This is a genomic window from Demequina salsinemoris (assembly GCF_000974805.1).
Lineage (GTDB): Bacteria > Actinomycetota > Actinomycetes > Actinomycetales > Demequinaceae > Demequina > Demequina salsinemoris.
Genome location: NZ_BBQZ01000002.1, coordinates 428,853 through 659,056 on the forward strand (window position 1 = coordinate 428,853; position 230,204 = coordinate 659,056).

Sequence of the window (230,204 nt, forward strand, 5' to 3'; positions counted from 1 at the left end):
ATGGCCGATATGAGGGATGCAAGTCGATGCGAGGAGCAGGTGCTCGCGCTGAGGGAGAGTGCTGGATGACGTCGTTCATGCCCGAGAACGTGCCTGGGCAGGCACAGCAGCCTGCGCCCGCGCAGCCGACCGCCGGATTCGTTCCGCAGCAGCCTTCCAGTCAACAGTCGTTCCAGCCCGCCCCCCAGCCGGGCGCGGAGGCGGCGTACCAGCCCTCGCCAGCGGGGTCGTTCCTGCCGGCGCAGCAGCCATCTGCGCAGCAGCAGCCGCAGCAGCCGGTCGCGCCGCAACCGGCGCCGCCAGCTCTCGGCGCGCAGCCCGCGTTCGCGCCTGTGTCCGCACAGCCGGCACCCTCGGTGCCAACCGCGGCTTCCGCTTCGCAGCCCACCCGGCAGGTCCAGCGCCAGCCGCTCATGTCTCAGGCTCAGCCCCCGCGTCAGCCCGTCGCGGCGGCGCCGACCGAGACGATCCGCCAGCAGCCCGCGCAGCAGCAGGCGGTTCCGGCTCCCGCACAGCAGCGTCCCGCCGCCGCCCAGCCCGCGACGCACCGCCTGGGGATGAGCAACGAGCGCCAGGAGACGGACCTCGACCTCAACGCGGCGCTCCGCGCCATGCTCGAGTCGAAGGCCTCCGACCTTCATCTCACCGTAGGCTCCCCGCCCATGGTGCGCGTGGACGGGGGACTCAAGGCGCTCGAGGGCTTCGGGACGCTGGAGAAGGAGGGCCTGCAGCGCACGCTCTACCAGATCCTTACTCAGGCGCAGCGCGAGAAGTTCGAGGAGGAGCTTGAACTCGATTTCTCGTACGCTCTTCCGCACGAGTCGCGCTTCCGCGTGAACATCTACGTGCAGCGAGAGTCGATCGGCGCGGCCTTCCGCGTGATCCCCTTCGAGATCAAGCCGCTCGAGGCGCTCGGCATCCCCGCGCCGGTGAAGCAGTTCGCCGACCTTGCCCGCGGTCTCGTGCTCGTCACCGGTCCCACGGGTTCCGGAAAGTCGACGACGCTCGCGTCGCTCATCGACCTCGTGAACCGCTCGCGAAGCGGCCACATCATGACGGTCGAGGACCCGATCGAGTTCCTGCACCAGCACAAGCGCTCCCTCGTGAACCAGCGCGAGGTCGGCTCGGACACGCAGTCCTTCCAGAAGGCGCTCAAGCATGTGCTGCGTCAGGACCCGGATGTCATCCTCATCGGCGAGATGCGTGACCTGGAGACCATCCAGGTCGCCCTCACCGCCGCCGAGACCGGTCACCTCGTGTTCGCGACGCTCCACACGCAGGACGCGGCGCAGACGATCGACCGAGTGATCGACGTGTTCCCTGCCGAGCAGCAGGGGCAGGTGCGCACCCAGCTCGCGACCGCGATCCAGGGCGTGTTGTGCCAGGCGCTGCTGCCCAGGGCCGACGGACCGGGCCGCGCCGTCGCCGTCGAGGTCATGTTCGCGACGCCTGGTATTCGCAACCTGATCCGCGAGGGCAAGACGCACCAGATCCACACGTCGCTCCAGTCGGGCGCGGACAAGGGCATGCAGACCATGGACCAGCACCTCGCCGAGCTCGTGCGCGAGGGCGCCGTCCACTACGACTACGCCGTCGAGATCGCTCACTCCGTCGAGGAGTTCAACCGCCTGTGCGGCCGGGCCGGGCAGCGATAGGGGAGCAGGACATGGCAACGGCAACCAAGCAGTACGACTTCGTCGCCCGCGATGCGCAGGGCAAGGAGCACAAGTCCACCATGGAGGCGCCGAACTCGGCCGCCGTGGCGTCGCGACTCAAGGAGCGCGGACTGACGGCGCTCTCGGTCTCCGAAGCCGGCGGCACTGGGCTCAACGCCGAGATCAATATTCCCGGACTGGGCGAGTCGATCGGGCTCAAGGACATCGCGATCATGTCGCGTCAGCTCGCGGTCATGATCGGCGCGGGTCTCTCGCTGCTCAGAGCCCTCGCGATCCTCGCCGATCAGACAGAGAACAAGGCGCTCAAGAAGGTCGTGGGTGAGGTCCGCTCGGACGTCGAGACCGGCTCATCATTCTCGAAGGCGCTGGGGCGTCACCCCGAGGTGTTCCCTCCGATCATGATCAACATGGTCAAGGCCGGTGAGGTCGGAGGCTTCCTCGACGAGGTGCTCGTCGCGATCGCCGAGAACTTTGAGAGCGAGGTCGCGCTGCGTGGAAAGATCAAGTCCGCGATGACCTATCCGGTCGTGGTCTTCTGCATCGCGATCCTGGCCACCGCGGCGATGCTCATCTTCATCGTGCCGGTGTTCGCCAACATGTTCGCGGATCTGGGAGGCACCCTGCCCCTTCCCACGCGGATCCTCGTGTGGATGTCGGCGGTGATGAAGATCGCCGCGCCGATCCTCGTCGTCGGCCTCGTCGCCTTCTCGTTCTGGTGGCGCAAGAACAAGCACAAGGAGAACGTCCGCCGGGCTTATCAGCCGGCGACCTTGAAGGCGCCGATCTTCGGCAACCTCATCCGCAAGATCGCGGTCGCGCGCTTCGCCCGATCCTTCGGCTCCATGATCCGTGCCGGCGTGCCGATCCTGCAGGCGCTCGAGATCGTGGGCCAGGCCTCTGGCAACATCGTGCTCGAGGACGCCACGAGGGATGTCCAGCAGTCGGTGCGCAAGGGTAACTCGCTCGCCAGGCCGCTGGCCGAGAGCCCGGTGTTCCCGCCGATGGTCGTGCAGATGATCGCGGTGGGTGAGGACACGGGCGCGCTGGACGCGATGCTGGACAAGATCGCCGACTTCTACGACCAGGAAGTGGAATCCACCACAGAGCAATTGACCGCCATGATCGAGCCCATCATGATTGCCGTGCTGGGTGGTTTGATCGGTTCCATGGTGATTGCGCTATATCTCCCGCTATTCAAGATCTTCGAGCTCATCGGCTGAATTCCGAGAAATTCATCACACACAGATTTGGCACCGTGTCCGGGCGTTTTCCGGATTTCCCGTCGGGGCGGAGCCGAAACCGAGGGGCGACCGTCCCAAGGTTATTCAAAGGAAAATGAAAGGCAATGCACATGATTGCTCGCATTCGCAAGCACCTTGAGGAGAACAAGGAGCAGGGCTTCACGCTCGTCGAGCTCCTTGTCGTCATCATCATCATCGGCATCCTGGCCGCGATCGCCATCCCGATCTATCTGGACCAGCAGGCCAAGGCGAAGGACTCGGCCGCGCAGTCCGACCTCGCCTCCTACCGCACCCTCGTGGTGGCCGCGTTCACCGAGGACACCACTATCACGACCACCGCCGCGATCATGGGCTCGGTTGACTTCACGGCAAGCAACAAGGCGAGCATCGGCGTGGGTACTTTCGACCCCACCAACGGCACCTTCTGCGCGTGGATCACCTACGCCGGTGGCAAGCACACTTCCTACAGCACTGACGCCAGCGGCGAGCTCTACGCGGATTCCACGACCTGCACCACGGCCACCACCTGATCAGGTTGGCCCGATGAGTAGTGGTGGGGTGTCGCACTGAGCGGCAACCCCACCACTACTCGCGGCCTTTCCGCACGCAAATCGAGTTGAGGGGAGACAACGACATGAGAGAGACCGCCGGCGACGCGGCCGCGCGCCGTAGCCCCTCCCGTGGCGACGATGGCTTCAGTCTGACCGAGGTCATGATCGCCATGCTGCTCATGGTGATCGTGCTCTTCGCAATGATATCCGTCGTCGTCCTGGCCCTTCGTGTCACTGCCGGCAACGCGACGCTCGCGACCGCGACCGAGTCCGTGCAGTCGCGCATCGAGGCGGCGCGGAAGGTCGCGACCACCGGTTCGTGCACGAGCATCTCCGATGTGATCGAGCCATCAGAGACGCTTGCGGACGGGCGCGGGGCGCAGTACACCGTGTCAGGCGTGGTCGACTCGTGCGACGACTCGCTCGACTCCCAGGTGGTGCGCGTGACAGTGACGGCGACCGAGATCAATGGTGGCGAGGCCGGCGTGACGACGAGCGTCACCACCGATATCTTCATCAAGGTGCCCGAATGACCTGGCGCCAGCGGCTCAATGCCGCTGACTCGGACAGCGAGGCCGGGATGACGCTCGTGGAGCTCATCGTCGCGTCGGCGATCACGGTGATCATCATGTTCGCCGCCTCGTTGATCTTCATCACGATCATGCAGCACGAAGGCTTCGCCAAGGACACCGCGGTCGCGAACAACGAGGCGCAGCTGTCGTTCAAGCAACTCGAGTACGACATCCGCAACGCGTCGCGCGCGACGATCATGCAGGGCGGCGATGTGATGGTGCTCGCCACCCGCACCGCCAACTCGGTCGACTACACGTCGGCCGTTTGCGTTACCTACTTCTACGACGAGGACGCGGGCGTGTTGCAGCGCTTCCAGTCGACTGGATCCACCGAGTCCTCGGCTGTTGCGACCGCTGCTAGTACTGACGACATCGTCGACATGGATATCGCATGGACTCTCTTCGCGGACGGGGTTTCTCATCTCGGATCCGCGCGGATCTTCGGCGTCGCGGACGCGACGATCACGCCCCCGGACCAGGAGGTGCTGACGCGTCTCAGCGTGGAGACATCGGACGGGCGTTCGCCGATCGAGTTCGACAAGCAGATCACACTGCGCACCCAGTCCGACCTCACGCTGACGTGCAACTAAGGAACAGGAAGCCGAGCGATGTACACCCCCGCACCCGCTGACCGCTCCACACGCGACGACGGCGCCGCGCTCGTCATGGTGCTCGGCATCATGATGGTCGGTGCGGTGCTGCTCACTACGCTCATCGCCGTCACGCTCTTCAATGTGCAGTTCACGGCCCACAATCGCGAGGAGATGGCTGTGCTTGCCTCGGCGGACTCCGGCATCGATATCGTCCTCGGCGAACTGCAGGACAAGACCTACGGCGAGCTCTCAACCGTCTGCGGCCCCGACACCTATGTGATCAACAACGACACTGTGGTCGTCACTTACAAGTACATGGTCAGCGGCGAGACGAACGCCGTCACCTGCCCCTCAGACACCCAGATCGTCACCTCGCTCACGGTGACGTCGACCGCCACCTCGGCCGTCGTCGTCGCCACGGGGGAGTCCATCACGCGTTCCGTCGTGGCCACGTTTGCCCCGACCCCGCCCGCCGTGTCGCTTGAGAAGGCGATCTTCTCGGAGGCCTCGCTCACTGTGAACAACAACTGGGAGGTGCTCGAGTCCTCGCCCGGAGCGGAGGATGCGGACATCTACGCGAACGGTGCCGTGGACCTCGGGCAATCCGGTGTCGACGTTGATGGTGATGTGTACGCAGCCTACGGGAACGTGTCAGCGGCGGGTAACGCAACGATTCTCGGGTCGCTTTGGGCCAATGGCAGGGTGGTGCTGAACACCAACAGCAAGATCATGGGCGATATCTATGCGGCGTCCGATGCTGCCAGCACTGACCAGAGCAGCGCGGCCGTCGTCTTCGACAACGGAGCCCACGTCTACGGCAGCGTCCTTGCGAATGGCGGCGTCTACCTCGGCAACGGCGCCGTCGAAGGCATTGTCTTCTCGCGCTACAACGGGGTGTCCTTCGGCCAGAACTCGCCGAGTGTCGGCGGCAGCGTCTACACGCAGGGCACCGTCGCGCTCGGTAAGGGCACAGTGGGCGGCGACGTGATCTCGATCAGCGGCAACGTGACCCAGGGCGGCAACGGTGCCACTGTGACCGGCTTCGTCAAGGCTGGCGGGTCGATCGACACGCAGGTGACCTCCACTGCTGGCGTGAAGCTCCAGAATCAGTCCAGCCTCACCTTCCCCGTGTCGCCGAACATCAACCCCGGCACCATCAACTTCGAAGGTTGGGTCGGCTATCCCTCAAAGATCACGTCGCCGGGCCGCGAGGAGTTCCCGCAGCTCACCATGGATGCTGAGGACCTCCAGCTGTGGGTGAACGCCGGCTACACGATCGACTACGCGCCGTCCTGCACCGACAACGGGACCAAGAGTGACAAGAGCAACCCCGCGAAGTACATCGATTCGAACCCCGCGGGCATCGTCGGCGCACGCCTCATCATCTTCGCCTGCGACTCGGATCAGCCTGTCGAGCTTCGCGGCGCGACGACCGGCACCGTGACGGTGGAGCAGGATACCGTCCTGATGTCCGTGACAGGCTTCGAGCAGACGAACAATATCTCGTACGAGGGCACCACGGATGGCGAAGACCTCTGGACGCTCTACTGGATCGTTCCGGCGGACGCACCGGGAGTGGACTGGTCGACGACAGTCGACGGGCAGGCGGTGCCCGACTGCTCGGCGCTCCCCGATGGCGTGGGTGATATCGACACCGCGGCGGCACTTAAGATCAAGAACCTGTACTGGTTCGTGTACACGCCGTGCGCGTACGTCGCGGAGAACGGCATCAACTACAACGGCAACTCGATGCCCTTGACCGGACAGGTCTACGCCGGATCCATCTCCATCGCGACCAACGGCAACTTCCAGATGCGCTCCACTTATCTGCCATCCCTCACAGATGGCAGCACCGACAGCAGCGACCCGGCGGACGTGCGCCTCACCGCGCGGTTCGATCTGCGCGAGTGATCGGCTCCGCGGTGGTTCCAGTCGTCCTTCTGGCGCTGATGCTCGGGCTCGCCCTCGGATCGTTCGCCAACGTGCTGATCTATCGCGTTCCGGCAGGCCTGTCCATCGTCTCGCCGCCGAGTGCGTGTCCGGCATGCGGCGCACGCATCAAGGCGCGGCACAACGTGCCCGTGGCGGGATGGCTGGTTCTCAGAGGGCGATGCGCGAGCTGTGGCGATGCCATCAGCCCGCGGTACCCCATCGTCGAGGCGCTCGTCGGGGCGCTGTTTGTCCTGGTCGTGATCGTCGCCGGGCCGTCGGTCGAGGCGTTGCTGTTGTGCGGTCTCGTGTACTTCGGCGTGGTGCTGTCGGCGATCGACCTCGAGACGCGACGGCTACCGGATCCCTTGACCGGCGCGTTCGCGATCTACGTCGCCGGCGTCATAGTTCTGGGCGCCGCGACATCGGGGGAATGGGGCGACGTCCTGCGTGCGCTCGGCGGCGCGGGGATCCTCGGTGTCCTCTACCTCGGCGCGTTCCTCGCGTACCCGAAGGGCATGGGCTTCGGAGACGTCAAGCTTGCGCCGTCGCTTGGGGCCTTGCTCGGGTGGTTCGGTTGGCCAGCACTCGTGGTGGGTGGATTCGCGGCCTTCCTCTGGGGCGCGATTGTCGGCGTGGGCGCCATGGTCGCGGCCCGTCGGGGACGCGGTGTGGCCATTCCCTTCGGACCCTGGATGTTCGTCGGGGCGGTAACCGGGGTAGTTGCCGGTGCGCCAGTAGCGGCCTGGTATCTCGACATTATCGGGATTGATTTGTCTTGAGAGGTGTGTGGAAGATGCCGATACATCTGGCAGTGCACGTGAGGAGGGCATAGTGGGCAAGAAGTCTGTAGCGATCGATATCGGTGAGACCGTTGTCAGGGTCGCCGAGGTCGAGTTCGGCGGTGGCGCCGATCCGCGCGACGGTGCTGTGCTGCACGCCATCGGTGCCGCCTCGGTGCCGGCGGGCGTGATCAACGAAGGCGTCATCGAGGAGCCGGGCTCTCTCGCGCAGTCGATCAAGGATGCTTTCGCGGCAGCCAAGCCGTCGCAGAAGAACGTGACGGTTGGTATCGGGCAACCGAGCGTGCTCGTGCGCGAGGTGGTGATCCCCGCCCAGCCGATGGACAAGATCCGTGGCTCCTTGGCATTCCACGTCGAGGACCAACTCCCCATGCCGGCCGACGAGGCGATCCTGGACTTCTACCCGACCCAGGAGCTGGAGTCTGACGCAGGCACGAGCCTGCGGGGACTGCTCGTCGCCGCGCCGCGTGACGTCGTGCGTGACGCGATCGCGGCGGTGGACCGGGCGGGGCTCAACGTGACGGCTGTGGACCACAACGCCTTCGGACTGTGGCGCAGCGGATGCAGGGGAGAGCTTCTCGGCGCGAACGTGGCGTTCGTCGACGTCGGCGCGTACAGCACGACCGTCGCCGTGTCTCAGGGAGGCGCTCCGAGGCTCGTGCGCGTCATGCCGCAGGGCGGCCTCGACGCGACCAAGGCGCTCCGCAGCGCGATGAAGGGCATGGAGGCGGACCCCGAGCGGGTGAAGTTCGAGGTCGGGATGGACCTGACCGCCACCGACCCCAACCGGCGTCTCTACGCGGAGACTGTTGCGCACGCCATGGGCCCGTTGATCGAAGCGGTACGCAACACGCTTGTGTACTTCGCGAGCTCCAACCCCGGCGGCGCCGTTGAGCGCGTGGTCCTCTCGGGAGGGGGGAGCCACATGAACGGCTTCGGGCAGGCGCTCGCCAGCGCAACCCGACTTCCTGTCATGATCGGAGGACCGCTTCAGGGACTCGGCACCGGCAAGCGCGTCAACCGCGACGCCTTCGCCGCTCACGAACAAGAGTTCGCGACGGTGATCGGCCTGGCGATGAGGAGCGAGAAGTGAACCCGATCGCACAGAAGTACGGTGCCCCGCGCCTCCCAGGTATCAACGTGATCCCCGCGGAGATCGCGGAGAAGAAGAAGATGCGGGCCGTGATCACTACGGCCGTGTTCACTGTCCTCATCGCGCTAGGCGTCGTCGTGGCGCTCTGGCTGCTGGCGCTCGGGTGGAAGGCGGCTGCGTCGTCGAGTCGTGACAGCGCCGCCGAGGAAGAGCTCGTCGCGGTCGCTGAGAGGGACGCCAAGTCTCAGGTGTATTACGACGTAGTTGAGCGGGAGTCTGAAGAGTTCACTCTCGCGCAGATCGCCTACGGCGAGATCGATCAGGCGCAGTTCACCGCCGTGATCCAGTCCGTCGCGAACGATGAGACCAGCTTCGACACGATTGCCATTCTGGGGCCCAACGCGGTCGGCCTCGGCGGCGAGGAGTCCGAAGGCGGCATCTATGGTTCGGGCATCGGGCTCGTTACCTTCACTGCACGCGCGACGTCGCTCGACGAGGCGACGGCCTTGATCGACAGGCTCGACGCAGTGCCGGGCCTGGCCAACGTCCGGTACGACACCGAGGCGTACCAGTTGGACGGCGCGGACGCGTACTACGGCGTGACCGGCAAGGCGACCCTGACCGGCACTCTGCTTACCCATCGGTTGATTCCGGAGAGCACGCTGTCGGATCTCAGCAACGTCGTCGCTCCTGGTGTGGTCGTGCCATCGCCCTCCGCGTCTCCGACCCCGTCCGCCACGTCTGAGGAGGGCTGACATGCTGAACTCTCGATACGCCCCGGTCGCGCTGCTGGCAGTGCTCGGCGTCATTCTCGTCGCGGTGCTCGGCTGGTTCGTGCTCATCTCGCCTCAGCTCGAGGAGCGCTCCGCTCTTAGTGCCGAGGAGAGCCAGATTCGGTCCAACATCACGACGGTGGAGGCGGCTTCCGCGAAGATCGACGAGTATGCGGCGGCCCTCGACGCGAGCACCGAGGTCACGGACCTCATCGCTGTCAACGCTCCGTCCGTGCTCGACATGCAGGCCTTCCGCGACAGGCTCTCGGCCGCACTGACGGACGCGCAGATCGAGATCACGAGCATGAGCGCGAATGACGGCGTTCAGGTGGACGGCTGGGATACCTCGTCAGCGCAGCTCGTTTCGGCCAGCGTGGCCTCCTTGTTCACACAGGGTCCAGTCGCAGGAGCCGAGCCAGTAGTGGCGGCAGACGCCACGACGACGACCGATGCTGGTGCCGCGACGGATACTGCGACGGCCACTACTTCTACCTGGTCTCCTGCGATCACGGTCGCCAGTACCGACGGCGAAGACACGTCGGTCGCGGGCGATATCCGCATGGTCGAGGTGACCATCGAGCTCGCTGGTTCGCCTTCGGCGCTCTTCGATTTCCTCGCTGACATGCAGGACCCTGACCAGCAGCTCTTCCAGGTGTCGCAGATCACGCTCTCGGCGCGGACCGAGGGCGAGGAGAACCCCGCAGGCTCTCCCGCAAAGGAAGGCGACGTGTCTGTCACCATCGTGGGTGATCTGTACCTCCATGATGCGGATACGTCGGTGGTGGATGAGGACGCTCCTGCGTCGTCCGATGCCGTGGACGGCGCGTTCGTTGCCGTTGGTGGAAACCTCACCCAGCCGTAGCGGGATAGCGTCAACCGAGGGCGAGGTACCCCAGGGGTGCCTCGCCCTCCGGCGTCCGCGGGTGGTTCTCGCTCTGGCAGAATGACAGCCATGCTGAGATGGCTCACCGCAGGCGAATCGCACGGCCCGGCTCTCGTCGGCACCCTTGAGGGACTGCCCTCGGGTGTCGAGGTCACGAGTGCAGACATTCAAGGTGCGCTCGCGCGCCGTCGTCTCGGCTATGGGCGCGGCGCGCGCATGAAGTTCGAGCAGGACGCCGTCACCATCCTGGGCGGCGTGCGCCACGGGGTGAGTCAGGGCGGGCCGGTCGCCGTCATGATCGGCAACACCGAGTGGCCCAAGTGGGAGACCGTGATGAGCGCGGACCCCGTCGACGAGTCCGAGCTCACCGGCGCTCGAGCCGCCGCCCTCACGCGGCCTCGCCCGGGTCACGCGGACCTGGTCGGCATGACCAAGTACGGCTTCGACGATGCCCGTCCCGTCCTGGAGCGCGCCTCCGCCCGCGAGACGGCCGCTCGGGTCGCAGTCGGCGAGATTGCCGAGCACTTCCTCGACCAGGCGGCTGGCATCCGCCTGGTGGCCCACACCGTGCAGGTGGGGCCGATCGTGGTGCCCGACGATGCCCCGCTTCCCCCCGCAGAGGCAACCCCCGCGCTCGATGAGGACCCCATCCGCTGCTTTCACGCGGAGACCTCAGCGGCGATGATCGCCGAGATCGATGAGTGCCAGAAGGACGGCGACACGCTTGGCGGTGTCGTCGAAGTGGTGGCCTACGGCCTTCCCGTCGGGCTCGGAAGTCACGTGCACGGCGACCGCCGCCTCGACGCGCGTCTCGCTGGCGCCCTCATGGGCATTCAGGCGATCAAGGGCGTGGAGATCGGCGACGGCTTCCGTACGGCCGCTCGGCGTGGCTCGCAGGCCCATGACGAGATCGAGTACAAGGACGGCGGGGTCACTCGCCGCACCAATCGTGCGGGCGGGCTCGAGGGCGGCATGACCAACGGCGAGCCGCTCAGGGTCCGCGCCGCGATGAAGCCCATCAGCACCGTGCCGCGCGCGCTTGACACGATCGATACCGCGACAGGCGAGGCCGCCAAGGCCATCCATCAGCGCTCGGACGTGTGCGCCGTCGCTCCCGCCGCCGTCGTCGCGCAGGCCATGGTGGCGCTCACGCTCGCGGACGCGCTCCTTGAGAAGTTCGGCGGCGACTCCGTGGAAGAGGTTCGTCGCAACATCGCCTCCTACGTCGAGTCCATCCCCGAGCGCCTCCGCTGATGGCCGGCCCCCGGGCCGTGTTGATCGGTCCTCCCGGCAGCGGCAAGTCGTCGGTCGGCACCCGCCTCGCGCGCCTGTGGGACGTCTCATGGCGCGACACGGACGACGACGTGGAGGCGAGTCAGGGCAAGGCGATCTCGGACATCTTCGTCGACGACGGCGAGCCCCGCTTCCGCGAGCTTGAGGCGGCAGCCGTCGCGACGGCGCTGAAGGAGCACGAGGGCGTCCTGTCGCTCGGAGGCGGCGCCGTCCTGGACCCGCGCACCGAGGAGCTGCTCGCGTCGTACGTGGCCGACGGTGGGGAGATCGTGTTCCTCGACGTCTCACTCGCCAAGGCCGCTCCCCGCGTGGGACTCAACGCCGCGAGACCGCTCCTGGCCGGCAACCCGCGTCAGCGCTGGCAGGAGCTCATGAACGCGCGCCGACCCGTGTACGAGCGCATCGCCACGCGCATCGTCGATACCGACGGGCACACGCCTGCGGCCGTGGCCGCGCTGATTGCCGAGGGGAAGTCATCCACATGAGCGCCACCGTAAGGGTCGCATCGGGCTCGCCCTACGACGTCCACGTCGGGACCGGGCAACTGGAGCGCGCAGTGCACGGGCTTCCGGAGAGGTCACGCAAGGTGCTCGTCGTCCATGCGGCGCCGCTGCGCCAGGTCGCCGACATCCTGCGCCAGCGCATCGAGGCCTCCGGCCGCGAGGCCGTCCTCGCCGAGGTTCCTGACGCCGAGGCAGGCAAGACGGCCGAGGTCGCCGCGTTCTGCTGGCAGGTGCTCGGCAAGTCGGATTTCACCCGCTCCGACGTCGTGGTCGGCCTGGGCGGGGGAGCGGTGACCGACCTCGCGGGCTTCGTGGCCGCGACATGGATGCGCGGCATCGCCGTCGTGCAGATGCCCACCACCGTGCTCTCCATGGTTGACGCCGCAGTGGGGGGCAAGACTGGCATCAACACTGCCGAGGGCAAGAACCTCGTGGGGGCCTTCCACGAGCCCGACGCCGTGTGGTGCGATCTCGACATGCTCGCGACCCTTCCCGCGTACGACCGTGTCGCGGGCCTCGCGGAGGTGATCAAGGGCGGCTTCATCCGCGACGTCGTCATTCTGGACCTCGTGGAGGAGCACGCTGAGGCGCTCAAGGCCGAGACGCTCACGCCTGCGGCTCTCGAAGTGCTTGAGGAGCTCATCACCCGCAAGGTCCGCGTCAAGGCTGAGGTCGTGGCTCAGGACCTCAAAGAGTCCCACCTGCGCGAGATCCTCAACTACGGGCACACGTTCGGCCACGCGATCGAGTACACCGAGCGCTACCAATGGCGCCACGGCTCCGCCGTGTCGGTGGGGATGGTCTTCGCCGCCGAGCTAGCGCACCTCGCGGGCCGCCTGACCGAGGCCGAGGTCGACCGTCACCGCGCGATCCTGTCGTCTCTCGGGCTGCCCACGACGTATCCGGCGGGGCGCTGGGACGCGCTCCTGACCGCGATGCGCCGCGACAAGAAGACCAGGGGCGACCTGCTGCGCTTCGTCGTGCTGCAGGGCATCGGCAACCCGGTGCGACTCGAGGGCCCGGACCCCGCGATGCTCCTGGGCGCGTACGACGCAGTGAGCGCCTGACTCGCCCGCTAACCTGACCATATGACGCAGGTCCTCATCGCGAACGGCCCCAACCTGGGACGACTCGGCTCGCGCGAGCCCGAGAAGTACGGCAACACCTCCTACGATCAGCTCGTGGTGCTCGCAACGGAGTGGGGGAGCGAGCACGGCTTCGCGGTCGAAGTCACGCAGACCGACGATGAGTCGGAACTCGTCGGGTGGATGCACGGCGCGGTCGACGAAGGCACCCATGTGATCCTCAACCCCGCGGCGTTCACGCACTACTCGTACGCGCTCCGCGACGCGTGCGCCATGGTCACCGGCGCAGGGCTGAACCTGATCGAGGTACACCTCACCAACCCGCACGCGCGCGAGGACTTCAGGCACACCTCCGTGATCTCCGGAGTGGCCACGGGAACGATCGCCGGGTTCGGCGTCGACTCGTACCGCCTGGCGCTCAGCGCCCTCGCCGCGCGCCTCGGCTACAATGATCGGCGGCCCGTCGCGTGCCAGGCGCGCGACCAGTAGTTAGCGACAGAACAAGGACATTACCGTGGCGACCTCGAACGACATCAAGAACGGCTCCGTGCTCAACCTCGACGGCAACCTCTGGTCCGTCATCGAGTTCCAGCACGTGAAGCCCGGCAAGGGCGGCGCCTTCGTCCGCACCAAGCTCAAGAACGTGCTGTCGGGCAAGGTCGTCGACAAGACCTTCAACGCCGGCACCAAGGTCGACTTCGAGACCGTCGACCGCCGCGACATGCAGTACCTGTACAACGACGGCACCGACTTCATCTTCATGGACCCGACCACGTTCGACCAGGTCCCCGTCTCGCCGGCCGTTATGGGCAGCGCCACCGATTACCTGCTTGAGAACGAGTCCGCGACCATCGGCTCGCACAACGGCAACCCGATCTTCCTCGAGCTGCCCGCCTCCGTCGTGCTCGAGGTCACCTACACCGAGCCCGGCTTGCAGGGTGACCGGTCGTCGGGCGGCACCAAGCCCGCGACGCTCGAGACCGGCAAGGAGATCCAGGTGCCGCTGTTCCTCGAGGCTCCAGTCAAGGTCAAGGTCAACACCGGCACGGGTGAGTACCTGGGTCGCGTGAACGACTGAGTCTGGCTCCACGAGACGCCCGTCCCCTTCGGGGGCGGGCGTCTCGTCTTGCCCCCTCCGCCGTCGGCGTGTCAGCGAGCGACCCCTGGTAGGTTCCAGGCCATGACGTTCGTCGCTCAGGCTCCACTGCGCCCGCGCACGCGCTCGTGGCTTCACCGTCGTCCCGACTATGCTTGGTCTCCGAGCCGGTCCATGGCGGTGACAGCGGTCATCGTCGCGGCGTTGGCGTACCTGCTCGTCGCTTGGAACTCCACGTACCCCAACGTCGCGCTCGACGAGATTGTGATGGTTGCGAATTCTCGCGTGATCGCCGGCCTTCCCGCCACGTGGGAGCTCCAGGGATGGGGGTTCTCCCCGGGCCTCGCGGTTTTGATGGCCCCGGCCTGGTGGCTCTCGGACGATCCAGTCATCGTCTATCGGGTCGGTATCGCGATTTCGGCGGCGCTAGGGGTGCTCGCAATCTGGCCGCTGTCCTCGATCGCGCGGCGTGTGGGTGCCTCCCCGACGGCTGCAGTGGTGATCGCGAGCGCGGTCGTGGTTGCTCCCGCCCGCTTGCTCCTTGCAAACTATCTCTTCTCCGAGGCGCTCCTGGTACTCGTGACCGCAGCCACCGTCGTGGCTGCGGCCCGTATGGCCGAGCGCCCGACATTGGCGCGTGGGCTGCTCCTCGGGGTGTTGACCGGTGCGTGCATCCTGGCGCACCTTAGGGGCGCAGCACTGGCGATCGGCGTGGGCCTGTGGGGCCTGACGATGCTTCGGCGCGCACTGTGGCCCATCCTTGCAGCGGGACTCTCAGCGACGCTGGTGGGCGCGGCATCGTACGGTCTCTACGTGTGGGTTACGGCCCAGGTATTCTCATCCGACGACGAGCGTGTTTCCTCCACGTTCGCGGGCGCGGTCGGTCGCGATGCAGCGGATGTCGTCGCGAGCGTTCTCGGTCAGAGCTGGTACGCGGTGTTCGCCTGGGCGGGCATGACGATCGTCGGCGCGCTCTGGTCGGCGCGGAGGTTCGTTAACGATCCCTTGGCTCGTCTCGTCGTGCTTGCGGCTGCATCGTCGCTCGTGCTTTCCACCATCGGGTTGAACGCGAGGACGGGTGTGTCCTTCTCAGACGTGTGGTATTACGGCCGGTACAACGACCAGGTGTGGGCCTTGCTCGCCGTGGTCGGGATCGCGGTGATTCAGCGAATCCGGTGGTTGCCGGTGTCACTCGTGACGGTGCTGGTCGCGACACTAGCGGGGGTGCTGATGATGGTCGTCGTCGTGCCGCACATCGGAGTCATCGGCACCACTTGGAGCGAGTTCAACACCTACGGGATCTCGCCCTGGCTCAACATCGATCGCTACTCCGCTGGACAACCGCAATTGTGGGCTCGCCTCTGCGTCGCTAGCGTCCTGTTGACTGTGCTCGCAGTGGCCGCGGGATGGTGGCGCGGGGCGATAGCACCGCTTCTGCTCGTATTCTGGGTCACTGTGGCGGTCTGGCATGATGGCGTGTTCCTCGATGTCGTCGCGGCCAGAAGCGCATATGTTCCGGCTGGCACGCCGCTGTGGGATGTTTTGCCCGAAGGCACGACGGTAGGCGTGGACAAGGGACTTGCTCAGGATGGAAACGTCTTCATCTTCTATTCCGAGCCCCACGTGATCGAGCCCGTGGACCTCGACGATGTTCCGTCTGATGTGGACGTCGTCTACGCTGGGGCGCTTGCGAAGCAACCCGTGGCCGATGGCGCCATGGTGCTTGATGTGTGGCGTGGCCTGTTCGTCATGTGGGTCTACCCCGGTGACGTGTACGACCAACTCGATGCAGAGGGTCTTCTCGTCGATCCTGAGACGGTCATCCAGCCATTCTCGGGTGGGCAATGACCGTGAACGCGTCGCGCATGACCATTCTGGCGGTTCATCGCCAATGAACATGCCGGCAGTCTCATGAAGCGCGTGGGCATCGTGGTCTCGACCCTCGGTCGACTAGTTCCGCTCGGCAGGCTTCTTGACTCACTTTCAGACCAGGTCCGTGACGGCGACCGCATCGTGATTGTCGCGCAGGGTGGATCTGAGAGGCTTGTTGAGTTGGTGAGGCGCTACGAGCGCCGCGGACTTCCCGTCTTCACCGTGGAGTCGGCGCGAGGTGTTTCGCTCGGGCGCAATACCGGCGCACGTGCATTAGCGGACAGTGTCGATGTCCTGCACTTCCCGAACGACACGTCGTGGTACGCAGACGGTCTCGTCAACCACATCCGGGCGGCTGTCGACTCGTCGGAGCTTGCAGCGTTGACGCCCATGGGTGGGGAAAAACCGAGAGCGTGCCTTCCTGAGCCCGGCATTCCGCTCAACCGGTACAACGCATGGGACGTGATCGAGATCGGCCTCGTCATCCGCGCGAAGACGTTCCTGGAGCTTGGAGGCTTCGACGAGACACTTGGGAGCGGAGCTTCCACGCCGTGGCAAGCAGGGGAGGGAAGTGATCTGGTGCTGCGGGCTCTGGAGCGATTGGGAGAGCACTGCCTCACTTGGCTTCCGAGCACCGTTGTCCTCGGGGGCATCGCGGAAGCTGACGGACTTACTGCAGATGAACGACGACGCAAGCTACGCGCCTACAACCGCGGGATCGCTGTGGTCGTGCGCCGATGGCGCTATCCAACTCCGTGGATCGCTGCCTTCGTAGCCGGAGGGCTTGCTTGGTCGATCCGCCATCCGGGCTACGCGCTTTGGGACGGATGGTCGGTATTCATTGGCAGGGTCGAAGGAATCTTTGGCCGGGTTTTCGACGATGCACCTTTCCGCGCCGTCGATCGCTGAACCACACGCCAGGGCTGCGCGCGTCAGCCCTCGTGTCATTCGTTCGCGCGAGGTTCTTGTTCGACAGAACCTTCGGTAGGAAGTTCTGCAATGCGTCGCATACAACTCACCGCTCGAACTAGCGGGATCGCCGTGCTCAGAACCTCGGTGGCTGTGTAACCAACCGCGACGCCAAGAGTTCCTATCGATGGCGCGAGTCCGATCATGAGAGGGACGCCGAGCGCGGAGCCTGCAAGGGTCGCGGCGGCCACGATACGGACCTCGCCGCACGGGAACAAGAGATGCCTGGTGAGCGAAGTACGGATGGAGAACGCCGCGAATGCGATGCCCAGCACGCAGAGAAGCGCGCTGTCTTCTGCGCCTTGCTCGCCGAACAGGAGTCGGCTTGCCCACGGCCCGCACAACACGAGGAAGGCCCAACCTGCGATCCCCAGGGTCGCGTGAGCGATGATTGCTTGGCGAACTCGTTTGGCCCGTGCCTCGCCGCCGTCCGCTGCCGTCCACGATTGGAGTGCGTTGCTGAGGGTAAGTGGGAGGAACTGTCCGAGTTTCACCATCTTGTCCGCTGACGCATAGGCACTCGCTGCTGCTGCTGACACGGACGTCGTGGTGTTCACGAGGGGAACCGGCACAGCCGCGTAACTGCCGAGCGCCATATCGTTGACGACCACAACTGACGTCGAGCGAAGTACCGCCGGGAGGTTCTGGAATGAAGGCCACGATCCGGGCAACGCCCGCAGGATCCTCCGCGTGTAGACGATTGTGCCTAGCAGCGTCACGAGGATTCCCAGGATCGGGTAGATCGCGATCACGCCAGTTGCGGCCACGAGGCCGGCAGCGACGAGTGCCCCGAGCACACGGGGCACTGCGTCGAGACGTGCGATAGACCCAGGATCATTGACGCCAACTGCAAACCATGCAAACGAGAGAGCAATCAAGGCACCCTGAATGCCCATGAGGACGGTCAGCAGCTCGTAGCCGTCAGTTGCGACGACCAAACAGGCGCCGATGAGAGCGGGGAATACGGGGATCGCCATCAACCCACGGATGACGAGTGACTCGCGATACAGCCGGGCGCGAGCCACTGGTGGTGCCTGTGCGACTCTCGCCGGACCGACTGTGGTCCATCCGTAGGCGAGCAATATGGCCGCGAAGGTGCCGACTGACTCACCGGCAATCGCGCTCGACCATCCGCTAGGGCCTGCGGCACGCGCGACTACAGGAAGCGCGACGAGGGGTGACAGCGCGCCGAGCGCCGGTATCGCGGAGAACCCCACAAGGCTGCGCCACAGCGCCATCTCCTTCATGGGTCTACCGACAGTGCTGAGAGCAACACATTCGCAATCCCTACGGAAGTCGTTTGCCAGTCGAATCTGCGGGCACGCCGGAGGCCGCTCGCGCGTCGATTGCTGAGTTCGTCGGGGTCGTCGTGGAGGGTAACCAGAGCTCGTGCGAACGCCTTGGGGTCACGGGCATCCGCGTAGACGGCAGCGTCGCCGCCCACCTCTCGTAGCACCGGGATGTCATTGGCGAGAACGGCGACCGAACGCTGCATGGCGTCCACCACTGGCAGGCCGAACCCTTCGCTCAGCGAGACGCACGCGTACATGTCCGCGGCGGCGTAGACGTCCTCCAGGACTTCGCCCTCGACCCAACCGAGCAAGGTGACGTCGCTCCCGACGTCGAGCTCGGCGACCAGGAGGCGGAGGGATTCGGGGACTCCTTCGCCGACGATCACCGCGTAGGGACGGGTGTCGGGGGGTACAGCGGCGACCGCGCGTACCAGGCCCGCGAGGTTCTTGTGCGGCATCGGGTTCCCGATGGACATAACGATCGGACGCCCGGTGGGCAGTCCGAGCCGCTCACGGGCTCCCTGCGTAGGTGTAGCTGGAGGCTTTGAGGCTCCATTGGGCACGACCACGATGCGATCGCGTTCAACGCCGAGGTGCTGCTCGATATCTAATCGAGCGGCCTCCGACACGGTAAGGACCGTTGTTGCCCTACGTGCTGCGCCTGCGACGAGCGCTCCAATGGCGCGGCGGGTTACCCGGTCGATGCCTGTGCCCGGCACCGAGCGGTAGATCGCATCGTGCACGGAGAGCACCGTCGGCACTCGCCCCGAGACGGGCCCGAAGTTGGCGGGGCACCAGAGCAGGTCGGCGTCGAGACGTGCCGCGATCCGCGGAACCGCCGCTAGCGCGCCCCACGCCCAGGAGGCCTTGCCTGGACCGACCGATCGCAGCACGCGCAACTCGCCGGGTGCGAACTCGCGCACTGCGGCCGCGCCGGCGCGGCCCGTCAACGTGATGATCTCCGTGTCGTGCAGGAGTGCGGAGACGCGGGGAAGCAGCTCACGCACATGCGTCTCTGTGCCGCCGCGCGCACCGGTGAATCCGAGCAGGTCGACCACGAGCTTCCGGCGGGGCATGGCGTCAGTCTCCGGCGATGGTGGGCGGTGATGCCCTGTGGGGGATCGTAAGGATCGCCGCGAAGAAGCTCATCATCACTGTCTGAAACCCGATGATCAGCACCATCGCGGACGGCACCGCGATGCGCACCACCTGCGAGGCATCGAGTGCGCCGAACTCGACGTTTCCCCAACGGATCACCTGGCCGACGCCGATCGCGATGCCCAGAAGGAACATGAGCAGGCCTACAACGAGACCGCGTTCGAGCGTCCATTCCGAAGCGAGCCGTCGATAGCTGGGGGACGGAGGGAGGAAGCCTTCGGCCGTGGCATACAGGCGCGTGAGCCACCAGAACAGGATCGCTTGAAATCCGATGACCGCTAGCGCGGCCGAGTACACCATGGTGGTGACGTCGAAGCCGATGTGCCCGATCTCGATTGGACCTACGGCGATCACGAATGTCGTGAGCGCTCCCAGCAGGAATGCCACGATGCCGGGGTACACGAAGAGCCAGCGGGGCGAGAACATCAGAAGGAAGCGGAGATGGCGCCAACCGTCTTGCCACGATCTCAAGTGAGGTGGTCGCGAGCGTCCGTCAGGCGACAGCGTGGTGGGGACTTCCGTGACCGTGAGCCCGGCCAGGCTGGCGCGAACCACCATCTCGGACGCGAACTCCATGCCGGTGGACTGGAGATCCAGATCGCGGATCGAGTCACGAGCGAACCCACGCAGTCCACAATGGAAGTCGCCGATGTCGGTTCTGAAGAACCGCCGACCGAGCCCCGACAGCACGGGGTTGCCGACGTACCGATGCAGCCGCGGCATCGCCCCCGGTGCGATACCGCCCTTGAAGCGGTTCCCCATGACAAGATCCGCGCCGGCTCGCAGCTGGTCGACGAAGGGGGTAAGCGCCATGAAGTCGTACGAGTCGTCGGCGTCTCCCATGACGACGTAGCGCCCCCGCGCGGCCTCGACGCCGCCCAGCAATGCCGCGCCGTACCCACGCACGGGGATGTCGACGACGCGGGCGCCGAGTGATCGCGCGAGCGACTGGGAGCCGTCCGTGGAACCGTTGTCCGCGATGAGCACCTCTCCGTCGATTCCGTGCTCGTCCAGATAGCGCTGTGCCTTGCTGATGCAGGTCTCGAGCGTCTCGAACTCATCGAGGCAGGGCATCAGGATTGTCAGCTCGAGCGCGCTAACGTCGTCGAGGTCGCTCACGTCTTGTCCGCCTCCCAGCCCGAGGTCGCTTGCCACCGCGCGAAGGTGGAGCGACGCACCCGGAATCGAAGCCACACTAGACCACGTCGGTCGCGACGCGGATGTTCCTCGCCGCGGGTCGGTATCTGAGTGAAGTCCCGGCGTCCGGCGCGTGATTGATCCCGCGCGCCGTAGCAGCCATGGGTCACCTCCCCCGTATGGTCGAGGTTCGCAACGGGAAGGAGACGGCGTGACGTCGAAACGCATCGCTATCGCCTACGACTGTCTGTTCCCGTTCACCAAGGGGGGAGGGGAGCGGCAGTACCGAGACTTTGCGGAAGAGCTCGTTCGGAGGGGGTACGAGGTCGACTACCTCACGGCCCGTCAGTGGGACGATGCCCCTGACGCCTCATTCGCGATCGTGCCCGTCACGGGACGGCTGGGGCTGTACGACGCTGACGGTGTGCGCTCCATGGCAGCGGCCCTACGGTTCGCGGGGGGCCTCTGGTGGTCCCTCGCAAGAAGAAGGCGGAGCTTGGATGCGGTCATCGTGTCGGGGCTGCCAGTTCTGAATGTACTCGCCGCGAGGGTCGCCTTGGTTGGATCGAGAGCTCCCTTGGCGGTCGACTACCTGGAGGTATGGGACCGACGTCAGTGGATCGCGTACGCGGGCCGGGTCATCGGCACGGCCGCCTGGGCGGCGCAGCGCGCCGCGGTCGCTGTCACCCCCCTGGCAATGTGCCACTCGCGTCTGACGGCAGAGCGACTCGGTTCGGAAGGACTGTGCGGTGCTCCGGTCGTGAGCCCCGGACTCGTGGCAGGCGCTCGCGAGGCGCACTTCAACCCCGTGTGCCTGGAACCGCCGTACGTGCTGTACGCGGGGCGCCACATCCCTGACAAGCGGGTCGAGACGCTCCCTGCTGCGGTGGCGCACGCCCGTCGGGTCGTGCCGAATCTGCGATTGGTCGTTCTCGGTGACGGTCCGACGGCTGGCGCGGTGCGTGAAGCCGTTGAGACGATTGGATCGCCGGAGTGGATCGAGATGCTGGGCTTCGTGAGCACCGAGAGGCTCGAGGAGCTGATGGAGGGCGCCGCATGCCTCGTCAATCCCTCGCGGCGCGAGGGCTATGGCCTGGTGGTGGTCGAGGCGGCAGCTCACGGGACGCCCGTGGTCCTCGTCGAGCACCCAGGGAACGCATCGGTCGAACTGGTGGAGCGTGACGTGAACGGCGTGGTGGCGCCCGCGGATGACGCCGCCAGCCTGGGCGGCGCGATCGTCGAGGTGGTCTTGGCTGGTGGACCGCTCAGGGCTTCCACCCGCGCTTGGTACGAGGATGCGCTGGAGACCAGGACCGTCGCACGCACCGTGGAAGGGATTCTCGACGCAATGGGCTTCGATCGCTAACCCCGACGAGGGGCGAACACGCCGCAGCACCGCGTATCCTTGTGAGTCGCATCCCCGGCGCTACCAGCGCCACAGCACGACCCCAGGAGGACCACCGCTCATGGCCGCACGCACCAAGGCCCGCAAGCGCGCGCTCGACATCCTCTTCGAGGCCGACCAGCGCGGTGCCAACGTCACCGAGGTCCTCGAGTCGCGCCTCAAGGACTCGGGCCGCGAGACGCCCCTCCCGCCGTACAGCGAGGAGCTCGTGCGCGGGGTGGTAAGCCGCTGGATCGAGATCACCGCGCTCGTCCAGGAGGCCTCGCCCGACTGGGAGCTCACCCGCATGCCCGCCGTGGACCGCGCCCTGCTGCGCCTCGCCACGTGGGAGATCCTCTTCAACCCCTCAGTCCCGACCGCCGTCGCGATCGACGAGGCCGTGGACATGGCTGCCGACCTCTCGACCGACGACTCGCCCCGCTTCATCAACGGCGTCCTCGGCAAGATCGCCCGTGACGCCCCGGCCTTCCCGTCGGATGTGGCGGGCGCCGAGGACGAGGCCCCGGAGATCGACACCGAGTAGTCCTCGCGACACAGCGCTCCCGGCACGCGGCACCCCCGCGCGTCGGTTAGCCTTGACAATCGAACAGCCAGAGAAGCAAAGACACCCTTTAACCACCGTCCTGTGAGGCGGAGAAGGAGGTCGCCTTGACCGGCACCTTGCTCGGCGCGCCTGATATCAGCCGCGCACTGACACGCATCGCCCACGAGATCCTCGAGCGCAACGACGGCGCCGACTCCGTGGTCCTGCTCGGCATCCCGACCCGCGGCCTCCCGCTCGCGGAGCGCATCGCCCGGAAGATCTCCGAGGTCGAGGACGGCTTCGACGCCTCCGCCCGCTGCGGCGCCCTCGACATCACGATGTACCGCGACGACCTCCACAAGCAGCCCATCCGCTCGATCGGCACCACCTCGGTCCCGAGCGTCGGCATCGACGACCAGGTCGTCGTCCTCGTGGACGATGTGCTTCACACGGGCCGTACGATCCGCGCCGCGTTGGACGCGATCAAGGATCTGGGACGGCCCCGCGCGGTGCAGCTCGCGGTCCTCGTGGACCGCGGCCACCGCGAGCTCCCGATCCGCGCGGACTTCGTCGGCAAGAACCTGCCGACGTCGCGCTCGGAGCGCGTCGACGTTCATCTCACGGAGATCGAGGGCGAGGACGCCGTGATCCTCACGAACGGCAGGGGAGGGGACGACGCATGAGGCACCTTCTTGGCACGCCGCAGCTCTCGCGCGACGAGGCGATCCAGATCCTCGACACCGCGGCGCAGATGGCCGCCACGCAGGAGCGCGAGGTGCGCAAGCTCCCCACGCTGCGCGGCAAGACGGTCGTCAACCTGTTCTTCGAGGACTCGACCCGCACGCGCATCTCCTTCGAGGCCGCGGCCAAGCGCCTGAGCGCGGACGTCATCAACTTCGCGGCCAAGGGCTCGAGCGTGTCCAAGGGCGAGAGCCTCAAGGACACCGCGCTGACCCTCCAGGCGATGGGCGCCGACGCGGTCGTCGTCCGTCACTGGGCCTCGGGCGCGCCGCAGCAGCTCGCGGAAGCGGACTGGATGCACGGCCACGTGATCAACGCGGGCGACGGCACGCACCAGCACCCGACGCAGGCGCTGCTCGACGCGTTCACCGCGCGCCGTCACCTGGTCGCCGACCCGGACGGCAAGGGCCTCGACGGCCTCAAGATCGGCATCGTCGGCGACATCCTGCACTCGCGCGTCGCGCGCTCGAATGTCTGGCTCCTGACGACGCTCGGCGCCGAGGTCGTCTTCGTCGCGCCGCCGACGCTCGTGCCGGTCGGCATCGACGGCTGGCCCGTCACGGTCCATCACGGGCTCGACGAGGCGATCGAGGCTCACGACCTCGACGCGCTCATGATGCTGCGCGTCCAGCGCGAGCGCATGACCGGCGGAGGCTCCGCGTTCTTCCCGAGCCCCGAGGAGTACACGCGTCTGTTCGGTCTCGACGCCGACCGCCTGGGCCGCCTCCCCGAGCACGCGATCGTCATGCACCCCGGCCCGATGAACCGCGGGCTCGAGATCTCTGCGGAGGCGGCCGACTCGCCCCGCTCCGTCATCGTCGAACAGGTCGCCAACGGTGTGGCGGTGCGGATGGCCGTGCTGTACCTGCTGCTGGCAGGAGAGGAGAGCGCCGCATGAGCGCCACCGTCCAGAACACCCAGCCCACGCATCGTCCGTTCGTCATCACCGGAGCGTCCGTCTACGGCGAGGAGGTGCGGGACGTCGCCGTCGTCGACGGCCTGATCGTCCCCGTGGCCGAGGCGCCGGCCGACGCGATCCGCGTCGACGGCACCGGCTGCGTCCTGCTCCCGGGCCTCGTCGATCTCCACACGCACCTGCGCGAGCCCGGCCGCGAGGACGCCGAGACCATCGAGACCGGCTCCCGCGCAGCCGCCAAGGGCGGCTACACGGGCGTCCACGCGATGGCGAACACCAACCCCGTGTCCGACACCGCGGGCGTCGTCGAGCAGGTGTGGTCGCGCGGCCGCGAGATCGGCCTGGTGGACGTGTTCCCCGTCGGCGCGGTCACCGTGGGCCTCAAGGGCGAGCACCTGTCCGAGATGGGCGCGATGGCGAACTCGAAGGCGCGCGTGCGCGGATTCTCGGACGACGGCGTGTGCGTCTACGACCCCGTCATCATGCGCCGCGCGCTCGAGTACGTGAAGACCTTCGACGGCGTGATCATCCAGCACGCGCAGGACCTGCGCCTGACCGAGGGCTCCCAGATGCACGAGGGTCCCGTCTCCGCGGACCTCGGCCTCGCGGGCTGGCCCGCGGTCGCCGAGGAGTCGATCATCGCTCGCGACGCCCTGCTCGCCGGGCACGTCGGCTCGCGCGTGCACATCCAGCACCTCACCACCAAGGGCGGCGTCAACATCGTCCGCTGGGCCAAGTCGCTCGGCTACGACATCACCGCCGAGGCCACCCCTCACCACCTCAACCTCAGCCACGAGGAGGCGCGCTCCTACGACCCGCGCTTCAAGGTCAACCCGCCCCTGCGCACCGATGAGGACATCGAGGCGCTGCGCGAGGGCCTCGCGGACGGCACGATCGACATCGTCGGCACCGACCACGCCCCGCACGCGTCCGAGGACAAGGACTGCGAGTGGGCCGCCGCCTCGTTCGGCATGATCGGCCTCGAGACCGCCGTGGGCGCCGTCCAGGCCGCGATGGTGGACACTGGACGCATGACCTGGAGGGATGTGGCGCGCGTGATGTCGGAGGCGCCCGCCAGGATCGGCCGCGTGGAGCACCTCCATGGCCGTCCGATCGCCGACGGCGAGCCTGCGAACCTCACCCTCATCGACCCCAAGGCCGCCTACGTCGTCGAGGCCTCGACGATGGCGAGCCGCTCGCGCAACACCCCGTTCCAGGGGCGCGAGCTGCCCGGCCAGGCGGTCGCCACCTTCCTCCGCGGCGTCCCCACGTACCTGGACGCCCGTTTCGACCAGACCCTCTAAGGAGTCCCCACCGTGACAGACACGGCACTGCTCGTCCTCGAGGACGGTCAGGTCTTCGAGGGGCGCCCGTACGGCGCCGAAGGCCAGACGCTCGGAGAGATCGTCTTCAACACCGGCATGACCGGCTACCAGGAGACCCTCACCGACCCCAGCTACCACCGCCAGATCGTCGTGATGACCGCGCCGCACATCGGCAACACCGGCGTCAACGACGAGGACGACGAGTCGGCCCAGATCTGGGTCGCCGGCTACGTGGTCCGCGACCCCGCACGCGTGCCGTCGAACTGGCGCGCCACGCGCTCGCTCGACGACATGCTGAAGGAGCAGGGCATCGTCGGCATCGCGGGCATCGACACGCGCCAGCTCACACGCATCCTGCGCGGAGGCGTCATGCGCGCAGGCATCTTCTCGGGCGCGGCGCTTGCCCCCGTGCCCGACCTGGTCGCCCGCGTCAAGGCGGGCGAGGAGATGGCCGGCGCCCACCTCGCCGACGCCGTCTCCGTCACCGAGGCCTACGAGATCGCCCCGAAGGGCGAGGACCTCGGCCTCCATGTGGTCGCGGTCGACCTCGGCATCAAGGCGATGACCCCCGAGCGCATGGCCGAGCGCGGCCTGCGCGTCACGGTTGTCCCGTCCACCACGACGGGCGCGGAGATCCTCGCGATGAACCCCGACGGCGTGTTCTTCTCCAACGGCCCCGGCGACCCCGCCGCCGCCGACCGCTCGGTCGGCGACCTCCGCATCGTCCTGGACCAGAAGGTGCCGTTCTTCGGCATCTGCTTCGGCAACCAGCTGCTCGGGCGCGCGCTCGGCTACGGCACCTACAAGCTGCCCTTCGGCCACCGCGGCATCAACCAGCCCGTCATGGACCGCACCACCGACAAGGTCGAGATCACGGCCCACAACCACGGGTTCGCGGTCGACGCCCCGCTCGAGGGCGCGAGCGACTCGCCCGCCGGCTACGGCAAGGTCAAGGTCAGCCACGTGTGCCTCAACGACGACGTGGTCGAGGGCCTCGAATGCCTCGACATCCCCGCCTTCTCGGTGCAGTACCACCCGGAGGCCGCCGCGGGTCCCCACGACGCCGCCTACCTGTTCGACCGATTCATCGACCTCATGAAGGGGGAGCGCTGACGATGCCGAAGCGTGACGACATCAACTCAGTCCTGGTCATCGGCTCCGGTCCCATCGTCATCGGTCAGGCCTGCGAGTTCGACTACTCCGGCACCCAGGCGTGCCGCGTCCTCAAGTCCGAGGGCGTGCGCGTGATCCTCGTGAACTCGAACCCTGCGACGATCATGACCGACCCCGAGTTCGCCGACGCGACCTACGTCGAGCCCATCACCACCGAGGTGATCGAGAGGATCATCGAGAAGGAGAAGCCCGACGCGCTGCTGCCGACGCTCGGTGGCCAGACCGCGCTGAACGCCGCGATCGCCGTGGCCGAGGCGGGCATCCTCGACAAGCACGGCGTCGAGCTCATCGGCGCGAACCTCGAGGCGATCAACCTCGGCGAGAACCGCGAGCTGTTCAAGGGCGTCGTGGAGCGCTGCGGCGCCGACTCGGCCCGCTCCGCCATCTGTCACACCATGGAGGAGCTGCTCGCGGCCGCGGAGGACCTCAAGTACCCGGTCGTCGTCCGCCCGTCCTTCACCATGGGCGGCCTCGGCTCGGGCTTCGCGTACGACGAGGCGGACCTGCGCCGCATCGGCGGGCAGGGGCTGCACTACTCGCCGACCACCGAGGTGCTCCTCGAGGAGTCCATCCTCGGCTGGAAGGAGTACGAGCTCGAGCTCATGCGCGACAAGCACGACAACGTCGTGGTCGTGTGCTCGATCGAGAACGTCGACCCGGTCGGCGTCCACACCGGTGACTCCGTCACCGTGGCCCCGGCCATGACCCTCACGGACCGCGAGTACCAGCGCATGCGCGACGTGGGCATCGCGATCATCCGCGAGGTCGGCGTCGACACGGGCGGCTGCAACGTCCAGTTCGCGGTCGAGCCCGAGACTGGCCGCCTCATCGTCATCGAGATGAACCCCCGCGTGTCCCGCTCGTCGGCGCTCGCCTCGAAGGCCACGGGCTTCCCGATCGCCAAGATCGCCGCGCGTCTCGCACTCGGCTACACGCTCGACGAGATCCCCAACGACATCACGGGCTCCACGCCCGCGAGCTTCGAGCCCACGCTCGACTACGTCGTCGTCAAGGTGCCCCGCTTCGCGTTCGAGAAGTTCCCGGCCGCCGACCCGGTCCTCACCACGACCATGAAGTCGGTGGGCGAGGCCATGAGCATCGGGCGTTCGTTCACCGAGGCGCTCGGCAAGGCCCTGCGCTCGATCGACAAGAAGAACGCCAACTTCCACTGGCGCGGGGACGCACCCGTCGACGGCCAGGTCGAGGACCTGCTCGAGGCGATCAAGACCCCCACCGAGCAGCGCTTCATCCAGGTCCAGCAGCTCCTGCGCGCGGTCCACGCGGGCGACCTGAGCATCGAGCGCATCTACGAGGCCTGCCGCATCGACCCGTGGTTCCTCGACCAGATGCTGCTCATGAACGAGGTCGCCGACGCGGTCGCCAAGGCCCCCGAGCTCACCAAGCCCGTCCTGACCGAGGCCAAGCGTCACGGCCTGTCCGACGAGCAGGTCGCGTCGCTGCGCGGCCTCGACGTCGCGGAGGTGCGCACCGCACGCCAGGCGCTCGGCGTCATCCCGGTGTTCAAGACCGTGGACACGTGCGCGGCCGAGTTCGAGGCCAGCACGCCGTACCACTACAGCTCGTACGACGCCGAGACCGAGGTCGCTCCGCGCGACCGCGAGGCCATCCTCATCCTCGGCTCGGGGCCGAACAGGATCGGCCAGGGCATCGAGTTCGACTACTCGTGCGTGCACGCGGCGCTGTCCCTCAAGGACCGCTACGAGACCGTCATGGTCAACTGCAACCCCGAGACCGTCTCGACCGACTACGACACCGCGGACCGCCTCTACTTCGAGCCGCTCACGTTCGAGGACGTCATGGAGGTCTACGAGGCCGAGAAGGCCGCGGGACCGGTCAAGGGCATGCTCGTCCAGCTCGGCGGGCAGACGCCCCTGAGCCTCGCGCAGCGCCTCGCGGACGCGGGAGTGCCCATCCTCGGCACCTCGCCCGAGGCCATCGACAACGCCGAGGACCGCGAGGCCTTCGGCAAGGTGCTCGACAAGGCCGGCCTGCCGGCCCCCGCCTACGGCACCGCCCGCGGCATCGACCAGGCCATCGAGATCGCCGAGCGCATCGGCTTCCCCGTGCTGGTCCGCCCGTCGTACGTGCTCGGCGGCCGCGGCATGGAGATCGTCTACGACCGCGCCCAGCTCGAGGACTACGGCACGCGCATGGACTCGGTGGGCGACCACTCGACCGACGCGCCGCTGCTCGTGGACCGCTTCCTGGACGACGCGATCGAGATCGACGTCGACGCGCTGTACGACGGCAAGGAGCTCTACCTCGGCGGCGTCATGGAGCACATCGAGGAGGCCGGCATCCACTCGGGCGACTCGGCCTGCGTGCTGCCCCCGGTGACGCTGTCCGGCACCGAGCTCGAGCGCATCCGCCGCTCGACCGAGGCGCTGGCTGAGGGCATCGGCGTGCGCGGACTCATGAACGTCCAGTACGCGCTCGTGAGCGACGTGCTCTACGTGCTCGAGGCCAACCCGCGCGCGAGCCGCACCGTGCCGTTCGTCGCGAAGGCGACGGGTGTCCCGCTCGCTACCGCGGCCTCGCTGCTCATGGCGGGCGCGTCGATCGCCGACCTGCGCAAGAGCGGCGTGCTCCCGGAGACGGATGCCGCGACGATCGACATGTCGCAGCGCATCGCGGTCAAGGAGGCTGTCCTGCCGTTCCGCCGCTTCCGCACCCACGAGGGACTCGCGGTCGACACCGTGCTCGGCCCCGAGATGCGCTCGACGGGCGAGGTCATGGGCTTCGACGAGACGTTCCCGATGGCCTTCGCGAAGTCGCAGGCCGGCGCGTTCGGCGGCCTGCCCACCGAGGGCAAGGTCTTCGTGTCGATGGCCGACCGCGACAAGCGTCAGATCACGTTCCCGATCGCGCGCCTGCACCAGCTCGGCTTCGAGGTCCTCGCGACCGCCGGCACCGCGCAGGTGCTCGCCCGCAACGGGATCCCCGCGACCGTGGTGCGCAAGCACTTCGAGGGCCGCGGTCCGAACGGCGAGCCGACCATCGTCGATCTCATCAACGAGGGCCAGGTGCACCTTGTCGTGAACACGCCCTCGGGCCAGGGCGCGCGAGCGGACGGCTACGAGATCCGCGCCGCCGCGACGTCCGCGGACGCGGCGATCATCACCACCACGCAGCAGCTCTCGGCGGCGGTTCAGGCCATCGAGGCGCTCAAGGACGGCCGCTTCGAGGTGCTCAGCCTCCAAGAAGCACACGCATAGTCCCTGCAAGGTACGGGTGACATAGGTACGATGAGGATGACCCAGACAGCGGGCAGGAAGTCCGCGCCCCAGGAGGAGAAGCATGGCATTCGGTGAACGGCTGGCCGCGGCGATGGACGAGGCCGGTCCGCTCTGCGTGGGCATCGACCCGCACCCCGAGCTGCTCGCCCGCTGGGGGCTGAACGACTCGGCCGAGAGCCTCGCCGCCTTCGGAGAGACCGTGCTCGAGGCGTCCGTGCGCTCGGCCGCCGCGGTCAAGCCCAACGCCGCTTTCTTCGAGCGTCACGGCGCCAGGGGAGTGGCGGCGCTCGAGCACGTGCTGCAGCGTGCCCGCGAGCTCGAGATCATCACGATCCTCGACGCCAAGCGCGGGGACATCGGCTCCACGATGGAGGGCTACGCGGACGCGTACCTGTCGGAGGGCGTCCCGCTCGAGGCCGACGCGATCACCGTGTCGCCGTACCTCGGCTTCGGGTCGCTTCAGCCGGCCTTCGACCTCGCGAAGCACACGGGCAAGGGCGTGTTCGTGCTCGCCCTCACCTCGAATCCCGAGGGTCCCGAGGTGCAGCACGCGCGCACCGCGGACGGCGAGTCCGTCGCGGGCGCGGTCGTGCGTCAGGCGCAGGCCCTCAACGAGGGCGCGGAGCGCATGGGAGATGTGGGCCTCGTCGTCGGCGCGACCGTCGGCGACGCGGTCAGGGACCTGGGGATCGATCTCGGGTCGTTCAACGGACCGATCCTGTCGCCCGGAGTGGGCGCGCAGGGTGCGGGACCTCAGCAGCTGCTGCAGGTATTCGGCAACGCCCGCGGGCGTGTGCTCGTGAATCAGTCGCGAGGGGTGCTCAACGCGGGCCCGTTCGTGGAGAGGCTGCGCGGTGCGATCCAGGCGGCCGCAGGCGCGGCGCAGTACACCCTGCAGTCCGCGGACATGCAGGACTAGGTACGAGGAAGGAAGGCCCATGGCCACTCCGGAGCTGTCCAAGGAGCAGCGTGCAGAGGCGTTGGTGAAGGCCACCGCCGTGCGTTCGGCGCGCCGCGTCTTCAAGGAGGACCTGGCGGGCGGCGGCATGTCGCTCGAGCAGGCGATCTCCAAGGCGAAGGCGGACGACGCGCTTGCCGGGATCCGCGTGAAGGATCTGCTGCAGTGCCTGCCGGGCATCGGACCCAAGCGAGCGATCGTCGTCATGGATGACATCGGCATCTCGCACGCACGCCGCATCCGCGGCCTCGGAACCCACCAGGTCGAGGCTCTGCTGACGCGCGAGCGCGCGTGAGCAGACTCGTCGTGCTGGCGGGCCCCACGGCCGTCGGCAAGGGCACCGTCGTCCGCGCCCTCAAGGAGGCGCGACCTGAGATCTGGGTGTCCGTGTCGGCGACCACGAGGGCTCCACGGCCCGGCGAGGTGGACGGCGTGCACTACTTCTTCGTGACCCCGGAGGAGTTCGACCGGATGATCGAGGACGGCGAGCTGCTCGAGTGGGCCACGGTCCACGGCACGCACCGCTACGGGACGCCGCGGCGACCCGTCGAGGAGCGCCTGGCCCAGGACGTGCCCTGCGTGCTGGAGATCGACCTCCAGGGCGCACGTCAGGTGCGCGCGGCGATGCCGGAGGCGCTCTTCGTGTTCCTCCAGCCGCCGTCGTGGGACGAGCTGGTGCGCCGGCTCGTGGGCCGCGGCACCGAGACGGAGGAGGAGCGCGAGCGTCGGCTCGCGACCGCCAGGCTCGAGCTCGCGGCCGCCGCGGAGTTCGACGAGGAGCTCGTCAACGACGACCTCGACACGGCCGTCGCCGGCCTCGCGTCCCTGGTTGACGCGGCACGGTAGACTGAGCAGGTTTGCGGGGCGAGTCCCCGCCGATCGACACCGAAGAGCAATGCAAGGAGCATGACGTGGCTGGAACCGTCGCAGACCCCCAGGGCATCACCAACCCGCCGATCGACGAGCTGCTCGAGAAGGTGGACTCCAAGTACGCGCTGGTGATCTACAGCTCCAAGCGCGCCCGCCAGATCAACTCGTACTACGAGGTCCTCGGCGAGGGCCACTTCGACAACGTGGGCCCGCTCGTCGAGGCCGACCAGACCGACAAGCCCCTGTCGGTCGCGCTGCGCGAGATCAACGCCGGCGACCTGCTGGAGCTCGGCGACTCCGCCGAGTAGCAAGCACCCGCTCAGCATGCGCGTCCTGCTGGGCGTGACCGGCGGCATCGCCGCATACAAGGTCGCCCTCGTGCTGAGGCGCCTGACCGAGGACGGGCACGCGGTGCGGGTGATCCCCACCGCGGCCTCCCTCAACTTCGTCGGGCGCTCCACGTGGGAGGCGCTCTCGGGCGCCTCCGCGCCCACCGAGACGTTCGAGGACGTCCCCTCGGTCCAGCACGTGCGGCTGGGTCAGCGGGCCGACATCGTCCTCGTGGCACCCGCGACGGCCGACTTCCTCGCCTCGATGGCCAGGGGAGAGGCGCGCGACCTGCTCGGCAACGCGCTGCTCGCGACGTCGGCGCCGGTGGTCGTCGCCCCCGCGATGCACACCGAGATGTGGCTCAATGCCGCGACGCAGGCCAACGTCACGACCCTGCGCGAGCGGGGCGTGCACGTGATCGAGCCTGCCGTTGGGCGCCTCACAGGCGCCGACTCCGGCCCCGGTCGCCTTCCCGACCCCGAGGACATCGTCTCCGGGCTGTACGCCGTCGCCAAGGCGACGGGCGTGGTTCCCCGGGACGATGCCGCATCGTCCATTCCTGGAACGGCACCTTTGTCGACGGCCAGGGACGATGAGGGACAGGACGATGCGGGATGGGGCGACCTCGAGGGCGTCCGCCTGGTCGTGAGCGCGGGCGGGACCCGCGAGCCGCTCGACGCGGTGCGCTTCCTGGGCAACCGCTCGTCCGGACACCAGGGCTTCGCGATCGCCGAGGCCGCACGTGAGCGCGGCGCTGACGTCACCGTGGTCGCCGCGCACGTCGCGCTGCCGCTGGGCGAGGGGATCCGGCGCGTCGAGGTGTCCTCGACCGCCGACCTCGGCGCGGCGATGCGCGAGGAGGCCGAACGCGCCGACGTCGTCGTCATGGCCGCCGCGGTCGCCGACTTCCGCCCGCGCGAGGTGGCCGACCACAAGATCAAGAAGTCCGGCGACGGCGTCCTCGCGCTCGAGCTCGTGCCGACGGAGGACGTCCTTGCCGGCCTGGTCCAGGGGCGGCGCGACGGTCAGGTCATCGTCGGATTCGCCGCCGAGACCGGGGACGCGGGAGCGTCGGTCGCCGAGCACGGCGCGGCCAAGGCCAGGCGCAAGGGCGCCGACCTCATGTGCGTCAACGAGGTGGGCGAGGCGAAGGGCTTCGGCGACCGCCCGAACGCCGTGGTCATGCTGGACTCGGACGGCCACGTGGTCGGCGAGGCGGCGGGCACCAAGCTCGCGGTCGCGCACGGCGTGCTGGACCAGGTCGCGAGGCTCCTGCACCAGGTGTGATGCTAGTCGCTCGGGCTCCGCGTTTGTCAGGGGCCCGCCGTACGATGGGCGGCATGAGCGACCTTCGACTGTTCACCTCCGAGTCCGTCACCGAGGGCCACCCCGACAAGGTGTGCGACCAGGTCTCCGACGCGATCCTCGACGAGATGCTGCGCCAGGATCCCGCCTCGCGTGTCGCGGTCGAGACCATGGTGACCACGGGCCTCGTCCACGTGGCCGGCGAGGTCACGACCGAGGCCTACGTGGACATCCCCGGCACGATCCGCAAGGTCGTCAACGAGATCGGCTACACGTCCTCGAAGATCGGCTTCGACGGAGACTCGTGCGGCGTCTCGGTCTCGATCGGCGAGCAGAGCCCCGACATCTGGCTGGGCGTGGGCCACGCGACGGACGTCGCGGGCGACGACCTCGGCGCCGGCGACCAGGGCCTCATGTTCGGCTACGCGTGCACCGACACGGCCTCGCTCATGCCGCTTCCCATCGCGATGGCGCACCGGCTCACCGCTCGTCTCGCCGAGGTGCGGCGCACGGGCGAGGTCGAGGGGCTGCGCCCCGACGGCAAGGCGCAGGTGACGATCGGCTACGAGGGCGACGTCGCCCGCACCGTCGACACGGTCGTCCTGTCGAGCCAGCACACCGAGGGCATGGACATGCTCTCGCTGCGCGGAGCGCTCGAGGAGGCCGTGATCGCGCCTGTGCTCGCCGAGTTCGCGCTCGACGCCGCCGGCCACCGCAGCCTCATCAACCCCACGGGCAAGTTCGAGATCGGCGGCCCCAAGGGCGACGCCGGGCTCACCGGGCGCAAGATCATCGTCGACACCTACGGCGGCATGGCCCGCCACGGCGGCGGTGCCTTCTCGGGCAAGGATCCGTCGAAGGTGGACCGCTCGGCCGCCTACGCGATGCGCTGGGTCGCGAAGAACGTCGTGGCCGCAGGCCTCGCGGACCGGTGCGAGGTTCAGGTCGCCTATGCGATCGGCACCGCGCACCCCGTCGGCCTCTACGTCGAGACCTTCGGCACCGCGCAGGTCGCGCCCGAGCGCATCGTCCATGCCGTCAAGGAGGTGTTCGACCTGCGCCCCGCAGCGATCATCGACGCGCTCGACCTGCGCCGCCCCATCTACCGTCAGACGGCCGCCTACGGCCACTTCGGCCGCGAGCTGCCCGACTTCACGTGGGAGCGGACCGACCGGGTCGACGCGCTCAAGTCCGCGGTCTGACCCCCGCCGTGGGGGAGGACACCACCGGAGGGAAGCAGCCGGACCTGCTCGCAGGGCTCATGCCGGCCGCGCGGATCGCGCGCATCGTCATCGACTCGCCGCTGCCGCACCTCGACGCACCCTTCGACTACCTCATCCCGGACAAGCTCGCGAGGGTGGAGGTCGGATTCCGCGTGAGGGTGCCGTTCGCGGGCAGGCTCGTGAGCGGCGTCGTCATGGAGATCGTCGGTGAGAGCGACTTCGCGGGCAAGCTGCTCTCCGTCAGCACGGCGGCGTACGCGCCGTCGTACACGCCCGCGTCGCTGCGGCTCGCCGAGACGCTCGCCCGCCGCGCGTGCGGCTCCACCTGGGACGTGCTGCGCCTCATGGCGCCGCCACGCGTCGCCGCGGTAGAGAAGCGCGAGCCCGACACCGAGGTGGACCTCGCACGCCTGCGTGCCGCCGCGCGCGAGCTCGGCCGCGCGACCGTGGACGACACGAGCGGGGACGCTGACACCAGGGACGCTGACACCAGGGACGCTGACACCAGGGACGCTGTGACCAGGGACGATGCTCCCGCCAGGCCGCGTCGCATCGTCCGGCAGTGCCTTCCCGACCCCGAGGCGCCGGGCGGCGTGCCGGCCCGCGAGCTCGCGGGCGACGCGGTCGCGGCGGCGGCCGCGGGGCGCGGCAGCGCGATCGTCGTGCTCCCGGACGCGCGCGCGGTCGCGGCCGTCGTCGGAGCATTGCGCGCGGCTGGGCTCGAGCGCTGGACACGCCAGGGCGGCGGGGACTTCACCGTCCTCGACGCGGACGACGGCCCCACCGTGCGCTACGGCCAGTACCTCGCGGCCCTCAGGGGGGAGGTCGCGCTCGTCATCGGCACGCGCCCGGTCGCGATGCAGCCCGTCCCCGCGCTCGCGCACCTGACGGTCTGGGACGACGCACACACCGCCTACGAGGATCCGCACGCCCCCTACCTCCACGCGCGCACGGTCGCCAACGTGCGCGCCGAGTCCTTGGGTTGCGACCTGCTCGTCGCGGGCTACGTCCCTTCCATCGAGGCGATCGCGCTCACCGAGCACGGGTGGGCCACGCTTGAGAGCCCCGACACCGAGGCGCTCCGCTCGGGCACCCCGACGATCGACCTGTGGGACGACTCCCGTCGCGCCCAGGAGGGACCCGCAGGACGCCATTGGATGCCGCCCGGCGTGTGGCGACGCGTGGTCGCGGCGCTCGAGTCGGGACCGGTCGCGGTCGTCGTGCCGCGCGCCGGCTACGTCCAAGCGACCGCGTGCGCGAGATGTGACACCTGGGCCGAGTGCCGCGACTGCGGCGGCTCCCTCAGCCTGCCAGCGCCCGGCGGCGATCCCGTGTGCACGGCGTGCGGACGCACCCAGGCGGACTGGCACTGCCCCGAGTGCAATGGCCCGCGGCTCGCGCAGCGACGGCAGGGCGTCGCTCGGGTGGCGGAGCAGCTGCGGGCGATGGCGGGCGGCGTGGCCGTGACGGTCTCCTCTGCGGCCGAGGGCATCGTCGCCGACGGCGCGGTCGGCGACGGGATCGTCGTCGCGGTGCCGGGCGCGATCCCCGCCGTCGCGGTCGGGTACGCGCACGTGGTCGTGGTCGACGCCGCCGTGATGGCGACAGGGCTCGGCGGCGAGGTCACCGCGCTGCGGCACTGGCTCGTCGCCGCCGCGCACGCGCGCGCCCGCACCGAGGGCGGAGGCGTCTCGATCATCGGCGAGCTGCCCCCTCTGACGGTGCGAGCGCTGCGCAGCTGGCGCGCGGCGGAGGCCGTGCGCGAGGCCTACGACGAGCGCGTCGAGCTCGGCCTCCCGCCCGTGACGCGGCACCTCCGCATCGAAGGGCCTGAGCAGGCGGTGCGCGACGCCGTGCGCGCGTGCGACGCGGAGACCCTCGGCGCTGTCGTGGCCCCCGACCCGCACGGGACGTCGCTGCTCCTGACGCGCGGCGCCGCGCAGGCGTGCGTCGACGCGCTGCGCGACGTGCTGCGCGCGCAGTCCAAGGCCGGCGGCGACGCCCTCCGCGTGCGCGTGGACGGGCCCCTGCGACTGCTCTGAGGCCTCCGCGCGCACCTACGATGGGCCCATGCGCCTGATCTTCGCCGGCACCCCCGAGGTCGCCGTTCCCAGCCTGGAGGCGCTGCTCGCCTCCGACCATGAGGTGGTCGCGGTCGTGACCCAGCCCGACGCTCGAGGACGACGGGGACGCACGCTGCACCCGTCCCCCGTGAAGGAGTTCGCGCTCGCGCAGGGCCTCGAGGTGCTGACCCCGCTCAAGGCCTCGGATCCCGAGTTCGTGGAGCAGGTGCGTGGCCTGAACGTGGACGCGGGCGCCGTCGTCGCCTACGGGCAGATCCTTCGCCCCGCGATGCTCGCCGCGACTCGCCTCGGCTGGGTCAACCTGCACTTCTCGGTGCTACCGGCCTGGCGTGGCGCGGCGCCCGTCCAGCGCTCGCTCATGGCGGGGGACGACCTCACGGGCGCGACGACCTTCCTGCTCGACAAGGGCATGGACACGGGCCCCGTGCTCGGCGTCCTGACCGAGCGCATCCGGCCCACGGACACCGCGGGCGACCTCCTGGAGCGCCTCGCGCAGGCCGGCGCGCCGCTGCTCGCGCAGACGATGTCCGGGCTCGAAGCGGGGGCGCTGATCCCCGAGCCGCAGAGCGCGGACGACGTCTCCCACGCGCCCAAGCTCACGCGCGAGGACGCCTACGTGCGCTGGGAGCGCCCGGCACACGTCGTGGACCGTCAGGTGCGCGGCTGCACCCCGGCGCCCGGCGCCTGGACGACGCTTCCCGACGGGCAGGTGGCCAAGCTCGGCCCGGTCTCGCCGCGCCTCGACGAGCCCGCGACCGTTCCCGGTCAGCTGCGCGAGGCGGACGGCGAGGTCCTCGTGGGCACCGGCACGCATCCCGTTGCGCTGTCGTGGATCGCGCCGGCGGGCCGCAAGCAGATGAGCGCGCGTGACTGGTGGCGAGGCGCACGCCTGCCCGAGTCCGCCGCGCTGGGTGAGGCATGACCGGCGCGGGAGGGCGGCGCCGGGACGACGCGCGTCGGGGCGGACCCCGCCGTTCGGGCGACCACCCGGGTGGCTACCGCCAGAGTGACGCTCGGGCGACGGGCGGTGGCCAGCGCGGGCCGCGCCAGGATCCCGCCCGCAGCGCGGCGCTCGACTGCCTCGAGGCGGTGGACGCGGACGGCGGCTACGCGAACCTCGTGATGCCGCGCATCCTCGCCGACCACCGGTTGGACGGGCGCGACGCCGCATTCGCCACCGAGCTCGCGTACGGCGCGCTGCGCATGCACGGCTTCTACGACGCCGTGATCGCGTACGCGGCGAACCGCCCGGTCGCGAGAATCGACCCGGCGGCGCGCCGCGTGCTGTGGCTCGGCGCCCATCAGATCCTGGGGATGCGGGTCGCCGATCACGCCGCGGTCGGCGAGACGGTGTCGCTCGCGCGACGACGCCTGGGAGTGGGACCGTCCAAGTTCGTCAACGCGATCCTGCGCCGCGTCTCGGAGGCCTCGCTCGAGGCCTGGGAGGCGCGCGTCGCCCCCGGTCAGTCGAGGGACGCGGTCGCGCTGCGCCATTCGCACCCGGCGTGGGTGGCGTCCGAGCTCGCGTCCGCGCTCGAGGCCGACGGCCGTGTCGCCGAGCTCCCGCAGCTGCTCGCCGCCGACAACGCGCCCGCACGCGTCGCGCTCGTCGCCCGCCCCGGCCTGGCCGACGCATCGTCCCTGGTGGAAGAGGTTCCCGGCGCCGCCGCGGGCGCCTACGCCCCGACCGCGGTCGTGCTCGCCGGCGGCGGGGACCCCGGCACGATCGCCGCCGTCCGCGAGCGCCGCGCCGCGGTCCAGGACGAGGGCAGCCAGGTGGTCGCGAGCGCTCTCGTCTCCGCACGCCCCGTGCAGGCGGGCGAGCGATGGCTCGACCTGTGCGCGGGACCGGGCGGGAAGGCGGCCCTGCTCGGCGCCCACGCGGCGCTCGGCGGCGCGACCCTCGACGCGCTCGAGCTGCACCCGCATCGGGCGCGACTCGTCGAGGACTCGGTCAAGGCGATCCCCGCGGGCGTCGTCACCGTGGCCGTGGGCGACGGAACCTCGTGGGGTGAGGACGGCGCCTACGATCGCGTGCTGCTCGACGCGCCCTGCACCGGGCTCGGCGCGCTGCGCCGTCGGCCCGAGGCGCGGTGGCGCAAGGAGCCGCAGGACGTCTCGGACCTCCAGGAGACGCAGGAGCGGCTGCTCGCTCACGCGCTCACGCTCGTGAAGCCCGGCGGGCTCGTCGCCTACATCACGTGCTCCCCGCTGCTCGCGGAGACGCGCGACGTCGTCGCCTCGGCCGCCGGAGCGAGGGTCCTCGACGCGCGCGAGGCCGTCGCGAGCGCCACCGGCACCGAGCCCGCCGACTGGGGGCGCGGACCCCACGTGCAGCTCTGGACTCACGTCCATGGCACCGACAGCATGTTCCTCGCGCTGCTCGAGCGGACGGCGTCGTGACGCCGGTCGCGCGGGCACTAGGCTCAGGAGCCATGGCTATTCAGATCGCTCCTTCGATCCTGTCGGCCGACTTCGCCAATCTCGAGGCCGAGATCAACAGCGTCGCGAATGCCGACTGGGTCCACGTCGACGTCATGGACGGCCACTTCGTGCCCAACATGACCCTCGGACTGCCCGTGCTGGAGAGGCTCGCCGAGGTCTCGCCGCTGCCCGTCGACGCGCATCTCATGATCGAGAACCCGGACCACTGGGCGCCGCGCTACGCGGAGGCGGGAGCCACGTCGGTCACGTTCCACCTCGAGGCCGCGACCGATCCGGTGCGCATCGCGCGCGACCTGCGCGCGCTCGGCGCGCGCTCCTCGGTCGCGATCAAGCCCGGAACGCCGGTCGATCACGTCATCGACGTGCTCGTCGAGTTCGACATGGTGCTCGTGATGACGGTCGAGCCCGGCTTCGGCGGCCAGTCCTTCATGCACCACACCATGCCGAAGGTCACCGCGCTGCGCGAGGCCGCCACCGCGGCGGGTCACCCGCTGCGCATCGAGGTCGACGGGGGCGTCACCCGCGAGACGGCGCCGATCGTCGCCGAGGCCGGCGCCGACATGCTGGTCGCGGGCTCCGCGATCTTCGGCGCCGCGGACCGCGCCGGGGAGGTCGAGTCGCTGCGTCGGATCGCGCAGGAGGCCGCTTCCCGCGCGAGCCTGGTAGACCGGATCCCGTAGGAGGTCTCCGATCATCGACGAGCTGAGCCCGGACGCGCGCCTCGACGCTGAGGCGGCGATGAACCGCGCCGTTCTCCTCGCCGCTCAGGGACCCCTGTGGGGACCCAACCCGCGCGTGGGATGCGTGATCACCGACCGCGATGGCCGCGTGCTCTCCGAGGGTTGGCACCGGGGCGCGGGCACGCCGCACGCCGAGGCCGACGCTCTCGCCAGGGCCGCAGCCGCGGGCGAGGACGTCGCCGGCGCGGTCGCCTACGTGACCCTCGAGCCGTGCACCCACACGGGTCGCACCGGTCCCTGCGCCGACGCGCTGACCGTGGCGGGCGTGTCACGCGTGATCTACGGGGTCGAGGACCCCAACCCCCACGCCTCCGGCGGGGGAGACGTGCTGCGCGGCCGCGGCATCGACGCCGAGTTCGTGCCGCACCCGGGAGCGCGCGAGCTCAACGCGCGCTGGCTGCGCGCCATGGAGCTCGGCCGCCCGTACGTGATCGCCAAGTGGGCGCAGACCCTCGACGGACGCACGGCGGCCGCCGACGGCACCAGCTTCTGGATCACGGGCGAGCAGGCCCGCGGTCACGCGCACCACACGCGCGCCGCCGCCGACGCGATCCTCGTCGGCACGGGCACGGTGCGCACCGACGACCCGGCCCTGAGCGCGCGGCCGCCAGGCATCCACTCGCCCCACCAGCCGCTGCGCGTCGTCATGGGCCTCGCCGACACCTCCGGCGCGAAGGTCTGGCGCGACGACAACGTCCTCGCGGCACGCACGCACGACCCTCGCGAGGTGCTCGACATGCTGTGGCGCAGGGACGTGCGCACGCTCATCGTCGAGGGCGGAGCGATCGTCACCTCCGCCTTCTTCCGCGAGGGCCTCATCGACGAGGTCCACGCGTACATCGCGCCGGCCCTGCTCGGTGCGGGGCCGACCGTGGTCGGCGACCTGGGAATCGGCACCATGACGGCGGCGTTGAGAGGGTCGGACGTGACCGCGACGCGCCTCGGCGCCGATACCCTGGTCACAGCAGTGTTCACGAAAGGACCTTGATGTTCACCGGCATCGTCGAGTCGGTCGGCACGGTCACCGCCGTCACCGACAACGGCGCCCAGTCTCGGATCGCGATCTCCTCGCCGGGCTTCGGCGGCGACTTCGTCCACGGTGAGTCGATCGCCGTCGACGGCGTCTGCCTCACAGTCGCGAACCACTCGGGCGACACCTGGGACGCGGACGTCATGCGCGTCACGCTTCAGACCACGACCCTGGCCGACCTCGAGGTCGGCCAGCGCGTCAACCTCGAGCGCGCCATGCGCCCTGACGGACGGCTCGGCGGCCACATGATGCAGGGTCATGTCGACGGCGTGGCCGAGCTCGTCGCGCGCGACTCCCAGCCGGAGTGGACCGACCTCACCTTCCGCATCCCCGCCGACCTCGAGCGGTACGTCGTCGTCAAGGGCTCGATCGCCCTCAACGGCACGTCGCTCACCGTGGCCGCGCTCGAGGGCGACCTCGCGACCGTGTCGCTCATCCCGACGACCCTCGCGGAGACCGGGTTCGGCGACATGCAGGTCGGCGCGCGCGCCAACGTCGAGGTGGACGTGATCGGCAAGTACGTCGAGAAGATGCTGGAGGCCCGCTCATGACCGCGGAGACGGTCGCGCTCGTCGAGCGCGCGCTCGAGGACATCCGCGCGGGGCGTCCCGTGCTCGTGGCCGACTCGCACGATCGCGAGGACGAGGCGGACTTCATCATGTCCGCCGAGCGCGCGACCGTCGAATGGATCGCGTGGGGCATCCGCCACTCGTCCGGCTATCTGTGCGCGCCGATGACGGGCGACCGTGCCGACGCGCTCAAGCTCCCGCTCATGGTCCCGCAGAGCCAGGACCCGCGCCGCACCGCCTACACCGTCTCGGTCGACGCCGCCGAGGGCGTCACCACGGGCATCTCCGCCGCGGACCGGCACCACACGCTCCAGCTGCTCGCCGACGGCGAAGCCGGCGAGGACGCGTTCATCCGTCCCGGCCACGTGCTTCCCCTGCGCGCCGTCGCCGGGGGAGTGCTGCATCGTCCCGGCCACACCGAGGCCGCCGTCGACCTGTGCCGGCTCGCCGGCGTGTCCCACGTCGGCGTGATCGCCGAGCTCGTCAACGACGACGGCACGATGATGCGTCAGGGATCGGCGACCGCGCTGGCGGACAAGGAGGGCCTCGTCTTCCTCACGATCGCGGACCTCATCGCGTACCGCCGCCACGTCGGCGACCTGCCCGCGCCCGCGGCCCCGCAGCCGCACCGCGTGCTCATGGAGGGCGAGGCACGCCTCCCCACCGTCCACGGCGAGGTCACCGTCCGCGGCTACCGCGACGCCCGCACGGGCGACGAGCACGTCGCGATGGTCGTGCCTCCGAAGGACGGCATCGTGCCGATCGTGCGCGTGCACTCGGAGTGCCTCACGGGCGACGCGTTCGGCTCGCTGCGCTGCGACTGCGGCCCGCAGCTCGACGCGGCGATCGCGCGGATCGTCGAGGAGGGCGGCGCGGTCATCTACCTGACGGGCCACGAGGGTCGCGGCATCGGGATCCTCGCCAAGATCAAGGCGTACGGCCTTCAGGACCAGGGCCGCGACACCGTCGACGCGAACACCGACCTCGGCCTGCCCGTCGACCGGCGCGAGTACGGCGCGGCGGCGGCGATCCTGCACGACCTGGGGCTGGACGAGATTCGCCTCATGACGAACAACCCCGCGAAGATCGAGGGCCTGCGCGCCTCCGGCATCGCCTGCGTGGAGAGGGTGCCGCACCACGTGGGCGCGCATCCCGAGAACGAGTTCTACCGCCGCACCAAGGTGGAGCGGATGGGTCACCTGCTGGGAGAGGACGCATGAGCGGAGACGGCGCACCCGAGATCACGGTCGACGCGGCGGGCCTGACGGTCGAGATCGTCGCCTCGTCCTGGCACACCGAGATCATGGACGGCCTCGTGAACGGCGCCGTGCGTGCCGCGGAGGCCTCCGGCGCCGGCTACCGTGTGACGCGCGTCGCGGGGGCCGTCGAGCTCACGGTCGTGGCCGAGGCGCTCGCCCGTCGCGGCGCCGACGCGATCGCATGCCTCGGCGTCGTCATCCGAGGTGGCACCCCGCACTTCGAGTACGTGTGCCAGTCCGTGACGCAGGGCCTCACCGACGTCTCGCGCGAGCACGCCGTGCCCGTCGGATTCGGCGTCCTCACGGTCGACACCGTCGAGCAGGCCCTGAACCGCGCCGGCCTGCCGGACTCCGACGAGGACAAGGGAGCCGAGGCCGTCGAGGCGGCGCTCCAGACCGCCCTGACGCTGCGCGCGCTGTAGCGGGTCGCATCGTCCCCGCGCCAGGCGGCGCTTCCTCCACCAGGCGCGACGGCATCGTCCAGGCGAGGGGGGCGCGCGGCGTCACCCGCTGTCGCAGGTCCCGGCTCCGCCCCGCTAGGGTGGTGCGCGTGAAGACCTTCGAAGAGCTGTACGCCGAGCTGAGCACCCGTGCTGCCGAGCGCCCTGAGGGCTCCGGCACCGTCGCCCTCCTGGACAAGGGCGTCCATGCCATCGGCAAGAAGCTCGTCGAGGAGGCCGCCGAGTCCTGGATGGCCGCTGAGTACCAGTCGGACGAGGAGACCGCCGAGGAGATCTCTCAGCTGCTCTATCACGCGCAGGTGATGATGATCGCCAAGGGCCTGTCCCTCGAGGACGTCTACCGCTACCTGTAATCGGAGAAACAGTGCTTCGCATCGCCGTACCCAACAAGGGCTCGCTGTCCGAGCCCGCGTCCCAGCTCCTCAAGGAGGCCGGCTACAAGCAGCGCAGGGACACCCGCGAGCTCGTGCTGGTCGACTCGCGCAACGACGTCGAGTTCTTCTTCCTGCGTCCGCGCGACGTGGCCGTCTACGTCGGCTCCGGCACCGTGCAGGCCGGCATCACCGGGCGCGACCTGCTGCTCGACTCGGGTGCCCCCGCGGTCGAGCACCTCGAGCTCGGCTTCGGCGGATCGACCTTCCGCTACGCAGCCGCGCCCGGCGTCGCCGGCTCGGTCGAGGACGTGCAGGGCAAGCGCGTCGCGACCTCGTACCCGCGCCTCGTCAAGCACCACCTCAAGTCCTTCGGCGTCGAGGCCGACGTGGTCCGCCTCGACGGAGCGGTCGAGTCGTCGGTGCGCCTGGGCGTCGCCGACGTCGTCGCCGACGTCGTCTCCACCGGCACGACGCTGCGCGCGGCCGGCCTCGAGATCTTCGGCGACCCGATCCTCAAGTCCGAGGCGATCCTCATCAAGGGCCCCGAGACGACGGACGAGGAGATCGCCGTGCTCGTCGGCCGACTCCGCGGCGTGCTCATGGCCCGCCAGTACGTCATGGTCGACTACGACGTCGCCGCGGATCGCCTGGCCGACGCGCTCGCCGTCACCCCCGGCTTCGAGGGCCCCACGGTCTCGCCGCTGCACGGCTCCGACGGCTCGGCGGTGCGCGTCATGATCCCGCGCATCGAGATGAACCACATCATGGACCAGCTCTACGCGGTGGGCGCACGCGCGATCATCACGACCGAGCTGCTGGCGGTGCGCGTCTAGATGGCGGACGCGACGGCTCGCCTGCTCAACCTGATCGTCGCGCTCACGGACACGCGACGCACGATGTCCAGGGAGGCGATCCGCGCGACCGTCGAGGGCTACACCCCCGTGCCGAAGGGCGCCTCCGAGGATGAGCTCAAGAGGTCCGACGACGCCTTCGAGCGGATGTTCGAGCGCGACAAGGACGACCTGCGCCGGCTCGGAATCCCGCTCCTGACCGTCGAGGACGCCCACGCCAACGTGCTCGGCTACCGCATCGACAGCGCGGACGCCGCGTTCCCGGTGCTCGACCTCACGGCCGCGGAGATCGCGGTCCTGTCGGTCGCGAGCGCCTACTGGGAGGACGCGACGCTCGGGGACGATGCGCGACAGGCCCTCACGAAGGTGTCCTCGGGCACCGGCGCGGGGGCGGGGGAGCGGGTGCTCTCCGCGGGGCGCTCGCGCGCGGCAGGCGCCGCCGTCGGCGTGCTCCTCGACGCGATCGAGCAGCGGCGCGCCGTTCGCTTCGACTACTCGTCCTCCACCTCGGGCCTGCAGGGACGCTCGGTCCAGCCGTGGCGCCTGCTCGCGCGCGGCGGCGCGCTCTACCTCCAGGGCCTCGACACCGTCCGCGAGGGACCGCGGACGTTCCGCCTGTCCCGCATCCAGGGCGACGTCAAGGCGACCGGCCCCCAGCAGTCGTATGAGATCCCGACCGAGCGCCCGGAGGCGTTCTCGCCCCAGCAGGGCGGGACGGCCGTGGTGGCGGCGCGCCCCGAGACCGCGCACGCGCTGCGCGTGCGCGGCACCCCGATCGGGCAGGACGGCGACTGGGACCTCATCAGGGTCGACTACCGGCACGCGGACGCCCTGCGCGAGGAGATCCTCGCACTGAGCGGAGCGGCACGCATCGTCGAGCCCACGGAGCTCGCCGAGCAGGTCGTCGCGCATGCGCGTGCGGCGCTGGAGGTGTCCCGTGGCTGAGAAGGCTCTGGCCCGCGTCACGCGGCTCCTGTCGATCGTGTCGCTGCTCCAGCACCGGGACGAGGCGACGTTCGAGGAGCTCGGGGAGCTGTTCGGCGTGACCGCGAAGCGGATCGAGCAGGACATCAACCTGCTCTTCGTCACGGGCAAGCCCGATGGCATGCCCGACGAGTACCTCGACTTCGACCCCGACGCTCTCGAGCGCAAGGTCGCGCGCCTGTGGGACGCGCAGGGTCTGACCCAGGTCAAGCTCAACGCCCGCGAGGCCGTCGCGCTGCTCGGCTCGCTCGGCACGCTCGTCGAGTCGGGCGCCGCCCCTGCGGCCGCGGAGAGCGCGCTGTCCAAGCTGCGTGAGGCCGTGTCCCTTGCGCCGCTCGAGGTGGTGCCGGTCTCCGAGGTCGATCGGGACCGGGTCCAGCCCGTGCGTGAGGGCCTCGACGCTGGACTCGCGGTGCGGGTCGACTATGTCGACGCTCAGGACCGCCGCAGCGAGCGCGTGATCGAGCCCCACCGCCTGGTGAGCATCGACGGGCTCGGCTATGTCGAGTGCTGGTGCCGGCGTGCGGGTGACTACCGCACGCTCCGGCTGGACCGCATCGTCTCCGCGGAGGTCACGGACGATCCGATCGTGAGGTCGGCGCCCGAAGGCCTCGGATTCTCGCTCGAGGCGCGCCTCGAGGCGCGCGTGGTCGCGCGGCGCGGCGCCCGCTGGGCCTTCGAGGACTTCCCGAACGCGCGGATCGTCGACGACGGCGAGGACGTGGTCGCGGACTTCTCGGTCTCCGACGTCGACTGGGCCGCGGCACGCCTGCTGGCCGTCGGGCCCGCGCTGCGCTCGGTCGAGCCGGCGCCGCTGCGCGAGGCGCTCGCGCGCCACGCCGAGGCCGTTCTCGCGGGGCAGGTCATCGCCCCCTCCTGACGCGGCTACACTGGGCGGGCAAGTAAGCGAGGGAGAGATCATGGGTAGCTTCGGAGCCAAAGAGTGGATCATCATCGCGGTGATCGTCCTGATCCTGTTCGGCGCGCCGAAGCTCCCCGAGTTCGCGCGCTCGCTCGGCAAGTCGGCTCGCATCCTCAAGGAGGAGACGAAGTCGCTCACCTCCGATGACTCCGCCACCGACGCCTCCAGCAAGGAGACCGACGCCGACTCCGGCGACACCAGTGGCAAGTAGGGGCGGTCGCCGCTCGGCGAACCCCGACGCGCGGATGTCCTTGCGCGACCACCTGCTCGAGCTCCGCAAGCGCCTCATCCTGGCCGCGGTGGGCCTCATCATCGGCACCGTCGTCGGATGGTTCCTCTACACCCCCGTCTACGAGGCGCTTCAGGCGCCGGTGATCGACCTCGCTGAGAGGGACGATGCGCTCGTCACCGTGAACTTCGGGGGCCTCGCGTCGGCGCTCGACATGCAGTTCAAGGTCGCGATCATCCTGGGCGCGATCATCTCCTCGCCGTGGTGGCTGTACCAGCTGTGGGCCTTCGTCGCCCCCGGCATGCGCCAGGTGGAGCGTCGCTACACGATCGGCTTCATGGGCGTCGCGGTGCCCCTCTTCTTCACCGGCGTCGCGATGGCCTGGCTCGTGATCCCGCAGGCGGTGTCGATCCTCGTGGGCTTCACGCCCGAGGGCGCCGCCAACGTGCTCGACGCGCAGATGTACCTCACGTTCGCGATGCGGCTGATCCTCGCCTTCGGGCTCGCCTTCGTGTTCCCCGTGCTCATGGTCGCGCTGACGTGGGCCAAGATCGTGCCCGCGCGCGTGTGGCTCAAGGGCTGGCGATGGGCGGTGCTCATCATCGCGCTCGCCGCCGCGATCATGACGCCCACGCCCGACGCCGTCACCATGATGCTCCTCGCGACGCCGATGACGATCCTGTACTTCGTCGCGATCGGCGTCGGCTTCGCTCGAGAGCGCCAGCGTGCCCGCAAGCGCCCCGCCCTGGACGACGACGCGGAGGCGGAGACGAGCCTGTGAGCTCGCTCGGCGTCATCACCAACCCGACCTCGGGCTCGGGCAGGGGAGCCAAGGCCGGCGTCGAGACCCTCGCCGCCCTCGCCGCGCGCGGCCACCGTCTGCACGACCTGACGTCGGGCTCGTGGGCGGCCTCCCTTGACAGCGCCCTGCGCCATCGGGACTCTCTCGACGCCCTCGTCGTCGTGGGCGGGGACGGGATGGTCCACCTCGGAGTCCAGGCGTGTGCGGAGCACGAGCTGCCACTCGGCATCGTCGCCGTGGGCTCGGGCAACGATCTCGCGGCCGCGCTGAGCCTGCCCGTGCACGACGTCGCGGCCTCCGTCGCCGCGATCGACGACGCGCTACGCTCGGCCACGTCGGGCGAGGGCCGGCCTGGCGACCACGGACCCGTCCCGCTCGACGTCGCCGCCGTGACCGGACCAGCGATCGAGCACCCCTCGACACCCCGCTACGTGCTCGCCATCGCCTCCGCGGGCATCGACGCCGCCGTCGCCGCACGCGCGCGCGTCATGACGTGGCCCCGCGGCTCGCTCAAGTACCGGGTCGCCGTGCTGCAGGAGCTGCCGCGCTTCCGCCCTTACGGCGTGAGGATCGAGGCCGACGGGGAGAGCTGGTCGCAGTCGTGCACGCTCGTCGCGGTCGCGAACGGGCCGCTGTTCGGCGGAGGGCTACCGCTGTCGCCGCACTCCTCGTTCGTGGACGGTGAGCTCGAGCTCGTCGTCGCCGAGGGGCTCACGCCCCGGCAGATCCTGCCGTTGTTCGCCGCCCTCGGGAAGGGGACCCACCTCGACGACCCCCGCGTCCGCATCGTCCGGGCGAAGCGGGTCTCCCTCTCCCACGACCCGGACGCGGGACTGCCGCTCCCGCCGGCCTTCGCCGACGGCGAGCTCGTGGGCGGAGGACCCCTGACAGTCGAGGTCGTCCCGCGCGCACTGCGCGTCCTGGGCGCCACGCCTCGGTAGCCTGGAGGCATGAGCACACCGGCGGAGCGGTACGCCGCCTCACGACGCAGGAACCGGCACGGCGACCTGGTCGAGTTCGAGGAGTCGCTGTCCTTCCCGCTCGACCCGTTCCAGCGCGAGGCGTGCGAGGCGGTGGCCGAGGGACGCTCGGTCCTCGTCGCGGCCCCCACGGGCGCTGGCAAGACCCTCGTCGGCGAGTACGCGATCAGGCACGCGTACAACCACAACCTCAAGGCCTTCTACACGACGCCCATCAAGGCCCTCTCGAACCAGAAGTACCAGGACCTTCGTGCGGTCTACGGCGACTCGGCGGTCGGCCTGCTCACCGGCGACACCTCGGTCAACCCCGATGCCGACATCGTCGTCATGACCACCGAGGTGGTCCGCAACATGATCTACGCGGGCTCCTCGACGCTCGACAGGCTCGGCGTCGTCGTCCTCGACGAGGTCCACTACCTCGCTGACCGCTTCCGCGGCTCCGTCTGGGAGGAGGTCATCATCCACCTGGACCAGATGACCTCGGTGATCGCCCTGTCCGCGACCGTGTCCAACGCCGAGGAGTTCGGCGCCTGGCTGTCCGAGGTCCGCGGCGACACCAAGGTCGTGGTGAGCGAGCATCGTCCCGTTCCCCTGTGGCCCCACGTGCTGATCCGCGAGGGCATGTTCGACCTCTACGCGCCGGGCGTCAACGCCCAGGAGCCCGGGCCGAACCCGCGGATCAACCCCGAGGTCGAGGCGATCCTGCGGCGCCACGCGCAGTCCGAGGGGCCGCGCGGCAAGCATGTCGTCGGCGGACGGCGGGGGAGGGCCCGGCGCAGCCCGCCGCGCTTCGCCGTCGTCGACCAGCTCGACCGCCAGGGACTGCTGCCCGCGATCGTCTTCGTGTTCTCCCGCGCGGGCTGCGAGGACGCGGTGGACCAGGTGCGCGCGTCGGGCCTCACGCTCACGACCGACGACGAGCGGCGCGAGATCGCGGCCCTCATCGAGGAGCGCGTCGGGGGAGTGCCCTCCGAGGACCTCGGCGCGCTCGGGTTCCTCCACTGGCGCGACCACCTCGAGGCCGGCATCGCCGCGCACCACGCCGGGATGATCCCGCTGTTCAAGGAGATCGTCGAGGAGCTGTTCAGGCGGGGGCTCATCAAGGTCGTCTACGCGACCGAGACGCTCGCGCTCGGCATCAACATGCCCGCGCGCTCCGTCGTGCTCGAGAAGCTCGTCAAGTGGGACGGCCAGGGGCACAAGGACCTCACCGCGGGCGAGTACACGCAGTTGACGGGTCGCGCGGGACGGCGCGGCATCGACGTCGAGGGTCACGCGGTCGTCGTCGAGCACCCCGGGCTGGACGTGCGTCAGCTGGGCTCGCTCGCGTCGCGGCGCACGTACCCGCTCATGAGCTCGTTCCAGCCGTCGTACAACATGGCGGTCAACCTCGTGCACACGGTCGGCGCCGAGCGGGCACGCGAGGTGCTCGAGATGTCGTTCGCGCAGTTCCAGGCCGACCAGTCGGTCGTCGGCAAGGCACGTCGCGCCCAGGAGCTCGAACGCACGCTCGAGGGCTACGGCGAGGCCGTCGAGTGCGACCGCGGCGACTTCATGGAGTACGCCAGGCTGCGCCACGACCTGAACCGGCTTCAGAAGGGGCAGTCCAAGGCCGTCCAGCGCAAGAAGCGCGAGGCCACCGCGGAGACGCTCGCAGGGCTGTCGCGCGGAGACGTCGTGCGCATCGGCGGAGGCAGGCGCGCGGGCGTGGCCGTCGTCGTCGTGCCCGACGACCGGCTCGAGCAGCCCCGGCCCGTCGTGATCACCGATGAGGGCCGTCAGTTCCGCCTCGCGATCAACGAGCTGCACCACGGTCTCGACGTCGTCGGCGCGGTCAAGGTCCCGCGTCGGTTCGACCACCGCGACGCGCGCCAGCGCCGCGAGCTCGGCCAGGTGGTCGCGCAGGCGAAGGGCACGTTCGAGGCTCCCTCGCGCCGCGGCCAGTCCGCCGCCCCGCACACGCCCGACGCCGAGATCACCCGTCTGCGCCAGCGCATGCAGGGCCACCCGTGCCACGCGTGCCCCGAGCGCGAGGATCACGCGCGGTGGGCCGAGCGCTACTTCAGGACGATGCGGGACAAGGATCGCGTCGTCGGCGAGATCCAGCGGGCCACCGGATCGATCGCGCGCGTGTTCGACCGCCGCTGCGACGTGCTCGCCTCGCTCGGCTACCTCGTGCGCGACACCGCCGAGTGGGAGGTCACGCCCGAGGGCGAGATGATGCGGCGCCTGTACTCGGAGAACGACCTCGTCATCGCCGAGTGCCTGCGCACCGGCGCGTGGAACGAGCTCCAGGCGCCCGCGCTCGCCGCGGCCGCGTCGACGCTCATCTACAACGCGCGCCGTGAGGACGAGCTGCGCACGCCCCGCATCCCCGGAGGGCAGCACGGTGCGCTCGGTCGCGCGCTCCAGGAGACCGTACGGGTCTGGTCGCGCGTGTCGGACCTTCAGGAGGAGCACCGCCTCGGCGAGCTGCCGGCGCCCGCGTGGGGCATCGTCGGCCCGATCCACGGCTGGGCCCAGGGCAAGTCGCTCGACACGGTGCTCGCCGGCTCCGACATCGCGCCCGGCGACATGGTCAGGTGGTGCAAGCAGGTGATCGACGCGCTCGACCAGATCGCCGACGTCGCGCCCACCGAGACGCTCCGCACCCGCGCTCGCTCGGCCATCACCGCGATGCGGCGAGGCGTCGTCGCGTACTGACGTGGCGACGCTCCATTGCGTCCTGACCCGGCGGCACTCCGTCGCGTCCTGGCGCGGCGAGGCGTGCATGCGGGCCTCCCGCGCGCGCATAGGCTGTCCGCGTGAGAACGCAGTGGAACATCCTCGTCTCTGTTGCGTCCGGCCTGGCGATGGCCGCCGCGTTCCCGGACCTGGGCTGGTGGCCGCTCGCGTTCGTGTCGATCGGCGGGCTGTGGTGGGCCCTGCGCGACGTCGGTGCGTGGGGCGGGCTCGGACTCGGCTGGCTCTACGGCATCGCCTTCTTCGCGCCACACGTCTGGTGGGCCTACGTCGCCACCGAGGTGATCCCCTGGGCCGCGCTCTCGATCGCCGAGGGGCTCGCGTGGGGGCTGCTCGGCGCCGCGTGGGCGCACGTGCGGCGCAGCGGGATGCTCGGCGAGGGGCTGCTCGCCGGTCCCATCGCGTTCGGCCTGCTCTGGACCGGGTTCGAGCAGCTGCGGTCTGTGGTCCCCTGGGACGGGTTCCCGTGGGGGCGCGTCGCTTTCGCCATGGCCGATGCGCCGGTAGCGCGGCTCGCATGGCTCGGCGGGGTGCCACTGATCGGATTCGCGGTCGCCGTGGCCGGCGCCTTCCTCGGCATCGCGGTCGAGCGCGGAGTGGGCCGCAAGGTCATCCAGGCCGCGGCCGCGCCCGTGCTGGGCATCGCGGTCGTGATGGTCGGCGGCCTCGTGCCGCTAGACACGCGCGACACCGACGGCGACCTCAACGTGGCCGTCATCCAAGGAAACGTGCCCGATCGCGGCCTCGACTCCTTCTCACAGGCGCGCGAGGTCCTGAACAACCACGGCGACGAGTCCATGGTCGCGATCGAGGTCGCCGACGTCGAGGGCTTCGACATCGACCTCGTGATCTGGCCCGAGAACGCCGCGGACATCGACCCGCGCACGGACGATGAGTCGGCCGAGGTCGCGACGTCCGTCGCACAGGCCGCGGGCGCGCCGCTCCTGCTCGGCACGGTCGACTACTCGTCGGACGAGGGCCGCTACAACACGTCCCTGCTGTGGTCCCAGAGCGGGACCGTGCTGGACTCGTACATCAAGCAGCGGCCGGTGCCGTTCGCCGAGTACATCCCGATGCGTGACTTCGCGCGCCTGTTCTCGGCCGACGTGGACCGCGTGAGCGTCGACATGCTCCCGGGAACGGAGCCCGCGACCATGCAGTTCGCCGTCCCGTCGCTCGACAGGGTGGTCACGCTCGGCACCGTCATCTGCTTCGAGGTCGCGGTGGACGACGTGGTGCGCGAGGCGATCGCGGACGGCGGGGAGCTGCTCGTCGTCCAGACGAACAACGCGACGTTCGGCCACACCGCGGAGAGCACCCAGCAGCTCCAGATGTCGCGGATCAAGGCGATCGAGACCGGCCGCTACACGATCCAGGACTCCACGGTCGGCGTGTCGGCGATCATCGCCCCCGACGGCAAGGTGCTCCAGGAGACGGACCTCTTCACGGCCGAGCACATGCTCGACTCGGTAGGGCTGCGCACGGAGATCACGCCTGCGGTGCGGTTCGGCGGGTGGATAGCATGGGGGGTCCTGATCGGCGCCGGGGCGCTCACGGCGAGCGCGGTGTCGCGCAGGCTGAGGGAGAGGTACGAATGGTGAGGACGCTCGTCATCATCCCCACCTACAACGAGCGTGAGTCGCTGCCCGCGCAGGTGGAGGGCGTGCGCGAGCACGCGCCGGACGTCGACATCCTCGTCGTCGACGACGCGTCCCCGGACGGCACGGGGGAGTGGGCGGCCTCCGTCGCCGCGGTCGACCCGCGGCTGCACGTGCTGCACCGGCCCGGCAAACAGGGTCTCGGCGTCGCGTATCGCGCGGGCTTCGCGTGGGGGCTTGAGCGCGGCTACGACGTGCTCGTGGAGATGGACGCCGACGGCTCGCACCAGGCCGGCGATCTGCCGCGCCTCCTGGCCCGCACCCCTGACGCGGATCTCGTGATCGGCTCACGGTGGGTGCCGGGCGGTTCGGTGAGGAACTGGCCCAAGCGGCGAGAGCTGCTGTCGACCGGCGCCAACACGTACGTGCGGCTCGCGCTCGGCATCCACGTCCGGGACGCGACCGCCGGCTTCCGTGCCTACAGCGCCGACATCCTGCGTCGCCTCCACCTCGACACGGTCGAGTCGCAGGGCTACTGCTTCCAGATCGACATGTGCTGGCACGTGCTCCAGGCCGGAGGCACGGTGCTCGAGGTCCCGATCGAGTTCGTCGAGCGGGCCCAGGGCACGTCCAAGATGAGCGGCGCGATCATCCGCGAGGCGCTCCTCAAGACCACCGCGTGGGGCTTCACGCGGCGTTGGCGCCAGGTGTCCGGCGCCGAGCGGCGGGAGCGGAAGGCCCTCGGGGGCTGAGCTCCCGCAGGCTCCTGACGGGCGCTGACGTCGCGCAGACCCTGCCTCCCCAGGCCGCGCGCGTGCGCGGGTCACCCCAGTCGCCATCCCGTTTGTCCTATTTGTCACACCCCTGTGATGGACTGTGCGAATGAGTTCAGACGACGAGATGGGCGCGGCGTTCGCCCAGGTGCGGGCGGGGTTGGCTGCCTTGCGTGTGCTCGTCGATGGGGTGGAGTCGTGGTCGCAGCGGGAGCTGTTGGTGCGGCAGGAGCAGTTGTGGGCGGTGCGGCGCGAGCTCGATGTCGAGTCTTCGCGGCTGGTGGCTGAGACGTTCCGTCGTTCCGATGTCGATGAGGGTGTGGGGTTTGCTCGTGGGCAGGGGTTCGGGTCGGCGGAGGGGTTCGTCGCGTCGATGTCTGGCGGGTCGACGGCCGAGGCTGGCCGGCAGGCTCGGGTGGGCAAGGTCATGGACGATGCGGAGCGGGCCAGGCGTGCCGAGGAGGCTCGGGCTCGGGCCGAGGAGGCGGCGGCGCGGGCGCGGGCGCAGGGGGACGACGAAGGTGGCGCCGGGCCTGGGGCCTCGGGTGAGGCGTGTGGTGGCGATGAGGCGGACATGCCTGACGGGCCGGTGTTTCCTGTGCTGGCCGAGGCTTTGCGTCGGATGGAGCTGTCGGTCGAGGCGGGAGATGTGATCGGTCGGGCGTTGGTGCGTGTCGCCGAGGTTCTTGACGACGAGGAGTTGGCGGTCTTCGAGCGTGATGCGGTGGCGAAGGCGAAGGGTCTGCCGTTGGTGCAGGTGAGGCGGATGGTCGCGGCCGCCGAGGCCCGTGTGAAGCCCGACGAGCTCAAGAGGCGAGAGGATCGTGCGCGTGAGCAGCGGTCCGCGACGCTGACGGCCAAGCCTGACGGGTCGTGGAGGCTGACTGCGGTGCTCGATCCCGCGTCCGCCGCTCCGATCAAGGCGTTCCTGGACGGCTACGTGCGCTCCGGCTTCCACCAGCAGCGCGACAAGAGCTCGCAGGGCGCGGGTGCGGGCGGTGACGCGGACGGGCTAGGAGCGGACGGCACCGGTGCGGGTGGGAGCGTCCTGGATTGGGGGCTCGCCGGCGGGGCGGGCTCTGATGGTTTCGAGGGCGGAAGTGGTTTCGAGCGGCACGAGGGTTTCGAGCGGAGCAGCGCGGCGCAGATGCGTGCCGATGCGCTCGTCGCCCTGGCCCGTCATGGTGCGGGCTGCGAGGCCTCTCATACGGGCGTGAAGACCACCGTCGTGGTGCGCATGACCCTTGCAGATCTTCAGGCGGGTGAGGGCGTTGCGGACGTCGACGGCATGGACACTCCCGTGTCTGTCGCGACGGCGCGTCAGCTCGCCGCGGATGCTGAGGTGATCCCCGCCGTGCTCGGAGGCGCCGGCGAGGTCCTCGACTGGGGACGCAAGCGACGGCTCTTCACGCGGGCACAGGCGATGTACCTGGTAGAACGTGACGGCGGCTGCGCGAAGTGTCATGCCCCGCCCGACTGGTGCGAGACCCACCACATCCGCTGGTGGGACCGCGACTCAGGCCCGACCGACGTCGCCAACGGCGTGCTGTTGTGCACGTCCTGTCACCACGACGTGCACCGCGACGGCTGGGGCATCGAGATCCGTGAACACCAGGTCTGGCTCATCCCACCGCGACACGTCGACGCCACCCGCACACCCCGACTCGGAGGCCGGGCAGCACTGGACCTCGCAGCATGACGTCGTCTCGGTCGTCGACCCCGAGGATCTCTCGCGCATGCAACGAGCGGCGCCCACCGCGAGGGTGGACGCCGCTCGTGCGTCGTTCAGTCTCCGCTCAGGAGGCCCGCATGCTGCGCAGGTACTCGAGCCGCTCCTCGAGGAGCTCCTCAAGCTCGGGGATGGTGCGGCGCTCCAGGAGCATGTCCCAGTGGGTGCGCGCCGTCTTCTCCTCCTTGGCCTCGGGCTGCTCGCCGTCCCGCAGCAGCGCGAGAGAGCCGCAGTGGCACTCCCACGAGAGCGGCACGTCGGCCTCCACGGAGAAGGGGAACATGAGGACGTGCCCGTTGGGGCAGTCGTAGTGGACCTCGCGGCGGGCCGCGAGCTCGGCGTTCTCGATGGACTCGAGCGACTGGGTTCCCAGCCGCATTCCTCGTAGTGCGCGATCGGCCATGTCAGCCTCCCTCTCCAGCAGACGGGGATGGTGCCTGCTCACAGCAGCAACGAATGCGACGCACCTGATGTTCCAGGCGGTGTCGCTCCGTGCCGCCACTTCCCATGGTGGCAGACGGCGCCGCCGATGGCGCGCCGAACAAGGGGCCCAACGACGGGTCCCGCGGAGGGTCCCGCGGAGGGTCCCGCGGAGGGGTGAACGACAGGGTGAACGACAGGGTGAACGGCAAGGCGTCAGATCGGCGCGCGCAGCGCCTCGTTGGTGCGGACTGCGCTCGGGCCTGCGCTCGGGCCTGCGCTCGGGCCTGCGCTCGGGCCTGCGCTCGGTGCGCACCAGCACGCGCCGCGACCCGGGCGCGAGCGCACACTCCGCGGGCCGCATTCCGCACGGGCCTTTCAGAAAATGTCACACGTGTGCTATTTTCTGTCACAAGGTGACACCGCGGTCACCGCACGAGCGCGACGGAGCGCCAGAGAGGGAGTACGACGATGATCAGCTGGAAGACGAAGCTGGCCTACGGGTGGGGGAGCCTGGGCAACAACATCGTGTACGGGTTCGTCGCGACGTACCTGGCCGTCTACTACACGGAGGTCGTCGGCATCGCCGCAGCCTCGGCGTCGGTCCTGTTCTTCGTCGTGCGCATCGTCGACGCGATGGCCGACCCCGTCATGGGCATGATCGTCGACCGCACCCACACGCGGTGGGGTCGCTTCCGGCCCTACCTGCTCTTCGGGCCCCCGGTGCTGGCGGTGCTGACCATCGCCGCGTTCTCGATCCCGTCCCTCAACACGACCACGACGCTCGTCCTCGCGTACGTCAGCTACCTGCTGTGGGGCCTGTCCTTCACCGTGATGGACGTGCCCTACTGGTCCATGTCGGCCGCGCTGACCTCAGACACGCGGGACCGCACGTCGCTCGTCATGGTGCCGCGCACGCTGGCCAACGTCGGCTACATCGGCGTCAACATCATCACGCTGCCGCTCGTGGCGCTCTTCTCGTTCAACGGCGATCGGCAGGGCTGGCAGATCGTCGCGGTGCTCTACGCCGTGACCGCGGTCGCGCTCACCTGGATCACCTTCGCGAAGGTCAAGGAGCGCGCCGAGGCGCCCGTGTCGCACCGCTACCGCCTGCCCGAGATGGGGCGACTGTTCGCCCAGAACAAGCCGCTGCTGCTCCTGCTGGCCGCGATGTTCCTCACCGAGGTGGCCTTCACGATGCGCAACATCATCCCGGTGTACTACCTCACGTACAACTACGACGCCGAGGACATGGTGCCGATGCTCGTGGGAGTCTTCGCCATCACCACGCTCGCGGGCTCGCTGCTGAGCCCCGTGCTCGCCGGGCGACTGGGCAAGCGCAACGCGGTCTTCGTCGGCATCACGATCACGTCCGCCTCGTCCGTCGGCGCCTGGCTCAACGGCTACGGCTCGCTCACGCCCATCATCGGCTGGATCGCCATCACCGGGCTCGGCTACGGCATCACGAACATCTCGCTCGTCTCGATGCTCACGGACACGGTCGAGTACGGGCAGTGGAAGACGGGCCGACGCACCGAGGGTCTCGTGTTCTCGAGCAACATCTTCAAGACCAAGGTGTCGTCCGGTGTGGGCGCATCGTTCGCGCTCGCGCTGCTCGCGGCGTTCGGCTACGTGGCGAACCAGGACCAGAGCGCGGCCACGCTCGACGGTCTGCACAACACCATGACGATCATCCCCGGCATCGTCGGCGTCCTCGCCCTCGTGCCGTTGATCTGGTACCGCCTCGACGAGAAGCGCCACGCCGAGATCGTGGCCGAGCTCGAGGCACGCGAGGCCGAGCCCGAGGCGGTCGCATGAGCCTGCGCAGTGATCGCGCCGCGGGTGCCGTGGCAACGACAACTGGGGGAAGTCTCGACGTCGAGAGGATTCGTGCTGACGTCGATGACCCCGAGGTCATCGGCTACGGCCGCCTGCCGCAGCGGGCCGAACGCGGAGACGGAGACACGATCGAGCGGGTCTCCCTCAGGGGCACCTGGTCATTCCGCTGGTCGCCGACGTGGGCCGAAGCGCGACTGGACGATGCGGCGCTCGCCGCCCCCGACGACGCCTGGGAGTCCCTCGAGGTGCCCGGGCTGTGGGAGCTCAACGGCTTCGGCACGCCGTACTACCTGGCCTTCCGCTTCCCGCCCGCGATCGGCGCGCGGGGGCGCAGGCTCGGCACGATCGATCGGAACGACACCCCGACCGGGGTGTACCGCCGCCGTGTCGTCGTACCCGAGGAATGGGACGGCGCGCGCATCACGCTGCGCTTCGAGGGCGTGAAGTCCGCGTTCCACCTTGTCATCGACGGCGCGCTCGTCGGCTACTCCGAGGGGTCGATGACGGGCGCCGCCTTCGACCTCACCGACGTCGCACGGCCCGGCGCCGAACTCACGGTCGTGGTCATCGTGCACCGCTACTCGACCGGGACGTTCCTCGAGGACCAGGACATGTGGTTCCTGTCGGGCATCACGCGCGACGTCTGGCTCGAGTCCGAGCCCGCCCACGCCCCGTGGGACGTCGCGGCGACGACCGACCTCGACGTCGAGACCGGCCTCGGCTCGCTGACCCTTGAGATCGAGGGTGGCGATGGCGACTGCGTCGTGGCGCTCGACGGCGTCGAGATGGAGCAGCGACGCCTCGGCCAGGGGACGACGACGCTGCAGCTGAGCGGACTGAAGGTGCAGGCCTGGAGCGCGGAGAACCCGGCGCTGCACGACCTGACGGTCACTACGACCGCGCCCGACGGCGCCGTGGATGGCCGCCGCCTGCGCATCGGGTTCCGGAGGGTCGAGATCGTGGGGGAGGAGCTACGGGTCAACGGCCGGGCGATCGTCCTTCACGGCGTGAACCGCCACGATTTCCACCCGACCCGCATCTGGGACGTCGCTGCCGACGTCCGCGAGCACGACATCGTCCTGATGAAGCGCGCGAACGTCAACGCGCTGCGCCTGTCCCACTACCCGAACCCCGATCAGATCTACCGCCTGTGCGACGAGCACGGCCTGTACGTCATGGACGAGGCCGAGGTGGAGTCCCACGGCGTGCGGCGGCGCGGCATCCCGGGCAACCGCCCTGAGTGGCGTCCGTCGGTCGTGCACCGGGTCGAGGCGATGGTGCGCCGCTCGCGCAGCCATCCGAGCGTGATCATGTGGTCGCTCGGGAACGAGGCCGGCGACGGCGAGGCCTTCCACGAGGCCAAGCGCGCGGTGCTCGCGCTCGACGCGACCCGGCCCGTGCACTACGAGGGCGACACGACGCTCGAGACCTCCGACGTGCTGTCGCTCATGTATCCCGACCCGCAGCTCGAGGAGACCATCGGCGAGGGCCGCGACATCACGGTCGCGCCGCTCGAGCGCATCATGAATGCCCTGGCCGCCGACACGAAGGGCTTCACCGCCGCGCAGTACGCGGGCCGTCCCGTGATCGCATGCGAGTACCTGCACTCGATGGAGAACAGCTTCGGCAACGCCGCCGCGCACGTCGAGAACTTCCACCGCTACCACCGGTGGGCGGGCGGCTTCGTGTGGGAGTGGGTGGACCAGACCATCGACATGACGTTGCCCGACGGCCGCGTCCGTCGCGCCTACGGTGGCGCGTTCGGCGAGAAGCCGACCGACGGGTGGTTCTGCGCGAACGGGATCGTCGCGTCCGACCGGACGCCGCACCCGGCGTACGCCGAGCTCGCGAAGGTCTACCAGCACGTCGTGATCTCGCGCACCGTGGACGGCGTCGTGCTGACCAACAGGCACGCTTTCGACGACCTGGCCGGGCTGAGGTTGAGCTGGAGGGTAGAGCGCGATGGCCGAGTCGTCGCCGATGGCGACGTGGACGATGCGATCGTCGCCCCCGGACAGGCGCGCTCGGTCGCGCTTCCCGCCGTGGACGCCGAGGGTCCCGGTCTATGGGTCCTGACGGTCGAGCTGTGCACGCGGGACGCGTCGGCGTGGGCCGAGGCTGGCCATGTCGTCGCGTGGGAGCAGTTCGAGCTGGCACGCGTCGGCGACTCCTCGGACGCCGCCGTCGTGCCTGCGGTCTCCGCGCCCCAAAACACCGCGTCCACCGGGCCCGCGCCCGCGGGCTCCGTGGCGGCTTCCCACGGGTGGACCGCGCGGCGCGCGGGTGACCGTGCGGCGCTCGAGCGCGGCGCCGACCGAGTGCTCGTCGACCTCGATCGCGGAGCGGTGACCTCGCTGGTCCTGGGGGGCGAGGAGCTGCTCGCGGCGCCGCTGACGTTGAACCTGTGGCGTGCCGCGACAGACAACGACCGCAATCTGGGCAACTTCGCCCCCGCGTTGGACCACGTGTCGGACTGGGCGCGCTGGCGCCGCGCTGGCAGCAGAGCGAGGGTGAGGCAGGCCACGGTCGATGACGCGATCTCGCTACGCTGGCGCATCAGGGGCACGGACATCCGTCTCGCGCTGGCCGGCGCCGCGACCGGCGTGCGGCTCTCGCTCGAGGCCTTGTCGCATCGTCCGCTGTTCAGGCTTGGGCTCGCCGGCACGCTCGACGAGCGCTTCGACCGCGTGGCGTGGCTGGGGCGTGGGCCGGGGGAGAGCCACCGCGACCGGCGCTCCGGAACGGCGCTCGGCGCGTGGGAGGCGAGCGTCGAGGCGATGCACCACCCGTATCCGCGTCCTCAGGAGAACGGCAACCGCACGGATCTCGAGTCGCTCGAGCTGCTCGCCGACGACCTCGGGCTGCGCTTCACCCGCATCGGGGGCCAGCCCTTCGAGGCCTCCGTGCGGCCCTATAGCCAGGCGGCGCTGGCGCGGGCCGACTACGCCGACGAGCTCCCGACCCGCGGGCCCGCGACCCTGTGCCTGGACGTCGCACAGCGCGGCGTCGGCGGAGACAAGCCAGGCGAGGCACGGTTGCAGCCCGAGGGCATGCTCGCGCCCGGCATCACCTGGCGCACCGACTGGCTGATCGAGAGGACCGAACGATGACCGCCTGGACCCTGGGAGTGCGCGAGGGTGGCTCCGTCCGCTCAGTGAGCGCGTCGGAGTCGATCGTGCACGTGGGCGCACGCGGCTTCGATGAGGGTGACGGCGAGCTGTGGGTCGACGTCACCGCGGGGCCCGAGGGCCTCGAGCTCGACCATCTCGTCATCGAGTTCCCGGCGCGGGTGCGCGAGGGAGACCTCGCTTGGCTCAACGGGTATCAGAGCTGGTCGCAGTCGGAGGTGAGGCCGCTCGAGGCGCGCAGGAAGCGGCTCAATCGCGTCGGGCGCCTGTGGAAGCTTCAGCAGATGGGCGACCTCGGCATCGCTCCCGAGAGGCGCGATCTCGAGGCCGAGTGCTCTCACGAGGTTCTCGCGGTTCAGGCCGACGGCGTCGCGCGCCTGTGGGGATCGCGCGTCGGCTCCGACGTGTTCACGATCCTCGAGGTCCACGGCGCCGCACAGGACGATGCATCCATCCGTGCCATCGTGGACGTCGCCGGATGGCGGATCGCGCCCGGCGGGACCGCGCGGGTCGCGTGGCTCGAGTCCCGCACCGGGACGTCCGCTCCCGCGCTGCTGCGCGCGTGGGCGGCCACGACGAGCACGCCGCGTCCGGCCCCTCCCGTGACCGGGTGGACCAGCTGGTACCGCTACTACGGCGACATCGACGCCGAGTCGCTCCTGGGGGAGATCGAGACGCTCGCCGAGTCCGACATCCGCTTCGACGTCTTCCAGATCGACGACGGCTTCCAGACCCACGTGGGTGACTGGCTCGACTTCGCTGAGGGCTTCCCTGACGGGGTCGCACCCCTCGCCGCGGCCGCGCGAACGCAGGGCATGCTCCCGGGGCTCTGGCTCGCGCCGTTCGTCGCCGCGGGCAACAGCGACCTCATCCGCGAGCACCCCGAGTGGGTGCTGCGAGACGAGGCTGGCAAGCGCGTGCCCGCGGGATGGAACGGCGGCTGGAAGGGCACGTTCTACGCGCTCGATCTGTTCCAGGACGACGTGCTCGCGTACCTCGAGAAGGTGTTCACTGCGGCGACCCGTGAGTGGGGCTTCGGGCTGCTCAAGCTCGACTTCCTGTACGCCGCGGCACTCGACGCGAGGCCCGGCATGACGCGCGCTCAGCGCATGCGGCGCGCCATGGGTCTGCTCAGGGCCTGGACGGGCGACGCCCAGATCCTGGGCTGCGGTGTGCCGCTCGTGAGCGCCGCCGGCCTGGTCGAGTACTGCCGCATCGGTGCCGACGTGGCCGCGCAGTGGGAGGACCACGCGCAGCGGCGGATCCACTACCGCGAGCGGGTGTCGAGCGTGTCCTCGATGCGCAGCACGATCGCGCGCGCCTGGATGGACGGGACGTGGTTCGGCAATGATCCGGACGTCGTCATCCTGCGCACGAGCGGCTCCAAGCTCACCGACGCCGAGCGCCGCACGCTCCACGCCGTCAACACGACGCTGGGGTCGTTGGTCTTCGTGAGCGACGACATCGCCGATTACGACTCCGAGACAGCCGCGCTGCTCGCAACCTGGGACCCGCCCGGTGCGGCGCGGATCCTCGAGCAGTCCAGGGAGGGCATGATCGATTCCATGACCACCGATGCCGGGTCGTTCCGTGTGGCGCTCGGCGACAGGACCGGTCGCGTCATCACGGGGGAGTGAGCATGGGTGTCAGGGAGCGCCGGCGGCAGGAGCTGATCGATGCCGCGCGCGCCCTGTTCCTCGAGCGAGGCTTCGACCAGGTGATGATCGACGACATCGCCGACAGGTGCGGCGTGACCCGACGCACGGTGTACCGGTACTTCGCTACGCGCGACCACGTGGCCCTCGCGGTCGAGATCGACGTCCTCGAGCGCTGGGGCGTGCTGCTCGGGCAGCTCGGGGGGCACTGGTCGGGAACCGCGGCGGATCGGCTGCGCGCTGCGTTCGCGGATGTCGAGGCCCTCATCGACGAGCATGCCGATGAGGTCCGGTTCACGCAGGTGTTCGACGTGCAGCTCGGTGGGAGCGAGAGCTCCGAGCTGAGCGCCCAGTTCCAGGACGCCGTGCTCGCGCTGCTCGCCCCGATCGTCGCGGTGCTGCGGCTGGGGGAGAGGGACGGCACGCTGAGGCTCGCCGACTCACCCGAGGTCACGGCGTCGACGCTCACCAACGCCTACCTCGGCCTCGCGCAGCGCGTGTACGGATTCGGGGAGAGGCTCGCGCAGGAGCAGTCGGTGGAGCCGCGGCGGATGCTGACCGAGCTCGGCAGGCTGTACGGCGCGGCGCTCATCCGGGAGTGATGCTCGAGTCTGCGGCGGGTTGTTCGGGCCAGGATGGCGCTACCAGGTGTATCTTGATGTCAAGATAGTTTCGGGATACAGCAGGGACGATGCGGGAGGCGACATGGACGAGGGCGCGGCTCAGAACGACGATGCCGTTCAGGACGACACTGCCATGCAGGACGACACAGCCGTGGACATCCAGGACGATGCGGTGGCTGGCTTCGTCGCCGAGTGGCGCCGCGAGCGGCCCGAGCTCGACACCGAACCGATCGACGTCCTGGGCCGTCTGACCAGGTACGCCAGGCTCATCGCCGTGATGAACGAGCGCGTGCTCGCGGAGCACGATCTGCAGCCCTGGGAGCTCGAGGTGCTGGAGGCGCTCACACGTCAGGGAGCGCCGTACAGGCTCACGGCGGGCGACATCGAGCGACTCACGCTGATCACCTCGGGGACCACGACGCACCGGATCGGCCGCCTGGAACGGCGCGACTACGTGAGGCGCGTCAAGGACGAGCGTGACAAGCGCATCGTCTGGGTGGTTCTGACCGATGCGGGACGCGACGCGTGCGTCGTCGGCATGGACGCGATGCTCGACGGACAGCGTCGCGCGCTCGACATGCTCGAGCCCGGTGCCCGCGAGTCACTCCGCACGGGGCTCACCGCGCTGGGAGCGCTGCTCAGGGACGAGCCACCCACGCTGAGGAGCGCCGAGCAGTAACCCCTGGGCGATCGGCGCTTGGCCGGGCGGCTGCGAGCCCGTCCTTCTCCGCCCCTACGCATAACGCCGATAATGCACATTATGTTAAGTAAGGAACTCCTGCGCGCGTACGAGAGCGCTGCATTGATGACGATTGACAGTTGAGTTGGCAACTTTGACAGTCTTGTTGGCAACTCGGCAGCCATGCGGTGAGCCCGTCCGCGAAGTTGCCCTGGGTCCCTGCGGCGGGCCCGCGCCGCGCGGACGAAGTTGCCACCTACGGTGTCAAGGATTCTCGGCCACGGTTGACATCCAACATGGCAGCCGCGCACAAGCCGATTGCCAACAGGACTGTCAGACGTCACGTGGTGAAGAACGTGAGACTCGCCCTGCTCCCCTGAGCCAATGCCTCGAGCGCAACGGCCTCGTGAGGAACGAGCGGCGAAGGAAGCGCGTCGAGCGCGAACCAGCGCAGGTCCGCGCACTTGTCCGGCTCCTGGATGCTGGGAGTCCCGACCCAGGCGCGGCACTCGAAGAACCAGTCGACGCGGTACTCGACCGCGGGACCGCCGACGCGTTGGCGCTGCATGACGGTGATCGCCGTGAGGTTCTCGGGACGGATCCGTACCCCGAGCTCCTCGCGCGCCTCACGCACCGCGGTGTCGAGGGCGGTCTCGTCCCGCTCCCCGTGCCCCGCGGCCCCCGCCGCCCAGTGGCCGTTCATGTAGTCGGTGCCCTCGCGCAGCTGAAGCAGCACCTCATCGCCCCGCCGCAGGAGCACGTAGGAGGCTGGGATCAGCGCGTGTGTCGACCTGGCCATGTCCGCAGTCGGCCCGAGGCTCAAGGCGCCTGAAGCTCGAGCGACTCGCCGGTCTTGCCATCGATGAGCTCGCGATCGCGCAGCGGCTCGCTGAGGGTCACCGTCTCGGTCGCGTCTCGCGAGGTGCACGAGATGAGCCCCATCCACTCCGCCCTGGCCGTGAGGGTGACCGTCGTGTCGGTCTCCTCGACGACGACGTCGTGATCACGCGTGCAGTCATCGAACCGCACGGTGAGCTCCTGCTCGTAGTCGTAGCCGGAGACGGTCGTGATCGGCACGGGAGCGAGCGCGTTCATCTTGGGTACGTAGTAGATGGCCGCCGCGACGATCGCCACCAGAAGCAGGCGCCAAACCCACTTGCCCATGCGTGTACTCCCCGGGTCGAGCGACGATGAGCGCCACCAATCGACGGCGTCACGCCAGAGAATACGCGGCAACCAGGCAATCTGGACAGATCGACGCCCCGAGAATGCTCACGGCGTGACATACGTCACGCGAAGGCGAGCTCCTCCAGGCGCGTCACGATCACGTCGGTCCACGTCCGCACGGCCTCGAAGTCGCGGAAATCACCACGCGGCGGGTTGAGCGCGGTGATGAGCGCCTTCTCTCCGACGTTGAGCTTCTCGTAGTCGAGGGCTCCCGGGAAGCGTGCGTGGTCGTGCGCGCCCACCAGGTCGGCGAAGCCGTCGGACTCGTCGAGCGGCTGACCGGGCTTGACCACGGTCTCCATGCCCACCGAGAACAGCCACACGTCCTTGGCCTTGAGCTCCTCGACGTTCTGGCGCAGGAGCGACGACGCGTCGCGCCGCCACAGGCCGCCGTACACGGCGGAACCGATGATGACGGCGTCGTAGAAGTGGAGGCCCTGCACGTCGCAGGCGTCAGCGACGTCGATGTCGAAGCCGCGCTCCGCGATCTGGTCGGCAATGTGCTGCGCGACCTCTCGCGTGGCGCCGTACTTGGAACCGACAGCAACCAGGATCTTCATCGCTCCTCCTTCTTCCGGGGTGTTGTGTACATCGTCCACCCGTCGACGTGCTCGCGCGCGGGACGAGGGTCCCGACGCTTCGAGGACCTGTCCCCTACTCCCCCGTCGACACTCCCTCGGTCTCGCCCTGAGGGGCCGGCTCGGAGGCCACCGACGGCTCCACGACGACGACCAGATCGCCTCCGACGAGCTGCTCGGTCCCGTTGACGGCCAGTCGCGTCACGGTTCCCGCGACCGATGTCGTGATCGAGGACTCCATCTTCATGGCCTCGATGACCGCCACGGTCTGACCCGCCGCGACCTTCGCCCCGACCTCGACCGAGGCCGTGACCGATCCGGTGAACGGCGCAGGGATGTGTCCGGGGTTGTTCTTGTCGGCCTTCTCCCTGGCGACCACGTCCACCTTGACCGAGAGGTCACGGATCTGGATGGGGCGCATCGTCCCGTTGTAGGCGAAGATCGCGGTGCGCTCGCCGTGCTCATCAGGCTCGCCGAGCGCCTCGAGGGCGACGATCATCCGCACACCAGGGGCGACGTCGACGTTCGCCTCCTCACCGCTGCCGACCGTGAGGCCGTACAGGTAGTGGTACGTGTCGATCACGGAGATGTCGCCGTACGTCTCGATCGCGTCGTCGAAGTCCTTCGCGGGACCGGCGAACAGCATGTGGTTGAGCTTGCGCTGACGGTCGGGGCCCGGGTAGCGCAGCAGCGCGCGGTCCTCTTCCGTGAGCTCGGGCTTGGGCTTGGGCTCCGCGCGGCCCTCGAGGGCCTTGGTGCGGAAGGGCTCCGGCCAGCCGCCGGGCGGGTCGCCCAGGTCGCCGCGCAGGAAGCCGATCACCGAGTCGGGGACGTCGTACTTGCCGGGGTTCTCGGCGAAGTCAGCGGGATCGGCGTCGTTCGCGACGAGGTGCAGGGCGAGGTCGCCGACCACCTTGGACGACGGCGTCACCTTGACCAGGTGACCCAGGATCCTGTCCGCGGCCGCGTACATGTCCTCGATCGCCTCGAAGCGATCCGCGAGGCCGAGCGAGATCGCCTGCTGACGCAGGTTGGACAGCTGACCACCCGGGATCTCGTGACGGTAGACGCGGCCGGTCGGTCCAGGGAGGCCCGACTCGAACGGCGCGTACAGGCGGCGCACGGCCTCCCAGTACGGCTCGAGGTCCTGCGCCGCCTGGAGCGAGAGCCCCGTGTCGCGCGTCGTGTGCTCGAGGGCCGCGATGAGCGCCGACATCGGAGGCTGCGACGTCGTGCCGGCCATGGCTGCGTTCGCGACGTCCACGGCGTCCACGCCCGCCTCGGCGGCCGACAGCAACGTGCCGAGCTGTCCGCCCGCGGTGTCGTGCGTGTGCAGGTGGATCGGCAGGTCGAAGCGCTTGCGCAGCTCCGAGACGAGGACGTACGCGGCGGCCGGCCGCAGCAGGCCCGCCATGTCCTTGATCGCGAGGATGTGCGCGCCCGCGTCCACGAGCTGGTCGGCCAGCTTGAGATAGTAGTCGAGGGTGTAGAGCTTCTCCTCCGGGTCGATCATGTTGCCCGTGTAGCACAGCGTCGCCTCGGCGACCGCCTGACCCGTGCCGCGCACGGCCTCGATCGCCGGACGCATCTGCTCGACGTCGTTGAGCGCGTCGAAGATGCGGAAGATGTCGATGCCGGTCTCCGTGGCCTCCTCGACGAACGCGTGGGCGACCTCGTCGGGGTACGGCGTGTAGCCGACCGTGTTGCGACCGCGCAGCAGCATCTGCAGGGCGATGTTCGGCATCGCCTCGCGCAGCCGGGCGAGACGCAGCCACGGGTCCTCCGAGAGGAAGCGCATGGACACGTCGTACGTCGCGCCGCCCCAGCACTCGACCGAGAACAGGTTGGGCGTCATGCGAGCGGTGTGTCCCGCCGCTGCCAGAAGGTCGAAGGTGCGCACGCGCGTGGCGAGCAGCGACTGGTGCGCGTCGCGCATCGTCGTCTCGGTGATGGCGAGCGCCTCCTGCTCGCGCAGCGCGCGGGCGAAGCCCTCGGGGCCCTTCTCGAGCAGCAGCTGGCGCGTGCCCGCGGGCGGCTCGGCGTCCAGGTCCAGCGCGGGGAGCTTGTCCCCCGGGCGCAGCACCGTCTCGCCGTGCGCGCCGTTGGGCTTGTTCACCGTGACGTGGCCGAGGAACTGGAGGATCTTGGTCGAACGAGCCTTCTCCTCGCCCACGTCCAGCAGGTACGGCCGCTGGTCGATGAAGGAGGTCGTGACGCCGCCCTCACGGAAGTCCGGGTCCTCGAGGACAGCGCGCAGGAAGCGGATGTTGTTGGTGACGCCGCGGATGCGGAACTCGGCGAGCGCACGGGAGGCGCGACGCGCGGCCTGGTCGAAGTCGTGGCCGCGGCAGATCAGCTTGACCAGCATCGAGTCGAAGTGGCCCAGGATGCGGTTACCCGCCATGCCGGTCGCGCCGTCGAGTCGGATGCCGGCGCCGCCGGGCGAACGGTAGGCGATGATGCGGCCGGTGTCAGGAAGGAAGCCGTTCGTGGGGTCCTCGGTCGTGATGCGCGTCTGGATGGCGTATCCGCGAACCTCGATCGCCTCCTGACGGATGCCGATCTCCTCGAGCGTCTCCCCTGCCGCGATGCGCATCTGGGTGCTCACGAGGTCGACGTCGGTGACCTCCTCGGTGATCGTGTGCTCGACCTGGATGCGCGGGTTCATCTCGATGAACACGTGCTGGCCGGCACGCTCGCCCTCGGTCGCGACCAGGAACTCCACGGTTCCGGCGTTGACGTAGCCGAGCGACTTCGCGAACTTCACCGCGTCGGCGCACAGCGCCTCGCGGATCGCGGGGTCGAGGTTGGGCGCCGGAGCGATCTCGATCACCTTCTGGTGACGGCGCTGCACCGAGCAGTCGCGCTCATACAGATGGACGACGTTGCCCTCGCGGTCGGCGACGATCTGCACCTCGATGTGGCGCGGGCCGAGCACCGCCTGCTCGAGGAAGACCGTCGGGTCGCCGAAGGCGTTCTGGGCCTCGCGCATGGCCGAGGCGAGCGCCTCGGGCAGATCGGCGCGCGTCTCGACGCGTCGCATGCCGCGTCCTCCACCGCCGGCGACGGCCTTGACGAAGATCGGGAAGCCGATCTCGTCGGCCTGGTCGATCAGCCACTCCGTGTCACGCGACGGCTCGGACGACTGCAGCACGGGGACTCCGGCCGCGCGAGCCGCCTTGAGGGCCGCGACCTTGTCGCCGGCCTTCTGGAGCACCTCGGGCGGCGGGCCGATGAAGGTGAGTCCCGCCTCGCCGACGCGGCGCGCGAACTCGACGTTCTCCGACAGGAAGCCGTAGCCGGGGTAGATCGCGTCGGCACCGGCGTGCTTCGCCACCCGGATCATCTCGTCGATGTCGAGGTAGGCCTTCACAGGCTCGCCCACGGTACCGATCTGGTACGCCTCGCCCGCCTTGAGGCGGTGCTCGGACATGCGGTCCTCGTGGGGGAACACGGCGACGGACTCGAGGCCGAGCTCGTAGGCGGCACGGAACGCCCGGACGGCGATCTCGGCGCGATTGGCTACCAGCACCTTGGAGAACATTGACTTCCCTTCTACGGTGTCTTTATCTTGCCAGTCTGAAGGCTAGATCACCGCATACCGGATACGCCAACTCCTGGGCCGTCTGACCCAGGAGTGGAGATGGAACGTGTGGAAGGCGCGCGTCAGCCGGCCTGGCTGTGGCGCGCGCGTCGCTCGGCGAGCTCGTCGACGACGCCGGGATCGGCCTGCGGCCCGACCTCGCCCTTGTCGGTGGGGAGTGCTGACAGCGAGCCCTCGAGCTCACGCCAGACGCGGCCGAGGGCGATCCCAAAAACCCCCTGGCCGCCCTGGACCAGGTCGATCACCTCGTCGTCGGAGGTGCATTCGTACACCGACGCGCCGTCGGACATGAGGGTGATCTGGCTGAGGTCCTCGACGCCCCTGTCCCTCAGGTGGGTGACCGCGAGGCGGATCTGCTGGAGGGACACGCCCGAGTCCAGCAGACGCTTGACCACCCGCAGGACGAGGATGTCGCGGAAGCCGTACAGCCGCTGGGTGCCGGAGCCCGTGGCCGAGCGCACCGTGGGCTCGACGAGACCCGTGCGGGCCCAGTAGTCGAGCTGCCGGTACGTGATGCCCGCGGCCTTGCACGCGATGGGGCCGCGGTAGCCGGCCGTCTCGTCCAGATCGGCGATGCCGTCGGCGAAGAGCACTCCCTGGTCGACGATCACTGGGACCCTCTTGTCGTCTTCGTTGGCCATGGTTCCTCCCCGGGCTTCAACCTTTGGTTCAACGTTAGGGCCGAAAGGTCCCCGAGCGCGTCATATTCGTGCCTTCACGGTACCGCGTGTCGGAGTTCGCGGACAGGTGCCACGCGGCCCCCGAACCGCCTACGACCGGCTGGCGCGGCGCACGCTCGAGGCGAACACCGCGATCGCGGCCTCGGCAAGCGCGTCGGAGCTGCGCGCGGCGCCGTCGGCATCTCCCCTGGCCCGCCGCGGAGCGCCCGCCGCAGCGGCGAGCTCACCCTCACGGGAGGCCGCCCGCACGAGCGCGCGAAGGGTGCGGGCGTCGCCACCCGAACCGAGGTACGCCTTCGCCGCGACGACCGCCTCGATCCCTTCCGAGGAGAAGCCTGCAGTCGTCTCCTGGCCGAGCAGCCCTGCCTCCACGCAGGCCTCGACCACCGCAAGATCGGCTCCGGCCGCCTTCGCGAGCTGGCCGCGGTCCACATAGGACGGAGCATCGTCGTCCGCGAGCCTGGGAAGCACCGCCTCATGGAGGGTGCCGGCGTCGAGCGCTGCGAGCCGCTCCCCGATCACGGCGAGCGGCGTGAAGTGATCCCGCTGCTGGCGCAGCACGAACCGGACCCGCTCCACATCCGCAGGCGAGTACTGCCGATATCCCGACGGCGTGCGCACCGGCGAGACGAGGCTGTGGCTGTCGAGGAAACGCAGCTTCGACGGCGTGAGCGTCGGGAACTCAGGCTGCACGAGCCTCAGCACGTCGGAGACGCGCAGGAGCGGCTCATGCGAGAGCTGATGCGGCCATGAGCCCCCCGCGGTGGGCGCGGGAGCGCTCGCGGCGCGCCGAGGCGAGGCTGCGGCGCTGGCGGCGTGGGACATGGATCGGCTACGCGGCCCGTCCCGGGTAGAAGGTCAGGCGGTACTTCCCGATCTGGACCTCGTCGCCCTCCTTGAGCAGCGCCTCCGACACCGGCTCACGGTTGACGTAGGTGCCGTTGAGCGAGCCCGAGTCGCGCACGGTGAACGCCGTGCCCTGGCGCACGAACTGCGCGTGCTCGCGGCTGACGGTCACGTCGTCGAGGAAGATGTCACCGGAGACGGAGCGGCCCGCGGTCGTCACGTCGACGTCGAGCAGGAAGCGGGCTCCGGCGTTCGGTCCGTGGTGGACGATCAGCAGCGCGTGGTCCTCGGCGAGGGCGTCGACCGCGGCCTGGTCCTGAGGAGACAGACGGTAAGGGCCGGTCTCATCGTGCGCAGGGATGGCCTGGCCGAGCGACATCGTGCGCTCGACCGGGCTCTCGTCGTAGGTCATGGCATCTCCAGGCTCTGAGGGGACACTTGCATTCTAGGCAGTGGGCACATCGGTGTCGGGGGCGGCACGCGAGAGGTTCGCGATGCGGGAACGAACGTCCTGAACGTAGCCGAGACCCGACCACCAGTACAGGACCGCTGCCAGGACCGCTCCCCCGATCGCGACCGCATGCACCACGTCCCACCGGTCATACGCGAAGTACGCGAGCGGGAGGAAGACGTACAGCGCCGCGGTGGCGGCCTTGCCCACGAACGTGACGTGCGGTGGCTCGGTTCCCCGCACTTTTCCGACGGCGAGGGCGACGGCGACCATCGCGTCCCTCAGCAGCAGCACCACGACGAGCCACCACGGCACGATGTCCCGCAGCGCGAGGCCGATGACCACGACGAAGGTGAGCAGCCGGTCCGCGAAGGGATCGAGAAGCCGACCGAGATCGGTCACCTGGCCCCACCGACGCGCGAGGAAGCCGTCGAGGAAGTCCGACACGCCCGCGGCCGCGAGGGCGACGAGCGCCCACCCGTCCTGGTGCGTGATCAGCAGCACCCCGAACGCCACGACCAGCGCGATCCGCACCATCGAGATGGCGTTCGGAATGTTCCAGACTGCGTGCGAAGGCTCCACGCCGCACGAGTCTAGACGTGTGCGGCTGCCAGCGGCATCAGTGTGCGACGCCCTTCTCGGCCATCACCTTGTCGACCGTCTCCGCGGCGACCTTCGCGGCCTCGTCCTCGGAGGCGCCCCTGGCGAGCTCCTTGGCGCGGATCTGCTCATACGTGTAACGACGGGTGTCGGTGGCGTTTCCGTCCATGACGGGTCTCCCTTCGTCGTGCGCGGACCCCGTTGTCCGCACTTCAAGCGTAGCCTCGCGAACCCGCCCGGGCGAGGTCAGCGACGGCGTGTGCGGAGGGTCAGCGGGCGGGAGCCGTCGCGACCAGGACGGTGTCCACGCGCTCCACGGTGACGCCGTCGCGCACCGAGGTGCGCGGCCTGGCCCGCGTCGTGACCTGCCAGCCGTCGCCGAGCCCGGCGGCCTCCACGAGGTCCTCGGCGAGGAACCGGGTGTGGCCGCGGGGTCCCGCAAGGTGCGCGGGCTCGTCGGGGTGGTGACCGACGACGATGAGCGTGCCGCCCGGCGCCACCGCGCCGACCGCCGCTGCGAGCACCGCCGAACGGAGGTCCGCGGCCTCATGCAGGTAGTGGCACGTGACCAGGTCCCACACGGGCTCGGGGTCCCACGTCCCCAGGTCGGTCTCGACGAACTCGGCACGATCCGCCACGCCGCGGCGCAGCGCCTCGTCGCGCCCTCGCGCGAGGGCCGGCGCGGCCGCGTCCAGGCCCGTCGCCCTCCAGCCGTGCTCCGCGAGCCAGAGGACGTCCCCGCCCTCACCGCAGCCGAGATCCACCGCGGTGCCGGGGACGAGCCGCGAGGCCGTCTCCTCGACGACGGGATTCACGTGGCCGGACCACGCGGCGCCCGCGGCATAGCGCTCATGCCAGAAGGCCCTGCGCTCAGGGTCGGGCTGCACAGGGACGCGAGACTCGGTGATGCGAGACCCAGCGCTCCGAGACCCTTCCGGCCGCGAGGTCGCGTCGGGGGCGCCTCCCGACGCCGTCGGGAGGGGTGCGGGATCGCTCGTCGTCACCCAGCCAGCATAAGCAGGACCTCCGGTACCGACGCTTCGTTGTCGTGATCGCTACTCTGGACACATGATCGACGAGACGCCCCTGGATGAGCGCGAATGGGCCCTCTGGCGCTCGTTCGCCCTGATGTCCCGCCAGCTCTGGAACCGGGTCGAGCAGAGGCTTCAAGCCGACGCGGGAATCTCCGCCGCCGACTTCGAGATCCTGCACGCCCTGTCCACCGCGGATCAGCACCGTGTCCGCGTGGGCGAGCTCGGCGAGATGCTGATGTGGGAGAAGTCCCGCATCTCGCACCAGGTCTCGCGCATGGAGCGCCGTGGCCTCGTCGCGCGAGTCGTCTGCGAGGAGGACCTTCGCGGCACCTGGGTGGGCCTGACCGATGAGGGGCAGCAGGTGCTCGAGCCCGCGCTGCTCGTCTTCGCCACCGCTATCCGCGAGTCCTACACCTCCCGCATCACCCCCGACATCGCGCAGCAGTTCGCGACCACCATGATGCGCGTCGTCATGGCGACGGATCCGACCGCCTGACCCGTGGACGTCGCCGTCATCGGCGCGGGACAGGCAGGCCTGGCGGTCGCCTATCACCTGCGTGACCTGGGTCCGCGGGTCGCGCTCGTCGACGCCGGGCCACGCGCGGGTGGAGCGTGGCAGCACCGGTGGCCGTCGCTCACTCTCGGACGCACCCACTCCCTCGCCGATCTCCCGGGGATGCGCGCCGCCGGCCTGTCGTTCTCCGACGCCGACCCCCGCGTGCCCGCTCGCGACACGGTTCCCGAGCTCATGTCGCGCTACGAGGAGGCCTACGGGCTCCACGTGGCCAGGCCGGTGCGCATCGTCCGCGTGACCCGCGAGAGCGGGCGCTTCGTGATCGAGGCCGCGCCCGGTGGCCCCGTCCCCCGCCTCGAGGCCCGGGCCGTCGTGAACGCCACGGGAACGTGGACGGCCCCGCGCGTTCCCGAGCTGCCCGGCCGCGACACGTTCGCGGGACGCCAGATCACCACCGCCGGCTATCCCGGCGCGCACGCCTTCGCGGGACTCCGCGTCGCCGTGGTGGGCGGCGGCCTGTCGGCGCTGGGGTTCATGGATGAGCTCGCGCCCGTCGCGAGCGCTCTGCGCTGGTACACGAGACGTCCCCCGGTCATTCGGGACGATGCGTCGTCGGAGCTCGGGTTCGCGCGCGGCAGGGCCGCGGTCGAGGCTCAGGACGCGGCCGCGCTCGCGGGTCAGCTGCTTCCCTCGATCGTCTCGGTCACGGGCATCCCGCTCACGCCGCCCGTGCGTCGGCTCAAGGCTCGGGGGCTGCTCGACTCCCACCCGATGCCCGTGCGGATGGTCCCCGACGGGCTCGTCGAGACGGACGGCAGCGTCTGGGCCGCGGACGCGATCATCTGGGCGACCGGCTTCGACCACGCCCTCGACCACCTCGAGCCGCTGGGGATCCGTGGCGCGGATGGCGGGGTGCGTGTCGATCAGGGACGCGTCGTCGGCCAGCCCGGGCTGATCCTGGCGGGATACGCGGGGCAGGCGTCGACCGTCTCCGCCGCGAGGGCGGCGCGCACGTCGGCGCGCCACGTGCGCGAGCACCTCTCCGGCGCGGCCGACTGGCCCGCCTGACCCGCCGCCCCCGACCGCCCGCCCCGCAGTCTCTGGAGGGTCCCATCGTCCGCCCGGACGGGCGTCTCGCCGGCCAGACGTCGGCCGGACAGGCGTCGGCCCGGCCCACTGAGGGTGAGGCCGGGCCGACAGGTCCGGATCAGAGGGCGTCCGCGATCCTCCTGGCGGCCTCGAACGGAGTCCCATAGCGGTGCGCCGTGATCGACACGGCCTGCTCGCGCAGGTACGGCGTGAGCTCGAGATGCGGGCTCGCAGTCACCGCGTGGTCGAACACCGACACCACGGTGTTGCCCACGAGGCGGCCCACGGCGCGCACGCGCGTGCCCTGGTGGGCGGACGCGCGCATCACGCACATCGCGTCGTCCTCGAGGCGAAGCTCGATGTCGAGCTCGTCGAGCGCGAGGGCGAGCGGCCCCGGCAGCGGGATCGGCGCGGACACCACGCCCTCTCCCCTGGTGACGAAGTGCGCCGCGCAGGCTCGGATCAGGTCGTCCGTCGGCGCCTGGCCGTCCCAACGGATGTCCACCTCGGCCGGAACGTAGCGCAGCGCATCGACCTCGCACGCGAGACCGCTGCGGTCCAGCGCGGCGCCGTACTGCGCCTCCCAGGCCTTCTCGTCGGCCGCGACCGCGGCGCGGACCCACGCGGGGGCCTGCGCCCGGTCGAGGAACGCCTTGAGACGGGGCGACGCCGGTTCGGCGTCGGCGATCTCGGTGCGCTCCCAGTCGACGAGGGCCGACAGGTAGTGCGGTCCACCCGCCTTGAACGTCGGGCCGACGACCGACCGCTTCCAGCCTCCGAAGGGCTGGCGCTGGACGATCGCGCCGGTGATGCCGCGGTTCACGTAGACGTTGCCGGCCTCGACGCGATCGAGCCAGTGCTCGACCTCGCGCGGGTCGAGCGAGTGGATGCCCGCGGTCAGGCCGTAGTCGACGGCGTTCTGCACCCGGATGGCGTCGTCGAGGTCGGCCACCGCGATGATCGACAGGACCGGGCCGAACACCTCGGTCTTGTGGAAGAACGACCCAGGACGGGTGCCCGCCTTGAGCGCGGGGCTCCAGGCGGTGCCCGACTCGTCGAGGGGCTGGGGCTCGACCACCCAACGCTCCCCCGGCTCGAGCGTCGTGAGCGCGCGCTCGAGCTTGCCGTGCACGGGCTCGATGACCGGGCCCATCTGGGTGCGAGGGTCCGTGGCGGGACCGGCGGTGAGCGACCGCACGGCGTCCTCGAGCTGCGTGAGGAATCGGTGCGACGTCGCGACGGAACCCACCGCGATGACGAGCGAGGCCGCCGAGCACTTCTGGCCGGCGTGGCCGTAGGCCGACGCGACGATGTCACGGACCGCGAGGTCGAGGTCGGCCGAGGGGGTCACGACGACGGCGTTCTTGCCGCTGGTCTCCGCGAACAGCTTGAGATCGGGGCGGATCCTCAGGAATCGTTCCGCGGTCTCGAAGCCGCCGGTGAGGATCACCTGGTCGATCCGGGCGTCACCGATCAGCGGCTCGCCGAGGCGCTCCGGGTCGATGTCGAGCAGGCGCAGCGCGTCGCGAGGAACGCCGGCCGCCCACATGATCTCGGCGATGACGGCTCCGCAGCGGGGCGCCTGCTCGGCGGGCTTGAGAATCACGGCGCTGCCGGTCGCGAGGGCCGCGAGCGTCGAGCCGGTCGGGATGGCCACCGGGAAGTTCCACGGCGGGGTCACGAGGGTGAGGCCGCGCGGCACGGGGCGGGCGCCCTCCCACGACTCGAGCTCGACGGCGCGCTCCGCGTAGTAGTTCGCGAAGTCGATCGCCTCGGAGACCTCGGGATCGGACTGGTCGACGGTCTTGCCGGCCTCGGCCATCATCACCTCGACGAGGTCCGCGCGGCGAGCCTCGAGGCCGAGCGCGACGGCGCGCAGGATCTCGGCGCGTGCGGGAGCGCCGAGCGCGGCCCAGGCGGGCGCGGCCGCGGCGGCATCGCCGATCACGTCTGACATGGTGTCGGCGTCCTCGACGCGCGCCTGGGCGAGGGTCTCGACGCCCAGGGACGATGCGAGGGCGCGCTCGCGGATGTCGGCGGCCCACTCGCGGTTGGCGGCGACGGACGGGTCGGTGTCGGCCGCGTTGGCGAAGCCCTCGGCTCCCTCCGGGGCCCCCGATCGTCCTGTGCCTCGGTGCGTCTCGAGGGCCGTGTCGCCGGCGAGCCGCCAGGCGTCGCGGAAGCGCTTCTCCTCGCGCGCGAACACCTGCGGGTCCTCGTCGATCTGATACAGCGAGGACATGAAGTTCTCCTTGCTCGCGACCTCCTCGAGGCGACGGACAAGGTAGGCGAGGGCGACGTCGAACTCCTTCGGGTGCACGACGGGCGTGTAGAGCCGCAGCGAGCCCACGTCCTTCGCGACGGCCTTCGCGACGTGCTCGCCCATGCCGAGAAGCATCTCGAAGTCGACGGCGTCGGCCACGCCTCGCTGCGTGGCGAGGAGGTGCGCGTGCGCGACGTCGAACAGGTTGTGGCCCGCGACGCCGATGCGCACCGCACGCGTGCGCTCGGCCGTGAGCGCGTAGTCGAGGAGGCGCTTGTACTGCGCGTCGGACTCGACCTTGGATCCCCACGTGGCGAGCGGCCACCCGTGGATCTCCGAGTCGACCCTCTCCATCGACAGGTTCGCGCCCTTCACCAGGCGGATCTTGATGGGCGCGCCTCCCGCGGCCACGCGGCGCGCCGCCCACTCCTGGAGGCTGCGCATCGCGGGCATCGAGTCGGGCAGGTAGGCCTGGAGGACGATGCCGGCGGTGATCTGGCGGAACTCCTCCTCATCGAGCAGGCGCGTGAAGACCGCCATGGTGAGGTCCAGGTCGCGGTACTCCTCCATGTCGAGGTTCACGAAGCCGCCTGCCTGCGCGGAGCGGCGCAGGAGCGGGCGGAGCGTCTCGACGATGTGGTCGACCGACTCGTCGAGCGCCCACGGGTTGTGGGGCGCGATCGCGGCCGAGACCTTGAGGGAGACGTAGTCGACGTCCTGTCGGCCGAGGAGCTCCTCGGTGCGCACCAGGCGGCGGGCGGCCTCCTGCTCGCCCAGCACGGCCTCGCCTAGGAGGTTGACGTTGAGCCGGTGGCCATCCTTGCGCAGGCGCGCCAGCGCGCCGCCGAGCCGCTTGGGGCTCGCATCGACGATGAGGTGGCTGACGAGGGTGCGGACGGTGAGGCGTGCGACGCTCACGACCACGTCGGGGAGCACGTGGGAGGCGATCGAGCCGAGCGACAGCGCGCCGCGCTGCCACGGCGCGAGCCTGCCCTCGGTCTGACCCGCGAGAGTGCGCAGGCTGCGAGCCGCGACGCGCTTGTCCTCGGGCCGGATCACCTCATCCACGAACTGCGTGAGGAAGGCGAGCCCGCCGGGACGGCCGAGCAGGTCGGCGAGCATAGCCGCGGCCCCGGTGACCTTGTACTGGCGGGACGACTCGAGCCAGGTCCTGACCTGGGCGGAGACGGCGTCGGGCGTGTGGGACGCGACGTCGTCGCTGTGCGACGAGGCGGCGGTCCGGGTCATGGTGACTCCTCCAGATACATCCATGCCGACAGTGTGAGGTCGACTTCAGTTCAGCACCAGTTCATATATCTATCGTGAACACGTCAGGCATGCTTAACTTTCTGCATGCTCGATCCGACCCGCCTCGCGATGCTCCGCGAGTTCGCGCACCGCGGCACGATCGCCGCGGCCGCGGAGGCCATGGGATACACCCCCTCCGCCGTGTCGCAGCAGCTCGCCGCCCTCGAGCGCGAGGCCGGCATCCCGCTCACCACGCGGACCGGCAGGCGCCTCCGCCTGACGCCTGCAGGCGTGCGGCTCGTGGCGCGCGCCGAGGACATCCTCGCCGCGATGGACCTCGCCGAGGCGGAGCTCAAGGACTCGGATACGGAGCCGTCGGGGACGGTGCGCCTCGCGGTGTTCCAGTCGGCGGCGCTCGCGCTCGTGCCAGGGGCGCTGCTCGCGCTTCGGGACGCCCATCCCAGGGTGCGCGTCCACGTCACCCAGTCCGAACCGGGCGCCGCCCTCGCCGAGACCTGGACGCGAGACTTCGACATCGTCGTGGCCGAGGAGTACCCCCACCACTCCGCCCCTCACTACCCGGACATGGTCCGCCGGCCCCTCCTGGTCGACGAGATCCGGCTGTGCGTGGGAGGCGCCTGGTCCGACGCGACGCGCCTCTCGGCCGTCGCGCAGGCCCCCTGGGTGATGGAGCCTCGCGGGACCGCGACGCGCCACTTCGCCGAGCAGGCGTGCAGGGTGGCCGGCTTCGAGCCCGACATCCGCTTCGAGTCCGCGGACCTGCAGGCACATGCCGCCTACATCGCCGAGGGATTGGCGGTCGGCCTGCTGCCGGGGCTGATGTGGACGCGGCCGGGGTTCGGCGCGGCGGCCCGCGCCCTCGCCCCGGCCGCGCACCGCACGGTCTTCACCGCCGCGCGCGAGATCTCCGCCGCGGACCCCGCGGTGCTCGCGGTGCGGGACGCGCTCGAGACCGCGGCTCACGGCGTCGACCTCCGGGCGGAGGCGCATGACGTCACTCCTGAAGAGTCGCGCTCTCAAGGCTGACGTCAGTGCCCGCGAGGGCCTGCGACATCGGGCACTCGTCCTTGGCCTTCTCCGCGATCTCGGTGAAGGCGATCGGATCGAGGCCCGGCACGTGAGCATGAACCGTGAGCATGCTCCAGGTGATGCCCTCGCCGGGCACGAACTGGACCCGGGCGTCGGTCCTCATCTCGACCGGCGGGGTGCCGTTCTGCTCGAGCGCGTGTGACAGCGCCATCGCGAAGCACGCCGAGTGGGCCGCCGCGAGCAGCTCCTCAGGCGTGGTGGACGTGCCCTCACCCGTCGAGCGCTGACGCCAGTCGACCGGAAGCTCGGAGAACACTCCGGACTCTCCACCGGTGATGCCCTTGCCGTTCGAGAGGCCACCCTGCCAGCGGGTGGTCGCCTTGCTCGTGATCATGGTCTCTCCTCCTCTGGGACCCGCGGGGTCGGACCCTGTTCCAGTCTTTCACCTGGGGTGTTCGACCGCCCGTCAAACCGCCCAGCGGCGCCCAACCGCGCTCGGTCGGCAGCCCCGCCTGTTTCCGACTCGTAAACTTTCGCGCCCCACTCTTGCCACATGCGTGTCACCCGGTGTTCAGTACCGGGCATTGGACGTTTGTCCAAGTTGATCATCGAGAGGCATCCCTCATGCATGCAGTTCCGTCGTGCGTCGTCGTGACCGGCGCGAGCTCGGGCTTCGGCGCCGAGTTCGCGCGGCGATTCGCCCAGCGGGGCGCCGACGTCGTGCTCGTCGCGCGTCGTCGAGATCGGCTCGAGGAGCTCGCATCGCAGCTCCAGGACTCGGGTCGGGTGCGCGCCTATCCGATCGCCGTCGACCTCGCGAAGCCCGGCGCGGTCGACGACCTCATGGACGAGCTCGCCGTGCGCGGGCTGAGGCCCGACGGCCTCGTCAACTGCGCGGGCTTCGGCATCGACGGCCCTTTCGCCGATGCGGACCCCGCGCGCGTGACCTCCCTGGTCCAGGTCAACGTCACGGCGCTCACCGAGCTGACGCATCGTCTGCTGCCTTCGATCCTCGCCTCCGGCAGCGGGGTGCTGGTGAACGTCGCCAGCACCGCGGCGTTCCAGCCGATCCCTCAGATCGCGCTGTACGCCGCGTCGAAGGCGTACGTGCGTACGCTCACCGAGGCCATCTGGCAGGAGGCGAAGGGCTCCGGCGCGAGGATCCTCGCGCTGTGCCCCGGACCGTCTCGGACCGAGTTCTTCGCGGCCGCGGGATCGGAGCGGTTCAACGTCGGCCAGATGGTGTCCACCGACGAGGTCGTCGACGCCGCGTTCGACGCGCTCGCGCACCAGGGCGCGGGCCCCACCCGGATCGTCGGCTGGCGCAACGCCGTCCAGGCCCATCTCCCCCGCATCGTCCCGACACGAGCGGCGCTCGCCGTCACCGCCGGGCTCACGAAGGACTGACCCATGGCACGCATCCCCCTCGAGGAGCGACGCCGGCTGCTCATCGCGGCGACGCTCACCGTGATCGAGCGCGACGGCATCGCCGGCGCGACCGCGCGCCGCATCGTCCAGCAGGCGGACATGCCCCTCGGCGCCCTGCACTACGCCTTCGAGAACGTCGAGGACCTCCTCGCGGCGGCCGCCGACGCGGTCACCGACAACGAGCGGCTCGCCGCCGAGCGAGGACTCGCCGAGGGCGGCGCCGCCCCGGATCTCACGGACCTGCTCGTCGCGGGCATGGAGCGCTACGTCGACCTGCTCAAGGCGCGCCCCGGTCACGAGCTCGCCTTCCTCGAGCTCATGCTGCACTCGTCGAGGGCGCGACTCGACGCGCCGCCCGCACCCGGCCGCTACGAGGCGTCCTACGAGGTCGTCGCCGCACTGCTCGCGCAGGCCGCGGATGCCGCCGGCGCGGCGTGGACCCGTCCCGTGCGCGAGCTCGCGCGCCACACCGTCTCGACGCTCGACGGCATCACGACCACCTGGCTCGCCGACCACGACGACGCGGCCGCCCTCGCGACCGCCCGCTTCCACGCCCACGCGCTCACCGCGCTGACCACACCCGCCTAGCCGCAAGGAGTCCACGTTGCTCACCGATCTCAACCCTCGCGTGACCGCGCACATCAACGCGCACGCGGTGCTCGGGGCCCTGCCCGTGCTCGTCGCGCGCGTGCCCGAGGCACGCGCCGCGCTCGCCGGCCTCGACCGGCCCACGACCGTCACCCTCAAGGCTCCCGGCGTCGCCGACGCCTCCTACACCTTCACGACGGATGCCGTCGTCCCCGGTGCTCAGGACGGCGCGCGCCGGGTGACGCTCGTGTTCACCTCGCCCAAGCACCTCAACCGGATGGTGGACGGCGAGGCGCAGCCGCTCCCGGTCGCCTCGCCCGCAGGACTGAAGTTCCTCACCGGGCCGTTCTCGACGCTGGCCGACCTGCTCGGGACCTACCTGCGCCCCGCGGACGAGGCGCTCGCGGACCCCGAGTTCAAGACGACCTCGACCCTGATGACCCTCAACGTCGCGGCGGCCGCGATCGCCCAGGTCGCGAACGAGGACCGCTCGGGCCGCTTCTCCGCCTCGATGGTCCCCGACGGGCAGGTCGCGCTCGAGGTGGGCGACGACATCGACCTGCGCCTTCACGTCGAGGACAACGTCTTCACCTTCGTTCCCGGCACCCCGACGGCCCCCGCCCGCGCCGCGCTGCGCTTCGCGGACCTCGACGTCGCGGGCGACGTGCTCGCGGGCCGCGCTTCGGCGCTGGGCTCCATCTGCGACGGAACGCTCGGCATGCGGGGCTACATCCCGATGCTCGACAACGTCAGCCGCATCCTCGACCGCGTCGGCCACTACCTCGGAGACTGATCATGACCACCACCCCCATCGCCCCCTTCACCTACGCCAAGTCCTTCGAGGCCTTCGACCGCGCCGCGAAGGTCATCCCCGCCGGCGTCCCCGGACACCTCGGCCCCTCCGAGGGCTGCTTCATCCCGAACAAGGCGTTCCCGCGCTTCTCCTCGCGAGCCGAGGGCTCGCGCTTCTGGGACCTCGACGGCAACGAGTACCTCGACTACATGTGCGCCTACGGGCCCAACGTGCTCGGCTACGGGGACCCCGACGTCGACGCGGCCGCCGCCGCGCAGGCCCGCATCGAGGACGTCGTCACCCTGCCCTCGACCGTCATGGTCGACCTGGCCGAGCTGCTCGTCGACACCGTGGCCTCCGCCGACTGGGCGTTCTTCGCCAAGAACGGCGGCGACACCACGACGCTCGCGATGATGACCGCCCGCGCGCACACGCGCCGCAAGAAGATCGTCTTCGTCAAGGGCTACTACCACGGGGTCGCGCCCTGGACCCAGAAGCTCGACTACCCGGGCGTGATCGAGGAGGACGTCGCGAACAACCTCTACGTGCCGTGGAACGACCTCGTCGCGCTCGAGGAGATGTTCGTCAAGCATGAGGGCGAGATCGCCGCGTTCATCTCGACGCCGTACTTCCACGGCAACTTCCTCGACAACGAGCTTCCGGCGCCCGGCTACTGGCAGGGCGTGCGCGACCTGTGCGACAGGTACGGCGTCGTCCTGATCATGGACGATGTGCGCGCCGGCTGGCGCCTCGACCTCGCCGGATCCGACCACCACTACGGCATCGAGGCGGATCTCATCTGCTTCTGCAAGGCGATCGGCAACGGCTACAACCTGTCGGCGCTGTGCGGCAAGGAGGAGTTCAAGGAGTCGGTCGCCTCCCTGACCTACACCGGCTCGTACTGGATGAGCGCGGTGCCGTTCGCGGCGTCGATCGCGACGATCACCAAGCTCAAGGAGCTCGACGCGCCCGCTCTGTTCCGCACGCAGGGCGAGAAGGTCACGACCGGACTCGTCGGGGCTGCGGCCAACCACGGCCTGAACCTCGTGGCCTCGGGCGAGCCCGCCCTGTTCTACCTGCGCCTCGCCGACGACGACTCCCTCCTCATGCACCAGGAGTGGGTCGCGGAATGCGTGCAGCGCGGCCTGTGGATCACGTCGCACCACAACCACTTCCTCAACGCGTCGCTCACCGACGCCGACATCGACCGGACCATCGAGATCGCCGACGAGGCCTTCCGCATCGTCGCCGCCCGCCACGGCTGACCGCCTCCCCACCCAGCGAAGGAGTCCCCTTGACGACGCTCGCCCCCTCCCCCGTGTCCCAGGGCACCGAACGCCTCGGTGTCACCGCCGCCTACGTCGCGCAGGGCCTCAGCTACGCGACGGTCGTGACGGCGCTGCCGTTCTTCAAGGACCGGTACGGCATCTCCGAGGACATCGTGTCGCTCATCACGCTCACGGTCGTGATCGGCGCAGCCGCCGGATCGGTGCTCGCGGACAGGATCTCGGTGCGCTGGGGCTCCCGGGCCTCGCTGATCCTCGCGCTCGCGACCCAGGCGGTCGCCCTCGTCGCCGTGATGCTTCCCGTGCCGTTCCCGCTGTTCTGGGCCTTCTTCGGCGTCTACGGCCTGGGGCTGGGCGGCGTCGACGCGTCGGCTGCGATGCAGGCGGTGCTCGTGCAGCGGCGGATCGGACGCTCCGTGATGGGCTCGTTCTTCGCCACGGCGACGGCCGCCTCCGCGGTGGGCGCGGTGCTCATGTCCGGCGCCTCCGGCTCCTCGCTCGGCGCGGGCCTCGCGATCGGCGTCGCGGCCGCGGTCGCCGCTTCGGTCGCCTTCGTCGGGGTGCGGATCTTCGACCGCACGCGTGAGGAGCGGGCCACGACCCCTGAGGCCAAGGCCGGGCGCGCGCCGATCCCGACGCTGGGCCTCATGCTCGTGGGCTTCGTCGTCTTCGCGGCGTTCACCGCGGACTCGACGCTCAGCACCTGGACGACGCTGTACCTCCAGGACGAGCTCGCCGTCACCGGTTCGGTGGTCGTCCTGGGTCTCGCCTTCACCATCGCGCCGCTCGGTTACGGCACGTACCAGGTGACGACGCTCGTCAGCCGCCTGGGGTCCGACTTCGTGGTGCGCCGGTGGGGGCGCGCGCCGCTCGCGTTCGTGACCGCGATCGTCGGGGCGGTCGGGCTCGCGGCCATGGCGCTGCTGCCGAGCACGGGGACGGTCTTCGCCGGCATCGCGCTCGCCGGCCTGGGCGTCGGAGCCCTCGTGCCCCTCGCGTACTCGGCGGCCGGCGATATCGAACCGAGTCGCTCGGACGAGATCGTGGCCCGCGTGAACCTCTTCACGTACCCCGGATCGGTCATCGGCGCCGTGGTTCCGGGGCTCGTCGCTGCTTCGATCGGTTACGGACCGTCACTCCTGGTAGCCGCCGTGTTGCTGCTCCCGGTACTTGCGGTTGTGCCCCGCTTCAGGGCTCCCACCCAGGGGATCTCTGGCGAGGCCGACAGGGCGCCGGAAGAGGCACTCGACGCCGCGACCGACTGACACTCCATGACCGAATGTTCTCAAAAATGAACGCGGATCGCGTATCATCGTCGTCATGAACGAGGATCGACCCATCGGAGCCCGTGAGGCCGCACGTCGTCGTGTGAGCGGAGCGCTCGCTTCAGCAGCCAGGTCGCTCGTGGCCGAGAACGGCTATGACGACACCACCATCGAGATGATCGCGGAGCGTGCGGGAGTGTCCCGTCGCACGTTCTTCCGTCACTTCGAGACGAAGGACGCGGTGCTGCTGCACTTCTACGACGAGCTCGGCGATCAGATCGTCGAGGCGATCGATCAGGCCGCCGACGAGCTGCCGATGCAGTTCGCGCTGAGCGAGGCGTTCCGCGTGGTCGAGCGCTTCCTGTCCGATCCGGTCGAGCACGCGTCACAGGTTGCGCTCGTGCAGATGATCTCCGAGTCCCCGCGCCTCGACGCCGCGCGCAACTACCGGCGCCGCCGCACCGTCGAGCTCGCAACCCACGCGCTCATGCGGCGCGAGCAGCGTCAGGGCCGCGAGATCAGCCGCCTCGTGGCAGGAGCGATCTCGGGCGCCACGTTCTCGTGCCTCTACGCAGCCGAGCACGAGTACCTCCGGGACCCGTCGCAGGACCCGGTGGGCCTTTTCGACGAGGCCGCAGCCGGCGTCTACGCGGCGATGACCGATTCCTACGCATTCAGGGAGCAGGAGGCGGCCGCCGCGGCGTCCTGAGCCGCGACATACCCGATCCGCTGAGCCGGGCAGCACCTCATGGGGCTGCCCGGCTCAGCCGTCTCCACGTGCGTTCGATGAGGGCCGGAAGCCTCAAGCCACCGGCTGCGCCGTGCGAGGGATGACGCACGACCGCTCGCGTCGGACGCGCGCCACGAAGGCCCAGCCGAGCAGTCCGATCGCGCCGATGGCCAGGTAGGGCTGGATCGGCTCGAACCACTGGATGGCGCCGGTGTAGCCGAGGGCGAGCAGGACGATCTTGTTGCACACAGGGCATCCCACAGCGAAGAAGGTGACGATGCCTCCCGCCATGCCGAGCCTGCCCTCCTTCTCGGTGCGCGCTTCCTCAGGCGCCGCGACGTAGGTGGCGGCGACCAGGCCTGCCAGCACCGAGCTGATGCCGAGCGCCCACCATGACCACGGGGTCGGCGGGATCTCGCGACCGAAGAGGGGGTTCGGGATCAGGTCGGTCGGTATGGCGATGAACAGGAACGTCGCCACGGCGGTGCCGAGCGCGAACCACCACCGACGCGCGGGCCAGGCGCGCAGGGACTCGAGGAGCAGCGTCATGCGACGAGGATACCCCATGGGGTATTCCAGATCCGGGGACCTCAGGCGACGCGTGCGAGCAGCGCCTCGAGCATCGTGAGCACTCCCTGCTCGGCATTCGAGGGTGCGCGGTACCGCGCCGCCGCGGCGACGTCAGGGTGCGCGTTCGACATCGCGAACGACAGGTCCGCGTGAGACATCATCTCGAGGTCGTTGAGGAAGTCCCCGAAGACGGCCGTCTGCGCCTGCGACACGCCGAGCGACCCCTGCAGGGCGGCCAGCGCGCGCCCCTTGTTGACGCCGGGCGCCATCACGTCGGCCCAGTGGTGATCCGAGACGACGATGCGGACGCGGTCGCCGAACGGCGCGAGCGCCTCGGCCGCGCCCTCGGCCCCTCCGAAGTCGTAGATGGCGACCTTGAGGAAGTCGTCCTCCGCGTCATGCAGGTCCTCGAGGACGGTGAGCGCCTTGTAGTAGTGCACGACCTTGTCCATGAACGCATGATCCGTGCGCTCGACATAGGCGGAGCGCTTCCCGCACAGCACGACGCCGAGATCGGCGCCGGCCGCGGAGCGCGCCCTGAGCGCGTCGATCAGCCCCGGCACGACCCCGTCGGGCAGCGGGTCGGAGCTGACCTCCTGACCCTCCTTCACCACGTAGGCGCCGTTCTCCGCGATGTAGTCGAGCCCCTCGCCCACCTGGCCGAACTGCTCGGCGAGCGTCGCGTACTGGCGGCCCGAGGCGGGCGCGAAGGCGATGCCGCGCTCATGGAGCCGGTCGAGCATCGGCCACAGGCCATCGGGGATGCGCTTGTGCTCGTCGAGCAGCGTGCCGTCCATGTCGCACACCACCAGCCGAAGATCGAGCGGGGCGTCGGGCAGCTGGTCGATGAAGCGCATTTCCACGCCTGGCATGCTACCCGGTGCCGCCGAGCCGCCCTTCGCGCGGAATACTGGGCGCATGACCAGCCTCCTGTCCGTCACCTCGTCCTCGTGGCCCTCGATCGACGATGCCGTCGAGGGGCCGCTCCTGCTGATGCTGCACGGCTACGGGTCGAACGAGCACGACCTCGCGGGCCTCGCGCCCATGCTCCCCCGGACGATGCCGTGGGCGTCCGTGCGGGCCCCGCTCGAGATGGGCTTCGACGGCGCGGCGTGGTTCCCGCTCCAGGCGCCGACCCTCGCCTATCGGCCCGATGCGGTCGCGAAGGCGACCGAGGACCTGTGGGCCTGGATCGACAAGAACGTGCCGGCATCGGCGCCGATCCTCCCGCTCGGCTTCTCGCAGGGCGGACTCATGGCGCTGCAGCTCCTCCGCACGCGACCCGAACGGCTCGCGGGAGCGATCGTCCTGTCGGGCTTCGTGGCCGACGTTCCCGGACCCGCGGACGAGCGGCTGGCCGCCCTGCGCCCGCCCGTGCTGTGGGCCCGCGGCGACGCCGACATGGTGATCCCGCCCGCCGAGGTGGCACGCATGGAGCGTTGGCTCCCGACCCACGCCGCCGCGACGATCAGGCTGCACGATCGCCTCGGCCACGGCATCGACGAGCGCGTCATGGGCGACGTCATCGCATTCATCGACAGCCTGGAAGGCTGAGCCGCCCGCTCCACCCGGCGACACGCTGTCGCATTCATCACACCGTGTCACTCCATGTCACATCACTGTACTAAACTGACTAGTCAGTACAGAAGGAGTGACATGACCACCGAATCGACCCTCGCTCCGACGCACGATGCGCCGGCGGCGACTCCCCCCGTCCTCGACATCCGCGCCGCAGGCGTCTCGACGCGCAGGGCCTCCGTCTACGGTCCGCTCGATGCCCGCATCTCTCAGCCGATCACGCTCGTGCTCGGCGACCGCGGCTCGGGCCGCACCTCGCTGCTGCTGTCCGTCGGCGGTCGCATGCGCCTGTCGAAGGGCAGCATCCGCACCCTCGGCTACGACGTGACCAAGAATGCGCGCCGCGTCCGCAACTTCACCGCCCTGGCCGGCTTCGATGCGATCGACCGCCCCGACGGCGCCGCGCGCATCGCGGAGGTCATCCGCGAACGCCAGACCTGGCTCGCACCCTGGTACCGCCGCGTCCCCGCGCCCACTCCCCGCATCGTCCATGACCTGCTCGCCGCCGTGTACGGCGACGTCCCCGTCCCCACCTCGGGAAGCCTCGTGCGCGACCTCACGGAAGGCCAGGAGCTGCTCCTGCGGGTCGCGCTCGCTCTCATCGAGGAGCCCCGACTCCTGCTCGTCGACGATCTCGACGACGTCAAGAACCCCGCGGAGCGCGCGAAGGTCGCCGCCCGCCTCCAGGCGATCGCCCTGAGCGGCATCGCCGTCGTCGTCGGGTCCGCCGACCCGAGGGACGCCGCGTTCTTCGACGCCGACCTCGTCGACACCGTCTCACTGTCACGCTGACCCCACGAATCGAGCCTCACCGCATGTCCATCCTCTCCCCCGGCACCGAGCTGTCGCGCTTCCGCTCCGGGCTGCTCCCCCGCATCGCGATCGCGGTGCTGCTGTTCATCCCGCTGATCTACGGCGCCCTGTACCTGTGGGCGTTCTGGGCCCCCACCGACAACCTCGACGAGGTCGCCGTGGCGCTCGTCAACGAGGACGAGCAGGTGACCCTCTCCGACGGCTCCGTGCTCGCCGCGGGCGACGAGGTCGTCGACGCGCTGCTCGACTCGGCCGACCTCGGCTGGGTGGTCACCGACGCGGCCGACGCCGCCGCGGGTGTGTCCGACGGCACCTACTACTTCTCCGTCACGGTCCCCGCGGACTTCTCGAGCGAGATCGCCTCCGCGGAGGGCGACAGCCCCGAGGCGGCCGATCTCGAGGTCCACTACAACGAGACCAACAGCTTCCTCGCGACCACGCTGGGCGGCTCCGCGATGCTTCAGGTGCAGGAGGCGGTCTCCGACACCATCGCCTCCGAGACCGCACTCACGCTCATCGAAGGCGTCGAGACGCTCGCCGACGGCGTCGACGACGCCGCGGACGGCGCCTCCGAGCTGAACGACGGCACGGCCCAGGTCGCCGACGGCGCCACGGACCTCGCCGACGGGCTCGTCCAGCTCGCCGACGGCACCACCACGCTCGCGGCGGGCGCGGGCGAGCTCTTCAGCGGCTCCGTGACGCTCGCCGACGGGGCCGACACCCTCGCCGACGGCACGTCGGACCTGTCCGACGGCGCTGCCACGCTGGCCTCCGGCGCGTCCGACCTCGCCGACGGGGCCGACACCCTCGCCGACGGCACGTCGGACCTGTCCGACGGCGCGACGACGCTGGCCTCCGGCGCATCCGACCTCGCCGACGGCGCGAGCGACCTCGCCGACGGCACCTCATCCCTAGCCTCGGGCGCCACCGCGCTGGCCGACGGCGCGAGCGACCTCGACGACGGGCTCGCGCAGCTCGACGACGGTGCCACCACGCTCTCCACGAGCCTCGCCGCGCTCAACGCCGAGGCCCCGACGCTCGCCGCCGCGGCCGAGGACCTCTCGACCGGCGCCTCGCAGCTCTCCACGGGCGTCGCGACGATCGCGCAGCTCGCGGCCGCCTACCCCTCGATGACGCTCGCCCAGCTCGAGGCGACGCTCGCTTCGTACGACACGAGCCTGTCGGCCATCGCCTCTGGCGCGTCCGCGCTCGCCGCGGGAACCGACGAGCTGGACGCGACGGTCAACGAGACCGTCGACGCCGACACGCCTTCCCTCGTCGACGCGATCGCGCAGCTCTCGACCGGCGCGGCCACGCTGGCAGCCGGCGTCTCCGACGCCGCAGACGGCGCCGCGACGCTCGACGCAGGCGCCTCCGACCTCGCCGACGGCGCGGCTCAGGTGGACGACGGAGCCGCGACGCTCGCCGCCGGAGCGAGCACGCTCGCCGACGGCACCGCGACGCTCGACGACGGTGCCACCCAGGTGGACGACGGAGCCACGACGCTCGCCGCGGGGGCCGACACGCTGGCCAGCGGCGCCTCCGACCTCGCCGACGGCGCCACCCAGGTCGACGAGGGCGCCACCGCGCTCGCGACCGGCGCATCGTCCCTGAGCGATGGCGCATCGCAGGTGGACGACGGCGCGACCACCCTCTCGGACGCCGCAGCGACGGCCTCCGACGGATCGGCCGAGCTCGCCGACGGAGCCCAGCAGGTCGCCGACGGCGCGTCGACGCTGTCCGTCGCGCTCAGCGAGGGCGCCGACGAGGCCCCCTCCATCACGACCGAGCAGGCGACAGCGCTCGCCGACGTCGTCGCCGATCCGGTGGTGCTCGACTCGACCACCGACAACGAGACCCAGGGCTTCGGCGAGGGCTTCGCGCCCTTCTTCATCGCGCTGGCCACGTTCGTCGGGGCGCTCATCACCTGGCTGATCCTGCGCCCGCTGCCGATGCGGCTGCTCGCGACGCGCGCATCGGGCCTGCGCGCGGTGCTCACCGGCTTCGTCCCGGCCGCGCTGCTCGGCCTGGGCCAGACGATCATCATGATGCTCGTCCTCGTGATCGGCATCGGCGTCACGCCCGTCCACCTCCTCGGCATGACGCTGTTCGTGCTCCTCACCACGCTCGCCTTCATGGCGCTCCAGCAGATGTTCGTCATCATGCTCGGGTCCGCGGCGGGCCGCGTCGTGAGCCTCGTGCTCCTGATGCTCCAGCTGTCCTCCTCGAGCGGGACCTACCCCGTCGAGACCTCGCCCTCGTTCTTCCAGGCGCTGCACCCGTACATGCCCGCGTCGTACGTGGTCACCGGGCTCCGCGCCCTGCTCGGCGGCGGGATCGACGCGCGCTTCTGGGCGGCGCTCGCCTATATGGTGGGCCTGCTGGTGGTGTCGATCACGGTGAGCGCGTTCGCGGCCGGTCGTCAGAAGGTGTGGACGATCGCCCGACTGCACCCCGAGCTGACGATCTGACCCACAGGGATTCAAGGAGGAGACCATGGCGCGCACGTCCACACGACTGGCCATCCTGTCAGCCGCGGTGACCGTCGCGGCCCGCCAGGGCATCTCGTCGGCGACGATGGACGCCGTCGCCGACGAGGCGGGCGTCGCCAAGGGCAGCCTCTACTACAACTACCCCAACAAGGACGCGATCTTCGAGGCCGTCATGCGTGACGGCTTCGAAGGTCTGCGGACGCGGGCCGAGGGCGCCAGGGCCGATGCCGTGCCCGCCGACGCGCTGCTGGCGGTCTCGATCGCCTCACTCGAGCTCCTGCGCGAGAATACCGATCGCGCGAAGGTCATGGCCGCGGAGCTGTTCCGCACCGACAGGCCGTGGAACGAGGCGGTCGCCTCGGCGCGCCAGAGCCTCGTCGAGGTATATCTGCGAGCCATGCGCGACTCCTATCCCGCCCGGCCGGGCGGCGCCCCGATCTCGGAGATGACCGCGGGCGCCTTCATGGGGGCGCTCGTGGGTGCAGCGCTGTCGTGGCTCGTCCTGCATCCCGAGATGACCCCCGAGCAGGTGGCGGCGCAGGTGCTGGCCCTCACGCGGCTCGGAGCGGGCCACGACGCCTCCGCATGAGAACGCGGCCGGGGACCGGAGCCATCTCGTCCTGACCCCGCAGCGCCCGGCCCTCAGGGTTCAGGCGTAGGGCACGGGGTCCGCAGAGCACGACGCCGGCGCGGGATCAGCGGCGCACTCCCCCGACGCCGGCGCGGGATCAGCGGCACACTCGGAGGCTGCCGCCGGATCGGCCAGGCACGCGGTGATGTCCATGCGACGGTCAGGATCGAGGCGCCCGAGGATCTTCAGGCACAGCGACGCGAGCTCGTCGACCTCGGTGTCGGTGAGGTCCTGCAGCACCATCGTGCGCACGGCGTCCGCGTGCAGCGGAAGGCTGTCACCGTAGCGCTCGCGCCCCGCGGCGGTCAGCACCGCATTGAAGGCCCTGCCATCCTCGGGGCACGCCTCGCGCGCGACGAGCCCCTTCTTCTCGAGCGCGGTCACCACCCTCGACAGCCTCGGAAGGGTCGCGTTGGTGCGGGAGGCGAGCGCGCTGAGCCTCAGCCGCCCGCCGGGAGCCTCCTGAAGAGCCTCCAGCAACGTGAACTCGAAGGCCGTCAGCGAGGCGGCCGCCATCTGCTTGTCGAGCGCCGACGGGAGCAGCTCGAGCAGCGCGTGCAATCGGGCCACCGCCACCCGCTCCTGCTGCCTCAGCAGCTCCTCAGTACGTGTCGTCATACCGCCATCCTATCAAGTACTTGCAGATACAACTAGAGTGCGCTACGTTCGTAGTTGTAGGTACAACCACTAGCCCCGCGATGGGGCGTCACACACGAAAGGCGGGCCCCCTCATGGCCACCACCACCACCATCTTCGGCACCGGCAACATGGCGAACGCGATCGGCGGCGTGCTCGCCGACGGCGGAAGCTCGGTCACGTACATCTCGGAGGCCGAGTCCGGCACCGCGCCGATCTCCGGCGAGATCGTCGTCCTCGCGGTGCCCTACCCCGCCGTGGACGCGATCATCGCCGCCTACGCGGACCAGCTCGCCGGCAAGATCGTCGTCGACATCACCAACCCGCTCGACTTCTCCACGTTCGACTCGCTCGTCGTCCCGGTCGGCAGCTCGGCCGCCGCCGAGATCCAGGCGAAGCTCCCCGAGTCCAAGGTGCTCAAGGCGTTCAACACCACCTTCGCCGGCACGCTCGTCGCCAAGAAGGTCGGCAACCTCGCGACCACTGTCCAGATCGCGGGCGACGACGCCGACGCCAAGGCCACCCTGGCCGCGGCTGTCGAGGCGGGCGGCGTCAAGGCCCTCGACGCGGGCGCCCTCAAGCGCGCGCACGAGCTCGAGGCCTTCGGCTTCCTCCAGCTGACCCTCGCCGCCGCGGAGAAGATCTCGTGGACGGGCGGCTTCGGCGTCGTCCGCTGATCCCGCTCCTCTCGTCGAGAAGCCCGGTCCCGTCAGGGGCCGGGCTTCTTGCTGCGCCATTCGCGGACACTTCCTGACACACGAGCGTGGTCCGGCCCGGCGTGTCGGGGCCGACACGCCGGCCCCTCACCTCGAAACATGTCAGGGAGTGCTCGCTCGGGCACAAGAACGGGGGCCCGGCGCGAACCGGGCCCCCGCGCTCCGACCTCAGGGAGCGGCGACGCTCAGCGCAGCCGACCGCTCAGCGCAGCCGGCCGCCGGACACGCGACGCCAGACGTTGGTGTCCGCGAGGTCGAGCACCTCGTCGCCGCGGCCGGACATGACGGTCTTGAGCGCCCACAGCGCGAAGCCCTTGGCCTGATCGGCGGTCACGGTCGGAGGCATGGTCAGCTCCTCGCGTGCCGTGACGACATCCACGAGCACCGGGCCAGGCGTCGAGAACGCGGTGCGCAGGGCACCCTCGAGATCCTTGCCGTCCTCGACGCGGATGCCCGTGATGCCCATCGCGCGCGCGACGGCCGCGAAGTCGGGGTTCTGAAGCCCGGTCGCGTAGGTCGGGATCCCCGCGGCCTTCATCTCGAGCTCGACGAAGTTGAGCGACGAGTTGTTCGACACGACGATCTTCACGGGGAGCTCGTTCTGGACGGCCGTGAGCAGCTCGCCCATGAGCATCGTGAGGCCGCCATCGCCGGACAGCGCGATCACCTGGCGGTTGCGATCCTCGGCCTGCGCCCCGAGCGCCTGCGACAACGCGTTGGCCATCGAACCGTGGTTGAAGGAGCCCAGGAGGCGACGCTCCTTGGTCATCTCCAGGTAGCGCGCCGACCACACCGTGGGGCTGCCGACGTCGGCCGTGAAGATCGCATCGTCCGCGGCGACCTGCGAGACGGTGCGCGTGAGGAACTGCGGGTGGATGGGCTTCTTGCCGTCGTCGTAGGCGAGAGCGTCGAGGTCCTTGCGCGTGCGCTGGTAGTGCTTGACGGAGTCGCGCAGGTGACGCCCCTCGCGGCCCACGCGCAGCAGCGGCAGCAGCGCCTCGGCGGTCTCCTTGACCCCGCCGACAAGGCCGAAGTCGATCGGGGTGCGGCGGCCGAGGTTCTCGCCCTTGATGTCGACCTGAACGATCGTGGCGTGCTCGGGATAGAACTGCCGGTACGGGAAGTCGGTGCCGAGCATGAGCAGCGCGTCGGCCTTCTCCATCGCCCTGTAGCCGGACGCGAAGCCGATCAGCCCCGTCATGCCGACGTCGTACGGATTGTCGTACTCGATGTGCTCCTTGCCGCGCATCGCGTGGACGATCGGCGCCTGGAGGCGCTCGGCGAGGGCCATCACCTCGTCGTGGGCGCCGGCGACGCCCGACCCGGCGAGGATCGTCACGCGCTCGGCGTGGTCGAGCGCCTTGGCCACGGCCTTCAGCTCGGTCTCGGAAGGGACTGTGCGGGAGGCGGTCGGCACGATGGGCGCGGTCAGGCGACGGGCGGGTGCGGGCTGGAAGAAGATGTCGGACGGGACGGCGACGACGGCGACCCCGCGCTTCTCCACGGCGGTGCGCATCGCGGTCTCGAGGATCCACGGCAGCTGCGAGGCGTCGCTCACGAGCTCGGAGTACACCGAGCATTCGCGGTACAGCTCCTGCGGGTGTGTCTCCTGGAAGTAGTTGGAGCCGATCTGGTCGAGCGGGATGTGCGACGCGATGGCGAGCACGGGCACGTGGTTGCGCTGCGCATCGAAGAGTCCGTTGATGAAGTGCAGGTTGCCCGGGCCTGAGCTGCCCGCGAGCACCGCGACACGCCCGGTGATGTCCGCATCAGCGCCGGCCGCGAATGCCGCCGCCTCCTCGTGCCGGGTGTGCATCCACTCGATGCGGCCGTCGACGCGCAGCGCGTCGGTGAGCGCGTTGAGCGAATCGCCTGCGATGCCCCAGATGCGGGTGACCCCCGCACGGACGAGCGTGTCGATGAAGGTGTGCGCGACTGTCTGCGCCATGTCTGTCTCCTTGGTGATGAACGTCTCCGAGCGCGGCCCTACCGCTGCCACTCATTATCTGTACGCTCTGTTCACTATTTATATTCCGAAGTGCTGGACATGGCAACAACCGCACCGTCGGCGCGGACCGATATGCTGAACACGATGTCCACTTCTGCCCACCCTCGCCCGGGGAGCCGCACGCGCGGCCGGCCTCGTGATCCCGAGCTGCGCGAGCGCATCCTCGACGCCGCCGCGACGCTCGCGATGACCGCGGGCATTGAGCTCGGATTCGAGCGGATCGCGCAGGAGGCGGGCGCGAGCCGCACCACCCTGTATCGGTGGTGGGACAGCCCTCAGGAGCTCCTTCTCGACGCGATGCTCGAGCGCACCCGCTGGTCGCTCGACCACGACTCGGAGGGGACCGCCGCAGCGCGGCTCCGGGCGCAGGTCATCGACGCGGTCGAGATCCTCTCGGCCCCCGACACCGGACGCCCGCTGCGCGCCCTCGCCGCGGGGGCGCTCACGAACGAGAAGGTGCGGGCCTCATTCATCGAGCACTGGCTCGAGCCGCGCCGCGCGGTCGCCGCCAGGATCCTCGAGGATGGCATGATCACGGGCGAGTTCCGCCAGGACCTCGACGTCGAGGCGGTCATCGACGCTCTCTTCTCGCCGATCTACCACCGGCTGCTGCTCACGCGCATGCCGTTGGGCCGCTCGTTCGGCGAGACTCTCTGGAACCTCGTCGAGCCGGGGCTGTCGCCCTCCTGACGCGCGGCGACCCTCCCCGCGGCGCTCAGGCGTCCGTGAAGCCATCGCCGGTCGGCGCACGACCGTCCGTGAGGTCGCGCAGCCAGCCAGCGCCGCGCATCCTGACCGAGTCGGGAAGCCTCGCCCGCAACCCCCGGTCCGAGGTCACGACGGTGACGTCCGCTCCCCCGTCCGCCAGCGACCGCGCCTGAGCGACGACCTCGGAGTCCCCATCCCGCCCAGCCTCGACGATCTCCACGCGGCCCGCGCTCGGCACCCCGCGCGCCTCGCCCTCGACGACGGCGATCACCCGCGGCATGACCGCATGCGCCTCGATGCCCAGCTCGGCGCCGGCCAGCCCTGCCTCGGCGAGCGAGTCGATTCGTCCCACGAGGCGCGACGTCGCCTCGCCCCTGTCGCGCCACCAGCCGTCCGGCCGCGCTCCGAGCACGTTCGCCGCATCCACCACGAGGACCGGGCGCGCGACGGCGAGCCCCAGCAGGCTCGGCCACGCGGCCGCGAAGCCGGGATGCAGCTCGCGCTGGTCGACCTCGGCCACCGGCACCCATTCGAGCGCGAGCGACTCCGCATCCGCGATCTCGGCCTCGAACGGCGTCACCACATCGGCGACGACGGTCGTGTACGACCACACGTCGAGGTCGAGCACGTAGGTGGCCTTCGTGCGGAGCGACGCGCGTGGCACCGCGGCCTCCTCGGCGCACTCCCGGAGCGCGCCTGCCATCGCCGACTCGCCCATGTGTCGAGCCCCGCCGGGCAGGCCCCAGGTGCCACCTTGGTGCGACCAAGGGGCGCGATGCTGAAGCAGCACGCCTCTGTCGGCATCGTGAGCGAGCAGCCCGGCGGCCCCGTTGAGACCCCAGTAGCGCTGCCCCGAGGGTGCGATCACCCAGTCGTCCGCCCTGTCGCGATGCGCGGGGTGCTGGGGCGGTGTCGACGCGCCGGGGCGGGACTCGGTGGCCACGGTCTCAGGTTCGCATACGCCGGGGGCGGTGCGCCTCAGGCGCGCGCGCTGCCGTCCGCGACCTCGCGCATCGCATCGGCGAGGATGTCGATGCCGCGGTGCAGCTCGTCGTCCGTCACCGTGAGCGGCGGAGCGATGCGGAACACGCCTCCCATGCCCTTCAGCTGGCCGATGTTCATGTGGAGGCCGCGCCGCAGGCTCGCCTCGGTGACCTCGACTCCGAAGCTCTCAGCGGGCGCCTTGGTCGCTCGGTCGTCGACCACCTCGATGCCCTGCAGCAGGCCTCGGCCGCGCACATCGCCGATCTGCTCGAACTCGTCCTGAAGCGCCAGGAGGCGCGTCCTGAGCAGGACGCCGAGCTCCGCGGCACGCGCCACCAGGCCCTCCCGCTCGATCACGCCGAGCACGGCAAGCGCGACTGAGGCGGGCAACGGGTCGTTGACGTGGGTCGTGTAGAAGAGGAAGCCGCGCTCGTGGCAGCGCTCCTCGATCTCCGCGCCGGTCATGACGGCGGCGACGGGGAGCCCCGCGCCGAGGGTCTTGGACAGCGTGAGGATGTCGGGCACGACGCCATCGCGCTCGAACGCGTACATCAGACCGGTGCGGCCGAGGCCGGTCTGGGCCTCGTCGAGCACGAGCAGGGCGCCGCGCGAGTCGCACCATTCGCGCAGGCGCGCGAGGTATCCCTGCGGCAGCTCGATGATCCCGCCGGAGGACAGGATGGGCTCCACCAGGCACGCCGCGATCGAGCCCGAGCTCGCGCGGTCGACCGCGTCAAGCCCGTACTCGAGCTCGGCCTCCCAGTCGTAGGACCCATCCTCGCGGCGGAAGGGCGACCGGTACCCGTCGGGGGTCGGCAGCGCGTAGAGGCCCACGCCCATCGGCCCGTATCCCTGTCGCCCGGCCGAGTACGTCGCGCTCGAGGCGCCGCCTGTCATGCCATGCCACGAGCGGTTGAAGGAGACGACCTCGAAGTGACCGGTCGCGATCTTCGCCATCTTCAGCGCGGCCTCGTTCGCCTCGGCGCCCGTGCTGAGCAGGAGCATGCGCGACAGCGAGTCCGGGAGGGTGTCCGCGAGGCGCTCCGCGAGCTCCACCACGGGACGGCACAGCATCCCGCTGAAGAGGTGGTCCAGGTTCGCGACGCTGCGGCTCACGGCCTCCACGATCGCGGGGTGCGAGTGCCCCAGCACCGCGCTCATCTGGCCCGAGGTGAAGTCGAGCAGCGCGTTGCCGTCCGAGTCGTACACGTACGGTCCCGCGGCCCGCTCGATCACGCGCGGCGTGAAGGGCGCGCCGTAGCGCACCAGATGAGCGTCGGCCGACTCCCAGAACGCGGACTCGGACATGGAACCTCCCTGGATAGCGGCCGGTCAGCCGAAGTAGCGTCCCGGCCTGTGGTTGATGGCGATGACGAAGTTGAGCAGGACGGCGCCGACGATCGAGCACAGCAGGATCCACCAGTCGACCAGGGCGAGCGATGCGAGCACCACCGTGAGGTCGAGCGCTCCCTGCACGAGTCCGGCGCGGATGTTGAACCGCTCCTGCGCGTAGGCGGCGAGGATGCCGAAGCCGCCCGCGCTCGCGCCGTGGCGGAAGAGCACGATCATGCCCATGCCGATCGCGAGCCCCGCGAAGACCGCGGCGTACATCGGGTTCAGGTCGCCGATCTCGATGAACCTCGGGTGCAGCGACGAGCCGACGGAGACGAGGCTGACGGCGATGAGAGTCTTGACGGTGAAGGACCAGCCGAGGCGCTTGACGGCCAGGTAGTAGAACGGCAGGTTGATGACGAAGTAGACGACGCCGAAGCCCCAGCCCGTGATGTACGTGGTCAGGAAGGCGACGCCCGCGAGTCCTCCGGAGACTCCCGCGATGGCCTTGAGCAGGTAGATGCCCCACGACATCATGAACGCTCCCGTGACGAGGGCGAGGGCGTCCTCCCACAGCGCATGCTTCTTCACGTCAAGGGGCGGCTCGATGACAGTCACGTGGTTCCTCCAACTTCGTGGCGCGGCCTCAGCCGCCGCGCGAACCGGCCCATTGTCCTGCATCGGCATGACGGCCAGGTTTCGCGCCGCCGCCAGGATCCGATCGTGGCGCGGCGGGGGTTGCCGTCACTCGCCGATCGCGACGGGCACCTTCACCTTTTCGGACGCGACGACGCCCGTCCTCGTCCTGGTGACCGCCCAGCCGGCGAGCGCGAAGCCGACGCCGGGCACGCACAGGGCGAGCCCCACCCAGGTGGGCGCGAGGTAGCCCCAGCCGGCCGCGATGACCGCGCCTCCGAGGAACGCTCCGAGGCTGTTGCCGATGTTGAGCGCGGAGTGGTTCACGGCGGCGGCCATGGTTTGACTGTCGCTCGCGACGTCCATCAGGCGGGTCTGGATCGCCGGCGAGATCGCGGACGATGCGGCGCCCACCAGGAACAGGCCGAGCAGCAGGCCCCCGATCGTGGAAGCACCGACGCCGAGGGTGACGAGCGCGAGCGCGAACACCCCGAAGAGCACGAAGATCGCGCGCATCGCGCCCCTGTCCGCGAGCCGACCCCCGAGCAGGGTGCCGGCGGTCATCCCGACGCCGAGCACGGCGAGCGCCCACGGGACGAAGGACTCCGACACCCCCGTCACGCCGGTCGCGAGCGGTGACACGTAGCTGTACACCGCGAAGAAGCCGCCGAAGCCGAGTGCTCCCGTCAGGAGCGCGAACCACACCGCCGGCCGCGTGAAGGCGGCCAGCTCGCGCCTCACCGTGGCGCTCGAGTCGCCCGGCTGCCAGGGAACGAGGGCGACGATGGCCGCGGCCGTCGCGGCGAAGATTCCCGCCACCGCGAGATACGCGACGCGCCAGCCCGCGTGCTGGCCGAGGAAGGTGATGGTGGGGACGCCGACCACGTTGGCGATCGTGAGCCCCGTGAGCACGAGGGCCACCGCCTGGCCGCGCTTGCCCGGACCCATGAGATCGGCGGCGACGAGCGCGGCGATGCCGAAGTAGGCACCGTGCGGCAGCGCGGCGAGGAATCGTGCCGCGACGACGAGCTCGAAGGTCGGCGCGAGCGCGGAGGCCACGGTGCCGATCGTGAACACGATCGCGAGCATGGTGAGCAGCCGCTTGCGCGGGAAGCGCGCGGCGATGGCGGCGATGGTCGGCGCGCCGACGACGACTCCCGCGGCGTATGCCGAGATGACGATCCCCGCCTTGGCGAGCGCGGCGTCGGGATCCTGCGCGTAGAGGTCAGGCAGGAGGTCGCGCGCGATGTCGGGCAGGAGACCCATGGCGACGAACTCGGTGGACCCGATGCCGAAGCCTCCGAGGGCGAGGGCGAGCAGCGCGAGGCGCACACGTACTGGGCTGAGAGCGGGCAACACGGTACCGATCTATGAGGGAGCGGGAATGACCGCTCACCCTCGAGCCGGCCGCGCACGTAGCGCACAGGTGTCAACGTTAGCGCGGTGCTGGCCCTTCCCGACGCCGGGTGACAAGATTGATGTTGTGACAACTATCTCAGACTTCCGCGCCACCACCCTGACCGGATTCGACCGTCCCCTGTCCGAGTACGCCGGAGACGTCGTGCTCGTCGTCAACACCGCCTCGAAGTGCGGGCTCACCCCGCAGTTCGAAGGGCTGGAGAGCCTCTACACGACGCTGAACGCGGAGGGCTTCGAGATCCTGGGCTTCCCGTGCAACCAGTTCGCGAAGCAGGAGCCCGGCGACGCGACTCAGATCGGGGACTTCTGCCAGCGCAACTACGGCGTCACGTTCCCGATGTTCGACAAGGTCGAGGTCAACGGCAAGGGCGCGCATCCGCTCTACCAGTGGATGAAGAAGGAGACGTCCGGGTGGCTGCGCGGCGGCGCGATCAAGTGGAACTTCACGAAGTTCCTCATCGCGCGCGACGGCACCGTCGTCAAGCGCTACGCGCCGACGGTCGAGCCCGCCTCGCTGGAGGCCGACATCCGCGCCGAGCTGGCGAAGCGCGCCTGACCCGACCCCGCATCGTCCGGCATCACTCGTCGAGGATCGCCGCGCCGAGCCACTCCGCCGGGATGCCGAGCCCCTCGACGAGCGGGAGCGCGTGCGGGCGAAGCTCGCGGCACAGCGCGTCGATCTGATCGCCGATCGCCTTGGCGCGCCCCGTGGAGATCCGCTGGTGCTCCATGAACCAGGCACGATCCTCGTGGATCGACGTCAGCGCGTACAACGAGCACACCCGCTCGAGCACATCCCGGGTCTCAGGATCCTCGCACGCTCCGATCGCCTCGACGCACGCGTCAAGCACCTGGCGCTCGACATGCGCCCGTGCGGCGAACTGCATATGCCCTCCGAGCCTGTTGATCGCCTCGAACCGATCCCCAGGCCCCTTCCCGGCGGCCCGGATCCTCCTCGCGAGCGAGTCCAGCGCATGCCGCTCGCGCTCCTCGAACATGAGCGCATGCCAGCCGCGGTCGACGAGCGTCGTCTGCTCGGGGCCGCGTCGCGCGGTGTCCGCGAGCCGTTCGGCCATGAGGCGGGCGGACGTCCGCTCGGCGAGGGTCTCCCCCGCCGCACGCGTCACCGCTTGCACCATGCCCGCCCGGTCGAGCGCCTTCCACGCCTCGGCATAGCTGCCGAGCATGCCCTTCGCGACGAGCTGGAGCAGGACGGTGTTGTCCCCCTCGAACGTCGCGAACACGTCCACGTCCTCGCGGATGCCGACGATGCGGTTCTCGCTGAGATAGCCCGCGCCGCCGCACGCCTCACGCGCCTCCTGGACCGCCTCGTTCGCGAACCACGACGTCATGGCCTTGATGCCCGCGGCGCGCAGCTCGAGCTCGCGCTGGTCCGCCTCCGTGTGCGCACCCCCGCTCTGGATGTGGACCAGGCGTCCGGTGAGCTCGTTCTGAGCGAAGCCGAGCGCGTACGCCCTGGCCACGAGCGGGAGCAGCCGCCGCTGGTGCGTCTGATAGTCGAGCAGCACGACCCCGTCGGGACGCCCGGGCGCCGCGAACTGCCGGCGGCGCAGTCCGTAGCGCACTGCGATCGACAGCGCGCGACGGGCCGCGATGCCCGAGGCCGCGGCGATGCAGACACGGCCGCGCACGAGCGTGCCGAGCATCGTGAAGAAGCGTCGGTTCGGGTTTTCGATCGGCGACTCGTACACGCCGTCCGAGCTCACGCCTCCGTACCGGTCGAGCAGCATCCTGCGAGGTACGCGAAGGTGCTCGAAGCGGAGGGTGCCGTTGTCGACGCCGAGCAGGCCGCCCTTGTGCCCCTGGTCCCCGGTGACGACGCCGGGGACGTCGCGTCCCGCATCGTCCCTGATGGGGACGAGGATCGTGTGGATCCCGTGGTCGACGCCGCCGACCACGAGCCGGCCGAAGACCGCGGCCATCGTGCCGTGGGTCGCGGCGTTGCCCAGGTAGGCCTTGGTGGCGCCCGGCGTCGGCGAGTGGACCTCGTACTCGTCGGTGTCGGGCAGGTACGTGATCGTGGTCTCGAGGCCCTGCACATCGGAGCCGTGCCCCAGCTCGGTCATCGCGAAGGCGCCGAGCAGCCTGAGCGCCGTGATGTCGGGCAGATAGGTGTCGCGATGCCACGCGTTGCCGAGGTTCATCACCGCGCCGCCGAACAGCCCCCATTGGACGCCCGACTTGATCGTCACGGACAGGTCACCGTGCGCGAGCGTCTCGAACGTGACGACCGCGGTCAGCGGGTCCGACACCGCGTCGGCGCCGTCGGGAACCCCCGCCGAGCCGAATCCGGCCCGGTCGAGCTCGCGCAGCCGGTCGAGCACCCACTCGCGCGAGTCCGCTACGCCCAGCGTGGGGTCGCGCAGCAGGTTCTCGGCGGGGAAGGCCGCGCGCGCCGCTCCGCGTTCCGCGGCGAAGGGTCCGTCGAGCTGGGCCCGCAGGCGCGAGCCGAGCGCGGTGAGCCGCTCCGCGGGGACGGCGGAGGGTCGGGTGTCGGTCGACGTCATTGTCGCTCCCTGTAGTGGTGGGTGGAGGGGCTCAGCGCTCCATCGCCGAGGCGAAGGCGGGCGCGAACAGCGCGGTGATCTGCGCGACGACGGTGTCGCGCGGCGGCCGTGGGTCGGAGGCCATCCAGTGGTCGGCCGCCGCCCTGATGAAGCCCACGAGCCCGTGAGCCCAGGTCTCCGCGGGCTTGACGTCGCGCCCCGCGAGGGCGAGCCGCTCGCGCAGCGCCTGAGCGATGTGCGTGCTGATGAGCGAGATGAGCGACCCGGCCGGGTCGAGCGAGTCGTCATCGGTCCTCGCGGGACGATGCAGGGTGAACCGGTAGATCTCCGGGTCCTGCTCGACGAGCCTCAGGTAGGTGTCCGCGAGCTCTGCGACGAGGGCGGTGACGTCCGTCCCCTCCGAGCTCTCGAGCGTCGCGGTGAGGCCCTCGTGGATGTAGGCATGCACCGACGCGACGACGCCCGCGTAGAGACCCGCGCGGTCGCCGAAGTGCCGATAGATCACGGTCTTGGACGTGCCGGCCCGCGCGGCGATGTCATCCATGCCGACACCCGCGCCCTGGACGCGGATGGCGCGCAGCGCATGGGACACCAGCTCCTCGCGTCGCCTCGCGCGATGCGGCTCCCAGCGGGTGTCCCTGCCGTCCTGCCTGACCTCGGTCATGAGTCCACTGTAACCAGTACGGCGAGTATCTGCTACCGTCAGTATCGGTGAATTCCCCACACCCCATCGGAGGCACCATGAACCACACCGTCGTGGTCGTCGGCGGCAATCGCACGCCGTTCGCCAAGGCCGGGGGCGCGCTCCGCGAGGCGTCCAACCATGACCTCATGACCGCCGCGATCGACGGCCTCGTCGCGCGCTACGGGCTCGCCGGGACCCGCGTCGGCGAGGTCGCGGGCGGCGCCGTCCTCAAGCATCCGCATGACTTCAACCTCACGCGCGAGGCCGTCCTCAGCTCCGCTCTCGCCCCCGAGACCCCCGCATGCGACCTGCAGCAGGCCTGCGCCACGGGGCTCGAGGCCACGATGTACCTCGCCAACAAGATCGCGCTCGGGCAGCTCACCCACGGCATCGCCGCGGGCGCGGACTCCACCTCCGACGCGCCGATCACCGTGAGCGGTGAGATGCAGCGCACGCTCCATGCCGCGAGCCGCGCACGTTCGGCCCAGGCCCGGGTCAAGGCGTTCTCCCGGCTCCGGCCGTCGCACCTCGCCCCCTTGGCTCCCCGCGTCGAGGAGCCCCGCACGGGCCTGTCGATGGGCGAGCATCAGGCGATCACCGGCACGCGGTGGGGCATCACGAGGGAGGAGCAGGACGACATCGCGCTCGCCTCGCATCGGAACCTCGCCGCCGCCTGGGACGACGGATTCTTCGATGACCTGGTCACCCCCTTCCTCGGGCTCGCCAAGGACGCGATCCTGCGCCCCGACACGACGCTCGAGGCGCTCGCGAGGCTGCGCCCGGTCTTCGGGGGCGAGCACGGCACGATGACCGCGGGCAACTCGACCGCACTGTCCGACGGCGCCGCGGCCGTCCTCCTCGCCGACGCCGACTGGGCCGCCGAGCAGGGACTTCCCGCGCTCGCCCGCGTGGTGGACGCGGAGGTCGCCGCCGTCGACCACCCCGGGGGCGCGGACCTGCTGCTCGCCCCCGTCGCCGCGACCGGCCGCCTCCTCGCGCGCCAGGGCCTCACGATCGGAGACATCGACCTGATCGAGATCCACGAGGCCTTCGCCTCGACGGTCGCCGCGACCCTCAAGGCGTGGGAGGACGCCGATCATTGCCGGTCCGTCGGCCTCGACGGTCCGATCGGCGCGATCGACCGCTCGCGCCTCAACGTCACCGGCTCCTCCCTCGCCGTCGGCCACCCGTTCGCGGCCACCGGCGCGCGCATCGTCCCCACCCTTGCGAAGCTGCTCCATGCTCGAGGCCCCGGAAGCCGAGGCCTCATCTCGATGTGCGCCGCGGGCGGGCAGGGGCTCGTCGCGATCCTGGAGGCCGTGTGATGTCCGCGCTCGAGATGGCCTTCACCTCCAGGGTCGGCCGCAAGGTCGCGGCGCGGGCTGGTCTTCACGAGCCCCCCGTGCTGCGTCGTGGCCGGACCTACCCCGGCGGACCGATCGTGCTCGCGACGCTCGGCGCGTCGCGGCTCGGAGCCGACACGCTCGCGCTGCTGGGACGACCGTATGAGGCCCCCGTGATCGACTCGGGCGGCGACGAGGTCCCCGGCTACGGCGACCGGATCGGAGCGCTGGTCGTCGACGCGACCGACCTGAACCGGCTCTCGGACCTCGAGGCGCTCCGCGCGGTCCTCCGCCCCGCCCTGCGCGGGCTGGAGGCGTCGGGGAGCGTCGTCATCCTCGGGCGCCCGCCCGCGGGCGACTGGGAGCAGCGTGCCGTCACCCGCGCGCTCGACGGGATCGATCGCACGGTGGGCAAGGAGCTTCGGCGCGGCGCGACCTCGAACCTGATCCATGTGGATCCGGAGGCCGGTCCCTTGGAGCTGGCGTCGACGCTCGAGTTCCTGCTGCACGGGAGGTCCGCCTTCGTCGACGGCCAGACCTGGACCGTCGCCCCGGCGGTGGACACGCCGGCTCCGAGCGAACGCCCCCTGAGCGGACGCACGATCGTCGTCACCGGCGCGGCACGCGGGATCGGCGCGGCCATCGCCCGCACCCTCGCGCGCGACGGCGCGAGCATCGTCGCGGTCGACGTCCCTCCCGCCGGGGAGTCGCTCGCCGCGGTCGCCAACGAGATCGCGGGCACCGCGCTCCAGCTCGACATCACCGCGCCAGACGCCGGCGCCAGGATCGCCGCTCACGTCGCGGGCCGGGGCGAGGGGCTCTACGGCATCGTGCACAACGCCGGGATCACCCGCGACAAGCTGCTCGCCAACACGGACGCGCAGCGCTGGGCATCCGTGCTCGAGGTGAACCTCGTCGCGCAGATGCGGATCAACGAGACGCTCCTGACCCCGGGGCTTCCGGGAGGTCTGATCGACGGAGGCCGCATCGTCGGCGTCGCGTCCACGTCGGGCCTGGCGGGCAACAAGGGCCAGGCGAACTACGCGGCCTCCAAGGCAGGCGTCGCCGGGCTCGTGGCGGCGATGGCGCCCGACCTCGCCGCGCGGCGGATCACGTCCAACGCGGTAGCCCCTGGCTTCATCGAGACCGACATGACCGCGCGCATCCCGTTCGTGCAGCGCGAGATCTTCCGCCGCGCCAACAGCCTGGGACAGGGCGGCAGGCCCATCGACGTGGCCGAGACGATCGGCTACCTCCTCGATCCCGCCTCCCAGGGCGTCACCGGCCAGGTCGTGCGCGTGTGCGGCCAGAACGTGGTCGGCGCGTGATGACCGCGGCGACGGTCACCCTCGACCACGTCCCCGCGATGGGCGCCGCCTTCGCGCGCGCGATGGTTCCCACGCACCGCGCCGCCGCCCGCCTGCCCGAGGCGACCGTCGAGCTGCTCGACCAGCGCCAGGATCCCGAGCGGCTCGCCGCCTACAGCAGGGTGTGCGGCTTCACGCTCAAGGACGCCGTGCCCCCCACCTGGCTGCACGTGCTGACCTTCCCGCTCCACGTGCACCTGCTCGGCGCTCACGACAGCACGGTGCGGCTCGTGGGCGCGGTCCACGTGAGCAACGAGATGACGATGCATCGCCCCGTCCGCGCGGACGAGCGCCTCACCATCCGGGTGCACGCCGACCGCCTGCGCCCGCACGCGAAGGGCGCGCTCGTGGACCTGGTCGGCGAGGTCTCGGTGGATGGTGAGACGGTCTGGGAGGGCATCAGCACCTATCTCGCGCACGGCGCCCACACCCCAGGCCTTCCCGAGGCGCTTCCCAGGCTCCCGTTCTCCCCCGCCGAGCCCCATGGCCGCTGGCGGCTCGGACCCGGGCTCGGCCGCGCGTACCGGGGCGTGTCGCATGATCCGAACCCGATCCACACGAGCAAGGTCCTCGCGCGGGCGTTCGGCTTCCCGCGCCCCGTGATCCACGGCATGTGGACCCACGCGCACGCGCTCGCGACGCTCGAGGCGCGACTGCCCGCGTCGTACCGCGTCAGCGCGGGCTTCGCGCGCCCCATCTACCTTCCCGGCACCGTCGGCTTCCGCACCGAGCACCATGACGCAGGCACGGACGTCATCGTCACCACGCGGGACGGGGCGAAGCCGCACATGATCATGCGCGTCACGCCGTGAACACTCGGGAGCGCGCGCCACGAAGGGCCCGTTCCCACAACTGCGGGTAGGCTGTCCTGGCGCTCGCCGAGCCCTGCTCGGCTCCCGGCGGCGGCGTGAAGGACCGAGACCACCGTCGAGGAGGATGGCAATGAGCACGAGGAACGACCGCGTCGACAACCCTGTCGGCGACGAGGACCGTCCCTGGTTCGCCTACTACGGCCCCAGCGTTCCCCGCCACATCGGGCCTCTTCACGAGTCCTCGCTCGGCGAGATGGTCGCCGCCGCGGCCGAGCGTCATGGCGACGCGGACGCGTTCACCAACATGGGAGGAAGCCTGTCCTTCCGCGAGGTCGACGCGCTCGCGACCCGCTTCGCCGCGTTCCTCCAGCACGACCTCAAGCTGCGCAAGGGCGATCGCATCGTCATCCAGATGCCCAACGTCCTCCAGTACCCTGTGGCATTCTTCGGCGCCCTGCGTGCCGGCCTCATCGTGGTCAACGCCAACCCGCTGTACACGACGCGAGAGATGGCGGGCGTGTTCAAGGACGCCGAGCCGCGCGCGATCGTGGTGCTCGCGAACTTCGCCCACAAGGTCGAGGAGGTCCTCCCCTCGACGTCGATCGAGCACGTCATCGTGACGAAGGTCGGCGACCTGCTCCCGCGTCCCAAGGGCGCGCTCGTGAACCTCGTCGCCGACAAGGTCAAGAAGATGGTCCCCGCGTACAGCCTCCCGGCGGCGATCAGCTTCCGCAAGGCGCTCTCCCAGGGCCGTGAGGAGCGCTTCGAGGACCCGGGCGTGTCCGCGGACGACATCGCGCTCCTGCAGTACACGGGTGGCACGACCGGCGGCGCCAAGGCCGCGGTGCTCAGCCACCGGAACATGCTCTCCAACCAGGAGCAGTTCATGTCGCAGATCCGCGCGACGCTCGGCGAGGAGTCCCAGTCGACGATCATCGCCGCCCTGCCGCTCTATCACGTGTTCGCCCTCACCGTGAACTGCCTGGGGTTCTACCGCTTCGGGTGCCGCACCGTGCTGATCACGAACCCGCGCGACATCAAGGGCTTCGTCAAGGAGCTGGCGAAGGCCCGCCCCGACGGCATCATGCTCGTGAGCACCCTGGCGAGCGCGCTTCTCGATGAGCCCACCTTCAAGGAGATCGACCACGAGCGCCTGAGGCTGACCGTCGCGGGCGGCATGGCGGTCAGGTCCTCGGTCGCCGAACGCTGGCGCGAGCTCGTCGGCACCGACATCGTCGAGGGCTATGGCCTCACCGAGGCGTCCCCCGTCGTCTCCGTGAACCCCACCCACATGCCTCCGCGCGTGGGCACGATCGGCGTTCCCCTGCCCTCCACCGACCTGCGCGTCGTGGACGACGAGGGCACCCCGCTCCCCGTCGGTCAGGCCGGCGAGCTCGCGGTCAGGGGTCCGCAGGTCATGCAGGGCTACTGGCACAACGCTGAGGAGACCGCGAAGGTGCTGACCGACGACGGCTGGCTGCTGACCGGAGACGTCGCGGTGATGGACGACGACGGCTTCTTCACGATCGTCGACCGCAAGAAGGAGATCATCGTCGCCTCCGGCTTCAACGTGTACCCGGGCGAGATCGAGGACGCGGCGATGATGCACCCGCTCGTGGTCGAGGCCGGGGCGATCCCCGTTGCCGACGAGCGCGCGGGCGAGGTGCCGAAGCTCTTCGTCGTGCGCCGCGACGACTCCCTCACCGAGGAGGCGCTGCGCGCGTTCCTGCGCGAGCGGCTCACCGGCTACAAGCGTCCCAGGCAGATCGAGTTCATCGACGAGCTGCCGAAGACCAACGTGGGCAAGGTGCTGCGCAGGGCGCTGCGCGAGCGCGAGGCCGCGGCGCAGGCGGCACAGGCGGCGCAGACCGCCGAGTAGCCGCATCCTGGACGATGCGCTCGTTCTGGACGATGCGTGAGTTCAGGACGATGCGTGGGTTCAGGACGATGCGTGGGTTCAGGACGATGCGTGGGTTCAGGACGATGCGTGCTCAGGCCGCGCCGGCCAGGCTCGCCCGCTCGTCCTCGGCAAGGCGCCCCAGCGGATCGCCGACGCCCTCGTAGGGCATCGCCCTCCCCGCCTCGAGCGACGCCCTTGCGTCGAGCACGCGCTGATTGCGGCTCCCGCGGTGGGGCAGCGTCAGGTCTCGCATGGCCTGCTCGTATCGTCCGTCGACGAGGACGTCGATCTCGGCGAGGAGCGCGCGCTTGTCCTCCGAGTCCGCCAGGAGCTCCTCGAACGTGTAGCCGGTCCAGCACCACACGTCCTTGGCGCGGCCGAAGCGCTCCCGGAGCGCCCCGACGATGCTCAGCGCGACCTGGGTGTTGAGGAAGGGCTCGCCACCGAGCAGTGACAGGCCCTGGACCGACTCGTGCTCCAGGTCGGCCAGGATCTCCTGCTGAAGCGCGTCGTCGTAGGGCTTGCCGCAGCGGAAGCTCCACGCGGCCTCGTTGAAGCAGCCGTCGCACTTGAACAGGCATCCGCTCACGTAGAGGCTGCAGCGGACGCCCTCGCCGTCGACGAACGAGAACGGCTTGTAGTCGGCCACGTAGCCGTGGCTGACCTTCTCGGCCACCCACAGGCGCGGATTCGGTTCGAGTGCCATGTCGTCCCGCCTAGCAGGACCTGGCGTTCGGAGCCGCCCCGTCCTCGCCGAGCGCCGACAGCGGCACGCGCACGTCGCCGTCCATGTGCTTGGCGCGGGACGAGATCTCGACGTGGCGACCGTGGACCATGGGGCGCTGCTGGGGGTTGCCGAGGTAGCCGCATGTCCGCTTGACGACGTCGCAGGTCCGCGGGTCCTCATTGCCGCACTCGGGGCACGCGAACCCCTCCGCCGTCGGGTTGAAGTCGCCCGCGAAGCCGCACTCGTAGCAGCGGTCGATCGGCGTGTTCGTGCCCAGGTAGCCGACGCGGTCGTAGGCGTAGTCCCACACGGCCTCGAGCGCCTTGGGGTTCTGACGCAGCACGGGGTACTCGCAGTAGTGGATGAAGCCGCCGCCCGTGTACTGGGGGTAGTCCTTCTCGAAGTCGAGCTTCTCGAACGGCGTGGGGTTCTTGCGCACGTCGTAGTGGAAGCTGTTCGTGTAGTAGTCCTTGTCGGTGATGTCCGGGACGGAGCCGAAGCGCTCCTTGTCGAGGCGGCAGAAGCGGTCCGTGAGGCTCTCGGACGGCGTGGAGTACACGCTCACCCAGTAGCCGGACTCCGCCGCCCAGGTCTTGGCGTGGTCCTTGAGGGAGGCCATCACGCTGAGCGTGAGCTCCTTCGCCTCGGGGTTCGACTCCCACTCCGGGCCGTAGAACGCGGTGGCGACCTCGTACAGGCCGATGTAGCCCAGCGACACGGTCGCGCGGCCGTTCCGGAACAGCGTGTCCACGTCCTCGGTCGGGGCGAGGCGCTGGCCGAAGGCGCCGTGGACGTAGAGGATCGGGGCGTTGCCCGGCATGGCCTCCTTGCAGCGCTCGACGCGGAAGAGGATCGCGTCGTGCATGATCTGGAGCCGCTCCTCGAGCAGCGCCCAGAACGCGCCCAGGTCACCCTCGGCCTCCATCGCGATGCGCGGCAGGTTAAGCGTCACGACGCCGAGGTTCATGCGGCCCTCGACGACGTCGTTGCCCTGCTCGTCCTCCCAGCCCTGCAGGAACGAGCGGCAGCCCATGGGCGCCTTGAACGAGCCGGTGATCTCGACGACCTTGTCGTAGCTCAGCACGTCCGGGTACATGCGCTCGGTCGCGCACTGGACCGCGAGCTGCTTGATGTCGTAGTTGGGGTCCCCCGCCGACAGGTTGAGGCCGCGCTTGAGCGTGAAGAGCAGCTTCGGGAAGATCGCGGTGCGGCCCTCCTTGCCCAGGCCGCGACGGCGGATCGCGAGGATCGCCATCTGGATCTCACGCTCGTACCAGCCGGTGCCCAGGCCGAATCCGACCGAGGTGAACGGCGTCTGCCCGTTCGACGTGAACAGCGTGTTGATCTCGTACTCGAGCGACTGCATCGCGTCGTAGATGTCCTTGCGCGTGCGCTCCTGCACGTACTCCTCGCGCTTGGCCTCATCGTCGATCCAGCGCGCCGCCTCCGCGGAGTGCTTGTCGTAGTTGAGCTCCGCGTACGGGGCGAGCAGCTCGTCGATGCGGTTGACCGTCGCGCCGCCGTACTGCGAGGACGAGACGTTGGCGATGATCTGCGCGATCTGGGCGGTGGCCGTCCCGATCGACTTGGGAGGCTCGACCTGGGCGTTCCCGATGCGGAAGCCCTGCGACAGCATCGACTTGAAGTCGATCAGGCAGCAGTTCGTCATGGGCGCATAGGGGTGGTAATCGAGGTCGTGGTAGTGGATGTCGCCCTTCTGGTGGGCGTTCGCGACGTGCGGGGGCAGCATGCGCAGCCCGATCGACTTGCCGACCATGCCCGCGGTCAGGTCGCGCTGGGTGTTGAACACCTCGGCGTCCTTGTTCGCGTTCTCGTTGACGACAGTGGCGTCCTTGTCGAGCAGCTTGTTGATCGAGTGGTTGAGGTCGGTCGCCTGCGAGCGGGCGAAGTCGCGCTGCACGCGGTAGTCGATGTAGGCGCGGGCCACGTCGTACAGGCGCGCCTCGAGCAGCACATGCTCGACGACGCTCTGGATCTCGTAGATCTTGACGGTGTCCACGAAGCGCGCGCGGATCTCCGAGTCGATGCGCGCGACGAGCTCGCCGACGGTGCGCTCGTCAAGGGGCGACAGCGGGCCGTTGACCTCCTTGTACGCCTTGATCAGGGCCGCGCGGATGCGCGAGTCGTCGAAGCGCAGGGTGCGTCCGTCGCGCTTGATGATGTTGAGGACCGCCTGCGCCGCGCCCTTGACTGCGGCTGGTGCCTGGGTCCCGCTCTCAACGATGCTCATGGTTCATCCCTCCACAGTCGACGGTACGCCCCGGGACTGACAATCTGCCGATCCCCCACCGCCTCGACCACAACATGTAGTGCCTCGGGCGTGGAATCAAACTAGATGTCGTAGTTGGGTACCGTTGGGACCAAGGTCCCACCCGGGCGTCGACCGGGCCATGCGGAGGGCCCCTGAACGGCCATCGACGCAGGGTCACGCACGGAGATTCCGAGAAGAAATCTCGCGGCTTCTCGGCGTGTCGGATCGAGCTCCTGGCGTGTCGCGGGCGGACCTGACGGCCCGGAGGCTCAACGAGCCGCCGCGGCCCGCACCTTCTGTCCGAGAAGCGGATCGAGCATCGCCCCGGTCGCGCTCATCACGGCGTCGGCCCCGGCCTCGCGCAGGGCCGTGAAGTCGGCCACGGTCAGCACGCCGCCGACCCCGATGAGCGTGACGTCCGAGCCTCGGCGCTCGCGCAGGGCGGCGAGGCGCTCGATCATCTCGAGCCCGGCCCAGCGGATGGCGCCGCCGCAGACCCCCGACACCTCGCGGCCCTCACCCGGCAACGCCTGCGCGCCGGAGGCGTCGACGAGCCGCGCGGGAAGCGTGTTGATGGCCGCGTACCCGTCGACGATGCCGTCGGTGAGCGCGACGAGGCGCTCGAGCGCCGCATCGTCCTGGAAGTAGGCGAGCTTGAGCACCAGGGGCGTGTCGCCGATCTGGTCCTTCACCGCTCCCGCGATGCGCGTCACCAGCTCGGGATCGAAGCACAGGAGGTTGCTCGTGCCCTCGTTCGGGCAGCTGAGGTTCATCTCCATCGCGCGCGCACCGGTCTCCGCGACGAGCCGCGCGGCGAGCACGTGGTCCGCGACGTACGCGTCGACCGAGCCGTCACCCGACCCCGTCGTCCCCTGGAAGGAGCCCACGAGCAGCTGGCCGTCGCCGGCCGCGGCGACGGCGCGGGCCATGTCGGCCTGCCACACGTCGGGGTCGCTCGACGGCACGCCGAACGAGTTGGAGATGCTGCGCGCCGTGCCCCACGCATCGTCCGCGAGCAGCGGCATGGGCGTGTCCGACGTGAGGTCGCCGTCGAGGTGCACGGCAAGCGTGTTGGGGAACCGGTGCGCGCGGTGCGCGCGGGTCCGCACGGTCTTGTAGACGTTGACGTCGAAGCCGAGGCGGAACGCGGCGGCGCACGTCGCGCTGCCGACGAGCGGGCCCGCGGGGATCCCGAAGGGCGACGACACGGGGTTGCCCCAGAGCTCCGCCGTCGCGGGCATCGTCGGCGCGGTGACCTCGGGGACCCCGAAGGGCCCCTCGGCGAGGTTCTCCTCGTAGGTGCGGGTGGGATCGTAGAAGGCGTGCATCGGCGTCGAGGATACCCCTCGCCCGCGGGCCCCTCGCAGGGCCGAGGACCCTGCTAGGTCCTTGGTCCCCCTCGAAGCATGCGCATGGGGTAAGACTGGGATTGCTCGCGACGACGCGAGGATCACGATGACCAGCACAAAGGGGTGCCCCATGGTGAAGTACGTCTTCGACTTCAGCGAAGGCAACAAGGATCAGAAGGACCTTCTGGGCGGCAAGGGCGCGAACCTGGCCGAGATGACGAACCTGGGGCTTCCGGTGCCCCCGGGTTTCACGATCACCACGGAGGCCTGCCGCACCTACATGACCACGAGCGCGCTGCCGCCTGAGCTGCGCGTCCAGGTCACGCTCGCCGTGAGGAAGCTCGAGGACGACCTGGGCCGCCTGCTGGGAGACGCCCACGATCCCCTGCTCGTCTCGGTCCGCTCGGGAGCCAAGTTCTCGATGCCCGGCATGATGGAGACCGTCCTCAACGTCGGCCTCAACGACTCCTCCGTCCACGGCCTCGCGGCCTTCGCCAACAACGAGCGCTTCGCGTGGGACTCCTACCGGCGCCTGATCCAGATGTTCGGCAAGACCGTGCTCGACATCGACGGCGACCTGTTCTCCGACGCGCTCGACGCGAAGAAGGCCTCGCGCGGCGTCACCGCTGACACCGCGCTCGACGCCGATGCGCTCAAGGAGCTCGTCGACGACTACAAGGGCATCGTCCGCGACCAGTCGGGCCGCGAGTTCCCGCAGCACCCCCGCGAGCAGCTCGACATGGCGATCGAGGCCGTCTTCAACTCGTGGAACACCGAGCGCGCGCGCCTGTACCGGCGGCGCGAGCGCATCTCCGACGATCTCGGCACCGCGGTCAACGTGGTCGCCATGGTGTTCGGCAACCTGGGAGACGACTCCGGCACGGGCGTGTGCTTCACGCGCGACCCCGCGACGGGCATGACGGGTGACTACGGCGACTACCTGCAGAACGCGCAGGGTGAGGACGTCGTGGCGGGGATCCGCAACACGCTGTCCCTCGCGGACTTCGAGAAGCTCGACCCGAAGGCGTACGCCGACCTTCGCGCCGCGATGCGCCGCCTCGAGGGCCACTACCGCGACCTGTGCGACATCGAGTTCACGGTGGAGCGCGGCAAGCTGTGGATGCTCCAGACCCGCGTGGGCAAGCGCACCGCGGCCGCGGCCTTCAAGATCGCCAAGCAGCTCGTCGACGAGCACATCATCACGCTCGACGAGGCGCTCGAGCGCGTCACCGGCGAGCAGCTGAGCAAGCTCATGTTCCCGCAGTTCGACGCGGGCGCCGAGCGCACCCTGCTGGCGACCGGCATGGCGGCGTCGCCCGGCGCGGCCGTCGGCGCGGCCGTGTTCTCGTCCGCGACAGCGCAGGAGTGGGCGGCGCAGGGCAAGAAGGTGATCCTGGTCCGTCGCGAGACGAACCCCGACGACCTGGGCGGCATGATCGCGTCGGTCGGCGTGCTCACGTCCCGCGGAGGCAAGACCTCGCACGCGGCGGTCGTCGCGCGTGGCATGGGCACCACGTGCGTCGTCGGCGCCGAGGCGCTTGCGGTCGACGTGAACGCGAGGACGTTCACGGTGGGAGACAGGGTCGTCACCGAGGGCGAGCTCATCGCGATCGACGGCACGTCGGGTGAGATCTTCCTGGGCGACGTGCCCGTGGTGTCCTCTCCCGTCGTCCGCTACCTCGAGGACGGCCTGGAGGCGACGGTGGCCTCGCTCGCCGGCGACGAGGACACGATCGAGCTCGTCGAGGCCGTGGACGCGATCCTCAGCCATGCCGACTCGGCCCGCACGCTGGGTGTGTACGCGAACGCGGACACGCCGCTGGACGCGCACCGTGCGCGTGCCCTGGGCGGCGAGGGCATCGGCCTGTGCCGCACCGAGCACATGTTCCTCGGCGATCGCAGGGTGCTCATCGAGCGCCTCATCCTCGCCAAGGACGATGCGACCCAGCAGGAGGCGCTCGACGCGCTCCTTCCGCTTCAGCGGGAGGACTTCATCGGGCTCCTCACCGAGATGGACGGCAACCCGGTCACGATCAGGCTGATCGACCCGCCGCTCCACGAGTTCCTGCCGGACTTCACCGAGCTGTCGGTCAAGGTCGCGCTCGCCAAGGAGCGCGGCCAGAGCGGCCCCGAGGTGGACAGGGACGTCGAGCTGCTCGCGGCGGTCGACAAGCATCGCGAGGCGAACCCGATGCTCGGCCTGCGCGGCGTCCGGCTGGGCATCGTCATCCCGGGTCTGTTCGCCCTGCAGATGCGGGCGATCGCCCAGGCGCATGCCGCTCGGCTCAAGGCGGGCGGCGACCCGCACGCCGAGATCATGATCCCGCTGGCCGCGTCGATCATGGAGCTGCACCTCGTCAAGGATGAGGCGGACCGGATCCTCGCGGAGGTCGCGGACGAGGAGGGCGTCGAGCTCGACATCCCCGTCGGGGCGATGGTCGAGCTGCCGCGCGCGGCGCTCACCGCCGACAGGATGGCGGATGTGGCGGAGTTCTTCTCCTTCGGCACGAACGATCTGACGCAGACCACGTGGGGGTTCTCCAGGGACGATGTGGAGGGCGCGTTCTTCCACGAGTACACCGAGCACGGGGTGTTCTCCGTCTCGCCCTTCGAGTCGATCGACACGCAGGGGGTCGGCAGGCTCGTGCGCATCGCCGCCGAGGAGGGACGCGCCTCGCGGCCGGACCTGAGACTGGGCGTGTGCGGCGAGCACGGCGGCGATCCGCAGTCGATCCACTTCTTCAACGAGGTGGGCCTGGACTACGTCTCATGCTCGCCGTTCCGCATCCCGATCGCACGCCTCGAGGCGGGACGCGCTGCGGTCGTGACCGGCGGGGGCGACACGCGCTGACGCTCCCTTGACGTGCCGCCTCCGCGAGACCCGCCGGAGACGGCGACAGGAAGGCCCCGAGCCCGCTCCGACAGGAGCGTGAGGCTCGGGGTCTTCGTCGTCCCACGCTCCCCCGCCGCCCCGATTCGCCGAACTGTCCGTTACGCGCCTTTTACACAAATCGGCGTCAGACGTGACCCTGAGTGCCATATGTCACAACACGGCGACAATTTGATCACTTTTCGATGACGGCGCAGTAAAGTCATCACCATGCTGAGGTCAATCCTTACCGCAATGGCGCGGTTGGCAGGAGCGACGGTCATCGCGATCGCGCTCGGGGCACAGGCGTGGGCCGACCTGACCCACGGAACCTTCACCTGGGCGCAGCTGCCCGGCTACTTCACCCCCCTCGCGAACCTCGCGGGCATCCTCGCTCTCGTCGTCGCAGCGTTCGCAGGGCGGCACGACCCCGCGTGGGTGCAGACGCTGCGCGTCAACGCCGCGACCTATCTGGTCGTGGTCGGCGCCGTGTACTGGCTTCTCCTCGCACCTCACGCGGGCCACCCGTACTTCCCGTGGGCCAACGCGGTCATCCACGGCGGCGCGGGCCTGATCGTCGCCGCCGACTGGGTGCTCATCGGGGGGCGGCGGCGACCACGGTGGCGCGACGTCTGGAGCGTGCTGATCATGCCCGCGCTGTGGCTCGGCTACCTCTTCGTCCGCGCGACCACCGACGGCTGGGTCCCGTACCCCTTCCTCGACCCAGCGCTCGGCTTCGCGACCGTCGCGACGACCGTGAGCGTGATCGTGCTCATCGGGCTCGCCGTCTCGGCCGCCCTGCGCGCGCTCGGCGCGGTGGCTCCCCTGCCGTCGCGAGATCCCGCACCCGCGACCCACCGCGGCTGACGGCGTCGCTCACGACTGTCCGGGTGGCAGCGGGATCGCGCAGACCGCGCCCTCCGAGAACCCGGCGGCCTCGAGGTCGAAGGCCACCCCGTACCGCCCCCGCATGTTCTCGAGCGCGATCTGGTGGGTGAGCTCGACGAGGGCCCGCGAGGTCAGTCGTGCCGCGAGCTCGGCGTACAGCTCGTCGGACACGCGCGCGGGGGTCGAGGACATCCCGACCGCGTACTCCATGACGAGGCGATCCATCGCGTCGAACACGGGGCTCGTCCTGAACTCGGGCAGCGCGAGCAGCTCCTCATCGGTGAGGCCGTGGGCGCGCAGGATCTGCGAGCCGAGATCGATGCAGTACTCGCAGCTCACCAGCGTCGACGCCTTCACCGTCGCCAGCGCCATGAGGCGGGGCTCCACCGCGTCCATGCGCGCCGTCGCCTGCTCGAGCCGGGCGTAGGCGCGCAGCAGGCCCGGCGCGTGCGCATAGATCTCGAGCGGTTCGAGCATCCTCGCGGGGCTGCGCCCGGCAGCCCGGGACAGTCCCCGGCGCGAGAAGAAGTAGAGGATCCGCGTGCCGACGCCGGCGCGCGCACCTGGAACACCGTCGATGCGTGCCATCCACCACCACCCTCCCCGGCGGTTCCTCCAGGGTACGCGCGCCCGCATCGTCCTGGTCTGACGACAGCGATTCGTGCTGGAAAGCGCGCGAAAGTCCCAGGACCGCGTACCGTTGAGCCATGCCTACTGACTCCGGATCGGCCCCCGACGCGCCCGACACCCTCTCCTTCGCCGATCTCGGACTCGAAGGACCCGTGCTCGAGGCGGTGCGGTCCCTCGGCTACGAGACCCCGTCGCCGATCCAGGCACGCACCATCCCGATCCTGCTGTCCGGCCGCGACGTCGTCGGCCTCGCGCAGACCGGTACGGGAAAGACCGCCGCGTTCGCGCTGCCCATCCTCGCCCGCCTCACCCGCGGCCAGCGCCGGCCCCAGGCGCTCGTGCTCGCCCCCACCCGTGAGCTCGCCCTCCAGGTGTGCGAGGCGTTCGAGAGCTACGCGTCGAAGTCGGAGGGCGTCCGCCTGCTCCCCGTCTACGGTGGCCAGGCCTACGGCGTGCAGCTGTCCGCGCTGCGCAGGGGCGTCGACGTGGTCGTCGGCACCCCCGGCCGCATCATGGACCACCTCGACCGCGGCACCCTCGACCTGTCCGAGCTCAAGTACGTCGTGCTCGACGAGGCCGACGAGATGCTCCGCATGGGCTTCGCCGAGGACGTCGAGACGATCCTCGGCGCGACGCCCGAGGACAAGCAGGTCGCGCTCTTCTCGGCCACGATGCCCAACCAGATCCGGCGCCTGTCCCAGAAGTACCTGCGCGACCCCGAGGAGGTGACGGTCAAGGGCAAGACCAGCACGTCCTCGACCATCACCCAGCGCTACATCGTCGTCTCCTACGCGCAGAAGACCGACGCCCTCAGCCGCATCCTCGAGGTCGAGAACTTCGAGGCCGTGATCGTCTTCACGCGCACCAAGAACGAGACCGAGCAGGTCGCGGAGAAGCTCCGCGCGCGAGGCTTCGCGGCCGCCGCCATCAACGGCGACGTGGTCCAGCAGCAGCGCGAGCGCCTGGTCCAGCAGCTCAAGGACGGCAACCTCGACGTGCTCGTCGCGACCGATGTCGCCGCTCGCGGCCTCGACGTCGAGCGCATCACGCACGTCGTCAACTACGACATCCCCGTCGACACCGAGTCCTACGTCCACCGCGTCGGCCGCACCGGCCGCGCCGGACGCACGGGAGACGCGATCAGCTTCGTGACGCCGCGCGAGCGTCGTCTCCTCGGCGCGATCGAGAAGGCCACGAGGCAGCCCCTCACCCCGATGCAGCTGCCGTCCGTCGGCGACGTCAACGCCACGCGCCTGACCCGCTTCGACGACTCGATCACCGCCGCCCTGTCCGAGACCGAGCGCATCGACCGCTTCCGCGACATCATCGCCCACTACGTCGAGCACCACGACGTGCCGGAGACCGACGTCGCCGCCGCGCTCGCGGTGGTCGCGCAGGGCGACAAGCCGCTCCTCCTGGGAGACGAGGACGAGCTGCCGACCCAGTCGTTCTCCGAGCGCGGCAAGCAGCAGCGCGATCGCGACGGCGACCGCGGCCCTGGCGGCCCTGGACGGCGCGACAGCGCCGGGCGCATCACGTACCGCATCGAGGTCGGCCGCCGCCACAAGGTCGAGCCGCGCCAGATCGTGGGAGCGATCGCCAACGAGGGCGGGCTGGACCGCAGCGACTTCGGCGCGATCAAGGTCAACTCGACCTTCTCGCTCGTCGAGCTGCCGGAGAACCTGCCTCAGCACGTGCTCGACAAGCTGTCGCGCACCCGCATCTCGGGCGAGCTCATCGCGCTCAAGCCCGACAAGGGGACGCGCGCCTACCAGTCGAACAAGAAGCGGTACAGCGACCGCAAGGGCGGCGACCACCGCCCCTCGCGTTCGCATCACGACGGCAAGGGCCCCCGCAAGCCGCGCCGGGACTACTGAGCGGAGTCCCTGGACCGCGAGCGGCCCCTGGGCCGCGGAGCGGGGCTCGGTGAGTCCCGCCGTCTGAGACGGTCGCTAGACCCTGACGCGCGAGCGGCTCCACCACAGTGACAGCCCAACTGCGGCCGTGACCAGCAGCCCGGCGGCACCGGCGAACCACGCGCCGATGTCCTGCTGCTCCTGCTGCACCGCCACGACCTCGTCGAGCCCGGTGAGGACGTCCGCGAGCTCGGACGCGTCCTCGGCCGCGAAGTACTCGCCGCCGGTGAGGTCGGCGACCTCCTGCAGGGTGGCCTCGTCGAGCGTCTGGCTGGGTCCCCCGCCTCCGCCGCTCATCGCCATGTCGCCTGAGTCGACCTGCGACGAGTCGCAGACCGCGGGCGATGCCTCGTCGGTGCCGAACCCGATCGTGTACACGCGCAGGCCTCGCGCGGCGGCCTCCTCGGCCGCGGTCACGGGCTCCACTCCTGCGGAGTTCGTGCCGTCTGTCAGGACGACGATGGTCTCGGCGGCATAGGAGTCGTCGTCCGAGTCGTCCTCGTCCTCGGTGACCTCGACGCCCGTCGAGGCGACGTCCGAGTCGACCTGCGCGATCGCGTCGATCGAGGTGAGGATCGACTGCCCGATCGCGGTGCCCCGCGACGTGGTGAGGGAGCCGATCGCGTCGATCAGCTCGTCCCGATCCGTCGTCGGCTCGGACACCAGGGAGGCGCTCGACGAGAACGCCACGATGCCGATCGCGACCGACTCGTCCTGGGACTCGACGAACTCGATCGCTGCTTCCTGGGCGGCCTCGATCCTGTTGGGGTCCACGTCGGTCGAGCACATCGAGCTCGACACGTCGATCGCGAGCATGATCGTGGCCTCGCTCGTCGCGACGTCCACCGTGGTCTGAGGGCGTGCCACCGCCGCTGACGCTGCCACGATGCCAAGCGCCAGCAGCGACGCCGGGACCCAGCGCCGAGCACGGGACTGGGTCGCGACCGCGGCGCGTACGGCCCGAACGGACGGGATCACCACGGCGTTGCGGCGACGGCGGCGACGCGTCAGCCACCACACGGCGACGAGCGCGGGCAGCAGCAGGAGCGCCGCGAGGGCGAAGGGCCAGGCGAAGGACATCAGAGCAGCCTCCCGGTCCGCACGATCGTGATCCCCGCGCCGGCGACGAGCAGCGCGAGCGCGAGCGCGGCAAGGAACGGCGTGAGCTCCCGCTCCTCCTCCTGCACGGTGACCCGCAGGTCGAGGCTCGAGGCCACGTCGTCGAGCTCGGAGACGTCGGACAGTGCGTGATAGGAGCCGCCGGTGGTCGCGGCGATCTCGGTGAGCAGCTCCTCGTCGAGCGCCGTCGACGCGGTGTAGCCGTCGACCTCGATCGTGGTGCCCTCAGTGGTGCCTACACCGACCGTCTCGACGTGGACGCCCAGCTCGGCGGCGAGCTCGGCGGCGGCGATCGCATCGGGGTCGCTCGTCTGCTCCCCGTCCGAGATGAGGACGATCGTGGCCGATCCCCAGTAGCCGAGGTCGGACGTGTCGCTCGTCTCCGTATAGTCGGCGGCCTGCGCGTCGGTGCCGTCGAGCGTGCTCGTGCCGTCGTCTGTGGTGCCGTCGTCTGTGCTGCCATCGAGCGTCACCGTCTCCCCGGTGATCGCGCTCAGCGCGGTGAGGATCGCCTGGCCGAGCGACGTGGATCCCGAGGACGAGGCGCTCGCGATCGCGGCGATCGCCTCGGTGTGGTCCTCGGACGGCAGCTGCGTGCTGAGCGCGCCGCCTGAGAAGGCCACGACTCCGACGTCCACGGACGATGCCTGCGCCTCCACGATCTCCGACGCCGCCTCCTGGGCGGCCTCGAGGCGGCTGGGCGACACGTCGTCGGCCGTCATGCTCGCCGAGGTGTCGATCGCGATCACGACCGTGCCCGCGGCACGCGGAAGCGTGATCACCGCCTGGGGGCGCGCCGAGGACACGAGCAGCAGGCCGACGCCCGCGATGAGCAGCGCCGTGGGCACCTGGGGGGCCCAGGATCGACGCGTCGGGATGCCAGCGGCGGCGAGCGCGCGTCGGCGCCGTCGCGCCAGGACCACGGCGCCGGCGGTGAGCGCGGCGACCGCGACGGCGGCCGCGAGCAGCATCCAGGGGCTGAGGAAGGTCACGCACGCCTCCACGCGGTGGAACGGACGATGCGGACGAGGACGTCGGCGAGCGAGTCGGCGGTGGAGACGGTGTGGAGGTCGACGCGCGCGGCGCGGGCGGCCTCGGCCAGCAGGGCGTCCTCGCGCGCGATCTCTGCCGCGAAGCGCGCACGGAAGCCGGGGTCGGACACGTCCACGAGCACCTGCTCCCCCGTCTCGGAGTCCTCCATGACGACGGGGCCGAGCTCGGGGAGCTCGCGCTCGAGCGGGTCGACCACGCGGATGAGCGCGACCTCGTGACGGCGCGCGAGCAGCGACAGCTCGCGCTGCCATCCGTCCTGGCCCACGAGGTCGGACACGACGATCACGAGCCCCCTGCGGCGGGCGGTGGCGGCGGCCACGCGCAGCATGCCGCGCAGGTCCGTGGGGGTTCCCGGCGTTCCGGCGGGAGCCGCGGCCCGCAGCTCGCGGGTCAGCAGCAGGGACTGGTGGCGACCGGAGCCGGGCTGGATGACTCGCAGCGCCTGGTCGTCGTACAGGAGGGCGCTGACCCTGTCGCCGGTCGAGCCCAGGAGCCGGGTGAGCGCGACCGCGATCCCGGCGAGCGCATCGTCCTTGCCTCTGCCCTCCGCGCCGAAGCGCATCGACGCCGAGCGGTCGAGGACGAGCCAAGCGGTGACCTCGCGGTCCTCGTCGTAGCGGCGCACGTGGGTCTCGTCGAGTCGCGCGGTCACCGCCCAGTCGATGCGACGGGCCTCGTCGCCATCCGCGTACGGTCGCACGTCGGCGACGTCCATGCCGCTGCCACGCTGGGACGTCCGGTGTCCTCCCTGGAGCCGGCCGTCCACGCGGTGGAGCAGCCTCCACTCGAGGCCTGTCAGGAGCCGCTCGGGGACATCGGTGGGCATCGTCACCGACCGGCAGTCGCGGGCGCGGGCTGCGGAGCGGGCACGGCGGTCATGACGCGGGACACGATCGTGTCCGCCGAGACGTCGTCGGCCATGGCCTCGTAGCTGAGGACGATGCGGTGGCGCAGCACGTCGGGAGCGAGGTCACGGATGTCCTGGGGCAGCACGTAGTCGCGGCCCCTGAGAAGCGCGAGCGCGCGACCAGCGAGGGCCAGGTTGATCGACGCGCGCGGGCTCGCGCCGTAGGTGACGTACTGGTCCAGCTCGGGCAGCCCCGCGGCGGCCGGGAACCGGGTCGCGTGGGACAGGCGCACGGCGTACTCCATCAGCGACGGGTCTACGTAGACCCGCTCGGTGGCGGCCTGGAGCGCGAGCAGCCGCTCGGGGTCGAGGACCTGCTCGGGACCGGGCCCCTTGGCGATGGCGCGGTCCACGACCGCGAACTCCTCGGTCGGGGTCGGGTAGCCGACCACGACCTTCATCATGAAGCGGTCCATCTGCGCCTCGGGCAGCGGGTACGTGCCCTCGGACTCGATCGGGTTCTGCGTCGCCATGACCAGGAACGGGTTCGGCACCTTGTGCGTCTCGCGGCCGATCGTGACCTGGCGCTCCTGCATGACCTCGAGCAGCGCGCTCTGCACCTTGGCGGGTGCGCGGTTGATCTCGTCGGCGAGCAGGAGGTTCGCGAACACGGGGCCGAGGCTCGTGACGAACTCGCCCGTGCCCTGGTGGAAGATCCTGGTGCCGACCAGGTCCGCGGGGACCAGGTCGGGCGTGAACTGGATGCGCTGGAAGGTGCCGCCTGTCGCGGTGGCCAGCGAGTTCACGGTGAGGGTCTTCGCGAGTCCAGGCACGCCCTCGACGAGCACGTGGCCGCGCGCGAGCAGCGCCACGAGCAGCCGCTCGAGCAGGTGATCCTGTCCGACGATCGTCTTCTTGACCTCGTAGAGCACCTGCTCCAGCTGGGCGGCGGGGGTCTCTTCCATGGCGGTCCTCTCGGGATGGTGCGGGTCGTACGTCATTGCTGGGGTCCTCCGTCTCCCTCTCCCCCGTCGCCGGCCAGGGCCGTGCCGACGGGCACTGCCAGGCCGATGCCGGAGAAGCCCTCGTCGTCGTCGGCCGTGAGCAGCGCGACGACGATGCCGACGACCTGCCCGTCCTCGTTGACGAGCGGGCCGCCCGCACTGCCGGGGTTCACGGCCGCGTCGAACTGGATCAGCCCCGACGCGGTGAGATCGGCGATGTCGACGTCGCGGTCCAGGCCCGACACGACCCCTGAGGACACCGACCATTCGAGCCCGAGGGGGTTGCCGATCGCGATCACCGAGTCGCCGATGGAGGCCGAGCCGCCGATGGTGGCGGGGACGAGCACGGACGGGAGGGCGTCGGGCGTGAGCGTCGCGGTGCCGGACTCCGTGTCGGCGTCAGCGATCGAGGCCGAGGCGGTCGTGCCGTCGTAGAAGGTGAGGGTGATCTCGTCGGCGTCCTCCACGAGGCTCAGCGCGGTGAGGATCGATCCGTCCTCGTTGACGACCACGCCGGCTCCTGTCGCGGTGGAGGTCTCGAGGACGACGACCGAGGGCGCGACGGTCTCGTAGATGTCCTGGGTGGTCACCGAGTCCGCCTGCGCCGAAGCGCTCGCGGTCGCAGAGGCCGTGGGCTCCGCCGCGGCGGACGCCGAGGCCCACCTGGCGGTGAACGCGGACACCGCGACGACGGCGACGAGCGCGACCACGCCGATGGCCGACCAGAGCAGCGCTCGGCGGCGGGGCGCACGGGTGTCGGGCACGGGATCCATGCCGAGCACGCTAGGGCCCGTAACTAAGAAATCACTGAGAAAGGCCACCAAGGTGGCTGGGGCAGCGCGCGGACGGGCCCCGTGGCCGCTACAGGGCCGCGCGCACGTCCCGTCCCTTGAGGGGCTTGCCGAACAACGGCGCGAGCAGGCACACGTCGCCCACGCCCACGCCGACGAAGACGGTTCCGACAGCGGCCAGGGCCCATCCGGCGCCGCCGGTCGCCACGCCGGCGCCGATCAATGCGAGGCCGATGACACCGCGCGTCCAGCGCCCCGCCGTCGAGCTCATGAAGCTCACCATGATGCGCCATCCTTCCGGGGCGGGCGGGCGCCCGCCTTCCTCAAGGCGACCATACCCCCGGGGGGATACATCTCGCGAGGTGTGACGGCGGGCTCAGGCCTGGACGGCCGCGAGATCGAACGCCTCGGGGCCGAGCGACGGCGGCGCGGAGGTCCCGAGGACCCACTCGAGGGCCCAGGGCAACGGCCCGTGGCCGTCGGCGGGGTTGAGATGCCCCGCCCCGGGGAGCTCGTGCACATCGGCGCGCCACCCACGCGTGAGCGACGCGAGGCTCTGCGTCCGGTGCGGGTCGGACTCGCGTCCGATGACGGTGACCGCGCCGGCACCCGCGGCGGCGCCCACGCCCATCACGTCGTCGTCGCAGCGGAAGGAGGACACGGCGTCGACCAGCTCATGCGGAGTGGGAGGCGCGACGAGCAGCACGCGACTCACCTTGAGATGGTCGGGCAGGTCGGCGCCCATGAGGCACCACAGCACGGTGCCGAGCGAGTGCGCGACGACGACGCGATCGCCGTCCCCCAGCATCTCGAGCTCCTGAAGCGCGACCTGACGCCATGCATCGAGGTCGGGAGCGGCGCACTGCGGAAGGAGCGGGAACTGCACGGGCACCCCACGGGACCGCAGGGACTCGCCGAGCGGCCAGAGCCAGTGCGCGGAGTTGCGCGGGGACATGCCGTGCAGGAGCAGGACTCGTGTCTGGGTCACCGGGGAGCCTTTCGTCGTCGGGGATCACGCACCCGACGGGGCTCCGGCATCATCGGCGGGCGACGAGCGCGCCCTCCCTCAACGGTATACCCACCCCCGCATGAGCGGCGCCACGCCGGCTACGACTCGACGACGGCTTCCGCAGGAAGGCCGAAGGCGAGCGCCACCCCGAGCACCGCGATGGTCGTCGCCAGCGCGAGCTTGACCACGAGTCGCACCATCCCGCACCTCCGGGAATCAGGTCCAGCGCGCACGCCCGACAGTGGACGTGTCAACGGACACGTGATCCCACGGTAGATCCGCACGGGACCGGTCGCAACGCGGTGAGGCGCGTCCGCTCGCGCGAGGACCCCCACTCCGCGGCGGCCGAGAGGAGAGCACGGCCGCCGCGGCGCGCGTCAGGCCTGAGCCTGGTCGATGTGGGACGGGACGGTCAGCGCGACCTTCCCCAGGGTGCCGCCGTCGGTGGCGGCGATGCTGACGCCGGTCATGTAGGTGGCATCGTCGGACGACAGGAACAGCACGAGGCCGACCGTGTCGTCGAGGTTCGGGGCGCGGTCCAGCTTGAGCGGGATCTCGGTGGCCGTCTTGTCCCAGCCGCCGGCGGCCTGCTCGTGCGAGTCCTTCGAGCTCTCGCCCGTGATGAAGCCGGTCGACATGCCGTGGGCCGGGCACACGGCGTTGACGCGGATGCCGAGACGTCCAGCCGACAGCGCCGCTGCCTTGACGAAGCCGTTGACGCCGTGCTTGGCGGCCGTGTAGCCGGTCCAGCCGGGGTAGGCGGAGATGCCGGCCGCCGAGCTGCAGATCACGACCGAGCCCTTGCCCGCGGGCTTCATGACGCGCACCGCGTGCTTCGTGGACAGGAACGCTCCCGTGAGGTTGACCGCGATATTGCGGTTCCACGCGTCGAGATCCATCTCCTCGAGCGGCACGAAGCCGAAGCCCGGCTCGGGGATGCCGGCGTTCGCGTACATCACGTCGAGCTTGCCGTACTCGGCGACCGTGCGGTCGACCATCGCGGCGACCGAGGGCTCGTCGGAGATGTCGCACGCGATCGCCATCGCCGTGCCGCCCGCGGCGATGACCTCGTCCGCGACGGCCTGGGCGCGGTCCTCGCCGATGTCGGCGACGACGACCTTGGCGCCTTCCTTCGCGTACCTGAGCACCGCGGCGCGGCCGAGGCCGGAGCCACCGCCGGTCACGATCACCACTGCGTCCTGAAACCTCATGACAACCTCCAAGGGTCGACGCGTCAGCGCTGTCGCGCTTCCGCGGAGCCGAGCATGCGGGGACTTCTGTGTCCGCCGTCGGGGGTGCCGGCTCGCGACCACTTTACTTAACCTGGTTAAGCACTTTGACGGGACGGAGGTCCCGACGCTCACTGATCCTGCGCGTACTCCTGCAGGCCGGCGGCGAAGCGCCCCAGGAGCGCGGCGAACTGCTTCCTCTCCTCGAGGCTCCACGACGCCATGATCCGGCGCGTCATGCGATCGCCCTCATCCATGAGCAGGGCCGCTCGCTGCTGCCCCGCGTCCGTGAGCGCTGCCACCCTCGCACGTCCGTCGTCGGGATCGACGACCTGCTCCACGAGGCCTCGCTCCCTGAGGCGCGCGAGGGCCTTGGTCATGGCGGCGGCCGTCACCTCGACCTGCTGAGCAAGCTCCCCCGGCCGCGTCGGCCCGCTCTCGTCGAGCTCCCACAGCACCCGCGCCTCTGTCGCTCCGACGCCCGCCTCCGCGCGACCGACGAATCGCTCGCGGAACCGCGTCGACATGAACAGCGCAAGATACCTGCGCTCGGCGAGCGCGACCTCGCGCACCAGCGCATCGTCCACATCCTCCACGGCCATGGCACGACAGTACCGACCACGATCTCTGCGAGGGATCTCCCCCCTTCCTTGGCGATTCCTGAGTAGGCGCTTCTAGCGTCGACGACCATGAAGACCAGACCCCGCAGGCCCCACCGCGTGCGCCGAGCCATTATCGCGGGCTCGGCCGCGCTCGCCCTGACCCTCGGCGGCACCACCGCCTGGGCGCTCAACCGCTTCGTGATCGACCACGTCGAGATCGCCAGCGCCTCCGAGTACGAGGCCTCAGTGCTCGGCACGAGCGACGACAGCGACACGGCGACCACGGACGACTCCTCTTCGTCGGACGACACGACGACCACGTCGGACACGTCCGACGACGACTCCCCCGAGGTCACGATCTCCACCTACACGTACGGCGAGGGGGACGATGCGGCGACGTACTACGTCGCGGACGTGACCTTCGACGACATCACGCAGCTCCAGTCGGCCTTCGCGAACGACGAGTACGGCACCAACATCGTCGAGTACCCCTCGGACATCGCGGACGATGTCGGCGCGCTGTTCGCGATCAACGGCGACTACTACGGCTTCCGTGACACCGGGATCGAGATCCGCAACGGCGTGATCTATCGCGACGAGGGTGCGAGGACCGGAGCCGTGATCTACGAGGACGGCACCATGGACGTGTACGACGAGACGACGACCACGGCGCAGGACCTCCTGGACGACGGCGCGTGGCTCACGCTGTCCTTCGGGCCCGCCCTGGTGGACGACGGGGAGATCGTCTCCGATCTCGACTCGTACGAGGTCGACACCAACATCGGCAACCACTCGATCCAGGGCGACCAGCCCCGCACCGCGATCGGCATGATCTCCGCCAACCACTACGTCTTCGTCGTCGTCGACGGACGCTCCGACGACAGCGCAGGCGTCACGCTGGACGAGCTCGCCGAGATCATGCAGGACCTCGGCGCCACCGAGGCCTACAACCTCGACGGAGGCGGCTCGTCGACGATGGTCTACGACGACGAGGTCGTCAACTACCCCGGCGGCTCGGGCAACGAGCGCGGCACCTCCGACATCCTCTGGTTCGGCTGACATGTGGGTTCTCATCCCGGCCTACGAGCCCGACGAGCGCCTCATCGATCTCGTCCGCGAGCTCGCGCCCGCGGCCCCCGTGCTGCTCGTGGACGACGGCTCCGGACCCTCGTACGGCGAGGTCTTCACCGTCGCCGAGGGCTACGGCGCCACCGTCCTGCGCCATCGCGTCAACCGCGGCAAGGCCGCGGCCCTACGCACCGGCCTCGCCTGGCTACTTGATCACTCGGCGAAGGTCGACGTGGTCTGCGCCGACGCCGATGGCCAGCATCGCCCTGCCGACATCATGCGGGTCGCCGCCGAGGTGAACCGACGTCGGAACGCCGCCGAGCCTCCCGCGGTCGTGCTCGGCGCGCGAGCCTTCGACGGCGACGTGCCGTGGCGCTCTCGCGTGGGCAATCGCGCGACGAGCGCGCTCGTGGCCGCCGCGTCGGGCGCCACGCTCGCCGACACCCAGACCGGCCTGCGGGCCTATCCCGCCGAGCTCGTCCCCTGGGTGCTCGGGGTCAAGGGCGAGCGATTCTCCTACGAGCTGCGCGTGCTGCTCGAGGCGGCGAGGGCGGGCATCCCGCTCATCGAGGTGCCGATCGCGACCGTCTACCTCGACGGCAACAGCTCCTCGCACTTCCGTCCCGTGCGCGACTCCGCGCTCGTCCTGTGGCCGCTCGCGGCGTTCGCCGCATCCTCGCTCGCCGCCTTCGCGCTCGACACCGGCCTGCTGCTCGCCCTGACCGCGCTCGGGCTGACCCTCGGGCCCGCTCTGATCGCGGCGCGTGTGTCGAGCGGTCTCGTGAACTTCGCGCTCAACCGCCGCGCGGTCTTCCGTTCCGAGGGTCGTCCGCTGCCCCAGCTGGCACGTTACGTGCTGCTCGCGGCCGCGGTCCTCGCCGCCGGCTACGCCTCGTTGTCGGTGCTCACGTGGGCGGGACTGCCGCTCCTCGCGGCCAAGGTGATCACGGACGGCGGACTCTGGCTCGCCTCATTCGGACTTCAGCGCGCCTTCGTCTTCGCGCCCCGCCAGGACAGCGGGAAGCCGGTGCCCTCCGGTCGTCCGCGAGAGCGCGAGATCAGAACGCGGTAGCCACGCCTCGCCTCCCCGAACTGGGGAGATGAGCGCAGACGACCGCGGACAGGAGAGCGCCCCTGGCCACCCGGGACCTCTGTCCCGGGTGGCACACCCCCCTGGGCATAGCGTGGACATGTGGACGTCACCGACGACGTTCCCCCGCGGCCCGCGTGGTCGCGCCGTCGCCGGGCGTCCCCAGGGACGGACGCATGAGGCAGGTCAGAATTCACGGTCGCGGCGGGCAAGGTGTCGTCACCGCCGCGGAGATGCTCGCCAGGGCGGGATTCCTCGCCGGCCACGAGGCGCAGGCCATCCCCTCCTTCGGATCGGAGCGCACGGGAGCACCCGTCGTCGCCTACTGCAGGTTCGCCGACGCTCCCCTGCGCACGCGCGAACCCGTCCTTCATCCCGACGTCGTGCTCGTCCAGGACCCGACGCTGCTCGGCCCCGCGCAGCCGTTCTCGGGGCTCGCCACGCACGGCCTGGTGATCGTCAACACCAACGCCGACGCTCCGACCGTCAGGGCCGAGGCCGGCGTCGACGACGCGAACGCGACCGTGATCACGATCCCCGCCATGTCGATCACCATGACGCACCTCGGCAAGCCCAAGCCGGCCGCCGCCATGCTCGCCGCATACGCCGCGGCCACCGACGACATCACGCTGGATGCCGTGAAGCAGGTCTTCCGCGACCGCTTCCCCGGCAGGGTCGGCGAGGCCAACGCGCTCGCGGCCGACGAGGCGTTCGCCTACGTCCGCGCGGAGCTCGCGGGCTCAGGCGGCGGAGGCGGGCTCGCAGCCGCGGCGACGAGGGGAGACTGACATGCGCGAGGTGCTCGAAGGCTCCCAGGCGGTCGCGAGGACCGTCGCTCGCTGCCGGCCCGGCGTCGTGTGCGCCTACCCGATCTCTCCCCAGACCCACATCGTCGAGGCGCTGTCCGTCATGGCTCGCACGGGCGAGCTCGCGGACTGCGAGTACGTCAACGTCGAGTCGGAGTTCTCCGCGATGTCGGTGTCGATCGGCTCATCGGCCGCGGGCTCACGCACCTACACCGCGACCGCCTCGCAAGGCCTGCTGTACATGACCGAGGCGGTGTTCAACGCGGCCGGCATGGGCCTGCCGATCGTCATGACCGTCGCGAACCGCGCGATCGGCGCACCCATCAACATCTGGAACGATCAGTCCGACGCGCTGGCGCTGCGCGACTCGGGGTGGCTTCAGCTGTACGCGGCCGACAACCAGGAGGCGGCTGACCTCCACGTCATCGCGTTCGCGGTCGCGGAGGAGCTCGGGATGCCCGCGATGGTGTGCATGGACGGATTCGTGCTCACCCACGCCTCTGACGTCGTGGAGCTCGCCGAGGCCGATGAGATCGACGCGTTCCTGCCGCCGTACCGCCCGCAGCAGGTGCTCGACGTCGAGCACCCCACGACGATCGGCACGATGGCCGGACCGGAGTCGTTCACCGAGACCAAGTACCTCCAGCACCTGCGCTTCCTCGACGCGACCGAGGTCATCGAGCGCTGGTCGCTGAAGTTCAGGGAGGCCTTCGGACGCGAAGCCGGCTGCCTCGTCTCCCGTTATGACCCCGACACGCTCGAGCGCGACCACGCAGCGCCGCCGGCCGCGGCCGAGGACATCGCCGTGATCGGGATGGGATCGGTGATCGGGACCCTCCAGGCCGCGCTCGCGCCGATGCAGGCTGAAGGCGACCACGTGCGGCTCATCGGGATCCAGTCGTTCCGCCCGTTCCCCGAGAAGGCGCTGCGCGAGGCGCTCGGCGACTGCCGGGACGTGCTGGTCATCGACCGCGCGCTCGAGCTCGGCGCCGGCGGCGTGCTCACCGGCAACGTCGGGCGCGCGCTCGCGGGCACGCGCTCGCGCATCCACTCGGTGATCGCGGGGCTCGGCGGGCGTCCCATCCTCGAGGCCTCCCTCAGGGACGTGATCAGGCGCACCCGCGCGGGCGACGTCGGCAGGCTCGAGTTCCTCGACCTCAAGGAGGGTGGCGTTCCCGTGCCCCCCGTCGGCGCGACGGAGGTGGCGCGATGACCACGGTGCACATCCCGTTCCTGCAGACCGGCACGCTCGCGGTCGGCGGTCGGCTGCTCGGCGAGGACGACCGGTCCGTGCAGTCCCACGCCGACCGCCCGTCGTCCCTGACCAAGGGCCACCGCGCCTGTCAGGGCTGCGCCGAGGCGCTCGCCGCGAGGTGGGTCATGGACACCGCGGTGGAGGCGGCCGACGAGAAGCTCATCGTCGCCAACGCGACCGGCTGCCTCGAGGTCTTCTCGACGCTCTACCCCGAGAGCGCGTGGAAGCCGCCGTGGATCCACTCGCTGTTCGCCAACGCCGCGGCCGTCGCGACGGGCATCGCAGCCTCACTGCACGCGCAGGGACGCGACGACATCCGCGTGCTCGCCCAGGGCGGCGACGGCGGCACGGTGGACATCGGCCTCGCGGCGGTGTCCGGGATGTTCGAGCGCAACGACGACGTCCTCTACGTCTGCTACGACAACCAGGGGTACATGAACACCGGCGTGCAGCGCTCGTCGGCGACTCCGGCGTCGGCCAGGACGGCGACCACCCCCGCGGTCGGACGCCAGCCCGGCGCGCCCCAGGGCCAGGGCAAGTCGATGCCCAAGATCGCGATGGCCCACGAGATCCCCTACGTCGCGACCGCGACCGTCGCGGACCTCAGGGACCTCGAGGCCAAGGTCCGCACCGCGATGTCCATCCACGGCGCCCGCTATCTGCACGTGCTCGTGCCGTGCCCCCTCGGCTGGGGAGCCTCCTCCGCGGAGTCCATCAAGCTCTCGCGGGCCGCGGTCCAGTCCGGGATCTTCCCGGTGATCGAGGCCCGCGCGGGCGAGCTCACCGACGTCCAGCCGATACGGCAGCGGATGGACGTCGAGGAGTACCTGAGGCCCCAGGCGCGCTTCGCGCACCTGTTCAAGCCCGGCGGCGAGGACGCCCTCGAGCGCTGGCGAGCGATGGCCGACGCGAACATCCGCCGCTACGACCTGATGGGAGAGCGCTCATGACCGGTCACGACGCACCTCCGACCCACGGCCTGTCCACGGGACCCGCGACGTCCCTCGCGTATCACACGGGCACGTGGCGCACCGAGCGTCCCGTGTACGTCGAGCTGCAGCCGCCGTGCTCGCTCGCGTGCCCGTCGGGCGAGGACATCCGCGGCTGGCTCGGGTCGACCCAGGAGGGCGACGCGGGCTTCGAGACCGCGTGGCGCCGCATCGTCTCCGCCAACCCTCTGCCGGCCGTGATGGGACGCATCTGTTACCACCCGTGCCAGAGCTCGTGCAATCGAGGACAGCTGGACGAGGAGGTCGGCATCAACGCCGTGGAGCGGTTCCTCGGCGACACCGCGCTCGCGAAGGGCTGGGCGCTGCCCACTCCCGGCCCGGCCACCGGGCGCAGGGTCCTCGTGATCGGCTCGGGTCCCGCGGGCCTGTCCGCCGCGTATCACCTGCGTCAGCACGGCCATGAGGTCGTGATCCGCGAGGCCGCCGCCGAGCCTGGCGGCATGATGCGCTACGGCATCCCCGCGTACCGGCTTCCGCGCGACGTGCTCGCGAAGGAGATCCGCCGGATCCAGGACACGGGCGTCGCGATCGAATGCGATGCACCGGTCACGGACCTCGACGCCGCGCAGTCCGAGTTCGACGCGGTCGTGCTCACGATGGGCGCCGGCGTCGCGCACCACGTGGATATCCCCGCGGGAGCGGCCTCGAAGATCGTCGACGCGATCGACGTGCTGCACGACGTCGCAGCGGGCAAGCCCCCGCTCGTCGGCCGCCGCGTCGCCGTCTACGGCGGCGGCAACACCGCGATGGACGCCGCCCGCACCGCGCGCCGCCTCGGCGCGCAGGACGCCGTCGTCGTCTACCGCCGCACCCGGGAGCAGATGCCCGCGCATCCGACCGAGCTCGAGGACGCGATCGGCGAGGGCGTGCGCGTGCAGTGGCTGTCCACGATCTCGCAGGTCGAGGGCCCGACGATCACGATCGAGAGGATGGAGCTCGACGACGAGGGACGTCCGCACGGCACCGGCGAGTTCGAGGAGCTCGACGCCGACACCGTGATGCTCGCGGTGGGCCAGGACGCCGACCTGACCCTCCTCGACGGAGTCGATGACGTGACCGTCGCGGACGGCGTGGTGCAGGTCGACCCCGGCACCCTCATGACGGGACGGGACGGCGTGTTCGCCGCCGGCGACGTCTCCCCCGGGTCGCGCACCGCGACCTACGCGATCGGGCGCGGCTCCCGAGCCGCCCAGGCGGTCACCGCGTACCTCGCGAGCCGGCCGGTCCCGCTCGAGCCGCCGGTGCGTGAGGCCACCTACGACCGGCTCAACCCCTGGTACTACTCCGATGCCCCCAAGCAGCATCGCACCGAGCTCGAGGCCGCGCGGCGCGTCACGGGCTTCGAGGAGGTGCTCTCGGGCCTCGACGCGGAGCACGCGGTCTTCGAGGCGCGGCGCTGCATGTCATGCGGCTCGTGCTTCGAGTGCGACAACTGCTTCGGCATGTGCCCCGACGACGCGATCAAGAAGCTCGGCCCCGGCCAGGGCTTCGCGATCGACTACGACTACTGCAAGGGCTGCGGCATCTGCGCGTCGGAGTGCCCGGCGGGCTCGATCGACATGATCCCGGAGGTGCGCTGAGCGATCCGAGACCAGCAGCGCGGCTAGGGTGAGGGCATGCCGCAGCCCGAGCCCCCCATGATCCGCGTCGTCGGCGTCGTCATGAGGGACGATGCGGGACGCATCCTCACGGTGCGCAAGCGCGGCACCTCGCGCTTCATGCTCGTGGGCGGCAAGCCCGAGCCGGGAGAGACGCCCGAGGCCGCCGCGGTGCGCGAGGCCGCCGAGGAGATCCGCGCGGCCCTCGACCCCGATGCTCTCAGCCTGCTGGGACACTTCCGCGCGCCCGCCGCGAACGAGCCCGATCACGTCATCGAGTCCACGGTCTTCACGCATCCCCTGGTCGCTCACGACGAGCCGGCGGCGGAGATCGAGGAGCTGCGCTGGCTCGATCCCGCGAGTCCCCTGCCGGGCGACCTCGCTCCCCTGCTCGTCGGCTACGTTCTCCCCGCGCTCGCGGCGGAATAGGGGCACACTGGCGAGAGAGCCACGATGCTGAGGCTCGCCCTGAGGAGGCACGCCATGCGCTATCTGATCTCGGTCATCGACACGGCGACCGCATCGGCCACGCCCCAGGAGATGGCGGCGATCGAGCTCTTCAACGAGCGGCTCCAGGATGAGGGCTGGTGGGTGCTCGCCGCCGGGCTCGCGTCGCCGTCGCACTCCCGCGTGATCGACGCGCGAGGCGCGTCCCCCGCCCTCACCGAGGGCCCGCTCACCCAGGAGCCCGAGTACCAGTCGGGCCTGTGGATCGTCTCGGTCCCGGACGATGCGACCGCGGTCGCCTTGGCGACGGACGCCTCGCGCGCGTGTCACCGCCGGGTCGAGCTGCGCGAGTTCCTCGGCGGCTGACCGAGTCAGCGCGTGCCGCTTTCGCTCCTGCCCTGCGTCGTCCCAGGCTGAGGCGTAGTTTCGAACTGTGCGCCGAGACACGGCGCCTCCCCTGCGGGAGCCCATGAGAGGTGCCACCGCAATGTCCGTACGCGACGACCACCGCACCGATGCGACATCGGAGAACGAGCCCCTGGGATTCACCAACGACTACGACGACTTCGCCGCGCCGTGGTTCACGCTGCCGGAGGGCAGCATGCCCCCGGACATGGCGTATCAGATCGTGCACGACGAGGCGATGCTCGACGGCAACGCGCGCCTGAACCTCGCGACGTTCGTCGGGACGTGGATGGACGAGCAGGCGAACCGGCTCTATGCCGAGACGTTCGACAAGAACATGATCGACAAGGACGAGTATCCGAAGACCGCGGAGATCGAGACGCGCTGCTGGCGCATCCTCGCGGACCTGTGGAACGCGCCGGATCCCGCGGCGACGATCGGCACCTCGACGGTGGGCTCGTCGGAGGCGGCCATGCTCGCGGGCCTCGCGCTCATGCGCCGCTGGCGGCTGCGCAGGCGTGCCGCGGGGCAGCCCACCGACCGACCGAACCTGGTGATGAGCGCCGCGGTGCAGGTGTGCTGGGAGAAGTTCTGCAACTACTGGGACATCGAGACGCGCCTCGTGCCGGTCTCCGAGGAGCACCCCGCATTCGACGGCGACGACCTCGAGTCGTACGTCGATGAGAACACGATCGGCGTCGTCGCGATCATGGGTGTCACCTACACCGGGGTGTACGAGCCCGTGCAGCGCATCTCGGACGCGCTGGACCGCATCCAGGAGGCGACGGGGCTCGATATCCCGATCCACGTCGACGGCGCGTCCGGCGCGATGGTCGCTCCGTTCGTCCAGCCCGAGATCGTGTGGGACTTCCGGCTGGACCGGGTGGTCTCCATCAACACGTCGGGCCACAAGTACGGACTCGTGTACCCGGGGCTCGGGTGGGTGGTGTGGCGCACGGAGGAGCACCTCCCCGAGGACATGATCTTCAGGGTGAACTACCTGGGCGGCGACATGCCGACGCTCGCGCTCAACTTCTCGCGGCCCGGGGCCCAGGTGCTGCTCCAGTACTACCTGTTCCTGCGCCTGGGCCGGGCCGGCTACGCGGAGGTCCATGGACACACGCGCGAGGTCGCGCTGTACGCCTCCTCCGAGATCGCGAGCATGGGGCCCTTCGAGCTGGTGGCCGACGGCAGCGACATCCCCGTGATCGCGTGGCGGCTCAAGGAGGACCCGGACCGCAACTGGAACCTCTACCACCTCTCGGATCGGCTCCGGGGCCGCGGCTGGCAGGTGCCCGCCTATCCCCTGCCCGAGGGACTCGAGCACATCACGGTGCAGCGCATCGTCCTGCGCCGGGGCAGGCGCGCGCTCGCGCGCGACTTCCTCGAGGACTTCCGCCAGTGCGTCGCCTATCTCGAGGGGCTCGACGGCCCGATCCCGGTCGAGCGCGAGGGGTCGGCCTTCCACCACTGAGCCGAGCTCAGGCCACCACGCGCTCCGCCGTGGCGGCCGGACGCACCAGCAGGGCGGCACCCAGGAAGCACAGGGCGCCGAGGAAGGTGCCGAGGTTCGCCCAGAACAGGCTCACGAAGGTGTCCGTCGTCGGCACGACGTAGGCGCCGACCGCGGACGCGCCGAAGGCGACCGAGCCCACCATGTTCAGCCACGCGGCCTCCGGGGTGCGTGCCTGAAGGTGCCACAGCTCGTGGCGCCGGCGAGCCGCCGCCAGCGCCAGGGAGCCGGAGACGAGGAAGGCGACCGAGCCCCAGGCGTCCGAGCGCCATCCGATGCCGAGCGCATCCGGGTGACGGATGGCCGCGAGCAGCGCGGCGAGCGTGCTGACGTTGAAGAGCACGGTGCCGAGGGACTGGACGGCCGCCGCCCACCAGTCGTAGAGGTCACCTGCCGTCGCGCCCGGCCGAGGCGGACGCCTGCCGCTCAGCAGCAGCTGGATCCCTCCCGCCATGGTGAAGAGCAGCGAGCCGACGAAGAATGTGGTGGCGGTCCCGACGGCCCCGATCGACTCGGCGTACCACGGCAGCGCCCCGACGGCGAAGCACAGGGAGCCGAGCGCGAAGCCCCATGCCTCTGCCCTCAGCCTGACGTATCTGCGCGGGGAGACCCGTTCGCGACCGCCCATGCTCTGAGCGTACGCATCGGAGGACCGCCGGGCAGGCTGAGCCGGCATCAGTCCTCCCAGTAGTCCTCCATGAGCTCGCTCGCCCACGCGGGCTGCCGTACCTCGCCGCGCGGCCCGAAGCCCTCGATGTAGGGCTTGAGGTCGAGCACGGGCGTGCCGTCGATCGCGTCGAGTCCCGCGACCTTCACCGTGAGCCCGTCGACCGAGAGCACGCGGACGATCGTCGCGCCGATGGGGTTCGGGCGGCTCTTGCTGCGCTGCGCGAACACCCCGAGCAGCGGCCAGTCCGCGCGTCCACGCGGTCGGCGCGCTCCCGTCTCCGCCTGCTCGGGCGAGGCCTGGTGGAAGTGGAAGATCACCTCGATGTGGCTGAACTCCTCGAGGCCCGCGAGCGAGTCGGCCGTCACCACCCCGGGGTCCAGGTGGATGGTCGCCGTCTCCCTGTCCCAGTGGTCGTGCTCGAGTCCCGAGCGCGTGCATGACACGTGGCCGATCGGGGTGAAGGTGACGCTCATGCCCCGATGATCCCGCCACGGCGTCGCCGGCGCCAGAGGAGGAGGTCACCCCTGCCAGTAGTCCTCCATGAGCTCGCTCGCCCACGCCGGCTGCCTCACGTCGCCCCGCGGCCCGAACTCGACCATGTACGGCTTGACGTCGAGCACCGGGGTGCCATCGATCGCGTCGAGGCCGCTCAGCTTCAGCGTCAGCCCCTCCACGCCGACCACCCGAGCGATCGTCGCGCCGATGCGGTTCGGGCGGTTCTTGCCTCGCTGCGCGAGGATGCCGACCCGCGGCCAGTCGGGATTGCTGCGAGGACGTCTCGCCTCGCGTTCGATCTTCTCGGGACGCACCCGGTCGAGGTGGAAGATGACCTCGACGTGGCTGAAGTCCTCGAGGCCGACGAGGGCTTCGGGGCCCACCTGCTCGGGGTCGAAGGTGATGGCAGACGACTCGGCGTCCCAGCCGTCGTCCCCCGGCGCGGTGCGGGTGGACGTAACGCGCCCGATCGGCACGATCTCGATGCTCATGCCACCGATCCTGCCACCGCAGCCCCTGCATGGGGCGCGGCCTCCGCGCGAGGTCTGACCCGATTCCCCGCGAACTCTCAGATACGAGGACCAGGATGGACTCAGGTCCCCACGACCGCGCGGGAGCGTTCCACATGATCAGATCCAGGATCGGCATGGTCTGGTGGGCACTGCTCGCCCTCGCGCTCGTGCTGCTCGTCACCGGCTGCTCCGGCGACAGCGGCGAGTCTGCGACCACCGCGGCGACCACCACTGCGACCTCCGACGACGCGTCGGCCCGCCCCACGACGACCTCGGCCGACGGCGCGCAGTTCACGTCGGGCAGCTACACGACCACGATCGGCAACACGGAGGTCACGTACCAGGCCGCCTATCTGATCGACGGGATCGACGTGGAGCTCGACGGCGGCGACTACGTGTCGACCTCGGACGACGAGGTCGTCTTCCTCGTGGTCAACGGGGGCAGCCTCACGCTCACGAACGCGACCGTCGACAAGTCCGGCGACGCGTCGACGAGCGACTCGACCCGCACGTCCGATGTCTCGGACGACTACAACTTCTACGGTCTCAACTCGGCCATCGTCGTCGTCGGCGACGGCAGCTCCGCGACCATCGACGGCACGACCATCACGACCTCATCGGAGGGCTCCAACGCGATCGTCGCCACCGATAGCGGCACCGCGGACGTCACGAACGTCGACATCAGCACCACGGGGAGCTCGGCACGTGGCCTCCACGCCACCTACGGCGGCAGCATCACCGGCGCGGACCTCACGATCGCGACGCAGGGGGACCACTGCGCCGACGTCGCGACGGACCGTGGAGGCGGCACCGTGACCGTGACGGGCACCAACACGTTCACGACGGAGGGCGACGGCAGCCCGCTCGTGTACTCCACCGGCGACATCTCGGTCTCCGGCGTGACGGGCACCGCGTCGGCCTCGGAGATCGTCGTGGTTGAGGGCAAGAACTCGGCTTCGATCACGGACTCCGACGTGAGCGCGAGCGGCGACCACGCCGCGATGATCTACCAGTCGATGTCGGGAGACGCCGCGGACAGCGACGCCGCGACATCCGTCGGCGCGGTCACGTTCACCGACTCGGCGATCGCTTTCGACGGCAGCGGCGCGGTGCTCTACTTCACCAACACCACCGCCGACCTGACGATCGAGAACACCACGATCGAGCACGCGGTCTCGCTGCTGGCGTCTGCCGCGGAGGATGACTGGGGCACCTCCGGGTCGAACGGCGCGACCGTCACGCTCACCGTGTCGGGAGGCTCCTACACCGGGAGCATCGAGGCCGGGGACTCCTCGTCCATCGCGGTCACGCTCCTGGACGATGCGGTGGTCGACGGCACCACGGTGGGCGACGTCACGGTCTCGGAGGGGTGATCTGGGGCCGGGCTCCGAGGTCGACCACCCAGGCGTTGAGCGTCATGACGACTCCGCGATAGTCGTCAACGATCGTGCCTCGGTGAGCGAGGCCCGCCTTGCGGCACACCGCGTTCGAGGCGACGTTGTCCACGTTCGGGCAGGCCATGAGGATCCCGCTGAGACCGCGATGACGGGCCTCCTCGATCATGAGCCCGAGCGCCGCGGTCGCCACGCCCATGCGCTGGAACTCCGGGAGCACCGCCCACCCGGTCTCGAAGCACTCCGCGCCCTTCCACTGCGACTGCCACCACCCGATCGAGCCGAGTGCCGCATCGTCCTGGAGCCTGCGGACGGTGAACATGCGGGGCTGGTCCGTGTCCCAGCCCCGCACGTACTGCTCGTGGCGCCTGCGGACCCTGGCAGCGGTCTCGGGCCCCGCGAGGTGGACCGTCATCGCGTGCGTGTTCACCGCCTCGAGCACGGGCAGGTCCGCGTCGGTCCACAGACGCAGCCGCACGTTCACCAGGCCTGCTTCTCCTCGTCGGTGAACAGCCCGGCCCACCCGTCGAACTCGCCGTTGTAGCGCCGCGCAACGTCCTCGCACAGGTCGATCGTCTCGCGCAGGAAGTCGGGCACGAGCGGCTGCTTCCATCCGCGGACGAACACCATCCACTCGGGGATGTCGTGACTGGGCTCGACGAGCTCGCACATGATCCGGCGGGTGCGCAGCTCATCCATGACCGCCTCGACCTTCACGCCCGAGGTGAACGAGATGAAGAACTCCGACTCGCGTGGCGCGGAGATGTCCGCCCCCCGGGACTCGAACGCGGCGAGCTGCTCCGCGTCGTCGCTCCAGAGGTCGTACGGTGCGACGCGCTTGCGGCCGCCGAACACCTTGGTGAGGAAGCTCATGCGGCCACCGTAGTGCCCCGGACGTGTCCCGCGACGGGACCGGGGGCCTTGACGCGCGGGACGAGCGCCGCACAGGGCCCCTCCGAGGTGGAGAGGCCCTGGATTCCGGCGCCTGCACGACGCCGGGTGGTCACGCGGCCGCTGCTGGGTGCTCGATCGCGTCCTTGACCCGGGCGAGGCGGCTGTGGACCATCCGCTCCGGGCTCCTGCCCTCGAGCCGGTCCATCATCCGCTCGAAGAGCGGCTGGTCGTGGACCTGGACCTTGAGGGTCATCTGGGTGCCGTCGCCCTCACGCTCGAACACGTGGATCAGGCTGTACGGCGCGGTCACGTGCCCGGCGCCGTGGCGCCGCAGCACGTGCATGGTCGGCCGCATCGCGATCTCGATGCGGCGGTCGGGAACCACGTCGACATACTCGAGGTCGTCGTCCTCCTCGATCGGCCCCGCCACCCTCTGGAGGCTGAAGGTCGTCCCGAGTCCCTCCTCCTTGAGCTCGGACTCGACCACATGCTTGGGGTCGCCGTCGAAGAGCCGCCTGGGATCCAGGCAGTACGCGTAGACCGCATGCGGCGACGCGTCGATATAGATCGACTCGTCGACCCTGGTGATCACGTCAGTCATCATTCTCACCTCCTCTCGCGCTGACGAGGTGGTGCTACCACGCTTCCACGGTAGGCCGGGTGGCGGGCGTCGGCAATCGGTGGATCCGCTCCGTGTCAGGCGACGACGACGGTGGCCTCGACGACGAGGGCCGTCGCGCTGAAGGGGGTCTTGTCGGGCGCGTCCCACTTGGTCGAGCCGCCGGCGCCGACCCAGTCGTTGAGGTTAGCGCCCAGGGTCCCGAGGACGACGGCGGTCACGCGATGCTCGCCCGGCTCCGAGGCGTCGAGATCGCCCAGCTCCCAGGCGACGGGGAACGACGAGGCGCCGCCCCCGTGCAGGACGGCCTCCGCTGTCGCCGGGAGGGCTTCGAGCACCTCTGCATCCGAGGCCCCCACGGGAACCGCGACACGCCCCAGGTCGGCCGTGGCCGGCTCCTTCGCGTCCGCGGCGCGCAGCGCATCGTGCTGCGCCCGGGTGAGGCCGAGCACTCCCCCGTGCTTGGTCGACGCGCGCAGGCTGAAGCGCTCGCTCTCGAGCGCGGTCCACGGCGTCTCGGCGTCCAGATCCGTCGAGACCATGGGCCGGTAGCCGACGCTCGGGATGACGTCGACGTAGAGGTACCAGCGATCCTGATCGTGAGCCTTGAACATGGTCGGACCCTCGACGCCGTGGCCGGCCGCGTACGCGTCGCCGATGTGCGCCTGCACCTGGCGCCACTCGGCCTCCGGCTCCCACCAGCGCTCGGCGTCGGTGACCTCCATGAAGAGGCCGCGCGCGGTCGCACCGTTGTCCTTCGTGACGCGATAGGTACGGCCGCCGTGCTGGATCATCGTCGTGTCGATCGTGTCGTCGCCCTGGTCCAGGAGGACGCCGCCGAAGGCCCAGGTCGCCTGGGTGAAGTCCGTCGTCGTGCCCCACAGGATGACCTGATGGTCGCCGACGGTCGAGGTCCAGTAGACGACGAACGCGCTCTCGCCCGGAGCGTGGAGGTCGGGCACGAACGTCGTCTCCGCCGCCCACATCATGCCCATCTCGGGGGCGCCCTCAGCGGGGCCGCCGGACACGTCGAGCGCGACGTCGATCTGCCGCAGCGGCGACCACGTGATGAGGTCGCGGGACTCCCACACGTTCATGCGCGTCGAGTAGCCGCGCGACCACCCGCCCCAACCCGCATCGTCCCCGCCGAAGACTCGGAGGTCCGTGGCGAGGATGAAGTACGTGCCGGTCTGCGGGTTGTACGTGAGGTGCGGGTCGCGCACGCCCGTCGTGGACAGGTGCGATGCCAGGATCGGCTCCCCGCCGTTGAGCGGCACCCAGCGCTCGGGGTCGTCGCCCTCGGACAGGTCCAGGTAGATCTTCTCGGCGTAGCCCTCGGCATCCTCGAGGAAGTGGACCATGAGGTAGCCGTAGGGCTCCTCGGTGGGCGGGGTCCCGCTCACGACACGACCACGGTCACGGTCACGTCGCGCAGCTCGGGCAGCAGCTCCTCCTCGGTCTCCATGTCCAGCACGGGCATGCCGTCCGAGGCGAAGTGGACGCGGCGCACGAACATGTCGCGGCCGGTCAGCCCCTTGTGGTCGGTGCGGGCGTGGAAGACGTACAGCAGATTGCCGTCCTCGTCCTCGGACCACATGCCGTGGCCCGTGCCGAGCTGCATCTCGCCGTTGTACGGGCCCGACTTCTGGATCGGGTAGCCGAGGCGGCTCCAGGACGCCGGGTCGGTGAGATCGATCCCCTCGCCCGCCGGGGCCGTCGCGAGGCCCGTCGTGTAGGAGTCGCCTACCGTCGAGCCGGAGTACAGCAGGAACAGCTTGCCGTCCCGGGTCAGCACGTTGGGTCCCTCGGCGATCTCGTTGTCCCACGAGTACACGGGCGCGATGATGCGCACCGGGTCGGACGTGAGGCGCGTGGGATCCTTCGGGTCCATCGTCGCGATGAACACCGAACCGAGCATCTGCCAGGCGTAGTAGTGCGTGCCCGAGTCCTCGAAGTAGGTCATGTCGAGCGAGATGCCCTGGATCTTGTTCAGCTCCGAGCCGTCGGCGCAGACCACGTGCTGGGTGGCGGTCCAGTTCGAGGGGACGGTCGGGTCCAGGTGGTTGCCGGCGTCGTCCTTCTTCAGCTGGACGATGCTGGCGCGGCCCGACCACATGTCCGTCGGGTCGCCGTAGGAGGGCATGAAGAGGATCGACAGGGTGCCGTCGATCAGGTGGATCTCGGGCGCCCAGAAGCAGCCCGTCATCGGTTTGCCGTACGCGTCGAGCGAGCCGTGGACCAGCAGATCCACCTCGGTGACGCGACCGGCCTCGAGAGCCTCGTCCGAGAGGTCCTCGATGCGCTCGGCCATGCGGATCGGCATGCCGACGGGCTCGCCCGAGTTGCTCACCGGGTCCATGTGGAGGTCCTTGGTGGCGATCATGAGGAACCGCGGCTCGCCGGCCACGTCGAGCTTGTACACCGACGGATCGGCGCGCTCGTCGGCGAAGGGCGTCGGGTACACGGGCTGCTTCACCCGGCCTGTCACCACGTGCTCCCCTGGCGCGGTCGTGTCGATCGCGGCGACCGCTGCCGCATCCCACTCGATCGCGAGCGATCCCGTGGAGCCGTCCGAGTAGTCGAGGCCCAGGCGCGCGGGCAGATCGGCCACCGAGACCGGGGCGCCGGCTGCGACCGCGACCGCGGGCAGGGGCGCGGCGCCGACGTTGCGGATCGGCCCGAAGCGGACCTCGAGCGCGCGGGCGACCTCGGCCGGGACCGGGATCGCGTGCCCCGGCACGCCCGCCGTGGCCCAGTCGAGAGCCGAGCCTGGCGCGACCGCTCCCACGCTCGACGAGTCCCCCAGGTCGGCGACGGCCGCGTGGAAGGCGGCACCCGCATCGTCCGTCCAGGAGATCACGTACGCGCCGCGCGCGGAGTCGTAGACCGCCGTGGGCGCATGCACGCCGCCCGTGACGCCGAGGTCCAGCAGGCCGACCTCCTCGTAGGCGAGAAGATCCGGCGAGGTCGCGACGAGGACGCTCGAGCGCTCGGTGCCGTCGTCGCCACCGCCGCGCGCGACGCGCGTCGAGACGAGTCCGAAGCCGCCTCCTGCGAGGTGGAACAGGAAGGGGTCCTTGAGCGAGCGAATGATCTCCGGCGTCGTGCCAGCGGGGCCGGGGACCTCGGAGGTGAGCGCGAAGAACACGCCGTAGTCGTCGTTCAGCGGCGCGAACCCGCCCTTGCCCTCGAGGGCGAGGTGGGCGCTGAAGGCGACGTCCTCGTTGTTCGCCTCGGCCGCGGTGGTCGGGGTGCGGTGGTAGGCCGCGACGCGGCGGGACGATGCGGGAAGCACCGTGACCTCGAACGCACGGGTCGGCCCGTCGTCCTCACCTTCAGGGACGATGCGGGCGGAGACGGTCGCGGTCACGGCGGCCTCGGAGTCGGACACGATCGCGCCGTCTCTCACCGAGGCGCCTGTCACCGCGAGCCCCTCCACGCGCGCGCCGTCGGGCGCGAGCGGCAGGAGGTCTCCCGTGGCGAGCACCGGAGGAACGATCCACCGGTGGGCGAGGTCCTGCGGTGCGGCGGCGTTCGGGTCAGCCATGATCTGCTCTCCTTCGAGTCGTCAGTGTCGAGTCTGCGAGGCCCGCGCGAGGCTCGCGAGTCGGGCCGGTTCCTCGGAGAATTTACAACGTTTACCGCCCCGCTACCAAGACGGCGTACGGCGTGCCAGGCTGGGAGTCATGGAAAGCATCCGGCCGCACGTGCTCGTCGACATGTCCCTGCACCCCCAGGCGCTCGCCGCACTCGCGGCCCGCGCCGACGCGACGCGCATGCCGCCACCCGGGGGCGGCCGCGCCGAGGCGCTCGCAGGCGCCCACGGCATCCTCGCGTACGGCCCGCCCCCCGTCGCCGAGCTCGAGCTCGCGCCCCAGCTCCGCGCCTTCGCCGTGCACCTGGCACCGGAGCCCGCGAAGACGTTCGCCTCGGACCGCGGCATCACCGTGTTCGAGTCCTCGCGCCTGTGGCGGACCGTCGCGGAGCACACCCTCGCCCTCATGCTCGCGACGCTGCGCAGCGTTCCCGCCGCGGACGCCGCGATCAGGGCCGGAAGGTGGCCGCACGAGGACCTCAAGGTGCCGTTCTCCGGGCGGGATGTCGCCGACTCGACCGTCGGAGTGATGGGGGCTGGACGCATCGGCGCTCACCTGCTGCGGATGCTAGGGGCGCTCGAGGCTCGCACGCTGTTCACCGACACCGTGGCGATGCCCGAAGTCGAGCGCTCGACCGGCGCCCGGCAGGTCTCGTTCGACGAGCTGCTCGAGGCCTCGGACGTCCTGGTGGTGCTGCTGCCCCTCGACGACAGCACGCGAGGGACGCTCGGGGCGGCGGAGCTCGCGCGCCTGCGCCCCGGCGCGGTCCTCATCAACACCGCGCGCGGGCCGATCGTCGACGAGGACGCGATGCTCGACGCCCTGCGCGCCGGGCGCCTCGCCGCCGCGGGACTCGACGTGCACGGCGACGAGCCCCTCACCGCCGATCACCCGCTGCTCGCCCTCGACAACGTCGTCATCACGCCCCACCTCGGCGGATCCACCCTCGAATGCGACATGGAGCTCGTCGAGCACCTGCTGCACGCGCTCGACGCGAGCTGAGCGGCCCCGGCGGGGAACCGCCCTCAGGCGGCTCCCGGCCCCGGGATCACCGCGCCTCAGTTCGCGACCGGCGAGAAGGTGTCGTACAGCTCGATCAGGGAGCGCACCCGCTCGACCGCGTCGTCGGTGAGCCCGGCGTCGCCGGTCACCTCATGCAGCGCGTCGACGGCGAGGTTGCCGTACTTGTGACCTGCGTCCTCGGGCACCGCGGTGGACAGGATCAGGTCGATCACGCCCTGGAACGCGGTCACGGCGGGGATCCACACCATGTCCTCGCTCACGTCCGCCGAGCGCTGGCCATCCTCGAGCCACTCCGGCTTGCTCCAGATCACGCTCGGCCCGATCCACACGATCGGGTCCGTCCCGTGCTGCAGATACGCGACGCGCGTGTCCTCCCAGGCCCCCGGGAGCTCCGCCAGGCCGCCCCACTTGTCGGCCCACCTGATGTGGAGCCCGTCGTCGAGCACCGGCAGCGTGACCGAGCTGCCCTCGTCGCGCGAGGCCTGGACCTCGCTCCAGATGGGCGTGAACGAGGGTGTGCCCGCGAGCACCGCGCCCTCGGTCGAGTCCATGAGGTCATCGATCGAGTCGTACGCGGACTGGATGCCGAAGCTGCCGAGGCTCAGCCCGTAGACGACGAGCTGCGGCCGGTCGTCCTCGGGCAGGGTGCTCCACCACGCGGTGACCGCATCGACGAGCGCCGTCGTGCCATCCTGCGACTTGTCGGGCGTGAAGATCGCCGACACCGGGCTGCCTGTGGCGCCGTACTGCATGGCCACGACCGCCGTGTTGCCGGCGTGAAGATACTCGAAGCCGTCGAGCGCTGCGGGGTCGATCCAGCCCGAGCCCGTCGTTCCCGCGATCAGCAGGACGTCCCTGTCGGCGGCGCCGGTGCGCTCGAGCTCCTGGACGGCGAGCTGCGCGTGCGCCTCGTAGTCGCCGGGCGCATCGATGCCCACGTACACGCGGATCGGCTCCTCGGCGTCCACGCCGGTGACGAGCGAGATCTCCTCGGCGGTGGGACCGCCCGACACGACCTTGGCGCCCGCATACCCGACCTCCGACCAGTCGACGAGGCTCTCGGAGCTGCCGGATCGCAACGCGCTCGTCGGCTGCGGGTACTCGGGGTCGTACTGGCGGTTCTTGTACACCGACGCGGCGGTGAGGAGCAGCGACACGAGCGAGAAGCCGATGGAGAACACCACGAGCATCGCCACGATCGTGGCGGCGCCGCTGCCGACGCGGAACAGCCGCGGGCGGGACTCGCGCCCGGGCATGCGGGGCTCGATCAGCCGCCACAGGCGCCGGTAGCCGCCAGCGACGCCGCGACCGATCGCGAACGCGAGCCACGATCCGATGGTGAAGCCGATCCCGGCCCACATCCAGTGGAACCCGTCGGTGTCGGGCATGCCGACAGCCTCACGCACCGAGTTCTGCCAGCCGACCGCGAAGGGCATCAGCGCCGCCGCCCCGGCGACACCGATCAGCGCGACGATCCACACCTTCGCCTCGGCGGCCTGAGGAAGTCGCCCCTTCGACAGGCGAGCCACGCCGCGCCAGATCAGCACCCCGATGCCGTAGCCGACCGCGAAGCTCAGGCCCGACACGAGGCCCTGACCCCACGCGGGCCGCGGCAGCAGCGACGGCGTCAGCGACAACGCCACGTTGAGCAGACCGAACACCGCTCCGGCCACATCCAGCGTCGACCCGACCTTCACCACGCGAACCATGCGGTCCCCCTTCTCCGCTCCCACAGTAGCGGCGCTGCCGCCGCCGCGAAATGGCTGGCAGCACGGAGTGTCGCCATGTCCTCCCGTCTTGACGGGACCACCGACCGGTGTTCCACTGAAACGGAGGATCCTGACGCATCGTCCGAGGGGGAGGTCCTCCGCATGTCCACTTCCATGGCCCACGGCGCGGGCGGGATGGTCCGCTTCGACGCACACCAGCTCGCGGCGCTCAGGCTCCGCTTCCGCGGCGCCCTCTACGCGCCCGGCGACCCCGGCTACGACGAGCTGCGCGCGATCGAGAATCGCGCGATCGACCGTCACCCGGGGCTCATCATCCGCTGCTCGGGTGAGGCCGACGTCATCGACGGGGTGAACCTCGCGCGCGAGCACGGCCTGCTGCTCGCGGTGAGGTCCGGCGGGCACAGCATCGCGGGCCATTGCACCGTCGACGGTGGCCTCGTGCTCGACCTGCGGTCCATGGACGGAGTCTGGGTGAACCCCGCCGACCGCACCGTCCACATCGAGGGCGGCGCCACGTGGGGCCAGGTCGACCGGGAGACCCAGGTGTTCGGCCTCGCGGTCCCCGGCGGGATCGTCTCGACGACGGGCGTCGGAGGCCTCACCCTGGGTGGCGGCATCGGCTGGCTGCACCGCAAGTGGGGGCTCGCCTGCGACAACCTCCTGTCCGCGACAGTCGTGCTCGCCGACGGCAGGCTCGTCACCGCCTCCGCGGACGAGCACACGGACCTGTTCTGGGCGATCCGCGGCGGCGGAGGGAACTTCGGCATCGTCGTCGACTTCACGTTCAGGGCGCACCCGGTCGGACCGAAGGTCGCGCTCGCCGCGGTGTTCCACCCGCTCGAGGCCGGACCTGACCTGCTGCGCGAGTGGCGCGACCTCGCCCTGGCCTCGCCCGACGAGGTCACCACGCGGGCGCTGTACTGGTCGATGCCGCGCGGCGATCAGCTGCCTCCGCCCGTCCAGGGAAGGGACGTCGTCATCATCGGCGCGATGTACGCGGGGGATGCCGACGACGGCAGGGAGGCCATCGACCGCTTCCGTTCGCTCGGGGAGCCGTTGTTCGACATGTCCGACTACATCCCGGACTTCCGGGCCTTCCAATCGGGCTTCGACTCGATCGGTGAGGAGCTGCATCGCTACTGGAGGTCGATGTATCTGGACGACCTCGATGACGAGGCCCTCGACTTCCTTCATGAGCGGGCGATGAACCGACCCGACCCGTACACGGCCGTCCACCTGTCGATCATGGGCGGAGCGACCTCGCGCGTTCCCGCGGCCAGCACCGCCTTCGGCGACCGCAGCGCTCCCTTCATGGTCAGCTTCGACGCGGAGACCGAGGATCCCGCACGGTACCCCGCGATCCGTGACTGGGCGCGCACCACGAGCGTGGACGCTCGCCGGCTCAGCGGCGCGCGCGGCGCGTACCTGAACTTCTCGGGCGATCCCGCCGCGGGCGATGACGCGCTCGAGCAGCAGTTCGGCGCCAATCTCGCGCGCCTGCGCGCGACCAAGCGCGCGTACGACCCCTCCAACCTCTTCTGCGTCAACAACAACATCGCTCCCGAGTAGGCCTTCCCCCACGGCGCGGCCATGATCCCCTGGCGGGCCATCGCAGGTCGGACTACCGTCGGATCATGGCCAGGCGAGCGCGCGGCGCACCCGAGATCGTGGCGAAGGACGGCTTCGCCATCGCCTTCAAGCCGCGCGGCGAGGTGACGACCTACGTCGACGGCGGCGCGGCTGCGGCGATCCTGCTCGGCGCCCTCGCGATCGTGGTGGCGGGGGTGGCCGTCACCGTCGTGAGCGTCGTGGCGTTGCGCTCGCGTCCTCGACCCCCGCAGGGGTGGCCGCCCCAGGGCGCGGGCCCTCGCCCTGCGCCGCCGGGACCGGCGCCTGAGGAGCCCGACGGCGCCTGGTGACCTTGGCCGCCGTCGCGCGGCCCACGACGGGAGGAGGACCTCATGGACGATGTGACCGAGGCGGGGCATGTCGCCCGCTGGAACGGCGAGCACTTCGTCGTCTCCGCTCCGAACGGCCTCGAGCTGGGATCGCTCGAGCTCACCGACGACGGGTGGCAGTGGGTCGAGTTCACGACCGAGTACGACCTGGGCGTCGACATCGCCGACCACTCGTTCGACTCCCCCGGCGCCGCGCTTCACGGGATGCTCGAGTGGGGCGGCTGGCTGGTCTGAGGAGGTGGGGCTCGAGTCAGCCCTCGTCCCCGGCTCCGGTCCAGTCACCCTGATCGCTCCACACCGCCTGCGCTCCCGCGTCTCCGACGATGAACACCTCCACGGTCGACACCACCGCGGTCGCCGCGAGAAGCGCTCCGAGCACGATCGTGATGACCTTCGCGCGCGTGCTCGGCCCGGCGTCCGCGTTGCCGCCGAAGCGCCTCCACGCCCAGTAGCCCCACGCCAGCAGGAAGAACGCGATGATCCAGGGCACGAGCATGTCCGCACCCTCGGTGTGCCGCTCGAGAGCGGCGGACTCATCGACCCTCTCCTCGAGCCACTCCCCCGCCTCCTTCGCGAGCGCCGTGCTCGCGGCGGCCGCGCTCACGAGGATCGGCATGCCGATGCCGAGCCACCGGCGCGCCGCCGGCCACAGCACGACGGCGAGGGCCGCGACAGCGGCGAGCGGCACGAGGACGACCACCGCGTGGACCAGCAAGGGGTGGGCGGGAATTCCATTGAAGGTCCAGCTCATTCTGGAGTGCTCCTCTGCTGCTCGGGACCGGCACTGGTGCCGTCATCCGGCATTGAACCAGGGATGATTCTGAGAAACCTCGAAGAATCCGATTCTTAGAGCCTCCTCACAGAACTCACGGCCCCGCCCGCTTCCACGACACGCCCGCATCGGCGCCGCGCACGCCCTAGAGTGAGCGCACATCTCCCACGAGAACGAGGCGGTCATGAACAGCACGCTCACGGCCCTCCCCGGCGTCCGCGTCGGGCACGCGACCGATGTCGAGGCGCTCACGGGATGCACCGCGGTGCTCTTCGACAAGCCGCTTCCCGCCGGATTCATGGCGTACGGGGGAGGCGCCGGCGGCTACAACACCGAAGGGCTCAAAGGGGGCAGGACCGACTACGGCCTCAACGCGATGTTCATCGCCGGGGGCAGCAGCACAGGGCTGATGGCGGGAGCCTCGATCATGGAGTGCATGCGCGAGGACGGCGTCGGCTTCCGCTCCGGCCCCGGTGGCTCAGTCGTGAACCCTTCGGTCTCCGGTGCCGCGATCTACGACCTCGGCATGAGCATCGCGCCGTTCGATCCTGCGCTCGGGCGCGAGGCGTATCGCGCCGCGACGACCGACCCCGTCACGAGCGGCAACGTGGGAGCGGGCACGGGCGCGTCGGTCGGGAAGTTCCTGTGGCTTGAGGGCGGTGCCACCATGGGCGCGATGAAGGGCGGAGTCGGATCTGCGCGTGTGGACCTGGGTGGCGGCATCATCGTCACCGCGATGTCCGTCGTGAACGCCGTCGGCAACATCGTCCTGCCCACGGGCGAGATCCTCGCAGGGAACCGCGCCGAGGGCGGCGGATTCTCGCGCTACGACCAGGTCACCGACATCGTGACCCGCAGCCTGCAGAACACGACCATCACGATCGTGGGCATCAACGTGGACCTTGGCGGCCGGGAGCACTACGAGAAGCTCGCACACCTCGCCACGCATGGTCAGGTACGCGCGATCAGCCCGGTCCACACGTCAGCGGACGGCGACTCGCTGTTCGTGTTCAGCACGTGCGACCTGCGCAGCCCGCTCAACGCGAACGGGCAGTACTTCAAGGAGGGCTCCACCGACATCCACCTGCAGGTGGACCTGCTCGGCCACGCCGCCGCAAGAGCGGTGCAGGAGAGCGTCTACGACGCGTGCCGGGCCGCCGAGAGCGTCGCGTTCGCGGACGCCTATGAGGGGATCGTCCCGGCCGTCAGCCAGCAGCCTTCGTGACGAGCGCCGCGAGCATCGCCTCGTCGTCGGCCGTCATCTCGGGATGCACGGCGAACGCCGTCGCCCACACAGCACCGTCGTCCAACGAGGCCGCGGTGTCGAACTCGAACGTCGAGTAGCGCACCTTGAACTTGGACTTCGGCTTGAAGAAGCACACGACCTTGCCGTCGCGCGCCCACGCGGGGAACCCGTAGTAGGTCTTCGGGTCGAGCTGCGGGGCGGCCGCCACGACCATGTCCCGCATGCGCTCCGCCAGCGCCCGCTCGTCGTCGGGCAGCTTCGCGATCGCCTCCACCTGGGCCTCGGCGTCGGCCGCCTTGCCCTGCGCGGCCTTCAGCTCCTTGGCACGCGCCTTCATGGCGCGCTTCTCCTCGGCACTGAAGGTTCCTGAGGTCGTCGAGTCCGTCATGATGCCATTGTAGGAATGGACCCCTGATCCCGCGCACGGCGCGAGTAGTGTGACGAACGTGAGAACGGCGCTGCACTGCCCCGCCTGTGAGGGCCTGCTGTGGATCGAGAGCCTGGAATGCCCATGGTGCGGGCAGGCGGTGATGCTGGACCTCGCGAGCGATCGCGCGCATCGGCTGGACGTAAGTCCCCTGACGCCCTGCAGCAATCGTGCGTGGGACTGCAACTGGACCGCCTCGGAGGGAGCTCCGGGTGGCGAGTGCTACTTCTGCCGCATGACGCGGCGTCGTCCCGATGCCGACGACACGGCCGCCATGCGCGAGCTCGCCGTCACCGAGGTATCGAAACGACGCCTCCTGATAGGCCTCGCCGATCTCGGCCTTCCCGTCACGCCGTATTGGCATGCTGACGGAGGCCTAGCGTTTGACCTGCTGTCCTCGAGCGAGGGCTCACCCGTGGTCATCGGGCACGCGAACGGCGTCATCACGATCGACCTCGCCGAGAGTCTCGCCGTCTACCGCGAGCGTCTCAAGATCGAGCTCGGCGAGTCCTATAGGACGATGCTCGGCCACTTCCGTCACGAGGTCGGCCACTACTACCAGGCGCGGCTCTTGGAACGGCCCGGCGGTCCCATGCTCGACGAATGCCGGGCGCTGTTCGGAGACGAACGGGCCTCCTACTCCGACGCGATCGAGCGGCACTACCGTGACGGTGCTCCCACCGACTGGCATGACGGGTTCATCTCCTCGTACGCGACCATGCACCCGTGGGAGGACTTCGCGGAGACCTTCGCGCACTATCAGCACATCCTCCTCACGCTCAACATGACGGCGAACGGAGGGCTGCAGATGCTACGGGAGGCGCAGCCGGCGCTTCCCACCGACGTGAAGCCCCGTACCGACTACTCGCGCGCTGACATGTCCGAGGCGTTGGGCGACTGGCGCTGGGTCTCCCATCTGCTCAACCGGGCCAGCCACGCGATGGGCAAAGGCGATCTCTACCCCTTCCACATCCCCGCGCCCGTGGTCGACAAGCTCGACTTCGTGCACCGCGTCGTGGTGGCCGCCCGCGTCGAGGAGCCGTTCCTGGGGTTGGCTCCCAGGCCGACGGCGCCCTCGGCCTCCTTCAGCTAGGGCCTCGCCCTGCGTGAGGTTCACGCGGCCCACCGATGCGCCGGCACCACGCCGTCGGCGGCGGCTACTGAGAACTGCGCGGGCGGCGCTGAGGACGAGGAGGCACTTCCTTCGCAGCGACGATCGTGGTCACAGGGATTCGCTCGACTCCACGCACGCCGTCGACCACCACCGTCTCGTCGTCAACGCTCAGCAGCTCGCCGAGAGCGTCCGTCGCCTGCCCTGTGGGGATCAGGTACCGCACCACCACTCGCGCGCCCGGTGCGGGCAGACGGATGAGGCCCAGTGGATCGCTCTGCTCCGGCATGACCTCATCCTCCCATCACTGCACGGACGTACCGTCGAGGACTCCCCTGCCCACCCGAGGCTAGGCTTTCCTCATGATCTTCGACTCGCTGCGGCGCTGGCCCGATGTCGAGGCGCCCGGACTGGTCGCCGTGGACGCGGCAGATCGATTGATCCTGGACGAGTCGGCAGGCCTGCGCGCCTCTGCCCAGCCAGGAGACATCGTGGTGATCAACGATGCCTACGGCGCGCTCACCCTCGGGGCCGCAGATGACGGTGCGAGTGCGATACGAACCCACCTCGATGCGATCACCGGGGAGCGCGCGCTCGAGGCGAACGCGTCTCGCTTGGGGTTGACCGACCACTTTCGCCCCCTTCCTCTCGACGCTGAACTGGTGGGCGGGGCCCGCATCGTCCTGCTCCGGTTGCCGCGCTCCCTCGACGCGCTGCGCGACATCGCCGGCCTGATCGCCGCGCACGCCGACCCCGGCGTGGTAGTCGTCGCAGGCGGAAGGCTCAAGCACATGTCGGTGTCGATGAACGCGGTGCTGAGCGAGAGCTTCGGACAGTTGGACATCAGCCACGCCCGTCAGAAGTCGCGTGTCCTCATCGCCCGCGCGCCTCGGGATGGCCGCGATCCCGCCCCGGCCGCCGCGCAGGTCGCGGGTCTCGAGGTGCGTGCGTACGGCGGAGCCTTCGCGGGCGCGCGACTCGACATTGGCACCCGCCTCCTGCTTGAGAACCTCCCCGACGCTCCGTCCGGCGGAACACCAGACGATCCATTCATCGATCTGGCCTGCGGCACGGGGATCGTCGGCGCGTGGATGGCCACGCACTATCCCGGCTCGCATATCCACTCATGCGATCAGTCGGCCATCGCCGTCGCGTCCGCGCAAGCGACGATGCTCGCCAACGGCATCGCGGACCGCGTCACCGTGGTGCGCGACGACATGCTGGGCACCAGGACTTCCGCGAGTGCCTCCTTCATCGCACTGAACCCGCCGTTCCACTCGGCTGCGGCAGTGACCGACCTCATCGCGCCCCGGATGTTCGCGGATGTGGCGCGGGTCCTGCGCCCAGGCGGTCAACTGTGGTGCGTGTGGAACTCCGGGCTCAGGTATCGGCCGCTGCTCGAACGCACGATCGGCCCCACCCGGCAGATCGCTCGCAATGCCAAGTTCACCGTCACCCAGTCGAGGCGTCGCTGAGGACTATCCGACCGATGCCGGCCGCCAACGCCAGGCCGCATGCTTCACTCCGCCGCGCAACTGCCCTTGATGACGGCCACGAGCCGCCGCCCACCTCACGGGACTTGACCGGGCAGTGCGTGTTCCTACTCGTGTTCGGGCAGCCGCGGCGCCGACCAACCAGGATCACGACCGATGAGCGCCGCGCGCGTGACGGCGGCGGAGCCGAACCGATCGCGGACCGCGTCAAGGGCGGTGTCGAGCGCCGTATCGATGCGCGCCCCATCGTTCCAGTCGATCGGAAGCTCCGGCTGAACCGTGCCGGCGCTGGTCAGCTGCGCGAGCGAGACGCCGATGAGGGTGACGCCGCGGTCGGCGATGTCGGCACCCGCCGCCGCGAGCAAACTCTGGGCTGCGCCGAGCACCACCTCGGTGCGGTCGGTCGGCGCGGCGAGCGTCCGCGATCTGGTCGCCTTCTCGAAATCGCCGTAGCGAAGCCTCAGGACCACAGTGGTGCACGCGGATCCGCGATCGCGCAGGCGCTTCGCGAGGCCGTCGACGATCTGAGTGAGGATCAGCCCGAGCTCACCACTCGTATGCGGCCGATTGCCAAGTGCCCGCTGCGAGCCGATGGATCCGTGGCGCTTGGTCGTGTCGACTGGCCGCGGGTCACGGAGCCGGGCCAGCGCATGCAGATGCGCACCGGTCGCCCTGCCGAGCCATCGCTCGGCGGTCGCGGCGTCGAGCTCCGCCAACTGCCCGACGGTGTAGACGCCGTTGCTGTGCAACTTCTCCGCGGTCACCGCGCCGACGCCCCAGAGCCGCTCGACTGGGAGTGGATGAAGGAATGCCTCCTCGCGGTCGGGCCCCACCACGAGGAGGCCGTCAGGCTTGCTGACCGCGCTCGCAACCTTCGCGAGGAACTTGGTTCTCGCGACGCCCACCGAGATCGGAAGCCCCACGTCGGCCCGCACGCGCTCCCTTAGGCGCACGGCGATCTGCTCAGGAGTCCCGGCAAGGCGGCGCAGTCCCCCGACCTCGAGGAACGCCTCGTCGATCGAGACTCCCTCCACGTACGGCGTGGTGTCGTGGAAGATCGCGAACACTGCACGGCTCGCGTCGGAATAGGCCTCCATGCGGGGCGGGACGAGGATGGCCCCGGGACAGAGCGCGCGCGCCCGCTGCACCCCCATCGCGGTGCGAACGCCCCGAGCCTTCGCTTCGTAGCTCGCGGCCACCACAACGCCGCCGCCCACGATCACAGGCCTTCCCCGAAGTGCGGAATCGTCCCGCTGCTCGACCGAGGCGTAGAACGCGTCGAGGTCGGCGTGGATCACGGTCGCTTCGCCCCGCATGTCACACCTCCTGCCGCCCCACGTTCCTCCAGGAATGGTCCCACCGGCGCCCGACATCGCACGGGTCGGGCGCGCTGACTGGCTACATCTGACCCGGCCTGCACCTCGGGCGGGTCCGGCAAGTTGAATCGCCCAGGTGCTGCGAGCCTCCCCCCGCTCTGCCGCCAGTCGCGCTACAGCGACGTAGCATCCCGCCTGCCGCACACGACAGGTTCGCGGGGACGGCGCGCGCACCTGTCCTTCTGAAGGGTGTTCGCGCGGATGAGCCTCAGGCTCATCACTGACATAGCGCCCGGGCGCGGGCCAAGCGGGCCGCCTGACAAGCCCAACAGACAAGCAGAAAGGCCGGCCTCGAATTCTCGAAACCGGCCTACTACCAGGGATTTCTCCCGAGTCGGGCTGACAGGATTTGAACCTGCGACCCCCTGACCCCCAGTCAGGTGCGCTACCAAGCTGCGCCACAGCCCGTGACAGCCTGATAATCGTACCGGATTCCTGAGGGCCGGAAGTACACGCCACGGACATCGCGCTCAGGATTCCGAATCCGCGATGACGACGCGGTCCCTCCCCTGCTCCTTGGCCTGGTAGAGCGCGGCATCGGCACGGGCGATGAGCGCTGGCAGAGGGATGCTCGGGTCCGCGACGGCAACGCCGAAGCTCACCGTCGGTGCCGCGATGGCGCTGTCGTCGTAGCTCCGAGCGAACGCCGCGACCAGCCTCTCGCACACCTGCCGCGCCTCCGCGAGGTCCGTCTCGGCGAGCAGCAGCTCGAACTCTTCCCCGCCGATGCGCCCGGCCAGGTCGTCGTCGCGCAGCAGGCCTCGGCACGCTTCGCCGAAGGCGCGCAGCGCACGGTCGCCCTCCGCATGGCCATAGGTGTCGTTCAGCTGCTTGAAATGATCGAAGTCCGCGGCCACGAGCACGAGCCGGCGGCCGCCGCCGCTGGCGTGGAGAAGCGCCTCCTCGGCGAGGTCCATGAAGGCGCCGCGCGCGAGCAGACCCGTCAGGTCGTCTCGCATCGCGCGGTCGCGCCACCGCAGCGACGAGTCGAGATGACTCAGCTCGGTGACCGAATAGGTCACCACGACGAAGAAGAGCATCACCGTGACGATCGTCGCCTCGGGCCCGGTCCAGTGCGTGTACAGCACGTGCTCCGGCCCGAGCGTCACGTAGACCACGGCGCGCACCGCGTAGAACACAACGATGATGCTCGTCGACGCGACCATCGCCTCGATCGCGACGCGAGCCGCGTGCAAGGTGCCGGGCCCCCTGCGCAGGCTCCGATGGCGCAGTAGTCCCCGTAAAGACCACGCCGCGAGCCCCAGATAACCGCCCGTGCCGAGGATGACCGCAAGCGTGCCCGGCATGCCCGCCACGTCACCGTGGGCCTCGACGAGCGCGATCGCGGCGACGATGAGCGGTGCGGGCACCAGCCACCACGCCGCCACGCGACGCCCGCTGAGCGACCGCGCCGCTCCCCAGACGCACGCGGCAGCGCCTACCGTGAGCGCGTCGCCCACGGCGATGGCGAGATCTCCCCACGAGTCGATCGCCAGGTGGGTGATCGAGCCGATGCCGGCCGATGCCGCGGAGGCGCTCCACCAGCCCGCGTAGGGCGCGCGGGTGGGCAGGTACGTGCCGAAGAACGCCAGCGCGAAGACGCACGCGGTGATGACCGGTTGGATCGCGCGGAGCGTCTCGACGTCCAGCATGTGTTCAGCCTAGAGCGCGGGCCGCGGCACGAACTCGAACCGGTCCCGCCCGGCGTGCTTGGCCTTGTACAGGGCGTCGTCCGCGCGGAGCATCGCCGCCTCGAGGCTCTCGCCACGGGTCACCACGGTCGCGCCGTAGCTCACGGTCGCCTTGCCGAGCCTCACTGGCGCTTCCGCGCCGTAGCGCTCCGAGATGCGCGCTGCCACGACGCGCGCGTCCTCCAGATTCCCGCTGTCCAGCAGGATCGCGAACTCCTCGCCGCCGATGCGGCCCGCGATCCCGATGCCCTCGACCGCCTGTCGGCACACGGAGCCGAACGCCAGCAGCGCGCGGTCTCCCGCGGCGTGCCCGAGCGCGTCGTTGAGCGTCTTGAAGTGGTCGAGGTCGGCCTCCACCAGCACCTTCGGGCCCTGGGGCCAGGCACGTCGCTGCTCGGCGCGAGCAAGGAACTCGCCGCGCGACAGCAGGCCGGTCAGGTAGTCGTATGAGGCCCTGAAGCGCAGCTCGCGCGTCAGCTCGTAGTGGCTCAGCTCGCTCATCCCGTACGTCGCGATCAGGAGGACGACCACGAGGACCACCGAAGTCATGAACGTCCCGAACCACTCCTCGAGACGAGCATCGTCCGTGCCGAGCACCACGAACCCCACGAGGCGCGCCCCGTACCAGGCCCCGAACAGCACCGACGAGGCGTAGAGCGCGAGCAGCGCGGTCCTCGAGCTGTCGTGCGGGTCGGCAGGATCGGAGCGCGGCCGCTCGCGCAGCAGCATCCTGACCTCGTGCGCGGCGAGCACGAGGCATGCCAGCATGGCGGCGATCAGCACTCCCGCGCCCGCCCACTCGTCCTCTGCTGGATGCCCGAGGACGGTCGCGCAGAGCACGACGGCGATCAGGCCTGCGAGGGCGGCCCAGGCGGGCCGCCTGCCGCGGATCGCCCGAACCGCGAACCAGACGAACGCGGTGCTGCCGACCGCGAGCATGTTGGCGAGCGGGTTCAGGACCACCTGCAACGTTGAGCCGTTGAACGAGTAGGCCGCCGTGCTGATGCCCGTGCTCACGAGCGCGAGGCACCACCACAGCGCGTAGCGCGCGCGTGTGGCCCGGTAGGTGCCGACGTAGAACAGCACGAGGGCGACCAGCGCGACGAGCGCCAGCACGATGCGGGCGGTCAACGGGTCGACCATGTCTCACAGCGTACCGACACGCCGTGCCGACCGGGAGGAGCGACCTGGCCCGTTTCCAGCGGCGATAGCGGACAATCGACGTATCCGACCCTCGCAAGGAGCCGCCATGCCCTCATCGCTGTCCTCGTCCTTCACGTTGAGCCTGCCCGCGTGGCTGCAGCGCGAGCTCGCCGCTCTCCCTCACGAGCTCGACGGTGCCGAAGCGCAGATGGCGCTCGTCAACCGCCTCGCCGACCGCAACTGGCGCGAGGGCAACGGCGGCCCGTTCGCCGCGATCGTCGTCGACCACACCACTGGCGAGCTCGTCTCCGCCGGCGTCAACGTCGTCCTCGCATCGGGCAAGTCCAGCGCGCACGCGGAGGTCATGGCGCTCGGCCTCGCTCAGGAGAGGCTCGGCACATGGGACCTCGGCGCGCAGCGCGACCTCGCGTTGGTCGTCAACTGGCGTCCCTGCGTCCAGTGCTACGGCGCGACGATGTGGTCGGGAGTGAGGCACCTGGTCGTCGCGGGCGACGGCCCCGAGCTCGAGCGGCTCACGGGCTTCGACGAGGGCCCGATGGTGGCGGACTGGGCAGCCCAGTTCGAGGCCCGCGGGATCTCCGTCACCCAGGACGTGGGCAGGGACGATGCGCTGGCCGTGTACCGCGCCTACGGCGCGTCGGCGTCGACGGTCTACAACGCGCGGGGCGCGGGCCGCATCGACAAGGAGTGAGGCCTCACGCCTCCGCGTCGACGGGCCGCACGTCGATCTTCACGAGGAGCAGCGCGATGAAGCCCACGAGAACGACGGACATGATTCCCGCGACGCCCCAGATCGTCGCACCCGTGGCGGCGATCGCGATGGTCCACATCATCGGCGCCATCCAGGAGGCGGCGCGACCGGTGGTTGCGTAGAGGCCGAACATCTCGCCCTCCTTGTCCGGGGGCGCCACACGGGCCAGGAGCGAACGGGACGCGGACTGCGTCGGCCCGACGAACAGGCACAGGACCAGACCCGCGATCCAGAAGATCGTCTTGCCGTGACTGTGGAGCGCGACCACCGCGGCACCCGCGACGATCATGCCGCCGAGCGACCACAGGATGAGGGTGCGCGGGCCGATCCAGTCGTCGATCGCGCCCGAGATCATGGTCGCGATGCCCGCGACGAGGTTCGCGGCGATCCCGAAGATCATCACCTCGGTCGCGTCGAACTTGAAGGCCACGGACGCGATCACGGCGCCGTACGCGAACACGCCGGCGAGACCGTCGCGGTAGATCGCGCTCGCGATGAGGAACCACACGGTCGAGCGGTCCGACCGCCACAGGCGGACGACGTCACGCCACAGCCGCCCGTAGCTCGCGAAGAAGCTGACGGGCTCTCGTCCCGTGGCCTCGGGCTCCGGCACGAACGTGAACACCGGCCATGCGAACGCGACGGTCCACACGGCGCACCCCACCGCGATGAGCCGGTAGGCCATGCCGTTGGACGTGTCGAGGCCCCACCAGTCCGAGCTGTCGGCCACGACGACCAGCACCAGCGCGACGATGCCGCCGATGTAGCCCATGCCCCAGCCGAGACCCGAGACCTTGCCCACGTTCCTCGGCGTCGTGACCTGCGTGATGAGGGCGTTGTACTGGGCCGCGGCCAGCTCGTTCGCGACGAGGCCCACCGCGATGAGGCCGACTCCGAGCACGAAGTACGAGGGCGCCGCCTGCACGAAGTAGAGGGCGGCCGTGACGATCGTGAGGATCCCCGTCGAGATCGCGAGCCATCGCTTGCGCTTGCCCGCGGTGTCCGCCTGCTGACCGAGCACCGGAGCCACGAGCGCGACGAGGATGCCCGCGACCGTGCCGGCGAGCCCTACCCCGCTCGCCAGATGGGCGAGCGCGAGGTCGTACTGCGGGTCGTCCTCTCCCAGCGCCGCGATCGCCGGGTCGATGAACGCCTCGGAGGTGAGGTACAGCGCGGTGAAGACGAACGTCACGATGACCGAGTTGAACGGTTGGGTGGCCCAGTCCCACAGCGCCCAGGCGACGACCCGACCCTTGCCGGGGCCTCCCTGCTGCGCTGGCGGCTCGTCCCCGTCGTGATCCATGGTCACAGCGTAGACGGGCGTTCCCTCGTGAGTCATGGGCCAAGACTGTCGCAACTTGGTAAACAAAGGGTGAAGACACGGCGTCGAGAACGCGACGCGTCGTACGATGCGCGGGTGACCGCCCGCATTCCCTCCGCCGTGCTGACGTGGCGCGAGGACGTCCTCGAGGGCTTCTCGCAGGCCCCGCTCGGGCCCGCGACCCTGGTCCGGTACGAGACCCGTCCCGAGAACCCGCGCGGAGTCGTCCTGATGGTGCACGGCTACAACGACTACTTCTTCCAGTCGCACGTCGCTGAGGCCCTCACGGAGGCGGGCTACGTCTTCTACGCGGTCGATCTGCGCCGCGCGGGCCGCTCGCTGCGCCCCGACGACGTGCCCCACTTCACGACCGACGTCGCCGAGCAGGGCGAGGACATCGCCGCCGCCGCCGAGGCGGTCGCGCGAGCCGAGCAGGGGCTGCCGCTCGCTCTCCATACGCATTCGATGGGGTCGCTCTTCGCGCTGATCCGCCTGCACGACCACGGCGCGGGCCCTGTCGATGCGCTCGTGCTCGACGCCCCCTTCCTCGGTACCGTCGCCACGCGCCTGCAACGTGTCGGCGGGCTCGCGCTGCCCCTGATCGCACGCAGGGATCCGATGTCGATCGTGTCCCAGGGACCCTCCTGGTACGCCACCCATCTGCTGGCGTCCGAAGGTGGCCGCTGGGACTTCGACCCCGCCTGGAAGCGGCCCGACGGGGTGCCCGCGCGGGCCGCCTGGCTGCAGGCGGCGCTGCGCGCGCAGGCCCGCGCGGCCAAGGGCCTCGATCTCTCCATCCCCATCCTGGTCGCGCGGGCGGCCGAGGGCGGCCCCGACTCCCCCGACAATCCCCGGCTCGACGCCCAGGACACGGTCGTCGACGTCGACGCGATCGCGCGCATCGGACCGCGGCTCGGCTCGCGGGTCGAGGAGCTCGTCGTGCCGGACGGCGTCCACGACCTCACCCTCTCGGACGATGCGCCGCGCGCCTTCTACCTGGAACGTCTGGTCGAGTGGCTCGGCCGGGTGCTGCCGGCGCCCGAGGACCCTGGTGCCTGAGCGGCACCCCTACCTCGGCGAGCCGGGCTCGATCGTCGCGCTCGCTCACCGCGGCTTCTCCCGTGAGGGGCTCGAGAACTCGATGAGGGCCTTCCAGTCCGCGGTCGATCTGGGCTTCCGCTACGTCGAGACGGACGCGCACGGCACCGCCGACGGCGTCGCGATCGCGTTGCACGACTCGTCGCTCGACAGGACGACGGACCGGGCAGGTGCGGTGTCGGAGCTTCCCGCGAACGAGGTGCTCGCCGCGAGGATCGGCGGCGTCGAGCCCGTCCCGCTCCTCGAGGACGTCCTGGGGACCTGGCCCGACCTCAACGTGAACATCGACGTGAAGGCCGTCTCCGGCATCGTCCCCGTGGCCGAGGCGATCGAGCGCACCCAGGCGCACGACCGCGTCTGCGTCGCCTCGTTCTCCTCCCGACGGAGGCTCGAGACGGTGAGGCTCCTGTCCCGGCCCGTCGCCACGTCGGCCGCCACGAGCGAGGCCGCGCCGTTCTTCGCGCTCGGCGCGAGCGGGCGAGGCGTGAGCGCCTTGCTCAGGAGGGTCCACCTGCTGCAGATCCCCGAGACGATGCGGGGCGTCACACTGCTCACCCGTCGCCACGTCGAGGCCGCGCATCGCGCGGGCAGACCCGTGCACGTGTGGACCGTCAACGAGGCCGACCAGATGGCGCGCCTGCTCGACTGGGGCGTGGACGGCATCGTCTCCGATCGCGCGGATCTGCTCCGCGACGTCCTGATCGCCCGAGGCGCCTGGAGCTGAACCCTGCTCCCCGAGCGCGCGAGCCGCCCGCTGGCCGGCGCATCGTCCCTGTGTCACGATCTGGGCATGGCAGACGGACGCGCGCCCAATAAGACCCAGCCCACCGCGGTGCCGGTCGCGGACTTCGTCGCCGCCGTCGAGCCGGCACGGCGCCGCGACGAGGCTGAGCGGATCGTCGCGCTGCTGACCGACGCGACCGGCGTGGACCCCGTCATGTGGGGGCCATCGATCATCGGCTGGGGAACGTACACGTATCGCTACGCCTCGGGCCGCAGCGGCGACTGGATGAAGGTCGGGTTCTCGCCGCGCAAAGCGCAGCTCACCTTCTACGGCCTCCAGGACTCCGAGGAGCAGAAGTCGCTGCTGGCCGCGCTCGGCCCGCACACCACGGGCGTCGGCTGCCTCTACGTGAAGAGGCTCGAGCAGATCGAGACGTCCGCGCTCGCCGCCCTCGCGCGGCTCGGGATCGCGCGAGGCGACCACACCGCCTGACCGGGGCGACACGTCACCCCGGACGCGCGAACCGCGTCAGCGCTGCTTCTTGCGCTTCTCTCGCACGCGCACCGAGATCTGGATCGGCGTGCCCTCGAACCCGAACTGCTCGCGCAGGCGACGCTCGATGAAGCGGCGATACGTCGGCTCGAGGAAGCCCGAGGCGAACAGCACGAAGCGCGGCGGCCGAGTCGAGGCCTGCGTGCCGAACAGGATCTTCGGCTGCTTGCCTCCGCGCACCGGGTGCGGGTGCTCGGCGACGAGCTCGCCGAGGAACGAGTTGAGCTTGCCGGTCGAGATGCGCTGATCCCAGCTCGACAGCGCGAGGTCGATCGCGCCCATGAGCCGGTTGGTGTGCCAGCCGGTCAGCGCCGACAGGTTCACGCGCGGCGCCCACGTCAGCTGCACGAGGTCCTTGTCGATCGAGCGCTCGAGCAGGAAGCGCTCGTCCTCGCCCACGAGGTCCCACTTGTTGTACACGAGCACCATGGAGCGGCCCGCGTCGACGACCTGCGAGATGACGCGGGTGTCCTGCTCCGACAGCGGCACCGACGCGTCCATGAGCACGAGCGCGATCTCCGCACGCTCGATCGCGGTCTGCGTGCGCAGCGAGGCGTAGAAGTCGGCGCCCTTGGTCTGGTGCACGCGGCGGCGGATGCCCGCGGTGTCGACCAGCACGAACGGCCTTCCCGCGATCTCGACCGTCTCGTCCACCGGGTCGCGGGTCGTGCCGGCGAGGTCGTGGACGACGACGCGCTGCTCGCCCGCGAGCTTGTTGAGCAGCTGGGACTTGCCGACGTTGGGACGACCGACGAGCGCGATGCGGCGCGGGGTGTCCTCCGCGACCTCGACCTCGGGCATCTCGGTGGGCAGGATCGCCATCGCGGCGTCGAGAAGGTCACCCGTGCCGCGGCCATGCAGCGCGGACACCGCGTAGGGCTCGCCGAGGCCGAGGTTCCACAGCGCCGCGGCCTCGAGCTCACCCTGCGGGCCGTCGACCTTGTTCGCGGCGAGGACCACGGGCTTGCCGGACTTGCGCAGCAGCTTGACGACCTGCTCGTCCGTCGCGGTCGCGCCCACGGTCGCGTCGACGACGAACACGATGGCGTCGGCCAGGTCGATCGCCGCCTCGGCGGCCTGCGCGACCGAGAGGTCGATGCCTGTGACGTTCTTCTCCCAGCCGCCCGTGTCGAGCAGCATGAAGTCGCGCCCCGCCCACTCGGCCGGGTACGAGACGCGGTCACGCGTGACGCCGGGCCTGTCCTCGACGACCGCGAGACGCTTGCCGATGATGCGGTTCACGAGCGTCGACTTGCCGACGTTCGGGCGGCCGATGATCGCAAGCGTCGCCAGCGCCTCCTCGACGACGGGCTCCGGCTCGGAGCCGAGCGCCTCGAGGTCCGACTCGGTCAGCTCGTACGCCTCGAGGCCCGCACGCAGCGCGGCCTCGCGGATCTCGTCGAGGCTCTCCTCGGGATCGGACTCGTGCGGCATCGGCAGCGCGGTCTCACCGGGACCGAGCTCGTCGAGGTCGGCCTCGGTCTCGTCGAAGTCGGTCATCATGCCTCCTGGGCGTCGTTCGCTGCGCGCTCGGCGGCGCGCGGGTCGTCCCTCGGAAGCTCGAGGTCCGTCGTGGTCTGGACTGCGGTGAGGTGGTCACGCAGGATCGCCGCCACGCGCTCCTCCGCCCACGACTGCCGCGCCCTCCCCTTCAGATTGTCAGGGATGTCGAGCGGTGTCGCCTCGCCGAAGTCCATCAGCATACGCCGCCTGAGCTCGGGCCACGCGTGCACCGACTCTCCCGGGAGCCTCGTGCCGAGCACCGCGACGGGCACGAGAGGCGCCCCGGAGCGCAGCGCGAGCCACGCGGCGCCACCGTGCACAGACTCCGCCTCGCCGCCGCCGCGGGTCCCCTCGGGGAACACACCCACCACGTCGCCGCGCTTGAGGACTGCGAGGCCCTGGGCGAGCGCCTCGCGCCCCGAGCCCTCCACCGTGATCTGCTGCGCGGCCTTGAGGAAGCGCCCGAACGTGCCCTCCATCATGTGGCCGCCGATGAGGAAGTGCGAGCCGCGCGGGATCACGCCGTGCAGCAGCGGACCGTCGGCGATCCCGATGTGGTTCGCCACCACGAGCACGGGACCGGTGCGCGGAAGACGGTCCACGTGACGCACCTCGGTGCGCCACATGACCCTGGCCATGAACCGCCCGACCCAGCGCGACCAGCGTGGACCCCAGCGGCTCGGCACCTTCCGATCGGTCGGCCCGCTGCCGGACGCCTTGGAATCGGTCACGACGACTGCTTCGCGAGCGTCAGCACCGCCTGCACGGCCTCCTCGATCGTGAGGTCGGTGGTGTCGACCGTGACGACGCCGTCGGCCGCGGTGTGGAACTCGACGACGGTCGCGTCCTGCTTGTCGCGCCCGAGCACGGCCTCGCGGACGGTGGCCGCATCCGCGCCCTCGCCCGCGCGGCGAGCAACGCGCACGTCCTCGTCAGCGGTCATGAGCACGCGCACGTCAGCATCGGGGGCGATGATCGTCGTGATGTCACGCCCCTCGGCGACGACGCCGCGCCCCTCCGAGTAGCCGCCCTCGCGCTCGGCCGCGATGACGTCCTTCTGCCACTGGCCGAGGATCGCGCGGGCGTCGAGGTTCGTCGCGACCTTCGACACCGACAGCGCGACGGTGTCCGAGCGGATCAGGCGCGACACGTCCTCGCCGTCGAGCACGATCGACGGGTTGTCGGGGTTCATGACGAGCTGGACGTTCATCGTCGCGACCATCGCCGCGACGTCGTCCTTGTTGGTCAGATCCACGCCCTCGCGCAGGCACCACAGGGTTCCGACGCGGTACGTCGCGCCCGTGTCGAAGTACGACAGCTTGAGCCGCCGCGCGACCTCGCGCGCGACGGTCGACTTGCCGGTGCCCGCAGGCCCGTCGATTGCGATCACGATTCCGGTCATGACGAGGCCACCGTCCATCCCGCCTGTTCCAAGGCCTCGACGAGCGGCGGGGCGCTCTCGGGCTCCACGTACAGCGTCGTCAGACCCACCGGCTGGCGCGGCGAGTGCTCGATCGACAGGTCCTCGACGTTCGCTCCTACCGAGGCCGCGTCGGTGAGCAGCCTCACCAGCTGGCCTGGCTCATCGGGGACGATCACGGTGACGCCGCGCCAGTCGCGCGTCTTGCCACCGTGCTTGCCGGGGATCCTCTCGACCTCGAGATTTCCCCGCGCGATGAGGTCCGTGAGCGCCTCGCCGATGTCGTCGGCCTCGCGCACGTCCTCGAGGTCGCCGATGATGTGGTCGAGCGTCGCCACGAGCGCCGTGTGATTGAGGCGCGCGATGTCCGCCCACATCGCGGGCGGCGATCCGGCGATGCGCGTGACGTCGCGCAGCCCCTGGCCGGCGAGCGCCACATCGTCCGCGTGAAGCGGGCCGAGGGCGGCCGCAGCGGCCGACGCGACCACCTGGGGCGCGTGGGAGACCCTCGCGACCGCAGCATCGTGCGCACCGGCCGCCATCTCGACGACGTCGCTCTCGAGCGTGCGCGCGACGGTCCTCACGACCTCGACGGAGGACTCGGGCGCGTCGCCCGCGCACACGACCCACGGGCGCGCGCTGAACAGGTCGGACTGCGCGGCGAGCCCGCCGGAGACCTCGCGTCCCGCCATGGGGTGCGATCCGACGTAGCGTTCGGCGGCTCCCGCGGCCCGCGCCGCGGCGAGCACGGGCGCCTTCACCGAGGACACGTCGGTCACGATCGCCTCGGGCCACGTGCGCAGGGCGTCGGCGACGACGTCGCCCGTGTCCGACGGGCGCACCGCGACGATCACGAGCTCGGGATCGGCGTCGCCGAGCGGGTCGCCGGCACGGATCCCCCACGCGAGGGCCTGAGCACGGTCGGAGGCGTCCGCGATCGTCACGGACCAGCCCTGCGCGCGCAGGCCCAGCCCGATGCTCGCGCCGATGAGGCCGGCACCGATGATGTGCGTCCGAGGAGTCATCACGCCTACTGCGCGAGGTCGCGACGCAGGGCCACGGCCTCGCCGAGGTAGACATGGGCGATGTCGTCGCGCGAGAGGTCGGTGTCGACATGCATCATCACGCGCACGATCCTCGGCAGGGCACCAGGCACCGGGATCTCCTGCGCGCACATGAGCGGAACGGCACCGAAGCCCATCTCGCGGGCGGCCGCGGCGGGGAAGTCGGAGACGATGTCCGGGGTCACGGTGAAGAGGGCGGAGATGACGTCGTCCGTGGTCAGGGAGTTGTCCCGCATGATCGCCGCGACGAGCTCGCGCGTTCGATCGTGAAGGTGCTGCCTCTCATCCACGTCGAGCGAGATGGCACCTCGGATCGCGCGTACGGTCATGGCGCAATCGTATCGTCCGAGGCACGTCGCGGCCGCCGCGGCCCCATGGCCAGCGGCGTCGGGCTACAGCCCCGCGACCTCCATGAGCTCGCCGACCTCGGTACGGTCCAGCTGCCGCACCTCGCCCGGAGCGAGCGTGCCGAGCCGGACGGGCCCGAACTGGGTGCGGACGAGCTCGACGACGGGGTGCCCGACCGCGTCGAACATGCGCCGGACGATGCGGTTGCGGCCCTCGTGGAGCTCGACCTGGACGAGCGAGTGATCGCCCGAGATGTCGAGGATCACGCACGACGTGACGCGCACCGGCCCGTCGGTCAGGTCCACACCCTCCTTGAGGAGCGTCGGGAGGCCCTTGGCCACGCGGCCCTCGACCTTCGCCACGTAGATCTTCGAGACTCCGTGCGTGGGGTGCGCGAGGCGGTTCGCGAGGTCCCCGTCATTCGTCAGCAGGATCACGCCCGTGGTCTCGGCGTCGAGCCTGCCGACGTGGAACAGGCGCTCCTTGAAGTCGGCCACGTACTGGTCGAGCGCGGGACGCCCCTGCGGGTCCTGCATCGTCGACACCACGCCGAACGGCTTGTTGAGGACCACGGTCACGTGCGCGTCGTCCACGCTGATGCGCTTGCCGTCGACCTCGATCGCGACGTCGTCGGGGTCCACGCGCACGCCGAGCTGGTCGACGACCTCGCCGTTGACCTGCACGCGACCGGCCTCGATCATCTCCTCGCACTTGCGGCGCGAGCCGACACCCGCCGACGCGAGCACCTTCTGGAGGCGGATGCCCTCGGGGCGGTGGATCTCGAGCTCGGCCATCATCGGGCTCCCTCGGAATCCGTGCCGTCGAGCTCCGCGAGCTCGGGCAGGAACGGGGCGAGCGGGGGCAGCTCGTCAAGCGACGACATCCCCATGCGCTCGAGGAACTCGGTCGTGGTGCCGTACAGCAGCGCTCCCCCGGTCTCGCCGACCTCGGTCACGAGCCCGCGCGCGCTCAGCGTCTTCATCACAGAGTCAACGTTAACTCCCCGGACCTGGGACACCTGACCACGGGTCACCGGCTGACGGTACGCGACCACGGCGAGCGTCTCGAGCGCGGCCTGCGACAGGCGCGCCGACTGCCCCTCGACGACGAAGCGTCCCACGACGTCCGCGTACAGGCGCGACGAGTAGATGCGCCATCCGCCGTCGACCTCGCGCAGCTCGAAGCCGCGCGGAGCCTCAGGGTTCGCGTACTCGTCCCGGAGCGTCTCGAGCTCCGCGATCACCTGGTCGACCGGGACCTCGAGAGCCGCGGCGAGCTGGTCCGGCGGCACCGGCTCGCCCACGACCATCAGCACCGCCTCCAGGGCGCCCCTCACGTGTGCGTCCATCAGCGCTCTCCCTCCTCGTCGCGGCGCTCAGGTTCGCGCGCCGCCTCCAGCCCGACGCCCATCGCGTCGTCCTCGTCGAACTCCGCCGACACGTCGACATCGTCGCTGCCGCCGGTCCAGCGCACCGTGAGCTCGCCGAGCGACCTGGCCTGCTCGAACGACACCGCGGCCTCGCGGAAGAGCTCGAGCAGCGCGAGGAAGCGTGCGACGACCACATGCACGTTCTCCGCGTCGGCGACGAGCGCTCGGAACGTCACGGACCCCGCGTGCTGGAGCCGCGTGACGATGACGTGCGCCTGGTCCCGCACGCTCACGGCGGGGTTGTGCAGGTGGGCCAGGGACACCGTGGGCGGGGCCTTCGGCTCGAGCGCCTTCGCGGCGAACGTCGCGAGCATCTCGGGAGTGATGCTCCACACGAGCTCGGGCAGCAGCATCGCGAAATGCTCCTCGAGCGGCACGTCGCGCGGCATGCGGCGCGGCGCCTCGAGCATCGTCTCGAACCGTCCTGCTACCTCCTTGAAGGCGCGGTACTGGAGCAGGCGGGCGAACAGCAGGTCGCGCGCCTCGAGCAGCTCGAGGTCCTCGAGGTCGTCGACCTCGCCCTGCGGCAGCAGGCGCGCGGTCTTGAGGTCCAGGAGCGTCGCGGCGACGACGAGGAACTCGGAGGCCTGGGACAGGTCCCAGTCGGTCTCGTGGGTGCGGACGACGCTGAGGAACTCGTCCGTGACGCGCGCGAGCGCCACCTCCGTGATCTCCATCTGGTGCTTGGAGATGAGGCTCAGGAGCAGATCGAACGGTCCCTCGAAGTTGTCGAGGTGGACCTCGAACCCCTTGCGTGGCGCCTGGTCCGGCACGAGCGGGCCGGCGGTCATGCTACGCGGCGACCCCACGCGTCACGAGCTCGCGCGCGAGCTTGCGATACGACTCCGAGCCGGCGTGCGACGGCGCGAACGCGAGGATCGGCTCCGCGGCGACCGTGGCGTCGGGGAACTTCACGGTGCGCGCGATCATCGTCTCGGTGACGCGGTCCCCGAAGCGCTCGCGCACCCGCTCGACGACCTCCTGAGCGTGCAGCGTGCGGGAGTCGTACATGGTGGGGATGATCGCGTCCATCGACAGGCGCGGGTTGAGCCGGTCCTGGACCTTGGTGATCGTGTCGACCAGCAGCGCGACGCCGCGCATCGCGAAGTACTCGCATGCGAGCGGGATGAGGACGCCGTGCGCCGCGACGAGCGCGTTCACGGTCAGCAGGCCCAGCGACGGCTGGCAGTCGATCAGCACGACGTCGTAGTCGTCGACCACGTCGCGCAGCGCGCGGGCGAGCGCGCTCTCACGTGCGACCTCGCCGACCAGCTGCACCTCCGCGGCGGACAGGTCGATGTTCGCGGGCAGGAGGTCGAGGTTCTCGTAGGCGGTGCGCATGATCACGTCGGCGGTCTTGACGTCGGACCTCAGCAGCAGGTCGTACACCGTCGTCTTGAGGTCGTTGGAGTTGACTCCCAGGCCGGCCGACGCCGCTCCCTGCGGGTCGAAGTCGACGAGCAGCACGCGGCGGCCGTACTCCGCGAGGGCCGCGGCGAGGTTGACCGAGGTGGTCGTCTTGCCCACCCCGCCCTTCTGGTTGCACAGAGCCACGACGCGGGCGGGCCCATGGCTGGTCAGAGGCTGCGGTTCGGGGTAGTCGGTCACGCGCCCAGATTACCGTTTCGTCACGCCCGCGACTCACGGGCACGCGGGTGCGCGAGCACGTACGCCTCGCGCAGCGAGTCGCGCGTCACCAGGGTGTACACCTGGGTCGTCGTGACCGACGCGTGGCCCAGCAGCTCCTGCACCACGCGCACGTCGGCGCCGCCGGAGATGAGGTGCGTCGCGAACGAGTGGCGCAGCGTGTGCGGGCTCACGTCGGGGATCCCCGCCCGCTCGGAAGCCGCCCGCAGGATCGTCCACGCCGATTGGCGCGACAGCCGTCCGCCGCGCGCGTTGAGGAACAGCGCGGGCGTGCCCTTGCCCGCGGCCGCGAGGCCGGGGCGTCCCCGCACCAGGTAGGCGTGAAGCGCGTTCGTGGAGAACGCGCCCAACGGGACGATGCGCTCCTTGCGTCCCTTGCCTCGCAGGAGAACCGATTCGCTCCCCCGCTCGAGCACCGCATCGTCCACGTCGAGGCCGACGGCCTCGGAGATGCGCGCGCCCGTCGCGTACACGAGCTCGAGCAGGGCGCGGTCCCGCAGCGGCGCGATGCCGTCGCCCGCGGAGGCGGCCTCGAGGATGGCCTCGACCTGATCCGTGGCGATCGCCTTGGGCAGACGCCGCGGCACCGCACGGGGCTTCACCTGGAGGGACGGATCGTCATCGCTCCAGCCCTCGAGCACCGCGAACCTGTGCCAGCCGCGGACCGCCACCACGACGCGGGACGCGGATGCGGGCGCGAGCGCCTTGCGGCCGTCATCGCCCGTGCCGAGCGCCTGCGCGAACTCGGACACGTCGCCACGCGTGACGCCGCGCAGGGACTCGATGCCCCTGGCGGACAGGAAGGCCTCATATCTCGCAAGGTCGCGGCGGTAGGCGGCGAGCGTGTTGTCGCTCAGCCCGCGCTCGACGGCCAGATGGGCCAGATAGCCCTCGCGCTGGCCCGCGAGCACGTCAGGACCAGACCGACAGGGCGTCCGGGAGGAACGGGTCGACGAGCACGGCCGCGAAGACGATCGTGAGATACACGATCGACTGACGGAACAGCCGCATCTCCTTGAGCTTCTGGTCCCCACGCTGCGAGCGCACGTACAGCTGCACGCATCCGACGACGAACCATGCCCCGGCGCCGGCCGCGGCCGCGAGGTAGACCCACGTCATGCCGCCGACCGGGACGAGCACGAGGCTCGTGAGCACCATGGCGACCGCGTAGGCGATCATCTCGATCGCGACGCGACGCGTCGGCGCCACGACCGGCAGCATCGGGACCTCGGCGTGCGCGTAGTCCTTGCGGAACTTCATCGACAGCGGCCAGTAGTGCGGCGGGGTCCAGAAGAAGACGATGAGGAACAGCAGGAAGGGCTCCCACGCGAGCGAGTCCGTGACCGCGGCCCAGCCGATGAGCGCGGGCATGCATCCCGCGATGCCGCCCCACACGATGTTCTGCGACGTGCGGCGCTTGAGGATGAGCGTGTAGCCCACCACGTAGCCGAGGATCGCGAGGAGGGTCAGCCCCGTCGCGAGAGGCGAGCCGACGACGAACCAGAACCAGGCAAGGCTCACGGCACCGAGGATCCACGCGAAGTTCCTCGCGCCCCGGACCGAGACCTCCCCCGTGACCAGGGGCCGGTTGCGGGTCCTGTTCATGATCGCGTCGATGTCGCGGTCGATCAGGCTGTTGAACGCGTTGGCCGAGCCCGCGGACAGGTAGCCGCCGAACAGCGTCGCGAAGGTGAGCCCCATCGGGGGCCAGCCACCCGCGGCCAGCACCATCGCCGGCAGCGTCGTCACGAGCAGGAGCTCGATGATGCGAGGCTTCGTGAGAGCGACGTAGGCCTTGAGAACCCGCGTGGCGAGCAGCCACCGCGGTACGGCTGGCGCCGGCACGTCCTGAAGAGCTGGCGCTGGCGTGGGCATGCGCACAGTCTAAGCCGCGCCCGGCCCGATCTAGGACCTCGGTCCCGGAGAAGGCGCGTAGTGTGTCGCTGTCCGCCCCTCCCATCGGAGCGACGCCCCAGGGTCACGACGATGGGGCGCCCTCATCGACACGGCGCATCCTCGTGACTACTAGGCTGTGGACGTCAGAATCGATCACACTTCACTGGAGTTTCTGTGAGCCTCAACTGGACCGCCGCTGACCACCGCGCCGTCGACACCCTCCGGGTGCTCGCCGCCGACTCTGTCGAGAAGGTGGGCAACGGGCACCCCGGCACCGCGATCTCGCTGGCGCCCGCCGCATACCTGCTCTTCCAGAACGTCATGCGCCACGACCCCGCCGACTCGACGTGGATCGGTCGCGACCGCTTCGTCCTCTCGGCCGGCCACTCGTCGCTGACGCTGTACCTGCAGCTGTTCGCCTCCGGCTACGAGCTGTCGCTCGACGACCTCAAGTCGCTGCGCACCGAGGGCTCCAAGACCCCCGGCCACCCGGAGTACGGCCACACCGACGGCGTGGAGATCACCACCGGCCCGCTCGGCTCGGGCATCGCATCGTCCGTCGGCATGGCGATGGCCGCCCGCAAGGAGCGCGGCCTGCTCGACCCCGACGCCGCGCCCGGCACGTCGCCGTTCGACCACTTCGTGTACGTCATCGCGGGCGACGGCGACCTGCAGGAGGGCGTCTCGCACGAGGCCTGCTCGCTCGCCGGCACGCAGGAGCTCGGCAACCTCATCGTCATCTGGGACGACAACAAGATCTCGATCGAGCACGAGACCGACATCTCCTTCACCGAGGACGTCCTGAAGCGCTACGAGGCGTACGGCTGGCACACCCAGCACGTGTCGTGGCTCGGCGACGGCGAGTACAAGGAGGACCCGGCCGCGCTGTACGACGCGATCCAGGCCGCCAAGTCCGAGACCGGCAAGCCGTCGATCATCCGCCTCAGCACCATCATCGGCTGGCCCTCGCCCACCAAGCAGAACTCCGGCGGCGTGCACGGCTCCGCGCTCGGCGCCGCCGAGGTCGCGGGCCTCAAGGAGGTCCTCGGCTTCGACCCCGAGAGCAGCTTCGTCGTCGAGGACGACGTCCTCGCGCACATGCGCGGCGTCAAGGAGCGCGGCCAGCAGGCCCACTCCGAGTGGAACGCCGGCTTCTCCCGCTGGGAGGCCGAGCAGCCCGAGCGTGCCGCGCTTCTCGAGCGCCTGCAGACCCGCGCCCTGCCCGAGGGCTGGACCGACGCGCTGCCCGAGTTCGAGGTCGGCACCTCGGTCGCGACGCGCTCCGCGTCCGGCAAGGTGCTCACCGCCCTCGCGCCCGTGCTGCCCGAGCTCTGGGGCGGCTCGGCCGACCTCGCCGGATCGAACAACACCACCATGGACGGAGAGCCGTCGTTCCTCCCGCCGCACCGCTCCACGCACTCGTGGCCGAACGGCGACTGGTACGGACGCACGCTGCACTTCGGCATCCGCGAGTTCGGCATGGGCACGATCCTCAACGGCATCACGCTCCACGGCCTGACCCGCACGTACGGCGGCACGTTCCTCGTGTTCTCCGACTACATGCGCGCCTCGGTCCGCCTCGCGGCCCTCATGCAGATCCCGACGACCTTCGTGTGGACGCACGACTCCGTCGGACTCGGCGAGGACGGCCCCACGCACCAGCCGATCGAGCACGTCGCGACCCTGCGCGCGATCCCTGGCCTCGACGTGCTCCGCCCCGCGGACGCCAACGAGACCGCCTACGCGTGGAAGGCGATCCTCGAGACCACCGACCGCCCGTCGGCGATCATCCTGACCCGTCAGAACGTCCCGACCCTCGAGGGCACCTCCGCCGAGGGCGTCGACAAGGGCGCGTACGTCCTCGCCGGCGCCGACGAGGACGCCGACGTGCTGCTCATCGCCACCGGTTCCGAGGTCTCGGTCGCGGTCGGCGCTCGCGAGCTTCTCGCGGCCGACGGCGTGAAGGCGCGCGTCATCTCGATGCCGTCGCGTGAGCGCTTCGAGCGTCAGGACGCCGCCTACCAGGAGTCCGTCCTGCCCGCGGCCGTGAAGGCACGCGTCTCGGTCGAGGCAGGCTCCTCGCTCGGCTGGCGCGAGCTCGTCGGCGATGCCGGCCGTGTTGTGGGCGTCGACCACTTCGGCGAGTCGGCCTCGGGCGGCCTCCTGCTCAAGAAGTACGGCTTCACCGCGGAGAACGTCGCCGCCAAGGCACGCGAGTCTCTCGAGGCCTGAAGTTGACCCGATTCCTCAGCACCTGGGTCGGCGTCGACAATGAGGCTCATGTCGCGGTCACCGTCGGCGGCGATGTCGCCGAGACCGCGGCGTCTCTGACGCCCACCCTGGTCGAGGAACGCGTCGCGTCGCGCCTCGGCGCCAGCGATCCCACCCTGTGGGGCGCGGGCGCCGAGGCCGACGCTCGGCTCCAGCTCGGCTGGACCGACCTGCATGAGACGGCGCGCCGTCACCTCGGACCGCTCGAGGAGCTCTTCGTGGATCTCCGCGGCGAGGGGGTCACGCGCGTCGTCCTCGTCGGGATGGGCGGCTCGACGCTCGCCCCCGACGTCATCTGCGCCACCTACGGCGTGCCCCTCGTGACCCTCGACTCGACCGCTCCCGCACAGGTCAGGAAGGCCGTCGGCGGCGACCTCTCGGCCACGGTCGTGGTCGTCTCCTCCAAGTCCGGCGCGACCGTCGAGACGGAGGCCCTGCGCGAGACTGTCGAAGAGGCGTTCCGGGCGCAGGGGATCGACCCCCGCCGGCGCATCGTCGCCGTGACGGACCCGGGCTCGCCGCTCGAGGCGAAGGCCCGCGCGGTCCCCTACCGCGCGCTGTTCCTCGACGATCCGCACGTCGGTGGCAAGTTCTCCGCCCTGTCCGCCTTCGGTCTGGTCCCCGCAGCGCTCGCCGGGGTCCCGGTGCTCGAGGTCCTCGACGAGGCCGCGGCCGTCGCCGCGTCGCTCGAGGAGGACGACCTCGCCAACCCCGCGCTCGTCCTCGCGGCGGCCCTCGCGGGTCCCCGCTCCACCCTCGTCGTCTCCGACCACGGCTCGGGTCTCGTCGGTCTCGCCGACTGGGTCGAGCAGCTCGTGGCCGACTCCACCGGCAAGGACGGCGTGGGAGTGCTTCCGGTCGTCGCCGCCCCCGCAGCTCCCGACCTGCGCCAGGGGGACGCCATCGACTGCAGGCTCGTCGCCCTCTCCGCTGACGACGACGGCACCGGCGCGGAGATCACCGTCGGAGGCACGCTCGGTGGGCAGCTGCTCCTGTGGGAGCACGCCGTCACGATCGCGTGCCGCCTGCTCGGCGTCAGCCCCTTCGACGAGCCCGACCTCGAGGCATCGAAGGCCGCGACGCGAGACCTGCTCGGCTCCCCCGCCCCCCACGGCGATCCCGCGTTCGTCGACGACGCCATCGAGGTCCGAGGCAGCGCGACGCTCCTCGATGGCGTGGACACGGTCGCGGACGCGCTGACCCGGCTCGAGGACTGCGTGGGAGCCGACGGCTATCTCGCGGTCCTCGCGTACCTGGACCGCGACAGCGGCAACGGACTGCCGCACTCGCGGCGTCCGCTCGCCCAGCGCCTCTCCCGCCCCGTCACGTTCGGCTGGGGCCCCCGCTACCTGCACTCGTCCGGCCAGCTCCACAAGGGCGGGCCCCGCACGGGAGTGTTCCTGCTGCTCACCGCAGACTTCGAGGAGGACCTGGAGATCCCGGGCCTGCCTTACACCTTCGGCACGCTCACCCGAGCGCAGGCCGAGGGCGACGCCCACGCACTCGAGGCCATCGGCCGTCCGGTGCTGCGGCTTCACCTCACCCATCGTTCGCAGGTCGCCCGCGTGGCGGCCCTACTGGAGGGATGACCTCGAGTGAATCCTCTGCGTGATCCCCGGGATCGCAGACTCCCCCGCATCGCCGGCTCATGCGGCCTCGTCATGTTCGGCGTGACCGGTGACCTGGCCCGCAAGAAGCTCATGCCCGCGGTCTACGACCTCGCCAACCGCGGCCTGCTGCCGCCCGCATTCGCGCTGACCGGATTCGCGCGCCGTGAATGGGGTCGGGAGGACTTCGCCGAGGTCGTCTACGACTCTGTGCGCGAGCACGCGCGCACGCCGTGGAGCGATGAGACCTGGCGCCAGCTGTCCGAAGGCATCCGCTTCGTCCAGGGCACCTTCGACGATCCCGAGGCCTTCGCCGAGCTTCGTCGCACCGTCGAGGACCTCGACGAGCGTCGCGGCACCGGCGGCAACCACGCCTTCTACCTGTCGATCCCCCCGTCCGCGTTCCCCCAGGTCGTCACGCAGCTGCGCGACTCCGGCCTGTCGGACCCGAAGGAGGGCACCTGGCGCCGCGTCGTGATCGAGAAGCCCTTCGGCCACGATCTCGAGTCCGCCGAGCGGCTCGACGCGGTGGTCTCCGAGGTCTTCCCGCCCGACTCGGTGTTCCGCATCGACCACTACCTGGGCAAGGAGACGGTCCAGAACCTGCTCGCGATCCGCTTCGCGAACCAGCTCTTCGAGCCGATCTGGAACTCCCAGTACATCGACCACGTGCAGATCACGATGGCCGAGGACATCGGCATCGGCTCGCGCGCCGGGTACTTCGACGGCATCGGCACCGCCCGCGACGTGATCCAGAACCACCTCCTCCAGCTCTTCGCTCTCACCGCGATGGAGGAGCCCGCGAGCTTCGAGGCCGCCGACCTGCGCACCGAGAAGGAGAAGGTGCTGCGCACGGCGCAGCTGCCCGAGGACCTCGGCCTCGGCACCGCCCGCGGTCAGTACGCCGCCGGCTGGCGCGGCGGCGAGCAGGTGGGTGGCTTCCTCGACGAGGACGGCATCTCCCCCGACTCGACCACCGAGACCTACGCCGCGATCCGCCTCGGCCTGCCCAACCGTCGCTGGAACGGCACGCCGTTCTACCTGCGCGCGGGCAAGCGCCTGGGACGACGCGTGACCGAGATCGCGCTCGTGTTCAAGAAGGCGCCCTCACCGTACTTCCAGCACATCCAGGGCAGCGACGTCGGCACCAACGCCCTCGTCATCCGCGTGCAGCCCGACGAGGGCGTGACGCTGCGCTTCGGCTCCAAGGTCCCCGGGTCCACCATGGAGGTGCGCGACGTCACGATGGACTTCGCGTACGGCAACGCGTTCACGGAGTCCTCGCCCGAGGCGTACGAGCGCCTCATCCTGGACGTCCTGCTGGGCGATCCGCCGCTGTTCCCCCGCCAGGAGGAGGTCGCGCTGTCCTGGCAGATCCTCGACCCGATCACCGAGTTCTGGACCACCCAGGGCCAGCCCGAGCCGTACCGCTCGGGAACCTGGGGCCCGCCCAGCTCGGACGAGATGATGGCACGAGACGGAAGAGTCTGGAGGCGCCCGTGATCATCGAGCTCCCGAACACCACCACGTCCGCGATCGCGAAGCGACTGGTCCAGTCGCAGCACGAGGGCGGCGTGATCACCCTGGCGCGCGTGATGACACTTGTGATCGATGCCAAGGGCGCCGATCACGACGCCGCGATCGCGACCGCCAACGTCGCCTCGCGCGAGCACCCGTGCCGCATCATCGTCATCGCCCCCCAGCAAGGCGTCGAGGCGCGCCTCGACGCCGAGATCCGCGTCGGCGGCGACGCGGGCGCGTCCGAGGTGATCGTGCTGCGTCCCTCCGGTGCGCAGGTGGGCCACGACGACACGCTCATCACGCCGCTCCTGCTGCCCGACGCTCCGATCGTCGCATGGTGGCCGGCCGACGTGCCGCAGGAATGCTCCGTGACCGGCCTGGGCAAGATGGCCCAGCGTCGCATCACGGACGCCAAGGGCAGTGCGGACCCCGAGTTCGTCCTGCGCTGCCTCGCGCACGACCACCGCAAGGGCGACACCGATCTCGCGTGGACCCGGCTCACCCGTTGGCGCGCGCTGCTCGCCTCCGCGCTCGAGCAGGTCAAGGTGCCCGTCGTCACCAAGGCTCGGATCCACGGGGACATGAACAGCCCGTCGATCCTGCTCCTCGGCGCGTGGCTCAAGAACGTGCTCGGCTGTGAGATCGAGGCGACCTACGACGCCTCGGTGTCCGCGCTCCAGCACATCGTCCTCGAGACGCCGTCCGGCGAGATCGGCATCAGCCGCCCCGACGGCCACCATGCGACCCTGTCGCAGCCCGGTCAGCCCGACCATGTCATCGCCCTGCCCGCCCGCACTCTCGACGAATGCCTCGCCGAGGAGCTGCGCAGGCTCGACGACGACCCCGTCTACGGCGAGACGCTCGCCGCCTTTGGAGGCCAATCATGAACCGCAGGATCCTCGTGATGCCCGACCGCGACGCGGTCGCCCGCACCGCGGCCTCGCGCCTGCTCGTCACCATCCAGGACGTCCTCGCCGCCCAGCCGGTCGCGCACGTCGTCGTCACGGGCGGGACGGTCGGCATCGGCACGCTCGTCGAGGTGGCCCGGTCACCGCTCGCCGGCGATGTCGACTGGACTTCGGTTCACGTCTGGTGGGGCGACGAGCGCTTCGTCGCCTCGGGTGACGGCGACCGCAACGAGGGCCAGGCGCAGGAGGCGATGCTCGGTGCGCTGCCGCTTCCCGAGGAGAACATCCACCGGATGGGGTCCTCGTCGGACCACGCGACCGCCGAGGACGCCGCCGAGGCGTATCGCGCCGAGATGTCCGCCGCCGGCGACCCCGCGTGGGACGTGCTCATGCTGGGGCTCGGCCCCGACGGGCACGTCGCGTCGCTCTTCCCCGGGCACGCGAGCTTCACCGACGGCGGCCCCTCGGCCTACGCCGTGCACGACTCCCCCAAGCCCCCGCCCACGCGCGTCACGCTGTCCCGCGAGACCATCCAGCGCGCCAAGCGGGTCTGGGTCGTCGCCGCCGGCGCCGAGAAGGCCGAGAAAGTCGCGGCCTGCATCCACGGCGACGAGTCGCTGCCCGGAGCCGTCGCCCGGGGCACGGACGAGACGCTGTGGATGATCGACGCCGCAGCGGCGACGGGAATCTAACCCGTCCGCTGCGCCGCGAAGGGCCCCGCCGCAAGGCGGGGCCCTTCGCGTCCCCGCTGCTCCCCCGGCCCAGCCCCCGCATCGTCCCGACATCCGCATCGTCCCTACCCACGGCTTCGTCTCGGCCTTCGCGCGCCAGTGGGAACTGAGTGCTGGATTTGGCACGGATCCTGCACTCAGTTCCCTCCAGCGCGCGCGGCGGCCCGATCGGCGCATGCGCCCCGCCCCGCACGGGCCGCATGCCGTCACAGAGGCCGCCCCGAACATGCGAAAGCGCCCCCGCCGTGTGGCGGGGGCGCTTATCGCATCAGCGGGGCAGCGTCATGGGGAAGCGGTCAGTGCCGCTTGCCCATCAGCAGGTCGCGGCCCTCGGGCTGCACGCCCTCGGCCGGGCCGAGCTTGGCACGCACCGTCGCGACGATCGCGTCGATGTCGAACTCAGCGGGCTTGGAGTAGATCTCCTCGCCGTCGGCGGTGAACGTGAAGACGCCCTTGCGGCCCGTCTTCAGCGTCACGCCCTCGAGCGCGTTGCCGAACTCCTCGAGCAGCCGGGTCTGAGCCTCCGTCGCGCGCGGCAGGTAGCCGCACGGAACGCAGTACTCGATCGTGATCTGCATCAGTCGGCGACCGCGACGGCGTCGCCGCGGCGCTCGCGCAGGCCGGCGAGCGCCTCGTTGAGCAGGGCCTCGCCCTCCTCGTCCGAGCGACGCTCCTTCACGTACGCGAGGTGCGTCTTGTACGGCTCGTTGCGCATGGGCTCCGGCGGGTTGTCCGGGTCCAGGCCGCCCGGAAGCCCGCAGCGGGGGCAGTCCCACTCGAGCGGGATCTCCGGGTCCTCGAGCTCCTCGCTCAGCGCGAAGCTGGGCGACGTGACGTGGCCCTTCGCGCAGTAGTAGCTGACCGTCTTGCGAGGCGCGGACTCACCGCGCTCGTTCTCGCCCATGGGGCCCGCGCCGACGCGCGAGCCACGGATAGCGTTTCCACCAGCCATCGAGTGTCTTTCCCCCTCAGGATCGGTAGGTCACAGCGCGAAGCGCTGGATGAGGCCAAGAAGCACGATCACGAGGAACCATGAGATGGCGGCCCCCCACGTGAGTCGGGACAGGTTGCGCTCGCCCACCGAGGAGGACTGGATGCCGGAGGCGATGCCGCCGCCGAACATGTCGGTGATGCCGCCGCCGCGTCCGCGGTGCATGAGCACCAGGCCGATGATCGCGATGCTCAGCAGGACGAGCAACACCCAGAGGATGTTTTCCAGAATTGCCACGGTACTCCCAGGACGTCGTTTGTCGGGTCAAGTTTACGCGACGACGGCGCGGCTCGGGACAACCCCGGGCCGCGCCGTCGAACGTAGGGTCAGCCGACCTGGTGCTCCTGGAAGCGAGCGATCTTGGAGAACTCCTCCGGGTCGAGGCTCGCGCCGCCGACCAGACCGCCGTCGACGTCCTCCTCAGCCATGAGCTGAGCGATGGACGAGGACTTCACGGAGCCGCCGTAGAGCACGCGCACGCCGGCGGCGAGCTCGGCGTCGTACAGCTCGGCGAGGCGCGCACGGATCGCACCGCAGACCTCCTGCGCGTCGGCAGGGGTCGCGACCTCACCGGTGCCGATGGCCCACACGGGCTCATAGGCGATGACGACGTCCTTGGCCTGCTCGGCCGGAAGGTCCTTGAGCGCACCGTCGACCTGGGCGAGCGTGTACTCGACCTGACGGCCCTCCTTGCGGATGTCCAGGCCCTCACCGACGCACACGATCGGGACGATGCCGTGCGCGAACGCCGCCTTCGTCTTCGCCGCGACGATCTCGTCGGTCTCACCGTGGTACTGGCGACGCTCCGAGTGGCCCACGGCCACGAAGCTCACGCCGAGCTTCGCGAGCTGAGCGCCCGAGACCTCGCCGGTGTAGGCGCCGGACTCGTGCTGCGAGATGTCCTGCGCGCCGTACTTGAGGTCCAGCTTGTCGGCGTCCACGAGCGTCTGCACCGAGCGCAGCGAGGTGAACGACGGCAGCACGGCGACCTCGACGGCCGAGAAGTCGTGCTTGGCGTCGCGGAGGAGCCAGGCGAGCTTCTGCACCGTGTGGGTGCCCTCGAGGTGGTCGAGGTTGAGCTTCCAGTTGCCTGCGATCAGCGGGGTACGTGCCATGTCTCAGCCCTCCAGGACGTCAAGGCCCGGGAGCACCTTGCCCTCGAGCAGCTCGAGGGAGGCGCCGCCACCCGTCGAGATGTGGCCGAAGCCGGCCTCGTCGAAGCCGAGTCGACGGACCGCGGCGGCGGAGTCGCCACCGCCGACGACCGAGAAGCCGTCGGAGTCGATCATCGCCTGAGCGACGGCCTTGGTGCCCTCGGCGAAGGCCGGGAACTCGAACACGCCCATGGGGCCGTTCCAGACGATCGTCTTGGCGTCGAGGATCTTCGACGCGAACAGCTTGCCCGACTCGGGGCCGATGTCGAGGCCCATGCTCTCGGCGGGGATCGCGTCCGCGGCGACGACCTCGTGCGCGGCATCCGCGGCGAAGCCCTCGGCGGCGACGATGTCGGTCGGCAGGACGATCTCGACGCCGTTCTCCTCGGCCGTCTTGAGGTAGCCCTTGACGGTGTCGAGCTGGTCGGCCTCGAGGAGCGACTTGCCCACGCCGTAGCCCTTGGCCGCGAGGAACGTGAAGACCATGCCGCCACCGATGAGGAGGCGGTCGGCCTTGGTCAGCAGGTTCGCGATGACGCCGAGCTTGTCGGACACCTTCGAGCCGCCGAGGACGACGGCGTAGGGACGCTCGGGGTCGGTCACGGCCTTGCTCAGCGACTCGACCTCCTTCTGCACGAGCAGGCCGCCGGCGGCCGGCAGCAGCTTCGCGACGTCGTACACCGACGCCTGCTTGCGGTGGACGACGCCGAAGCCGTCCGACACGAACACGTCTGCGAGCTCGGCGAGCTCGGCGGCGAGCGCCTGGCGCTCCTCGTCGACCTTCGAGGTCTCGCGCGCGTCGAAGCGGACGTTCTCGAGCATCAGGACCTGGCCGGCCTCGAGCGCGGCGGCCTTCGCCTTGGCGTCGTCGCCGACGAGGTCGGCGGCGAGGGTCACGGGCTTGCCGAGCAGCTCCGACAGGCGCGCGGCGGCGGGGGCCAGCGAGAAGGCGGGGTCCGGGGCGCCCTTGGGTCGGCCGAGGTGCGCCATCACGATGACGGAGGCGCCGGCGCCCAGGAGCTTCTCGATGGTGGGGACGGACGCGCGCACGCGGCCGTCGTCGGTGATCGTGGTGCCGTCGAGCGGCACGTTGAGGTCGGCGCGCAGCAGGACCTTCTTGCCGCTGAGGTCGCCGAGGGTGTCGATGGTCTTCATCTCAGTCCTTGGAGGTTCGAGTGTGGGTGGTGGCCGTGACATGACGACGCCCGCGAACGCCGGAGCGTGCGCGGGCGTCGCCGTGAGTCACTTCAGGCGTTGAGCCGTTAGAGGCGCTCGCCGACGTACTCGGTCAGCTTGACGAGCGAGGTCGAGTAGCCCCACTCGTTGTCGTACCACGAGACGATCTTGACCATGTTGCCGTTCACCTTGGTGAGCTTGGCGTCGAAGATCGACTGGTGCGGGTCGCCCACGATGTCCGAGGAGACGATGTCGTCCTCGACGTAGGACAGCGTGCCCGCCATGGCGCCCTCGGCGACAGCCTTGACCGCGGCGTTGACCTCCTCGATGGTGGTCTCCTTGCCGGCCTCGAAGGTGAGGTCGGTCGCGGAGCCGGTGATGGTCGGCACGCGCATCGCGAAGCCGTCCAGCTTGCCCTTGAGCTCGGGGAGCACGAGGGCCACGGCCTTGGCCGCACCGGTCGAGGTGGGGACGATGTTCTGCGCGGCCGCGCGGGCACGACGCAGGTCCTTGTGGGGACCGTCCTGGAGGTTCTGGTCACCCGTGTAGGCGTGAACAGTGGTCATGAGGCCCTTCTCGATGCCGATGGCGTCGTTGAGGGCCTTCGCGACGGGCGCGAGGCAGTTGGTGGTGCAGGACGCGTTCGAGATGACGTGGTGCGCGGCCGGGTCGTAGTCCGTGTGGTTCACGTTCACGACGAAGGTCGCGTCCTCGTTCTTCGCGGGCGCAGAGATGATGACCTTCTTGGCACCGGCGGCGATGTGCGCCTTGGCCTTCTCGGCGTCCGTGAAGAAGCCGGTCGACTCGATGACGATGTCAGCACCGAGCTCGGCCCAGGGAAGGTTGGCGGGGTCGCGCTCAGCGAGGGCCTTGATGGCGACGCCGTCGACGTAGATCGCGTCGTCGTCGAAGGTGACCTCCTTGGGGAACTTGCCCAGCACGGTGTCGTACTTGAGCAGGTGCGCGAGGGTCTTGTTGTCCGTGAGGTCGTTGACCCCGACGATCTCGATATCGGCGCCCTGGGCCAGAGCGGCCCGGAAGAAGTTGCGTCCGATACGGCCGAAGCCGTTGATACCGACCTTGATGGTCACAGTTTCTCTCCTCGGCTCGCGCCGAGTCGCTCGGCGCGTTAGGTAGCAGATGGGCCGCACAACGTAGTGCGAGATGACACCGCCCATCGGCGGGTCACTGATGCCACCCTACAACCATTCCGGGAGCCCGTCCGCGCGACGAAGGTCCCGACGCAATGCAGGGAAGTTGACAGATCAGTCAACCTCGATGAGGTCGGGTCCGATGCCCGCCTCAGTGTCGGGGATGCCCAGCTCCTCAGCCCGCTTGTCGGCCGTCGCGAGCAGGCGGCGGATGCGACCCGCGACCGCGTCCTTCGTGAGCTGCGGGTCGGCGAGCCGGCCCAGCTCCTCGAGCGACGCGTCCCGGTGAGCGAGCCTCAGCTCGCCCGCCTCGCGCAGGTGCTCGGGCACGTCGTCGGCGAGGATCTCGAACGCACGAGCCACGCGGGCCGATGCGGCGACCGCGGCCTGCGCCGACCGGCGAAGGTTGGCGTCATCGAAGTTCGCGAGCCGGTTCGCGGTGCCGCGCACCTCGCGCCGGGTCCGCTTCTCCTCCCACTCGAGCATCGCGTCGTGCGCGCCGAGGCGGGCGAGCATCTGCGCGATCGCCTCACCGTCGCGGATCACCACGCGGTCCACGCCGCGCACCTCGCGGGACTTCGCGGTCACGCCCAGGCGACGAGCGGCGCCGACGAGCGCGAGCGCCGCCTCGGGACCGGGGGCCGTCACCTCGAGCGCGGCCGAACGGCCTGGCTCGGTGAGCGACCCGTGCGCGATGAACGCGCCGCGCCAGGCGGCGACCGTGTCATCGACGGAGCCGCCCACGACGTGCGGGGGAAGCCCACGGACGGGCCGACCGCGGTGGTCGAGCAGCCCGGTCTGCCTCGCGAGGGACTCCCCGTCCTTGACGACCCGGACGACGTAGCGGTTGCCCTTGCGCAGCGCCCCGCCCGATACCACGATGATCTCCGAGTTGAGGTTGTGGACCTCCTGGATGAAGGCACGCAGCCGGCGCGCGCCGATCGCGGTGTCGAGCTCCGCCTCGATCACGATCCGCCCGGAGACGATGTGCAGCCCGCCCGCGAAGCGCAGCGTCGTCGCCACCTCCGCCTTGCGGGCCGAGACCTTGTCGACCTGCACGCGTGCAAGTTCGTCCTTCACCTTCGCCGTCAGAGCCATGGGGTCAATCGTGCCATGCCTCAGGGGACCCGATGCGACCCTGGCGATGTCATGCGCACGGCGAGGGACAGCGCGTCGGCGAGCAGCGCGGGATCGTGCCGGTCGATGCTGCCTTCGAGCCGGAGGGGTCTCGCCACCACATGCGTGCCCCAGGACCGGAGCTCGTCACGCAGCTCGGGCTCGGCGGCGTGCGCCTCGTCCACCACGACCGCACCCGGCACGAACCCGGGCGCGGCACGCCGAAGCGCGCGCACATCGTCCGCGCGGCGCATGCCGATCGTCTCGACGTCCTCGTATCCGATGTTGAGCGTGAGGATCGTGCGGTGCGCCGCCGCATGCAGCGCGTCGGACACCGGTGCCACCAGGAAGTGCGGGATCACCGAGGTGTACCAGCTGCCGGGCCCGAGCACGATGGCGTCCGCACCCGCGATGGCCTCGAGCGTCGCGGCAGGCACACGCGGATCGCGCGGCTCGTTGCGCAGCTCGACCACGCGCCCCTCGGCCGTCGCCACCGCGACCTGGCCCCTGACCTCGCGCACCTCGCCGTCGCACTCGACCTGCGCGACGATCTCGAGCGGATCGAGGGCGACGGGGAGCACCCGACCCTCAGCGCGCAGCAGCCGCGCGACCCAGTCGAGCCCCTCGACGATGTCGCCGGTGTGCTGCCACAGGCCCGCGATGAGCAGGTTGCCGACCGCATGGCCGGCAAGCGGTCCTGACGTGTCGAAGCGGGTCTGGAGCACGTCGCGCCACGTGAGGCCCCAGGGAGTGTCCTCGCACAGCGCGCTGAGAGCCATCCGCAGGTCCCCCGGCGGCACGACATCCATCTCCTCGCGCAGGCGACCGGACGATCCCCCGTCGTCCCCGACGGTGACCACCGCCGTGATGCTCTCCGCGACGCGGCGCAACGCCGTCAGGGACGTGTACAGGCCGTGTCCCCCGCCGAGCGCGACGACGTGGGGTCCGGCCGGGTCAGCGCTCCTTGTCACGGTGCGTCGTCCTCACCTCGAGCCCCTGGGCGCGCAGGCGCGTCGACAGCTCCTCCGCCATGGCCACGGAGCGATGCTTGCCCCCGGTGCAGCCGACCGCGATCGTCACCGAGTGCTTGTCGTGCGCGCGGTAGCCGGCGAGCGCGATCCCGAGCACGTCCGCATAGCCGGAGACGAACGCCTCGGCCCCGTCGGACTCCATCACGTGCCGCCTCACGGCGGGGTCCAGCCCCGTCAGGGGTCGCAGCTCCGGTACCCAGTGGGGATTGCGCAGGAAGCGCACATCCACCACGTAGTCGGCGTCGACGGGCGCGCCGTTCTTGAAGCCGAAGGACACCACGTTGACGTGCAGCGTGGGCGCCTCGTCCGCGAACTCGTCGGTGATGGTGTCGCGCAGCTGGTGGACGTTGAGCGCCGACGTGTCGATGATCAGGTCCGCGCGCGCCCGCACGGCCGCGACGGCCTCGCGCTCGCGCTGGATCCCCTCGAGGATCGTGGCATCGCCCTGGAGCGGATGCGGGCGACGCGCCTCCTCGAAGCGGTGCACGAGCGTCTCATCCGAGGCGTCGAGGAACAGCAGTCGCACCTCGACCCCGCGATGCTCGAGGTCGTCGACCACGGAGACGAGGTCCGCGAAGTAGCCGCCGCCGCGCACGTCGACCACGGTCGCGAGCCTGCGCGACGGATCCGTCGCGACCATCGCCACGAGCGATCCGAGCATCTGCGGCGGCAGATTGTCGACCACGTACCAGCCGAGATCGCTCAGCACCGCGGCGGCTCGGGTGCGACCCGCACCCGACATCCCGGTGACGATGAGCACGTGCGAATCGGGGTGCATCGCGGTGAGATCGGGGCGGGGAAGTCCCGACGGGTAGGTCTCGGGCGCCGGGTCGTCCGTCATGCCTCCAGCATGCCACCCGTGCCGTGAAGGGCGTCGTGAATCGCCGAGGCGAGCTGCTGACCGACGCCGGGGACCATGGCGATCTGCTCGATGCTCGCCTCCTTGAGCCGCGCGACCGACCCGAAGTGCGTCACGAGCGCCTTCGCACGGGAGGGACCCACGCCGGGGATCTCGTCGAGCGCCGACATCTTCATGGCCTTGCCCCGCTTCTTGCGGTGCGCCGTGATCGCGAACCGGTGCGCCTCGTCCCTGACTCGCTGCAGCAGGTAGAGCGGCTCCGAGCCGCGCGGCAGGATCACGGGGAACTCCTCCCCCGGCACCCAGACCTCCTCGAGACGCTTCGCGAGGCCGACGAGCGCGACATCGTCGATCCCGAGCCGCTCGAGCACGCGCCGAGCGGCCTCGACCTGCGGAAGGCCGCCGTCGACGACGACGAGCTGGGGCGGGTACGCGAACTTCGACGACTCGCGCTCCTCGGGCGGCAGCTCGCGCTGCTCGAGCAGCCGCTGGAACCGTCGCGTGAGCACCTCGTCCATCGCCGCGGTGTCGTCGGACGCGTCGCGCACGATGAACTGCCGGTACTCCGCCTTGCGGGGCAGCGCGTCCTCGAACACGACCATCGATCCGACCATGTTGGTGCCCTGCGTGTGCGAGATGTCGTAGCACTCGATGCGCAGCGGCGCCTCGGACATGCCGAGCGCCTCCTGGAGCTCCTGCAGCGCCTGGGATCTGCTCGTGAGGTCCGACGCCCGCTTGAGACGATGCTGGTCGAGCACCTGCTGGGCGTTCTGCTTCCCGGTCGCGGCGAGCTCGGCCTTCTTGCCGCGCTCCGGGGTACGCAACGTGACCTTCGCGCCGCGCACCCCCGCGAGCCAGTCGGTGAGCGGCGCCGCGTCGTCGGGGAGGACGGGGACGAGCACCTCGGGAGGGATGTCCCCCGGCTCGACCGACGCGTACGCCTCCTGCACGAGCTGCGTGATCATCTGCGCCGAGTTCAGCGGCTCGGGCTTGTCGACGACCCAGCCCCGCTCCCCCGCGATGCGCCCGTCGCGCACGCGGAACACGTGAGCCGAGGCCTCGAGCTCCTCATCGATGAGGCTGAACACGTCCGCGTCCGTGCCCTGAGACAGCACGATCGCGTTGCGCTCGAGGACGCTGCGCAGCGCCTCGAGACGGTCACGCGCGCGAGCGGCGACCTCGAACTCCTCTCGCGCGGCCGCGTCCTCCATCTGCTTCGTGAGGTCGCGGATGAGCGGCTTCGCATCACCGCCGAGCACTTGGCACACCCGCTCGGCGAGGTCGCGGTGCTCGTCGGCGCTCACGCGGCCCACGCAGGGCGCGGCGCACTTGTCGATGTATCCGAGCAGGCACGGACGGCCCTGACGCTCGGCCTTGCGGAACACCGCGGTGGAGCACGTGCGCATCGGCAGCACCGTGAGCAGCGTGTCGACCGTCTCGCGGATCGCCCACGCCTTCGCGTAGGGCCCGAAGTAGCGAACACCCTTGCGCCTGTCTCCGCGCATGACCTGCATCCGGGGGAACTGCTCGTTCATGGTCACGGCGAGGAACGGATACGACTTGTCGTCGCGGAACACGACGTTGAACCGCGGGTCGTACTCCTTGATCCACGTGTGCTCGAGGATCAGCGCCTCGACCTCGTTGCGCACCACCGTCCATTCCACGGACGATGCGGTGGTCACCATCGCGCGGGTGCGCGGGTGGAGTCGCTCGAGCGGTTGGAAGTAGTTCTGGAGGCGCGAGCGCAGGCTCTTCGCCTTCCCGACATAGACGACGCGGCCGTGCGGGTCGCGGAACCTGTACACACCCGGCCGCGCCGGGATGGTCCCGGTCGCGGGCCTGTAGTCGGCGGGGTTCGTCACCGCGCCAGCCTACGCGGGCGCGCCGACGCCGAGGATCTCCGCGAGGAACCGTCCCGTGTGGCTCGCCTCGACGCTCGCGACGGCCTCCGGGGTGCCCTCCGCGACGACGATCCCGCCGCCCGACCCTCCCTCGGGTCCCATGTCGATCACCCAGTCCGCGGACTTGATGACGTCGAGGTTGTGCTCGATCACGATGACCGTGTTGCCCTTGTCCACGAGTCCCTGGAGCACGAGCAGCAGCTTGCGGACGTCCTCGAAGTGCAGCCCCGTCGTGGGCTCGTCGAGCACGTACACCGTGCGACCCGTGGAGCGCCGCTGGAGCTCGGACGCGAGCTTCACGCGCTGCGCCTCGCCTCCCGACAGGGTCGGCGCGGGCTGGCCGAGGCGCACATAGCCGAGCCCCACGTCCACCAGGGTGCGCAGATGTCTTGAGATCGAGGGGATCGCCTCGAAGAACTCGGCGGCCTCCTCGATCGGCATGTCGAGCACGTCGGCGACGGTCTTGCCCTTGAAATGGACCTCGAGCGTCTCGCGGTTGTAGCGGGCGCCCTTGCAGACCTCGCACGGCACGTAGACGTCGGGAAGGAAGTTCATCTCGATCTTGAGCGTCCCGTCGCCCGAGCACGACTCGCATCGTCCGCCCTTGACGTTGAACGAGAAGCGACCGGGACCGTAGCCGCGCACCTTGGCCTCGGTCGTATCGGCGAAGAGCTTGCGGACCTTGTCCCACACGCCGGTGTACGTCGCCGGGTTGGAGCGCGGGGTGCGCCCGATCGGCCCCTGGTCCACGTGGACGATCTTGTCCAGGTGCTCGGTGCCGGTGATCCGGGTATGGCGGCCCGCGACCTGGCGCGCGTGATTGAGCGTGTTCGCGAGGCTCGTGTAGAGGATCGAGTTCACGAGCGTCGACTTGCCAGAGCCCGAGACCCCGGTGACCGCGGTCAGGACGCCGAGCGGGAACGTGACGTCGATGTCGCGCAGGTTGTTCTCGCGCGCGCCGACGACGACGAGGTCGCGCCCCTTGGTCAGCTCGCGTCGCTCCGTCGGCGCCTCGATCGAGCGGCGGCCCGAGACGTACGCACCCGTGACCGACCGCTCGTTCGTGAGCAGATCCTCGTACGAACCCGAGTGGACCACCTCGCCGCCGTGCTCGCCCGCGCCGGGACCGACGTCGACCACCCAGTCGGCGGTGCGGATCGTGTCCTCGTCATGCTCGACGACGATGAGCGTGTTGCCCAGGTCGCGCAGGCGCGTGAGGGTGTCGATGAGGCGGCGGTTGTCGCGCTGGTGAAGCCCGATGCTCGGCTCGTCGAGGACGTAGAGGACGCCGACCAGCCCGGAGCCGATCTGCGTCGCGAGGCGGATGCGCTGCGCCTCGCCTCCCGAGAGCGTCCCCGCCGCGCGCGACATCGTCAGGTAGTCGAGGCCCACGTCCAGGAGGAAGCCGAGCCGGGCGTCGATCTCTTTGAGCACCTGGACCGCGATGGAGCGGCCGCGCTCGTCGAGCTCGGCGGTCGCGAGGAAGTCGCGCGCGTCGGCGATCGAGAGGTTGCACACCTCCGCGATCGACTTGTCGCCGATCGTCACCGCGAGCACCTCGGGCTTGAGGCGCGTCCCCTTGCAGACCGGGCAGTCGACCTCGCGCATGTACGCCTCGTACTTCTCGCGAGAGAAGTCCGACTCGGTCTGCTCGTGCAGGCGCTCGAGCCAGGTGATGACGCCCTCGAAGCCCGTCGTGTACTGGCGCTCGCGCCCGAAGCGGTTCTTGAACTTCACATGAACCTTGTAGTCCTTGCCGTTCAGGATCGCGTTCCGCGCCGCCTTCGGCAGGTCCTCCCACGGCTCGTCGAGCGAGAAGTCGAGCTCGTCGGCGAGGGCCGCGACCGTCCTCCCGAAGTACTCCGAGGAGGTCTGCGCCCACGGCGCGACCGCGCCCTCGTTGAGAGACCGCTGCGGGTCGGGGATCACGAGCTCCGGGTCGACCTCGAGCCGCACCCCGATGCCCGTGCACTCGGGGCACGCGCCGTACGGGGCGTTGAAGGAGAAGGTGCGCGGCTCCATCTCCTCGAGCGTGAGCACGTGGTCGTTCGGACACGCGCGCTTCTCGCTGTAGCGACGCTGCGGAAGCTCCCCGTCGACGGGATCGATCACGACGAGGCCGTCCGCGATGCGCAGCGCGGTCTCGACCGAGTCCGCGAGACGCTGGCGGACGCCGTCGCGCGCGACGAGGCGGTCCACGACCACCTCGATGTCGTGCTTGAGCTTCTTCTCGAGCTGCGGGGGGTCCGTCAGCTGGACGGTCTCGCCGTCGACGCGCGCGCGGGCGAAGCCCTGCTGCTGCAGCTCCTCGAAGAGGTCCTGGTACTCGCCCTTGCGGCCGCGCACCACGGGTGCGAGGACCTGGTAGCGCGTGCCCTCGGGCAGCGCGAGCACCGAGTCGACGATCTGCTGGGGCGTCTGCGAGCGGATCTCCTCGTGGCAGACCGGGCAATGCGGAGTGCCGACGCGCGCGTAGAGCAGGCGGAGGTAGTCGTACACCTCGGTGATGGTGCCGACCGTCGAGCGCGGGTTGCGGTTGGTCGACTTCTGATCGATCGACACCGCGGGAGACAGGCCCTCGATGAAGTCGACGTCGGGCTTGTCCATCTGTCCCAGGAACTGCCGTGCGTACGCGCTCAGCGACTCGACGTATCGGCGCTGCCCCTCCGCGAAGATCGTGTCGAAGGCCAGGGAGGACTTGCCGCTGCCGGACAGCCCCGAGAACACGATGAGCGAGTCCCGGGGAAGGTCCAGATCGACGCCTTTGAGGTTGTGCTCGCGCGCTCCGCGCACCAGGATCCGGTCGTTCACACGGCAATGCTACGCGCACCATGTTCGAACACCTGTTCGATGCTCGGCGTGTCGCGTCGAGGCTCCGCAGGCCCGCGCGTGGTACAGGATGGGGGCATGAGCCTCTACGCAGTGCACTACACGTACGACGAGCGCGCCGACGAGCGCGCGGCCCGCCGCCCCGAGCACCTCGCTCACTTCCGCTCGCTGGCCGATGCGGGCAAGGTCCCGGTCATCGGCCGCTACGGGGACTCGCTCGAGCCCGGCGCCCTGATCGTGCTCGACGTCGACTCGCTCGCGGAGGCGGAGGACATCGTCGCGCACGATCCGTACGTGCTCGCGGGGCTGGTGCCCGCGCACGCCATCCGGGAGTGGCCGGCCTTCGGCGCCTGGCCGGGTCGCGACTTCCCCGCCTGACAGAGCGGCGATCCGCTAGACCTGCTCGTTCTCGCCTGTTCGGGGTTCGGGCTCGACGTCCTCGAGCGGATCGTGCAGGTGCTTGCCGCTGCGCCCGGACACGATCATCGATGCCCCCGCCGCGATGCCCAGCACGACCACGATGAACGCGAGCGAGAACGCGGTGGACGGCACAGGCACCTGCTCCATCGGCATGCCGTCGTTGATGAACGGCAAGGTGTTGCCGTGCAGCGCCTCGAGGATCATCTTGACGCCGATGAAGCCCAGCACGGTCGCGAGCCCGTACGACAGGTAGATCAGCCGGGTGAGCAGTCCCTCGACGATGAAGAACAGCTGCCGCAGGCCCAGCAGCGCGAACGCGTTCGCGGTGAACACGATGTAGGGGTCCTGGGTGAGGCCGAAGATCGCGGGTATCGAGTCGAGCGCGAACATCACGTCGGTGGACCCGAGCGCGACGATCACGAGCAGGAGGGGCGTCATCATGCGCGCCCCGTGCTCGTGGACGATGACGTGGTTGCCTCGGTAGCCGTCCGTCACGGGCATCGCGCGTCGGACCGCGCGGATGAACGCGTTCTCCTTGTACTCCGCCTCGCCCTCCTCGGCTCCGCCCTCCTTCGCGATCACGAAGGCGGTGTACAGCAGGAACGCGCCGAACAGGAAGAACACCCAGTGGAACGCCGCCAGCGCGGCTGCGCCCGCGAAGATGAACACGGCACGGAACACCAGCGCGAGCGCGATGCCGATGAGCAGCGCCCGCTCGCGCAGCCGCGGCGGCACCGCGAAGCGCGTGAGGATCACGAGGAAGACGAAGAGGTTGTCGACCGACAGCGAGGCCTCCGTCACGTAGCCGGCGAGGAACTCCGTGCCCTTGTCGGGGCTTGCGAGCCACCACAGGCCCGCACCGAAGGCGAGGGCGAGCGCCACGTAGAACAGGTACCAGCGCGTGGACTCCTTGAACGTCGGGACGTGCGGCTTGCCGACCACGACGACGAAGTCGAACACGAACAGGACCGTGAGTCCGACGAGCGTGAGGGTCCAGACGAGCGGTGATTCCACCCGCTCATCCTAGAGGCGGGGCTTGTGGTCAGCCCGCCGCGAGCATCCCTCTGAGCTCCTTCTTGAGCTCGGCGATCTCGTCACGCAGCCGCGCGGCGAGCTCGAACTGCAGCTCCGAGGCGGCCTCCCTCATCTGATCCGAGAGGTCCTCGATCAGCTGCGCGAGCTCGTCGGCGGGGCGCTCGCTGCGCTGCGGATCGACGGTCGAGGGCGTCGGAGCCTTCGCGCGCGCCTGCTCGAGCGTCTGCGCGGTGTCCGCCTCCTCTCGCGCGAGCATCTCGGTGATGTCGCCGATGCGCTTGCGCAGCGGGGTCGGGTCGATCCCGTGCTCCGCGTTGTAGGCCACCTGGATCTCTCGACGACGATTCGTCTCCTCGATCGCGGTCGCCATCGAGTCGGTGATCGTGTCCGCGTACATGTGCACCTCGCCGGACACGTTGCGCGCCGCGCGGCCGATGGTCTGGATCAGCGAGGTGCCCGAACGCAGGAACCCCTCCTTGTCCGCGTCGAGGATGGACACGAGGGACACCTCGGGCAGGTCCAGGCCCTCGCGCAGGAGGTTGATGCCGACGAGCACGTCGAAGCGTCCCCTGCGGAGCTCGCGCAGGAGCTCGACGCGGCGCAGCGTGTCCACGTCGGAGTGCAGGTACTCCACGCGCACCTCGCGATCCGAGAGGTACTCCGTGAGATCCTCCGCCATCTTCTTGGTGAGGGTCGTGACGAGCACGCGCTCATCGCGCTCGACACGCTGGCGGATCTCCTCGAGGAGGTCGTCGATCTGCCCCTCGGTGGGCTTGACGACGATCTTGGGGTCGACGAGCCCCGTCGGGCGGATGATCTGCTCCACCACGCCGTCCGCGCGGTCGAGCTCGTACTTGGCAGGAGTGGCCGACAGGTAGACCGTCTGACCGATCCGCTCCTGGAACTCGCCGAACTTCAGCGGGCGGTTGTCGAGCGCCGAGGGGAGTCGGAAGCCGTGGTCCACGAGCGTGCGCTTCCTCGAGGCGTCGCCCTCGTACATCGCTCCGATCTGCGGGACCGTCACATGCGATTCGTCGATGACCAGGAGGAAGTCGTCCGGGAAGTAGTCGAGGAGCGTATGCGGAGGAGTGCCCGCCTCGCGCTGCTCGATATGCCGGGAGTAGTTCTCGATGCCCGAGCACGTCCCGACGGAGCGCATCATCTCCAGGTCGAACGTGGTCCTCATCTTGAGCCGCTGCGCCTCGAGCAGCTTGTTCTGCCGCTCAAGCTCCTGGAGGCGATCCTCGAGCTCGAGCTCGATCGTGCGGATCGCCCTGTTCATCCGCTCCTCGCTCGCGACGTAGTGCGACGCGGGGAACAGATGCACCTGCTCGCGGCGCTCGACCACGTCGCCCGTGAGCGGGTGGAGCGTATACAGCGCCTCCACCTCGTCGCCGAACATCTCGATGCGGATCGCGAGCTCCTCGTACACCGGGATGATCTCGACGGTGTCGCCCCGCACCCTGAACGTGCCGCGGGTGAACGCGAGGTCGTTGCGCGCGTACTGCATCTGCACGAACTCGCGTAGCAGCGAGTCGCGGTCCACGGTGTCGCCGACCGCGAGCGTCACCATGCCCTGGATGTACTCCTCCGGGGTGCCGAGACCGTAGATGCAGGACACCGAGGACACCACGACGACGTCGCGTCGCGTGAGCAGCGAGTTGGTGGCCGAGTACCGCAGCCGCTCGACCTCCTCGTTGATGGACGAGTCCTTCTCGATGAAGGTGTCCGTCTGAGGCACGTACGCCTCGGGCTGGTAGTAGTCGTAGTAGCTGACGAAGTACTCGACCGCGTTGTGAGGCAGCAGGTCGCGGAACTCGTTGGCGAGCTGCGCCGCGAGCGTCTTGTTGTGCGCCATCACGAGAGTGGGCCGCTGGAGCCGCTCCACGAGCCACGCGGTGGTCGCCGACTTGCCGGTGCCTGTCGCGCCCAGGAGGACGACGTGCTCCTCCCCTGCCGTGATGCGACGCGCCAGGTCGTCGATCGCCTTGGGCTGGTCGCCCGACGGCTGGTACTCCGAGACGACCTGGAACGGGTGGTCGGCTCTGCGCAGGTCCGGGGTCATGGCTCTACCGTACGCCGGGGGTCCGACAACGACCGCCGCGCCTCCCGCTCTCCTAGCCGCGGCCGCGCGCGAGCGCCGCGACCTGATCGGCGCCCCTGCGCAGGGGCGGCTTCAGCGCCGAGTCCATGAGGCGCCGCATCGGCGGCTCGTACCAGCGAGCGAGCGCCCACGCGACGACGACGATGCCCGCGAGCATCGCGACGCCGAGCCACGCGCCCGCCGCTTCCACGGCGCCTGGCATGACCACGTCGAGCACACCGTAGGCGAGCTGATAGGCAGGCTTGTGAAGCACATAGATCACGTAGCTTGCCGCCCCGAGCTGTGCCAGGCCCCACCCGAGCCGTCCCTCGGGAGGCTCGTAGAGCGCCCCGACCGCGACGAGGGCAGGGAACACCACGACCACCGCGACGACCTCGAGCCAGTACGACTCGACGGGATTCAGGAGCACGGCCGCCAGCACGATCGGCACCGCCGACGCGACGAGCGCCGACACCCCTCGGCGCCTCAGGCGCAGGTTGTAGATCGCGAGGCCGACGAGGAACGAGAAGAGCAGCCGGACGACGCCGGCGCCAGCGGTCTCCCACCGCCACCCGACGTCGAGCGTCGCTCCGTGCGTCACGACGAGGAGCAGCACGAGCATGGCCCCGGCGCCCCACAGCGTCCTGCGCAGCATCAGCGCCGAGCCGACCAACGCGAAGAAGAGGAGGTTGATGAGCACCTCGTAGAAGACGGTCCACATCGGGATGTTCAACGGGAACAGCAGCGAGTCGTCGACGCACCCGGGCTGCGGAAGCATGAGCAGGTTCGTCGACCCCGTGCACAGCAGCGTGCGCGGGGTCCACTGGACGCTCAGCCCGCCGACGCCCAGGATCAGCGTCGACGCCGCCACTCCGATCGCCAGGAGCATGCCGAGGGCGAAGGCCGGGTAGAGCCTGCTGAGGCGCCGCCAGACGAACGCGCGGAGCGACATCCCCTGCGCGATCCGCTGCGCATACGCATGCGCGACGATGAAGCCGCTGAGCTGCAGGAAGAAGTCCACCGCGAGGTGAGCGTTGACCGGGGTGTAGCCGGCGAAGACCTTCTCCATGTGGACCACGGCGACCGCGATCGCGGCCACGCCACGCAGCCCGTCGAGCAGCACGTACTCATGCCGACCGGACCCGTTCCCAGGATTCGCCAACTCGCCCCCACGACGCCCCCGCGATTCAGACGAATCGCCACAATCGTGGCAAGCGTAGCAAGTCACCGCCCGCTCGACAGGCCTCGGGGACCGACGCGATGAGGAGCGCCCCTACGACCCCTTCCCGGGCACCACCCGGCTCCAGAGCTCGTCGACCTGCGCGCGCAGGTGCTCCGGGGAGCCGTTGCCATCGAGCACGACGTCGGCGATCGACGCGCGCTGAGCGTCCGAGGCCTGCGCGGCCATGCGCGCTGTGGCCTCCGCGTGCGGCATACCGCGCACGTCCATCAGGCGCTTGATGCGGACAGCGTGATCCGCCCGGATGGCGACGACCATGTCGAATCCGTCGCCGTAGCCCGTCTCGTACAGCAGGGGGATATCGTGCACGATCACCGGCACCCCGTCCGCGCGCGCCTTCCGGTCCTCGGCCTGGCTCATCGCGAACACCGTCGGGTGGACGATGCCGTTGAGCCGCGCCAGCGCGACCGGGTCGTTGAACACGATCGCGGCGAGTGCCTTCCGGTCGAGACGTCCGTGCACCAGCACCCGGTCGCCGAACTCCCGCACGATGTCGACAAGGGCTGCGGAGCCCGGCTCGACGGCGCGACGGGCGAGCTCGTCATGATCGACCAGTCTCGCGCCGAGCTCCCTGAAGCGGGCGGCGGCCGTCGACTTTCCTGCACCGATGCCACCCGTGAGGCCGATTCGCAGCATCCCGGGAGTCAACCACCAGGAGGCATGCGTCCGCAACACGAAGAGACGCTCGCCACACCGAGTCGGCCCGGAACGCACGAAGGGCCGCGATCCTCGCGGATCGCGGCCCTTCGTGGTGCAGTGCTTAGTTGCCCGTCAGCTTCTCGCGCAGAGCGGCGAGACGCTCGTCGGAGGCCAGCGTGCCGGCGTCCGCGAGGTCCTCGTCCTGCGAGCTGTACGAGGTCGGGGCGCCCTTGGCGCCACCGGCACGCTTGCGCGGCGCGGCGGCGGGAGCCTCGGACTCGGCCTCGGCGGCCTGCTCGTCCTGCTTGGCGACGAACGCCTTGTGGGCCTCCCAGCGCTCGTGGGCCTCGGCGTACTCCGCCTCCCACGCCTCGCGCTGCTCCTCGTAGCCCTCGCGCCACTCCTGGGTCTCCGGGTCGAAGCCCTCGGGGTACTTGTAGTTGCCAGCCTCGTCGTACTCGGCCGTCATGCCGTAGAGCGCGGGGTCGAAGTCCTCGCCCTGCGGGTCGACACCCTCGTTCGCCTGCTTGATGGACAGCGAGATGCGGCGACGCTCGAGGTCGATGTCGATGATCTTGACGAAGACCTCCTCGTCAGCCTGGACGACCTGCTCGGGCAGCTCGACGTGGCGGACGGCGAGCTCGGAGATGTGAACCAGGCCCTCGATGCCCTCGTAGACGCGCACGAACGCACCGAACGGGACGAGCTTGGTGACCTTGCCCGGGACGATCTGGCCGATCGCGTGGGTGCGGGCGTAGACCGCCCACGGGTCCTCCTGGGTCGCCTTGAGCGACAGCGAGACGCGCTCGCGGTCCATGTCGATGTCGAGAACCTCGACCTCGACCTCCTGGCCCACCGAGACGACCTCGTTCGGGTGGTCGATGTGCTTCCACGACAGCTCGGAGACGTGCACGAGGCCGTCCACGCCGCCGAGGTCGACGAACGCACCGAAGTTGACGATCGACGACACAACGCCCTTGCGGACCTGACCCGGCTTGAGCGCGGTGAGGAACGACGAGCGGACCTCCGACTGCGTCTGCTCGAGGAAGGCGCGACGCGACAGGACCACGTTGTTGCGGTTCTTGTCGAGCTCGATGATCTTCGCCTCGATCTGCTGACCGATGTACGGGCCGAGGTCGCGGACGCGACGCATCTCGACGAGCGAGGCGGGCAGGAAGCCGCGCAGACCGATGTCCACGATCAGGCCGCCCTTGACGACCTCGATGACGGTACCGGTGACGACGCCGTCTTCCTCCTTGACCTTCTCGATCGAGCCCCAGGCGCGCTCGTACTGCGCGCGCTTCTTGGACAGGATCAGACGGCCTTCCTTGTCCTCCTTGGTGAGGACGAGCGCCTCGATGGTGTCGCCGACGTTGACGACATCGTCGGGGTCGGCGTCGTGACGGATGGAGAGCTCGCGGGCGGGGATGACGCCTTCGGTCTTGTAACCGATGTCGAGGAGGACCTCGTCACGGTCGACCTTGACGATGGTGCCCTCGACGAGGTCGCCGTCGTCGAAGTTCTTGATGGTCGCGTCGATGGCAGCGAGGAAGTCCTCAGCGGTGCCGATGTCGTTGACAGCGATCGGGGTGGACTCGGGGGAGGAAACGGACATTAAGGAGTAGCTCCGGTGGACAGGGAATTCGTATGAATATGGACAGGCCGTCACGCGCGCACGCAGGCACGCCGAAGACCGCTGACCATGCTACCGCCTGACCCCCCGGTAGCACAAAGGCGCCTGGGTCACCGTCCGGTCACGTTACCGGACGGTGACCCAGCATCGGCTACAGCTCCCGCGCGGCCTCGAGCAGGTTCTCGGGAACCCACTTGGTCTTGCCCGACATCACCGCGAAGTCCTCGAGCACGACGTGCTCGCCCTGAAGTGCCGTGAACTTGTGGCTCTGCCCCGCGACGATCCCGTCGATCGCCGCGATGCCGAACCGCGTGCCGAGGAGTCGATCCGCGGCGGTGGGGATCCCACCGCGCTGGACGTAGCCCAGGACCGTGAGGCGCGTGGGGAATCCCGTGCGCGCCTCGATCGCCTTCGTGACCTCGTGGCCGATCGAGCCAGCGATCGGGTTCCCCTTCTCGTCGATCGTCGCGTGGCCGTCCCACGACGTGTCCTCCGCGGGGATCGCGCCCTCGGCGACCGCGACGATCGAGAAGTTCTTGTAGCGGTGGCGGTGCTTGATCCGCTTCGCGATCTGGTCGATGTTGAAGGGCTCCTCCGGCGCGAGGATGATGTCGGCTCCGCCCGCGATGCCCGCGGTCACGGCGATCCAGCCGCTGTGCCGGCCCATGAGCTCCACGACCATGACGCGGTTGTGGGACTCCGCCGTGGAGTGGAGCCGGTCGATCGCCTCGGTCGCCACGGTCACGGCGGTGTCGAAGCCGATCGCCGCGTCGGTGCCGACCACGTCGTTGTCAATGGTCTTCGGGATGCCGATCACCGGGATGCCGATCGCATCGGAGACCTTCCCCGCCGCCTTGAGCGTCCCGTCGCCGCCGATGCAGATCAGACCGTCGAGCCGCTCGTTGGTGACGGTGTCCTGCACCGCCTCGAGGCCGCCCTTGACCTTGTGCGGGTGGCAGCGGGCCGTGCCCAGCATCGTGCCGCCCTCAACGAGCTTCCCGGACACGTCGTCGCGCGTGAGCGGCTTCGCGTCACCGTCGATCACGCCCTGCCAGCCGTTCATGAAGCCGACGATCGAGCAGCCGTGCTGCGCGGTCCCGCGCTTCACCACCGCCCTGATCGCCGCGTTGAGCCCCGGGCAGTCTCCGCCGCCCGTGAGGATTCCGATGCGCATGCCACCATCCCTAGTGTCCTGCGGCGCGCCAGCTGGCGCCCGCTCCGACGTTCACGTCGAGCGGCACGGCGAGGTCAGCCGCGCCACCCATCTCCTCCCGAAGGATCGATTCGACTGCTTCCCGCTCTCCGGGGGCCGTCTCGACCACGAGTTCATCATGCACTTGAAGTACCTGCCTCGATGACAGACGTTCGTCCCGCAGACGCCGGTCCACTCCAAGCATGGCACGTTTGATCAGGTCCGCCGCGGAGCCCTGGATGGGAGCGTTGAGCGCGGCTCGCTCCGCGATGTCCCGCCTGGTCCGATTGGTGGAGTTCAGGTCCGGGATGTAGCGCCTCCGGCCGAAGATCGTCTCCGTGTAGCCGTCCGCGCGCGCCTGCACCACGACGCCGTGCAGGTACTCACGCACGGCACCGAAGCGCGCGAAGTAGTCGTCCATGAGCGCCTGCGCCTGGCTCACGTCGAGGCCGAGCTGCTTGGAGAGCCCGAAGCTCGACAGACCGTAGGCGAGCCCGTACGACATCGCCTTGACGTGCGAGCGCATCTGCGGGGTCACGTCCGCCGGCTCGACACCGAACACGCGCGCCCCCACGAAGCGGTGCAGGTCCTCCCCCGCCTTGAACGCGGAGATGAGCTCCTCGTCTCCCGACAGGTGCGCCATGATCCGCATCTCGATCTGGCTGTAGTCGGCCGTCACGAGGGTCTCGAAGCCCTCTCCGACGACGAATGCCTCGCGGATGCGGTGGCCCTCGTCGGTGCGGATCGGGATGTTCTGCAGGTTGGGATCGCGCGAGCTGAGGCGTCCCGTCGCCGCGACCGTCTGCGAGAACGTCGTGTGGATGCGGCCATCGGCACGCACCTCGGTCGCGAGCCCCTTGATGATCTGCGCGAGCTTCGTGGCGTCCCGGTGCGCGAGCAGGGCCTCGAGGAACGGGTGCGGCCGCTTGGCGTGCAGCTCCTGCAGCGAGCCCGCGTCCGTCGAGTAGCCCGTCTTGATCTTGCGGGTCTTCGGCATGCCGAGCCGTTCGAAGAGCACCTCCTGGAGCTGCTTGGGGCTGCCGAGGTTCACCTGGTCGCCGCCGATCGCGTCGTAGGCGTCCTGCGCGGCGAGCGCCGCGCGCCCGAGGGCCTCGTCCGAGAGCCCGGCAAGGTGATCGGAGTCGACGGCGATGCCCGCATCCTCCATCCGTGCGAGAACCGCGATCAGCGGGATCTCCAGCTCACGGTAGAGGGTCGTCATCCCCCGGTCCTCGACCTCCTGGTCCAGCACGGCCGCCAGGGCGGCCACGTGCGCGGCCCGCTCCCCCGCGGCTCGCCCGGCCGAGGTTCCCAGCCCCAGGTCCAGCTCGTCGTTCTGTGCGGACGCGGACGATGCGACGCCCAGGTAGCGCTGGAGGACGGAGTCCAGATCGAAGCCGCGCTGGTCGGGGTTCACCAGGAACGCGGCGATCTGGGTGTCGCCGACGAGGCCGGACACCGTCATGCGCCGTGAGGCGAGCGCGTGCCACGCGTCCTTGGCGCCGTGGAGCACCTTGGTGACCGACGCATCGTCCAGCCATGCCGCGAGCCGCTCCTCCTCCGCGGCCGACAGTCCCGCGAGGTCGATCCCCCAGGCCGTGCCGCCCTGGAACACGCCGACCGCCCAGGCGTCGGCATCGGCGCCTCCCCTGCCGTCGACGTGGAGCGCGACCTCGCCGCTCAACCCGACCACGGCATCGAGCGCACCCTCGACCACGACCTCCAGGTCGTCCTCCTCCGACGCGGCGAGCACCGCATCGTCCTGGACGAACGGCATCAGCCGATCGCGCAGCGTGCGGAACTGCAGCGCGTCGCACATCTCGTGGATGGCCTGCGCGTCGGCTCCGCCGTAGAGGAGGTCCTCGACGGCCAACGGCACCTCGAGGTCCGTCAGCAGGTGGTTGAGCTCGCGGTTGAGCCGGACCTGGTCCTGATGGTCGCGAAGACTCTGCCCCGCCTTGCCGGGGACGTCCTCGGCCTGCTCGAGGATCCCCTCGAGGCCGCCGTACACGCCGATCCACTTGGCGGCGGTCTTGGGACCGACGCCCGGGACGCCCGGGAGGTTGTCGGAGGTCTCGCCGACGAGCGCCGCGAGGTCCGGGTAGCGGCCCGGATCGACGCCGTACTTCTCGCGCACCGCGTCGGGCGTGAACTCGATCAGGTCGGACACGCCCTTGCGCGGATACAGCAGCGTGACGTCCTCGTTCACGAGCTGGATCGTGTCGCGGTCACCCGACACGACGAGGACCCTCATGCCGGCCTCGCGGCCCAGGCGAGCGTAGGTCGCGAGGAGGTCGTCCGCCTCGTAGCGCTCCTTGTCGACGGCCGCCACGCCGAGCGCCGCGAGCATCTCGCGGATCAGCGGCACCTGCGGCTCGAACTCGGGCGGCGTCGCGTCGCGCGTGCCCTTGTACGAGGGCAGACGCTCGGTGCGGAAGGTTCCGCCAGGAAGGTCGAAGGCGACCGCCATGTGCGTCGGCTCGCGATCCTTCATGAGCGTCGCCAGCATCGTCGTGAAGCCGTAGACAGCGTTGGTGGGAGTGCCCGTCGACGTGGAGAAGTTCTCGACCGGAAGGCCGAAGAACGCCCGGAATGCCATCGACAGTCCGTCCACGAGCAGAAGAGTTCCTTGGGGAGTGGTGCTCACACATGACAACCTATCGCCATGACTGACATCGACGACGATCTCACCGCGGTCGTGCCCGGCTCCCTGATGGAGCGCCTCGGGATCTCACTCCTCGAGGTCTCGGCCGAACGCGCCGTCGGGACCATGCCCGTGCACGGCAACACCCAGCCCCTCCGCCTCCTGCACGGCGGGGCGACCGCCGCGCTCGCCGAGACGCTCGGCTCGTACGCCGCCTACGTGCACGCCGGGCCGAACCGCACCGCGGTCGGAGTGGACCTGTCGATCACGCACCATCGCGCGGTGCGCGAAGGGCTGGTGACCGCGACGGCGACGGCGCTGCACCTGGGCGGCCGGGTGTGCTCCTACAGCATCGACGTGGTCGACGACAAGGGTCGAAAGGTCGCCTCGGCGCGGCTTACCTGCATGCTTCTGGCGCATCCGCAGGATTCTTGACCCCCGGTGCAGGATTCCGGCTGACGCCACGCCGTTATCGTCGCGCCACACAAACGAAACATGGCTGGGCTAATTTGTGTGGCATCCCTAACAGGAGGAAACAGTGACGACGACCATCGATCGCCGCGTCATCATGCGCGCGATCGTCGTGTTCCTGCTCGCAGCGACAGCAATCACCCTTGTCTCAGTGATGCTCTCGGACAGCGCGCAGGCGACGGACGTGGCGACCCATGTGGTCTCCGCCGACACGTCGAGCGACGACGCAAGCACTGGCGCCACCAGCAATACTGCAGACAACATCCTGTGGCTGCAGTCCCTTGTCAACGGACTCGCCTTCGGAACGCTTCTGGCACTTGCGTCCGTCGGCCTCTCGCTCATCTACGGAACGACCGGACTGAGCAACTTCGCGCACGGCGAGCAGGTCTCGTTCGGTGCGGTGCTCACCTACTTCCTGGTGACCCCGCAGGACGTGTCCATCCCGCTCATCCCGGTGTCGTTCAACATCGGGCTGCCGCTCCTCGTCGGAGCCGCGATCGGCATCGCCGTGTCCGCAGGCACCGGCTGGCTCCAGGACAAGTTCCTGTGGGCGCCGCTGCGACGCAGAGGCGTCGCGACCGTGCAGCAGATGATCGTCTCGATCGGTCTGTCGCTCGCCCTGCTGAACTTCATCCAGTGGTGGATCGGCGGAGGCCGCATCGGCCTCACCACCTCGTCCGGCAAGGCGATCGACTTCGGTCCCTTCACCCTGACCGACACCACGCTCATCTCCCTGGCGATCGCGCTGGTCTGCCTCGGCGGCGTGTCGTGGTTCCTGCTGAAGACCCGCCTCGGCCGCGCGACGCGTGCGGTGTCCGACAACCCGGCGCTCGCCTCGGCCTCGGGAATCCAGGTCTCCAAGATCATCCGCCTCGTGTGGATCATCTCGGCGGGCCTCGCCGGCCTCGGCGGCATCCTGCTGGCGCTGTACGAGGGCGGCACCGCCTTCGACGCCGGCGCTCGACTCCTGATGCTCATGTTCGCCGCGGTCACCCTCGGTGGTCTCGGACAGGCGTTCGGCGCGCTCGTCGGCTCGCTCGTCATCGGCGTCGTGGTCGAGATGTCCACCCTGTGGCTCCCTGCCGACCTCAAGATCGCGGTCGCGCTCGTGGTCCTCATCCTGGTCCTGCTCGTCAGGCCCCAGGGCATCCTCGGCCGTGCGGAAAGGGTCGGTTAAGCCATGGATATCCTCATCGCGGTCACCCGCGAGATGTTCGCCCCCACCACCGCAGCCTTCGCGCTCGCGGCGATCGGGCTCAACTTCCACTTCGGCCTCACCGGCCTGCTCAACATGGGCCACGCGGGCTTCATGCTGCTCGGCATGTACGGCTACGCGATCACCGTCCGCGAGGGCGGAGGCATGTGGCTCGGCCTCGTCGTCGCGGTCCTGCTCGCGATCGGGTTCGCCCTGCTGCTCGGCTGGCCGACACTCAAGCTCCGCGGCGACTATCTGGCGATCGTGACGATCGCCGCCGCTGAGTTCGTCAGATTCCTCGGCAGGTCCTCGGTGATGAAGAACATCACCGGTGGCTCGACCGGTATCCGCGGCACGGACTTCAAGGAGCCGTTCGAGTCGCTCTCGCCGTTCCCCGACGCGCTCATCACGATCGGCCCGTGGCAGCTGCACGGCTCGGCCTCCACCTCATGGTGGCTGGTCCTCGTCTCATGGACGATGGTCGCGATCTTCGCGTGGGTGTTCTGGATGCTCGCCAAGTCGCCCTGGGGCCGCGTGCTCAAGGGAATCCGCGAGGACGAGGACGCGGTGCGCTCGCTCGGCAAGAACGTCTACGCGTACAAGATGCAGGCGCTCGTCATCGGCGGTGTCCTCGGTGCGCTCGGCGGCATCCTGTGGTCGTTCGGAAACGCGGTGTCGCCCGACTCCATGGGTCGACCCACCACGTTCTGGATCTGGACCCTGCTGCTCCTCGGTGGCGCGGCCACGGTCTTCGGCCCGATCCTCGGCTCGGTGATCTTCTGGGCGGCGATCGTGCTCGTCAAGCAGCTCGCAGCGCTGCTGATCCCCGAGACCATCATGTCGACGACCGCACGCGAGCCGTTCGCCCTGATCCTGGTCGGCGTCACCCTGATGCTGCTGGTGATCTTCAGACCTCAGGGAATCCTTGGAAACAGAAGGGAGCTGGCGATCAATGGCTGACACCGGCAAGCCCACGCCCACGGCGGCGGACCCGTTCGCCCTCGTGCCCCACGAGCCCGGCGCACCCAAGATGGACAAGATCATCGTCGCGGACAAGATCCACCGTCACTTCGGTGGTCTGACCGCGGTCGACGTCGAGCACTTCGAGGTCCAGCGCAACGCGATCACCGCCCTGATCGGCCCCAACGGAGCCGGCAAGTCGACCTTCTTCAACCTGCTGACGGGCTTCGACAAGCCGCAGACGGGCGAATGGTCGTTCAACGGCTTCTCGTTGCACTCCAAGTCCCCCGCCGCGGTCGCGCGGTCGGGCATGGTGCGCACGTTCCAGCTCACCAAGGCGCTGTCGCGCATGACGGTGATCGAGAACATGCGCCTCGGAGCCTCGGAGCAGGTCGGCGAGAGCCTCAGCCGCGCCATGTTCCCCGGACTGTGGAAGAAGCAGGAGAAGGAGATCACCGCGAAGGCGGAGGAGCTCCTGGTCCGCTTCAAGCTCGACAAGAAGCGCGACGACTACGCCGGAGAGCTCTCCGGGGGTCAGCGCAAGCTGCTCGAGATGGCCCGCGCCCTCATGTCGGACCCGGAGATCGTCATGCTCGACGAGCCGATGGCCGGCGTGAACCCCGCGCTCACCGAGTCCCTCCTCGACCACATCATCGAGCTCAAGAACCAGGGCGTCACCGTCCTGTTCGTCGAGCACGACATGCACATGGTCCGACGGATCTCGGACTGGGTGGTGGTCATGGCCGAGGGCAAGATCATCGCCGAGGGCCCGCCCGCAACAGTCATGGCCAACAAGGCGGTGCAGGATGCCTACCTGGGCGCGCACCACGACACCGACCTGTCCGAGGAGCGCTAAGTGAACGACGCACCCGTCATCCTCCACGCCGACGACATCATCGCCGGATACCTCCCGGGCATCGACATCCTCAACGGATGCACCATGGAGGTCCGCGAAGGCGAGCTCATCGGCATCATCGGCCCCAACGGCGCCGGCAAGTCCACGTTCCTCAAGGCGCTGTTCGGCCTCGTGCCGATCCGTTCCGGCTCGGTGAGCCTCGCGGGTCAGGACATCACGAACAAGCGTGCCGACGAGCTCGTCAAGCGGGGCATCGGCTTCGTTCCCCAGACGAACAACGTGTTCCCGTCGCTCAGCATCGAGGAGAACCTCGAGATGGGCTCCTACCAGGCACCCAAGAAGTTCAAGGAGCAGTTCGAGAAGATCGTCGACCTGTTCCCCGTGCTCGGCGAGCGTCGCACCCAGCGCGCGGGCTCGCTGTCAGGCGGTGAGCGTCAGATGGTCGCCATGGCCCGCGCGCTCATGATGGACCCGCACGTGCTGCTCCTCGACGAGCCGTCCGCTGGTCTGTCCCCCGCGCGTCAGGACGAGACCTTCGTCCGCACGCGCGAGATCAACCGCACCGGCGTGACGGTCATCATGGTCGAGCAGAACGCCCGACGCTGCCTCCAGATCGCCGACCGCGGCTACGTGCTCGACCAGGGCACGTCGGCCTACACGGCGACCGGCCAGGAGCTGCTCAAGGACCCCAAGGTCATCGAGCTCTACCTGGGCACGCTGGGGGCCTAGCCTCCCGCTCGCTCAAGCGCCCCGTCACCCTCGTGGTGGCGGGGCGCTTCTGCGTGTGGCCAGAGCACTGCGCTGCTCCCCTGCAGCCCCGCACTTCCCCGCATCGTCCTGTTCCCCCGCATCGTCCGGCTCCCCCGCATCGTCCCGTCGCGGCCTGCGCGCCCGTAGCCGCTCACTGCTGCGCTGCCGTCGAAGTCCAGCAACGAACGACTACCAGGGCACGGCGACCCGATCTCCACACGCCAGCGCCCCACACCGTCCATCCACCGATCGACCGTCGGCCCAAGCGCCCAGGGTTCTCGCCTGATGCGATACAAGCATGCGACTCCTTGCCGGGCTCAGCGCCCTCGACCTCCCGCTGGCAGGCTTCCTCGGGGCCAACGCGCACGCCTTCACACGCGCGGAGCTTCTCGAGAGGTGGTCACGTGACGCGCTCGACAGGACGATCGTCCGCGGGACCGCCGTCAGGATCCTCCCGGGCGTCTACTGTGGAGCGGCCCACCGAGACGCCGCATCCGTGAGGGGCGAGGCCCTCAACCTGTGGGCGCCGCGCTCGCTCGTGACTGGACCGTTGGCGCTCCACCTGCGCAACGCGGCGCTGCCGCGGCCCGTCACCGCGGACCTCACCTCCGACAAGGGCGACCCGCTTCACCCGCCGCCGCGGGTGCGGGTGCATCAGCGAGGCGTGCCCCGCACGTCGTCGAGCTTCCGCGGCGTCGATTGCGTGACCACCGAACGCGCCTTGCTGGATGCGTGGCGCTTCGCAGCTCCCGACGAGCGCCACGCCGTGCTGTGGGAGGCGCTCTGGGCCCGCGTCTGCACCTGGCGGCAGCTGAAACGCGAGCTGGACCGTGCTCAACGCGTCGCCGGTCGGCGCGACCTGGATCGCTTGCTCGGCTGGTTCGCCGCAGGCGCGACATCACCGCTCGAGGCCCGCGCGAAGCACGAGGTGTTCACTGGTGCCCAGTTTCGCGAGTTCGAGTGGCAGGTCGAGCTGGTCCTCCCGACGCGCAGGCCCCAAGTCGACATGCTGCGCCGGCCCGCGGGCGTGATCGTCGAGCTCGACGGCGACGCCTATCACTCCACGCGTGCAGCGAGGGATGAGGATCGCAACCGCCAGACCGACCTCGTCGCGGCGGGGTTCGTCGTGGTCAGGTTCGGGTGGCGCGACATCGTCGACCGGCCCGCGTGGTGCCGTGAGACGGTGCGCACCGTCGTCGCGGGGCGGCTCGCGGCCGCCAGTAGTCGCTGACTGCGGGAAGGCGGCCCCGTGAGGGCCCTGAGCGGCTACCGGGGAGCGCTGGGCTGGGGACGATGCTCGGGGCGGGACGATGCGGGTGCCCGGGACGATGCGGGGGCTGGGCCCGCATGGGGTGCGGCCAGCATCGTCCGGGCGCGCGAAAGGGCCCCTGGCCGAAGCCAGGGGCCCTTCCTTGCAGTGCTATGCGTAGTCCGCTGAGCGGAGATTACGCGGCGGGAACCTCACCGTAGACGGCCTCCTGCCAGACCGGCACGTTGTCCGCGTCGAACTCGTACACGCCGATGTAGGCCGAGGACGGGTCGTTCGCGTCGTTGAACGCACCGGAGCCCGACACCGCCTGGTAGGCGATCTCCTCGCCGGCGTTGATCAGGTCGGAGCACTCGACCCAGCCGGTGCACTCGGTACCGCCGTTGGCGCCCGAGACCGCAGCCATGTTGGCCTGGATCGTCGCGCCGGACGAGTCGCCACCCTTGAGCGCCGCGAGGGCGAGCAGCATGGTCGAGTCGTAGGACTCAGCACCGTACGAGAACGAGTCGAGCGGCTCGTCGGCGGCGCTGTTCAGCAGGTCCTGGAACTCGGTGGTCGGGTTGGCACCGGGGATGGTGCCCTTCGCGCCCTCGAGCAGGCCCGCGTCGAGGTCCTCCGAGTAGTCGGCCGTGTTGCCGTCGGTGTAGTACGTCTGCGAGAAGTCCTCCCAGCCAGCGGTCTGCAGCGCCTTGATGACCTGGACGGTCTGCTCGAAGGCGATGATCAGGATCGCGTCGGGGTTGGTCGCCATGACCGCCTGAGCCTCAGCCGAGAAGTTCGTGGCGGTGGGGTCGAAGGTCTCCGTGGCGCCGTAGGTCACGTTGACGGTGTCGCCCAGCGTGTCGACCACGACGTCGCGCAGCGACGTGCCGTAGTCGTCCTCGAACACGAGGATGCCGAGGTTCTCGATGCCGTCGTCCATGATGACGTTGGCGAGCGCGTTGCCCTGGACGGTGTCCGGCGGCGCCACGCGGAAGTAGAAGTCCGAGTAGCCCGACAGCGCGGTCGAGGTGTTCGCAGGCGAGATCTGGACCACGGACGCGGCAGCGACGTCGTCGACCACGTTCAGCGAGACCGAGGACGACGCGGCACCGACGATGCCGCCGACGCCCTGCGCGATCAGGTCCGAGACCGACTGCGAGGCGATCTGCGGGTTGGCCGTGTCGGACGAGTCGGAGTCGATGACCTCGACGTCCTGACCGAACACACCGCCCGCCTCGTTGATCTCGTTCGCGGCGAGGTGCACACCGGCGATCTCGGGCGGGCCCAGGAAGGCGAGCGAGCCGGTGATCGGGAGCAGCGTGCCGATCTTGAGGGCGTCGCCCGAAGCAGCGGCAGTGTCGCTGCTCGAGGCGTCAGCCGAGGAGCTCGAGTCCGAGTCCCCCTCAACCGAGCAGGCCGCGAGGGCCAGCGTCGCAACGGCCGCCACGGCCGTGCCACGCGCGATGGTGTTCCATCGTGCCATGTTTTTTCCTCCAAACTGACGGGAGCCACCGTCAGCGCATCGGTGTAGGGACGGTCCCTACTCGATGCCGCCAAACTATCGACCGTATGTTTCTCTCATGGGTCGCAAACATCACGATTTCGTGACCTGGGACGCGAGTTTCCGGCGGAAATACGCATGTAACACGCACTTCACCGCGTTTTTCGTCATTCAGTGACCAAAGTCCCGGGTGTGACCGCCCCGGATACGACAAAGGCGCGGCCCCCGCCTGGGAGCCGCGCCTCAAGAGATGTCGTGAGCGGCGTGCCGCTACTTGCCGCCACCCATCTGGTCGATGACGGCCTCGGCGACCTCGCGCATCGTCAAGCGGCGGTCCATCGAGGTCTTCTGGATCCAGCGGAAGGACTCGGGCTCGTTGAGCTTCATCTTCTCCATCAGGAGGCCCTTCGCACGCTCGACCTTCTTGCGGGTCTCCATGCGCTCGTTGATGTCCGCGATCTCGGACTCGAGCGCGCGGATCTCCTGATACCGGGACGCCGCGATCTCCACGGCCGGGAGCAGGTCGCCGGGAGTGAAGGGCTTGACGACGTACGCCATCGCACCGGCGTCGCGCGCGCGCTCGACCAGCTCCTTCTGCGAGAACGCGGTCAGCAGCACCACGGGCGCGACCCTGTCCTTGGCGATGTGCTCGGCGGCGGTGATCCCATCCATCACGGGCATCTTCACGTCCATGACGACGATGTCGGGCTTCAGCTCCTTGGCCTTCGCGATCGCCTCCTCGCCATTGCCGGCCTCGCCGACGACCTCGTAGCCGCCTTCCGTGAGGGTCTCGACGATGTCCATGCGGATGAGTGCCTCGTCCTCGACCACCAGGGCGCGACGGGTCTTCGTGGACGCGGCTCCGCCTGCCTGCGTCATGTCATTGTCAGCTGTCACAGGCGCTAGCCTAGTCGTCGGGCCCCGATAGCCCAACTGGCAGAGGCATGCGGCTCAAACCCGCACCAGTGTGGGTTCGAATCCCACTCGGGGCACTTCACCTGCGGGGATGTCGCACGCGACGCATCGCGGCCACCGCCCGGGACTCCACCTCGTGGGACTGTCGCCCGGGCGTTTCGCACCTCGGACCGTGGCATGCTGGACTCGGTCCCATGACAGCATCGCCGCTCCCCGCGGCCCAACAAGCACGGAGGTCCTCGGTGCCCCGAGTCAAGCGTCATATCGCCCTGGTCGCGCACGACAACAAGAAGGTCGAGCTGCTCGAGTGGGCGAGCTTCAACAAGGTGCGGCTCGCGCCGCACCACCTGTACGCGACCGGCACCACAGGGACGATGCTGGAGCACGAGCTCGGGCTGCCCGTCCACCGCTTCCTCTCGGGCCCGGTCGGCGGCGACCAGCAGATCGGCGGCAGGATCGCCGAGGGCAAGATCGACATGCTGATCTTCTTCTGGGACCCGCTGGAGCCGCAGCCCCACGACCCCGATGTCAAGGCGCTGCTTCGCCTCGGCGCGCTGTGGAACATCCCGATGGCGTCGAACGTCGCCACCGCGGACTTCATCATCTCCTCGGAGCTCTTCGAGTCCGCGTACGACCGCGCGATCCCCGACCTCGGCCCGCGCAACTGGGAGGACCTCAAGCCCAAGCCCGCCGACGAGTCCTGACCTCGGGTGACGCGGAGGTCCTCCGCGTCACCACCCGGCGTTGTGGCCGTAGTTGCGCTCGATCGATGCCCGCGTGAAGTGGACGCGCGCGCCCGACAGATTGCCGGTGTACTTGACTCCCCACTTGACGGTGGAGCGCACGCGGATGTGCTCGTCGTCGGCCAGGGTGTGGGCCCCGGACTCGTAGACCGTGTGCCGGTAGCCGCTGATGACGTTGTCGGTCACGTTGATGGTCTTCGGGTACCGCAGGCGGAAGGTCTTGACGCCACCGTTGTTGTACGTGCGCCCCTCCTGGAGCCCGATCACGTTGTGCGAGAACTCGATGTACTTCGACTTCATGCCGAACACGACCCCGTTGGAGCCGCCGATCAGCGTGTTGTAGGTGATCTTCACATGACGCGGCGACTCGTTGGCGTTCTTGGAGCCCGCGACCTTGATGTTGGACCCGGTAGGCGCGCTCACGAGCAGGTTGTGCGTGATCACGCCGCCCGTGGACCAGATGGAGGGCCTCAGATAGATGTTGTGGTCCCTGTTGACCCAGGTCCCGAGGTTGTACCCGATGAAGTTGCTCGAGATGGTGTAGTCGTGCGGCGCGTAGGCCTTGCGCTGCGCGGGAGTGGTCGCGCCCGGCTTCGCGGAGATCGCGAGGTTCGCGACGCCGTGCGTGTAGCGGACGTCATTGCGCGTGAAGGTCCAGCCGGTCCCGCCGTAGATGAAGACGATCGCCTTCGCCGAGCCGGTCGTGGCCTTGTCCCACCGCCAGCGCAGGCCCTCGATGCGCCAGTAGTCGATGTCCTTGAAGATCGCCCGACCCTTGACGATCACGCGCTCACCCGGCGCGTTCTGGAGGACGATCGGGCGGTCCTTCGTCCCTGCGACCGCGCCCCAGCCGAGCCTCTCCTTGTAGGTGCCCTCGCGGACCACGATCACGTCGCCAGGTCGGGCCACGCGGATCGCGAACTCGATCGATGCGAGCGGGTGCGACTTCGTGGGCTCTGGGCAGGCCCTCTCCTCGGACCATCCCTCGACCACGGTCCAGTAGGGAACCTTGTCGACGAGAAGGCACCTGGAGCGGTTGATGTCGGCGTAGGGCGTGCCGTTCGAGTTGGTGCCGTCGGGCGCGATCACCCAGTCGCTTCCCGAGTCGTCGACGTAGATGTAGCTGCCGCCTGACGCCGGCTTGGCGAGAGTCGTCGCGCCGATCGTGAACTTGTCGTCAGCTGCGCTCGCGGGAACGACCGCGATTCCCAGCATCGTGGCTGCGGCGAGAACCGTACCGGTCGCCCTGGCAAGAAGGTGTCGTGTCGAGGAGGCCATGTCCGGGAGCGTAGAGAACGTGGCACGCGTGGTGAACCCCTGTGTGGATCATCCCACGAACGCTCAACAGGGCTGGCACGCGGACGTTTCGGGCATAGCGGTCATGACACAGAGCGAGGGGCCCAGCCGGACGTGCCGGCTGGGCCCCTCGGTGACGCTAGGTGCTGTGTCAGGCGACCGTTGCGGGCAGCTGGCCGACCTTGTGCACGAGGATCGAGTTCGTGGTGCCGGGGATGCCCACGGGGGCGCCCGAGACGACGATCACGAATTCGCCGTCAGCGGCGAGCCCCTTCTCCTTGAGGTACGAGTCCACCACCTTGACCATCTTGTCCGTCGACTCGATGTGGTCGACCTTGACCGACTCGATGCCCCACGACAGCGCGAGACGACGCTCGGTGTTCTCGTCGGAGGTGAAGGCGATCATCGGGGTGTCGGGACGCAGTCGCGACATCCGGCGCGCGGAGTCACCCGACTGGGTGAACGTGCAGATGTACTTGATGTCGAGGTTCTCGGCGATCTCGGCGGCGGCGTGGGTGATCGCACCACCGCGGGTCTTGGGGACCGTCGGGAACGGCGCGATGCGGCCGTGGCCCTTGCTCTCGGTGTTCTCGACGATGCGGGCCATGGTCTGGACCGTGATGATCGGGAAGTCGCCGACCGAGGTCTCGCCGGACAGCATGACCGCGTCGGTGCCGTCGAGGATCGCGTTGGCGCAGTCCGAGGTCTCGGCGCGCGTCGGCACGGGAGCGTGAGTCATCGACTCGAGCACCTGGGTCGCGACGATGACGGGCTTGGCGTACGCGCGGCACAGCTCGATGGCGCGCTTCTGGACGAGCGGCACCTCCTCGAGCGGGAGCTCGACGCCCAGGTCACCGCGGGCGACCATGACGCCGTCGAACGCGTCGACGATCTCCTCGAGGTTGTCGACCGCCTGAGGCTTCTCGACCTTGGCGATGACGGGGACCATGCGGCCCTCCTCCGCCATGATGCGGGCGACGTCCTCGTAGTCCTGCGCGGAGCGCACGAACGACAGGGCGATGTAGTCGGCGCCGAGCTTGAGGCCCCAGCGAAGGTCCTCGGTGTCCTTCTCCGACAGGGCCGGCACGGAGACCGCGACGCCCGGGAGGTTGATGCCCTTGTTGTTCGACACGGGACCGGGGACGATGACCTTGGTCACCACGTCGGTGTCGGTGACCGCGGTGACCTCGAGGCGGACCTTGCCGTCGTCGATCAGGAGCGTGTCGCCGGGGTTGCAGTCGCCCGGCAGGCCCTTGAAGGTCGTGCCGCAGATGTCCTTGGTGCCCTCGACGTCGCGGGTCGTGATGGTGAAGACGTCGCCGACGGCGAGGTCGTGGGGACCGTTCGCGAACTTCTCGAGACGGATCTTGGGGCCCTGGAGGTCGACGAGGACGGCGACGTTGCGGCCGGACTCGGCCGCTGCCTGACGGACGTTGTTGTAGACCGTCTCGTGCTCCTCGGCGCTGCCGTGGCTGCGGTTGATGCGGGCCACGTCCATACCGGCGTTGACCAGCTCGCGCATCCTGTCGAGCGGCGCGGTGGCCGGACCGATCGTGCAGACAATCTTCGCGTTTCGCATGTTCTCCAACCTTGCGTTATGCACGGAGCGCGGTGGTGCGCGCCGTCACTGGTGCCGGAAGCTCCGTGCTCCCGGTCAAGTATTCATCGATGGCGGCCGCGGCGGCGCGGCCCTCGGCGATCGCCCAGACCACGAGCGAGGCGCCTCGACCCGCATCGCCCGCGACGAAGACGCCGTCGGCTGATGTCGAGAAGTTCTCGGCGCGCTCGATCTGACCGCGCGATGTCAACGCTACTCGGGACTGGTCCTGCAGCAACGTGACCTCAGGCCCAGTGAACCCCATAGCAATCAATACCAGGTCGGCCGGAACATCGCGCTCCGTGCCGGCGGTGGGGGTGCGCGACCCGTCCGGGTTGTACTGGGTCTCGGCGACGCGCAGCGACTTCACGTGGCCCTCGCCGTCGGAGACGAACTCGACGGTGGACGCGAGGTACTCGCGGGTGCCGCCCTCCGCGTGGCTCGTCGAGACCTCGAACACGCGCGGGTCCGTGGGCCACGGCATCGACTCGGTGCGGTCGAGCGGCGGCTTCTTGCCGATCGCGAGCGTGGTGACCGACGCAGCGCCCTGGCGCAGCGCGGTGCCGATGCAGTCGGAGCCGGTGTCGCCGCCACCGATGACGATGACGTGCTTGCCCTCGGCGGTGATCTGCTCGGCGATCTCGTCGCCCGCAACGGCCTGGTTGCCCTGGTGCAGGTACGGCATCGCGAAGTGGATGCCGTCGAGCTCGCGACCCGGCAGCGGAAGGTCGCGCGGAACGGGCGCGCCCGAGGCGATGAGCACCGCGTCGTAGCGCGCACGCAGCTCGTCCCACGTCATGTCCTTGCCGATCTCCACGCCCGTGCGGAACCTGGTGCCCTCGGCCTCCATCTGCGACACGCGCAGATCGATGTGGCGCTTCTCGAGCTTGAAGTCCGGCACGCCGTACCGGAGCAGGCCACCGATCCTGTCGTCCTTCTCGAACACCGCGACCGTGTGGCCGGTGCGGGTCAGCTGCTGCGCCGCCGCGAGCCCGGCGGGTCCGGAGCCGACGACGGCCACAGTCCTGCCGGTGTGCCGCTGAGCGACGTGGGGCCGCACGAGGCCGCGCTTGAACGCCTCGTCGATGATCGACACCTCGACGTTCTTGATCGTCACCGCGGGCTGGTTGATGCCCAGCACGCACGAGGTCTCGCAAGGAGCAGGACAGATGCGGCCGGTGAACTCCGGGAAGTTGTTCGTCGCGTGGAGGCGCTCGATCGCGTCCTCCCACTGGCCTCGCCAGACCAGGTCGTTCCACTCGGGGATCAGGTTGCCGAGAGGGCAGCCCTGGTGGCAGAACGGGATGCCGCAGTCCATGCAGCGCCCCGCCTGGCGGGTGAGCTGCGCCGAGTCCTTGGCGAGCTCGTCCTTCACCTCGTTCCAGTCGCGCAGGCGCACCGGGACGGGGCGGTTGACGGGGAGCTCGCGCTCCCGCACCTTCATGAATCCACGCGGATCAGCCACCGGTCACCTCCAGGAAGTCGGCCCATGCGCCTGGCGCGGTGAGGTCCCCGCCCTGCGCCTCGATCTCGGCGAGCGCGTCGCGCACCCGCGCGTACTGCGCCGGGAGCACCCGGGTGAACCGCGCCACCGAGTCCTCCCAGCCGCCCAGCAGCTCCCTGCCGAAAGGCGAGCCGGTCTGCTCGACGTGCCTCTCGACCAGGCTGCGCACGATGGTCGCGTCCTCGGGGTCGAGCGGCGAGAGCGTGAGCTCGCCGGAGGCCAGCGCCTCCCTGTTGACGCGCTCGCTTCGCAGGTCGAGGACGTAGGCGGTGCCGCCCGACATGCCCGCTCCCAGGTTGCGTCCCGTCCGGCCGAGGATCACGGCCGTGCCGCCCGTCATGTACTCGAGCGCATGGTCTCCCACGCCCTCGACGACTGCGGTCAGACCCGAGTTGCGGACCAGGAACCGCTCCCCCACGACGCCGCGCAGGAGGATCTCACCGGAGGTGCCGCCGTAGCCGATCACGTTGCCCGCGATGACGTCCTTGGAGTCGTCGAGCATCGCCTCGCGCGGAGGACGGACGACGATGCGGCCGCCAGACAGGCCCTTGCCGACGTAGTCGTTCGCGTCGCCCTCGAGACGGAGCGTGATGCCCTTCGGCACGAAGGCGCCGAACGACTGGCCCGCCGAACCCGTGAAGGTCACGTCGATCGTGTCGTCGGGCAGCCCCGCTCCCCCGTGGCTGCGTGTGAGCTCGTAGCCCAGCATCGTCCCGACGGTGCGGTGCACGTTGCGGATCGGCAGCGCGATGCTGACCTTCTCCCCTCGGTCGAGCGCCGGCTGTGCCTGGGCGATGAGCTGCTGGTCGAGCGCGTCGAGGAGTCCGTGGTCCTGCGTGGTCGCGTTGATGAGCGCGGCGCCTGCGGCGGGACGGGCGAGCACGGGCGACAGGTCGAGGCCCTTCGCCTTCCAGTGCTGGATCGCCTCACGCGTCTCGAGCGCCTCGACGTGACCGACCGCCTCGGCGATCGACCTGAAGCCCAACGCAGCGAGGTGCTCCCGCACCTGCTCGGCGATGAACTCGAAGAAGGTCTCCACGAACTCGGGCTTGCCGCTGAAGCGGGCCCGCAGCTCCGGGTTCTGCGTCGCCACACCCACCGGGCAGGTGTCCATGTGGCACACGCGCATCATGACGCAGCCCGAGACGACGAGCGGCGCGGTGGCGAAGCCGAACTCCTCGGCGCCGAGCAGCGCGGCCACGACGACGTCGCGGCCGGTCTTGAGCTGGCCGTCCACCTGGACGACGATGCGGTCGCGCAGGTCGTTGAGGACGAGCGTCTGCTGGGTGTCGGCCAGACCGATCTCCCACGGGGCGCCCGCGTGCTTGAGCGAGTTCAGCGGGCTCGCTCCGGTGCCGCCGTCGTGGCCCGAGATGAGGACGACATCCGACTTGCACTTGGCGACGCCCGCCGCGATCGTGCCGACGCCCACCTCGGACACGAGCTTGGTGTGGATGCGCGCGGTCGGGTTGGCGTTCTTCAGATCGTGGATGAGCTGCTTGAGGTCCTCGATCGAGTAGATGTCGTGGTGCGGCGGCGGCGAGATGAGCCCGACGCCAGGCGTCGAGTGACGCGTCTCGGCGACCCACGGGTAGACCTTCGTGCCGGGAAGCTGACCGCCCTCACCCGGCTTGGCACCCTGCGCGAGCTTGATCTGGATGTCGTCTGCGTTCACGAGGTACTCGCTCGTCACGCCGAAGCGTCCCGAGGCGACCTGCTTGATCGCGGAACGGCGCTCGGGGTCCATAAGGCGCTCGGGGGCCTCGCCGCCCTCGCCCGTGTTGGACTTGGCGCCGATGCGGTTCATCGCGATCGCGAGGGTCTCGTGGGCCTCCTGCGAGATGGAGCCGTAGGACATCGCGCCCGTGCTGAAGCGCGTGACGATGTCCGCGACCGACTCGACCTCGTCGAGCGGGACCGCCGGGCGGTCGCTCGCGAAGTCGAGCAGGCCACGCAGCGTCATCGCCCGCCTGGACTGGTCGTCGATGCGATCCGTGTACTCGCGGAACAGGTCGTACCGGCGCGTCCGGGTCGAGTGCTGGAGCTTGAACACCGTCTCGGGGTCGAAGAGGTGCTCCTCGCCGTCACGGCGCCACTGGTACTCGCCGCCCGTGTTGAGGTGGCGGTGCGGGGACAGCTCGCCCGACTCCGGGTAGGCGTCGGCGTGCCGCTGCGCCACCTCCTGCGCGACGACGTCGAGCCCGACGCCGTCGATCTGGCTCGGCGTCCCGACGAAGTGCCGGTCGACCAGCTCGCGCGACAGCCCGATGGCCTCGAACACCTGCGCGCCGCGGTACGACGCGATCGTGGAGATGCCCATCTTCGACATGATCTTGAGGACGCCCTTGCCGAGCGCCTTGATGAGGTTCTTGACGGCCTTCTCGCCATCGACGTCGCCCAGGTAGCCGCGCCCCGCGAGGTCCTCGACGGTCTCCATGGCCAGGTACGGGTTGACCGCGCCGGCGCCGTAGCCGATGAGGAGCGCGACGTGGTGCACCTCGCGGACGTCGCCGGCCTCGACGATGATCGTGATCTGCGTGCGCGTGTGGTGCCTGACCATGTGGTGGTGGACGGCCGAGCTCAGCAGCAGCGAGGGGATCGGCGCGAGGTCCTTGTTGGCGTCGCGGTCCGACAGGATCAGGAACGACACGCCGTCCTCGAGCGCCTGGTCGCACTCGTCGAAGATCTCCTTGAGGCGCGCCTCGAGGCCCGCTCCCCCGTCGGCGACGCGGTAGAGGCCCCGGATCTTGCGCGCGGAGAACACGCCCTTGAGACGCGGGTCAGCGTCGATGTGCGCGATCTTCGCGAGCTCGTCGTTGTCGATCACCGGGAAGTCGAGCATGATCTTGCGCGCGTGCTCGGGCAGCGCCTCGAGCAGGTTCGGCTCGGGTCCGACCGCTCCCCCGATCGACGTGACGATCTCCTCGCGGATCGAGTCGAGCGGCGGGTTCGTGACCTGCGCGAACATCTGCACGAAGTAGTCGAACAGCAGCCGGGGTCGCTTGGACAGCACCGCGATCGGGGTGTCCGATCCCATGGCGCCGATGGGCTCGATCCCGTTCATCGCCATCGGGCTGAGCAGGATCTTGAGCTCCTCCTCGGTGTATCCGAACGCGCGCTGGCGGCGCTGCACGGATCGCGTCGAGTGCGAGATGTGCTCGCGGTCGGGGACCTCGGACAGGTGCACGGCGTACTGCTCGAGCCACTGCGCATAGGGGTGCTCCGCGGCGAGCTGCGCCTTGATCTCCTCGTCCTCGACGATCCGGCCCTTCGCCGTGTCCACGAGCAGCATGCGTCCCGGCTGCAGACGGCCCTTGCGGACCACCTTCGCGGGGTCGATGTCGAGCAGCCCGGCCTCGGAGCCGCACACGACGAGTCCGTCGTCGGTCAGCCAGAAGCGTCCCGGACGCAGGCCGTTGCGGTCGAGGGTCGCGCCGATGAGCGTGCCGTCGGTGAAGTGCAGGGCGGCGGGGCCGTCCCAGGGCTCCATGAGCGTCGAGTGGTACTCGTAGAACGCGCGACGGGCGGGGTCCATGTGGGGGTTGTTCTGCCACGCCTCGGGGATCATCATCAGGACCGCGTGCGGAAGCGAACGACCACCGAGGTGCAGCAGCTCGAGCACCTCGTCGAAGGACGCGGTGTCGGATGCGCCGTTCGTGCACGTCGTGCCGAGCTCCGAGAGGTCGCCGAGCAGCTCGGACTGGAGCATGCCCTCCTTGGCGGCCATCCAGTTGCGGTTGCCCTGCACGGTGTTGATCTCGCCGTTGTGCGCGATGAGGCGCAGCGGCTGCGCGAGCGGCCACGACGGAAAGGTGTTGGTCGAGAAGCGCGAGTGGACCAGCGCGAGCTCCGACGCGAACGCCGGGTGCAGCAGGTCGGGGAACACCTTCTCCAGCTGGTAGGTGGTCAGCATGCCCTTGTACGTCAGGGTGCGCGCCGACAGCGACGCGAAGAACGGGCCGCCCTTGCGCTCCGAGCGGCGGCGGGCGCGGTACAGGCGGCGGTCGAGATCGATGCCGGACAGCCCCTCGCATGACAGGAACACCTGACGGAAGACGGGCGCGGCGGCGCGCGCCGACGGGCCGAGCGAGTCGAGCTCGACGGGCACGTCGCGCCAGCCGAGCACGGTCACGCCCTCCTCGGCGCACGCCTGCTCGAACAGCGCCGCCTCGACGCCCGCGTTGCCAGGGGTGAGGAACGCGATGCCGACGCCGTACTCGCCCGCGGCGGGAAGCTCGAAGCCCACCACCTCGCGCAGGAACGCGTCCGGCACCTGGGTGAGGATGCCCGCACCGTCACCCGTCTCGGTCTCGGCACCGACAGCGCCGCGGTGCTCGAGGTTCTTCAGCGCCGTGAGCCCCGCGTCCACGATGTCGCGGCCGGCGGTGCCACGAAGCGTCGCCACGAAGGCGACGCCGCACGCGTCGTGCTCGTATGCCGGGTTGTACAGCCCTCCGGCGGGCTGAGGAGCGCTGAGAAGCGAGGCCATTGAACCGTCCTTCGCAGGACCGCGCGCATGGCCGGTCCTCATGGTTGATGGGCGCCGTCGACCCTAGGGAGACATGGGTGTCCAGCGTACCGCGCCGGACGAGCCCTTTTGGAACTCTTTACTGCGCGCTGGGCGTCTCGCCGGGGTCGCCGGTGCCGTCCGCTTCGTCCAGCGTACCGGCACCTTCGTCCGAGCCCTGCTCCTCGGGCGCCTCTGCGGCCTCGTCGCTCGGGTCGGCATCGCCCTTCTCGCGGCTCGCCGCGAGCGTCTCGCGCGCTGGCACCTCGGCGAGGCGCCGCTGCCGCGCACCCATCGCGAGGAAGGCGAGGACGGAGGCGACCAGCGCGATGGCGGACACCCAGGTGTTCACGCGCACGCCGAGGATGTGCACGGCGTTGTCGATGCGCACCATCTCGATCCAGAGTCGGCCAGAGGTGTAGACGACGACATAGAGCCAGAAGACGCGGCCGCCCCACAGCTTGAAGCGGCGGTCGGCCCACAGCAGCACCGCCACTCCCGCGAGGTTCCAGATCATCTCGTACAGGAACGTGGGGTGGAACGTCGCGAACGCCTCGTAGCCGGCGGGCCGGAACGCCTCGTCGATCTGCAGGGCCCACGGCAGGTCCGTGGGGCCGCCGAAGAGCTCCTGGTTGAAGTAGTTGCCCATGCGTCCGATCGCCTGCGCGAGCAGGATGCCGGGCGCGACCGCATCGGCGAAGGCCGTGAAGGACACCCGTGCGCGGCGAGCGCCGATGAACGCTCCGAGCGCGCCGAGCGCGACGGCGCCCCAGATGCCGAGGCCGCCCTCCCAGATCTTGAAGGCGTCGATCGGGTTCCCGTTCTCACCGAAGTAGGCGGCGGGGCTGGAGATGACGTGATAGACGCGGCCACCGACGATCCCGAACGGGATCGCCCAGAACGCGATCGTCTCGACGACCTCGGGGTCGCCTCCACGGGCGATCCAGCGCTTGCGGGTGAGCCACAGCGCGATGAAGATGCCGAGCAGGATCCACAGCGCGTACGCGTGGATGGTGAGCGGTCCGATCGAGAAGCTCGACCATTCGACGGGTGGGCTGGGGATCGAAGCCCTCACACGTGTCCTCTCACGCCGGCGGCGAGCTCGCGTGTGGTGGCCCGGAGCGCCGCGATGCCGGCCTCGAGGTCGTCCGGGTGGTCGGCCAGGCACCGCACGAGCGCCGAGCCGACGATGACACCGTCGGCGTAGCGCGCGACCTGCGCCGCGTGCTCGCCGGTCTTCACTCCGAGCCCGACGCACACGCGCGGCGCTCCAGCGTCGCGCGCCCTTCCGACGAGCTCCTCGACACCCCCACCGATCGACGACCGCTCACCGGTCACGCCCATGAGGGCCGCGGCGTAGACGAAGCCGGAGGATGCCTGGCACGTCAGGTGCATCCGCTCGGTCGTCGTCGTGAGCGCGACCAGGTGGATCGTGTCGATGTCCCGCGTGGCGGCGACCTCGGCCCAGCCGGATCCCGCGTCGGGGGTGATGTCGGGAAGGATCACGCCGGAGCCTCCCGCCGCGAGCAGGTCGTCCGCGAAGCGCGCGGGGCCGTACTGGAGGATCGGGTTCCAGTAGCTCATGACGACGGCGACGGCGCCCGCCTCGACCACGGCGCGAACCGCGGTGAAGACGTCGGAGACCCTGGTCCCGCGCGCGAGCGCGGATTCGGCGGCGAGCTGGATGATCTCGCCGTCCATGACCGGGTCGGAGTACGGCAGGCCGACCTCGACGATGTCGACGCCCGCGGCGACCATCTCCTGCATCGCTCGCGCCGAGCCCTCGACCGAGGGGAACCCGACGGGAAGGTAGCCGATGAGCGCCGAGCGCCCCTCCGCCTTGATCTGGTCGAGGCGGTCTCCGAGCGCGGTCACGCGTCCTCCCCCGGCATCATCGCGAACCAGCGCGCCGCCTGCTCCACGTCCTTGTCTCCGCGTCCCGACAGGGTGACGAGCAGGGTCGCCTCGGGACCGAGCTCGCGGCCCAGCTTGATGGCACCGGCGAGCGCGTGGGAGGACTCGATGGCGGGCATGATGCCCTCGGTGCGGCACAGCAGACGGAACGCGTCCATCGCCTCGGTGTCGCTGACGGGCCAGTACTCGGCGCGGCCGATGTCCTTGAGCCACGAGTGCTGGGGACCGATGCCCGGATAGTCGAGGCCCGCCGAGATCGAGTGCGAGGCGATCGTCTGGCCGTCCTCATCCTGGAGGATGTAGGAGCGCGAGCCGTGCAGGACCCCGACCGAGCCCTTCGTGAGCGTCGCGGCGTGCCTGTCGGTGTCGATGCCGTCGCCCGCGGCCTCGCAGCCGATCAGGCGGACGTCCGCATCGTCCAGGAAGGCGTCGAAGGAGCCGATCGCGTTCGATCCGCCGCCGACGCACGCGAGCACCGCGTCGGGGAGGCCGCCGAGCGCGAGCATCTGCTCGCGCGCCTCGACGCCGATCACGCGCTGGAAGTCGCGCACCATCGCGGGGAACGGATGGGGTCCGGCGGCGGTGCCGAAGATGTAGTTCGACGAGTCGACGTTGGCGACCCAGTCGCGGAACGCCTCGTTGATCGCGTCGCGCAACGTGCGGGAGCCGGTCTTGACCGCGACGACCTCGGCGCCGAGAAGCCGCATGCGTGCGACGTTGAGCGCCTGGCGCTCGGTGTCCTCCTCGCCCATGTAGATCACGCAGTCGAGATCCATGAGCGCTGCGGCGGTTGCTGTCGCCACGCCGTGCTGCCCGGCACCGGTCTCCGCGATGACGCGGGTCTTGCCGAGCCGCTTGGTCAGCAGCGCCTGGCCGAGCACATTGTTGATCTTGTGCGAGCCCGTGTGGTTGAGGTCCTCGCGCTTGAGGAAGATCCGCGCGCCGCCGGCGTGACGAGCGAACCGCGGGATCTCGGTGACGATCGAGGGGCGACCCGTGTAGTCGCGTGCGAGGCGGTCGAGCTCTACCGTGAAGGACGGGTCGACCTTCGCCTTGTCATAGGCGTCGGTGAGCTCGTCGAGCGCCGCCATGAGCGCCTCGGGGAGGAACCGGCCACCGAACTCGCCGAAGAAGGGACCCGGCGCGGACTGGAGCGATTCGGTCACGGACGCACCGACCGCAGGGCGGGGTGGGCGCCGGCGGCGACCATCTCGGCGACGGCCGTCCGCGGGTCGCGATCCTTCACGAGAGCCTCGCCGACGAGCACCGCGTCGGCGCCCAGGCGTGCGTACTCGACGACGTCGTGGCTGTCGCGGATGCCGGACTCGGCGACGCGCAGGATGCCGGACGGGATCGCAGGAGCGACGCGCGCGAACGTGTGCCGGTCGACCTCGAGGGTCTTGAGGTTGCGCGCGTTCACGCCGATCACGCGGGCTCCGGCGTCGACCGCCCGCGCCACCTCGTCGGTGTCGTGGACCTCGACGAGGGCCGTCATGCCGAGCGAGTGGACCCGCTCGATGAGCCCCTCGAGCGCGTTCTGCTCGAGCGCCGCGACGATCAGCAGGACCATGTCCGCGCCGTGGGCGCGGGCCTCCCACACCTGGTAGGGGGTGACGATGAAGTCCTTGCGCAGGATCGGGGTGTCGACCTTGGAGCGCACCGCGTCGAGATCGGCGAGGGATCCTCCGAAGCGCCGCTGCTCGGTGAGGACGGAGATGACGGTCGCACCACCGGCGGCGTACTCGGTCGCGAGCGAGGCCGGGTCGGTGATGTCGGCGAGGTCACCCTTCGAGGGGCTCGACCGCTTGACCTCGGCGATCACCGAGATCTCGTCGCTCGCCAGTCGCTTGTACGCGTCGATCGCGCTGGGCAGCCGCGCGGCGCGCTCCTTGAGCGCGTCCATCGACGTCGACTCCTCGCGCACCGCCAGGTCCTCTCGGACCCCGGCCACGATGCTCTGCAAGACGCTCATGGTCGGTCCACCTCCCTGCCGTCCATGGTAGCGCCGGGCGAACAGGACGAATGACCGCACGGCGGCCGCCGCGACGCCGTCCGCACGGGCGAGGCCGTCGCGTCACAGGTCGCGGAAGATCCAGCGGGTGCCCGGACGATGCGGTGCTTCAGGGCGCCAGCCAGGGCGCGAGCGCCGGGATGTTCCTCAGGATTCCGTAGAGGATCACGGCCCCGGCCAGCAGGTAGAGCGCCCATCCGGGGGCGGGCCGCGTCGTGACGCTCACGCCGGCGGACTCGAGCGCCCAGCGGAGCCAGCGCCATGCGAGCCACGGCAGAGCGATCACCGCGAGCGGGTTCATCCCCCACGCGCCCGCGAGGTCCAGATGGGCGAGATCGTGGATGGCGCGCAGAGATCCGCAGCCTGGGCAGTAGAAGCCCGTGAGGTACAGCGAAGGGCACGTCGGGTAGTGACCGCCCTCGTGCGGGTCCACCGAGGCGATGTACGCGGTGGCCGCGAGGCCGGCGGCCCCCACGACCAGTGGTGCCACAGACGGGTGGAGCCTGGCGAGCAGTCGCTCGCCAGGCTCCACCATCCGTGCGGTGACGGACACCGTGTCAGTAGCTGCTGCTCGCGGCGCCGAGGACCACGAAGAACAGGATGTAGAGCACCGCGACGATCGCGGCCGCGACGGCCGACCAGATCGACCACTTCTTGGCGGCCTCGGCCGAGGCCTGCGCGCCGGCGTAGTCGCCGGCCTGCCACTTCGAGTTCACCTCGGCGGCCTTCACGATGGCGACGATGCCGAGAGGGAGGCAGCACAGGACTGTCGTGAGGATGGCCCACACGAGGTTGTTGTTCGGCGGCTGGGGCGCGGGCGCCCCGTAGCTCGGCTCGGGAGACATCGGGGGCGGCGGGATATCGGTCATGCTGTCCTCTCCTTCGTTCGACAGTTGTCGCGACGCCTGCCAGCGCCGCGCTCAGCTCGAGGTCTGGCCGTGGCCGAGAGCCTTGAGCGCCCCGCCGGCCACGAGGGACACGACGGCGACGGCTGTTCCGATCCACACGAGGGACATCACGGGGATCCCGATGCCGAGCGCGACGATGAGGGCCGCGACCGTCAGTCCCACGTTCGTGACCCACGCCGCGAGCGTGCGGCCGTGGTTGTGCGGGGCTGCCTCGGGCAGGTCCTGGGGGCTGAGCTTCACGCTGCTCGACACTTCATGCTCCTTCGTGAGGATCCGGGGGTGACGTCAGTCTAGCCACGCCCGCGCGCGGAAAGGCGGGAGGCGAGCGACACGGCGCGGATCATCGCCGCGGCCTTGCTCCTGGTCTCGGCCGCCTCCGTGGTCGGCACCGAGTCGGCGACGATGCCCGCACCCGCCTGGATGTAGGCGACGGAGTCCTTGATCAGGGCGGTGCGGATCGCGATCGCGGTGTCGGTGTTGCCTGCGAAGTCGAAGTAGCCGACGGCGCCGCCGTAGAGCGCGCGGCGGGCCGGCTCGACCTCGTCGATCAGCGCGATCGCGCGCGGCTTGGGCGCTCCCGAGAGGGTTCCCGCGGGGAAGGTCGCCGTGAACGCGTCGAACGCCGTGTGCCCCTCCTCGAGCGTGCCGATGACCGTGGAGCACAGGTGCATGATGTGGCTGTAGCGGTTGAGCGCCATGAAGTCGGCCACCTCCACGGAGGTCGGCTCGCACACCTTCACCAGGTCGTTGCGCGCGAGGTCGACGAGCATGACGTGCTCGGCGATCTCCTTGGGATCGGCGCGCAGCTCCTCCTCGAGTCGCTTGTCCTCGTCGGGCGTCGCGCCGCGAGGTCGCGAGCCGGCGATCGGGAAGGTGGACACCGCGCCTCGCTCGACTCGCACGAGCGATTCGGGGCTCGAGCCCACCACCGCGAACGAGCGACCGTCGGCGTCCTCGAGCTGGAAGCAGTACATGTAGGGGCTCGGGTTCACGGTCCGCAGGACGCGGTACACGTCGAGCGGCGACGCCTCGCACGGCACGTCGAAGCGCTGCGAGGGCACGACCTGGAACACCTCGCCGTCGCGGATCGCCTCCTTGGCGAACTCGACCGTGTGCTCGTACTCGCCGAGCGCGGACCGCTGGCGCACCTCGGGCTCCGCGACGTCGCCGAGCCCCGAGACCTCGCCGCCGGGGGCCTCGGCGAGGGCCTTCTCCATCGCGTCGACCCTGGCCACCGCGTCGGCGTAGGCGGCCTCGATGCCGGAGGCCTGAGCGTCAGCGTTCACGGCGTTCGCGATGAGCCACACCGATCCGTCGAGGTGGTCGACGACCGCGATGTCCGTCGCGAGCAGCAGCAGGACGTCGGGGACGTCGATCTCCGCGGGTGCCTTCTTGGGAAGGGTCGGCTCCCACTGTCGGATGATGTCCCACCCGAGGACGCCGACCATCCCGCCCGTGAGCGGCGGGAGGCCGGGGATGGCCTCGGAGGCGAGCTCGGCGAGCACCTGCCGGATCGCGGTGAGCGGCGCCCCGCCTGTCAGCCCCACGGGGACGTCGCCGGTCCAGCGGGCCTCGTCGCCGTCGATCGTGAGCGCCGCGCGCGACCGCACCCCGATGAAGGAGAAGCGTCCGAGAGTGCCGTCCGGCTCGGCGGACTCGAGGATGAACGTGTTGGGGCGCGAGTCGGCGAGCGCCCGGTACACGGACACGGGGGTCGTGGAGTCGGCAAGGACGCGGCGCACCACCGGGACGACGCGGTGGCTGGCTCCGAGCTCCTTGAAGCGGTCGAGCGCGGGCCAGGTCTCGCCCCAGCTCACGGCCACGGGCGCGTCACTCACCGCTCGCCTCCAGGCCGTTCACGGCGCCGAGGTCGCCGCCGGTCAGGAAGCACGTGCGCTCGCCCGTGTGGCAGGCCGCTCCAACCTGGTCCACCTCGAGGAGGATCGCGTCGCCGTCGCAGTCGAGCGACGCGCGCACGACGCGTTGCGCGTGACCGGAGGTGTCGCCCTTGCGCCACAGCTCCTGACGCGAGCGGCTCCAGTACACCGCGCGACCCGAGGTGAGGGTCTCGTGGAGCGCCTCGTCGTTCATCCAGGCGACCATGAGGACCTCGCGCGTGTCGTGCTGCTGCACGACGGCGCACACCAGGCCGTCATCGTTGCGCTTGAGTCGGGACGCGATCGTGGGATCCAGAGGCATGCGCCCATCCTTCCACGACGGGACACGCAATCCGCCCAGCGGGAATGAGTCCCGTCAGCGCGTCTGCGCGACCCACGCGTCGTGCATGCGCGCGTAGACGCCGCCCTGCTTCACGAGCTCGGCGTGGGAGCCGAACTCCACGATCTCACCCGCCTCCATGACGGCGACCGCATCCGCGCGCTCCGAGGTGGACAGCCTGTGAGCGATCACGACCGACGTGCGACCCTGCATGAGCGCCTCGAGCGCGCGCGAGATGCGCACCTCGGTCGCGGGGTCGACCGCGGAGGTCGCCTCGTCGAGGATCAGCACGTCGGGATCGCGCAGGTAGGCGCGCGCGATCGCGACCAGCTGCCGCTCCCCCGTGCTGAGCAGCTCTCCGCGCGGACCCACGTGCGTGTCGAGACCGTGGGGCTGAGCCGCGAGCCACGCATCGAGCCCGAGCGACTCGAAGACCGCCAGCGCCTGCCTCTCGAGCTCCTCGGCCGGCACGCCCTCGGGAAGCGCGTACGCCAGGTTGCTGCGGATCGTGCCGTCGAACAGGAAGCCCTCCTGCGGGACGATCGCCACCGTGCGACGCAGATCGTGCATCGGCACGTCCCGCAGGTCCACTCCGCCCACCGCGATCGATCCCTGCGTGGGGTCGATGAAGCGCGCGAGGAGGCGCACGAGGGAGGTCTTGCCCGATCCCGTCTCGCCGACGAGCGCGATGCGCCGGCCCGCGGGCACGTCCAGGTCGATCCCCTTGAGGACCTCCGGACCGCTCGGGTACGTCAGCCGCACGCCGTTGATCCCCACACCGACGTTCCCTCGAGGCACGGGGGTGCCGTCCTCGCCGGGGTCGGCGACGGTCACCGGGGTGTCGACCAGCCCGATCACGCGGCGCCAGCCCACGAGGGCACGCTGCATCTCCGCGAGCATCTCGATGATCCAGCCGATCGGACCCGCGAACTGGTACACGAGGAAGGCGAACGCGACGACGGTGCCGACGCTGAGGTCGCCGTCGAGCGCGAGCCGCATGCCGACGATGAGCGCGAGGCCCGTCGCGATGGACTGCGACGCGGCGTTCGCCGAGAACAGGCCCGACGCGAGCCAGCCGGCGCGGGTGTCGTCGTCGATGATCTGCTTGTTGGGGCCCGCGAGGTCGTCGCGCATGTGCTGCTGGACGCCGTAGGACCGGATCGTCGAGATCCCGATCAGCTGCTCTCCCGTGAGGCCGAGCATGTCGGCGACGCCCGCCCTGACGCGAGCGAAGGCACGGATGATCGACGGCTGCATGAGCCTCACGACGATGAGCGTGGGGATGTAGCAGACGACCACGACGGCGGCCAGCTGCCACGCGTAGATCGCCATCACCACGAGCATGATGAGGGACTGGAAGGCCGCGGTGATCATCGCGGCTCCGGTCCACTGCATGAGGTTGCGCACCGTGTCGATGTCGCCGGTCACGCGCGAGACGTAGCCGCCGCGGCGATCGGCGTTCTGGGTCAGCACCGACAGGTCGTGGACCGTGTCGAAGCCCTTGATGCGCAGCGTGGCCATGCCCGTCTCCGCCTGGGAGACCATGCGGATCCTGACCACGCGGTTGATCATCGTGGAGATGATCAGCATCGCCGCTCCGATGGAGGACAGCGTGAGGGCGAACCTCACGTCGACGCCGCCTTCGGCGAGGAGTCCCTTGTCGGTGACCTGCTGCGTCACGAACGGCACCGCCATCATGCCCGCTGCGGCGAGCATCGCGAGCGACAGGGTCTTGCCGAGCCCGTCGCCGAGCTCGGGGCTCACCGCGAAGCCGCGCGCGAAGGTCTGCCTGATGGTCGTCGGCTCGCTCACAGCGCTCCCCCGATCTCGTCCGCGGCGCGTTCGGCGTCGCGCTGGTAGGCGAGCACGATGTCCTGATATCCCTCGTCCCGGGAGAAGAGCTCCTCGTGACTGCCCGAGTCGACCACTCGCCCCGAGTCCACATGGACGACGCTGTCCGCCATCATGATCGAGGCGAGGCGGTAGGCGACGAGCAGGACCGTCGGTGCGTCGTCCGACTCGGACAGCCCGGTGAGGATCTCGCGCTCGACCACGGGGTCCACGGCGGACGTCGCATCGTCCAGGATGAGCACGCGGGGGCGCCGCACGAGGGCGCGCGCGAGAGCGAGACGCTGGCGCTGCCCTCCCGAGAGGTTGGAGCCGCGCTCGTCCAGCATCGCGTCGAGCGGATCGTCTCCGGGAGCGACAAGATTCCGGATCACCTGATGCACGGACGCGCGGCGGAGCGCATCCCACACCGCCTCGTCGTCGAAGTCTCCGCCGAGGGTGACGTTCTCGCGGACCGTGCCCGCGAAGACGAACGCGGTCTGCGGGACCAGCGAGACGTGCTGCTCGAGGTTCTTCACGGCTGACAGCGGCACGCCGTCCAGCAGGATCTGACCGGTGGCGGGAAGCGTGAGACGCGAGGCGGCGAGCGCGATCGTCGACTTGCCGGATCCCGTCGGCCCCACGAGCGCCGTGACGGTGCCGGGGTGCAGCTCGATCGAAGCGCCCTCCACGAGGACGGTCAGCTCATCGTGGCCGTCATCGGCGCCGATCGACGCGCCGAGGAAGCTCACGGTGCCCGCTCCGCAGCCCTCGATCTCGATGTGCCCAGGCTCGTCCACCTCGCGAGCGGCCTCGACGATCTCGCCGACGCGCCGGAAGCACACGAGGGCCTGAGGCATCTGCCCCAGGATCCAGCCGATCCCTCGGATCGGCACGGCGAGCAGCGTCACGAAGTACATCGCGGACACGACGTCACCGACGGAGACGTAGCCCTCCGACGCGCGCCACGCGCCGACCGCCATGAGCGCGACGGCGCCGAGCGGCGCCATCAGGTCCATGAGCGGCTCGAACCAGGCACGTACGCGACCCACCCGGATGTCGGCCTCGGCGAGGCTGCGCGCGGCCTCGGCGAAGCGTCGTCCCTCCCGCTCCTCGACGCCGAGCGCCTTCACGACGGTGCCGCCGTCGAAGCTCTCGTGGGCGATCGTCGACACCCCGGCGCGGAGCGTCTGCCCTCGCCGCCACAGCGGCGTGATCATGCGCTCGAAGAAGAAGTTCACGACGAGGATCGCGGGGATGACCGCCATGCCGGTGATCGCGAGCCACGGGTCGGCGCGCCACATCTGCACGGCGGCGGCGATCATCATGACGACCGAGCCGACGGTGAACGCGAGCGGGTGGAGGGGGCCGGTCGTGAGGTCCGCGTCGGAGGACATGGCCGACAGGATCCGCCCGGACGACTGCGTGCGGTGCCACCCCATCGGGAGCCGCGCGAGCGACTCGGACAGCACATGGCGGTGTCGACCGCTCATGCGCGCCACGCCCGCGCGGGTCAGCGCCTGACGCACGGCCTGCGCGAGCGCGATGACGATGCCGATCGCGGCGAAAGCGCCGCCCGCGTAGAGGATCGCGACCATCGGGTCGTCCGTCATCTCGCCCCAGCGGCCGCCGAGCGGCTCCCCCGCCACGCCGGGCACCACGATCTGGTCGGTGATGTCACCCAGCAGGGTGCCGAACAGGATCGTCATGATCGAGAACACCGAGGCTGCCGCGATGGCGCCTCCGAAATACCAGGGACCCTGGCGGATCCCATGCCAAAGGAGCTGTCGCGACTGACGGACGAACGACCCGTCGAGCGTGTACTCCCCCGGCCTTGCTGGGCCGTTCACCTACCGGACCTCAATTCCCTTCGCACGCATGTGTTCCTTGACCTCACCGATGGAGAGCGTGCCGAAGTGGAACACGCTCGCCGCGAGCACCGCGTCGGCGCCCGCGTTGGCGGCCTCCACGAAGTGCTCGGCCGTTCCCGCTCCCCCCGAAGCGATCAACGGCACCGACACCACATTACGCGCCTCGCGGATCATCTCAAGGTCGAATCCGTCGGTCGTCCCGTCGGCATCCATCGAGTTCAGCAGGATCTCCCCCGCACCGAGCTCCTCGGCGCGCCGAATCCACTCGAGAGCGTCGATCCCGGTGCCGCGACGCCCGCCATGCGTGGTCACCTCGAAGCCCGACGTGGTCTCCGCCCCATCGCGGCATCGGCGCGCGTCTGCGGACAGGACGAGCACCTGATTGCCGAAGCGTCGGGCGATCTCCGTGATCAGCTCGGGACGCGCGATCGCCGCGGTGTTGACTCCCACCTTGTCCGCGCCGGCG

At 70.0% G+C, this 230,204-nt stretch carries 213 protein-coding genes and 2 tRNA genes (1 of these 215 only partly in view); 112 read left to right on the plus strand and 103 right to left on the minus strand.

Annotated features, from left to right (window positions below):
- Positions 1-65 precede the first annotated feature (65 nt).
- The 17 genes from AOP78_RS05550 (at position 66) to AOP78_RS14980 (ending at position 16,872) form a co-directional block, all read left to right on the plus strand.
- Entirely contained in the window at positions 66-1,655 is a 1,590-nt protein-coding gene (locus AOP78_RS05550; protein ID WP_304512087.1) for a type IV pilus twitching motility protein PilT, read from the plus strand.
- A gap of 11 nt (positions 1,656-1,666) precedes the next feature.
- Positions 1,667-2,896, plus strand: coding sequence for a type II secretion system F family protein (locus AOP78_RS05555; RefSeq protein WP_062202219.1), 1,230 nt, complete (start codon positions 1,667-1,669; stop codon positions 2,894-2,896).
- Between the two features lie 131 nt (positions 2,897-3,027).
- Positions 3,028-3,447 carry a prepilin-type N-terminal cleavage/methylation domain-containing protein gene (locus AOP78_RS14975; RefSeq protein ID WP_152659417.1) on the plus strand — a complete coding sequence of 140 codons (420 nt, stop codon included), beginning with the start codon at positions 3,028-3,030 and terminating at the stop codon, positions 3,445-3,447.
- A gap of 104 nt (positions 3,448-3,551) precedes the next feature.
- Complete coding sequence (locus AOP78_RS05565; protein WP_062202220.1) at positions 3,552-4,001, plus strand: type IV pilus modification PilV family protein; 450 nt, start codon at positions 3,552-3,554, stop codon at positions 3,999-4,001.
- Positions 3,998-4,630 (plus strand): PilW family protein, encoded by a 633-nt coding sequence (locus AOP78_RS05570; RefSeq protein WP_062202221.1) that lies wholly within the window; start codon positions 3,998-4,000, stop codon positions 4,628-4,630. Before AOP78_RS05565 ends, AOP78_RS05570 begins: the two co-directional genes overlap by 4 nt.
- An 18-nt stretch (positions 4,631-4,648) precedes the next feature.
- Positions 4,649-6,544 carry a polymer-forming cytoskeletal protein gene (locus AOP78_RS05575; RefSeq protein WP_062202222.1) on the plus strand — a complete coding sequence of 632 codons (1,896 nt, stop codon included), beginning with the start codon at positions 4,649-4,651 and terminating at the stop codon, positions 6,542-6,544.
- Positions 6,541-7,344 carry a prepilin peptidase gene (locus AOP78_RS05580; RefSeq protein ID WP_062202223.1) on the plus strand — a complete coding sequence of 268 codons (804 nt, stop codon included), beginning with the start codon at positions 6,541-6,543 and terminating at the stop codon, positions 7,342-7,344. The genes AOP78_RS05575 and AOP78_RS05580 overlap by 4 nt, the downstream gene beginning before the upstream one ends.
- A gap of 52 nt (positions 7,345-7,396) precedes the next feature.
- Positions 7,397-8,458: a type IV pilus assembly protein PilM gene (gene pilM, locus AOP78_RS05585; protein WP_062202224.1), complete on the plus strand. Its 1,062-nt coding sequence runs from the start codon at positions 7,397-7,399 to the stop codon at positions 8,456-8,458.
- An 80-nt stretch (positions 8,459-8,538) separates the two neighbouring features.
- Complete coding sequence (locus AOP78_RS05590; protein WP_152659418.1) at positions 8,539-9,213, plus strand: hypothetical protein; 675 nt, start codon at positions 8,539-8,541, stop codon at positions 9,211-9,213.
- A 64-nt stretch (positions 9,214-9,277) separates the two neighbouring features.
- A complete protein-coding gene (locus tag AOP78_RS05595; protein ID WP_160297598.1) occupies positions 9,278-10,093 on the plus strand; it encodes a hypothetical protein in 816 nt (271 codons plus the stop codon).
- Between the two features lie 90 nt (positions 10,094-10,183).
- The gene (gene aroC, locus AOP78_RS05600; protein WP_062202227.1) at positions 10,184-11,368 is read left to right on the plus strand and encodes a chorismate synthase; all 1,185 of its coding nucleotides are present in this window, start codon (positions 10,184-10,186) and stop codon (positions 11,366-11,368) included.
- Positions 11,368-11,892, plus strand: a complete 525-nt coding sequence (locus AOP78_RS05605) for a shikimate kinase (RefSeq protein ID WP_062202228.1) — start codon at positions 11,368-11,370, stop codon at positions 11,890-11,892. The genes aroC and AOP78_RS05605 overlap by 1 nt, the downstream gene beginning before the upstream one ends.
- Entirely contained in the window at positions 11,889-12,977 is a 1,089-nt protein-coding gene (gene aroB / locus AOP78_RS05610) for a 3-dehydroquinate synthase (protein WP_062202229.1), read from the plus strand. Before AOP78_RS05605 ends, aroB begins: the two co-directional genes overlap by 4 nt.
- 21 nt (positions 12,978-12,998) lie before the next feature.
- On the plus strand, positions 12,999-13,484 hold the full coding sequence (locus AOP78_RS05615; protein ID WP_062202230.1) for a type II 3-dehydroquinate dehydratase: 486 nt from the start codon (positions 12,999-13,001) through the stop codon (positions 13,482-13,484).
- Positions 13,485-13,509: 25 nt separating this feature from the next.
- Complete coding sequence (gene efp, locus AOP78_RS05620; protein WP_062202231.1) at positions 13,510-14,073, plus strand: elongation factor P; 564 nt, start codon at positions 13,510-13,512, stop codon at positions 14,071-14,073.
- Between the two features lie 102 nt (positions 14,074-14,175).
- Positions 14,176-15,939: a hypothetical protein gene (locus AOP78_RS05625; RefSeq protein WP_152659419.1), complete on the plus strand. Its 1,764-nt coding sequence runs from the start codon at positions 14,176-14,178 to the stop codon at positions 15,937-15,939.
- 72 nt (positions 15,940-16,011) lie between these two features.
- Positions 16,012-16,872, plus strand: coding sequence for a glycosyltransferase family 2 protein (locus AOP78_RS14980; RefSeq protein WP_152659420.1), 861 nt, complete (start codon positions 16,012-16,014; stop codon positions 16,870-16,872).
- Positions 16,873-16,907: 35 nt separating this feature from the next.
- On the opposite strand, the gene AOP78_RS14985 is transcribed toward AOP78_RS14980, so the two are convergent.
- From AOP78_RS14985 to AOP78_RS05635, 3 genes are read right to left on the minus strand one after another with little or no spacing between them, the layout of a single operon-like run.
- Positions 16,908-18,179: a lipopolysaccharide biosynthesis protein gene (locus tag AOP78_RS14985; protein ID WP_152659421.1), complete on the minus strand. Its 1,272-nt coding sequence runs from the start codon at positions 18,177-18,179 to the stop codon at positions 16,908-16,910.
- Positions 18,176-19,300 carry a glycosyltransferase family 4 protein gene (locus AOP78_RS05630; RefSeq protein ID WP_062202233.1) on the minus strand — a complete coding sequence of 375 codons (1,125 nt, stop codon included), beginning with the start codon at positions 19,298-19,300 and terminating at the stop codon, positions 18,176-18,178. Before AOP78_RS05630 ends, AOP78_RS14985 begins: the two co-directional genes overlap by 4 nt.
- Before the next feature lie 4 nt (positions 19,301-19,304).
- Positions 19,305-20,747 carry a glycosyltransferase family 2 protein gene (locus AOP78_RS05635; RefSeq protein WP_236685303.1) on the minus strand — a complete coding sequence of 481 codons (1,443 nt, stop codon included), beginning with the start codon at positions 20,745-20,747 and terminating at the stop codon, positions 19,305-19,307.
- Between AOP78_RS05635 and AOP78_RS05640 the strand changes: the two genes are divergently transcribed.
- The 32 genes from AOP78_RS05640 (at position 20,731) to AOP78_RS05795 (ending at position 55,087) form a co-directional block, all read left to right on the plus strand.
- A complete protein-coding gene (locus AOP78_RS05640) occupies positions 20,731-21,885 on the plus strand; it encodes a glycosyltransferase family 4 protein (RefSeq protein ID WP_062202234.1) in 1,155 nt (384 codons plus the stop codon). The genes AOP78_RS05635 and AOP78_RS05640 overlap by 17 nt on opposite strands.
- A gap of 100 nt (positions 21,886-21,985) precedes the next feature.
- Positions 21,986-22,447: a transcription antitermination factor NusB gene (nusB, locus tag AOP78_RS05645; protein WP_083979854.1), complete on the plus strand. Its 462-nt coding sequence runs from the start codon at positions 21,986-21,988 to the stop codon at positions 22,445-22,447.
- A 125-nt stretch (positions 22,448-22,572) separates the two neighbouring features.
- Complete coding sequence (gene pyrR / locus AOP78_RS05650; RefSeq protein ID WP_062202235.1) at positions 22,573-23,130, plus strand: bifunctional pyr operon transcriptional regulator/uracil phosphoribosyltransferase PyrR; 558 nt, start codon at positions 22,573-22,575, stop codon at positions 23,128-23,130.
- On the plus strand, positions 23,127-24,086 hold the full coding sequence (locus tag AOP78_RS05655; RefSeq protein ID WP_062202236.1) for an aspartate carbamoyltransferase catalytic subunit: 960 nt from the start codon (positions 23,127-23,129) through the stop codon (positions 24,084-24,086). Before pyrR ends, AOP78_RS05655 begins: the two co-directional genes overlap by 4 nt.
- Positions 24,083-25,408: a dihydroorotase gene (locus AOP78_RS05660; RefSeq protein WP_062202237.1), complete on the plus strand. Its 1,326-nt coding sequence runs from the start codon at positions 24,083-24,085 to the stop codon at positions 25,406-25,408. The genes AOP78_RS05655 and AOP78_RS05660 overlap by 4 nt, the downstream gene beginning before the upstream one ends.
- Positions 25,409-25,420: 12 nt before the next feature.
- Entirely contained in the window at positions 25,421-26,542 is a 1,122-nt protein-coding gene (gene carA, locus AOP78_RS05665) for a glutamine-hydrolyzing carbamoyl-phosphate synthase small subunit (RefSeq protein ID WP_062202238.1), read from the plus strand.
- Between the two features lie 2 nt (positions 26,543-26,544).
- Positions 26,545-29,838: a carbamoyl-phosphate synthase large subunit gene (carB, locus tag AOP78_RS05670; protein ID WP_062202239.1), complete on the plus strand. Its 3,294-nt coding sequence runs from the start codon at positions 26,545-26,547 to the stop codon at positions 29,836-29,838.
- 82 nt (positions 29,839-29,920) lie between these two features.
- A complete protein-coding gene (gene pyrF, locus AOP78_RS05675; RefSeq protein ID WP_062202240.1) occupies positions 29,921-30,778 on the plus strand; it encodes an orotidine-5'-phosphate decarboxylase in 858 nt (285 codons plus the stop codon).
- Between the two features lie 19 nt (positions 30,779-30,797).
- Positions 30,798-31,112, plus strand: a complete 315-nt coding sequence (gene mihF / locus AOP78_RS05680; RefSeq protein ID WP_062202241.1) for an integration host factor, actinobacterial type — start codon at positions 30,798-30,800, stop codon at positions 31,110-31,112.
- Positions 31,109-31,663, plus strand: coding sequence for a guanylate kinase (gene gmk, locus AOP78_RS05685; RefSeq protein ID WP_062202242.1), 555 nt, complete (start codon positions 31,109-31,111; stop codon positions 31,661-31,663). Before mihF ends, gmk begins: the two co-directional genes overlap by 4 nt.
- A 65-nt stretch (positions 31,664-31,728) precedes the next feature.
- A complete protein-coding gene (gene rpoZ / locus AOP78_RS05690; RefSeq protein ID WP_062202243.1) occupies positions 31,729-31,995 on the plus strand; it encodes a DNA-directed RNA polymerase subunit omega in 267 nt (88 codons plus the stop codon).
- Positions 31,996-32,011: 16 nt separating this feature from the next.
- Positions 32,012-33,304, plus strand: a complete 1,293-nt coding sequence (locus AOP78_RS05695; RefSeq protein ID WP_062202244.1) for a bifunctional phosphopantothenoylcysteine decarboxylase/phosphopantothenate synthase — start codon at positions 32,012-32,014, stop codon at positions 33,302-33,304.
- A 53-nt stretch (positions 33,305-33,357) separates the two neighbouring features.
- Positions 33,358-34,524, plus strand: coding sequence for a methionine adenosyltransferase (gene metK / locus AOP78_RS05700; RefSeq protein ID WP_062202245.1), 1,167 nt, complete (start codon positions 33,358-33,360; stop codon positions 34,522-34,524).
- Between the two features lie 8 nt (positions 34,525-34,532).
- On the plus strand, positions 34,533-36,587 hold the full coding sequence (locus AOP78_RS15190) for a primosomal protein N' family DNA-binding protein (protein ID WP_062202246.1): 2,055 nt from the start codon (positions 34,533-34,535) through the stop codon (positions 36,585-36,587).
- 28 nt (positions 36,588-36,615) lie between these two features.
- Positions 36,616-37,551, plus strand: coding sequence for a methionyl-tRNA formyltransferase (gene fmt, locus AOP78_RS05710; protein ID WP_062202247.1), 936 nt, complete (start codon positions 36,616-36,618; stop codon positions 37,549-37,551).
- Positions 37,548-39,032 carry an RsmB/NOP family class I SAM-dependent RNA methyltransferase gene (locus tag AOP78_RS05715; protein WP_062202248.1) on the plus strand — a complete coding sequence of 495 codons (1,485 nt, stop codon included), beginning with the start codon at positions 37,548-37,550 and terminating at the stop codon, positions 39,030-39,032. The genes fmt and AOP78_RS05715 overlap by 4 nt, the downstream gene beginning before the upstream one ends.
- 32 nt (positions 39,033-39,064) lie before the next feature.
- Positions 39,065-39,754 (plus strand): ribulose-phosphate 3-epimerase, encoded by a 690-nt coding sequence (rpe, locus tag AOP78_RS05720; protein WP_062202249.1) that lies wholly within the window; start codon positions 39,065-39,067, stop codon positions 39,752-39,754.
- Positions 39,755-39,812: 58 nt separating this feature from the next.
- The gene (gene ribD / locus AOP78_RS05725) at positions 39,813-40,802 is read left to right on the plus strand and encodes a bifunctional diaminohydroxyphosphoribosylaminopyrimidine deaminase/5-amino-6-(5-phosphoribosylamino)uracil reductase RibD (protein ID WP_083979855.1); all 990 of its coding nucleotides are present in this window, start codon (positions 39,813-39,815) and stop codon (positions 40,800-40,802) included.
- Positions 40,802-41,395 carry a riboflavin synthase gene (locus AOP78_RS05730; RefSeq protein WP_062202251.1) on the plus strand — a complete coding sequence of 198 codons (594 nt, stop codon included), beginning with the start codon at positions 40,802-40,804 and terminating at the stop codon, positions 41,393-41,395. The genes ribD and AOP78_RS05730 overlap by 1 nt, the downstream gene beginning before the upstream one ends.
- A complete protein-coding gene (locus tag AOP78_RS05735; protein WP_062202252.1) occupies positions 41,392-42,633 on the plus strand; it encodes a bifunctional 3,4-dihydroxy-2-butanone-4-phosphate synthase/GTP cyclohydrolase II in 1,242 nt (413 codons plus the stop codon). Before AOP78_RS05730 ends, AOP78_RS05735 begins: the two co-directional genes overlap by 4 nt.
- Positions 42,630-43,094 (plus strand): 6,7-dimethyl-8-ribityllumazine synthase, encoded by a 465-nt coding sequence (gene ribH / locus AOP78_RS05740; RefSeq protein ID WP_062202253.1) that lies wholly within the window; start codon positions 42,630-42,632, stop codon positions 43,092-43,094. Before AOP78_RS05735 ends, ribH begins: the two co-directional genes overlap by 4 nt.
- Positions 43,095-43,222: 128 nt before the next feature.
- The gene (locus AOP78_RS05745) at positions 43,223-43,486 is read left to right on the plus strand and encodes a phosphoribosyl-ATP diphosphatase (protein WP_062202254.1); all 264 of its coding nucleotides are present in this window, start codon (positions 43,223-43,225) and stop codon (positions 43,484-43,486) included.
- Positions 43,487-43,497: 11 nt separating this feature from the next.
- Positions 43,498-44,340, plus strand: a complete 843-nt coding sequence (gene hisG, locus AOP78_RS05750) for an ATP phosphoribosyltransferase (RefSeq protein WP_062202255.1) — start codon at positions 43,498-43,500, stop codon at positions 44,338-44,340.
- Positions 44,341-45,303: a helix-turn-helix transcriptional regulator gene (locus tag AOP78_RS05755; RefSeq protein ID WP_062202256.1), complete on the plus strand. Its 963-nt coding sequence runs from the start codon at positions 44,341-44,343 to the stop codon at positions 45,301-45,303.
- On the plus strand, positions 45,296-46,222 hold the full coding sequence (locus tag AOP78_RS05760) for a helix-turn-helix transcriptional regulator (RefSeq protein ID WP_062202257.1): 927 nt from the start codon (positions 45,296-45,298) through the stop codon (positions 46,220-46,222). Before AOP78_RS05755 ends, AOP78_RS05760 begins: the two co-directional genes overlap by 8 nt.
- Positions 46,223-46,262: 40 nt before the next feature.
- On the plus strand, positions 46,263-46,475 hold the full coding sequence (gene tatA, locus AOP78_RS05765) for a Sec-independent protein translocase subunit TatA (protein ID WP_062202258.1): 213 nt from the start codon (positions 46,263-46,265) through the stop codon (positions 46,473-46,475).
- A 34-nt stretch (positions 46,476-46,509) separates the two neighbouring features.
- The gene (gene tatC / locus AOP78_RS05770) at positions 46,510-47,274 is read left to right on the plus strand and encodes a twin-arginine translocase subunit TatC (protein ID WP_062202259.1); all 765 of its coding nucleotides are present in this window, start codon (positions 46,510-46,512) and stop codon (positions 47,272-47,274) included.
- Entirely contained in the window at positions 47,271-48,236 is a 966-nt protein-coding gene (locus AOP78_RS05775; RefSeq protein WP_062202260.1) for a diacylglycerol/lipid kinase family protein, read from the plus strand. Before tatC ends, AOP78_RS05775 begins: the two co-directional genes overlap by 4 nt.
- A 9-nt stretch (positions 48,237-48,245) precedes the next feature.
- On the plus strand, positions 48,246-50,978 hold the full coding sequence (locus tag AOP78_RS05780; RefSeq protein ID WP_062202261.1) for a DEAD/DEAH box helicase: 2,733 nt from the start codon (positions 48,246-48,248) through the stop codon (positions 50,976-50,978).
- A 101-nt stretch (positions 50,979-51,079) separates the two neighbouring features.
- A complete protein-coding gene (gene lnt / locus AOP78_RS05785) occupies positions 51,080-52,618 on the plus strand; it encodes an apolipoprotein N-acyltransferase (RefSeq protein WP_152659423.1) in 1,539 nt (512 codons plus the stop codon).
- Positions 52,612-53,367 carry a polyprenol monophosphomannose synthase gene (locus AOP78_RS05790; RefSeq protein ID WP_062202263.1) on the plus strand — a complete coding sequence of 252 codons (756 nt, stop codon included), beginning with the start codon at positions 52,612-52,614 and terminating at the stop codon, positions 53,365-53,367. Before lnt ends, AOP78_RS05790 begins: the two co-directional genes overlap by 7 nt.
- A gap of 130 nt (positions 53,368-53,497) precedes the next feature.
- Positions 53,498-55,087, plus strand: a complete 1,590-nt coding sequence (locus tag AOP78_RS05795; protein WP_062202264.1) for an HNH endonuclease — start codon at positions 53,498-53,500, stop codon at positions 55,085-55,087.
- A gap of 97 nt (positions 55,088-55,184) precedes the next feature.
- On the opposite strand, the gene AOP78_RS05800 is transcribed toward AOP78_RS05795, so the two are convergent.
- Positions 55,185-55,520 (minus strand): RNA polymerase-binding protein RbpA, encoded by a 336-nt coding sequence (locus AOP78_RS05800; protein WP_062202265.1) that lies wholly within the window; start codon positions 55,518-55,520, stop codon positions 55,185-55,187.
- Between the two features lie 488 nt (positions 55,521-56,008).
- Here AOP78_RS05800 and AOP78_RS05805 point away from each other — a divergent pair, with 488 nt between their 5' ends.
- From AOP78_RS05805 to AOP78_RS05825, 5 genes are read left to right on the plus strand one after another with little or no spacing between them, the layout of a single operon-like run.
- Entirely contained in the window at positions 56,009-57,355 is a 1,347-nt protein-coding gene (locus AOP78_RS05805) for a glycoside-pentoside-hexuronide (GPH):cation symporter (protein ID WP_062202266.1), read from the plus strand.
- Positions 57,352-60,486, plus strand: a complete 3,135-nt coding sequence (locus AOP78_RS05810) for a glycoside hydrolase family 2 TIM barrel-domain containing protein (RefSeq protein WP_083979857.1) — start codon at positions 57,352-57,354, stop codon at positions 60,484-60,486. Before AOP78_RS05805 ends, AOP78_RS05810 begins: the two co-directional genes overlap by 4 nt.
- Positions 60,483-62,141, plus strand: a complete 1,659-nt coding sequence (locus tag AOP78_RS05815; protein ID WP_062202268.1) for a glycoside hydrolase family 36 protein — start codon at positions 60,483-60,485, stop codon at positions 62,139-62,141. The genes AOP78_RS05810 and AOP78_RS05815 overlap by 4 nt, the downstream gene beginning before the upstream one ends.
- A gap of 2 nt (positions 62,142-62,143) precedes the next feature.
- Positions 62,144-62,761: a TetR/AcrR family transcriptional regulator gene (locus AOP78_RS05820; RefSeq protein WP_062202269.1), complete on the plus strand. Its 618-nt coding sequence runs from the start codon at positions 62,144-62,146 to the stop codon at positions 62,759-62,761.
- A gap of 46 nt (positions 62,762-62,807) precedes the next feature.
- Entirely contained in the window at positions 62,808-63,461 is a 654-nt protein-coding gene (locus AOP78_RS05825) for a MarR family winged helix-turn-helix transcriptional regulator (protein ID WP_152659424.1), read from the plus strand.
- Between the two features lie 340 nt (positions 63,462-63,801).
- On the opposite strand, the gene AOP78_RS05830 is transcribed toward AOP78_RS05825, so the two are convergent.
- The 10 genes from AOP78_RS05830 to AOP78_RS05870 all read right to left on the minus strand — a co-directional run bounded on the left by AOP78_RS05830 (position 63,802) and on the right by AOP78_RS05870 (position 72,334).
- A complete protein-coding gene (locus AOP78_RS05830; protein WP_062202271.1) occupies positions 63,802-64,260 on the minus strand; it encodes an NUDIX hydrolase in 459 nt (152 codons plus the stop codon).
- Between the two features lie 20 nt (positions 64,261-64,280).
- Entirely contained in the window at positions 64,281-64,625 is a 345-nt protein-coding gene (locus AOP78_RS05835; RefSeq protein ID WP_062202272.1) for a hypothetical protein, read from the minus strand.
- Between the two features lie 125 nt (positions 64,626-64,750).
- Positions 64,751-65,248 carry a flavodoxin domain-containing protein gene (locus tag AOP78_RS05840; protein WP_062202273.1) on the minus strand — a complete coding sequence of 166 codons (498 nt, stop codon included), beginning with the start codon at positions 65,246-65,248 and terminating at the stop codon, positions 64,751-64,753.
- A gap of 94 nt (positions 65,249-65,342) precedes the next feature.
- Positions 65,343-68,810, minus strand: a complete 3,468-nt coding sequence (locus tag AOP78_RS05845) for a pyruvate carboxylase (RefSeq protein WP_083979858.1) — start codon at positions 68,808-68,810, stop codon at positions 65,343-65,345.
- Positions 68,811-68,932: 122 nt separating this feature from the next.
- Positions 68,933-69,511, minus strand: a complete 579-nt coding sequence (locus AOP78_RS05850) for a MerR family transcriptional regulator (RefSeq protein ID WP_062202274.1) — start codon at positions 69,509-69,511, stop codon at positions 68,933-68,935.
- A gap of 129 nt (positions 69,512-69,640) precedes the next feature.
- Complete coding sequence (gene ftsR, locus AOP78_RS05855) at positions 69,641-70,375, minus strand: transcriptional regulator FtsR (RefSeq protein WP_062202275.1); 735 nt, start codon at positions 70,373-70,375, stop codon at positions 69,641-69,643.
- Between the two features lie 7 nt (positions 70,376-70,382).
- Positions 70,383-70,808, minus strand: coding sequence for an FHA domain-containing protein (locus tag AOP78_RS05860; protein WP_062202276.1), 426 nt, complete (start codon positions 70,806-70,808; stop codon positions 70,383-70,385).
- Positions 70,809-70,841: 33 nt separating this feature from the next.
- Positions 70,842-71,429 (minus strand): CDP-alcohol phosphatidyltransferase family protein, encoded by a 588-nt coding sequence (locus AOP78_RS05865; RefSeq protein ID WP_152659425.1) that lies wholly within the window; start codon positions 71,427-71,429, stop codon positions 70,842-70,844.
- Positions 71,430-71,466: 37 nt separating this feature from the next.
- The gene (locus AOP78_RS15195; protein ID WP_160297599.1) at positions 71,467-71,616 is read right to left on the minus strand and encodes a hypothetical protein; all 150 of its coding nucleotides are present in this window, start codon (positions 71,614-71,616) and stop codon (positions 71,467-71,469) included.
- Between the two features lie 100 nt (positions 71,617-71,716).
- Positions 71,717-72,334, minus strand: a complete 618-nt coding sequence (locus AOP78_RS05870) for an SAM-dependent methyltransferase (RefSeq protein ID WP_062202278.1) — start codon at positions 72,332-72,334, stop codon at positions 71,717-71,719.
- A 181-nt stretch (positions 72,335-72,515) separates the two neighbouring features.
- On the opposite strand from AOP78_RS05870, the gene AOP78_RS05875 reads away from it, so the two are divergent.
- Together AOP78_RS05875 and AOP78_RS05880 are read left to right on the plus strand one after the other, a co-directional pair.
- Complete coding sequence (locus tag AOP78_RS05875) at positions 72,516-72,977, plus strand: MarR family winged helix-turn-helix transcriptional regulator (RefSeq protein WP_062202279.1); 462 nt, start codon at positions 72,516-72,518, stop codon at positions 72,975-72,977.
- Between the two features lie 3 nt (positions 72,978-72,980).
- Positions 72,981-74,063 carry an FAD-dependent oxidoreductase gene (locus AOP78_RS05880; RefSeq protein ID WP_062202280.1) on the plus strand — a complete coding sequence of 361 codons (1,083 nt, stop codon included), beginning with the start codon at positions 72,981-72,983 and terminating at the stop codon, positions 74,061-74,063.
- Positions 74,064-74,202: 139 nt separating this feature from the next.
- Here the strand turns inward: AOP78_RS05880 and AOP78_RS05885 are convergent, their stop codons facing one another.
- Entirely contained in the window at positions 74,203-77,595 is a 3,393-nt protein-coding gene (locus tag AOP78_RS05885; protein ID WP_062202281.1) for a proline dehydrogenase family protein, read from the minus strand.
- Between the two features lie 105 nt (positions 77,596-77,700).
- Between AOP78_RS05885 and AOP78_RS05890 the strand changes: the two genes are divergently transcribed.
- Positions 77,701-78,642: a LysR family transcriptional regulator gene (locus tag AOP78_RS05890; RefSeq protein WP_062202282.1), complete on the plus strand. Its 942-nt coding sequence runs from the start codon at positions 77,701-77,703 to the stop codon at positions 78,640-78,642.
- Here the strand turns inward: AOP78_RS05890 and AOP78_RS05895 are convergent.
- A complete protein-coding gene (locus AOP78_RS05895; RefSeq protein ID WP_062202283.1) occupies positions 78,611-79,039 on the minus strand; it encodes an OsmC family peroxiredoxin in 429 nt (142 codons plus the stop codon). The genes AOP78_RS05890 and AOP78_RS05895 overlap by 32 nt on opposite strands.
- 230 nt (positions 79,040-79,269) lie before the next feature.
- Here AOP78_RS05895 and AOP78_RS05900 point away from each other — a divergent pair, with 230 nt between their 5' ends.
- From AOP78_RS05900 to AOP78_RS05925, 6 genes are read left to right on the plus strand one after another with little or no spacing between them, the layout of a single operon-like run.
- Positions 79,270-80,052, plus strand: a complete 783-nt coding sequence (locus tag AOP78_RS05900) for an SDR family NAD(P)-dependent oxidoreductase (protein WP_062202284.1) — start codon at positions 79,270-79,272, stop codon at positions 80,050-80,052.
- 3 nt (positions 80,053-80,055) lie between these two features.
- Positions 80,056-80,661, plus strand: a complete 606-nt coding sequence (locus AOP78_RS05905) for a TetR/AcrR family transcriptional regulator (protein ID WP_062202285.1) — start codon at positions 80,056-80,058, stop codon at positions 80,659-80,661.
- Positions 80,662-80,677: 16 nt separating this feature from the next.
- A complete protein-coding gene (locus tag AOP78_RS05910) occupies positions 80,678-81,454 on the plus strand; it encodes a hypothetical protein (RefSeq protein WP_062202286.1) in 777 nt (258 codons plus the stop codon).
- 2 nt (positions 81,455-81,456) lie between these two features.
- Positions 81,457-82,719: an aminotransferase class III-fold pyridoxal phosphate-dependent enzyme gene (locus tag AOP78_RS05915; protein ID WP_062202287.1), complete on the plus strand. Its 1,263-nt coding sequence runs from the start codon at positions 81,457-81,459 to the stop codon at positions 82,717-82,719.
- A gap of 29 nt (positions 82,720-82,748) precedes the next feature.
- Positions 82,749-84,005, plus strand: a complete 1,257-nt coding sequence (locus tag AOP78_RS05920; RefSeq protein ID WP_062202288.1) for an MFS transporter — start codon at positions 82,749-82,751, stop codon at positions 84,003-84,005.
- A gap of 55 nt (positions 84,006-84,060) precedes the next feature.
- Positions 84,061-84,714, plus strand: coding sequence for a TetR family transcriptional regulator (locus tag AOP78_RS05925; protein ID WP_062202289.1), 654 nt, complete (start codon positions 84,061-84,063; stop codon positions 84,712-84,714).
- A 93-nt stretch (positions 84,715-84,807) separates the two neighbouring features.
- Here the strand turns inward: AOP78_RS05925 and AOP78_RS05930 are convergent, their stop codons facing one another.
- Positions 84,808-85,284, minus strand: coding sequence for a hypothetical protein (locus AOP78_RS05930; protein WP_201774754.1), 477 nt, complete (start codon positions 85,282-85,284; stop codon positions 84,808-84,810).
- A 41-nt stretch (positions 85,285-85,325) separates the two neighbouring features.
- Positions 85,326-86,162, minus strand: coding sequence for a Cof-type HAD-IIB family hydrolase (locus AOP78_RS05935; RefSeq protein ID WP_174442380.1), 837 nt, complete (start codon positions 86,160-86,162; stop codon positions 85,326-85,328).
- A 61-nt stretch (positions 86,163-86,223) separates the two neighbouring features.
- On the opposite strand from AOP78_RS05935, the gene AOP78_RS05940 reads away from it, so the two are divergent.
- The 4 genes from AOP78_RS05940 to AOP78_RS05955 all read left to right on the plus strand — a co-directional run bounded on the left by AOP78_RS05940 (position 86,224) and on the right by AOP78_RS05955 (position 90,777).
- Positions 86,224-86,859: an alpha/beta hydrolase gene (locus AOP78_RS05940; RefSeq protein ID WP_062202292.1), complete on the plus strand. Its 636-nt coding sequence runs from the start codon at positions 86,224-86,226 to the stop codon at positions 86,857-86,859.
- Positions 86,860-86,961: 102 nt separating this feature from the next.
- Positions 86,962-87,675 carry an ATP-binding cassette domain-containing protein gene (locus tag AOP78_RS05945; RefSeq protein WP_062202293.1) on the plus strand — a complete coding sequence of 238 codons (714 nt, stop codon included), beginning with the start codon at positions 86,962-86,964 and terminating at the stop codon, positions 87,673-87,675.
- Positions 87,676-87,698: 23 nt separating this feature from the next.
- On the plus strand, positions 87,699-90,167 hold the full coding sequence (locus AOP78_RS05950; RefSeq protein WP_062202294.1) for a YhgE/Pip domain-containing protein: 2,469 nt from the start codon (positions 87,699-87,701) through the stop codon (positions 90,165-90,167).
- A 25-nt stretch (positions 90,168-90,192) separates the two neighbouring features.
- On the plus strand, positions 90,193-90,777 hold the full coding sequence (locus AOP78_RS05955; RefSeq protein ID WP_062202295.1) for a TetR/AcrR family transcriptional regulator: 585 nt from the start codon (positions 90,193-90,195) through the stop codon (positions 90,775-90,777).
- Positions 90,778-90,837: 60 nt separating this feature from the next.
- Here the strand turns inward: AOP78_RS05955 and AOP78_RS05960 are convergent, their stop codons facing one another.
- On the minus strand, positions 90,838-91,437 hold the full coding sequence (locus AOP78_RS05960; protein ID WP_062202296.1) for a MarR family winged helix-turn-helix transcriptional regulator: 600 nt from the start codon (positions 91,435-91,437) through the stop codon (positions 90,838-90,840).
- Positions 91,438-91,550: 113 nt separating this feature from the next.
- On the opposite strand from AOP78_RS05960, the gene AOP78_RS05965 reads away from it, so the two are divergent.
- A complete protein-coding gene (locus AOP78_RS05965; RefSeq protein WP_062202297.1) occupies positions 91,551-92,132 on the plus strand; it encodes an NADPH-dependent F420 reductase in 582 nt (193 codons plus the stop codon).
- A gap of 241 nt (positions 92,133-92,373) precedes the next feature.
- Here the strand turns inward: AOP78_RS05965 and poxB are convergent, their stop codons facing one another.
- Complete coding sequence (gene poxB, locus AOP78_RS05970) at positions 92,374-94,119, minus strand: ubiquinone-dependent pyruvate dehydrogenase (RefSeq protein ID WP_062202298.1); 1,746 nt, start codon at positions 94,117-94,119, stop codon at positions 92,374-92,376.
- 144 nt (positions 94,120-94,263) lie between these two features.
- Here poxB and AOP78_RS05975 point away from each other — a divergent pair, with 144 nt between their 5' ends.
- Positions 94,264-94,869, plus strand: a complete 606-nt coding sequence (locus AOP78_RS05975) for a TetR/AcrR family transcriptional regulator (protein WP_160297600.1) — start codon at positions 94,264-94,266, stop codon at positions 94,867-94,869.
- Between the two features lie 25 nt (positions 94,870-94,894).
- Here the strand turns inward: AOP78_RS05975 and AOP78_RS05980 are convergent, their stop codons facing one another.
- From AOP78_RS05980 to AOP78_RS05995, 4 genes are all read right to left on the minus strand, one after another.
- On the minus strand, positions 94,895-95,830 hold the full coding sequence (locus tag AOP78_RS05980; protein WP_062202300.1) for an NUDIX hydrolase: 936 nt from the start codon (positions 95,828-95,830) through the stop codon (positions 94,895-94,897).
- A 35-nt stretch (positions 95,831-95,865) separates the two neighbouring features.
- Entirely contained in the window at positions 95,866-97,179 is a 1,314-nt protein-coding gene (locus AOP78_RS05985) for an aspartate aminotransferase family protein (protein WP_062202301.1), read from the minus strand.
- Positions 97,180-97,203: 24 nt separating this feature from the next.
- The gene (locus tag AOP78_RS05990; protein WP_236685304.1) at positions 97,204-97,821 is read right to left on the minus strand and encodes a YitT family protein; all 618 of its coding nucleotides are present in this window, start codon (positions 97,819-97,821) and stop codon (positions 97,204-97,206) included.
- A 126-nt stretch (positions 97,822-97,947) separates the two neighbouring features.
- Positions 97,948-99,171, minus strand: coding sequence for an MFS transporter (locus AOP78_RS05995; protein ID WP_236685305.1), 1,224 nt, complete (start codon positions 99,169-99,171; stop codon positions 97,948-97,950).
- Between the two features lie 151 nt (positions 99,172-99,322).
- On the opposite strand from AOP78_RS05995, the gene AOP78_RS06000 reads away from it, so the two are divergent.
- Complete coding sequence (locus AOP78_RS06000) at positions 99,323-99,814, plus strand: glutathione peroxidase (RefSeq protein WP_062202302.1); 492 nt, start codon at positions 99,323-99,325, stop codon at positions 99,812-99,814.
- Positions 99,815-99,836: 22 nt separating this feature from the next.
- Here AOP78_RS06000 and AOP78_RS06005 read toward each other — a convergent pair whose 3' ends face one another.
- On the minus strand, positions 99,837-101,786 hold the full coding sequence (locus AOP78_RS06005) for an acyl-CoA dehydrogenase family protein (protein WP_083979862.1): 1,950 nt from the start codon (positions 101,784-101,786) through the stop codon (positions 99,837-99,839).
- Positions 101,787-101,817: 31 nt separating this feature from the next.
- Positions 101,818-102,450, minus strand: coding sequence for a TetR/AcrR family transcriptional regulator (locus AOP78_RS06010; RefSeq protein WP_062202303.1), 633 nt, complete (start codon positions 102,448-102,450; stop codon positions 101,818-101,820).
- Positions 102,451-102,527: 77 nt separating this feature from the next.
- Between AOP78_RS06010 and AOP78_RS06015 the strand changes: the two genes are divergently transcribed.
- The 4 genes from AOP78_RS06015 (at position 102,528) to AOP78_RS06030 (ending at position 107,872) form a co-directional block, all read left to right on the plus strand.
- On the plus strand, positions 102,528-103,796 hold the full coding sequence (locus AOP78_RS06015) for an acetyl-CoA C-acetyltransferase (protein WP_062202304.1): 1,269 nt from the start codon (positions 102,528-102,530) through the stop codon (positions 103,794-103,796).
- The gene (locus AOP78_RS06020) at positions 103,796-105,142 is read left to right on the plus strand and encodes a 3-oxoacyl-ACP reductase (RefSeq protein WP_062202305.1); all 1,347 of its coding nucleotides are present in this window, start codon (positions 103,796-103,798) and stop codon (positions 105,140-105,142) included. Before AOP78_RS06015 ends, AOP78_RS06020 begins: the two co-directional genes overlap by 1 nt.
- Complete coding sequence (locus tag AOP78_RS06025) at positions 105,142-105,993, plus strand: MaoC/PaaZ C-terminal domain-containing protein (RefSeq protein ID WP_062202306.1); 852 nt, start codon at positions 105,142-105,144, stop codon at positions 105,991-105,993. Before AOP78_RS06020 ends, AOP78_RS06025 begins: the two co-directional genes overlap by 1 nt.
- A gap of 130 nt (positions 105,994-106,123) precedes the next feature.
- Positions 106,124-107,872: an AMP-binding protein gene (locus AOP78_RS06030; RefSeq protein ID WP_062202307.1), complete on the plus strand. Its 1,749-nt coding sequence runs from the start codon at positions 106,124-106,126 to the stop codon at positions 107,870-107,872.
- Positions 107,873-107,984: 112 nt separating this feature from the next.
- Here the strand turns inward: AOP78_RS06030 and nrdG are convergent, their stop codons facing one another.
- From nrdG to AOP78_RS06045, 3 genes are all read right to left on the minus strand, one after another.
- Complete coding sequence (gene nrdG, locus AOP78_RS06035; protein ID WP_062202308.1) at positions 107,985-108,599, minus strand: anaerobic ribonucleoside-triphosphate reductase activating protein; 615 nt, start codon at positions 108,597-108,599, stop codon at positions 107,985-107,987.
- A gap of 10 nt (positions 108,600-108,609) precedes the next feature.
- A complete protein-coding gene (nrdD, locus tag AOP78_RS06040; RefSeq protein WP_083979863.1) occupies positions 108,610-110,871 on the minus strand; it encodes an anaerobic ribonucleoside-triphosphate reductase in 2,262 nt (753 codons plus the stop codon).
- Positions 110,872-111,161: 290 nt separating this feature from the next.
- Positions 111,162-112,220, minus strand: coding sequence for a tRNA-dihydrouridine synthase (locus tag AOP78_RS06045; RefSeq protein WP_062202309.1), 1,059 nt, complete (start codon positions 112,218-112,220; stop codon positions 111,162-111,164).
- Between the two features lie 151 nt (positions 112,221-112,371).
- On the opposite strand from AOP78_RS06045, the gene ppdK reads away from it, so the two are divergent.
- Positions 112,372-115,092, plus strand: coding sequence for a pyruvate, phosphate dikinase (ppdK, locus tag AOP78_RS06050; protein ID WP_062202310.1), 2,721 nt, complete (start codon positions 112,372-112,374; stop codon positions 115,090-115,092).
- Between the two features lie 273 nt (positions 115,093-115,365).
- Positions 115,366-115,977, plus strand: a complete 612-nt coding sequence (locus AOP78_RS06055; RefSeq protein ID WP_062202311.1) for a Pr6Pr family membrane protein — start codon at positions 115,366-115,368, stop codon at positions 115,975-115,977.
- A 9-nt stretch (positions 115,978-115,986) separates the two neighbouring features.
- On the opposite strand, the gene AOP78_RS06060 is transcribed toward AOP78_RS06055, so the two are convergent.
- Positions 115,987-116,586 (minus strand): carboxymuconolactone decarboxylase family protein, encoded by a 600-nt coding sequence (locus AOP78_RS06060; protein ID WP_062202312.1) that lies wholly within the window; start codon positions 116,584-116,586, stop codon positions 115,987-115,989.
- A gap of 119 nt (positions 116,587-116,705) precedes the next feature.
- Here AOP78_RS06060 and AOP78_RS06065 point away from each other — a divergent pair, with 119 nt between their 5' ends.
- Positions 116,706-118,505: a DEAD/DEAH box helicase gene (locus tag AOP78_RS06065; protein ID WP_062202313.1), complete on the plus strand. Its 1,800-nt coding sequence runs from the start codon at positions 116,706-116,708 to the stop codon at positions 118,503-118,505.
- 75 nt (positions 118,506-118,580) lie between these two features.
- Here the strand turns inward: AOP78_RS06065 and AOP78_RS06070 are convergent, their stop codons facing one another.
- The 9 genes from AOP78_RS06070 to AOP78_RS06110 form a co-directional block, all read right to left on the minus strand.
- Positions 118,581-119,624: a VWA domain-containing protein gene (locus tag AOP78_RS06070; RefSeq protein WP_062202314.1), complete on the minus strand. Its 1,044-nt coding sequence runs from the start codon at positions 119,622-119,624 to the stop codon at positions 118,581-118,583.
- Positions 119,624-120,655 carry a VWA domain-containing protein gene (locus tag AOP78_RS06075; protein WP_062202315.1) on the minus strand — a complete coding sequence of 344 codons (1,032 nt, stop codon included), beginning with the start codon at positions 120,653-120,655 and terminating at the stop codon, positions 119,624-119,626. The genes AOP78_RS06070 and AOP78_RS06075 overlap by 1 nt, the downstream gene beginning before the upstream one ends.
- Entirely contained in the window at positions 120,652-121,542 is an 891-nt protein-coding gene (locus AOP78_RS06080) for a DUF58 domain-containing protein (protein WP_062202316.1), read from the minus strand. The genes AOP78_RS06075 and AOP78_RS06080 overlap by 4 nt, the downstream gene beginning before the upstream one ends.
- A 2-nt stretch (positions 121,543-121,544) precedes the next feature.
- Positions 121,545-122,528 carry an AAA family ATPase gene (locus tag AOP78_RS06085; RefSeq protein WP_062202601.1) on the minus strand — a complete coding sequence of 328 codons (984 nt, stop codon included), beginning with the start codon at positions 122,526-122,528 and terminating at the stop codon, positions 121,545-121,547.
- Positions 122,529-122,560: 32 nt separating this feature from the next.
- Positions 122,561-123,340 (minus strand): S1C family serine protease, encoded by a 780-nt coding sequence (locus AOP78_RS06090; RefSeq protein ID WP_062202603.1) that lies wholly within the window; start codon positions 123,338-123,340, stop codon positions 122,561-122,563.
- Between the two features lie 88 nt (positions 123,341-123,428).
- Positions 123,429-123,641, minus strand: coding sequence for a DUF2892 domain-containing protein (locus AOP78_RS06095; protein WP_062202317.1), 213 nt, complete (start codon positions 123,639-123,641; stop codon positions 123,429-123,431).
- A gap of 93 nt (positions 123,642-123,734) precedes the next feature.
- Complete coding sequence (locus AOP78_RS06100) at positions 123,735-124,346, minus strand: RBBP9/YdeN family alpha/beta hydrolase (RefSeq protein WP_062202318.1); 612 nt, start codon at positions 124,344-124,346, stop codon at positions 123,735-123,737.
- A 398-nt stretch (positions 124,347-124,744) separates the two neighbouring features.
- Positions 124,745-125,578 (minus strand): SDR family NAD(P)-dependent oxidoreductase, encoded by an 834-nt coding sequence (locus AOP78_RS06105; RefSeq protein WP_062202319.1) that lies wholly within the window; start codon positions 125,576-125,578, stop codon positions 124,745-124,747.
- Positions 125,579-125,727: 149 nt separating this feature from the next.
- Complete coding sequence (locus AOP78_RS06110; RefSeq protein WP_062202320.1) at positions 125,728-126,198, minus strand: MarR family winged helix-turn-helix transcriptional regulator; 471 nt, start codon at positions 126,196-126,198, stop codon at positions 125,728-125,730.
- A gap of 87 nt (positions 126,199-126,285) precedes the next feature.
- Here AOP78_RS06110 and AOP78_RS06115 point away from each other — a divergent pair, with 87 nt between their 5' ends.
- The 9 genes from AOP78_RS06115 to gad all read left to right on the plus strand — a co-directional run bounded on the left by AOP78_RS06115 (position 126,286) and on the right by gad (position 135,351).
- Entirely contained in the window at positions 126,286-127,257 is a 972-nt protein-coding gene (locus AOP78_RS06115; RefSeq protein WP_062202321.1) for a phosphodiester glycosidase family protein, read from the plus strand.
- A gap of 1 nt (position 127,258) precedes the next feature.
- Positions 127,259-128,338, plus strand: a complete 1,080-nt coding sequence (locus tag AOP78_RS06120) for a GtrA family protein (RefSeq protein ID WP_062202322.1) — start codon at positions 127,259-127,261, stop codon at positions 128,336-128,338.
- Positions 128,339-128,532: 194 nt separating this feature from the next.
- Positions 128,533-129,144 carry a 2-oxoacid:acceptor oxidoreductase family protein gene (locus AOP78_RS06125; protein WP_062202323.1) on the plus strand — a complete coding sequence of 204 codons (612 nt, stop codon included), beginning with the start codon at positions 128,533-128,535 and terminating at the stop codon, positions 129,142-129,144.
- Position 129,145: 1 nt separating this feature from the next.
- Positions 129,146-130,375: a pyruvate ferredoxin oxidoreductase gene (locus tag AOP78_RS06130; RefSeq protein WP_062202324.1), complete on the plus strand. Its 1,230-nt coding sequence runs from the start codon at positions 129,146-129,148 to the stop codon at positions 130,373-130,375.
- Positions 130,372-131,367, plus strand: coding sequence for a thiamine pyrophosphate-dependent enzyme (locus AOP78_RS06135; RefSeq protein ID WP_062202325.1), 996 nt, complete (start codon positions 130,372-130,374; stop codon positions 131,365-131,367). The genes AOP78_RS06130 and AOP78_RS06135 overlap by 4 nt, the downstream gene beginning before the upstream one ends.
- On the plus strand, positions 131,364-133,007 hold the full coding sequence (locus AOP78_RS06140; protein ID WP_062202326.1) for an NAD(P)-binding protein: 1,644 nt from the start codon (positions 131,364-131,366) through the stop codon (positions 133,005-133,007). The genes AOP78_RS06135 and AOP78_RS06140 overlap by 4 nt, the downstream gene beginning before the upstream one ends.
- A 36-nt stretch (positions 133,008-133,043) precedes the next feature.
- Positions 133,044-133,454, plus strand: coding sequence for an NUDIX hydrolase (locus tag AOP78_RS06145; RefSeq protein WP_062202327.1), 411 nt, complete (start codon positions 133,044-133,046; stop codon positions 133,452-133,454).
- A 54-nt stretch (positions 133,455-133,508) separates the two neighbouring features.
- A complete protein-coding gene (locus tag AOP78_RS06150; RefSeq protein ID WP_062202328.1) occupies positions 133,509-133,838 on the plus strand; it encodes a YciI family protein in 330 nt (109 codons plus the stop codon).
- Between the two features lie 121 nt (positions 133,839-133,959).
- Positions 133,960-135,351, plus strand: a complete 1,392-nt coding sequence (gad, locus tag AOP78_RS06155; protein ID WP_062202329.1) for a glutamate decarboxylase — start codon at positions 133,960-133,962, stop codon at positions 135,349-135,351.
- A gap of 7 nt (positions 135,352-135,358) precedes the next feature.
- On the opposite strand, the gene AOP78_RS06160 is transcribed toward gad, so the two are convergent.
- Genes AOP78_RS06160 through AOP78_RS06170 form a run of 3 tightly spaced genes read right to left on the minus strand, consistent with a single transcriptional unit; the run spans position 135,359 to position 137,046 of the window.
- On the minus strand, positions 135,359-136,018 hold the full coding sequence (locus tag AOP78_RS06160; protein ID WP_062202604.1) for a hypothetical protein: 660 nt from the start codon (positions 136,016-136,018) through the stop codon (positions 135,359-135,361).
- Between the two features lie 47 nt (positions 136,019-136,065).
- On the minus strand, positions 136,066-136,533 hold the full coding sequence (tsaA, locus tag AOP78_RS06165; protein WP_062202330.1) for a tRNA (N6-threonylcarbamoyladenosine(37)-N6)-methyltransferase TrmO: 468 nt from the start codon (positions 136,531-136,533) through the stop codon (positions 136,066-136,068).
- A 45-nt stretch (positions 136,534-136,578) separates the two neighbouring features.
- Complete coding sequence (locus AOP78_RS06170; protein WP_062202331.1) at positions 136,579-137,046, minus strand: SAM-dependent methyltransferase; 468 nt, start codon at positions 137,044-137,046, stop codon at positions 136,579-136,581.
- A gap of 95 nt (positions 137,047-137,141) precedes the next feature.
- On the opposite strand from AOP78_RS06170, the gene AOP78_RS06175 reads away from it, so the two are divergent.
- Positions 137,142-138,440, plus strand: a complete 1,299-nt coding sequence (locus tag AOP78_RS06175; RefSeq protein WP_174442377.1) for an autotransporter outer membrane beta-barrel domain-containing protein — start codon at positions 137,142-137,144, stop codon at positions 138,438-138,440.
- On the opposite strand, the gene AOP78_RS06180 is transcribed toward AOP78_RS06175, so the two are convergent.
- The 5 genes from AOP78_RS06180 to AOP78_RS06200 form a co-directional block, all read right to left on the minus strand.
- Positions 138,421-138,945, minus strand: coding sequence for a GNAT family N-acetyltransferase (locus AOP78_RS06180; RefSeq protein ID WP_062202332.1), 525 nt, complete (start codon positions 138,943-138,945; stop codon positions 138,421-138,423). The two genes, AOP78_RS06175 and AOP78_RS06180, sit on opposite strands and share 20 nt — an antisense overlap.
- Positions 138,942-139,334 (minus strand): ribonuclease E inhibitor RraB, encoded by a 393-nt coding sequence (locus AOP78_RS06185; RefSeq protein WP_062202333.1) that lies wholly within the window; start codon positions 139,332-139,334, stop codon positions 138,942-138,944. The genes AOP78_RS06180 and AOP78_RS06185 overlap by 4 nt, the downstream gene beginning before the upstream one ends.
- A 130-nt stretch (positions 139,335-139,464) precedes the next feature.
- A complete protein-coding gene (locus AOP78_RS06190; RefSeq protein ID WP_062202334.1) occupies positions 139,465-139,959 on the minus strand; it encodes an SRPBCC family protein in 495 nt (164 codons plus the stop codon).
- A 92-nt stretch (positions 139,960-140,051) separates the two neighbouring features.
- A complete protein-coding gene (locus AOP78_RS06195) occupies positions 140,052-141,377 on the minus strand; it encodes a glycoside hydrolase family 43 protein (protein ID WP_201774755.1) in 1,326 nt (441 codons plus the stop codon).
- On the minus strand, positions 141,374-143,521 hold the full coding sequence (locus AOP78_RS06200; RefSeq protein WP_083979866.1) for a family 43 glycosylhydrolase: 2,148 nt from the start codon (positions 143,519-143,521) through the stop codon (positions 141,374-141,376). The genes AOP78_RS06195 and AOP78_RS06200 overlap by 4 nt, the downstream gene beginning before the upstream one ends.
- A gap of 139 nt (positions 143,522-143,660) precedes the next feature.
- On the opposite strand from AOP78_RS06200, the gene AOP78_RS06205 reads away from it, so the two are divergent.
- Positions 143,661-144,572 (plus strand): D-isomer specific 2-hydroxyacid dehydrogenase family protein, encoded by a 912-nt coding sequence (locus AOP78_RS06205; RefSeq protein WP_160297601.1) that lies wholly within the window; start codon positions 143,661-143,663, stop codon positions 144,570-144,572.
- A gap of 56 nt (positions 144,573-144,628) precedes the next feature.
- Here AOP78_RS06205 and AOP78_RS06210 read toward each other — a convergent pair whose 3' ends face one another.
- Positions 144,629-146,302, minus strand: a complete 1,674-nt coding sequence (locus AOP78_RS06210) for an alpha/beta-hydrolase family protein (RefSeq protein WP_062202336.1) — start codon at positions 146,300-146,302, stop codon at positions 144,629-144,631.
- Between the two features lie 162 nt (positions 146,303-146,464).
- Here AOP78_RS06210 and AOP78_RS06215 point away from each other — a divergent pair, with 162 nt between their 5' ends.
- The 3 genes from AOP78_RS06215 (at position 146,465) to AOP78_RS06225 (ending at position 148,515) form a co-directional block, all read left to right on the plus strand.
- Positions 146,465-147,892 (plus strand): FAD-binding oxidoreductase, encoded by a 1,428-nt coding sequence (locus AOP78_RS06215; protein ID WP_062202337.1) that lies wholly within the window; start codon positions 146,465-146,467, stop codon positions 147,890-147,892.
- A 65-nt stretch (positions 147,893-147,957) separates the two neighbouring features.
- Positions 147,958-148,242: a hypothetical protein gene (locus AOP78_RS06220; protein WP_062202338.1), complete on the plus strand. Its 285-nt coding sequence runs from the start codon at positions 147,958-147,960 to the stop codon at positions 148,240-148,242.
- 42 nt (positions 148,243-148,284) lie between these two features.
- Complete coding sequence (locus AOP78_RS06225; protein WP_062202339.1) at positions 148,285-148,515, plus strand: hypothetical protein; 231 nt, start codon at positions 148,285-148,287, stop codon at positions 148,513-148,515.
- 16 nt (positions 148,516-148,531) lie between these two features.
- On the opposite strand, the gene AOP78_RS06230 is transcribed toward AOP78_RS06225, so the two are convergent.
- Positions 148,532-149,032 (minus strand): DUF2231 domain-containing protein, encoded by a 501-nt coding sequence (locus AOP78_RS06230; RefSeq protein ID WP_152659429.1) that lies wholly within the window; start codon positions 149,030-149,032, stop codon positions 148,532-148,534.
- A gap of 205 nt (positions 149,033-149,237) precedes the next feature.
- Here AOP78_RS06230 and AOP78_RS06235 point away from each other — a divergent pair, with 205 nt between their 5' ends.
- Positions 149,238-150,278, plus strand: coding sequence for a P1 family peptidase (locus AOP78_RS06235; RefSeq protein ID WP_062202341.1), 1,041 nt, complete (start codon positions 149,238-149,240; stop codon positions 150,276-150,278).
- Here AOP78_RS06235 and AOP78_RS06240 read toward each other — a convergent pair.
- A complete protein-coding gene (locus AOP78_RS06240; RefSeq protein ID WP_062202342.1) occupies positions 150,259-150,687 on the minus strand; it encodes a DUF1801 domain-containing protein in 429 nt (142 codons plus the stop codon). The two genes, AOP78_RS06235 and AOP78_RS06240, sit on opposite strands and share 20 nt — an antisense overlap.
- Positions 150,688-151,000: 313 nt before the next feature.
- Here AOP78_RS06240 and AOP78_RS06245 point away from each other — a divergent pair, with 313 nt between their 5' ends.
- Positions 151,001-151,819 carry a putative zinc-binding metallopeptidase gene (locus AOP78_RS06245; protein ID WP_236685319.1) on the plus strand — a complete coding sequence of 273 codons (819 nt, stop codon included), beginning with the start codon at positions 151,001-151,003 and terminating at the stop codon, positions 151,817-151,819.
- Between the two features lie 64 nt (positions 151,820-151,883).
- Here AOP78_RS06245 and AOP78_RS06250 read toward each other — a convergent pair whose 3' ends face one another.
- On the minus strand, positions 151,884-152,126 hold the full coding sequence (locus AOP78_RS06250; protein ID WP_062202343.1) for a putative acetyltransferase: 243 nt from the start codon (positions 152,124-152,126) through the stop codon (positions 151,884-151,886).
- Positions 152,127-152,199: 73 nt separating this feature from the next.
- Between AOP78_RS06250 and AOP78_RS06255 the strand changes: the two genes are divergently transcribed.
- Entirely contained in the window at positions 152,200-153,312 is a 1,113-nt protein-coding gene (locus AOP78_RS06255; protein ID WP_062202344.1) for a class I SAM-dependent methyltransferase, read from the plus strand.
- 125 nt (positions 153,313-153,437) lie between these two features.
- On the opposite strand, the gene dinB is transcribed toward AOP78_RS06255, so the two are convergent.
- The 4 genes from dinB to AOP78_RS06275 form a co-directional block, all read right to left on the minus strand.
- Positions 153,438-154,646 carry a DNA polymerase IV gene (gene dinB / locus AOP78_RS06260; protein ID WP_062202345.1) on the minus strand — a complete coding sequence of 403 codons (1,209 nt, stop codon included), beginning with the start codon at positions 154,644-154,646 and terminating at the stop codon, positions 153,438-153,440.
- Between the two features lie 394 nt (positions 154,647-155,040).
- Positions 155,041-155,114 (minus strand) — tRNA-Pro (locus tag AOP78_RS06265).
- 62 nt (positions 155,115-155,176) lie between these two features.
- Positions 155,177-156,358: a GGDEF domain-containing protein gene (locus AOP78_RS06270; RefSeq protein WP_062202346.1), complete on the minus strand. Its 1,182-nt coding sequence runs from the start codon at positions 156,356-156,358 to the stop codon at positions 155,177-155,179.
- Between the two features lie 9 nt (positions 156,359-156,367).
- The gene (locus AOP78_RS06275) at positions 156,368-157,540 is read right to left on the minus strand and encodes a GGDEF domain-containing protein (protein ID WP_062202347.1); all 1,173 of its coding nucleotides are present in this window, start codon (positions 157,538-157,540) and stop codon (positions 156,368-156,370) included.
- Between the two features lie 106 nt (positions 157,541-157,646).
- Between AOP78_RS06275 and AOP78_RS06280 the strand changes: the two genes are divergently transcribed.
- Positions 157,647-158,252 carry a nucleoside deaminase gene (locus tag AOP78_RS06280; protein ID WP_062202348.1) on the plus strand — a complete coding sequence of 202 codons (606 nt, stop codon included), beginning with the start codon at positions 157,647-157,649 and terminating at the stop codon, positions 158,250-158,252.
- Positions 158,253-158,256: 4 nt separating this feature from the next.
- On the opposite strand, the gene AOP78_RS06285 is transcribed toward AOP78_RS06280, so the two are convergent.
- Positions 158,257-159,651: an MFS transporter gene (locus AOP78_RS06285; RefSeq protein WP_083979869.1), complete on the minus strand. Its 1,395-nt coding sequence runs from the start codon at positions 159,649-159,651 to the stop codon at positions 158,257-158,259.
- Positions 159,652-159,729: 78 nt separating this feature from the next.
- On the opposite strand from AOP78_RS06285, the gene AOP78_RS06290 reads away from it, so the two are divergent.
- From AOP78_RS06290 to AOP78_RS06300, 3 genes are all read left to right on the plus strand, one after another.
- Entirely contained in the window at positions 159,730-160,692 is a 963-nt protein-coding gene (locus AOP78_RS06290) for an alpha/beta hydrolase (protein WP_236685306.1), read from the plus strand.
- Complete coding sequence (locus AOP78_RS06295) at positions 160,685-161,455, plus strand: glycerophosphodiester phosphodiesterase family protein (RefSeq protein WP_062202350.1); 771 nt, start codon at positions 160,685-160,687, stop codon at positions 161,453-161,455. Before AOP78_RS06290 ends, AOP78_RS06295 begins: the two co-directional genes overlap by 8 nt.
- A gap of 66 nt (positions 161,456-161,521) precedes the next feature.
- Positions 161,522-161,947 carry a DUF1801 domain-containing protein gene (locus tag AOP78_RS06300; RefSeq protein ID WP_062202351.1) on the plus strand — a complete coding sequence of 142 codons (426 nt, stop codon included), beginning with the start codon at positions 161,522-161,524 and terminating at the stop codon, positions 161,945-161,947.
- A 36-nt stretch (positions 161,948-161,983) separates the two neighbouring features.
- Here AOP78_RS06300 and der read toward each other — a convergent pair whose 3' ends face one another.
- The 11 genes from der to AOP78_RS06355 all read right to left on the minus strand — a co-directional run bounded on the left by der (position 161,984) and on the right by AOP78_RS06355 (position 171,293).
- Positions 161,984-163,507 carry a ribosome biogenesis GTPase Der gene (gene der, locus AOP78_RS06305; RefSeq protein WP_439645019.1) on the minus strand — a complete coding sequence of 508 codons (1,524 nt, stop codon included), beginning with the start codon at positions 163,505-163,507 and terminating at the stop codon, positions 161,984-161,986.
- The gene (locus AOP78_RS06310; protein WP_062202352.1) at positions 163,507-164,241 is read right to left on the minus strand and encodes a lysophospholipid acyltransferase family protein; all 735 of its coding nucleotides are present in this window, start codon (positions 164,239-164,241) and stop codon (positions 163,507-163,509) included. The genes der and AOP78_RS06310 overlap by 1 nt, the downstream gene beginning before the upstream one ends.
- Positions 164,238-164,912: a (d)CMP kinase gene (gene cmk, locus AOP78_RS06315; RefSeq protein WP_062202613.1), complete on the minus strand. Its 675-nt coding sequence runs from the start codon at positions 164,910-164,912 to the stop codon at positions 164,238-164,240. Before cmk ends, AOP78_RS06310 begins: the two co-directional genes overlap by 4 nt.
- Complete coding sequence (locus tag AOP78_RS06320) at positions 164,909-165,955, minus strand: prephenate dehydrogenase (protein ID WP_083979901.1); 1,047 nt, start codon at positions 165,953-165,955, stop codon at positions 164,909-164,911. Before AOP78_RS06320 ends, cmk begins: the two co-directional genes overlap by 4 nt.
- Positions 165,956-165,960: 5 nt before the next feature.
- Positions 165,961-166,323 (minus strand): chorismate mutase, encoded by a 363-nt coding sequence (aroH, locus tag AOP78_RS06325; protein ID WP_062202353.1) that lies wholly within the window; start codon positions 166,321-166,323, stop codon positions 165,961-165,963.
- Positions 166,324-166,386: 63 nt separating this feature from the next.
- A complete protein-coding gene (locus AOP78_RS06330; RefSeq protein WP_062202354.1) occupies positions 166,387-167,136 on the minus strand; it encodes a pseudouridine synthase in 750 nt (249 codons plus the stop codon).
- The gene (scpB, locus tag AOP78_RS06335; RefSeq protein ID WP_062202355.1) at positions 167,136-167,690 is read right to left on the minus strand and encodes an SMC-Scp complex subunit ScpB; all 555 of its coding nucleotides are present in this window, start codon (positions 167,688-167,690) and stop codon (positions 167,136-167,138) included. The genes AOP78_RS06330 and scpB overlap by 1 nt, the downstream gene beginning before the upstream one ends.
- Entirely contained in the window at positions 167,690-168,562 is an 873-nt protein-coding gene (locus AOP78_RS06340) for a segregation and condensation protein A (protein ID WP_062202356.1), read from the minus strand. The genes scpB and AOP78_RS06340 overlap by 1 nt, the downstream gene beginning before the upstream one ends.
- 1 nt (position 168,563) lies before the next feature.
- Positions 168,564-169,379: a ParA family protein gene (locus tag AOP78_RS06345; protein ID WP_062202357.1), complete on the minus strand. Its 816-nt coding sequence runs from the start codon at positions 169,377-169,379 to the stop codon at positions 168,564-168,566.
- 20 nt (positions 169,380-169,399) lie between these two features.
- Positions 169,400-170,329 carry a site-specific tyrosine recombinase XerD gene (locus AOP78_RS06350; RefSeq protein WP_062202358.1) on the minus strand — a complete coding sequence of 310 codons (930 nt, stop codon included), beginning with the start codon at positions 170,327-170,329 and terminating at the stop codon, positions 169,400-169,402.
- Position 170,330: 1 nt separating this feature from the next.
- Positions 170,331-171,293: a heme o synthase gene (locus AOP78_RS06355; RefSeq protein ID WP_083979871.1), complete on the minus strand. Its 963-nt coding sequence runs from the start codon at positions 171,291-171,293 to the stop codon at positions 170,331-170,333.
- 195 nt (positions 171,294-171,488) lie between these two features.
- Here AOP78_RS06355 and tkt point away from each other — a divergent pair, with 195 nt between their 5' ends.
- From tkt to pgl, 5 genes are read left to right on the plus strand one after another with little or no spacing between them, the layout of a single operon-like run.
- Entirely contained in the window at positions 171,489-173,546 is a 2,058-nt protein-coding gene (tkt, locus tag AOP78_RS06360) for a transketolase (protein WP_062202359.1), read from the plus strand.
- A gap of 2 nt (positions 173,547-173,548) precedes the next feature.
- On the plus strand, positions 173,549-175,174 hold the full coding sequence (locus AOP78_RS14995) for a phosphoglucose isomerase-related protein (protein ID WP_236685307.1): 1,626 nt from the start codon (positions 173,549-173,551) through the stop codon (positions 175,172-175,174).
- A 6-nt stretch (positions 175,175-175,180) separates the two neighbouring features.
- Positions 175,181-176,695, plus strand: a complete 1,515-nt coding sequence (zwf, locus tag AOP78_RS15000) for a glucose-6-phosphate dehydrogenase (RefSeq protein ID WP_062202360.1) — start codon at positions 175,181-175,183, stop codon at positions 176,693-176,695.
- Positions 176,692-177,600, plus strand: a complete 909-nt coding sequence (locus AOP78_RS06375; RefSeq protein ID WP_062202361.1) for a glucose-6-phosphate dehydrogenase assembly protein OpcA — start codon at positions 176,692-176,694, stop codon at positions 177,598-177,600. Before zwf ends, AOP78_RS06375 begins: the two co-directional genes overlap by 4 nt.
- Positions 177,597-178,313 (plus strand): 6-phosphogluconolactonase, encoded by a 717-nt coding sequence (gene pgl / locus AOP78_RS06380; protein WP_062202362.1) that lies wholly within the window; start codon positions 177,597-177,599, stop codon positions 178,311-178,313. The genes AOP78_RS06375 and pgl overlap by 4 nt, the downstream gene beginning before the upstream one ends.
- A gap of 335 nt (positions 178,314-178,648) precedes the next feature.
- Here pgl and AOP78_RS06385 read toward each other — a convergent pair whose 3' ends face one another.
- The 11 genes from AOP78_RS06385 to uvrA form a co-directional block, all read right to left on the minus strand.
- Positions 178,649-178,930: a SelT/SelW/SelH family protein gene (locus AOP78_RS06385; RefSeq protein WP_062202363.1), complete on the minus strand. Its 282-nt coding sequence runs from the start codon at positions 178,928-178,930 to the stop codon at positions 178,649-178,651.
- The gene (locus tag AOP78_RS06390) at positions 178,930-179,304 is read right to left on the minus strand and encodes an RNA polymerase-binding protein RbpA (RefSeq protein ID WP_083979872.1); all 375 of its coding nucleotides are present in this window, start codon (positions 179,302-179,304) and stop codon (positions 178,930-178,932) included. Before AOP78_RS06390 ends, AOP78_RS06385 begins: the two co-directional genes overlap by 1 nt.
- Before the next feature lie 30 nt (positions 179,305-179,334).
- The gene (gene secG / locus AOP78_RS06395; protein WP_062202365.1) at positions 179,335-179,580 is read right to left on the minus strand and encodes a preprotein translocase subunit SecG; all 246 of its coding nucleotides are present in this window, start codon (positions 179,578-179,580) and stop codon (positions 179,335-179,337) included.
- A gap of 89 nt (positions 179,581-179,669) precedes the next feature.
- Positions 179,670-180,458 carry a triose-phosphate isomerase gene (tpiA, locus tag AOP78_RS06400; RefSeq protein WP_062202366.1) on the minus strand — a complete coding sequence of 263 codons (789 nt, stop codon included), beginning with the start codon at positions 180,456-180,458 and terminating at the stop codon, positions 179,670-179,672.
- A gap of 3 nt (positions 180,459-180,461) precedes the next feature.
- Positions 180,462-181,652, minus strand: a complete 1,191-nt coding sequence (locus AOP78_RS06405) for a phosphoglycerate kinase (protein ID WP_062202367.1) — start codon at positions 181,650-181,652, stop codon at positions 180,462-180,464.
- Positions 181,653-181,759: 107 nt separating this feature from the next.
- Positions 181,760-182,764: a type I glyceraldehyde-3-phosphate dehydrogenase gene (gap, locus tag AOP78_RS06410; protein ID WP_062202368.1), complete on the minus strand. Its 1,005-nt coding sequence runs from the start codon at positions 182,762-182,764 to the stop codon at positions 181,760-181,762.
- Between the two features lie 174 nt (positions 182,765-182,938).
- Entirely contained in the window at positions 182,939-183,922 is a 984-nt protein-coding gene (whiA, locus tag AOP78_RS06415; protein ID WP_062202369.1) for a DNA-binding protein WhiA, read from the minus strand.
- Between the two features lie 20 nt (positions 183,923-183,942).
- Positions 183,943-184,911: a gluconeogenesis factor YvcK family protein gene (locus tag AOP78_RS06420; RefSeq protein ID WP_062202370.1), complete on the minus strand. Its 969-nt coding sequence runs from the start codon at positions 184,909-184,911 to the stop codon at positions 183,943-183,945.
- On the minus strand, positions 184,895-185,812 hold the full coding sequence (gene rapZ, locus AOP78_RS06425) for an RNase adapter RapZ (protein ID WP_062202371.1): 918 nt from the start codon (positions 185,810-185,812) through the stop codon (positions 184,895-184,897). The genes AOP78_RS06420 and rapZ overlap by 17 nt, the downstream gene beginning before the upstream one ends.
- A complete protein-coding gene (gene uvrC, locus AOP78_RS06430; RefSeq protein ID WP_062202372.1) occupies positions 185,809-187,692 on the minus strand; it encodes an excinuclease ABC subunit UvrC in 1,884 nt (627 codons plus the stop codon). The genes rapZ and uvrC overlap by 4 nt, the downstream gene beginning before the upstream one ends.
- Positions 187,693-187,701: 9 nt before the next feature.
- The gene (gene uvrA / locus AOP78_RS06435; RefSeq protein WP_062202373.1) at positions 187,702-190,542 is read right to left on the minus strand and encodes an excinuclease ABC subunit UvrA; all 2,841 of its coding nucleotides are present in this window, start codon (positions 190,540-190,542) and stop codon (positions 187,702-187,704) included.
- 96 nt (positions 190,543-190,638) lie between these two features.
- On the opposite strand from uvrA, the gene AOP78_RS06440 reads away from it, so the two are divergent.
- Positions 190,639-190,938 carry a YciI family protein gene (locus AOP78_RS06440; RefSeq protein ID WP_062202374.1) on the plus strand — a complete coding sequence of 100 codons (300 nt, stop codon included), beginning with the start codon at positions 190,639-190,641 and terminating at the stop codon, positions 190,936-190,938.
- A gap of 15 nt (positions 190,939-190,953) precedes the next feature.
- Here the strand turns inward: AOP78_RS06440 and AOP78_RS06445 are convergent, their stop codons facing one another.
- The 7 genes from AOP78_RS06445 to polA all read right to left on the minus strand — a co-directional run bounded on the left by AOP78_RS06445 (position 190,954) and on the right by polA (position 201,449).
- Positions 190,954-191,994: a TerC/Alx family metal homeostasis membrane protein gene (locus AOP78_RS06445; protein ID WP_083979874.1), complete on the minus strand. Its 1,041-nt coding sequence runs from the start codon at positions 191,992-191,994 to the stop codon at positions 190,954-190,956.
- A 28-nt stretch (positions 191,995-192,022) separates the two neighbouring features.
- Complete coding sequence (gene uvrB, locus AOP78_RS06450) at positions 192,023-194,080, minus strand: excinuclease ABC subunit UvrB (protein WP_062202375.1); 2,058 nt, start codon at positions 194,078-194,080, stop codon at positions 192,023-192,025.
- A 52-nt stretch (positions 194,081-194,132) separates the two neighbouring features.
- Positions 194,133-195,260, minus strand: a complete 1,128-nt coding sequence (locus AOP78_RS06455; protein ID WP_160297602.1) for an acyltransferase family protein — start codon at positions 195,258-195,260, stop codon at positions 194,133-194,135.
- A 111-nt stretch (positions 195,261-195,371) separates the two neighbouring features.
- The gene (gene coaE, locus AOP78_RS06460) at positions 195,372-195,974 is read right to left on the minus strand and encodes a dephospho-CoA kinase (protein ID WP_062202378.1); all 603 of its coding nucleotides are present in this window, start codon (positions 195,972-195,974) and stop codon (positions 195,372-195,374) included.
- A 124-nt stretch (positions 195,975-196,098) separates the two neighbouring features.
- Positions 196,099-197,592 (minus strand): 30S ribosomal protein S1, encoded by a 1,494-nt coding sequence (gene rpsA, locus AOP78_RS06465; RefSeq protein WP_062202380.1) that lies wholly within the window; start codon positions 197,590-197,592, stop codon positions 196,099-196,101.
- A gap of 169 nt (positions 197,593-197,761) precedes the next feature.
- Entirely contained in the window at positions 197,762-198,784 is a 1,023-nt protein-coding gene (locus AOP78_RS06470; RefSeq protein ID WP_062202382.1) for a 6-phosphofructokinase, read from the minus strand.
- A 10-nt stretch (positions 198,785-198,794) separates the two neighbouring features.
- Positions 198,795-201,449, minus strand: coding sequence for a DNA polymerase I (polA, locus tag AOP78_RS06475; protein ID WP_269082097.1), 2,655 nt, complete (start codon positions 201,447-201,449; stop codon positions 198,795-198,797).
- Positions 201,450-201,467: 18 nt separating this feature from the next.
- Between polA and AOP78_RS06480 the strand changes: the two genes are divergently transcribed.
- The 6 genes from AOP78_RS06480 (at position 201,468) to AOP78_RS06505 (ending at position 206,909) form a co-directional block, all read left to right on the plus strand.
- Positions 201,468-201,881, plus strand: coding sequence for a PaaI family thioesterase (locus AOP78_RS06480; RefSeq protein WP_062202384.1), 414 nt, complete (start codon positions 201,468-201,470; stop codon positions 201,879-201,881).
- 103 nt (positions 201,882-201,984) lie between these two features.
- On the plus strand, positions 201,985-203,094 hold the full coding sequence (locus tag AOP78_RS06485) for a branched-chain amino acid ABC transporter permease (RefSeq protein ID WP_062202386.1): 1,110 nt from the start codon (positions 201,985-201,987) through the stop codon (positions 203,092-203,094).
- 3 nt (positions 203,095-203,097) lie between these two features.
- Positions 203,098-204,072 carry a branched-chain amino acid ABC transporter permease gene (locus AOP78_RS06490; protein ID WP_062202388.1) on the plus strand — a complete coding sequence of 325 codons (975 nt, stop codon included), beginning with the start codon at positions 203,098-203,100 and terminating at the stop codon, positions 204,070-204,072.
- On the plus strand, positions 204,065-204,928 hold the full coding sequence (locus AOP78_RS06495) for an ABC transporter ATP-binding protein (RefSeq protein ID WP_062202390.1): 864 nt from the start codon (positions 204,065-204,067) through the stop codon (positions 204,926-204,928). The genes AOP78_RS06490 and AOP78_RS06495 overlap by 8 nt, the downstream gene beginning before the upstream one ends.
- Complete coding sequence (locus tag AOP78_RS06500) at positions 204,929-205,657, plus strand: ABC transporter ATP-binding protein (RefSeq protein WP_062202392.1); 729 nt, start codon at positions 204,929-204,931, stop codon at positions 205,655-205,657.
- 571 nt (positions 205,658-206,228) lie between these two features.
- Positions 206,229-206,909 carry an endonuclease domain-containing protein gene (locus AOP78_RS06505; protein ID WP_160297603.1) on the plus strand — a complete coding sequence of 227 codons (681 nt, stop codon included), beginning with the start codon at positions 206,229-206,231 and terminating at the stop codon, positions 206,907-206,909.
- A gap of 214 nt (positions 206,910-207,123) precedes the next feature.
- Here the strand turns inward: AOP78_RS06505 and AOP78_RS06510 are convergent, their stop codons facing one another.
- On the minus strand, positions 207,124-208,410 hold the full coding sequence (locus AOP78_RS06510; protein WP_062202395.1) for an ABC transporter substrate-binding protein: 1,287 nt from the start codon (positions 208,408-208,410) through the stop codon (positions 207,124-207,126).
- A 288-nt stretch (positions 208,411-208,698) separates the two neighbouring features.
- Complete coding sequence (locus AOP78_RS06515) at positions 208,699-209,307, minus strand: ANTAR domain-containing response regulator (protein WP_083979876.1); 609 nt, start codon at positions 209,305-209,307, stop codon at positions 208,699-208,701.
- Between the two features lie 39 nt (positions 209,308-209,346).
- On the opposite strand from AOP78_RS06515, the gene AOP78_RS06520 reads away from it, so the two are divergent.
- Both AOP78_RS06520 and AOP78_RS06525 read left to right on the plus strand, forming a co-directional pair.
- Positions 209,347-209,420: transfer RNA gene (locus AOP78_RS06520), tRNA-Leu, on the plus strand.
- Between the two features lie 165 nt (positions 209,421-209,585).
- Positions 209,586-210,047, plus strand: coding sequence for a methylglyoxal synthase (locus AOP78_RS06525; RefSeq protein WP_236685308.1), 462 nt, complete (start codon positions 209,586-209,588; stop codon positions 210,045-210,047).
- Between the two features lie 27 nt (positions 210,048-210,074).
- Here the strand turns inward: AOP78_RS06525 and AOP78_RS06530 are convergent, their stop codons facing one another.
- From AOP78_RS06530 to hisF, 16 genes are all read right to left on the minus strand, one after another.
- Positions 210,075-211,364, minus strand: a complete 1,290-nt coding sequence (locus tag AOP78_RS06530) for a right-handed parallel beta-helix repeat-containing protein (RefSeq protein ID WP_152659430.1) — start codon at positions 211,362-211,364, stop codon at positions 210,075-210,077.
- A 169-nt stretch (positions 211,365-211,533) separates the two neighbouring features.
- A complete protein-coding gene (pyk, locus tag AOP78_RS06535) occupies positions 211,534-212,961 on the minus strand; it encodes a pyruvate kinase (protein WP_062202404.1) in 1,428 nt (475 codons plus the stop codon).
- Positions 212,962-212,977: 16 nt separating this feature from the next.
- Positions 212,978-214,444, minus strand: a complete 1,467-nt coding sequence (locus AOP78_RS06540; protein WP_062202406.1) for a glutamate synthase subunit beta — start codon at positions 214,442-214,444, stop codon at positions 212,978-212,980.
- The gene (gene gltB / locus AOP78_RS06545) at positions 214,437-218,972 is read right to left on the minus strand and encodes a glutamate synthase large subunit (RefSeq protein ID WP_062202407.1); all 4,536 of its coding nucleotides are present in this window, start codon (positions 218,970-218,972) and stop codon (positions 214,437-214,439) included. The genes AOP78_RS06540 and gltB overlap by 8 nt, the downstream gene beginning before the upstream one ends.
- 118 nt (positions 218,973-219,090) lie before the next feature.
- On the minus strand, positions 219,091-220,065 hold the full coding sequence (lgt, locus tag AOP78_RS06550; RefSeq protein ID WP_062202409.1) for a prolipoprotein diacylglyceryl transferase: 975 nt from the start codon (positions 220,063-220,065) through the stop codon (positions 219,091-219,093).
- Positions 220,062-220,865: a tryptophan synthase subunit alpha gene (gene trpA / locus AOP78_RS06555; RefSeq protein ID WP_062202411.1), complete on the minus strand. Its 804-nt coding sequence runs from the start codon at positions 220,863-220,865 to the stop codon at positions 220,062-220,064. The genes lgt and trpA overlap by 4 nt, the downstream gene beginning before the upstream one ends.
- Positions 220,862-222,070, minus strand: coding sequence for a tryptophan synthase subunit beta (trpB, locus tag AOP78_RS06560; RefSeq protein ID WP_062202413.1), 1,209 nt, complete (start codon positions 222,068-222,070; stop codon positions 220,862-220,864). Before trpB ends, trpA begins: the two co-directional genes overlap by 4 nt.
- On the minus strand, positions 222,067-222,876 hold the full coding sequence (trpC, locus tag AOP78_RS06565; RefSeq protein WP_062202415.1) for an indole-3-glycerol phosphate synthase TrpC: 810 nt from the start codon (positions 222,874-222,876) through the stop codon (positions 222,067-222,069). The genes trpB and trpC overlap by 4 nt, the downstream gene beginning before the upstream one ends.
- A gap of 148 nt (positions 222,877-223,024) precedes the next feature.
- Entirely contained in the window at positions 223,025-223,468 is a 444-nt protein-coding gene (locus tag AOP78_RS06570; protein ID WP_236685309.1) for a DUF2752 domain-containing protein, read from the minus strand.
- 4 nt (positions 223,469-223,472) lie between these two features.
- Positions 223,473-223,784: a CD225/dispanin family protein gene (locus AOP78_RS06575; protein ID WP_062202417.1), complete on the minus strand. Its 312-nt coding sequence runs from the start codon at positions 223,782-223,784 to the stop codon at positions 223,473-223,475.
- Positions 223,785-223,835: 51 nt separating this feature from the next.
- A complete protein-coding gene (locus AOP78_RS06580; RefSeq protein ID WP_062202419.1) occupies positions 223,836-224,075 on the minus strand; it encodes an HGxxPAAW family protein in 240 nt (79 codons plus the stop codon).
- A gap of 38 nt (positions 224,076-224,113) precedes the next feature.
- Positions 224,114-225,661 (minus strand): anthranilate synthase component I, encoded by a 1,548-nt coding sequence (locus AOP78_RS06585; protein WP_062202421.1) that lies wholly within the window; start codon positions 225,659-225,661, stop codon positions 224,114-224,116.
- Positions 225,654-226,022: a phosphoribosyl-AMP cyclohydrolase gene (gene hisI, locus AOP78_RS06590; protein WP_062202424.1), complete on the minus strand. Its 369-nt coding sequence runs from the start codon at positions 226,020-226,022 to the stop codon at positions 225,654-225,656. The genes AOP78_RS06585 and hisI overlap by 8 nt, the downstream gene beginning before the upstream one ends.
- 54 nt (positions 226,023-226,076) lie before the next feature.
- Positions 226,077-227,852, minus strand: coding sequence for an ABC transporter ATP-binding protein (locus AOP78_RS06595; RefSeq protein ID WP_062202426.1), 1,776 nt, complete (start codon positions 227,850-227,852; stop codon positions 226,077-226,079).
- Complete coding sequence (locus AOP78_RS06600) at positions 227,849-229,717, minus strand: ABC transporter ATP-binding protein (protein WP_062202428.1); 1,869 nt, start codon at positions 229,715-229,717, stop codon at positions 227,849-227,851. The genes AOP78_RS06595 and AOP78_RS06600 overlap by 4 nt, the downstream gene beginning before the upstream one ends.
- Positions 229,718-230,204, minus strand: the 3' portion of a protein-coding gene (hisF, locus tag AOP78_RS06605; RefSeq protein WP_062202430.1) for an imidazole glycerol phosphate synthase subunit HisF. The gene runs 284 nt beyond the window's last position; 487 of the gene's 771 nt are visible here — the last part of the coding sequence; its start codon lies off the right edge, out of view; its stop codon occupies positions 229,718-229,720. It lies immediately after the preceding gene.

Bases quoted from the DNA above. Each gene is read 5' to 3' on its own strand.
- AOP78_RS05550 (WP_304512087.1), top strand. From the start codon at position 66: ATGACGTCGTTCATGCCCGAGAACGTGCCTGGGCAGGCACAGCAGCCT.
- AOP78_RS05555 (WP_062202219.1), top strand. From the start codon at position 1,667: ATGGCAACGGCAACCAAGCAGTACGACTTCGTCGCCCGCGATGCGCAG.
- AOP78_RS14975 (WP_152659417.1), top strand. From the start codon at position 3,028: ATGATTGCTCGCATTCGCAAGCACCTTGAGGAGAACAAGGAGCAGGGC.
- AOP78_RS05565 (WP_062202220.1), top strand. From the start codon at position 3,552: ATGAGAGAGACCGCCGGCGACGCGGCCGCGCGCCGTAGCCCCTCCCGT.
- AOP78_RS05570 (WP_062202221.1), top strand. From the start codon at position 3,998: ATGACCTGGCGCCAGCGGCTCAATGCCGCTGACTCGGACAGCGAGGCC.
- AOP78_RS05575 (WP_062202222.1), top strand. From the start codon at position 4,649: ATGTACACCCCCGCACCCGCTGACCGCTCCACACGCGACGACGGCGCC.
- AOP78_RS05590 (WP_152659418.1), top strand. From the start codon at position 8,539: ATGCGGGCCGTGATCACTACGGCCGTGTTCACTGTCCTCATCGCGCTA.
- aroC (WP_062202227.1), top strand. From the start codon at position 10,184: ATGCTGAGATGGCTCACCGCAGGCGAATCGCACGGCCCGGCTCTCGTC.
- AOP78_RS05605 (WP_062202228.1), top strand. From the start codon at position 11,368: ATGGCCGGCCCCCGGGCCGTGTTGATCGGTCCTCCCGGCAGCGGCAAG.
- aroB (WP_062202229.1), top strand. From the start codon at position 11,889: ATGAGCGCCACCGTAAGGGTCGCATCGGGCTCGCCCTACGACGTCCAC.
- AOP78_RS05615 (WP_062202230.1), top strand. From the start codon at position 12,999: ATGACGCAGGTCCTCATCGCGAACGGCCCCAACCTGGGACGACTCGGC.
- AOP78_RS05625 (WP_152659419.1), top strand. From the start codon at position 14,176: ATGACGTTCGTCGCTCAGGCTCCACTGCGCCCGCGCACGCGCTCGTGG.
- AOP78_RS14985 (WP_152659421.1), bottom strand. From the start codon at position 18,179: ATGAAGGAGATGGCGCTGTGGCGCAGCCTTGTGGGGTTCTCCGCGATA.
- AOP78_RS05630 (WP_062202233.1), bottom strand. From the start codon at position 19,300: ATGCCCCGCCGGAAGCTCGTGGTCGACCTGCTCGGATTCACCGGTGCG.
- AOP78_RS05635 (WP_236685303.1), bottom strand. From the start codon at position 20,747: ATGCGTTTCGACGTCACGCCGTCTCCTTCCCGTTGCGAACCTCGACCA.
- nusB (WP_083979854.1), top strand. From the start codon at position 21,986: ATGGCCGCACGCACCAAGGCCCGCAAGCGCGCGCTCGACATCCTCTTC.
- AOP78_RS05655 (WP_062202236.1), top strand. From the start codon at position 23,127: ATGAGGCACCTTCTTGGCACGCCGCAGCTCTCGCGCGACGAGGCGATC.
- AOP78_RS05660 (WP_062202237.1), top strand. From the start codon at position 24,083: ATGAGCGCCACCGTCCAGAACACCCAGCCCACGCATCGTCCGTTCGTC.
- carB (WP_062202239.1), top strand. From the start codon at position 26,545: ATGCCGAAGCGTGACGACATCAACTCAGTCCTGGTCATCGGCTCCGGT.
- pyrF (WP_062202240.1), top strand. From the start codon at position 29,921: ATGGCATTCGGTGAACGGCTGGCCGCGGCGATGGACGAGGCCGGTCCG.
- mihF (WP_062202241.1), top strand. From the start codon at position 30,798: ATGGCCACTCCGGAGCTGTCCAAGGAGCAGCGTGCAGAGGCGTTGGTG.
- AOP78_RS05695 (WP_062202244.1), top strand. From the start codon at position 32,012: ATGCGCGTCCTGCTGGGCGTGACCGGCGGCATCGCCGCATACAAGGTC.
- metK (WP_062202245.1), top strand. From the start codon at position 33,358: ATGAGCGACCTTCGACTGTTCACCTCCGAGTCCGTCACCGAGGGCCAC.
- fmt (WP_062202247.1), top strand. From the start codon at position 36,616: ATGCGCCTGATCTTCGCCGGCACCCCCGAGGTCGCCGTTCCCAGCCTG.
- AOP78_RS05715 (WP_062202248.1), top strand. From the start codon at position 37,548: ATGACCGGCGCGGGAGGGCGGCGCCGGGACGACGCGCGTCGGGGCGGA.
- rpe (WP_062202249.1), top strand. From the start codon at position 39,065: ATGGCTATTCAGATCGCTCCTTCGATCCTGTCGGCCGACTTCGCCAAT.
- ribD (WP_083979855.1), top strand. From the start codon at position 39,813: ATGAACCGCGCCGTTCTCCTCGCCGCTCAGGGACCCCTGTGGGGACCC.
- AOP78_RS05730 (WP_062202251.1), top strand. From the start codon at position 40,802: ATGTTCACCGGCATCGTCGAGTCGGTCGGCACGGTCACCGCCGTCACC.
- AOP78_RS05735 (WP_062202252.1), top strand. From the start codon at position 41,392: ATGACCGCGGAGACGGTCGCGCTCGTCGAGCGCGCGCTCGAGGACATC.
- ribH (WP_062202253.1), top strand. From the start codon at position 42,630: ATGAGCGGAGACGGCGCACCCGAGATCACGGTCGACGCGGCGGGCCTG.
- AOP78_RS05755 (WP_062202256.1), top strand. From the start codon at position 44,341: ATGGCGGACGCGACGGCTCGCCTGCTCAACCTGATCGTCGCGCTCACG.
- tatA (WP_062202258.1), top strand. From the start codon at position 46,263: ATGGGTAGCTTCGGAGCCAAAGAGTGGATCATCATCGCGGTGATCGTC.
- tatC (WP_062202259.1), top strand. From the start codon at position 46,510: ATGTCCTTGCGCGACCACCTGCTCGAGCTCCGCAAGCGCCTCATCCTG.
- AOP78_RS05780 (WP_062202261.1), top strand. From the start codon at position 48,246: ATGAGCACACCGGCGGAGCGGTACGCCGCCTCACGACGCAGGAACCGG.
- AOP78_RS05790 (WP_062202263.1), top strand. From the start codon at position 52,612: ATGGTGAGGACGCTCGTCATCATCCCCACCTACAACGAGCGTGAGTCG.
- AOP78_RS05795 (WP_062202264.1), top strand. From the start codon at position 53,498: ATGAGTTCAGACGACGAGATGGGCGCGGCGTTCGCCCAGGTGCGGGCG.
- AOP78_RS05800 (WP_062202265.1), bottom strand. From the start codon at position 55,520: ATGGCCGATCGCGCACTACGAGGAATGCGGCTGGGAACCCAGTCGCTC.
- AOP78_RS05805 (WP_062202266.1), top strand. From the start codon at position 56,009: ATGATCAGCTGGAAGACGAAGCTGGCCTACGGGTGGGGGAGCCTGGGC.
- AOP78_RS05810 (WP_083979857.1), top strand. From the start codon at position 57,352: ATGAGCCTGCGCAGTGATCGCGCCGCGGGTGCCGTGGCAACGACAACT.
- AOP78_RS05815 (WP_062202268.1), top strand. From the start codon at position 60,483: ATGACCGCCTGGACCCTGGGAGTGCGCGAGGGTGGCTCCGTCCGCTCA.
- AOP78_RS05820 (WP_062202269.1), top strand. From the start codon at position 62,144: ATGGGTGTCAGGGAGCGCCGGCGGCAGGAGCTGATCGATGCCGCGCGC.
- AOP78_RS05830 (WP_062202271.1), bottom strand. From the start codon at position 64,260: ATGGCCAGGTCGACACACGCGCTGATCCCAGCCTCCTACGTGCTCCTG.
- AOP78_RS05835 (WP_062202272.1), bottom strand. From the start codon at position 64,625: ATGGGCAAGTGGGTTTGGCGCCTGCTTCTGGTGGCGATCGTCGCGGCG.
- AOP78_RS05840 (WP_062202273.1), bottom strand. From the start codon at position 65,248: ATGAAGATCCTGGTTGCTGTCGGTTCCAAGTACGGCGCCACGCGAGAG.
- AOP78_RS05845 (WP_083979858.1), bottom strand. From the start codon at position 68,810: ATGTTCTCCAAGGTGCTGGTAGCCAATCGCGCCGAGATCGCCGTCCGG.
- AOP78_RS05850 (WP_062202274.1), bottom strand. From the start codon at position 69,511: ATGGCCAACGAAGACGACAAGAGGGTCCCAGTGATCGTCGACCAGGGA.
- ftsR (WP_062202275.1), bottom strand. From the start codon at position 70,375: ATGTCCCACGCCGCCAGCGCCGCAGCCTCGCCTCGGCGCGCCGCGAGC.
- AOP78_RS05860 (WP_062202276.1), bottom strand. From the start codon at position 70,808: ATGACCTACGACGAGAGCCCGGTCGAGCGCACGATGTCGCTCGGCCAG.
- AOP78_RS15195 (WP_160297599.1), bottom strand. From the start codon at position 71,616: ATGGACGGAAACGCCACCGACACCCGTCGTTACACGTATGAGCAGATC.
- AOP78_RS05875 (WP_062202279.1), top strand. From the start codon at position 72,516: ATGATCGACGAGACGCCCCTGGATGAGCGCGAATGGGCCCTCTGGCGC.
- AOP78_RS05885 (WP_062202281.1), bottom strand. From the start codon at position 77,595: ATGACCCGGACCGCCGCCTCGTCGCACAGCGACGACGTCGCGTCCCAC.
- AOP78_RS05890 (WP_062202282.1), top strand. From the start codon at position 77,701: ATGCTCGATCCGACCCGCCTCGCGATGCTCCGCGAGTTCGCGCACCGC.
- AOP78_RS05895 (WP_062202283.1), bottom strand. From the start codon at position 79,039: ATGATCACGAGCAAGGCGACCACCCGCTGGCAGGGTGGCCTCTCGAAC.
- AOP78_RS05900 (WP_062202284.1), top strand. From the start codon at position 79,270: ATGCATGCAGTTCCGTCGTGCGTCGTCGTGACCGGCGCGAGCTCGGGC.
- AOP78_RS05905 (WP_062202285.1), top strand. From the start codon at position 80,056: ATGGCACGCATCCCCCTCGAGGAGCGACGCCGGCTGCTCATCGCGGCG.
- AOP78_RS05915 (WP_062202287.1), top strand. From the start codon at position 81,457: ATGACCACCACCCCCATCGCCCCCTTCACCTACGCCAAGTCCTTCGAG.
- AOP78_RS05925 (WP_062202289.1), top strand. From the start codon at position 84,061: ATGAACGAGGATCGACCCATCGGAGCCCGTGAGGCCGCACGTCGTCGT.
- AOP78_RS05930 (WP_201774754.1), bottom strand. From the start codon at position 85,284: ATGACGCTGCTCCTCGAGTCCCTGCGCGCCTGGCCCGCGCGTCGGTGG.
- AOP78_RS05935 (WP_174442380.1), bottom strand. From the start codon at position 86,162: ATGCGCTTCATCGACCAGCTGCCCGACGCCCCGCTCGATCTTCGGCTG.
- AOP78_RS05940 (WP_062202292.1), top strand. From the start codon at position 86,224: ATGACCAGCCTCCTGTCCGTCACCTCGTCCTCGTGGCCCTCGATCGAC.
- AOP78_RS05945 (WP_062202293.1), top strand. From the start codon at position 86,962: ATGACCACCGAATCGACCCTCGCTCCGACGCACGATGCGCCGGCGGCG.
- AOP78_RS05950 (WP_062202294.1), top strand. From the start codon at position 87,699: ATGTCCATCCTCTCCCCCGGCACCGAGCTGTCGCGCTTCCGCTCCGGG.
- AOP78_RS05955 (WP_062202295.1), top strand. From the start codon at position 90,193: ATGGCGCGCACGTCCACACGACTGGCCATCCTGTCAGCCGCGGTGACC.
- AOP78_RS05960 (WP_062202296.1), bottom strand. From the start codon at position 91,437: ATGACGACACGTACTGAGGAGCTGCTGAGGCAGCAGGAGCGGGTGGCG.
- AOP78_RS05965 (WP_062202297.1), top strand. From the start codon at position 91,551: ATGGCCACCACCACCACCATCTTCGGCACCGGCAACATGGCGAACGCG.
- poxB (WP_062202298.1), bottom strand. From the start codon at position 94,119: ATGGCGCAGACAGTCGCGCACACCTTCATCGACACGCTCGTCCGTGCG.
- AOP78_RS05975 (WP_160297600.1), top strand. From the start codon at position 94,264: ATGTCCACTTCTGCCCACCCTCGCCCGGGGAGCCGCACGCGCGGCCGG.
- AOP78_RS05985 (WP_062202301.1), bottom strand. From the start codon at position 97,179: ATGTCCGAGTCCGCGTTCTGGGAGTCGGCCGACGCTCATCTGGTGCGC.
- AOP78_RS06005 (WP_083979862.1), bottom strand. From the start codon at position 101,786: ATGACGTCGACCGACACCCGACCCTCCGCCGTCCCCGCGGAGCGGCTC.
- AOP78_RS06010 (WP_062202303.1), bottom strand. From the start codon at position 102,450: ATGACCGAGGTCAGGCAGGACGGCAGGGACACCCGCTGGGAGCCGCAT.
- AOP78_RS06015 (WP_062202304.1), top strand. From the start codon at position 102,528: ATGAACCACACCGTCGTGGTCGTCGGCGGCAATCGCACGCCGTTCGCC.
- AOP78_RS06020 (WP_062202305.1), top strand. From the start codon at position 103,796: ATGTCCGCGCTCGAGATGGCCTTCACCTCCAGGGTCGGCCGCAAGGTC.
- AOP78_RS06025 (WP_062202306.1), top strand. From the start codon at position 105,142: ATGACCGCGGCGACGGTCACCCTCGACCACGTCCCCGCGATGGGCGCC.
- AOP78_RS06030 (WP_062202307.1), top strand. From the start codon at position 106,124: ATGAGCACGAGGAACGACCGCGTCGACAACCCTGTCGGCGACGAGGAC.
- nrdG (WP_062202308.1), bottom strand. From the start codon at position 108,599: ATGGCACTCGAACCGAATCCGCGCCTGTGGGTGGCCGAGAAGGTCAGC.
- nrdD (WP_083979863.1), bottom strand. From the start codon at position 110,871: ATGAGCATCGTTGAGAGCGGGACCCAGGCACCAGCCGCAGTCAAGGGC.
- AOP78_RS06045 (WP_062202309.1), bottom strand. From the start codon at position 112,220: ATGCACGCCTTCTACGATCCCACCCGCACCTACGAGGAGAACCTCGCC.
- ppdK (WP_062202310.1), top strand. From the start codon at position 112,372: ATGGTGAAGTACGTCTTCGACTTCAGCGAAGGCAACAAGGATCAGAAG.
- AOP78_RS06055 (WP_062202311.1), top strand. From the start codon at position 115,366: ATGGCGCGGTTGGCAGGAGCGACGGTCATCGCGATCGCGCTCGGGGCA.
- AOP78_RS06060 (WP_062202312.1), bottom strand. From the start codon at position 116,586: ATGGCACGCATCGACGGTGTTCCAGGTGCGCGCGCCGGCGTCGGCACG.
- AOP78_RS06065 (WP_062202313.1), top strand. From the start codon at position 116,706: ATGCCTACTGACTCCGGATCGGCCCCCGACGCGCCCGACACCCTCTCC.
- AOP78_RS06070 (WP_062202314.1), bottom strand. From the start codon at position 119,624: ATGTCCTTCGCCTGGCCCTTCGCCCTCGCGGCGCTCCTGCTGCTGCCC.
- AOP78_RS06080 (WP_062202316.1), bottom strand. From the start codon at position 121,542: ATGCCCACCGATGTCCCCGAGCGGCTCCTGACAGGCCTCGAGTGGAGG.
- AOP78_RS06085 (WP_062202601.1), bottom strand. From the start codon at position 122,528: ATGGAAGAGACCCCCGCCGCCCAGCTGGAGCAGGTGCTCTACGAGGTC.
- AOP78_RS06090 (WP_062202603.1), bottom strand. From the start codon at position 123,340: ATGGATCCCGTGCCCGACACCCGTGCGCCCCGCCGCCGAGCGCTGCTC.
- AOP78_RS06095 (WP_062202317.1), bottom strand. From the start codon at position 123,641: ATGGTGAGCTTCATGAGCTCGACGGCGGGGCGCTGGACGCGCGGTGTC.
- AOP78_RS06105 (WP_062202319.1), bottom strand. From the start codon at position 125,578: ATGAGGTTTCAGGACGCAGTGGTGATCGTGACCGGCGGTGGCTCCGGC.
- AOP78_RS06110 (WP_062202320.1), bottom strand. From the start codon at position 126,198: ATGGCCGTGGAGGATGTGGACGATGCGCTGGTGCGCGAGGTCGCGCTC.
- AOP78_RS06115 (WP_062202321.1), top strand. From the start codon at position 126,286: ATGAAGACCAGACCCCGCAGGCCCCACCGCGTGCGCCGAGCCATTATC.
- AOP78_RS06120 (WP_062202322.1), top strand. From the start codon at position 127,259: ATGTGGGTTCTCATCCCGGCCTACGAGCCCGACGAGCGCCTCATCGAT.
- AOP78_RS06125 (WP_062202323.1), top strand. From the start codon at position 128,533: ATGAGGCAGGTCAGAATTCACGGTCGCGGCGGGCAAGGTGTCGTCACC.
- AOP78_RS06130 (WP_062202324.1), top strand. From the start codon at position 129,146: ATGCGCGAGGTGCTCGAAGGCTCCCAGGCGGTCGCGAGGACCGTCGCT.
- AOP78_RS06135 (WP_062202325.1), top strand. From the start codon at position 130,372: ATGACCACGGTGCACATCCCGTTCCTGCAGACCGGCACGCTCGCGGTC.
- AOP78_RS06140 (WP_062202326.1), top strand. From the start codon at position 131,364: ATGACCGGTCACGACGCACCTCCGACCCACGGCCTGTCCACGGGACCC.
- AOP78_RS06145 (WP_062202327.1), top strand. From the start codon at position 133,044: ATGCCGCAGCCCGAGCCCCCCATGATCCGCGTCGTCGGCGTCGTCATG.
- AOP78_RS06150 (WP_062202328.1), top strand. From the start codon at position 133,509: ATGCGCTATCTGATCTCGGTCATCGACACGGCGACCGCATCGGCCACG.
- gad (WP_062202329.1), top strand. From the start codon at position 133,960: ATGTCCGTACGCGACGACCACCGCACCGATGCGACATCGGAGAACGAG.
- AOP78_RS06160 (WP_062202604.1), bottom strand. From the start codon at position 136,018: ATGGGCGGTCGCGAACGGGTCTCCCCGCGCAGATACGTCAGGCTGAGG.
- tsaA (WP_062202330.1), bottom strand. From the start codon at position 136,533: ATGAGCGTCACCTTCACCCCGATCGGCCACGTGTCATGCACGCGCTCG.
- AOP78_RS06170 (WP_062202331.1), bottom strand. From the start codon at position 137,046: ATGAGCATCGAGATCGTGCCGATCGGGCGCGTTACGTCCACCCGCACC.
- AOP78_RS06175 (WP_174442377.1), top strand. From the start codon at position 137,142: ATGGACTCAGGTCCCCACGACCGCGCGGGAGCGTTCCACATGATCAGA.
- AOP78_RS06185 (WP_062202333.1), bottom strand. From the start codon at position 139,334: ATGAGCTTCCTCACCAAGGTGTTCGGCGGCCGCAAGCGCGTCGCACCG.
- AOP78_RS06190 (WP_062202334.1), bottom strand. From the start codon at position 139,959: ATGATGACTGACGTGATCACCAGGGTCGACGAGTCGATCTATATCGAC.
- AOP78_RS06200 (WP_083979866.1), bottom strand. From the start codon at position 143,521: ATGGCTGACCCGAACGCCGCCGCACCGCAGGACCTCGCCCACCGGTGG.
- AOP78_RS06205 (WP_160297601.1), top strand. From the start codon at position 143,661: ATGGAAAGCATCCGGCCGCACGTGCTCGTCGACATGTCCCTGCACCCC.
- AOP78_RS06210 (WP_062202336.1), bottom strand. From the start codon at position 146,302: ATGGTTCGCGTGGTGAAGGTCGGGTCGACGCTGGATGTGGCCGGAGCG.
- AOP78_RS06215 (WP_062202337.1), top strand. From the start codon at position 146,465: ATGTCCACTTCCATGGCCCACGGCGCGGGCGGGATGGTCCGCTTCGAC.
- AOP78_RS06220 (WP_062202338.1), top strand. From the start codon at position 147,958: ATGGCCAGGCGAGCGCGCGGCGCACCCGAGATCGTGGCGAAGGACGGC.
- AOP78_RS06225 (WP_062202339.1), top strand. From the start codon at position 148,285: ATGGACGATGTGACCGAGGCGGGGCATGTCGCCCGCTGGAACGGCGAG.
- AOP78_RS06230 (WP_152659429.1), bottom strand. From the start codon at position 149,032: ATGAGCTGGACCTTCAATGGAATTCCCGCCCACCCCTTGCTGGTCCAC.
- AOP78_RS06235 (WP_062202341.1), top strand. From the start codon at position 149,238: ATGAACAGCACGCTCACGGCCCTCCCCGGCGTCCGCGTCGGGCACGCG.
- AOP78_RS06240 (WP_062202342.1), bottom strand. From the start codon at position 150,687: ATGACGGACTCGACGACCTCAGGAACCTTCAGTGCCGAGGAGAAGCGC.
- AOP78_RS06245 (WP_236685319.1), top strand. From the start codon at position 151,001: ATGCGCGAGCTCGCCGTCACCGAGGTATCGAAACGACGCCTCCTGATA.
- AOP78_RS06250 (WP_062202343.1), bottom strand. From the start codon at position 152,126: ATGCCGGAGCAGAGCGATCCACTGGGCCTCATCCGTCTGCCCGCACCG.
- AOP78_RS06255 (WP_062202344.1), top strand. From the start codon at position 152,200: ATGATCTTCGACTCGCTGCGGCGCTGGCCCGATGTCGAGGCGCCCGGA.
- dinB (WP_062202345.1), bottom strand. From the start codon at position 154,646: ATGCGGGGCGAAGCGACCGTGATCCACGCCGACCTCGACGCGTTCTAC.
- AOP78_RS06270 (WP_062202346.1), bottom strand. From the start codon at position 156,358: ATGCTGGACGTCGAGACGCTCCGCGCGATCCAACCGGTCATCACCGCG.
- AOP78_RS06275 (WP_062202347.1), bottom strand. From the start codon at position 157,540: ATGGTCGACCCGTTGACCGCCCGCATCGTGCTGGCGCTCGTCGCGCTG.
- AOP78_RS06280 (WP_062202348.1), top strand. From the start codon at position 157,647: ATGCCCTCATCGCTGTCCTCGTCCTTCACGTTGAGCCTGCCCGCGTGG.
- AOP78_RS06285 (WP_083979869.1), bottom strand. From the start codon at position 159,651: ATGACTCACGAGGGAACGCCCGTCTACGCTGTGACCATGGATCACGAC.
- AOP78_RS06300 (WP_062202351.1), top strand. From the start codon at position 161,522: ATGGCAGACGGACGCGCGCCCAATAAGACCCAGCCCACCGCGGTGCCG.
- der (WP_439645019.1), bottom strand. From the start codon at position 163,507: ATGACCGACTTCGACGAGACCGAGGCCGACCTCGACGAGCTCGGTCCC.
- cmk (WP_062202613.1), bottom strand. From the start codon at position 164,912: ATGACCGGAATCGTGATCGCAATCGACGGGCCTGCGGGCACCGGCAAG.
- AOP78_RS06320 (WP_083979901.1), bottom strand. From the start codon at position 165,955: ATGACTCCTCGGACGCACATCATCGGTGCCGGCCTCATCGGCGCGAGC.
- aroH (WP_062202353.1), bottom strand. From the start codon at position 166,323: ATGACCGTACGCGCGATCCGAGGTGCCATCTCGCTCGACGTGGATGAG.
- AOP78_RS06330 (WP_062202354.1), bottom strand. From the start codon at position 167,136: ATGGCCGAGCTCGAGATCCACCGCCCCGAGGGCATCCGCCTCCAGAAG.
- scpB (WP_062202355.1), bottom strand. From the start codon at position 167,690: ATGGACGCACACGTGAGGGGCGCCCTGGAGGCGGTGCTGATGGTCGTG.
- AOP78_RS06340 (WP_062202356.1), bottom strand. From the start codon at position 168,562: ATGACCGCCGGCCCGCTCGTGCCGGACCAGGCGCCACGCAAGGGGTTC.
- AOP78_RS06355 (WP_083979871.1), bottom strand. From the start codon at position 171,293: ATGCCCACGCCAGCGCCAGCTCTTCAGGACGTGCCGGCGCCAGCCGTA.
- pgl (WP_062202362.1), top strand. From the start codon at position 177,597: ATGAACCGCAGGATCCTCGTGATGCCCGACCGCGACGCGGTCGCCCGC.
- AOP78_RS06385 (WP_062202363.1), bottom strand. From the start codon at position 178,930: ATGCAGATCACGATCGAGTACTGCGTTCCGTGCGGCTACCTGCCGCGC.
- AOP78_RS06390 (WP_083979872.1), bottom strand. From the start codon at position 179,304: ATGGCTGGTGGAAACGCTATCCGTGGCTCGCGCGTCGGCGCGGGCCCC.
- tpiA (WP_062202366.1), bottom strand. From the start codon at position 180,458: ATGGCACGTACCCCGCTGATCGCAGGCAACTGGAAGCTCAACCTCGAC.
- AOP78_RS06405 (WP_062202367.1), bottom strand. From the start codon at position 181,652: ATGAAGACCATCGACACCCTCGGCGACCTCAGCGGCAAGAAGGTCCTG.
- whiA (WP_062202369.1), bottom strand. From the start codon at position 183,922: ATGGCTCTGACGGCGAAGGTGAAGGACGAACTTGCACGCGTGCAGGTC.
- rapZ (WP_062202371.1), bottom strand. From the start codon at position 185,812: ATGACGGACGACCCGGCGCCCGAGACCTACCCGTCGGGACTTCCCCGC.
- AOP78_RS06440 (WP_062202374.1), top strand. From the start codon at position 190,639: ATGAGCCTCTACGCAGTGCACTACACGTACGACGAGCGCGCCGACGAG.
- uvrB (WP_062202375.1), bottom strand. From the start codon at position 194,080: ATGACCCCGGACCTGCGCAGAGCCGACCACCCGTTCCAGGTCGTCTCG.
- coaE (WP_062202378.1), bottom strand. From the start codon at position 195,974: ATGCTGCGAATCGGCCTCACGGGTGGCATCGGTGCAGGAAAGTCGACG.
- rpsA (WP_062202380.1), bottom strand. From the start codon at position 197,592: ATGTCCGTTTCCTCCCCCGAGTCCACCCCGATCGCTGTCAACGACATC.
- AOP78_RS06470 (WP_062202382.1), bottom strand. From the start codon at position 198,784: ATGCGCATCGGAATCCTCACGGGCGGCGGAGACTGCCCGGGGCTCAAC.
- AOP78_RS06480 (WP_062202384.1), top strand. From the start codon at position 201,468: ATGACTGACATCGACGACGATCTCACCGCGGTCGTGCCCGGCTCCCTG.
- AOP78_RS06490 (WP_062202388.1), top strand. From the start codon at position 203,098: ATGGATATCCTCATCGCGGTCACCCGCGAGATGTTCGCCCCCACCACC.
- AOP78_RS06495 (WP_062202390.1), top strand. From the start codon at position 204,065: ATGGCTGACACCGGCAAGCCCACGCCCACGGCGGCGGACCCGTTCGCC.
- AOP78_RS06510 (WP_062202395.1), bottom strand. From the start codon at position 208,410: ATGGCACGATGGAACACCATCGCGCGTGGCACGGCCGTGGCGGCCGTT.
- AOP78_RS06515 (WP_083979876.1), bottom strand. From the start codon at position 209,307: ATGACGCAGGCAGGCGGAGCCGCGTCCACGAAGACCCGTCGCGCCCTG.
- AOP78_RS06530 (WP_152659430.1), bottom strand. From the start codon at position 211,364: ATGGCCTCCTCGACACGACACCTTCTTGCCAGGGCGACCGGTACGGTT.
- pyk (WP_062202404.1), bottom strand. From the start codon at position 212,961: ATGCGAAACGCGAAGATTGTCTGCACGATCGGTCCGGCCACCGCGCCG.
- gltB (WP_062202407.1), bottom strand. From the start codon at position 218,972: ATGGCCTCGCTTCTCAGCGCTCCTCAGCCCGCCGGAGGGCTGTACAAC.
- trpC (WP_062202415.1), bottom strand. From the start codon at position 222,876: ATGAGCGTCTTGCAGAGCATCGTGGCCGGGGTCCGAGAGGACCTGGCG.
- AOP78_RS06575 (WP_062202417.1), bottom strand. From the start codon at position 223,784: ATGACCGATATCCCGCCGCCCCCGATGTCTCCCGAGCCGAGCTACGGG.
- hisI (WP_062202424.1), bottom strand. From the start codon at position 226,022: ATGCCTCTGGATCCCACGATCGCGTCCCGACTCAAGCGCAACGATGAC.